The following is a 230,686-nucleotide window of genomic DNA, read 5'->3' on the forward strand; positions in this document are numbered from 1 at the left end:
TTCGAACCATCCGTACCACGCAGATTCGGCGTGTCAAACGATCCTGCCGCCGTCGTTATCGTCAGGATATAGGTAGTCGCGTTGTTTGTCTTAACCGCTACTGCAATGTCCTGCATGACAACCGGGAGTTCCACAAACGTATGCTCACCATCGGCCAGCTTCATATTGAACTTGCCGGATTCCAGGCGTTCGAACAACCAGACCGATGCCGGATATTTCGTCGTATTCGTAGCCCATTCAGCCGTTGTAAGCTCAATTTGCTGATAGATAAATGCTCCTTTATTACTCATTGTATATAGCCCTCCTTGATTATTATTACTGAATCATTATAATAGTTTGCCCCTTGCAGGTAAATATTGCCGGGAAGCGCAGTCCCGCTGCCGGCTTCCTGCCATGATGCAACACCGCCAGCAAGATCATAGAGCTTGTAAAAGACATACTCACCGTCTTCCAGTACGCGGACCTCGTCGCCTATCCGGAAATTAACCGTCGTACCGGCAGCATTGACATAAGACAGCGTGTCTGCGCCAGGAGCAGACGCCAGCGTCGGGATCTCCGGCTTGTTCTTTATATAATTCGGATCAGACGGATCGGCCACGTTCCAGTCAGACTGGAATCCCTTGACTATGTTTTCCGCGTTCTCTGCCGCTGTATTGGCGCGGTCAGTGGCGGTATTGGCTTTGCCGGTTGCTTCCTCTGCATTAAGTATCGCCTGTACAGTCCCCTGCTCTCGCTGCTCTTCTTGCGTTTGACGGGTAGTCTCGTTTTCTTGCCTGGCTACTTCTGCCGTCTTCCGGAGTTGTTCTTCAATAATCCGTTCACCTTCCTTCTTTTGTCGTTCCGCTTCGGCGGCAGCGCGGGCCTTTTCTGCGATGTCACGCTTACTCTCTTCTACAATACGTTCCTGCTCAGCGTTATCCCGGTCTACTTCTTCAGCAGCACGAAGAGTCTCTGCATCATCGCGTAACTTTTCAGCTTTATCACGATTTATTTCTGATTGATTACGCAAAGTCTCTGCGGCAACACGCTTTTTCTCTTCTTCGATACGTTTTCCTTCCTCGGTGGAACGCAATTGTTCTGTTTGATTTCGAATATCTTCTGCGGCAGCGCGCTTGGTCTCTTCTTCAACACGAGACTTTTCAGTATTCTGACGGATGACTTCAGCAGCTTGCCGATCTGTTTCCTTTGCATTACGAGTACTTTCAGCAGTGTCACGAAGCTCTTCGGCCGCTTCTCGAAGAGCTTCAGCCTCTTTGCGTTTCAGTTCATCGTTCTGACGGCCCTGTTCGGCAGCCTGCCACTGCGTGTAGCTGTTCCCACGCTTTTCTTCTTCCTCTTCTACGGTGGCTTCTAACTGGCGCATGTTGGTGATTTCGGTACTGGCTTGCTCTTTCAATTCATTAACCGAATTAGTAAGTGCAGTATTAACTTTCTCCGTATTCTCCAACAAACCCTTCATCAACAAATCTGCAGAAGTGGTCAATTGCGTATTAATATTTTCGGCATTTTCTGACAACTCTTCCTTAAGTACATTTACTGAATCGGTCAGGTCTTTATTGACTTTTTTTGCCTCCTTGATAATGGCATCCATTTTATCTCTCACATCCTTAGCGGCATCGGTAGCAGGCTTCATCAACTCCGCTTTATTCTCTTCCGTAAAATCAGAGAAGTGGAAACGCAGCAAATCTACTTCAGCCGGGGTCAAGTCTGAAAACTTCAGCTTCAGTTCCTCCCGGTCAAAGATGTTTACGAAAGCACTATCCGGCTCACCTTCATACTTCATCTGTAAAGTACCATCTACTTTCCGGAACTTCGGTTTCTCTCCTTTCGGTCCACGTATCTTTTCCAGAGCAAAAAGAGTCTGCCAGGCTCCTGATGCACCCTGTTTCCAGAGGACGTATGTGTCGTTCACGCCTAAGAATGCACTTAACCCAGGATCACCTTGTTTACCCATCATAGCAGAGGGCAAAGCGCGTTTCGGCTTACCTCCCTGCACAATCAGGATCATATCGTTATCGGTTATCGTTCCGGCTGCCGGAAGCAAATTAGCCCTTATTACTTCAAATTCTTCCATATCAATTGAAAACTATTATTCTACCTTGTTCATCTGCCAATAACCCCAAGTCAGGGTCTTTAAGTACCCTGTAACGGATATCGCCACCGGCATCTACCCAACTCACGACAGGAGCGACGACAGAGATTGTAAACCTTACTGCTATCTGGTCCTCTCGCCATATCTCCACCGAGAAAGAGGGACAATCCGAGTAGTAAATCTGTATGATACCGTCCAGTGATTTAATATATAATTCTTGATTCCCTGCCCCGGCAAGTTGGGTAAAGAACGCCCGGTAATTATTCAGGAACTCTTCCACACTGCCGGCCAGCATCCAGAGAGACAGTTTAATTTCTTTGTGCTGTGTCTTGATAGTCGAAAGATCGGTTGTCCGGCCATCGGTGAACGGCGTCTTGATTGCCGGATACTTTAAAATATCTTCCTGGTTGTCATCCGACCCGATTCCGAAGTCTGCAAAGTCTATCCCGTTTATAGAATAGTCTCCTCTAAGATTTATTCCCCCTGAAGGCGTCGCCGGGAAAATAGAGTGATTATCCTCTATAAAAGAGAGTTCAAAGGCAGACAGGTTTTCCCCAGCATTAAAGGGGACAAACTTGTCATAAGCGGTACCGGCATTAAAACGCAATCGGTTCGTCATGCCTGGGATAAGATCAAATTCCCGATATCCCGGAGCAGACAGATCAGTAATAAACTTCCGATACCGGGACCAGAACATATCAAGCGTATCGGCCTTCATGAGAAATTCCATCTTGACCGTCTTAGGCTCAAACTCTACGATAGACAAATCCGGATCGATGCCGTCGGCTTCTGCCCAATTATTATATTTAACTGCCTTTCGCTTCGGGTACTTCAGAAGAGTATCGAATGAACCCTCCAACAACGTACAGCCCCATTCGGTGTATATGTCCTTACTGTCTATTGTCATAATACCTTCGCTGTGTTATCTTTGATTACTTCTACCTCTCCACCGGCGTTCTTTACGAACACCACGGCGTAATTACTTGCATGGATCTCGGCCGTCGCCCCGTGCATCAGGATCACGTTGTACCGGGCGATGGTATCGAAATGGAGAACGGCCTTAGAGCCGGCCAGGAACACCTTCACCGGATTAGTTAGCTCTACATCCGTATCGATATAGATTCCCATGCTCTCAGCCTTCTCGCCTCGGAACTCCCGCAACTGTTCCATGGACGGGAAATTGTTCTTTGTGCAGAACTCTGTCCCCTGCGGTGTCAGAAGAAGGCGCATAAGCTCTTCTTTACTCTCTGTGCCATGTAAGAGGCGGCAGGCACCTAACCGGTTTGCTATTTCAAAAAATTCTTTGTCCATCACATTTTTACTTTTACGTTAATTGTTCCTTCCAGGGCTTCTACTGTTCCCTTAGTGTTCTCCGATATCTTTCCGGCTACATCCTTGATCTCTCTCGTGTTCTCGGCAATCTGCTCGGTGTTCTTCTCGACTTTGTCTGACAGGTCACGAATAGCATGAACGTCCTCCCAGCCTTTCGACTGCATATCGTATATGAGCTTCATTTGCTCACGGATAGGTTGCATACCTCCTCGAATGTCTTCAAGCAAAACGCGGACGGCACCAGTCTGTCCGGCCAACAGATCAATACTTTCCTGTGATGCCTTTGAGTAAGCTCCTTTCAAAGAATTATCGGACACCTCTTCTTCTGGTTGATCCTCTTTGAAGTATTTATCAGCCCAACCAAACTGCTTGTCCAACTTATCGACTAATTCCTGTGCCTTCTGATCGAGGTAGTCTTGTTCCCAATCACTGATATAATTATCAGACCAGAACTCAAGCAACTTCTCCCGGATCTCTTTCATGGGGTCAGAGGCGGCCGCCTTGATAGATTCCTGGATCATGTTCTTGATCATCTTCCGAACAAGGTCTTTTGCGGAATCTGCCTTATCTTCACCAGCGGACCATGCTTCAGCGTAAGCATTGGCGAAATCATCAATAGCCGACTTGATGTCACTACCGAAGATGGCATCTTTGCCGGCCTCCTTATTATCAGCAATAGCCTGGTTGATCTCATCGATCTGATCCTGCCAATCCTTAATCCTGTCCTTGTCCGTTTTCTTCTTGTCCTGCTCTTCACGGATTTGCTGCTGAATAAGGACTTTCTGTTGTTCCAGGAGTTTGTTTTGCTGGTCGATCAGTTTGGAAGCATCATTCGAATAAGCCTTCTGGATGGATTTATCCAACTTCTCATAGGATTTATCCAATGTATCAATCTGTTCCTGTAACCGCTCAATACGTTTCTCATTTTTCTTGTCGTGGATTTTTGCAATAGCAGACGCCAGAGAGGAAACCACGCCAATTGCTGCACCGGCAGCGGCTCCGATCTGACCGAACATGGCCCCGGCTTTAGCACCATTCATGGCAGAAGACATCGTGTCCATTACAACATTCAGTCCTTCAGCTATGCCACTAAATGCACCACCGAAAGCATCACCTAATTTGGAGAATGTATCAGAGAGAAACTGCCCGGCCTGCATAACGTCGTTCATGCCTTCCTCAATCTCGGCAAGACCTTCTTTTAGTTTTCTGATATCGTTACCGGCAGCAAAGACCTTTTTCAGCCCACCGGACATTTTGTTAAAGGCAGTCTCGCATTGGTCAGCCTCACGGTTCACGTTGGCGATTTCGTCTTTGATGGCCTGCAATTTCTCCGGGGACTTGGAGAGGATATCGAATTGCTCCTTAGTCAAACCGAATAATCCCTTACCGTCCGAGTCAGTCTTGAACTCGCCGCTATTGACATAATCAAGCATCTCCTGTGCTTCTTTGGCAATAGTACGGATATCGGCCACCGTCCGCTTACTCATGTCAGAGAATAGCGTCGTAATGATGGAGGTTTTCTTCTGGGCCTCGTCATCGACAGCGGCCAGCTCTTTCTTCATCTCTTCACCAAGAGAGAGTTTCTCTCCCGAAGTAAGAGCTTTTGAAATCTTCTCATTATAGAGTTCGGTTATCGCCTGTCGCTTCTCCATGTATGAACCGTACTCCTTCAGGTACTCGTTCATCATGCGCTTTTCCTCGGCCAGTTGTTCACTGCTAACCAAGCCGGTTGACTTCTCTTTCTTCACGTAGGAGTTGACCAAAGCCGTACGTATCTCAACCGTTTGCTCTTTAGTCAACTTACCATCTTGAGCGTCCTTCCACTCTTTCTCTTTAGCGAGAATGGCGGCTATCTCTTTGTCATAGTCCAGCTCTATTTGGGCGATCTTCTTTTCGGAACCATCCTTCATTAAGTTGATTTCATCCTGTTGGTTCTGAAAACGAAGGTCGAGTAATTCTTTATATATCGCTTTTTGCTTTTCAAGTTGTTTTTTACGTTCATCTTCAGCTTTATTATCCGAGGATTTGTCTCTTCCAGTCAGTGTAGATAAAGAATCCTCGGCAGCCCTTAATTCTTTAGTTTTTTCCTCAATGGCTGACTGAACAGTCTTTCCGGCTTCTACTGATATTTTACCAGAACGAAGATCAGAAATATCTTGTTTGAGTATTGCAATCTTTTTTGTGGTATTGGATATTTCATCAGATATAGAAGAAAAAATAGGAGTCTTTGATTTATTATCTTTTAGCGTAAATAAATCTTCAGCGTCCTTAAACACTTGTTTAATATCTTTTTCTGCATTCTTAAAATCAATTATCGCATTTGTAATAACCCTACCATACCCAAAAGCATCTTCCTTAATCCCTGCTTGTTTTAATTGTTTAACAATTTTCAAATAATCATCTGGGTTATTCTTTGATAAGGCTTCTTTTATACTTTCAAAAAGAACTTGTCCTGTTTCTTCACCAACGTCTTTATAAATCTTATCTCGAAGAACTTTTAATGCCTCGGCTTGTTTTGCACTTGAACCTTCGACTTCTTTATTAATGAATTTTTCTTTCATCTTCTCTGTAACATTACGCTTGATTGCTTCCGTTACAGCATTATAGGCCCCTTCCTGATCTTTCAATGTGGAAATTTCCGAATTTAACCCGGCAAGATAATGACCATAATTATCCAAAATCTTTTGCTTTGCATCACCGTATTCTTTTGTGCCCTTTTTTGCTCTCTTGAGATCACTAAAAAGCTTATCAATTATATGTATTTCTTTGGCGATTTCAGCATAAAGATCTTTGGAAGCTTCAGATAATCGTATCTGAGAATCACTGGCCTCTTCTGTCTTTTTTGTAAACATGTAAACAGCAGTACCAAGACCGATTAATAATGAAATTAATGAAGCATAAATATTGGCTTTTGAAGCTATATTAAAGGCCTGCTGTGCAGCAGTAGCCATCCCCATTTCTTTCCGATACATTGCCATTAATCGGATACTTTCATACAAAGCTCCTGCTTTATGAGCGGCATTTACAGCTAACACCGCAGCTTTGTAACTTCCGTAGGCAACGACAAGACCACCTATTACCGGAATAATACGGTTAAGATTGTCAACCAAATCTCCTGCCCAACCAATACCTGTCGATAATTCCGCATTAAATTTCTCACCAAAATCTTTAAATTGATTAGTTAATTCATCTTCTATATTAGATAATCTTCCAACAAATGTTGCGGATATTTTTTCGTTAGCCCCAATTACCCCTTCCAAATCACCTAAAGAAAGTATGTATTCACGTATAGCAGAAGCTGTATTTTTTACGACAGCTTCTTGTTCTCTAAATATATATGTTATTGTATCACCATTTTTAGAGGCTCGAATACCAAACTCTTTCAAACGCTCGTTTTCACCGACTTGTGCGTCAATAATTGCTTCAGTCAATTGATCAAATGATTTTCCAGTAGAACTTGCCAAATCTCCCAACTTGCGCATCTGTTCTGCTGTTGGTATAAATCCTTGATTAACTAATTTTACATATGCCGCAGTAAGTTCATCTACCTGAAATGGAGTTTTTGCCCCAAAATCAGATAACATATCCATAGCTTCTTTGACCTTAGAAGCACTACCAAGTGAATTTGTTAATACAGCTTCCATTTTCTGGAAATTGCCGGCAACATCTATAACATTTGAAACAAAACGCCTAATAGCATCAGTACCGGCAACCGTTAATATTATGTGTTTGAGTGAGCCTGCAATATCTTCATTCGCAGAAACAACCTTTGTAGAGTCGTTTTTGTAAAGGCTATACTCGTCTCTCAATTCTTTCACGGTTAGACGAGCTTTAGCTTGTTCTTGAGTTAGTTCAAACAAGGCTGCTCTTTCTCCATCTAACACACGTTTAGCCGCATTGTATTCAGATAGTTTTCCCGCTGCTGACATCGGTGTCTTTTTAGCGGCTATTCTATATGCTTCTCCCAATTTCCTTACATCAGCCTCAACATCCTTGACAACATTTTTTTGCTGAATGATATCCTCTGTAAACTTATTGACAGCTTGAGAGGCATTAAAAATCTTCTTTTTGAAATTTAAATCCAATTCAGCGCTACTCTTAGCTGTTGCCATTGCCAATCTATCAAACTCCTTGGTGCTTTTTGCTAAATCTTTCTCTAAAGAGCGTATCAATTCAGGAGAAGAGGTCGCATCTAATTTCTCGATCTCTTTCCTAACCCTTGCCATTTCTTCACGTGCACGAATCAAAGCATCATATTCAGCCTGTATGTGAAATACTAATCCTGCCATATATATTGTTTTGGATAAAAGTACATTAGACAAATGAAGCGAGAGAATTTTATACTAAAGGATATATGACAATTGAACTGTTGTCGTAAAATAAAAGAGGCGGATTAACTACCCGCCTCTTTTCTGTCTCATAAGATCCTTCCCCGACATTTTTATTACTTCTTTTTTCTCTGTTCCCTCATAGACAGCTCTCGGTTTATCTGCACTCATTAAAAGTAAAAGAAGATAAGGAAGTTCCTCATACACATCCCTATAGGAAAGATGTAAGTTTTCCATGAATGATGCGATACTTCCGGCGATGGTATTGCCTCCTACAATTTCTGTTTTACTGTCAGATTCGCCAGCTCCATCGCCAACTGGCAGACTACGAAAAAATCACGTCCGGTTATTAACTCAAAAGCAATAAAATACGCTTGCAATAATTCTTCTTTAGAACCTGAAAGCATCTGTCTTTCGAGACTTTCAGCTTTTTCTTGAAAGTCTGGGACATCACCAGCAACCAGGAAAGAAAGCCCCTTGATGATATTATCCAAATTTGCGGAAACTATCTTTATTAGCTCCTGCATAGTTCCATTCTCTGGAAAATCAACCTTACTCAAATGCCGGGTAGCTCTCATTATCACTTTGATAGCCGGGGCTTTGATTACATAGACCCTTCCTCCGACAATGATTGTCTTTCCGTAGGTTCCAGAAAGCAATTCTGATACATTTTTTGTAGCTTCATTCATGGCTTATAAAATTAGAGGGTGATTGCTCACCCTCGTTATTAACTTATCCCTGCGGAGTGGTATCTTCTCCGTCTTCCCAACGTTCGATAGGAACACCTGCTTTAGTAGGTTTCAACGCCGTAAAGACAAGAGCCAAACCAATTGCCTTTTCATTTGCCTTACCCGAAGCAGTAACACCTGCACGTGGAAAAATGATTCTCACACCGTCCTCCGTTGTGCCACGAGCGGTAAATTCTTTACTCTCTACATGGTCAGCACGTTCCCATGTACCCGGCTTACCACCCTCACCAGCTGTAAATTTACCTCCCTGGAACTTAGCCTTAGTTTCAAGATCATACATACCAATAGAGGCGTTGATCTTAACCGCACCCGGCTTCTTAGAAGAATAATAGGTATTTCCAGCTACATCTTTGTAATCCGTGACCGTAGGATCTTCATCCTCATAGGTAAAAGTGTCCTCGTGAACTACGGGTACTTCTTCAAATTCTGTACCTTCGGAACCATCAGCCCCGATTGGCGCAACCTCCAGCTTCTGAAGGTTAACAACAACGACTTTTTTATTCTCTGCCATAATTATCTCACATTTAAAACTTCAAACATTATTTTCACATTCACAAAATGACATTTTAACGGTGCATCTTTCTCTTGATGGGTAGAATAGACCTTGTAACGATAGGTAGAACCGTCAAAAGAGGAAACAGAACGTAAACCGGACGATTGCCGCTCTAATTCAGTCAGTCTCTTTTTGTCAGCCATTCCGTTAATATCAGGCACACAGAAATTAACTTCAACGAAACCTTTAATCCAGTAAGTTCCCGGTTTGGGTTCTTTCGGGATAACGGTTATCCTCTCTTCAATAACTTCCCCTTCCGGTATCGCATCCTTCTTGTAAGTAGGGATACAGAACGGCTTCAAGTCCCGAACCAGAATAGTTTCTATGTCACCTGTTACTATCATTTCAATACTTCGATACGTTGATTGAGTATATTCAGATACTCGCCCATGTGTTCACGCTGTTGCAGAAGTAAATCACGTTGATGTTCGTCTTTAACAACTTCTTCAAATTTGGGAGTATCAACAAAAGCACACAACTTACTTAACTTTTCAGCTAAGTCCTGCTGTTCATTAATCAGACGGTCTTTGAATGTTTGATTGATAGGGTGCTTGTCTTGTAAGGCATATCCAAGCAAGAACCAAACCTTATCCTCTATCTTTCGCAAACAAATCTCTTTCCCGATTTCCTCACTGTAATTAGCAGGGTCAACACAAGTTGTAGATTCCCGTAAAGTAAATCCATTCTTCATGCGAACTGTCACGTATGTACACGGCTTATCGAACTCCATTACAGTTCTTACAATCACATCTTGCATATTAGCAAGCACATCTTCTTTTGTTACTGTTATCATTTTTCAAATTTCTCTTTTAAAAGTCTCTCCGCTTCCAAAGCGGCACCACTCAATACTTCAAATCCTTTAGCTTCCACATAAGAGGCGTATTCCGTCTCATTCTTCAGCGTCAATCCCGTTTCATCTACTTCATACTCGTTAGACTTACGAAGAGTACCGGTGATATCCTGATAGTCTCCTTTATCCTTAGCATACTGAACGGCCTCCTCTCCTACTTCAATCATCGCTTCTTTGACCCCTTCATAGAACTCATCAAAGGCCGCATCAACATCTGAGAAGTCAAAATCTACAGCCATATTTCCGCATATTTGAAATAGTTAGACTTACCGGACTTGATAACCTTTCCTTCAGCTCTCACGCTTTCCCCGTCCAGGATTCTCACCTCGGTACCAGCGTTTAGCTTCTCACCCTCATAGACTACATGATAATTATAGTCGTACATTACCCCGTTTACGGAGATTTGCTTCATCACGCCATTATCATCACACCGGCATGGACCGAAGTCTTTCCAATCCTCTTTCGGGGGGATCGGGTTCATATCCTCGTCAAATGACGGACCGGACACGACCTTGACCATTAATCTATGTGGAGCGAATATCATAAGAACTTGACTTTGGGTTTATCGGTATTTAGTTCGTCTTTCAGCCCGTACTTCTTACACAAGAAAGAATAGTAGTCCTTAATCCCTTTAATGTCCCAAGACATTGAGAAACCACTTTCCCCAATAGATGTAGCCCGAAGTAAAAGAGAGGGGATGAACTTCGCCATCGCCACAGAGACACGGCCGTAGCAATCCTCATTCATCTCATCCTCTCCGCTTATCTTAGAGGTAAGACACATATCCAAAAGGTCAGCCTCCGACAAGTTAATGCCGAAGGTCTGGAACTTCTGCTGTATGTAGTCGTTTACCGTCATGCGCTCATCGTAGAAAGATCGAAGTTTACAATCTTGTTCGGAGTAGTAAACTCAGGAATCCATTCTGCGGTGTACTCCATGTATCTACCCTCTTCGTCACGATAATTACATACAGACATCTGACCTTCCGCTGTATTGTAAGAACGTCCCGGCACCGGGTCTGTCATTACATACGGCTTGTGGTGACGCATCTTCATCACTTTGTCAGACTGCAACAGGGTGATACGGTTATCAGCGTAAATCTTCACGTTCTCGCCAGCCTGATTCTCTACATAGTCCTCTTTGATTTCGATCGGAGGAAGACCGATACCTGTAAACACGCTGGATGCCATCTGTGAGGTAATCAAACCACCACTGACATAGAACTGATTGTTACCAAGAATCATCTTGAAAGTCTCGCCAAATTCAGCACAACCAACAATGTTCTTGTTGAATGTACCACGGGACATGATCATCTTAGAGAATACACCATACTTGGATTTCAGTTCTTCGAGCGTCTGCTGCATATAAGAGATAAATTTGCTCTTGACGGAAGCATCCGGAGTAATGAAATTGAATGGCAACTCAATATCGAGCAACTCAATATTTTCTTTGTTGTCAGCCAAGTGAACTTGAGCTTTACCAGTCATCAGCAATTCAGGAACAACGATATCCATCCGCTTATGCGGAGCAAGCAAAACCTGACGGTAATCATCAACGATGAAGTCGATGATCTCCTGCAAGATCGTACGCTGATCAGCAGTGTTAGCAGCATTAAACTTATCAATGATATCCTGCAACTGCGACAGACGTTCAATATCCATCTGATAGCGGTCGCCCAAGTAAGCAATCTCGGTGTAACCGCTTCCAAGGTTACGTCTTTCACGAATGGGCTTCTGGTCGTTCTTTCCAAGGATAGAACCGGCAACAACGCCTGTAACCGTACCCAAGTAAGTCTTGAAAACACGTTGCTTGGTTTCCAAGAAATCGCCGTACTGCTTCCAGTAGATTGTATCCAATCTCAGTTGAAGCACACGATCAATCACCGCCTTAACGATGTTGGGGTCTGTAAATAAAGTTTGTATGGTCAAATTCATATCTAAACTTTTTAGGATTAATAATCAAACTGGAAACGACAAGTCAATCCAACCTTATCCAGCTCATGGATCGGTAGAATCAACTTACTTTCCTTCACCTCATACGCCTGCATCAAAAGAGTGCAAAGAACAGCGCCATCGCTTTCAACTTTCTTCGCATCATAAAGAACGAAGTTCGCTGTATTCTTCTTTACTGTACCTCCCACTGCGGTTGCCTCAAACAGAATCGCATCTTTAGCGATATCCTCACCAAAAGCCGCTTTGATGGTCAAAACATCGTAATCTTTGTTTGACTTATCAATAGCCGTCACTTCCGCACCTTTCTTGCCGCTTCCAATAAACATGCCGGCATAAGCCAGCGATTTCTTCGCAATCTTGATGGATAGAGCATCAGCCCCGGTTGTATAAGCTTCTACAACTTTTACATTACGAACGGGAACCAGCGTATGCTTCACCAAATCGACTTGAACCGGAGTGAACACAGGTAAGAAAGAACCTACCACAAGGTTGGTAATATCCAACTTATACGGGCCGGACTTTCTCACGCCAGATTCGACACGGTAAAACTCCTGCGGTTCATACTGCGGAGTCAAGTCATAATGTGTACCTGCTGCCATTTAATTTACTTTTTAGATTCAACAATTTCTTTTGTGCCCTCTGAAATCATGCTGGCGATAGCTTCGGTTTCTGTCTTAGTATCACCGCCGGTTTCAGGAGTTTTCACGCCTGCAAATCCTGCGTCTACAAGTTCCTGTTTAGCATCCTTGAAATAAGCATCCAAGTCTGCATCTTCGGGAACAGCATAACGCTTTGCTTGTGATTCGGGAATACCGTACTCCTTTGCCTTAGCCAAAATCTGCTCCTGACGGGTAGCCTGCGCTTTCTCTGTCTCAAACTGGGTAAGTTTGTCGGAAAGAGGCTTGACGGCATTAGCCACCGCGTCAGCGATAATCTTTGCCATGTCTGGCTGCTGTTCCGTAGCAGTCTGCTGTTGCGTGGTAGTTGTAGTGGTAGTCTCGATTGGTTTACCGTCCTTCAAGCCATGTTTCTTCTCGTAGTTAGCTACTGCGGAAGCACCTGCACCATTAGCCCGGAAATCACCATAGGAATTTAACACGTCCTGGAAGCCTACTCCATCCGCGATTGTCTGTAATTGGCTTTCGTCCGTAACACCGGTCGCTTTCTTTTCAGCGATCCGGATTAAAGTAGCTTCATCAACCCCAGGGAATTTGGTTTTGAGTAATGCTAAAATCTTTTCTTTCATACCGTATGAATTTTCGTTTAAAATCTTTGGTATAAAAGTAGATAGGTAATATATGAGTGGAAAATTTTGGAAGGTGTGATACACGACAATATGATAATTGTCGTAAAAAGGGAAGTAAAAAGCATAAAAAAGACGTGAAGCCAATAGTTTTCATAAAAATAGCGGCTACCCCACCGGAGCAACCGCTATCCCGATCAGCAGCCTTTGCCGCCTTTCTTCTTAGGCTTCTTCTTTCCCATGACTAAAAAATGATTAAAGTGTTCTATTTTTAAACATCCAAATTTATAAACCTCGTAATTTTTCTAACTAAGCCACCTCTTTTTGTTCTGTTTTTTCGATTTTCATCTTTGCAGCTTGCTCTTCTTCAATCTCCTTCAGCTCTTCATCTATGCGATCCATGTTCCCGGCAAACAAGATACCTTCCCGGCGCGACCATATTCCACCATTTACAGCGGAAACAGCAGTAGATACTTTATCCGAGACATTATCAATCATATACGGAACAATTTCTACATCAACATCAATCGTTTCTGATGCTTTCTCAAAATTGGTATTGATAGAGCCTAATGCAGAGACAAGGAAGTTTACCCTTCGTTGCATGAAGCTACCAATTTCCTCGGAGTGATTTTCTACTGCCATATGTGCCCCCATAAAGACATACCGGAAGGCTTCACCGGACAAAGCATTGCCTGTCCCTTTTAGATTCTCAAAGGAGATACGCGGTGTATTAGTAAGCGCATAAGCCTTTTCTGTCAATCCTTCGGCCTCAAATTTAACCGTATCTGGTACCTGGTTCCATGTCAGATATGAAGCGTTTGCACCCTGCCCTGTAAGTTGAACTATCCTATTCCTCAATTCACCTGCAAATTTCTCGATCTCCCCAAAAAGCATTAGGATAGGGAAGAAATGATAGTCGATACAATCAGCATAGCTGGAAAGAAGTTTTTCCAAACGTACACGAATGGTACGAATCTTATTACAATATGCCTCTGAACGATAGCTGTATATTACAGGCAGTTTCTTAAAGCCATGCTTGAAAGCGGAAACCATCTCCCAACCGTTGTCTAACTCCCACTGATAAACTACATCTTTCGTCACAGTCATAAAGCAGGTGATTTCGTGGTCGTCCAGGTCTTTCTTCTTGTACTCACGCGAGAAAGCAACCATATAACCTGAATCATCAAAGAACGGATAAAGTTTATCACCCCGGAACGGAGACCAAAGAACACTACGAAGTTTGTATTGTGGCATGGACGTACCAAATAGATTAGCCACTTTCGCCTTTAGTTTAGCCCAAAAGCCATCATCTTTAGTGACATACCAGTATTCTGCAACTTCCTGTTCTGAAAGCCAAGAACGAACAATCTTCCGGTTCTGATACTTGATCTTATTCTTCTTCAAGACTTGTTTCAGGGCTTCAAAGATGCCTTCCTCCGATTCAGCCGGGGTACAGTCCATCTTTGGCTCGGTACCGACAGTGAAAGCCGTTTGTATATTTACGATATCCTGTTCCAAAGGCAGAGCGATCCGGTTAGGATCTACCTTCTTCGTTTTTTTCGGTATGACAGTAGTCTTGCCTGTTTTTTCGTCAAAGACCTCTTTCTCCTGTTCAATCGTTATTTCTATCTGTGGATATTTCTCTTTATCCACGATGATCTCATGTCCATTTGGGTCCCAATCAGCATAGAGCTTTTCCCGATCCGGAAGTTGAGTTTTCCGACCTTTCTTCAGATAGTAGATTTTACGGTCTATATCTTCGAGTGCTAAAATTTCGTCTATCGTTTTCATTTGATTATATTTTAATGTGCAAATACTCCTGAATTATCTTTCGGCTTCAAAATTCGTCCGAGGATGTGGCCCAAGATATAGTACCTGATTGGATCGATGCAATGATTCCAAGCGTCTACCGGTTCATTGATATAATGCCCGTCCTTGTCTTTATCCCAGACATATTTGCGAAGCTCTTCAATGATGTGATAAGAACGTTCTGTAACGAATAGTTCCATTTCATGTATCTTGTCAATGCCAGCCTTGATTGAACCAGGAAACTTATCTACTGGATAGATATTCACTCCCCTATTCTTGATTTCTTGTATCAAACGAGGGTCTGCACTATCACCATAAACTTTCAAGCCCCACGGTTTTAGTTTTTCAGCGATAGCGTTGGTTAACATTCCTGTTTCATAGAATAGCTCATCTACATACAATCGGTTATCAACAATACCGCACCGAATGCCAGTTGACGGGTCATTAGTATAGCCCCAGTCAGACGCAAGAGCAACTTTCTTACACCACTGCGGAAACTCTTTAACAATACCCCACTTCTTAAATACAGCACCTTCCGCAACATCGGCCCACCTACCGATAACGACATGAGCGTACTTTTCGGGATTGTTCTTTTTCATATCCTCGACCTCTTTCAAAAACTCAGGAGAAAGATTCTCCAAGTTATCAAAGTAGGTCGTATGAATATGAAGCACATTCGGATGAGTGGAGATTTGAACCTGTACGCCGTCAATCTCTACCAGCTTATGCGTTTTCTCGATGTACTTTTTATAGATGAAGTGGTTGGAATCAGTTGGATTCATTATGATCATAATCCGGTTCTGGATTCCTATCTGCCGAATGGAGAGCATAATCTTGTCAAAGCTATTCTCATCTGTCCATTCCTCGGCCTCGTCACAGACAAAAGTTGTCAAAGCATGGATAGACTTTAGTTTTGCTGTCTGATTACCGGAGGATGTTTTTATACCCCGAAACATAATACGACTTTTAGTCATTTTATTGACTATATCCGTCTTGGTCGTCTTGAAATACTTTGTTGTCCCATCTAATTCTATCTTTTCCATCATCTCTGGGATAATGGACATATTAGCGGAGACCATCGTATAACGGGTATAAAGGATCTGATGTACCATCTTTTCGGCTTCTGTCATTTCAAAGGTCAGTCGTTCAACGAAAGCTGATACATTGAACGACTTTCCGGAGCCACGCCCGCCAGTGATAAGGATAATGAACTTATCCGTATCAGTGTACAATGGGTGATATATCGCCTGGGGTACTATCATTTTAGCTTGTCTTTAATCCATGAATCAATACTAATGCCGTGGTTTATATCGGTGGGAATATCGGCATCTTCATCCTGCTTACGCTCAACCTTTCTCCAATCTTCATCGTAATGATAGAGCCATGTCATTTGAGCGCTCAAATTGGGAGCCAGTTCACCTTCTACAGTTTGAACCTCTTCTTCACCTGTCAGATTGCCGTCCTTATCCCGCAGCTTTCGAATAGTAGTATTCTTTGTTTTTACCCCACCCAAAGCCATAGCAAGAAACTTAGCCCGAACAAGAGAGTTTATCGCACAACGCGCGCGTGAAAGGACATCACTTAATTCACTGTATGCGCTCTTCTTCTCACTAAACTTTTGCGGTGACAATCCAATAGCATAAGCAATCTCCTTGTCAGTGAATCCCTTTTTGGCATACGACTCTACGAGAGAAAGAAAGTCCTCGCTTGTGTAATCAAACTTAGGCTTTCTTCCTGCACGGCTTTTTGTATTTTGAGATTCACTACCACTCATATTAATCTACTCTTTCTACTTGATCAGAGAACACCTCTCCTTTTATAAACTTCATATCCGGATCATACCCAAATCTTGCCATGAAAGCAGCTTTCGCTTCATAGGTATCAAAAGACAACATCACATAGGCATCCATATCCTCGGCTGTCTTCTGTGCGTTCTCCTTAACTTGTTGCTTGACTTCTTTCATGTGGGCAACCTTCTCTGCACGCTCTAATTGCTTGGCGACTTTCTCGGCTTCTTTCTGTTCGGTCACAGGTGACATCATATCGGACAGGGCATCTGCAATAGAGTTTTCCGCTTCGGTCTGCAATAGATAATCAACGCCAATCATGTTCAAGTCTGCATCGGTTAACCCGGCATCCTTCCAATCAATATCGGGAACAAGCTGTGCAAGGGCATCGAAATCCCATGTACCTTGCGCATTTGGATTGTTCATTAAAATATTTAGTTCCTTCTCCTGCTTTTCGTCCACATCTATGACATCAACACGAATGCGATAGTCATTATCCGGGTACTTCTGTAAATCATCCATGACGGATAAACGCTGATGCCCGCTGACAACGGTCAGTCCCGTACGCTTGTTCACGACAATTCCACCGACTAAACCAAACTTCTTAATACCACGCTTTAACGTCTTGCGTGATTCCTCGGACAGCTTTCTTGGATTATAATCGGCGAAGTGAATGGCAGAACGGTTAAGTTCTACCGATTCACTCTTTATGTATTTACTTAGTTCCATTATCGTATTCAAATAAAATTCTTTCACTCATTGGAAAAGCTTTGATAATCTTCCTCAAATCACTCGGATAATTCTTGCGAAGCCACAAGAAACAATAAAGATTGAACCCGATACCGCCAGATGCCTTATTTGAATACCGGACCGGCTCAGGAAGTACTTTCTGTCTCATGTAAGTAAGTACATCCCTTTGCGTCCAATCGGCCAAAGGATAAACCTTCCCTGCGTTCTCATAATCCGGATAGGTATTCAACATTAACCGGCGGTTCATACTATCAGCCTTCTTCATGCCAAAGAATACATAATCGATACCGAATTTTAACCGCATAGCTAAATCAACATCCGCCAGTTTTAAGAGTTTTATCTTCGGATTGGGTACGCAATACATACCGGATCGGAGAATATAAGTAAGATTCCAATGTGGCACCTGGATAAATTCAACTTTCGGGTATTTGGCTTTTACCCACTTGATATATCTTTCAATATGCTCTAATCCTTCAACAAAGTACATGAATACACATACAACTCGATCAAATTTAGGATAGATCAGATCCAGCAACACAAGGCTATCTTTACCCAGAGAACAAAAAACGATAGCCTCATTAGATTTTACTCTAACGAGGTCTATCGTCCTATATGTTCTCTCAAGCAAGGTCATCCCGAACTCATACCTAAGCCAGCACGCACATTTCTGTACTGCTGATTTCTGGTAATAAATCTACCACCCTGAGAAACTCTGTTTGTTCCTGGTACCGTCAAACCCCTACGGCCGCCTCTATAATTAGAGGTCGCAAAACCTGTTCTGTTAGTTCTTCTACCGACTCAGCAAAATTATTAATGGTTAAACATTGGACTTCTCTAATACTTTACCCAAGTCATAAACAACTTGGGCCAACACGTACTCAACACCATCGACTTCATAGGGGATTTCGTTGCCATCTTCGTCTGTGAGGATTTCGACGTTTGCGCCTTTCACCTCGACAATAGCAAACGGGCGTATGCCCTTATATTCGCCTGTAAGGAACTTGATCGCGTCGTATTCAACCGGTACAACTTCGGGTTCTTGATCTTCTGGCACTTCTTCAAAGTGCTTGTATTCTTTGTCGCCGACTTTATACCGGATATACTTTTGAGAAGTGTTAGGTCGGATCTCTCTGAACTCTTGTGTTTTCTTACCGGCTAAAATTTCATCGAAAAACTTCTGTTTAATCGAAAGTGTCAATACATTCATAATCGTGTCTATTTATTATTAAATAATCAGTTGCGGGACAGGGATTCGAACCCCGGACCTTCGCCAAGTCAAAGCGACAAGCTAACCACTGCTCTACCCCGCGATAGCACCACTAAGGTACTACCATAACCAAAGATACAGAAATATCTTCAATCGTTATTTATGACAATAGGGCTATTGTCGTAAACTAAGCCATTTATCCCGTTTTTCTCTGCACGCCTCTAAGGTAGGTGCACAACAAGCGAACAATTCGCCACTTTCAGTACGGTAGTCTGTTAACCTAAACAAAATATCGTTTACCTGCTTTAGCCATAATCATTCTTCTAAAAATTTATCACTAACAAACATTTCTTGCTGCTCTTTTGACAAAAGCTCAAACATCTCTTTCGCTAAATCTTTCCACTGTTGCCCCCATTGGCGTAAATTGTTGGTACGAGAGCGAAGTTCTTCTAAATAGTCTACCGATTCGTGCATACCATCAATGCCCCATTCGAGCGAACTTGCAAGTTCATTATCTTCTGCTTGCCTTAATTCTGCTTTAACATCTTTGTACGCAATAGATATATCGGATATACATTTGTCTATATACGGGCAATTCTCTTCGGGTTGTTGGTCTATACCGAACAATTCTTCAGAAGTTTTTGCGCCTTTGGCTTTATATTCAAGAATTACACTATTCATAATCAATCTTTAATTGCAATTTGAACATTATACCCAAAGTGTGCAGCGTACCGGCACAACCTATTCATAATAGTCAATAAGCGTTCTATTTTAGAAGCATCAAACTGAACTTGCACCATTTCTTCGCCATCTACGTAAAAAATCATTGTCTTCATGATTGTGTATATTGTGGTAGCCCGAAGGCTACCGGATTAATAATATAATTCAATTGGCTTTCGATCGTTCAAAGAAGAACCCTTCAACATACTATTCAAAGCATCACCTACCCTTGAATAGTAGCCGTACACCCTTTGAGGATCGCCGTTTTCAAAATTCTCATAAAGCATACAGGTATGATCCTTGTTTGCTTCAATCATTGAATAATCAAGCATTAACGTCCATTCGCCACGCTGATATACTTCAAAGTGAAAGCAGGTATCAGAAAACTCTGATATGTCATACATCTCATAACCTTGCGCAACTTTGTTAGCGTCATAAAATGCTTTGCATATATCTTTGAACTCTTTGAATGTCATATCTTTAAATGTTGTGCAGGGCTTTCGCCATGCTGGTTAAACTTATATATTCAAACAACAAACAGACATATCGCATTCTTCATCATATTCATAGCCAAACAACTTGCCATTAAAATATGTTTGTAAGCGCTTGAATGCGCTATCATCTTTGCTGTCCCATGCTATTGTTACCATGTTGATACGAGCGAATGTAATTTCAACACTAATGCCTGCTACCTTTGATAGATTTTCTTCAAGTACTTTCTTTGTTGCCATGATCGTATATCTTTCAATTGTTAGTACCTATTGCATTTCTAAAGAACTCACCAGCTTGTTCTACTGACATATTCAGATTCTTTTGAATCTTATTCATAACAGCATCAACATCGCTCTGTGTGTTAATCTCACCTTTGACGAACATTGTTAATATAGCGTCTGCAATTATTCTCTGTCTGATTGTCGCTGTTGTTGTCTTCATGATTGTATATGTTCTAATTGTTATTACTTTGTTTTCAAGCTATGCAAGTCCAATAGTCAACTATGTACTGGATAGCCTCGTCTTTGTAGTCTACATTGTAGAGCTTACAGGCTTCTGCCTCACTCATGACGGCTAACGCTGCCAGTTCGTTGTTCATGTTGTCGATGTTTGTCATAGCTGTATATACTTTATTATATTTTTTATACTGCAAATATATACTATAAGCATATATTATAGTATATGTTTAAGGTTAATAAAATATAATACAGTATATTTTTTCAAGTCTCATATATCCATACATTATATATATGGCTATTTTTGCATAAGAAACATCTAAATATTATAGTATATGGCTTTAAGGATAAAAGAGGTTTGCAAAGAGAAAGGTACTACTCTAACCGAACTTGCAGAGAAAATGGGGATTGCACAAGGCAACTTATCTAAAATGCTAAATGGAAATCCGACTCTTGAAACATTAGATAAAGTGGCTGAAGTTTTAGGAGTAAGCACAGGCGAACTTTTTGAGCACACCCTGGCCGATCCCAACACGATCACCTGCCCGAAGTGTGGAACGAGGTTTAAGATGGAGGAATAGAAGTATGAAAATATTATTCTCTATTTTGGAAAAATACTCACATGGTGAATTTGATTATAATAAGGGAGATAAGCTAAACGAGAAATCCAATAAAGTCCCTAATGAACATGGAGTGTATATCATTTTTAAAAACAAAACTACATTTGAAAATATTTTATATATTGGAGCTTCAGGTAAAATAAAGCAAAATGGCTCTTTTCCTAAGCAAGCATTAAGGGAAAGGATCAATAACAAACAAAATGGAAAAAAACGCCAACAATATTTTGAAGAAAGTATTGTTGGAGATATACATAAACTTGTAATTCAGTGGTTTCAAACAAAAGACACACAATTCATAGATCTGCCACTTTATGTTGAAGCCTGCTTAATCCAAGAATATTATCTAAAAAAAGGAAAACTTCCTCTTTGGAACAGGGAATTTTGAAGCCGGACTAACTCCAACTTCCTTCTATCTATATCAAACCTCATAAAAGATAAATAATAAATGAAAGATGAAGAATTAGATCAAATGTTAAATGAGTCAGATGAAATCATTCAACATATGAAACAACAAGAAGAGATCGGTTTACGTGATGTACTCAGGTATTTTGATCGAATCCACGATAAACTTTTCTCATTCAACAATATGCTAATAGCAGGATACTTTATCTTAATTGCCGCTCCGCAAACAAAAACAAGTCCATGGTGGATGCTTTTACCAATCTTCAATATGTTGATTTTAATCTATGTTGATTATGAAATGATGGAAAAAAGTAGATTTGAAAGTGCTATTATGAGTAAAACACCTGGAGAGATTGAAAAATACGGCAAAGAGATTAATAAAACAACTAATCGTTCGCTGTCAACAATCATATTTACTATCTTCGTGACTATAATTTTCATAATTCAATTACTGATATTCGTATAATTTAAAATCAGATACTATGGACACAACACTATTTCTATCAATCATAACAATAGCAGTTTCACTTACAAATTTCTTTTTCCTATTTTACATTGCTAAAAAGAAATCCTATGTTGAAGAAAAAGGAAAAAATCTTGCAACTAAAGAAGATATCGAAGATATTACTCAAAAAATAGAGTCCGTTAAGGAAAGCTATAATAAATCATTAGAAATTCATAAAATTGGACTTCAAATAGAATTTGAACAAGCCAGATATATGATAAGTCTATGTAATAAGATTGATGAACGATTAATTGAATTACTACTTATTTGTATCAAATCCATTGAACATGAAAATCTAAAAATAGATCCTTCTGATAAATTTTATATTAAAGGGGTAGCTGAATTAGGTGAATTTTTAAAATCTTATAGACACCGATATGGACATATTAAATATGCACAATTAATTATAGAACAATATGAAATTCTATTTGGACTATACCAATTAGAAAATGAAGGATCAATATATACAATTCAATATAAAAACGCTGTCATAGTATTAGAAGATAATATTAACAATTTTTTATCCTTATTTCTTCCTCGATTAGACATTGAAGATAAGCCGGCCTAATCCCCCGGCTTTACCCTTTTCATCATCTCCCCATATATCCAATCCACATCCTGACGGAAATACTTATACAACTGATAAGAGAATACCAGATTATTACGGTTATCTGATATGGCCGTCTGCGCGCTAACGCCTAAGACCTCCGCTAATTTATTCCGAAGGCCGTTCTTCATCTTCCCGCCGGCGAGAGTGCTTGGAGAGTACAAAAACAGGATGATAAAGATGAATTTCTTTCTTTGGGTAACATTCCCTACCCTAAACGTTTCCTTTTGAGATATGATCTCCTGGAACCACGTATATAACGTCCCTATCATATCAAGGTCGGTCAATGTAGGCTCTGTTAGTTCTTTCTCTCTTTCTGACAACTTGGATTTCTGTTCCCTGATAGATTTTATTTCTGCTATTTCTGAAAACATGGCACGATTATTTTAAAGTAAATAGTATATTTGCACTATTCAAAATCGTGTTAAGAGGTAACGTTACTGGTGGTTCGGGGCGTTGCCTCTCGTGTTTTAGAATGGTAGATCATCTTTTGGCGGCTCAGGTTGATAGGGTTCCGGCTGTGGACTGGCTTCTTGCTGGGCAGGTCTACTTCCTAATAGCTCCAGCTTATCAACAAATATTTCTGTCACATACCGCTTCGATCCTGTCTTATCCTCATACTGCCGGGTCTTGATCTTTCCCTCAATATAGATTTGAGATCCTTTCTTGACAAACTTCTCCACGACCTCGGCAAGTCCTTTCCAAAAGACAAGGCTATGCCATTCCGTGCGATCTGGAACCTGGGTGCCGTTTTGAAGGGTGTAACCTTTCTCTGTAGTGGCAAGTGAAATGTTAGCAACCTTTGTTCCGGCTACTTCTTTCACTTCAGGATCTTTGCCGGTATGACCGAGAAGGATTACTTTATTTACGCTCATGATTATGCTATTTGATTATATTTTTCTGCTATTTTCCCGAATCTTTCCGGATCGATCAACTTTGTAACGAATACATTGAAAGCCTCTGTTGCTCTTTGGGAGTTATCTGAAGTCTCACTTTTACCCGATATGGAAGCTGCCAGTTCTGCTGTGTATCTTTCTGTAACAGGTAATAGAAGATAGTCCATTTTATCCGAGTGTATTCCAAATATCTCATAAGCATCTTCCCGGTAGAACTTAACCAATACCCTGCTACTTTGGCAAAAGATATTGATTAGCATTGAAAGGCTGGCAATTCTGTTATCGACTCCAGAAATATTATGATCAAGCATGATCTGGCTGATTGAGTATTTTAGAATGTCTATGTCTTTCATGAAACAGTCTTCCATATCCTGCAAGACAGAAGCAAATATTTCAGGATAGACATTGACGTGTGAACGCATATCCAAGTTGTACTTTGCTATTTCATACTCCGCCTTTTGGAAATCCCGTTTAGCGGAGAATCTGAATAATCCTGCTGTTTTAAGTTCTTCTTTTAGCATCAGGATATGGTTATACACCTGGTCATTAATAAATAACCCGGAGTATTGTAAGGTATGTTCCTTTGTTACTCCGGGCAGAGGGTTGATATGTTCTTTTTTGTAGTCGGCTATCGCTTGAACGTAGCCGCAGTAATTAATGTTCATGATGGTTTTTTAGTTTTATGTTTTATAGTCTGAAAAGCAAAAGAGTTTACAAAGGCCGGGTAGTTGTAGCTGCTCGGCCTTGCCGTTCTATTTCGTGGGGTCACGAAAAAGGTTCATGTATTTCGTGAATTGAGCCTAATCGTCGTCAAAATCTTCACTATGCAAATTATATCCGGCTAATATGGCTTTCTTCAATTCTTCCCGCAGATCGCAGTCTCCGGATCCGGAAGAGATCATCCGATCGGCTATTTCATAGGCCCGTTCCTCCAGCGATTTTTCACCAACTTTCGAGTACTGAATAGCCATACGAGTATTGTATTGCTCACCTTTGTGATCAATGGTCTGGCTAATACTCATTTCACCGGCATTTATGTTTATGGCCTCTTGCGACCACCTTAGTATCATGAATTGAGTTAGTTTCAATAGATACTCCCCACCTTCGTTTACAATGTTCTCTAAGAATTTGCAAACTACTTGATTTTCTTCTTTTGTAAGTTTCATGATTTTTTAGATGTTAATTATTAAGCCGCCTGCATTTGCTCGCCTTATAAATGAGGTGAGCAAAACGTTCAGACCTTATTGTATGTTGAATACACCATCAATGTATTTATCTACGATACGATTGTTAGAAATATCGTATTTTTCACTCCAGTTAGACTTATTGTAATATTCTAATATTTCAGATGAAGTCCTCTTTATGCTCTTAATATGAGCGTATTCATTCAACTTATTTATGTACTTATCTGGAATTATTTGCAAACAATAGTGTTTGCCAGTATTATCAATAATAGGCTTATCATCCTGTATGATAAAGTAATAATCAATTCCATACCTTTCAAGCCAGTAAGCAATCCTGTAAGCAAGATAGCAACACCCACCGGAGTTAATTTCGTAACTCCGGTTGACCGGCAGCAAACCGACTGATATCTTCCAAGCATCTCGCTATTAATTCGAGTTGCCTTCTGTTTACTGTGATTTGATAAAGATTGTTCTGTTCCATTTTTTATTTTTGATTGATTTTTAGAATAGTAGTAGGCCTTATTTTATTTTTTCGCCCAATTTTAAAATAAAGACTTCGTGATTTGGTGCTCCCCAGGCGGGATTACCTTTGCCGATAGAGATGCTATTGAGTTTAAATAGCATGGTGCGCTTAGTGTAGCCGTAGCGGAAGCGGACGTGAGTATATTCCTCTTGATGGAATCCATCACCGCGAGTAACACACGAGATGCAGTTTGCTTTCTTGCACCAAAAGCCTGTTTTATCATGACTATTGTGGCCTTTACACTTCGCAAGTCGCTTAATCCAGTAATCTGTTATCTTCCGGTATTCTTCAGGCTTCTCGCCGCTCTCGATCATGAGATACCAAACAGCCTTTAGAGGTAAGTCAAGTATTCTCATAACCCAAGCTCTCCCTGTTTGTTCTTACCTAAGAGAACAGAGTTTACACGGCTGATCTCATCGTCTATTAACTTCTCCTGCCTCTTTGATGCCTGAAGCGTGATCGACGACCTGGTTCTGAAATACTCTTTTTGAAGCTGGCGCAATTTAACAACAGCTTCAAAGAATTGCTTAGGTTTCATTGCATTCTCCTTTCTTCACTAAAAACTCACACTTCTTTCCCGGCTTCTCGTCCGGTTCTGTCTTCTTGGATTCTGCCTCGGTCGTGTACAACTGGCAGTCGTGCCGATCCGGACAGGTGTTGCCATAGCATTTTATTTGATGTTTCATGATTTAATGGAATAATGTTTTTTCTATTTCGTAATTGTAAACCAATATCTCGGTTCGTTTCTCTACTCTCTGCCCACGACCAGGATGATTAACCTTGAGGTCTAACTCTACAGTTCGGAAATTCCAACCAAATTTCAAGATGAAGTAACGGAGTGTCTGACACCAGTAGTTTGATAAGATAAATTTTCCTTTGATAGTAGAAAGCTGCTGGAGGAGATTAAACAGGTCAGTATGAGTATATCCGGAATAATGTTGCTGTACGCATCCCGGATAGGGTGGATCAAGATAGAAAAAGGTGTTTTCTGAATCTCTTTCCTTGATTACACGCAAAGCGTCCCTGCAGGAAATCTGCACCTGGTCCAACCGATCACGTAACTGTTCTCCAAACTCAATCCGTTTGTTCTTTATAAATACTCCTGAATGCGATCCAGAAGTACCATTACACCATTTCCAACCACCGTGCATTGAACCGGCAAAGGATCCGTTCGTTATCATCCAGACCGCCCATGCTTTTTCTATGTTGGATGCTTCACACCGGCCGTTCCAAACATCCTTTGCGTAGTAGTACATCTTTTCGCAATGCAAAGTAGATTGTATCTTTTCTTGCAGTTCAGGAAAACTGTTTTGCGCTGCCAGGTAGAAATTTATCAACATATTGTTGTGATCGTTGATCACTTCTATTCCAGCTTTTGGTTTCCGGAAGAAAACAGCCCCGCCGCCGAAGAATGGCTCACAATACAACTTATGCGCTGGCATCATAGAAATAATGGTATCGGCCATTCGTTGCTTGCCACCGTAATATGTAATCGGAGTTCTCATACAAACAACCTTTTCTGCACTTCGCTTAATAACTTATTCGCATCAGCAAAGAAGTTTTTCTTTATCTCAAATCCATAAGTCCTACGGTCGCATTGATCGGAGGCAAGCAGGGTACTACCACTTCCAGCACACGGATCGATAACAACATCGCCTTTGTCCGTAAATATTTCTATCAATCTACGAAGAAGCGGTACAGGCTTTTGTGTGGGATGAATTTTCGGGGTTTCGTTATCTCTTACCCAGTCTATACAATTAAATATCATCCTTCCATCATTATTGAACTTGGGAAGCTTATTACGATATAGCAAAAGGCCATATTCGCAATTCATGACAACCTTCATGTTTGCTTTCAGTACTTGGGCTGAATAATCTTTACGAAATACAAGCGGGATATAATTGTTTAGCCCGTAACGCTTTCCAAGTTCAATATACCGGAACTGATCTTCAAACTCACAGAATAGTATCATACATGGGGCTTTGCCTTTTTCTTTTGGTTCCTTTATAAGCATCTGGGAACAGAAGTGCATAAATTCCGCAGGCCGAAAGTCCTTATCTGTATCAAAAAATTCTTTCCCAGCTTTATTGCTCTCGCCATTCTTATTATCGCCATCAACATACCAAGAAGGATTAGAGGCATATGCTTTATTTCCTAAATTGTATGGAACATCTGCAATAATTAGCTGGGCTTTAGGAATTCCATAAACTTTATAATTCTGGAAATGGTCGTTGAATAATTCTATATTTTTCATGCTGCAATTGATTTTAATTCAATTAATTTTCTCGCCAAAGCCTCACATAACGCTTTAGCCATACCTACCTCGACCGCGTTCCCGATATATTTCTTTTGCTCGGCTTGCGTGCCGATCAATCTGTAGTTCTCCGGGAATCCCATGATGCGTTTCAACTCTGGAATCTTCAACATCCTCATTAGGATATCCACTATCTGATACATGGCCATGAACTCCTTTATCTTTTTCACAATAGGGATATCATCCTCGTATATCTCGATAATGATATTGCCATCAGAGTCTATCTTGACAAATGGTGGCAAGTTTTCCGAAATACTGGATGCGTTCACCAAATAAGGAGGCATCTTATCCATTCGTGCTATCAGGGTGAAACAAGGCTTATCCACCGATCCACCAGCAGAGGCAAACTGTGGGTTCATCAGATAATGCCATTCTCGGTTAGCCGTTATTACCGGAGCCGGCTCATTGACTCCACTACCGACATTACTGAAATTGGTATTCATTACCCACGGACAACTTACCAAGTTATATTTAGGATTAGCCGTTATCGCTCCGAGAGGGCGATCCGTTCCGGCCGGCTTACTTTGTCCGAATTGCTGATCCATAAACTGGCATGAGATTAGCCGTTGTTTCGGGTTCGCTAATATGGCCGGAGCAGGATGATAGATATCCGAATGCTGGCCACCACCGGAATAATAGTTCATAATGAACGGGGTTACAAGCGATAACCGATCCTTCGTCAGTAATGTCGGGCACGGAGCCTGTATATCTTTGGCTGTATCATTAAAACTGTACGAACAAAGAAATTTAGGTGATACATAATTGAATCTGTCCTTTGTCGGCACTGTTGGACATGGGCTATCAACTTTACTCACATTATCACCGTTACCGTAGTAGGCAGTGAGGAACTTTGTACTTACCAGAGAGTGATTGTCCTTGCATTTGATTGTATGTGCCGGACCCGTGATTGGGATATTTTTACTATCCGGATGACCACTGAAGTACTTTGAGAGGAATTGCGTTTGAACAACACCTAACCTTCCCTGGCAGCTAACCACTGGACAAGGCTCATCCATGCTTGGTGGAATGTGTTTGCCTGTTTTCCCGTTAATAGAATTGTATTTTAGCATCCATTTATCCTTGCCTCCTGCTACGTGACGGATAAGACCGGCATAAACCCTCTCAAACGTCTTGGGTGAAAGAGGTTTCTTTCTCATGAAAATACTTGTGCCTTCGTCTTCCAGATCCAGAACATCCTTAACTGGCTTCCATTTCTGCAACTCGCCGAATAGGGTTGTAGCCCCTTCCTTGCAATGAGTCGGCTCCGGCCAGACGATCGGCATATTCTTTTTAGCGAACTGACCGAAGAACCTTTTCCTGGAAGTGTACGCCCCGAAGTCGGCAGCGTTCAATATCCGATGGTCAAACCGATATCCATACTTCTTGACCGCGTTCACCCAGCGGAGATATAAGCGCCCTCGATCTTTTGACACCGGTTTGCCATTTTCATCCAGATCGCCCCAGCACATGAACTCTTCGACGTTCTCTATTTGGATCAGATCAGGATTGATGGCGTCAATGTACCGGAAGAGATGTTCCGCCAGCGTTCTACTGTCGGCATCACGCGCTTGGCCACCTTTTGCCTTACTGAAATTGGTACATTCCAAACTGGCCCAAAGGACGATCTTTGCATTCGGGTTTCGGAACCGGATCTTTTTAACCAAGTTCACGATAGGAGACAAATCTAACGTTCGCATATCCTCTGTGAAATGTAGTGCGTACGGATGATTTGCCATGTGGCTGGCTATTGCGTTTTTGTCATGGTTTACGCAAGCGATCACTTTTGCAACCGAATGGTTATTGATCCTTGCAAGTTCTACACCGGTGGATGTTCCGCCTGCTCCACAAAACAGATCAACATAGTAAATATCTACATCATCAGATTTGCGCAATTCCGTTAAGTGCTGCAGGAGGACAATCGTTTTAAACAATGCTTCTGCGTGTGTCATTTCCCCTCCTTTCTGCAAGTACACCTCTTGCATCTTTGGTAAATACTTACCCGGTCTTTCTCAGATCGAAATAAAAAGGGACATCCGAATGACTTATCGAGTGCCCCGTAATAACCGCAATTGTCCGGTTTTCTGAATGTCTTTTGAAATATCAGGTTGGGAAGTTTTAGGGCTTCCTCGGCCTGGTCTTTGGATAGAAGATGATAAAACATATTATTTTGTTGTTTCTTTTCGTTTCTTGTACTCTAAAAATTCGGCATAAGTTATGCCAGTAGTATTCTTTGCTTCAACACTTGGCTTAAACGCATCAGCAGCTTTTATAGCTTCATTTTGTGCCTGCGTATCCCTGTGAATATCATATTTTGCCAGCCAATTCATAATAACCTCCCCATCTATACGACCAAAGACTTGTCCGAAATAACCTTTCTTGGCCATTTTGAAAAAGAGCTTGAAATCTTCTGGTTTATAATGTGGATATTCTTCACGAACAAGGTCTATAGTGTCTTTTATCTGAAAAGGGTCCATTGTCCCATTCGTTGAATAAAAGTTCACAAACTGCTCAAACCATGTGTACATCAAAGAATTTATAAAAATGTCGTCATAATTCTTCCACAGTTCGGATATTGAAGGAGAAACCGCATTGAATACGTCAATCGCCGTCTTTGGATTTATACTGTTCCAGTACGGCTCTGGCGAATTGGCCCACAGTTTCACGGCTTGCGGCTTTGTTTCCGGCAGACTTGGCAGAAGGTCCAAATCCGGCCTTTGGTATCGTACTACTTGATTTTCCATTGAATTTCTCATTATTAGCCCATGTTGCAAGTCTTTTGGCGACTTCCCATGTTTTATTCGTTTCAAATCTCATCTTAGTTTCTGACTTATTCAGTTCAGACCAGTAATCAAAGAAAGCTCGGATCATTTCCTTTCCGTATCGCTCCATATACGGGACAAGGGATTGCCCAAAATCATTTCTCCGTTTGAGCGTAGCGGCTTTAGCCGCGGCAAGTTTCTTAGCTTGCTCGGCTTTCTTTGCCTCTACGTTAGTAGAGGTTTCTTTAGATAAAGAGTTATTATATTCTTCTTCTTTCTTTAAGGTTGTGTCACCTGTGTGTCGAGGTTGTGTCGCTAACTGTGTCGTTAGCTGTGTCACTAATTCAGTTAACCTTTTGATTTCTTGATTTATACCTGTGTCATTTACTGTGTCATTTGCTGTGCCAGAACTGTTATATTCATTGTATTTACAAAGAGATATAACATTCATACCCTGACTATTGTCAGTAGTAATCATTTTTTCCTTTATCAATTTAGAAAGAAATGTTCTGACGGCTCTTTCACTCCACGACCATTTTTTTGAAAGGAAGCGTATAGATGCAGGATATTGACCTCTGCCGTATGTTATTTCCCTACCTCCGATACATTCAGTCGTGTCGGTTGCCTCAAATCGTGCCGATTGGATTAAATCAAGCCACGCTTCGCACTCCGAAAATGTCCGGGCTGCTTCCCAAATCTTATTAGAGAAAAACTTACGTGAGAGCATTATGAATCCTTTCTCCATATCACTCTTTTATATAAATCGCATTTGAATTGACTGTCTTAGTAACTCCTATCTTTCCGGAAGAAAAAAGCTCATTAAGTTCTTTTCTTGCCTCTGAATGGATCGCATTCATCAACTCCACCTCCGGCACATGATCCGGCGTTATCTTTTCTAACCGTCTCTTTTCTTGAAGACGATTGATTATACTTAGTATGTCCATATCAAAAATATACGTTAGTTAATTGTCTACCATTAGAAGTCACTTGCCACAGTCCCCGACCTGTTGGATCTACCAGCTTTAGGTCTTTCACTTCTCCAAATTGTTCGATATTACCACATAGGTCAACGATCCAACCCGATTCTTTAGATGGGTGCGGACGGATTGCCCGGCCGACTATCTGGTACCACATCGCCAATGACATCGTAGGACGTGCCATTACAATCGTATCAAGTTCTGGATAATCGAAACCGGTCGTGAGTACCCCAACATTAGCGACAACTGGTATCCGGCCAGACTTGAAAGCCTCAAGTATTTGTTCTCGTTCTTTCTTTGGAGTTTCGCCCGAAACGATAGCACAGCCAGGAATTGACCAAGTCAACTTCTCTGCCTCTTTCAAAAACCGAGTAAAAACAAGAATGCCTTTCCGCTTACCGCCTTGTTTAGGATTAAGTAGTCGTTGGACAATATGGACAACATAACTGTAGAAGTCTATTCGCTCATACTCTCTTTGTACTGATTTATCGGTATAGTCGGCACCGGTAGTATTTACTTTCAAATTAAGCTCGTTCCATCCTACCGGATTCATCGAATAGTAATTTAGCTTTGCCAGATATCCCATATCCAAAAGAGTAGAAACCTGTACATGATAGATTACCTCTTTGAATATAGCCGGTCGAGTGCGGGTTAAAAACTTCAACATAGAGCCAAACCTTTTTGAAGAACTTAACCGGTAAGGTGTTGCTGTCAAACCAAGAACCTTGCACTTCACATCATCAAAGAAATCCTTGTACATTCCTTCTTTAGGATTGACAAGGTGGCATTCGTCAACGATTATGTTCTTGAAGTGGGTAAACAGTTCCGGATGCCCCTTTACACTACCAATGGTAGCGAATGTTATCCGGTTTATCTCTTTTGAGTTGAAAGAGGCTGAATAGATACTACAATCCAGAATCCCATAAGAACACAACTTCTTGAAATTCTGCTCAAGTATCTCTTTGCTGGGTTGAAAAACCAATGTATGGCCGTCTAACCGACTTGCAATGTCAGCAATAACCAAAGACTTTCCGGAGCCAGTAGGTAACACCATGATAGCGTTCTTAACCGTTTTAGACTTGAAATAGGTAACGGCGGCATCAGAGGCTTTCTGTTGGTAATCACGAAGCGTAAAACTCATACACCTTTCTCCTTTCGTAATTTCTTATTAAGTACCTTGTAATACTTGATTAACTGCTCGTACTCGAAATCAGAAAACTTTCGACTGATACCCTGTTTCGCTTCAAGCAAGATTACTCTCTGTTCACCATACTTGGCAATCAAGCCTTTTCGATAGTTCTGAATGTTACCCTCCATGAAGCGGTTACAGTGCCGACATTGAGCGTTGCAGTTCATTTCATCGAAACGGGTACTCATGTGCTGTCGATTTATGTAATGCCCGTTATCTGCCTGCTCAAACGGTTTAAGCTGCCCACAGGAGATACATTTAAAATAACCGTTCGGCATACAATCACGAAGCCGGATGAACAAGGAAAACTCTTTATCAAGTTTCGCTTTCAAATCCGGCTTCTTCTTAACTGTCACCCCTGCTTTATCAAATAAGGGTAAAGGCTTGTCTTTCTTCTTAGCCTTTCGTTTTATGTAATACATAGTCAGTCATAATTATAGTTATCAAAATCATCCGACTCATAATCCGGCATATCATTACCAAAATCCATTATCATCCCCTCCTCTCTTTTGATTTATCAAGCATAGCCCAATCCACGTTAGAGCCATAATACCAAGAATGGCAGCGACTATTAATAAAGCCTCTGACCAACTATTTAAAGATTCTATATTCATGGTGATAAAATTTTGTTCAATAGGAAGCCCCGGAGCGGATTCCCCGGGGCACAAACATCATTGCCAACGTACCGATGGCTGCGTACCGATAAATTCGCTCTGCAGAGCTAAAGCCACTTTCGCATTACTTCGCTTGGGTTTGTGGACGGTGCCGGAGTCGAACCAGCCTCAATCATGTTAATTGGATGCACACCACTAAGCACTAACCGATATGCTAACCGCCCGTGTGCCGTCTTTCCGGCTGTCATCGGTGTTGCACCCGAACCACTCGTTCACCCATGAGCTTACGCTGGGGTATGCTTTTGCATACGTTTCTGTCTTTCCAGAATGCCAACATCATGAACCGCCATGTCGTCACCGTCACCTGCCGCATGATTTTGCGGATATCCACCTCGATAAATACTCTCTGGGACTCATTTCGGATTTACCCATACCCTTTTTATCTACTACTCTATCGGCTTTCCTATCTTCGGACAGACCCGACACCCATCTTCGATTCGGATAGAGTGGTGCGTTCATTGATACAAGACTGTGGATAGGCGGGGATTCCAACCCCAATGCGCCTATTTGCGCTGGCTCTATGTCTACCTATCCGTTTACCCGTCACATCTTCACAGACTGGACGAGTATTGAATAATTACAAACGTATTTTCCTATCAGTTCCTACCTGCGTACCACATCGGTGGCATACCCGCTTCGGCTTAATAGGAACGATTACAAAAACTACTCTACATGAAATGAGTGCCCGGATACCGAACCAACGGACACCGGGCTCAATTTAGTTTTTACCAGAATAAGCCATAGAAAATTCACGGGGAATAAACCGACCGATAGAAATTGGTTTAGCGACTTCAATCATCGTGTGAATTTCTTTCCTCTCGAAAGGATTACCCTTTTCTTTGGCTTCTTGCTCGTGTTCATCCTGCTTCTTTTTCAGATAAGAAGTTATCAACATCATTGCTCGGTCAACATTATAAGTGTGGACAACAAATGTCGCTGAACGTTCATCCTCGTCAAATAGAATTTTTGTTTCTATCTGGTAAAACTTCCGATCACTATTCTTTGGTTCTTCCTCTTCATCAACGTCCGGCTTGTCATCAGGATCATTATCGGGAAAATCCAAAGGCAAGGTATCGATCTTCTTTTCTTTTAATGTGTCAGTAAGGATTACACAGGAATCAAACTCTTTAACCATGTTAATAATGAAGCCTGCCGTAAAGTTCAGTTCAATATAATCCTTTAAGAGAAGAAGTGCAGAATCTACACTGGTTGCATAAAACAGGAATTTACACTTTTTGCTGTCAATAGTAGCCTGAGCAATATAAGGCTGTAAGTAGTCATTTACCAACTCAACAGCCAAACGTTTTTGATTACTTACCTCTATATCCTTTGTTATATCACCAGACTCATAACAGAATCGAATTTGAGCAAGAACATCTTGGTCTATCAATGTTCCTCTCTGGAATAGTAATTCATTACGTTCAATAGACACAACTTCACTTGTATCTTCATCAATAAAGTCCTCTGTCCATGTTTTTAGGACCCGTTGAGCAAGGTATTTATTGAGCATCTTTTTGGGATCAGATGTAAAATACCTTATTTCGTTATTCTTTGTCTCTATCATGCTATACCGGTTTAATAGATTCCTCACTATGAATAATCATTCCCTTCTTAGAGACTTCTCCCTTAGCGGTTATAGGGAACGTTTTCAAACATCCCCAATCAGCAGACATTTCTACGCCTACACACTCTTTGTCTTTAAAATAAAAATGCTGGCCTTCTTTGAGATTATGTGTCTCGTAAAAATCAGCGATCATTTCTTCTCCTACCTGCTGTCGCAGATCCCGAATCTCCTGTTGTTTTTGGGAGATCAGAGCTTTCATTTGTTCGATTTTCTCTTTTCGTGTCATATAAATTCTTGATTGCGTTGAATTTCTTGTTGTATATGGATTAAGAATTGATTCTCATTCGGCGCAGGTAAATAAATACCGGCTTGGGCTGATGAATAATTCCTAAACCTCTCTATCGCAGTTGTCATTTCGCCTGTAGTAAGATCGGAACTGCTTCTCATATAGGTGATCTCATACCCTTTTTTGTTTACTTTCTTTCGCTCGAACAGATCACGGTTACAAGTCTTTTTGAAGTAATCCAGTTTAACTTCTTCGAGGCTGTACCCTGTTTCACAGGCGAACCAACTAAGGATCAAATGCAAATATGCGTTTTGGCTTAAAGAGCGATTGGGAAGCCTTTTCTTGACCTCGACAACCGCTCTTTCTTTGAATAGCTTATTTACATACTCTTTATACTTGTCAACTTCGTAAGGATTATTCAAGTTGAAAATCATTCTAACCCAAAGATTTTAGTATCTGTTATAAGCTCTCTGTTTTCTTCTAAGAACCTGATAAAATCCTCACAATGATTAGTAAGAATAGGTATATCACGCTCTGGATTGAACACATAGGTTTCCGTATAGGTATCTACCACATAACCGCCTTTGTTGAACTCCACGATATTATACTCGAACGTCCGTACATCCGAACCGTTCTGCATAAGAGCGTATGGATAAACAAGATGCTGGTGGTGATCCTTAAACTTTCCAACCGTATAACTTCCGGTCGTTTTGATGTCGTGAACAGTGGTAGGCATCAGTTCATCAATCAGACCATAGACCAAAACATTACCGTATGCAGTTGGCAGGATTGCTTCTACTCTAATCTGCGTCAACGCACCTTTGAAATAATCTGCGAACTCGCAACAGAGAGAGACAGGAAAGGAGAAAGTACGATTGTTATAAATCGCTCGATACCAAACTGCATTTTTATCATCTGCCACACGTTCAACTTCTACATCCTTCGGCTTCCGATGTTCGATTAAAGCGTCTACAAGCTCATTGAAACAAGTGCCACGATCTGCTTTCTCGCTGTCGAAAGGTTTACGATTAATGCGGTCGATGAGTTCTTGAAACTGCAACTCGTGAAACTGTTCGGCTGTGTGGGGTGGGTTTTCAGACCACCCCCAGTATTTTTCCCAAACCACATCACTATTCAAATACCCCCAAAAGGAATCAAGAATAGTGGCGTAGAATTTATATTTAGGCTGCTGCATCACTGTACATTTTAGTATTCTTGTCAAAGACCAATCCAAGTTCTTTAGCCTTAGCCGCCAACATCATAGACGCTTTCATTTTTGAACTTCCAACATGGTTGAAATCGTCAATATGCGCAATGAAGTCATTCGCTGATGCTGCATCCCCAACCAATTCCAAACACCCTGTTATGTCTGATAAAACCTTGTTATATGCTTCTTGTTCTGCCTTTTTAGCTTGCAGCATACCAAGATAAGGGGCAATAATCCGAGTAGCGATAAAATCGTTCTTCGCTGTGGGTTTCCCTTGTGCATCTATAATAGTAGGAACCTCCATAACAGATGGCAAGTTACAGGTGTTCTTTCCGTCATTTCTATTTGTCGGATCGAATGTGATCGTTCTTTTTACCCGGCCATTCTCATTACGCATTTCCATATACCCTAACAAATCCAATTCCGTAACGATCGAATTGTAAGATTTTTCTCTTAATGCAGGAACAAAAACCGTATCATCCCCCTCTTTTCGTGTATCCCTGTGAGCGACAAAAATGACGTTTTTATTCAAATCCGACAGACAGCGAACGAACCATGAAAATTCTTGATTGATACCACCCCAATCCCTGATTTGAGGCTGTCGGGTTCCACATTTGTAAGAAATAATGAAATCCATCATCTTACCGATAGTATCTACCACAATAGATTGATAAGCCGATAAATTTTCTTTCATAAGTTCCTTCATGTCGTTCCACGAGGTTACTTGTACAATATCTACGCCTTGTAAATTTGAATCATTTACCCGCTTAACCCCATTATCGAAGTCAAGCAATAATGGCATTGGAGCACTCAAAGCAACTGTCGTTTTCCCAAAACCGGCCTGTCCATAAAGCATTATCTTTACGTTTGTCGGGATACTTAATTCTGTACTCTTCTTAATTAGTGACATAATCGTGTTATTTTAATGTTAATACTAAATATTGTCAGCCTCCGGGAGTCGAACCCGGCCCAGTCTCGCTTGACAAGGAGAAAACATTCAGGCTGCCCCGGTCAACCCGGTTAAGCAACTTATTAATAAACAGCCTTCACAGGTTAGTTAAATTCATTCTCTTTCAACCATGATTCAAAGTCATCACGATTGATAATTACGTTTCGTCCTTTCTTGACACAACGAAGAGAACCATCACGAAGCGCATTAGCAACTTTCCGGCGGGAACCGGCTTCACGTTCTGCCTCTGATCGGTTCATTGTAGGTTTAAGTACACCTATTGTTCTAAGAGTAGTTCGAACTGTTTCAGTGATAAGCCTTTTTGATTTACTCTCTGCGTATTGTTCTGCAATGTCCAATACCTCTAAAGGGGAGTACATTCTATTTTCAAGTGTCATACTGCTAATGGCATATTGCGCCCTCTCGCTCTTACACGGATACGGGCGATAAGTTCCACATTGGCGTTGGAACGGGTTCGGATTCTTTGCCGTCTCATGTCAAAATGACTATCTAAACAAAGGATTATCAAAAGAACACAAGCAACTGCTGATCTCATGGCTGGTGTAAAATCCAGTGTCAACCTGATGCCGGATAACCTTTCAGCCAATTTTAGTGCTAATTCCCTCCCATTCCGAACGCCCAAAATCAAAAATGCCGTCTGAAGCTGGTTATTTATCGTGCTTACTGCACGATGCTTCAATACGGCAATCTCCTTTTTCTCATACCCGGCAGCGTACATCTGTGCTGTGATGTCACATTCAGGTGTTAGTTCGGTGAAAACTTCCATAATCGTGTGTGTTGATTGGTTAAGTCTTCTCTATATTATTAATGATATAAAGAAACCCCACCCTGCTGTTTTTCGAAACAGAATACGGCGGTTTCCCTTCTTTGGTTTTCACCCCATCTTTACGAAGATCATTATTAATACGAAAAGCCTCAGAGCGAAAGCCCATCACATCCGACACTTCAGACAACGGGATCGCTTTAGGCTTACCCGGTTTTACTTTCAAAATTGTTTCTCTGATTGTTGCCATAAATTGTAATTTTAAATTGATTGTGGAGAAGCCCCGACTCGAACGGAGATTCACGTCTGAACTTATTTGCATTTTTGATTAGAAGGATTCGAACCTTCACCTTTTCGCGACTTTGTGCAACCATTACACCGTAACCATTTCTGCAAATAAAGCGTCTACCAATTCCGCCACTTCTCCATTTGCCGGGACTTTCACCCGGCTTATTTCACAACCTTACTGCTACCGGTTATATGATTCACTGCTGTACACACAGTGCATAGCCATTGATAGCGCCGAGGACTACCGCTTTAGTAAGGTCATAATATTTTACCACTTCTTTTCTTTATAGGTCACTATCGTAAAGATCACCGCCATCACACAATAAAATGCGTGAAACGGATTGAAGAACGTTCCTATAAAACATACCACGGCAAACAAAGCCGTTATAATACAGATTGCAGCCTGGATAGGTGAAACAAACTGTATAGAACCAATTTTCTTTTTCATAAGCGTTAGAATTAATTTGTGCCCGCCATACCTTCTACGGATTGTTTCCGGTATCGAGACCGGACGGGCTATTTTATAAAGCAGTATTCGATAGATCGTTTAACACCGATCCGGGACAAGTCTACCGGACATCACGAACACGACGTTATACCCAATACTGCCAACCTTATTACCTTCATTAATAAGTTAGTTTATTATCCTTTCGTTTCAACCCCATTTCTGCGGGTACTAAGGTGTAAGTACGAGAAAGAACTAACAGAAGTGACCGGGTGAGATATTCTCTACGCCCACCCGACCGGGCTTTAGTAAGCCGTTATAAAGTTTTCTACTTTGAATGATCTGAAACCGTTTGCATCGACATCGAAGTAGCGGATAGTTTTATAGTTTTCTGATCCAGTGCCTTTGATAAGGTTCTGGACGTCTTTAAGCGTGCCTTTTGCTTTGCGAAGTGAACCGTCTGCCTTTTCGTAAGCGAACGTTACAATACCTTTGTGCATTTGTCTTGTCAACCGGTATAAAGCCCAAGCGCGAGAAAGACATACTGCGAACGCTTTACCTGTTGCTGCCATTAGTTCGTAGGCCATGCAAAATACTTTGTGTCTGAAATTTGAAGTTTTCATAATCGTGTGTGTTTATGTGATAATTCTATGCTATATATTGCCAATATTCGATTATGTACTGTCTGGCTTCTTCTTTGAAGTCTACATTGTACTCTTTGCAAGCCTCTTCTTCTGTCATTGCATCAAAGCGGGCTAATTCTTCGTTCATGTAATCTTCGTTTGTCATAACCGTGAATTTTAATGTGTTTGTATTATTGTATCATCAATTGAGTTTGCTAACTTTGCCTGTGATAGCGTTATCAATTATTTGATGATGCAAATATACTATAGAATTATAAAGTATCAAACAATTTACTTTATTAATTTAAAGCATAAACATTATTTAACCTTAGCGCGATTTCGCGTACATTATATTGAGTTATGAAGAAAGAGAGTTGGGCGTTATTATTAAGTTCTGTAGCTGTACTTATTAGTTTAGTTGCAATATGTGTAGCTTGTCCGCATAAAGCAGAATTGGGATTTGATTACCAAGGAGTGATAGTAGGAATATTATCATTGTTAGTTACCGTATTAATAGGATGGCAAATATATAATGCACTGGAAATCAAAAAGGAAATCAAAAAGGAAATAGACAGTAGTCTGTCTCAATTTGAAAAGCGTTCACTTGGTGCAATTATAAACTCTCAATACACTTATATCCTTAGAGATGCTTATATAGCAAAAACAATAAATGATTACAACAGATACATCCTTGATTTGGCCAACGGACTGTATTTTGCATCACTTATAAGTGATATAGAAAAAACAGATTTTTGCATTAGCAATGCTATCAATGCCTTGAAGAACAAAGGAAGTAAAATTGAAGAATCTTCTATAAAACAATTAAAAGAATCTTTGTATCTATGTACAGGGTACAGTAAAAAATCAATAGAGCTCTTAGAAAGTATTGGACATTTTTAGCTTTTGTTCTGCATCTAATGCTGCATTTTCAAACACTTCGTCTGATATATATAAAGCTCTCTTAGAATATAATAAATTGATGTCTCTGCGAAGTTTCTGTAGCATTAAAAGAAGAACAAAGCAGAATAAAAATAAAACAAAGATCGATATTGTAAAAAATATAAGCATATTGATGTCAAATAAAGCGACAACCCCAAAGTTGCGGTTTGAGGAAGTCGCCTATATAATCCCTTGCGGGAACAGTTAAACAATTTAGTCGGTATCATCCGCAACTTGATACAGATACAAATATACTTTATATTTCTAAAGTATACAAATTTTGGAATATAAACATGGGAATCATTGAAAGATTTTTTGAAACTATTGAAATGGCGGGTATTACTCCTTATGAAATAGAAACGAAATTAAGAGTAAAATCGGCTCAGTCTAAAATATCTCAAATGAAAGAAGGTAAAACAAAAGGAGGTAAAGAAAAAACGTTGCCTTCAGATATACTATCCGCAGTGTGCATCTCAAGAGATGATGTTAATGCGGACTATATATTAACAGGAAGAGGCGAACCGCTCAAAACACCGACTGTTACTCGAATAAACCATCCTAAAGGTGTTGAAAAATTAATACCTAATCAGGATGTTTTGCTCTATGATATCAGTGCGGCCGCAAATCTTAGGACTTTGTTGGGAGATAAAACGCAAAATATTATTGGAAAAATCAGTCTTCCAAACATTCCGAAGTGCGATGGAGCCGTCTACGTCAAGGGAGATTCTATGTATCCTCTACTTAAAGCAGGAGACATAGTAGCTTACAAAGAAATACACAACTTTGAAAACGTAGTTAAAGGTGAAATGTATTTAGTATCCTTTGAAATGGAAGGGGATGAGTATTTAACTGTAAAATACGTGAATAAATCTGATAAGCCTGGTCATATAAAACTTGTCAGTTATAATCCACACCATGACCCAATGGATATTCCTGTAGTTAGTATCAATGCAATGGCTTTAATAAAAGTAAGTATTAGAATGAATACGATGAGCTAAGTAAATGACTCAAATATAGACACTATATTAATATAAACTTAAAACTATACAATTATGTCATTTTGGTGGGTTATTTTAATAATTATCATAATGTTGGTCTTTGTCTATATTGGATCAGCCAACAAAGCAAAAGAGAGGAGAGAGAAGCAAGATTCTTTTATTAAAGAGCAGGAGAACAATGGCGTTCATTTATCTAACAAGACAAATATTGAAAATGGGATTATCGCTATAGATAAAAATAGAGAGAAAATCGTATATATAGATGACAAAGGTGACACCTTGATTAATAAGGAGTTTTCTTTTTCTGATATAATATCCTGCGAACTAATAAAAGACGGTGAAACTGTTTACAAGAAATCAACTATTCGGACTGTTGGTGGAGCATTAGTTGGCACCGTATTGGCTGGAGGCACCGGAGCAATCATCGGAGGTCTATCGGGAGGAACCAAAGAAAAAGAAAAAATCAACTCTATTGATATTAAAATCATATTAAGAGACATAAATAATCCAAGTTTCAAGTTTAAGTTTTTTGAATACAAAGGGTCTCGTATGTTTATAGACTTGTCTATCAAATCTGCCGAAGAGTGGAAAGACAGAATTGCAGCTATAATCGAAATCGAAGATTCTAAAAAGTAGCTCATAAAATTCTATCAATACACATGGAATTTATATAAAAATGGGAATATTATGAATAATACATCAATCGGAATAAGAGTAAAGCCTGACTGCATTATTTACTCTATCATAAAAGAAGAAGGCGAGAATAGAGAAATTATTTTAATAGATAAAGTAAATGTACCTATCGCTCTTCAAGTGCCAGAACAGTTAAAATTCATTCGCAGTACATTTTTAGACATTATCTATGAGAACAATGTCAATCGAGCCTGTATTCGCACAACAGAATCTATGGCATTAAAACCATCTATTGAAAGAATAAACATAGAGGCAGTAATACAAGAGCTAATCGCAAGTTCTACCGTTGAGAAATACTTTGTGGGACAAATATCAAATATATCTGCAAGATTAGGTATGGCTAGAGAAAACTTCAAAAAAATCATAGATAGCAAAGAATGTGATTTCATTGAAGACTGGCATAGTTTCAATAAAGAAGAAAAAGAATCATTATTAGCCTCTTTTAGTGCACTAAATATTTAATACCATGAAGAACTGTAAAGTTAGATTAGACTTTGACGAAATAAAAGAAATCGGACAAGAAGGGCGTAACTCTAAAGTATTTCTTGCACACGATAATCAATTAGATGGAGAAATCGTAATTAAAGAAATAGCTAAACGACGAAACATTAGCTATGATGAATATTTCAAAGAAGCTCGTTTGTTATACGCCCACAATCACAACAACATAGTAAAGGTCAACTATGCTTGCGAAGATGACGATAACATTTATATAGCAATGCCATACTATAAAAATGGTTCTCTAAAAAAACAAATTTCGAAAGGAAAGTGCTTAACTATTAGAGAAACAATCAGATATTCAATACAATTTCTATCTGGACTTAATCATATTCACTCTAGAGGATTAATCCATTATGATATAAAACCGGATAACATCATGATTTCAAATTCAAATGAAGCTATGTTGGCTGATTTTGGCCTAGCTCTCTACACAAATCCTGATGGATTCGCCGATCAAAAATACTTTTACACACTTCATGCATCGCCAGAAATGTTACTTCCAAATGTAAAACAAACTATTCTTAGTGACATATATCAAGCAGGAATAACTATGTACAGAATGGTTAATGGAAATGACTTTTTCTATTCTCAATGTCCAGAATCTAAAGAACAATTTATCTCCCAGGTTTTAAAAGGAACATTCCCTAATAGAAAGACATATTTACCACATGTTCCTTCTAGGTTAAGAAAAATCATAAAAAAATGTATTGACCCTAATCCAGCAAAACGATACAACAATACATTGGAAATAATAAATGATCTTGCATCCATAGATGAAAATATGGACATAGAATACTCAAAGTTGCCAAATGCAGAAATATGGACAACTTTCAAAAATGATTGGGAATATCGAATCGTACTAAAAAACACTTTAGAGAAAAGTGATATTCATGTCTCTAAGACAAAAGAAGAAAAAACAACAAATTGTCCTAGACTATGTTATAAAAATATAGACAACACTGAAATAGAATCAAAATTAGAGGCTATCTTTGCATCATTATGAACAAGAAAGTAGTAAATAAAGCTACGACTCGTGAACAACGTCTTTACCAAAGAGACAAGGATCGAGTAGCTGAATATTATAGCAACATCTTCAAAGAAGATATGAAAGCCCCCGATATTCAGCTAAATCTTCATGGTTATACAAATCTCAAAAAGTAATACATAAGCCGGGGAGAGTAATCACTCCCCGACTTGTTCCTTCTAACACAAACAGAAGTCTAAATACTCCCTTTATACCGCTATCTTACTTTCGTTTTTCTCTTCCTTTTTATTTAACTCATCAATAAAAAGCCGGTTGGCAATATCTGCTTTCCGATAATCCTCATTAATATATATACCCGTGGTAATAAGATTGTGTTCCGGCTCCCGATGCCCTAAACAAATTGAAATGTCGTCTTTGCTTATACCTATCTCACGCATGAGAGTGGCGAACGAGTGCCGGCTGAAGTAGGTTGTAAGATTTCCGTCTGTTTCGATATCTAATAAGTCGGCTATCTTTCGAAGCTGTTGATTAAGCATCTTATTAAATGCTTCTGAATTGGCATACTGAAATTCTGATCTACGAGTATGTGGAGTATAATTCAGGTCTCTTTCATCAAGACAGTAATCCGCAAACCAAAGAAGATATTTCTGCCCTTCGTATTTGTCCAGAATAGCTTCGGCCTCCGGCTCTATTTTCATATTATAGAACCGGTCTGTTTTATGGCGGTTGAATTGTAACCGTCCATTCTTTATATTCTCTTTCTTCATATAGAATAAATCTTTCGTGTTTATACCCATAAGATACATTTGAAGCATAAATATATCCCTGGCTATTTCCATCTTTGACGTAGGAAGTTTAGCATCCCTGATCTTCCGGATTGTCTCGATTGATAAATTCCGGTTCTTTGTTGGCTCACTCTCTATCTTCAGCCGACGGAAAGGATAATTCGTTACTACCGGATCGGCAGGATTGGAATTATACTCATCGATAGCTGAATTAAACATAGACCGGATATATCGTAGGTAAAGAGCTATTGTGTTTTTCTTCTTTCCCTTCTTATGCTGATCAGCGATGAACTTCTCCAAAAAAGAAACCGTGATATCGGAAAAGTCCAAAGATTTAGGGTGATACTCCTGCAACCGATGCAGCGTATTAGTCAACGGGACAACAGTTCCAGTCTTTCCCATTTCTTCCAGGTCCTTGATCCTTCTCTTTGTATATTCAAAGAAATCGGTTACACAAAACACTTCACTTCGGGACAAAAGAAAGTTCTTTATGACCTTTGCATCTAAAGAGTTCGCTTTTTCTCCCAGATTGAGTAATTTTCTTTCATACTTGGTAACAATCTCGTTAAGTTGAATATTCTTCATACCAGCATTCGGATCGCCACCTTTACCACCATATACGCGGGTTGCTTTAAAGTTTTGAGGCAGGACATAGATACCGGTAGATATCCATTCCGCACTACCCCGATGAGTGATTTGAGCGTAAATAACGCATTCACCATTTTCTTTTGTTTGGCCTTTTCTGATGACCAGTTTTAAATTTGCCATGTTACCTCCATTTTCAAATTAGTTTCAAACGATTTTCAAATTAGCTTCAAATACGGTTTCAAATTATTTTCAAATCTTTTGTGTGAAGGCGTGCGTATAAACTTCGCACATTTGGCTGTTTTTGGTTAATTTACCCAATAAAAAGGGTCTATAAACAAAAACAGCACTTCACAGAATCAACTGTAAAATGCTGTTTATTAATTTGTTGCTTGTTTGTGACCTGGGAGGGGCTCGAACCCTCGACCCAATGATTAAGAGTCATTTGCTCTACCAACTGAGCTACCAAGTCGACGTTTTTTTGTTGGTTTTGTTTGAGTGAGTGACCTGGGAGGGGCTCGAACCCTCGACCCAATGATTAAGAGTCATTTGCTCTACCAACTGAGCTACCAAGTCATTCATGCTATCGTTGTTTCTCGATTGCGGGTGCAAAGATAGGAGTTTAATTTTTCTTTGCAAACTTTTCCTGCAGTTTTTATCGAAAAAATCTATTCAAACTCAAAAATGTCAGACGGTGTAGTCCGCTTCAATGCATGCAAAGAGACATCTTTGCCTACCCGCACGCCTTCCTGGAACAAGCGGATATCGACAGTCTTATAAGCAAGCTCGGGATGGTTATTATCACGGCTCAGGTGACACAACCAGATGTCTTTCAGCTTCGGATCATAATGAGTCGCCAGAAACTCGGCTGCTTCACGGTTGCTCAAATGTCCGGTCGGACTGGCCACACGCTCTTTCAAGAAAGCGGGATAAGTACCGAACTTCAACATTTCCTCATCATAATTAGCCTCTATGATCAGATGGTTCGCCATACTCATATATTTGCTTACCGTATCGGTAATATGGCCGACATCCGTCGCAAAAGTGAACTTATGGTCGCCACATTCGATGTAGTAGCCGACATTGTCGGTACTGTCATGCGGAACTTCAAAAGCTGTAATATGAAAATCACGGATCGTGAAAGGGATTTCCTTCTCGATTATTCTACGGGAATTGACCAGCGTCTCCTCCACATAGCGACTCTTCTCGATACCTCTATGGACAGCGGCAGTCGCGTAGACCGGCAAATTAAGCTTCTCTCCCAGGCAACCCACCGTCTTGATGTGATCAGCATGGTCGTGCGTGATCAGGACTGCAATAATTTTGGAGAAGTCGATCGCTCTATCTTTCAACACCTTCTTTATGGTACGAATACCGATACCTGCATCAATCAACACCCCGAACTCGGGTGTTCCCAGATAATAGCAGTTTCCACTGCTTCCACTTGCTAAACTTAAAAATGATAGTTTCATTTCAATATCCAATTCAGTCCTTAACAGGAATTACGGGCGAAACGTATCCGGGATTGTCACCTCCCCGATCAGCGAACAGTTCATATGGTCCTTCACCTCCTCCGGCGTCAAGCCGTGACCGAAAAGGAACATGAGCTTGGTCACAGCACTTTCCGTCGTGCTGTCGAATCCGCTTATCACCCCCGCTTCCAATAATTTATGCCCTGTCTCATACCGGTGCATTTCCACACTTCCGGCACTACACTGGGTTACATTCACAATCACAATTCCCCGGCTTACCGCATCTTTGAGCATCGCCAGGAACCAGTCGTAACACGGAGCGTTTCCGCTTCCGAACGTTTCCATGACCACTCCTTTCAAGTCCGGAATATTCAGAATACTTTCTACCACCTGCGGGGAAATACCCGGGAAAAGCTTCAGTATCGCAATATTCCTGTCCAGCAAGTAATGCGGCTTCAACGGTTTCCGCGACACAGGATGATAGACCTGCTGCGTGTCATACTTTATATAGATGCCGGCATGTGCCAGCGGAGGATAATTGTATGAACGGAACGCATTGAAGTTGTCCGCGTTGATCTTACTTGTACGGTTACCCCGCAACAGGTCGTTCTCGAAAAAGATGCAAACCTCCGGCACGATCGGAATGCCGTTGTCCTTGGCGGCGGCAATCTCGATAGCGGTAATCAGGTTCTCCTTTCCATCCGTCCGCAACATGCCGATCGGCAACTGCGAACCGGTAAAGATGACCGGTTTACTCAGATTCTCCAACATAAAACTCAAAGCTGATGCTGTGAACGACATCGTATCCGTACCATGAAGCACGACAAAACCGTCATACAACTGATAGTTGTCAGCAATGATCTTCACAATCTTCATCCACGATTCCGGCCCCATCTCCGACGAATCCATGGCCGGGTCGAACTGGATAGTCGAAACAGCATATCCCAGCTTCTTCAACTCCGGCATATTATCCTTCAAATGCTGGAAGTTGAACGATTCCAGCACGCCGGTCTCAGGGTTTTCGATCATACCGATTGTTCCACCTGTATAGATGAGCAGGATAGAGGCTTTCTCACTTTGAGTGTTCATGTTTGCTGTCATATAGAGCACAAAGTTAATAATTTTATTCTTCCCCTTTTAATACAGGAACGCTTATATGATATTTTACGGCCAGTATTCTTGCAACAAATATACCGGTCGCCGCAATGAGCTGTGTCAGCGACGGACCGATCCCCATTTGCAGGCAGGCAAAATAAATTACACCGCCCAGCACACAGGCCAGCGCATAGATATCTTTACGGAATATCAGCGGCACCTCGTTAATCAGGATGTCACGGATCATACCGCCGAAAGCTCCCGTGATCGTCCCCATCACGATAGCCACCCACATGGGAAAACCGAAGGCAAGCGCTTTCTCGATACCGACCACGCCAAACAAACCAAGCCCGATCGCGTCGAATATAAAAAAGGTATTGTTCAAACTAATTACATATTTCCGAAATATAATAACGAAGAGTAATGCCAGTGCCGAGATAATCAGGTAAGAGGCCTGTTCCATCCAGAAAGGAGTGGCATTGAGCAGGATATCGCGAATCGTACCGCCCCCTACTGCAGTAACTACACCAATCACATACGCACCGAACCAGTCAAATTGTTTAGCAGAAGCCAAGCGGATACCACTAATAGCAAAGGCAAATGTCCCGGTGTAGTCGCAAAACGTAATGAAGTCTATCATTTTGATTTTTTCTGCAAAAATAAGTATTTCCTTCCAATGTTGTTGTTTTCTATCAAGTCGACCTGATAATAATTTAAACCAAACGAATATCCGGCTGTTTATTATATATATGTTTGTACCTGATTATGTGCTGATGATTATCTAATTAAGAGAAAAATGAAGAAATTTATATTAGCCGGACTGATTTGTCTGCTTTCGTCCTCTTGGGCATGGGGACAAGATTATATCCCTCAAACTGTACACCGTTATTACGTCAGTGATACGACCTTGTTCCAACCCCGCCGCCCCTGGAAAGCGGCAGCCGAAACATTCGGGCTCAATATGCTTGTTTGGGGATTCGACCGTTTTATCATGAAGGAAGAGTGGTCCTATATCAACGGGCACACCATTAAAAGCAACTTCAAGAAAGGCCCGGTCTGGGACACCGACCAGTTCACCACAAACCTGTTCTCCCACCCCTATCACGGTTCGCTCTATTTCAATGCGGCCCGCAGTAACGGGATGAATTTTTGGCAGTCCGCCCCGTTTGCAGCCGGCGGTAGCTTGATGTGGGAATTTTTTATGGAGACCGAACCGCCTTCGATCAACGACATGCTGGCAACGACATTCGGCGGGATCGAGTTGGGTGAAATCACCTACCGCCTGTCCGATTTGTTTATCGACAACCGCTCGTCGGGAGCCGAACGTGTAGGGCGCGAAGTGCTGTCGGGCATCCTCTCCCCCGTCCGTGCATTCAACCGCATCATTTCGGGCGAAGCCTGGCGGCACAGTTCTTCCAAAGGACGTACTTACAGCTCCGTCCCTGTCAACTTCGTAGTGACGACAGGACCTCGTTTTTTAGCTGAACAGGAAGGATCGAAACGGGGAACAACCAGTTTAAATGTTAACTTCCGTATCGACTACGGGACACCGATTAATGATGATTTCTATTCGCCTTACGAATGGTTCCGCTTTAACTTCGGGCTCGACCTGTTATCCGCCCAACCAGTCGTCAGCCAAGTGAATGCCATCGGCGCCTTATGGGGAAAAACGGTTTGGACGAAAGGACCTCGTACCCTCTCCGCCGGGTTCTTCCAGCATTTCGACTTCTACAATTCCGAACTGCGCCACGGAAGCGACATGACCGTTCCGCCCTATCGCATCGCCGCACCGGCCTCGGCAGGAGGCGGTCTAATCTACTACAAGCAGGCGACACCGGGAGACAAAACTGATATATATTCCGAATTTTATCTCAACGGCGTTGCGCTGGGCGCCAGCCTGTCCGATTATATGCTGCTCGGCGAACGGGATTACAACTTAGGCAGCGGCTACAGCACAAAAGCCGGAGCCGGCATCATCTATGACAAACGGCTGGCTTTCCTGCTCAATTTGGAGAATTACCATATCTTCACATGGAAGGGCTACAATCCGGAAATGGACTGGTCTACAACAGACCCCAGTACCCTGAACATCCAGGGTGACAAGGGAAATGCACGTCTGACGATTTTCTCGATGAAATTAGCTTACATACTGAAAGACCGGTGGAACATCACGCTGACAAACCGCTATTTCTCGCGCCGGACAAACTACAAGTATTATCCGCGCGTAGATAGCTCCACTTACGACTTGATGTTGGGATTGGGCATACGGATTTAGTTCTTCCGTTCCAGCTCGTTCAGGTTCTCCATCTTCTTGCGTTGCAGGAATTCGTAGATTCCTTCCAGATGTTCGGTGACTTCCTTGTTGCCGAACTCATATACTTTGGTAACAAGCCCGTCAAGAAAATCGCGGTCGTGCGAAACGACAATCAACGTTCCGTCAAAGTCCAGCAGGGCCTGTTTCAGGATGTCTTTCGTTTTCATATCCAAGTGGTTCGTCGGCTCGTCGAGAATCAACAGGTTGACCGGTTCGAGCAACAACTTGATCATCGCCAGACGCGTCCGTTCGCCACCCGAAAGCACTTTCACTTTCTTCGCCGAGTTCTCGCCGCCAAACATAAAGGCTCCTAACAGGTCCTTGATTTTATTTCGGATATCGCCTTTAGCCACATCATCTATCGTCTGGAACACCGTCAGGTTTTCATCCAGCAAGGAAGCCTGGTTCTGGGCGAAATAACCGATCATCACATTATGGCCGATCGTCAGTGTGCCGTCGTGCTCGATTTCTTTCATGATACACTTCACTAACGTAGATTTACCCTCGCCGTTCTTTCCGACAAAAGCGATCTTGTCGCCGCGTTCGATCGTCAGATTGGCATTACGGAAGACGGTGTGCTCGCCATACGATTTCGCCACATTCTCGATGATCACCGGATAGGAGCCGGAACGGGGCGACGGCGGGAATTTCAGGCGCAGAGCGGAAGTATCTTCTTCGTCCACTTCCAGTATCTCCAGCTTTTCAAGCATCTTCACACGGCTCTGCACCTGCAAAGTCTTGGAATAGGTACCTTTGAACCGTTCGATAAACTCCTTCGTTTCAGCGATAAACTTCTGCTGCTCGTCGTAGGCTTTCTGCTGCTGTTCGCGGCGTTCCTTGCGCAATTGCAGGTATTGGCTGTAATTCACTTTATAGTCGTATATGCGGCCCATCGTCACTTCAATCGTACGGGTGGTGATATGGTCGACAAAGGCGCGGTCGTGGCTGATCACGACAACCGCCTGCCCGTTATCGATCAGGAAATCTTCCAGCCATTGGATAGACTCGATATCGAGGTGGTTCGTCGGCTCGTCAAGCAGCAACACATCCGGCTTCTTCAGCAACAGCTTGGCCAGCTCGATACGCATACGCCATCCACCGCTGAACTCGCTCGTCTGACGCGTAAAGTCTTCACGGGTAAAGCCCAGCCCCAACAGCGTTTTCTCTATGTCGGCATCATAATTGATTTCTTCAATGGAATAGAACTTCTCACTCAGGGTCGAAACACGTTCGATCAGTTCCATATAACTGTCCGATTCGTAGTCCGTACGCGTTTCCAACTCCTTGTTCAGTTCGGCAATCTCCGCCTCCATCCGGTGCAAATGGGCAAAGGCCTGCGCAGTCTCTTCAAACACCGTACGCCCGTCTTCCGTCATCAGATGCTGCGGCAGGTAAGCGATCACCGTATCTTTCGGGGCGGATACTTTTCCGCGAGTAGCCTCACGCACGCCTGCCAATATCTTCAACAAGGTGGATTTACCGGCCCCATTCTTACCCATCAGGGCAATCCGGTCTTTCTCGTTAATGACAAAAGAAACATCTGAAAATAGTGCACTACCGCCAAACTCTACTGTTAGTCCGTCTATTGAAATCATATATTATTAATGTATTACCTTATATAAAACGAGCGGCAAAGGTACGAAATAAATCGACATTCCTAACGAATGCCTTTTCGTGTCTTATCATATAAATGATGATTCTATTCCGGCAAGTTTTGAACCTTTTGCAAATAAAAAAATAGACAATAACCCCCATTTCGGCCGTTTTTCTATTTCGTCCGAAATCTTGATCGATTTTGGATTGACTCTTTTCATGGTTTTACCCCTCTACCTGACACCAGATGAAATGAGGTGCCGAGGTCACTCCGAAATACGTGCAATTTGATTATCAGAAGGCCAAAACAGCGGCAAAGTGATAAAGCTTAACTCCCGGAGAATCGAATATTTGAAAATAAAACGGACGACGTCCCAAATATCCCAAGGAAATTCAGGGGCTTTTTTGCCCTTACAACGGTCCTCTTTCCAATTACGACCGTTCTAATCTCCATTACGACCGTCCTAATCTTCGCGAGGTGCCGAGTGCACTACACATTAGAACGGTCGTAATGGCAAAGAGGACGGTCATAATTGCTGTAAACACTCAAAAAAGGCGAAAAAGTCCCTTTTTGAGGTCAAAAAAGTGGATTAACATTTATTTAATTTCAGATGTCTTTCGAGCCTGAAAAATGCGTTTTATACAATAAGGGGGTAGGAATAGCATTATTTAATACTCTTTCTCATTCGCCAGATTCCACATATTCAGGAAAGAGGCTTTGGTGATATCGACGATTTTGTTCCAATTGATTTTTTCCACATGGTCGCCCGGCATATGATAGTCGGGATGGCCATCCGTATGATACCAGATAACCGGAATACCCAACAAGGCAAACGAAGCATTATCACTCCCTCCTACCGGCTTGTCCCACGGACGATAATCCGGAGCCAGATTCAAACCGTATTTCTTGATATCGTTCTTCAGCCAGTCACCAAACGCAGGATGCGCCTCGGTATAGAAATAGACGACGTGCGTCGGTTTAGACTCGTCGTTATTGCGGCCTATCATATCGTAATTCAGATATCCTTTCACTTTATCCATATCGGGGAATGTCTGCACAAAATATTTGGAACCCAACAGGCCTTTTTCCTCACCGTCCCAGAAAGCAAAGATCACAGTCCGCTCCGGCTGCACGCCCGTTGCCAAAAACGCTTTTGCAACCTGTAAAACAGCCGAAACGCCGGATGCATTGTCGTCGGCGCCATTATAGATTTGGTCGCCATCCAGCATCGGATCGATCCCCAAATGATCGTAATGGGCGCCGATAATCACATATTCGTTCGGGTTCTTGCCTTCGATCTTTCCCAAGATATTATTCATCGACAACTTCTGGTGGACACCTTGCTTCAGCTTGGCGATCGAATCCGGATGAACCTGGAAACGCCCTCTCTTCTGGCGCTCTTTATTATAGGCATCGAAAGGCTGATAATAAGACTCGAACAAAGGCTCGATCCCCATCGTCTTCAGATTGGAAACAATATATTCGCCGGCAATACGCCCACCGCGGAAACCGGCCTCGCGCCCTTCGAGGGCATCGCTTGCCAAGAAACCGATATAGGCCTCCGCATTGGTCTTATTAATCACATCCAGCCCTTTCTTCTCGGGCGATTCGGCCCACAATGTAGCACTTAGCGCTATGGAGACTAAGAATAATCCCGCTTTTCTCATTTTGATACTGTGTTTTTACTGATTATAGTTTTACAACTACAAAGATAATAAGATTTCAACGAATAGCCGTTCCTCCGGGTGATTGATTATTATTATTCTATTTGCATAATACGACTTAAATAATTACATTTGCAAAAAGCAATCACAGATGAGAAAAGAGATTAATCCATTTATAGTAACCGGCAAAATCGAACAGGAATACTTTTGCGACCGTATCGAAGAATCCATGCGGCTGGTCAAATCCATAACAAACGGAAACAATATGGTCATCATATCGCCACGACGTATGGGCAAGACCGGCTTGATCCAGTTCTGCTACGAAAAACCGGAGATTAAAGACGAGTATTATTCTTTTTTCATCGATATTCTCCATACATCGAGCCTCAGGGAGTTTACTTACTTGCTGGGGCGCGAGATTTACGAAACATTGTTGCCTCGCAGCCGGAAAATGACTAATATGTTCATTCAGACCATTAAATCGATCAGTGGAAAATTCGGATTCGATCCGTTGACCAATCTGCCGACTTTCAATGTCGAATTGGGCGACATCGACCGGCCCGAATATACTTTGGATGAGATTTTCCGCTATCTGGCCTCTGCAGACAAACCTTGTATTGTGGCCATCGACGAATTTCAGCAGGTAGCCAAATACCCGGAAAAGAATATAGAGGCGTTGCTACGCACCCACATTCAGAAAATCCGCAACTGTAATTTCATTTTTGCGGGTAGCGAACGCCATATGATGCAGGAGATGTTTCTTTCAGCAGCCCGACCGTTCTACCACAGTGCGGATATGCTGGAACTAAAGGCAATCGTGCCGGATATATATATCCCATTCATTGTCGGGCATTTCAAGAACCGGAAACGCCATATTGAAGCTGCAAACGTGGAAAAGGCTTATCGTTTCTTTAAAGGGCACACCTACTATATTCAGAAAACCTTTAATGAAGCTTTTGCCGATACACCGGAAAGCGGAGAATGCACCCTCGAAACGATCCGAGCAGCCATTGACAACATGATCGCATCAAACGACACGATTTTCCGCGAGATACTGTCGAACATTCCCGAAAAACAGAAAGAGCTGCTTTACGCTATCGCCAAAGACGGAGAGGCAGAACGCATCACCTCAGCCCAATTTATAAAACAGCACAGTCTTGCCTCAGCCAGTTCGGTACAGTCCGCCACGAAGAAATTACTCGAAAAAGATATCATCACGGAGATCAACAAGGTGTTTTCTGTGACCGACAAACTCTTTGCGATGTGGATAAATAAATTATATGGAAAAAATTATACGATCGAATAAAGGATACATGAAAGGAAGAGGATATTAAATAGATAGAAATAAAAAAAAGGCCAAACTCCGCTATCTCTTAAGCGTCGAATGCCTCCTCTGCATCTATCTCTCACCTGTCTTTCTAAAGACAAGGGTGGAGAGACAACATCAATACAAATTATTTACTTGTTTAATACTCAATTTTTAGAGCTTTCGCTCATTTGGTTCATCAATCTGCGGATCTCAGCATTTACTCGCTGACACATTGAACCATTTCCAACGGACTGATAACGATCAGCCTGATAACGCAACATCGCTAAAGTACGCATACTTTTTTCATTTTCTCTCATCATCATAATTTTACTCATTTAAGTTCCCCACGCTTGGAGAACGATTAATAATAACTAAACCTAAACTTTCTCTTTCTTTTTGTTTACAGTGCAAAGATAAGCATTTTATTTAAAATAATGCTGTAAAACATAGTTTTTCTTGCACGTTTATACATTTTTAAGTTTTCACCCAAGTCTATCCAGTCCTGTTTCCCAATCAAACGACCGGAGTTAACTCGCCTGTTGTCGAGTCGATTACAAATCCGCTAACCGTTATATCCAATGGGATCAGCGGATGGTTTCGCACTTGCGACACAGTCTCGCGGACTGAACTTTCCGGTGTGTCGAACCCGCGCAACCAGGACTTGAAGTCAATGCCGCAATAGCGCATCATATCGATATGCTCCGAAGGGATTCCCCTTTTCTTCATCACCTCGATCATCTGTTCGCTGTCCATATGCTTGGCGCCGCAGTCAGTATGTCCGATAATCATCACTTCGTTCACACCCAATTCATAAATGGCGACCAACAGGCTCCGGATCACACTGCCGAAAGGATGGGATATGATAGCTCCCGCATTCTTGATAATCTTGACATCGCCGTTCTTTATGCCCAAAGCGGCGGGCAACAACTCCGTCAGGCGGGTATCCATACAGGACACGATCGCTATTTTCTTATCAGGATATTTGTTGGTGATAAACTTCTCATATCCTTTATTCTTTACAAATTCACGATTGAATCTTAATAGTTCGTCTATCATAATCTCCCCTATTTTTTTATATAACAGTTCAAAATCAAATTATGTTGAAATGTTTCAGTGCATTGTAGATACCGTTCTCATCGACGGAAGTCGTCACATAGGCGGCCGACTTCATTACCTCTTCTGACGCATTTCCCATTGCCACACCGATGCCGACATGGCTAAGCATCTGGATGTCATTGCCTCCGTCACCAAAAGCCATACATTCGTCCAAGCCGATATGGAAATGTTCCAGCATCTTGTCGATGCCGACACGCTTACTGCTTCCGTGCGGCACAACATCTGTAAACAACGGATTCCAGCGTGTAGACTCACAATGGGACAAGACTTTCATAATACGCTTTTCCTGTTCTGCCGTAAAGAAAGCGATCAACTGGTAAACCGTCTTTCCATAAATATCTTCTATCGGACGGATAGGAGGCGCAGGGAAATTCAGCAGATGAAACACGTCGTTCACCGCCTTATCCGTATAGTTCATGAAAATCTCATTTTCCTGCACAAAGGCGCATGGGAACTCGCCTTCCTGATTCTGATAGCGCACCAGCGCTTCAATATCCTTATCCGGAATGCTATGTTTATAGATCACATCGTCCTTTCCGGCAAACACATAACCGCCGTTCAGCGTCACATAACCGTCAAACTCGAGATCGCCTAAATTATTAATGGAGCTGCGATGACGGCCGGTAGCGATAAACACTTTAATTCCTTTTTTCTTCAATAATTCAAGCGCATGAAGAGTCGACTTGGGAACAACATGTGTCTTAAAACTGACTAACGTCCCGTCGATATCAAAAAAAACTGCCTTAATCATAACCTAAACTCTTTACCATATTAAAAACCTTAGGCAAAGGTAAGAATAAATACGGATTTCCAAAGGTTGTGGAAAATTACTATATTTGAACGCTAAAATATTTCAATTGCAAACATGAAAACACATCTTTACTTATTGACAATACTATTATTATCGGTCCAATCGGTTTTGGCACAAGAAGTTGAAAAGGAATCCACTCCGGGACAGGAACCGACGCTCGTTGAACGCCTCACGGGAGGAAAGAAGTTGATCGAAAGTGCGGAAATGAATTTCCAGCTGTTCACTTCGGCCAACGCCAACTTCACCGGATCCAACTTCGACGGCATGAATTTCAAGCTAAACCGTGTCCGGTTGGAAATAAAAGGAGATGTATGGAAAAACCTCTCCTATCATTATCGTCAGTCGTTCAACAAATATTCGGACCCTTATTCGTTAGACAATCTTTCGTCTTCGCTCGAATTAGCTTATGTCAACCTGAAAGTGCATGACAAATTTGGCTTTACGATAGGTAAACAGTTCGTGAACTTCGGAGGATATGAGTATTATGTCAATTCGATAAAAGTGCGCGAGTTCAGTGAGTTCAATAACCTGCTGACTTGTTACCAGGCAGGTATATCGGGCAACTGGCAAGTCAACACAAACCAGGAGATTTGCTTCCAGATCGTCAACAACCGGAGCGGCCAGGACGATGAGATCTATCCGACCGGACTGCCTGAGAACACACGGGAGGCGAAAGTGCCTTTCATGTACACGGTGAACTGGAACAGTTATTATTTCGACCGTGTCCTGCAACTCCGCTATGCAGCCGCGATGGGACAGCAGACGCAGAAGCGTTATTCTTACTACTTCACCTGCGGCAATACGGTCGAGAAAGGGCCGTTGCTCACTTACTTGGATATTATGTACACGCGGCAAGGACTGGACCAACATGGTGTCATCAGCCGCCTGCCTGCAATTGCACAGACAGCTTGCAACACCGAATACCTGTCTATCATCGCCGATGTCGATTACCGCATCCATCCGCGCTGGAACGTCTATGTGAAAGGCGCATACGAAACCGGACGCGTCTACAAGGCAAACGGCCCGTTCGCCAAAGGCATGTACCGCCGTTCCTGGAACGCACAAAGCAGCATCGAGTTTTTCCCGATCAAGCAAAGCGACCTCTTCATCTTCCTGCTCTACACGTACCGGGGCGTGAAACTCGAAAGGCCGGCCCTTGACATGGGAGCCATCGCCCCCGACACACATCGCATTTCGCTGGGACTGGTCTATTCAATCCCTGTATTTTAAACGGCTCCTTTGGTTACAAAAAGCGGAATCCTCTTTCGAAGATTCCGCCTCAATGAAGATTCCGCCTCAATTATGTTTCTTTAAATTCTATTCTTTCTCAGCAACCATTTTCCACACTCCGGCAGACAAAGCCGCACCGATTAACGGAGCTACGATAAACAGCCATAACTGCGACAAAGCCTCTCCACCGGCAAACAAAGCCGGACCGATACTACGGGCGGGGTTTACGGATGTACCCGTAAGAGGTATGCAAACAATGTGCACCAGGACAAGAGACAGACCGATAGCCAATCCGGCAAAATTGCCCGCCCCTTTCTTCGCATCAGTCGTACCCAATACGACCAGCACAAAAACAAATGTAAAGACGATTTCCGCAATCAGGCCGCCGGCAATCCCGACACCCGGAGCACACGAATTAGCTCCTGTCGTTGTCGCATATTCCATATCGATATTAGAGGTAAGTATCCACAGAATCGTGGAACCGATCAAGGCTCCGATCACCTGGAACAGCATATACATAAGGCCTTCCTTTGATTTCATCCGGCCTGACAACATACACCCCAACGTAATAGCCGGATTAATATGGCATCCTGAAGTCCCGCCAATTGTATAAGCCATCGCCACAACCGAAAGTCCGAACGCCATCGCAACCATTAATACCTGTGCGGGAGTTCCACATCCGCCATTAAAAATTGCGCTACCGCATCCCATCAGTACCAGAACCATCGTACCGATCATTTCTGCCAAATACTTTTTCATAATAAGAAAATTAATTATAGATTCAATATCGTAAAGATACTACTTATTTTAGATTTTCAATCCACTCTGTTCTGAGCATAGCGTATATTATATCATCGACCCATTCTCCGCGTAGATAATAGCTTTCTTTGAAATGAGCTTCTTTCCTGAATCCCAGCCGTTCAATTAGTCGGATAGAAGCTCTGTTTCTTGGGTCAATAGATGCTATAACACGATGTTTCTTTAATGTCACGAAAAAACAGTTTACCATTGCCGTCAATGCTTCGGTTGCATAACCTTTACCTTGAAATTTTTTATTCAACGTACAACCGATCTCTACCTGCATTCTTTCATGTCCTGTGAAAATTATTCCCATATCCCCGATCAGGCGATTTTCATTCTTAGCCAGAATGGCAAACTGGAAACAGGCATCTGCGATATCCATATTCACGGGCATATTGGCGATATAATTACGAACTTCCTCAACAGATTCGGGAAACCATCCCTGATATCGGTTTTCAATAGTATCAGAACGGTAAGAATATATTTCTTCTGCATCATCCGGCTTCGCTAACCGTATAATCAATCTATCGGTCAGAATATCGTCAATAGTAGTACCTGTTTTCATCTTTTATTTTTAGCTTGTTAAAATATATTGCTCCAAACAGTCTATCAAATCTATTGGTGATACACTATTCTTGTTTCATTCGTTTCACTCACAAAAATACTAATTATTTGGGATACAGGCATGAATAAATAATATAATACAAAGCAGAGTGTAACGAACGCTGTCCCAGCTAATCCGCTACACTCTGCTTATTTACTTTTCTATTCTATCAAGAGGGAATAAAAGCCCTCTTATCTACAAGAATCAATTACTCTTCCACGCTCCAGTTTTCAGCAGCCATACGTTTGTAGCTGCGCAGACGCCATTTTGCGTTTTCTTCGGCAGCGGCAAACAGTTCGGCAGCTTCTGCCGGATATTGTTTTGCTACAGAAGCGAAACGAACTTCACCTTTCAGGAAGTCCTGGAACTTGCTCCAATCCGGTTCTTTAGAATCCAAGGTGAACGGGTTCTTGCCTTCGGCTTCCAGAGTAGGATTGTAGCGCCACAAGTGCCAGTAGCCACATGCAACAGCTTCTTTCTCTTCAGCCTGCGATTTACCCATACCTTTCTTCAAACCGTGGTTGATACAAGGAGCATAAGCGATAATCAAAGAAGGACCGTCGTATGCTTCTGCTTCGCGGATCGCTTTCAATGTCTGAGCCTGGTCTGCCCCCATAGCGATCTGAGCAACATAAACGTAACCGTAAGTTGTTGCCATCAGACCCAGGTCTTTCTTGCGGACACGCTTACCGGAAGCGGCAAACTTGGCGATTGCACCAACCGGAGTAGCCTTAGAAGACTGACCGCCTGTGTTAGAATATACCTCTGTATCCAGAACCAGGATATTTACGTTCTTACCGGAAGCGATTACATGGTCAAGACCTCCGTAACCGATATCGTAAGAAGCACCGTCACCACCGATGATCCACTGTGAACGTTTTACCAGGAAGTGAGACAGTTCCTTGATCTGAGCACAAACCGGACAACCGGCCTTGATGCCTTCTTCCACGAAAGCCATCAACTGCGGAGCCAATTCTTTTGTCTTGTCAGCATCGTTCTGATTAGCGACCCATGCGGCAGCCAATTCTTTCATCTCAGCTGGTGAATGCTCGCCGGCACCGATCTTGTTCATCAGGTCTGTCAGGCGCAAACGCATCTTTTCATTAGCCAGTTCCATACCCAGACCGAATTCACAGAAGTCCTCGAACAGAGAGTTAGCCCATGCAGGACCTTCACCCTTTTCGTTTGTTGTGTACGGAGTAGAAGGAACAGAACCTGAATAGATAGAAGAACATCCTGTTGCGTTAGCAACCATTTCGCGGTCACCGAACAACTGGGAAATCAGTTTCACATACGGAGTTTCACCACAGCCGGAGCAAGCGCCGGAGAACTCGAACAACGGAGTTGCGAACTGTGAGTTCTTCACGTTAGACTTGATGTCTACCAAGCTCTGTTTAGAGCTTACGTTAGCCACACAGTATGCCCAGTTGTCAGCTTCAGCCAGCTGGCCTTCCAGCGGAGCCATAGCCAACGCCTTGTTACCCTTGAAGCCCGGACAGATATCGGCACAGTTACCGCAACCTAAACAGTCGAGAACGTCAACCTGCATACGGAACTTCATGCCCTTCATCGTAGCCGGAGCCTTTACATCCAGCATCGGGAAGTTAGCGCCCTTCTGTTCTTCGTCATTCAATACGAACGGACGGATAGAAGCGTGAGGACAAACGTAAGCACACTGGTTACACTGGATACAGTTTGCTTCATTCCAAACCGGAACGAATGCGGCAACACCGCGTTTTTCGTATTTGGAAGTGCCCTGATACCAAGTACCGTCTTCGATGCCTTTGAAAGCAGAAACCTTCAACAAGTCGCCATCCTGTGCATTGATAGGACGAACCACTTCGTTGATGAACGCCGGATCGTTGTTAACAACAGCGTCATCGTCCGGCAGGTTTGCCCATGCAGGATCAACAGTCAGCTGAGTGTATTCACCACCGCGGTCTACGGCAGCATAGTTCTTGTTTACAACGTCTTCACCCTTCTTACCGTAAGACTTCACGATGAATTTCTTCATCTGTTCGATAGCCAGATCGACAGGAATTACGCCTGTGATACGGAAGAATGCAGACTGGAGGATCGTATTGGTACGGTTGCCCAAACCGATTTCCAACGCAATCTGTGTAGCGTTGATATAGTAAACAGTAATATTTTTCTGAGCGAAATAGCGTTTTACCTTGTTCGGCAGGTGTTTTGCCAGTTCTTCGCCATTCCATACTGTGTTCAGCAAGAACGTACCATTCTCACGCAAACCGCGAGTCACATCGTACATACGCAGATAAGCCTGAACGTGGCAAGCAACGAAGTTCGGAGTGTTCACCAAATAGGTAGAACGGATCGGATGATCACCGAAACGCAGGTGAGAACAAGTGAAACCGCCTGATTTCTTAGAGTCGTAAGAGAAATAAGCCTGGCAATATTTATCTGTATTATCACCGATGATCTTAACCGAGTTTTTGTTAGCACCAACCGTACCGTCAGCACCCAAACCGTAGAACTTAGCTTCGAACATACCTTCGCCGCCCAAAGCGATTTCTTCTTTCTGAGGCAGAGAGGTAAATGTTACATCGTCTACGATACCCAGCGTGAACTGGTTCTTCGGCATCGGCAATGCCAGGTTTTCATATACGGAAAGAATCTGAGCCGGAGTCGTGTCCTTAGAACCCAGACCATAACGGCCGCCTACGATAACCGGAGCATTTTCCTGGCCATAGAAGCAGTCTTTTACATCCAGATACAGCGGTTCGCCCGTTGCACCCGGTTCTTTTGTACGATCCAGAACAGCAATACGCTTAGCAGTCTTAGGAACAGCTGCCAGGAAGTGTTTAGCCGAGAACGGACGATACAAGTGAACGGATACCAAACCAACTTTTTCACCCTTAGCTGTCAGATAGTCGATAGCTTCGCGTGCAGCTTCCGTAACAGAACCCATTGCGATAATTACGCGTTCTGCATCTTCAGCTCCGTAGTAATCGAACAAACCGTATTTGCGGCCTGTGATCTTGGAGAGTTCGTTCATATATTCTTCTACGATAGCAGGAACTGCTTCATAGTAAGAGTTGCTTGATTCTCTGTGTTGAAAGAAGTGGTCAGGATTTTCAGCCATACCACGGGCAACCGGAGTCTTCGGATTCAAGGCACGTGCACGGAACTCAGCCAGCGCTTTCTGGTCGATCAGCGGAGCCAGGTCTTCATTTTCCAATGCTTCGATCTTCTGGATTTCGTGTGATGTACGGAAACCGTCGAAGAAGTTCACGAAAGGAACACGGGATTTGATTGTAGAAAGGTGAGCCACACCAGCCAGGTCCATAACTTCCTGTACAGAACCTTCAGCCAACATAGCAAAACCTGTCTGACGGGCAGACATAACGTCCTGGTGGTCGCCAAAAATACACAGTGCGTGTGAAGCCAATGTACGGGCAGATACGTGGAATACGCAAGGCAGCAATTCGCCTGCGATCTTGTACATGTTCGGGATCATCAGCAACAGACCCTGAGAAGCTGTGTAAGTCGTAGTCAGCGCACCAGCCTGCAATGAACCGTGAACTGCACCGGCAGCACCGCCTTCAGATTGCATTTCCTGCACCATTACAGTTTCGCCGAAAATATTCTTACGTCCGGCAGCAGCCCATTCATCTACATATTCTGCCATTGTAGATGACGGAGTGATGGGGTAAATAGCCGCAACTTCACTGAACATATAGGAAATATGCGCAGCAGCCTGGTTACCATCACAGGTTAAAAATTTCTTCTGTTTTGTCATAGACTCTTACTATTAGTATTTAAAAATATTTCAATATAAAAAGCCGAAAAGCCAAAGCGGGATCATGTTGCCCTCTCCTACTTCAACCTTATCGATCGCATAATACAAATCAGGGTTGTTCTTCACTTTCATGTTTTCTTCAATCCTGAAATTATAAGTCCCGTTCACCAGGAAATGGGCATTCTTTCCGCCTTCATTCAGTTTGTTGTCTTTCAACAACTGGTTATAAAAGAATGATTCGCGCACAGACTGCATATTCACTTCCATCGGCCGGATGGGATACATCAGATTGGAGTTGTACATATATACCTTAGACGGCTTCTTGGGGAACGACTCTCCCACCGGATAAAGCATATTCATCAAACGGGCATCAGTCAGGTATTTGATATAGTTCATCACCGTAGCTCTTGACGTTTCTATATCCTTGCTCAACTGGCTTACATTGGGCGTACAAGGGGCACTTATCGCCAACAGGTAAAGCAGTTTCCGCAGTTTTGGCAGATAGCTTTGTTCGATTTGTTTTATGTATAACACGTCTACTTCCAGCATCATATTCATCGTTTTCAGCAGGTTCTCCGAGAAATTGCGTTTCTCTAAGAAGAACGGATAAAAACCATGATGCAGATAATCCTGAAAATATGCCATCGGTTTCCCCACCGAACAGATTCCTTTCGCAATCTCCTGGTGGCCCACCAATATTTCATCAAATGTGTATGCCGGAAAACTATTCCCGGACATCAGGTTAAAAAACTCACGGAATGAAAAACCTCTCAGGTTATAAGAAACCACCTTGCCCGACAGATCCGGATTTTCTTCTTTCAACCGCATCACGGACGAACCGGAAAATATGATCTTCAGATCTGTGAAGTTATCAAAGCAATACCGGAGTTCTTTGGACCATCCCGAATATTTGAATACCTGATCAATCAGCAGCACTTTTCCTCCCTTTGCCCTGAATTCAGAAGCAAAATCGACCAGCGTACGTTCCGTGAAATAAAAATGATTCAGATTGATGTAGAGACACTCCTTATTATCCGCACCAAAATGTTCACGGGCATAATCCAGCAGAAAAGTCGTCTTCCCTACTCCGCGGGAACCTTTTATGCCGATCAACCGGTCGTTCCAGTCGATCTCATCCATCAGTCCTCTGCGAACCGGCGAATACAAGTGCTCTACCAGGTATTTATGTGTTTTAAAGAATGATTCCACTTGGTAATTGAAAATTGAAAATTAAAAATTGAAAATTACCGGCACAAAGATAAGAATCTTTTCTTATTTGCAATGCCGAGATTGCAATTTTATTATAAAAAGATAAAGTTCAAACTAACAAACGGCATTCTCAATTTTCAATTTCCAATGTTCAAACTACTTATTCAATTACCGTGACCCAACCATACGTATCAGGCTCGTCACCATATTGAATAGCACGCAATTTATTGTATAGCTTTTCGCACACAGGACCCGGCTTGCCGTCTTTGGCGATAACATACGATTTATTAATATCCAGGTCGTCGATCTGCGAGATCGGAGCGATAACGGCAGCTGTTCCGCATTCGGCAGCTTCGTCGAATGTAGCGATTTCTTCTACCGGGATCGGACGGCGTTCCACTGTCAGGCCCATATCAGCAGCCAACTGTTGCAAACTCTTGTTCGTAATAGAAGGCAGGATCGAATGGGATTGCGGAGTGATATAGCTGTTGCCGCGAATACCGAAGAAGTTAGCCGGACCGCATTCGTCCAGATATTTCTTTTCTTTCGGGTCCAGATACAGAACAGCTGCATAACCCAGTTCGTGAGCTCTTTCACCGGCAACCAGGCTGGCTGCATAGTTACCGCCCACTTTGATTGTACCGGTTCCCTGTGGGGCAGCACGGTCGTATTCGCGCATGATACACACTTTGGAAGGTTTGAAACCGCCTTTGAAATACGGTCCTACCGGAGTAACAAATACCATGAACATATATTCGGGAGCCGGTTTCACGCCCACCTGCGCGCCCAAACCGATCATCAACGGACGGATATACAAGGCTGCGCCGCTTTCATAAGGCGGAACAAAACGTTCGTTCAGCTTCACCACCTTGCGGACCGCTTCCTCGAACATCTCGACGGGCAGTTCAGCCATCTTGATGCCACGGCTGGAAGACTGCATACGTTTACCGTTCTCGTCCATACGGAACACACGGATCTTGCCGTCTTTCCCTTTGAACGCTTTCAGCCCTTCAAACGACTCCTGTCCATAATGCAGACAAGTAGCCGCCATATGAATATTAATGATTTCGGAAGAACTCACTTCCAGCTCCCCCCATTTACCATCTCGATAGTAACACCTTACATTATAGTCTGTCTTCATATAACCGAATGCCAGATCAGACCAATTCATATTTTCCATATCTTATCGTAATTAGATTATTGAACGCAAAGATATTAATAAAACGACAGATCGAAACAAAAAAGCCGCTAAAAGAAAGTCTTCACCTAAACCTATTTGAAAATAGACCGGGATGTATCTGAAATTTCCCCGGCAACTAATCCGATGCCGATAACCGTCGATCATACGGCTTATAATTATCGGCCAACAAGACAATCGGCATTAACACACGAATAAAATCCTTTCATTATTCTGATTATTAGCAATTTATTTAAAGGCCACCGGGTATAGAAGATTTAGATATTAGGAGCGTATCCCTATATTTACTAATTTCGTCCTGTAATAAAAACAGGAAAAAGATAATATTAATCAATAAAACAGAACACAATGAAAGATGTAGAAAAAACAATTGGAGCCATAGCCGACAAACAGTCTATTTCTTTTATCGGCTCGATAGATGCGGAAGGATTCCCGAATATAAAAGCCATGTTACAGCCCCGGAAACGTGAAGGGATTCAAACATTCTATTTTACTACGAATACGTCATCCAGGTGCGTCGCCCAGTATCTGAAAGATAACCATGCCTGCATATACTTCTGCGACAGGCGTTTCTTCCGGGGCGTCATGCTGCGCGGCACAATGGAAGTCCTGACCGACAATGCCAGCAAAGAAATGATCTGGCAAGACGGCGACACAATGTATTATCCGGAGGGAGTAACAGACCCGGATTATTGTGTTTTGCGGTTCACGGCAATTTCCGGAAGGTATTACAGCAACTTTAAATCCGAGGATTTTATAATCTCAGATTGCAGGAACAGGTAGGATTTATTACTTTTGTGGCAAAATATAGCACAATATGAAAGTAATCGATCTGATCAATAATAGCAAGAGCACTGCTTTTTCATTTGAAATACTTCCTCCACTGAAAGGGAACAGCATACAGAAAGTCTATAATGTCATAGACAAACTGATAGAATTCGATCCTAAATACATTAATATAACGTCTCACCACAGCGAATATATTTATAAGACGTTGCCGGACGGCAGCATCCAGAAGGTGAATATCCGCAAACGCCCCGGTTCGGTTGCCATCGCTTCGGCTATCCAGAATAAATATAACATCACGGCTGTGCCTCATATTATATGTAAGGGATTCACGAAGGACGAGACGGAATATGCACTGATCGACCTGAACTTTTTAGGCGTGTACGACCTGTTGCTGCTTCGCGGAGATGTGAAAACAATCGAAGCCGGACAAAACACGGACCTGTATCACGAACATGCAACCGACCTTCAGGAACAAGTGAACAACTTCAATAAAGGTATTGCCCTGGACGGATCGAGATTTGAGGCGAACGAAACCCCGTACTCTTACGGAATGGCTTGCTATCCGGAAAAGCATGAAGAGGCGCCCAATATGGAATCGGATATTTTCTATCTGAAAGAGAAAGTAAAGAACGGGGCGGATTATCTGGTGACACAAATGTTTTTCGACAACGAGAAATATTACTCATTCGTTGACCGTTGCCGTGCGGAAGGCATTACAGTCCCCATTATTCCCGGAATCAAGCCGATCGTATTTAAGAACCAACTGACCGTCCTGCCTAAGATATTCCGTTCGGACATCCCCGAACCGTTCGCAACAGAGCTTCGCAAATGCAAGACTGACGAAGAGGCAAAGGCCGTCGGTGTCGAATGGTGCATCCAGCAATGCAAAGACCTGATTGCGCATGGCGTTCCGAGTCTGCATTTCTATACGATGATGGCTTCGGATAGCGTCTATAAGGTGGCAAAAGAGGTCTATTGAAATACGGAATTCTTTTCATGGGCATAAAACAATATTTCCATGCCCATGAAAATATGTTTCCATGCTCATGAAATATATTTTCAAACAATAGTAATCTCTCCGATCAGCGAGCAATTCAGATGTTCCTTTACTTCGTCCGGTGTCATGCCGTGACCGAACAGGAACATCAGTTTGGCAACCGCACATTCGGTCGTACTGTCGTAACCGCTCACGACACCGGCGTCCAGCAATCTTCGTCCGGTTTCATAGCGGTGCATTTCCACGCTCCCGGCCAGGCATTGTGTGACATTGACAATGACAATGCCCCGGTCGACCGCATCTTTCAGCATTTCCAATAGCCAGTCATATCCGGGAGCATTCCCGCTGCCGAACGTCTCCATCACGACACCTTTCAATCCGGGAATATTCAGGATGCTTTCCACCACCAGTGGAGAGATTCCGGGGAAAATCTTCAGAATAGCAATATTCCGGTCCAACAGATAATGAGGCTTCAACGGCTTTCTGGATACCGGATGATAAATCTGGGGAAAATCATATTTAATCGAAATGCCGGCATGCGCCAACGGCGGATAATTATAGGAACGGAAAGCATTGAAATTATCGGCATTCGTCTTGCTGGTCCGGTTTCCACGCAAAAGATCGTTCTCAAAGAAAATACAGACTTCGGGCACCAACGGCATATCGTTTTCCCGGGCAGCGGCAATCTCTATTGCTGTAATCAGATTTTCCTTTCCATCCGTACGAAGCATGCCGATCGGAAGCTGCGAGCCGGTCAGGATTACCGGTTTGCTCAGGTTCTCGAGCATAAAACTCAGGGCGGATGCGGTAAACGCCATCGTATCAGTCCCATGCAACACGACAAAACCATCATAGTCATGATAGTTTTCCGCGATGATCTGTACAATCTTCATCCATGAATCCGGTCCCATTTCCGAAGAATCCATCGGAGGATTAAACTGGATGGAAGAGACTTTATATCCAAGATTTTTCAGTTCAGGGACGTGTTCTTCCAAATGCTCAAAATTAAAGGCTTCCAAAGAGCCTGTTTCCGGGTTTTCTATCATTCCGATAGTACCGCCTGTATATATAATCAGAATAGAAGCGTCATTTTTGCATACATTCATAATACTGCCAGAGTTTATTTGTTATTCTTCACAACGCAAAGATAAGAACTATCATTTTGAAATCAAAGTGGCAAAACAAAATAATACAAAAGTATAAATCAGACCTACAAAACCAAATAAAGCCCAATAAAATATTACATTTTGTCACAAACCGGAATGATATAAAAAGAAGAGTCATCCAATTGGTAAAAACCTCACCCGGATAAAATCGACAAAATATCAGAAGTTATGCAACAAAATGAAAAAAAAGATTGTTATTGAATAGGGGTTTTTCGAGACATCACCGTCTTACTGGTAAAATTATAATTTTTACGAAGATGAAATACGTTCTGTTTATTGCAATGGATCTGGCTTTATATCCTTTTTTGCTCCTGCTTTTTATTGCGAAAGGCATCAAAGAAAAAATTATTCGTACCTTTGCTCTATCAACTCAATAAGGAGCATACATGTACTTCAAAGATATTATCGGTCAGGAAGATATAAAAAAACGACTTATACAATCGGCGCAAACAGGCGTCGTCCCGCATGCACAACTTTTCACGGAACAGGGCGGTGCAGGCGCTTTTCCTCTTGCATTGGCTTATGCACGTTACTTGAACTGCACGGACCGGACGGAAACGGATTCTTGCGGCTATTGCCCGTCATGTCTGAAGTACAACGAACTGGCACACCCGGACCTCCACTTCGTGTTTCCGATTATTTCCAAGAAAGAGAAGAAGAAGGAAGTCTGCGACGATTACCTCACCGAATGGCGGGGTTTCCTGAAAGACCGTCCTTATTTCGATATTGACAACTGGCTGGATTATATCGATGCAGGCAATTCGCAGGCATTGATCTATTCGAAGGAAAGCGATGAAATTATCCGCAAGCTAAGCCTCAAAATATATGAAGCGACCTACCGGATCTTGCTGGTCTGGCTGCCTGAAAAACTGCATCCGACCTGTGCCAACAAGCTTTTGAAAATCATTGAGGAACCGCCACAGAACACAGTTATCCTGATGGTATCGGAACTTCCCGACCTGGTTTTAGGAACGATTCTTTCGCGTGCACAGCGTATCAATGTGCGGGGCATTCAACCAGAAGATATCACAACCTCTATGATCTCCCGCTTCGGGTTGGCTCCCGAAGACGCCAAGCATGTCGCCCACCTGGCAAACGGCAGCTACCTGAAAGCAGTCGAAGCAATCAGCTTAGGGGAAGAGAACAAGTTCTATCTGGAACAATTCAAAGGCATGATGCGTAACTCCTGGGCGCGGAATGTCAGGGGCATGAAAGATATGGCGGACGTATTGGCAAGCATCGGCCGCGAACGGCAAAAAAACTTCCTGGCTTACTGCCAACATCTGATACGCGAGAATTTCATGTACCGTTTCCAATCGCCGGAACTTAATTATATGAATCTGGACGAAGCCGGTTTCGCCGTGAAGTTCGCTCCTTTTATCAATGAGCGGAATGTAATCGACATCATGGACGAATTGGCAAAGGCAGAACGCCATGTGACACAGAACGTAAATGCAAAAATGGTCTTCTTCGACCTCTCCCTGCGACTGACAGTGCTGATCAAACGGTAATCTTTTGTTTCACGACTGTGACATGAATAGCGGGTAGGTATCGAAGGAGCACACATCCCGCATCGTTCATTCTATCTGCCAGGTTATTCATTCCTTTACGGCACTATAAACCCATGAAGTACTGCAATACTATTCCGCAGGCGATCTTGACGAGTCAGGACCTTCACGCTTGTTTATTTTAAGAAAAACTGAACTATCTTTATGAGGCATCGCCTCATGCCGCAGGCTCTCTTTTGCCGTTGATTTCAATCAACGAGTTGATAAGTTTCCGGCTTTGCCGGATTCCTCTGTGGGTTTAAACCCCTTTCAAATATCTACAAGCAAGAGGATGTGTCAAAACAGCCTCCTGAAGTTCACAGAGGAAGAGGCTTTGCCTCTAAGCTCTAAAACCGTTCGTTGAAACGAAATGGTAAAAGGAAAGCCTGCGGCAGAAGGCTTATTGTAAAAAACGCATTTTTTGAGCTCGAAAGGTCCCCTAATTCAAACAAAGGTCAACCCACTTTTCAGTCGTCAAGAAGGAGCTTTTTCCTATGATCCGGCTCCTTATCGCCATGAAGAGGGACTTTATCGCTCTGATCCGGAACTTTGTTGCTCTAAAGTCGGACTTCATATAGTACGAAGTCAATCTTCAGAGCGATGAAGCGTTACTTCAAGGGAATTTTCTGCGCACCTCACGGCAACAAGCCTTCAAAATTTCCTTGGGATATTTGGAACGCTGTCCGTCTTCGTCCGCAAATATTCGATTCTCCGGGAGTTAAGGTTTATCACATTGTCGGCGTTTCTACCTTTCGGTAATCAAATTGCACGCTTTTCGAAACGGGCTGCGCACCTCATTTTTCCTATTGTCATTCGATCTGATTAAAACCATGAAAAGAGTCAATCCAAAATCGATCAAGATTTCGGACGAAATAGAAAAACAGTCGAAACTGGGGGTTATTGTACATTTACCAATATTAGTCGTGTGCAGCGGAAAGCGGCGGATATAAAACAGAAAGGGAAACCTCACGGCCTCCCTTCCCCATTCACTTTAACTAAAAAGCTTAATCTACGAAAAATCGAAGATTACTTAATATAAATGCGCGTCTTTATCGGACGTTTACTTTCTGTGTCAACACATGGCCGCCACTGTTTAGGCGAACGATGTATATTCCCTTCGGAACGGAGATCGTTTCTGCCTGGCTGATCGTGCGATGGGCAACGATTGTGCCTGCCATATTGACAATAATCATTTCTACCGGTGTAGCCGGCTGGATCTGGATGTCGCCTTCGCGACCGAAGATTGCCGATTCGGCAAGGGCTTCTTCAACACCTGTTGCGAAGTCTACCGTTACCTGGCAAAGAGCGGTCAGACCACCGTTGATAGCTGTGGCAATGATCGTTGCCTGGCCTACTTTGACAGCGGTTACTTTACCGTTGGCATCGACTGTGGCAACAGACGGGTCAGTGCTTGTCCACTTCACGCCGCCGGCAGCTGCCGGTTCAACAGTAGCAACCAATGTATAAGATTGCAGGCGTGCTAATGTCAAGGTTGTCTTATCCAGCTTGATACCGGTTGCATCCGGAGTCGTGTCACCAGTGCCTCCGCCTGTGCTTCCACCGCCTGTTGATGGAGTGTAAACGGATTCATAGGCGCCGAGATGAACGGTTTTGTTTGTTCTGTCATCGGTCAGACGAAGATTGCCCAGGATATCTTTTGCATCATCATCAATACCGGTGGCATCACCAGTTATTTGGGCTATCGGAGAATCTTTGTGCAATTGATATTTGTAGGTCGTGTTGTCGAACTTGATGTAAGCAAGGCTGGGAAGTGTCAAATTGTTATTCGTAACAGGACCGGCAGTCTTCAATGCATTATGCGAGATTTTATCACCGGTAGCAGTTCCCGTAATTGCTTCATCTGCATTTGTCCAGAGGATGTTGTTCTTGATAACGGCTGTAGATGAAGCATTGTTAATAATAGCTTCTGCCTCTTCATTATTATTGACACAAGTATTGTTTGCAATAACGGAAGTTCCTTCTGCTGCAATATCAATCATCACCATATCTTCATTATCATAGAACAGACAGCTCTTCACCGTCAGGTTCTTTCCGGAAAGCATTGGATTCTCGCCCTCGATTCCGGTGAAGATACAACATTCGATTGTTGCAGTAGCTTCGCCTGCATCGATAACTGTTGCATCACCGCCTGTTGATCTTGTCATCCGCACGGCTTTGGTGCCTTCGGGGGAAGAGAAGTTACATTTGGAGAGGTTGATGCTTCCAGCTTCTGCAGCAATTGCCTTACCTGTAAACTGTGCGTTGGTCACAGAAACCTGAGCTCCGCTCTTTAATTCCAGCGCCGGTTTGTCACCAGAAGTTTGTGCAAATGAGATTTTACCATTTTCTGCCGGTTCGATCGTCAACTTACCTGCTACTTCGATGGTTCCGTCTGCAATAGTGGCGTTGTCAATAGTGACATCTCCGTCTGTTTTAACTTTAATAACCGGAGCAGCTGTTCCGTCTTCAACAGAGTTAACAGTCAGTTCTACTCCTGAAATAGTCATCTTACCGCTTGCCTCGATTGCTGTCACTGTTTCCGGAACTGCTAAGGTTGAGTTCTGGAGGGTGGCTTCAGAGCCTTCTTCGATCTTGATAACAGGGACTGCTGTTCCTCCTGTTGTACTTGCTTCAGTTGTGGCAATCGTTACATTATCTAATGTAAGTTCACCGCCTGCTTTTGTTGTAAAGGCAGATTTTCCTTCTTCCACTTTAATTGTTACCGGCTTGTCATCAGATGATTTGATAGTAACGGGGTAATCGACTTCGATAGCATCCTCGATCGTCAGTTCAGCTTTACCATCTTCCGGTGCTTCGATTACGATTTCAGCCGGTTTGTTCTCTTCCAATTCCTCTTTTAAAGCATCACCGGTGCTTACAGGTTTATCTGCTACATAAGCCGATTCGTATGCGCCAAGGTCGATCGTTTTTTCCTGAATACGGGTGTTGCCGGCAAGGTCTGTCTTCGGATAAGTTTCAGCGTAAGCTTCATTCGAACCTTTATTCGCAAATTTAGAGCCTTCGGCCAGCGTATAATCGCCTGCACTTGCATTGGTGAACGGGTCGTCGTTCTCTATTTTGATATTGTGAGCTTCTGTTTCACTTGCATCCAGAGAAGCGCTTGCACTGTAAGTGATTGAAGCTTCCGGAGATGTCGTTACGGATTCCATGATACAGTTCTTAACAATACCTTTGCTGTTTTCAAATACAGATACGTTTGCTTCGGCTCCTTCTTTAGTTGCGTCATTATTCCAAACCGTACAGTTGATCATCTGTGCTCCGGCAACAGAGAATGTAACAGCACCTTGTACAGCATCGCTATTGCCTGCTGCATTAGGCATACCGGATGTCCCTGTTGCCTGGTTTCCATAAACTAACGTATTAACCATCGTTGCTTTACCATTCAGGGAAACGCCTGCTATATTATAAGCTGTATTTCCATAAACCTTACAGTTCAGGATTTGCATATCGCTTGCCGAGTTCTGAATATCATTTACATTCGTACGGGTATTAATACCGCCGGAATGTGCATCTTTCGTGTCGCCTTTAGATCGATTGCTGTAGACCTCACTGTTTTGGATTGTTCCGATATAGTCAAGGACAACACCAGCACCGCCGTCTCCTGCTTCGTTATTATGGATCAGGCAACCGTCGATCACACCACCCAGATAGCACATCACGCCACCGGCCTTACCTGTCGCTTCGTTTGCACTGATTTCGCAATTCTTCAATGTCACATTCTTAGTAATGATTGCACCGGCTGCGTTATCGGCTTTACCGTTTGTGATTTTCAAATTGCTCCAAGTGGTTGTAGTTGCAACTCCGTCACCATCTGTAAACGTAGAGCCGTTATAGGCAGCATCCGCCTTATAAGAAACCACGCGTCCTTTGGCATTGCCGTCCAGAATAGTAGTAGCCTTATCAGCGCCGGTCACATTAACGCCGTCCGCCATAACGAAGCAGCCCTGATATGTTCCGGCTCCTAAGATGATTTCCGGTTTTTCGCTCTGTGCTGCTGCATAATCAATGGCACGTTGCAGGACAACACCGTTGTATGCTACATCACTGCCTGCGGTAAGGTTGATTTTATTGTCTTTTACTGCGGGAACGCCGGATACGACATATGCAAACTTTGTCCAGGGAGATGTACTGGAATTTTCAAATGTAACATCATACTGCATGCCTGTAGCCGGCATCTTGATTGTGTTTTGTGCTGCCAGGTCTGCAACAGAAACTACAGCTGCTTTGGCATCCGTTCCACTAAATGTCGCACTAATCCCGACAAAGGAAACCGGTCCTTCATATGTATAGGAAATAGAATTGCCTTTCACTCCGGCTAATGAACCGTTACAGCCACCGACGTAAATACCGCCTACCAATGTAGCTCCGGTAACATTGATTGCACCGTTCGCCCCCTTAAAGCGGAGACAGCTTTCGCCTTGCTTTCCTACTTCTCCCCCTGCTAATGTAGAGCAAGAATAGGTCCCATTAGTAAGGACAAAACCTGTTTTATTCTCATTGATTGTAATAGTAGCTCCTTGAGAAGTCTCGATATTCAGATTATTCACAGCGACATTGTTGGCATCAACGACAATACCGGCTCCGACAAATTCAAGTTTAGCGCCGTCTGCCCCTTCCAGTCTTACACCTTCCTGCTGAATTGTCAAGCTTTCTGTAAAGCTATATTTTGTGTTAGCTTTCAGCTTGATCAGCACGTTTTCTTTTACGCCACTACCGACAAGTGCGGCCAGATTATCTTTGGTGTCTGCGTAAGCAAGACCGTCAAGTCCTTTCCATGCACTCGATTCATATAAAACCGGATATTGTGCACCATTGGCCGGCATCGTAATCTTGTTTTGTGCGGCAAGTTCCATCGGTGAAATCACACCAGCAGGGAGAGTTGATTCGAAAAGGGCACTGATCCCGACAACCGGTACACTTGACGTAGAGGTATATTTAATGGTGTTGCCAGTTATGCCATCCAGCTTACCTGTTACATTATACATACCTAATTTGCCGGTCAAAGTTGCACCGGAAACATAGATATCACCGTTCTGCCCCAAGAAATAAATCACCCCGGCACCTTCTGCATCCGGAGTACTGCAAATATAAGTTCCTCCGTTAATCCGGGTACCTGTTTTTTCTTCATTGATCTTCACTGCAATGCTGGTGGAAGTGACATTCAAGTTAGTAAGTACTACATCTTTTGCATTAACGACAATGCTCTTTGCGTCTGTAAAACCAAGTTTAGCCCCTTCTTCGCCTACCAGTTCCAACCCCTCTTTTGTTATTTCTAACTCTGTAGAAGAGGTGATTTCTCCTGTGATAACCACTTTTGTTACGCCCTCGACAGCTATAGCCGCCTTCAATTGGGCAAAAGTTGCATTTGCATTCAGGGTTGCTGTAGCTCCCCCGTCGGATAATGTATATCCATCGTTTGGTCCTTCCGGATTGGCAGCCCACCCCATGCAGGCTATAACCAAAACAGAGAACAGACATAATTGTATCTTTCTTTTCATATTTTGTTGATTTAAATAAAATGTATTGAATAAAATTCCCTATACTCGTTCAGGCAGGTAACTTGCAGTTACCTCTAAACGGGTTTCTTCATTTTTGGTTGTTTCTCATTAAGTCATAGGCTCTCTAAATTTGGATTCCATCAATTCCCGGAGTGGAAGGTTATACAAAATAAAAGAGGCGTAGGAACTGTTGATATATCTGTAAGTGAGGCCTTCGACTGCCCGTACAACCGATATAAACAACAGCCCACGCCCTTTTAGCTTGTATATGTGTACATGCTGGTGCATGTGTATATAACAAGGAAAGGAACGCGAGCGTTCTGTTGTCTATTATCCGATTGTACTGAAAGTGTCGAAGTTTCACCTACAGGATAATATCTTAAAAACGCTTCTCGTTTATCTACTAAGACGCATTGACCCGCAACGCTATGCAGGTATGCATGGGGCAAAAGTAGGCCTTAGTTTTCAATAAACAAAGAAAAAGGGAAAAATAATGTGCCTTGTTGACACGAAGGGCGGTTCGCGAACCGCCCCTACGAGGCCTGTTTGTTTTATTTTTGCAAATATGTGAATCATCGACATTCGTTCGAGTGAATACAAAGAAGGGATTGTACAATATAATGTAACTACATCCGTTATTATTGGTAACGTTGTCGATTCAAATGAAATTCTTATGAAATCAAAATTACTGCTGATACTTTCCCTGTCGTTCTACCTGTTTAGTTGTAACGGACAGAATACACATATTCCGGCTGCCGTCACGTCGGCTGCTCCGGTAAAAATCAACCGTTTCGACAAAGAGCTTTTTAAGCTGGTCGATACAGGCGACTCAGCCCGACAGGCAGAAATCACCGGCGAATATCCCCAGATGCTTGACGTCCTCGGGAAAGGCATCCTGAATATGAAATCGCCGGCAATGCCCGGATTCTTCGATAAGCTGACAAGCTACTATTCCGAACCGACGCTGAAAAGCCTGTATGCCGATGCCATCCGCCAATACGACGACGTATCACAGATCGAACAACAATTAGGCAACGGTTTCGCATGGCTGAAAGCATGTTTCCCATCCATGCAGATTCCGGCTATTTATATGCACGTTTCCGGTTTTAACCAGAATGTATTGGTCGGCGACAGCCTGCTATCTATCTCGATCGATAAATACTTAGGCGAAGAATACCCGCTCTATCAGGAGTTCTTCTATGATTTCCAACGCCGCCTCATGACGCCCGAACATATCGTTCCCGACTATCTGGCCGGTTGGTTGATGTCCGAATATCCGTTTGAAGGAAAAGAGAATGTGCTGCTGGACCGCATGATTTATGAAGGAAAAATAAAATACCTGATCCACCAGGCATTCCCCGAACTGACGCCCGAACAGCTAATGGGTTACACCGGGGCTTCCTATAACTGGTGCAAGGAAAACGAAGCCAACCTGTGGAAGGCAATCATAGAACGCAAACACCTCTACACTCCCGACCAGATGACTACCGCCAAATATTTCGAGAGTACGCCCTGCGTGTTCCTCTCCAGCGACGCTCCGGGAAACATCGGCAGTTGGATCGGTTGGCAGATTGTTGACAAATATATGAAGGAAACGGATGCTACGCCTGAAGCTCTGATGCAGAATAACGACAGCCAAGCTATTCTGACAGCTTCAAAATACAAACCCTGAAAGGAAACGGCAAATCAGATAAAAAAGAAAACCGCCCTATTCTCGCGAACGGGACGGATAACCTAATCTAACTTAATTCTAATACCATGAAAAACACTATGTCTTAATAACAGGTCCGGAATTAAAAAGTTTAATGGAGCGGTTTATTTGTATTTCTTTCACAAAATAAAGATCATGCGAGATCAACAGCACCGTTCCTCTATAACTCTTTATAGCCGCTGTTATTATCTCAACACTCCGAATATCCAGATTGTTCGTCGGTTCGTCTAAAATAAACAGATCCGGCGTATTATTGCCAATCATCAGGCAGCAGAACAGCAGGCGTATCTTCTCTCCCCCACTCAGACAGGCGCAAGGTTTATCCCACGTCCCGTAAGGAAACAGATAACGGTTCAGGATCGATTTCAGTTCATGCTCCGCCTTATGTCCGGTATTGAAGCGTTCCGTCTGTTCAAAGACAGTCAGGGCGGGATCGATTACGGAACATTCCTGGTCAATATAAAGATAACTGAAATCAGCCCGCGTGATTGCTCCGGACACCGGTTGCAATTCACCCAGTAAAAGTCTGACCAGAGTAGTTTTTCCGCTTCCGTTATTTCCGGTGATATGAACACGGTCTCCACTCCTGATCCGAAAATCCAGCGGCGATGGCCACAGGCAAGAGGAAGAATAACCGAAGTTGACCTGTTCGGCTGTTATCAGTATCTTACCGGTATGCAAGGCGGAGGAATTAAAGTTCGTCTGAAGCGCCCGCATATCAGGGATTGTGTTCTGGAGTTCCGCGACCGAACTTTGCAGGGAAACGATCTTCTCCTCGTGGACATCATTCAGCCGGACAGTACTCTTCTCTGCTTTATCTTTCAGCGTATTGACTGCCATCCGCGAAATGCCCTTTTTAAAACTCGTCTTATCGCTATGGGCATTCGCTTTATTCTTCCGTTCCAACGTTTCACGGGCCACTTTGCGAGCCAGGCGCAACTCTTTTTCCTTTTCATCCAACTGGTTCTGCAAGGCTGTCAAAGCCAGCTCCTTCTGCTCCCTGTAAAAATCATAATTGCCGCCGTAGAGAGTGACGCCGTTCCTTTCCAGTTCACAGATGCCTGGTAAAAGGTTCAGCAACGTCCGGTCATGGCTGACAATCAACAAGGTCGAACGCCCGGTCCGGACCATTTCATAGAGTTTGTCCCGACTGGATATATCCAGATGGTTCGTCGGTTCGTCCATCAGGATTATTTCCGGTGTATGAACCGAAATGCCGGAAAGGAACACCTTTGTCTTTTCCCCTCCGCTCAACGAATGCATCGGTTGGGATAATTGCAGATGTCCCAAATCCCAGAAAGCAAGAGCCGAGAGGCAACGTTCCTCCACACTCCAATCGTCATTCAGACGAGTAAAATTTTCCACCGAAGCATCGCCTGCAAGAATAGCATGGAGTGCCTTTATCGACCCGTCCACCCGTAGAGCCTCCGCCACCGTCAGGTGGTCGAACTGCCCGAAATGTTGCGGGACGTAATAAGGTCGGGAAGCGCAGACAACCTCTCCCGAAGAGGCTTTCAGGCTTCCTTCGAGAATACGCAGTAAGGTCGATTTACCGGAACCATTATTGCCGACCAGCGCCAAACGCTGTCCTTTATTAACTGTTAAATTGATGTTCTGAAAAAGTGGTTCTTTGTCGGCATGAACATAGCATAGCTGATGTACGGATATGCACATAGTTTTCTTTGGATTAAGAAATTAAAACTAAAAGGATAATTCACAAACGTGCCGGAGAGTGGCACTGGAGGAAAGGCCGGACTAAACAATTGACAATTGAAAATGGACAATTGACAATTACATCGATAAAGTGTTTATGTCGAAAACCGGCTTACTTGGATATTTTCATCGGAATGCTTATATGATTTACTGCTGCAAAGATATACGTTTTTCCGATATCACCAGTCGTTTTACGAAACAAATCCGCATCAACAGAAAATAGTCTTCAACGACAACTTTGTTCCGTTGTAAACAGTTATATATACGTATAATATAAAATTTAAAAGCTATGGGGTTCTTATGGTACATTCTTATAGGGATAGTTGCCGGTTTTCTTGCCGGTAAAATAATGCGGGGCGGTGGCTTCGGAGTGATAATCAATTTGATTTTAGGAATAATAGGCGGCGTTTTGGGCGGCTGGGTATTCGGTCTGTTCGGAATTGCGGCTTCCGGCATAATCGGCAGCCTGATTACGGCTACAGTCGGAGCGATTCTGGTATTATGGATTGCTTCTTTGTTCAACAAATCATAAAAACAATATCCGGATTTTACGGATTTCGCGGACTCGATCAATAAATGATCATGTTAATCCGTGAAATCCGTATTTTTATTTACTTCAATATCACTAATACTCCGACCGGTCCATGTGCACCAAACACAAGCGCCTGTTCGATATCGGCAGTCTTGGAAGGACCGGAGATGAAGGCTCCAAAATCATAGGTCATACCTTCCGTCCGTTTATAGGCTTCATGCATATTGTTCACGATCGCCTCTCTATCGATCAGCATAACCAGGCTGTTGGAAATGAAATACAGAGCCTTATGTTTCACCTGACGGGTGATCCAAACAGCCCCGTTTTCAGCTACACCGAAATGGCCTTCCACGATGGCAAGATCGGTGTTGTTCAACTCACGAGGGTCGACAAGGTCGTCGGGATTAAAGGTCGCACAGGTGATATCGGGCAGGTTAGACGCAATACGGACAGCATCCGGAAAATGCCGGCGGATGATGTCGTTGACGTCTTCACCGGGCTGCAAAAGAACGGCTTTTCCTCCGGCAGCTTGCAGGGCGTCGGCGAATTGGGCGATTTTATCTTCGTAAACGATCGCATCCAGTGTCAGGTCGGGCATGTCGTAGCGTTTGCCGGTGTGACTGCGGATTGCGGATAATATGTCGTTTTTACTACTCATTGTTGTCGTTATTTTATCTTGTTGTTTTTCCACATATCATTGAAAGACTGTTTGGCAAAGGTGGGTAGTTCGCGGCCTTTGCCCCACGCATTCAGACCATTGTAGATCATAAAACGAGGCATCTTGTTCACTAACGGGGCAAACCGCAAAGCGGTGTTGAACAGTTTCGGGCGTTCCATCAGGAACTTCATGCCGCTGGACATGATCTTCTTCTCCGTACTCGCCTTCCCTATCCTGTCCAGATCCTGACGCCAACGGTAGATCTGTTCGCCGAGGTCTATCTTGACCGGGCAGACATTGGAACAGGAGAGACAGAGCGAGCAGGCGGACACATTATCCGAATACTTCACCGGGTCTTTCAACATCCCCAGGTTGATACCGACCGGACCAGGTATAAAATAGGTATAGGAATAACCGCCCGTGCGGCGATAAACCGGACACGTATTCATACATTCCCCACACCGGATGCAGTTGAGCATACGGATATGGTCGGGGCGTGCCAGGATGTCGCTGCGGCCGTTATCGACTATGATAATATGAAATTCACCGCCCTCCTTCGGTTTGCAGTAATGGGAAGTATAGGATGTGACCGGCTGTCCCGTACCGGAACGTGCCAGCAAGCGGGTGAAGACGCCCAACGCCTCCCGGGAAGGGACAATCTTTTCCATTCCGAACGTTGCGATATGAACTTTCGGGAAGGATGTTCCCATATCGGCATTACCCTCGTTGGTACAAACCACGATCTCGCCGGTCGAAGCGACGGCAAAGTTAGCCCCCGTCATCGCAACATCGGCGGTCAGGAACTTTTCACGCATGTTCTTCCGCACGGCATGTGTCAGATAGGTCGGGTCGGAATTGCCTTTTTCCGTACCGAGTACGCGCTCCATCATCTCGCCGACTTCCTGCCGTTTGATATGAATGGCCGGCATCACGATATGGCTGGGATGGAGATGCATCCATTGCAGGATACGCTCGCCCAGGTCGCTTTCGATGATGTCATAGCCCTGCTCCTGCAGAAATTCGTTCATGCCGCACTCTTCCGTCAGCATGGATTTGCTCTTAATAAGCGTATGGGCATCGTGTTGGCGGAGGATTTCCTGCACGATGGCGTTATGTTCCGCCGCATTTTTCGCCCAATGGACAATGGCGCCGTTGGCAAGAGCGTTCTTTTCGAACTCCTCGAGCAGCGTGTCCAGGTGGCTGTTCGAATAGAGTTTGATGTCCGAGGCCAGTTCGCGCAAGCGTTCCCATTCGGGAATCGAATGGCTCATTTTATCCCGTTTGGCACGTACCATCCAGAGGGTTTCGTCGTGCCAGGCTTCCTGTTTGCGGTTCGCGATGAAGCGGGCAGCCGCTTTTGAATGTTTCGTGCTCATAATCCGGAGGCTAATATTTCAACAATATGAATCGTTTTGACAGGAAGATTGTCGCGCTTGATCACGCCTTCCATATGCATCAGGCAAGAGCTGTCGGCGCCGGTGATGTATTCGGCCCCCGTGCTCATGTGGTCTTTCACCTTGTCCTGTCCCATGCAGACGGATACTTCCGGTTCTTCGACAGCAAACATACCGCCGAAACCGCAACACTCGTCTATGCGTTTCGGCTCGAATATCTCGATGCCCCGCACCAGAGAAAGGAGGTCGCGCAACTTGGAGTAATACGGGATATTACGCTCGCTGGGAGAAGAGAGGTGCAACTCGCGCACACCGTGGCAGCTATTATGAATGCTCACCTTATGGGGAAACTCGGCTTTCAGTTCTTTCACTTTCACGACATCGTGCAGGAACTCGCAGATATCATATATCTTCTTGCTGTTCATACACACATGTCCGGCTTTCTCGAGGATGCCGGGATGGTTTTCCTTGACGAAAGCCACACAACTGGCGGAAGGGCCTACCACATAATCGTATTTGCTGAACAACTCCTCCATCCGGACAGCCAACCCCAACGATTCATGCTCGAAACCGGCATTCGCCATCGGCTGACCACAACAAGTCTGATCCAGCGGATAGTCCACATCCAAACCGAGGCTTTTCAGTAGTTTATAAGAAGCAACACCAACTTCCGGGTACACCGCATTGATATAACAGGGGATAAATAATCCTATCTTCATATTGGTTTATTTTATAATACTACAAAGATAACGATGTTACTTTTCTCTTGAAAGAAAAGTAACCAAAAGTTCAAGGCTTAACCGTCCGGGCTACTCCGGGCAAAGGCTACGCTGTCGCCTGCGAAACTCGCTTCGCTCAGACAGCGCAGGCTCCTGTCGCTCCGCCTTTACCCTCCGCTTGACGCCCGTCCGCTTAGGCCTTTCTTAGAAAGCTCCGCTTTCTCTTGGGATGGCCGACACCGCCTGCTCTTTTGCGACCCCGTGTCAAACTCGGGGACAAGGATGCTCCCCGTTCCCGCACTCGATGCGGGATCGCAAAAGAACAGGCGGTATCACAATCCTCAACAGAGCCGCCAGGCTCTACCTCCGGCCTAAGCTGGTGAGCGTTAAGCGCAGAGACCACAGTGAGCGCCCGGAGCGTCTGCTGTTTGAGCGAAGCGAGTTTCAGACGCGACAGCGAACGAAGGGAACGAAGTAGCGAAGCAGGTTCGGCCTTGATCTTTTGGTTACTTTTGGATCAAGCCAAAAGTAACGTTATTTATACTCTTGCCAACTCTTAATCTGAATATCATCCAGACTCAGCGTGCAGAACGCCTCGATAAAGGCGCTTGCCAGGCGGGCGTTCGTGATCAGCGGGATGTTCAGGTCGATGGCGGCACGGCGGATCTTGTAGCCGTTGTCCAGTTCACCGGCCGAGAGGTCACGCGGGATGTTGACGACCATGTCGATCTTCTTTTCGTGCAGCATGTCGAGTGCCTGCGGCTGTTTGTCCGCTTCGCTCGGCCAGTAGACCTGCGTGTTGGAGATGCCGTTTTCTTTGAGGAAGCGGTGCGTACCGCCTGTTGCGTAGAGGGTATAGCCTTTTTCGGCCAACATCCGGGCAGCGTCCAGCATGGCCACTTTCTGTTTCGGTGTTCCGGTAGAGAGCAGGATACTCTTCTCCGGAATGCGGAGACCGACGGAAAGCATACTCTTCAGGACCGCTTCGGAGAGGTCGTCGCCGATACAGCCCACTTCGCCCGTCGAAGCCATGTCGACACCCAGAACCGGGTCGGCCTTCTGCAAGCGATTGAAGGAGAACTGGGAGGCTTTGATGCCCACATAATCCAGGTCGAACTCATTCTTGCTCGGCTTTTCGACAGGCAGGCCTAACATGATGCGGGTAGCCAGTTCGATCAGGTTTATCTTCAACACCTTGCTCACAAACGGGAAGGAGCGACTCGCACGGAGGTTACACTCGATCACCTTTATTTCGTTACCTTTAGCCAGATACTGGATATTGAACGGACCGGAGATGTTCAACTCTTTCGCAATCTGACGGCTGATCCGTTTGATACGGCGCACGGTTTCGACATACAGCTTCTGCGACGGGAACTGGATAGTCGCATCACCCGAGTGCACCCCGGCAAACTCAATATGCTCGGAGATCGCATACATCACGATCTCGCCCTTATCGGCCACCGCATCCATTTCCACCTCTTTGGCATGTTCGATAAACTGGCTGACCACGACCGGATGTTTCTTCGACACGTTAGCCGCCAGTTGCAGGAAGCGTTCCAGCTCTTCCTGATTGGAGCAGACGTTCATCGCCGCACCGCTCAGCACGTAGCTCGGACGAACCAAAACCGGGAAGCCTACTTCGGCCACAAAGTCGTTGATGTCGTCCATCGAGGAAAGCTCTTTCCAGCGCGGCTGGTCCACACCGATGCGGTCCAGCATGGCGGAGAACTTCTCGCGGTCTTCGGCATTGTCGATGCTCTTGGCCGACGTCCCTAAGATGTTGACATGCTGCTCGTCGAGACGCATAGCCAGGTTATTCGGAATCTGCCCGCCCGTAGAGACGATCACGCCGTGCGGATTCTCCAGTTCAAGGATATCCATGACACGCTCGAAGGTCAGTTCGTCGAAGTAAAGGCGGTCGCACATATCGTAGTCGGTCGAAACCGTTTCAGGATTGTAGTTGATCATTACCGAACGCCAGCCCTCCTTGCGGATCGTGTTCAGCGCCTGCACGCCGCACCAGTCGAACTCTACCGAGCTACCGATACGGTAAGCACCCGAACCTAAGACGACAATGGAGCGGTGGTCGCCTACATACTGGACATCGTTTTCCGTCCCGCTATAGGTCAGATACAGATAGTTGGTCTGTGCCGGATATTCGGCTGCCAGCGTGTCGATCTGCTTCACCACCGGAACAATGCCATGCGCCTTACGAAACTGGCGAACCAGCATCATGCCCTTCTCGATATCTTCTTCGAGGCCGAAAGCGCGGGCAATCTGGAAGTCGGAGAAACCCTGGCGCTTCGCCATGCGAAGCAATTGACAATTGACAATGGACAATTGACAATTATCAGTAACTTCTTCTTTCTTAATTGTCAATTGTCCATTGTCAATTGTCAATTTGTGAAGCTCCTTGGAGGTCTGCATGATGCCATAAAGCTTCTGCAGGAACCAGCGGTCTATCTTGGTCAGTTCATGTATCTGGTCGACCGTATATCCGGCGCGGAATGCTTTGGAGATAGCGAAGATACGGCGGTCGGTCGGCTCGCGGAGCGCCTTGTCGATGTCTTCAATCACTAACTCTTTGTTTTCCACGAAACCGTGCATACCCTGCCCGATCATACGCAGGCCTTTCTGGATAGCCTCTTCGAACGTACGGCCGATAGCCATTACCTCGCCGACGGATTTCATGCTCGAGCCTAATTCGCGGGCTACGCCGTGGAACTTGCCCAAGTCCCAGCGCGGGATCTTGCAAACCACGTAGTCGAGAGCCGGTTCGAAGAATGCACTCGTCGTCTTCGTCACCGAGTTTTTCAGGTCGAACAGGCCGTAACCTAACCCTAACTTGGCAGCGACAAAGGCAAGCGGGTAGCCTGTCGCTTTCGATGCTAATGCGGAGGAACGGCTCAGGCGGGCGTTCACCTCGATCACACGATAGTCCTCGCTTTCGGGGTCGAAGGCGTACTGCACGTTACATTCGCCCACGATACCGATATGCCGGATGATGCGGATAGCTAACTCGCGCAGTTTATGATATTCGCTGTTAGTCAGCGTTTGCGACGGGGCGATGACGATACTTTCACCGGTATGGATACCTAACGGGTCGAAGTTCTCCATGTTACAAACCGTGATACAGTTGTCGAAACGGTCGCGCACCACTTCATACTCCACTTCCTTCCAGCCTTTCAGGCTCTTCTCGACCAACACCTGGGGCGAGAAAGAGAAGGCTTTTTCAACCAGCACATCCAGTTCCGCCTCGTTGTCGCAGAAGCCGGAACCCAGACCGCCCAGCGCGTATGCAGCGCGGACAATCACCGGATAGCCCAACTCGGCTGCTGCACGACGGGCATCCGCCGCATTCTCCACCGCCTCGCTCTTGATGGTCTTCACGCCGATCTCATCGAGCTTGTGGACAAACAACTCACGGTCTTCCGTATCCATAATGGCCTGTACCGGAGTACCGAGCACACGGACGTTATATTTTTCCAGCACGCCGCTCTGGTAGAGCGCAACGCCGCAGTTCAACGCCGTCTGTCCGCCGAACGCTAACAGGATGCCTTCGGGACGTTCCTTGGCAATCACCTTCTCGACGAAGAACGGGGTGACGGGCAGGAAATAGACCGTGTCTGCCACGCCTTCCGAGGTCTGCACCGTCGCGATGTTCGGGTTGATAAGCACTGTCTCGATGCCTTCTTCCTTAATGGCCTTCAACGCCTGGCTGCCTGAATAATCGAACTCGCCCGCTTCCCCTATCTTGAGGGCTCCGGAACCGAGTATCAGGACTTTCTTTATATCTTCTTTCATTGTTATTCGTATTAATCTTAAAAATCAGGTTAAAGCAACGCTACAAACTTATCGAAGATAAACTCCGTATCCGTCGGTCCGCTGCATGCTTCGGGGTGGAACTGGGAAGAGAAGAAAGGCTTCGTCTTATGCTTGATACCTTCGTTCGTCCCGTCGTTCATATTGATAAAGAGCGGCTCCCAGTCTGCGCCCAATGTATCGTTGTCTACAGCATAACCATGATTCTGGCTGGTGATGAAGCACCTCTCCGTCCCGACCATGCGCACCGGCTGGTTATGGCTGCGGTGGCCGTATTTCAGTTTATAGATAGAAGCGCCGCCTGCCTTGGCAAGCAACTGGTTTCCCATGCAGATGCCGCAGATCGGTTTGTCTCCGGCAAGCGCCTTGCGGATATGCTGGACAGCCACATCGCAGGTATCCGGGTCGCCGGGACCGTTCGAGATGAAAAGCCCGTCGTAGTCCAGCGTATTGAAGTCGTAGTCCCAGGGTACGCGGACAACAGTCACATTCCGTTTCAGCAGGCAGCGTATGATATTTGCTTTCACGCCACAGTCGAGAAGCACGACACGCTTTTTCAATTGACAATTGGCAATTGACAATTGACAATTATTGGCTTCTGATAAGGAATAGGTTTGGGAGGTACCGTCGGGCTGGTAGACTATGATATCTTTGCAAGAGACACGGTCGACGTAGTTGATGCTTCCGTAATCCGGCATTTCACTTTCATCTTTCACCTTTCCACTTTCCACTCCGTTTTTAGCGTCGCCGATAACGATGCGTCCCATCATCACCCCATGTTCACGTATCTTCTTTGTCAATGCACGGGTGTCTATGCCCGTAATTCCGGGAATCATTTCCCGTTTCAGCCAGTCGCTCAGGCTTTCCACGGCATTCCAATGACTATACTCTTCGCTATAATCGCTCACAATAATTGCCTCCGCATGGATTTTCTCACTCTCCATAAACGTAGGCAGATCGTTCTCTTCGATAGAGAAAGGAGGTACTCCGTAGTTTCCGACCAACGGATAGGTCAGCACCATCAACTGACCGGCGTACGAAGGATCGGTAAGGCTTTCCGGATAACCGGTCATGGCAGTATTGAACACCACTTCGCCGGCTACCGCCTTATCGTAACCAAAAGAGAAGCCGTGGAACTTGCTTCCGTCATCCAAAACCAATGTCGCTGTTTTTCTAACTTGCATATTTCTTTTAATTGTCAATTTTCAATTCTCAATTTTCAATTCCCCAAATGTTCTTCTTCCATATAATGAATAAACGCTTCGTTCACCATGCGCGTGCCGCCCGGTGTCGGATAATCTCCGGAGAAATACCAGTCTCCCGGATGATTCGGGCAAGATGCGTGCAGGCCTTCGAGCGTCTGGTAGACAATCTCCACCTTCGCCCGTGTACCGGCCGGAGTAAGCAGTTCCACCATCTTGGCGGAAATCTCTTCGTCGGTGAAAGGCGCATATATTTCCTTGACATAATTCACAATCGTTCCGTCCTGCCCGGCCTGTTGCTTCTTCGCCTTGCGGTAGGCATCCAGCAGAATGTTTTCCATACCCCGGTCTTTCAGCAGGGCAACGGCAGCCTTGAAAGCGATGAACTCGTTCATACGCGACATGTCGATACCGTAATAATCCGGATAACGTACCTGCGGCGAGGATGAGACAATCACGATTTTCTTCGGATGCAGACGGTCCAGGATGCCGATGATGCTTTGCCGGAGGGTCGTCCCGCGCACGATACTGTCGTCTATCACGACCAGGTTGTCCACATCGGGCACGATGCTGCCGTAAGTAATATCATACACATGGGTTGCCAAATCGTTGCGGCTGTTGCCTTCGGCGATAAAGGTACGCAATTTTATATCCTTAATCGCCACTTTCTCGCACCGGACGCGCATGGAGAGGATCTGTTCCAGCTCTTTTTCCAGCAACAGGTGGCTGCGGTCGGCGATCCATTCCTTCTTGACCTTGTTCAGGTATTCGTTCAATCCCTCCTGCATGCCGAAATAGGCCACCTCGGCCGTGTTGGGGATGAAAGAGAAGACAGTATGGTTCAGATCGTTATCCACCGATTTCAGAATGGCCGGGACCAGGTTTTCTCCCAAGCGTTTGCGCTCTTTGTAGATATCCACATCGCTACCCCGGGAAAAATAGATGCGCTCGAACGAGCAAGCTTTATTCTCTTTCGGCTCCACGATCTGCGACGTGCGCCATTCGCCTTTCTTGTTGATAAAGAGGGCTTCTCCCCTTTGCAGTTCGCGGATATCTTCCGCATGTACGTTCATGGCTGTCTGGATAACCGGACGCTCACTGGCCAGGATCACAATCTCGTCGTCGGCATAATAGAAAGCCGGACGGATGCCCCAGGGGTCGCGAACGCTGAAGGACTCCCCGCTTCCGGTCAGCCCGCAGATCACGTAACCGCCGTCCCACTGCGGGGCGCAACGTTTCAGGACATTCGCCAGATCCACATTCGCCTCGATTGCGTTTGTAATATCCATGCCCGTCAATCCCTCGGCCTCGTATTTCTGATACAGACGTTCTACCTCGCGATCCAGGCGGTGTCCCACCTGCTCGAGCATGATAAAGGTGTCGGCATAGGCGCGCGGGTGCTGACCAATAGCTGTTATCTCTTCGAAAATATGTTGAACGTTGGTAAGATTGAAATTACCGCAAAGAGCGAGGTTCTTGGCTCTCCAGTTGTTGCGGCGTAAAAAAGGATGGACGTAGGAAATACCGGATTTACCGGTTGTACTATAACGCAGGTGTCCCATATAAAGTTCTCCTGCAAAAGGAAGGTCTGTCTTAGCAAAAAACGGATCGTTCAGCTTACCGGGTGGTAAATCTTTGTAATGTTGATGAACGTCAGCGAATATTTCGGTAATAGCTCCGGTTCCTAATGCTCTTTCCCGAAACATATATTCTTCACCGGGGCTGGCTTCTAACTTAACGCAGGCTAAACCGGCTCCCTCCTGACCGCGGTTATGCTGCTTTTCCATCAACAAATAGAGCTTATTGAGCCCATACATCCAGGTACCATACTTCTGATGATAATATTCCAAAGGCTTTAGTAACCGGACCATGGCGACTCCACACTCGTGTTTAAGTACTTCCATTTGGTTCTAACTTGTTTTTTATTTTGCGTGCAAAGATACTTACATTATATTACATATTATTCATACAATCGCAATTTATTTGACACATTAATAGAAATAATCATTTTATCCGCCATTTAGTTAAATTATTATATAAAACGATGCCGTTTCGGCAAACCTTTCAAAAACAAAGGAAAAGCCCTTTTCGTCCTTACAATCCGTGCAAAAGAAAAGGGCTTTTATTATATAATCATAATCAGGACGAATTTGTTCAGACGTATCCGTCCGACCAGATGCAGATAGTTCACTTTTTCTTATAAACGAAATGCGGCATATCCACACCCCGATAGTGCTTGACGAAAGTTGCGACTTTCTCCATCCCGTTACGTTGTGCCACTTTTTGGGAAGCGATATTCGTATCCCGGATGATAGAATAAACTTCGTTGAAACCAAGCGCATGAAAGGCATATTCCCGGCAAGCGATAGCCGCTTCGGTGGCAAAGCCTTTATGCCAAAACTCTTTCCGGAACAGATAGCCGACTTCGGCAATTTGTTTTCCGTCAAATTCTTGATAAGTAATGCCGCATTGCCCGATCAATTCGTTACTGCTTTTCTCCACCACGCCCCATAAGCCGAAACCGTCATGCCGATAGCGCCTGAACTGTTTATCCAGCCACTCCTGTACTTCCTGATCGCTGAAGGGCCCTTCGTAAGCGTACATAACTTCACTATCCTGTAACAACTTGCATACCTCATCAAAATCGTCCTGTACCAGCGTTCTCAATATTAACCGCTCAGTTTCCAGTATCTTCATTTTACATTTACCTTAATGCCACTCCATCCTTGAATGCATTCCCTACTTTTTCACCGATTACAAGATAATCGTTATGTACCGGATCAAAAGTGATAGGACGTAGCTTGGCTGGATCAATCTTACCTTTTTCATCCAACACGGATTCATCTGCCGAGACATTGATGATGCGGCCCACAAGGTGGCAGGTTTCGGAATCATACGATATGAGTTCACACTCAATGGCCATCGGCAGTTCGTCAATGAGCGGAGCATTTACAAATTCGGACTTCGTAGCATGAAAACCGGCTTTGGCAAACTTATCCGGCTCTTTGTTTCCGGAAACAATACCTACATAATCACAGGCAACCAATTGTTCTACCGTACCCATACTCACAGTGAAAGCTTTTGTAGCAAGCAGATTTTTCACGGTCTTGTGACCGGCACTCAGGCACAGGTTTATCTGGTCATCCAAATCAATACCTCCCCATGCGGCATTCATGGCATCAGGCGTTCCTTCCTCATCATAAGTCGCAACGATAAACACGGGTTGAGGATAGCTCCACGGTTTTGCTCCAAAATTCTTTCTCATCTTGATTATTTTTTAATTCTATAAATATGATTAGTTACAAAAATAGCGATTCTAATCCATATATAAAACAGATAGGCATAGTCAGATTCAAAGTCCATTTCTAAATAATAATTGTTCAAGAGGGGGGCTTATTGTATAAAACGTATTTTTCCGGCTCAAAAGACATCCGAAACAAAACAAATGTTAATCCGCTTTTTCGGCGTCAAAAAGGGACTTTTTCCTCTTTTTTGAGTGTTTTCCGCCATTGCGACCGTCCTCTTTGCCACCGTGACCGTGCTAATGTGTAGTGCACTCGGCACCTCGCGAAGATTAGCACGGTCGTAATGGCGATTTGGACGGTCGTAATTGAAAAGAGGACCGTTGTAAGCGCAAAAAAGCACCTGAATTTCCTTGGGATATTTGGAACGCCGTCCGTTTTATTTTCAAATATTCGATTCTCCGGGAGTTAAGCTTTATCACTTTGTCGGTCTTTCCGGTTTCCGGTAATCAAATTGTACGCTTTTTGGAATGAGCTCGGCACCTCTTTTTATAGAGTGTCAACCGGAAGGGTTAAAACCGTGAAAAGAGTCAATCCAAAATCGATCAAGATTTCGGATGAAATAGAAAAACGGCCTCAAAAGGGGGTTATTGTATATCTTGACAATTTATCCATCGTATTATGAATACAAAATCGACACCGTCGTGCGTTGAAAATCTGTAAAATTGGTAGTTCAATCCGTAATTTGTCTAACGTCGGAACAGTTGAGCTGCACTACCTTTGTTCACATCATTAATTAAAGAATAAACGACATGAGGAAGATACAAACAATCGCTATTCTGATGTTCCTGACGTTTACGAATGTCATGGCGTCGGGAATAATTACGGTACATAACATAAAATCAACAGATATGGATACATTGGAATTAACGCAGGAATGGGACAAGACATTCCCGCAGAGTGACAAAGTGGAACATTCGAAAATTACGTTTCACAACCGCTACGGCATCACGCTTGCCGCAGACCTGTATAAACCGAAAAACAGACAAGGCCGTTTGGCTGCCATTGCGGTAAGCGGTCCTTACGGAGCAGTAAAAGAGCAGGTGTCGGGCCGCTACGCCCAAACCCTTGCCGAGCGTGGTTTTCTGACCCTTGCATTCGATCCTTCGTTCTATGGAGAGAGCGGCGGTACACCCCGCTACCTGACCTCGCCCGAAATCAGCACGGAAGATTTCAGTGCGGCAGTCGATTACCTGATTACCCGCAATGATGTAGATCCACAGCATATCGGCATCCTTGGTATCTGCGGATGGGGAGGATTCGCTCTCAATGCTGCGGCCAACGACCCGCGCATCAAGGCTACGGTAACATCCACCATGTACGACATGAGCCGCGTGAATGCCAACGGATATTTCGATGCCATGAGTACAGACGACCGATACAAGCTGCGCGAACAGCTCAATGCCCAGCGCACCGAAGATTATCGCAACGACAGTTACGATCTCAACGGCGGTGTGGTCGATCCTGTTCCCGAAGATGCCCCGCTCTTTGTCCGTCAATACCACGACTATTATAAAACTGCAAGAGGCTATCATCGTCGTTCGCCCAACTCCAACAAGGGAATCAGCAATATCAGTTCCTTAGCGTTCATCAATATGCCGCTCCTCTCCTATATCGGTGAAATACGCAGCGCTGTCCTGATGATACACGGAGCCGAAGCCCATTCTCGCTATTTCAGCGAAGATGCCTACAAACGGTTGACAAGCGACAATAAAGAGCTTCTGATTATCCCCGGAGCCAATCACGTCGATCTGTACGACAACCTCGACGTGATACCTTTCGACAAGATAGACGGGTTCTTCAAGAAAGCCCTGAAAGAAAAATAAATCCTGAACTTCTGAACAAAACATATCGAGCCCCGCAGTAAATACGCTGCGGGGCTTTGCTTTTATATTTCAAAAATCATTTGCTTTTCATACCTTTATAATCAAAGAATGTATATATTTGCCTAACGTTAAAATTTCACTTATGAGAATTTCATACATTATTATCACCCTCATGATCAGTTTTTGTGCTACCCCTCAGGCACAAAACAAAGCGGAAGAATGGATGCAACAAGCACAAAGTAGTCTGGAAAAGAAGGACTACACGAAAGCCCGCTACCTTTTTATCCAAGCCTATAAAGGGTTGGCAAATGAAGGCAAGTACACACAAGCAGTCGAATGCGGGACACAAGCCGCTTCCCTCTATTACAGGGAAAACTACTATCAGGAAGCATTCGATCTTTGCCGGCAGATGAGCCAGATAGTGGCAAACGAAGAGCAGGCCGGACAAAAAAAGCTCTATGACCTGCGCTTCCTGATCACAAAAGAACGCCTGCAAATGTATATCAAGCTGAGAAATGCGGCGCAAGCACAACTCCAGTTAAACACGTTGGACAACTTGACCAGTGAATCCGGCAGCCCCGGGCTGTCCGAAAACCTGTTGTACACAAAAGCGGACTATTATTATACCTTCGGGCAGAACGCCGAGGGGGACGCCGCATTCAATAAACTCATCAGCCAGTACCGGGAGAAGAAGGAATACGGAAAAGTCAGCGAATGCTATAAAAACCTGATCTCGATTGCACGCAAAAGCAACAACATCCCGCTGATGGAGCAGACATACGAAAAATATATGGTATGGACCGACTCGGTAAAAGCGCTTACTGCCGAAGACGAATTGGGCGCCCTGCAACAGAAATACGACGACAGCCTGCAAACCATACAGGAAAAAGACGGCAAGTTAGCCAGTAAACAATATATAATTGCCGGACTTTGTACACTCGCAGCCATTCTGATTGCGGCACTGGCATTCCTGGCATTCCTGGTTTTGCGTTTCGTCATCCTCAACAGGAAACTCAAAAAGATTATCCATACGATCACCGAGCACAGCGAACAGCAGACCGGATTTATCCAAAGCATCTCGGCCCAGATGGAACCGACGCTAAATAAAATGGACGAATCCGTAGCCGGATTACAACCTGCCGCCTCCGGACAGGCTAAAGCCATACAGACCCGTATCGACGCCCTGAAACAGTTCGGGGTCCATATACAGGAGCTTTCCGCCCTTGAAAACTCGATGCTGGAAACATACGAGGTACAATCTTTCAGCGTCAGCACTTTCTGCAAGAAGGTGATGGAAAAGGTAAAAGAAGATATACGCCCTGAAGTAGAAGTCGTAACGGATGTTCCTCAGATCGAAATAAAAACCAATGCCGAACAGTTGGAACGTATCCTGCTTCATCTCCTGAAAAACGCGGCGATCTACACGACATCCGGCAAAATCAAGCTCGAATTCAAGAAGAAAGGAGCACACATCTGCCAGTTCATCGTCACCGATAACGGCCCGGGCATCCCTGCCGAAAAACAGGAAAGCCTCTTCAAGCCTTTCTCTGAAATCAAAGACCTGGCTGACGGTGACGGATTAGGACTGCCACTCTGCTCCCTGATTGCCGGCAAGATGAACGGCACGCTTTCCATAGATGCCGAATATAAAAAAGGATGCCGTTTTATTCTGGTGTTACAGGTGTAGACTCCATTCTTTCTTTTATTTTTTTCCAGGCATGCGTATCGAACAGGCAACTGCTCCTCATCGTAGCGTACATTTCCCGGAACCGGGACATCGGTATCATAAAACTGAGAATATCCGGTTCAAAATAGGGACGTACGGAGGGATCGAAGAAGCCGATAAAGGTACGCCTGCCTCCTCTTGCATTTTCAATAACCGCTTGTGTGACAACGGCACAGCAACCGGAACCGAACAAGGAAGTATATCCATAATGCTGATAGATTGATTAGTTTCCCCAAATATACGAAAAACAGAATAAACAGCCTAACACATCTTTCACTTTTAAAGAAAATAGCAAGAATACTGTTACAATTTATCACCTAAACACAAAGTTTACTTTCAATCAGAAAGCAGACAGCTTTCCAATCCAAAAAGACTTTCTTAAAACTTACTTACGCGTATTACATTTTGAAACAAACACCTATCTTTGTCAAACATTTTGACAGACAAAACAAGTATTACACAAACATAAGGTCAACAAATGATGAAAGAAAGAAGCCATTTGAACAACAAGCAAGGATTATACGACCCTGCCAACGAACATGACGCTTGCGGCGTAGGGCTGGTCGTTAATATCCACGGTGGTAAATCGCATGACATTATCGAGTCTGCCCTTAAGGTATTAGAAAACATGCGGCACCGCGGTGCAGAGGGTGCAGATAACAAGACCGGTGACGGTGCAGGTATTCTGCTGCAAATTCCTCACGAATTTATCTTATTACAAGGTATTCCCGTACCCGAAAAGGGCAAGTACGGAACAGGACTGGTCTTCTTTCCGAAAGACGAAGCACAGCGGTCTTCGATCCTGAGTATCATGATCGAGGAGATCGAGAAGGAAGGACTTACCTTGATGCACCTCCGCAAAGTTCCCGTCAACACGGACATCCTGGGAAAAGATGCACAGGAGACGGAACCGGACATCAAACAGGTGTTCATCACCGGATGCGACGACCAGGAGGCATTGGAACTGAAACTCTACATCATCCGCAAACGGATCGAGAAACGGGTGGCGGATTCCGACATCCCCGGTAAGAGGGATTTCTATGTAGCATCACTCTCCACAAAAAGCATTATATATAAAGGAATGCTGGAGTCGATGCAACTGCGTCACTACTTCCCGGACCTGACCAATCATTACCTGACAAGCGGACTGGCACTGGTACACTCCCGCTTCAGCACGAATACATTTCCGACGTGGAGCCTCGCACAGCCGTTCCGGTTGTTGGCACACAATGGGGAGATCAACACGATACGCGGGAACAGAGGTTGGATGGAAGCGCGGGAAAGCGTTCTTTCTTCCCCCCGCATCCCGAATATCGACGAGATACGCCCGATCATCCAGCCGGGCATGAGCGACAGTGCCTCATTAGACAATGTGCTGGAATTTTTCGTGGCTTCCGGTATGAGCCTGCCGCATGCAATGGCGATGCTGGTTCCGGAGAGCTTCAACGAGAAGAACCCGATATCGGAAGACCTGAAAGCCTTCTACGAATACCATTCTATCCTGATGGAACCTTGGGACGGTCCTGCCGCGCTGCTTTTCAGTGACGGACGGTATGCCGGAGGAATGCTCGACCGTAACGGCCTGCGCCCCGCACGCTACCTGATTACCAAAAACGGCATGATGGTCGTGGCATCCGAAGTGGGTGTCATGGACTTCGAACCGGGAGAGATACAGGAGAAAGGACGCCTGCAACCGGGTAAGATCCTGCTGGTCGACACCGAAGAGGGCAAGATCTATTATGACGGCGAACTGAAAAAGCAACTCGCCGACGCACAGCCTTACCGCGTCTGGTTAGCAAACAACCGCGTGGAACTGGATGAACTGAAGTCCGGCCGCCGCGTGCCGCATACGGTTCCGGAATACGACAAGATGCTGCGCACCTTCGGCTACAGCCGCGAGGACATCGAGCGGATCATCACTCCGATGTGTACGGGCAGCGCCGAACCGGTCGGCTCGATGGGTAACGACACGCCGTTAGCTGTCCTCTCCGACCGTCCGCAGATCCTCTTCAACTACTTCCGCCAGCAGTTCGCACAGGTGACGAACCCGCCGATCGACCCGCTCCGCGAAGAGTTGGTGATGAGCCTGACGGAGTATATCGGCGCCGTAGGAAGCAATATCCTGACTCCGGACGAGGCCCATTGCAAAATGGTATGCCTCCCCCATCCGATACTGACAAACACACAACTGGATATTCTTTGCAATATCCGCTATAAAGGCTTCAAGTCCGTCAAGCTCCCGATGCTGTTCGAAACAGCACAGGGCAGTGAAGGGTTGAAAGCCGCCCTGGACCAACTCTGTAAACAGGCCGAACAGTCGGTCATTGACGGCGTAAACTACATCATCCTGAGCGACAAGAATGTGGATGCGACACATGCGCCCATTCCCTCGCTCCTGGCCGTCAGCGCCGTACACCACCACCTGATCTCCGTCCAGAAACGCGTCCAGACGGCTCTTGTCGTAGAGACCGGCGAGATGCGCGAGGTGATGCACGCCGCCTTGCTGTTGGGCTACGGGGCAAGTGCGATCAACCCCTATATGTCGTTCGCCATCCTGAAAGACATGGTCGACCGGCAGGAGATACAGCTCAACTATGAAATGGCCCGCAAGAACTATATCAAAGCGCTCTGCAAAGGCCTGTTCAAAGTGATCAGCAAAATGGGTATCAGCACGATCCGCAGCTATCGCGGAGCCAAACTGTTCGAAGCGATCGGCCTCTCTAACGAGTTAGTGAACACCTACTTCGGCGGGACGGCCAGCAGCGTAGGCGGTATCCGCCTGCAGGAAATCGCCGCCGACGCGATCGCCCTCCACCATCAGGCCTTCGGCGACACGGTGGACACGATACTCGAACACAAAGGCATCTACAGCTACCGCAAAGACGGCGAGAAGCACGCCTGGAACCCGGAAACGATCTCCGCCCTGCAACTCTCTACCCGCTTGGGCAGCTACAAGAAGTTTAAAGAATACACACACCTGATCGACGACAAGGAAGCCCCGATCTTCCTCCGCGACTTCCTGACTTTCCGCCGCGGCAAGTCCATCCCGCTCGACCAGGTGGAACCGGCCGGCGAAATCATGAAGCGTTTCGTCACAGGTGCCATGAGCTTCGGCTCTATCAGCAAAGAGGCGCACGAGACAATGGCAATGGCGATGAATAAGATACACGGCCGCAGCAACACCGGGGAAGGTGGTGAAGACGCCGCCCGCTTCGCCCCCCGCGAAGACGGCCTCTCGCTCCGCTCCGCCATCAAGCAGGTGGCTTCGGGACGTTTCGGCGTGACAGCCGAATACCTGGTGAATGCCGACGAAATACAGATCAAGGTCGCCCAGGGTGCCAAGCCGGGTGAAGGCGGACAGCTGCCGGGCTTCAAGGTGAACGACGTGATCGCAAAGACACGCCACTCCATTCCGGGCATCTCCCTGATCTCGCCTCCTCCCCATCACGATATCTACTCGATCGAGGACCTGGCACAACTCATCTTCGACCTGAAGAACGTCAACCCGCATGCCGAGATAAGCGTCAAGTTAGTATCCGAAAGTGGTGTCGGCACGATTGCCGCCGGTGTGGCGAAGGCAAAGGCAGACCGTATCATTATCTCCGGTGCGGAAGGCGGAACGGGGGCATCGCCCATGAGTTCGATCCGCTATGCCGGACTGCCGCCCGAACTGGGACTGAGCGAGACACAACAGACGCTTGTCATCAACAACCTTCGTGGACAAGTCCGCCTGCAAACCGACGGACAGTTGAAGACGGGCCGCGACATCGTCCTCATGGCCATGCTCGGAGCCGAAGAATACGGCTTCGCCACCTCCGCCCTGATCGTACTGGGTTGCGTCATGATGCGCAAATGCCACATGAATACCTGCCCGGTAGGCGTCGCCACGCAAAACGAGGAACTGCGCAAACGCTTCCACGGCCGCTATGAATACCTCGTGAACTTCTTCACCTTCCTCGCCGAAGAGGTCCGGGAATACCTGGCCGAAATGGGCTTCACGAAGCTCGACGACATCATTGGACGAACGGACTTGCTTGAGAGAAAAGGGACGCAGACTACGCAGAGCACGCAGACGAACGCAGACTTTTTGTCTTCAAATAATAATCTGCGTCCGTCTGCGTCATCTGTGTCATCTGCGTCCGGTAAATACGCACTGTTGGATTTCTCGAAACTGCTCTATATGCCGCAGCAGGCCGCCGCGAACGCGATCCGCCACACGACGGCGCAGGTACACCTGATCGACAACGTGAAGGACCGCGACATCATCCGGCACGCCATGCCTGCTATCGAGCATCAACACGAGATTTCCCTGGATTATGCCATAGCCAACACCGACCGCTCGGTAGGCGCCATGCTCTCCGGCGAAATAGCCAAACGCTATGGAAACGCCGGACTCCCGGAACATACGCTCAACATTAAGTTCAAAGGATCAGCCGGACAGAGCTTCGGCGCCTTCCTTGCGCACGGCGTCAACTTCCGCCTCGAAGGGGAAGCGAACGACTACTTAGGCAAAGGCTTGAGCGGGGGACGTATCAGTGTGATGCCTCCGGTCCGTTCGACTTTTATAGCCGAGAACAATACGATCGCCGGAAACACCGGGATGTACGGGGCTACGAGCGGCGAAGTCTATATCAACGGATGCGTGGGCGAACGCTTCTGCGTGCGTAACTCCGGCGCGATCGCTGTCGTCGAAGGAGTCGGCGACCACTGTTGCGAATATATGACGGGCGGCCGCGTGGTCGTCCTCGGCGAAACGGGACGTAACTTTGCCGCCGGTATGAGTGGCGGTGTGGCCTACGTCTGGAATCGTAAGGGCGACTTCGACTATTACTGTAACATGGAGATGGTCGAACTCTCGCTGATCGAAGACAGCACCACACGCAAGGAGCTGCACGAACTGATCCGCAAGCATTACCACTTCACAGGCAGCCACCTGGCAGGCAAGATGCTGGATAACTGGGAGAAATACGTCGATGAATTCATCCAGGTCGTCCCGATCGAATACAAGAAAGTACTGCAGGAGGAACAGATGAAGAAGTTGCAACAGAAAATCGAAGAGATGCAGCGTGATTATTGACATGCAATGAAGAGGGGGAGAATGTGTCAAAAGTCCCTTGTCCCCGCGCTTGACGCGGGGCCGCAGAAGAACAGGCCTCATCAAGCAGTTGTTTATACGGTCGGTTTTAATGCGATCCCGCGTCAAGCGCGGGAACAGGACAGTTTTGACACACCCCCCAGATAAATATAGATAAGATAATTCATTAAACAAAGACAACAACAATGGGAAATCCAAAAGCATTCCTCACCATACACCGGCAAGAAGCCGGCTATCGTCCCGTTCACGAACGCATCGACGATTATAGCGAAGTAGAACAAACGCTGAACAGCAGCGACCGCCGCACACAGGCTTCGCGCTGCATGGATTGCGGCGTACCTTTCTGCCACTGGGCCTGCCCGTTAGGCAACAAGCAGCCGGAATGGCAAGACCTGCTGTACCGAGGAAAATGGCGCGAAGCCTACCGCGTACTCGAACAGACGTGCGACTTCCCCGAGTTTACCGGACGTATCTGTCCCGCCCTTTGCGAGAAAAGCTGCGTGCTGAAACTCTCGTGCGACGAACCTGTCACGATCCGCGAGAACGAAGCCGCTATCGTGGAAGTCGCTTTCCGCGAAGGATTCATCCGCCCCGTACAGCCCGTCCGCAACGGCAAGCGGGTGGCGGTGATCGGCAGCGGCCCTGCCGGACTGGCGGCAGCTAACCAATTGAACCGACGCGGCTATGAAGTGACGGTCTTCGAGAAATACGAGTTACCGGGCGGCCTGCTCCGCTTCGGTATTCCGAACTTCAAGTTAGGAAAGAACATCATCGACCGCCGCATCCGCCTGATGGAGCAGGAAGGGGTCGTCTTCAAAGTCAATACGCTGGTCGGCAGTGAAGTGTCGGCCAAAGAGATAGCCTCGACGTTCGATGCCGTCTGCGTCGCCATCGGAGCCGAAGTGCCCCGCGACCTGCCGATCGAAGGGCGTAACCTGAAGGGCGTCCATTTCGCCCTCGAACTACTGGCGCAGCAGAACCGCCTGTTGGAAGGCATCGCGATCCCGCCGAAGAGCGTCATCAATTGCAAAGGCAAGAAAGTCCTTGTGATCGGTGGCGGCGACACGGGTAGCGACTGCGTCGGGACAGCCAACCGCCACGGTGCGGCCAGCGTGACGCAGATCGAGATCATGCCCCAACCGCCCGTCGGACACAATCCGGAGACGCCCTGGCCTATGTATCCGCAGGTGCTGAAGACGAGCAGCAGCCACGAAGAGGGTTGCACGCGCCGTTGGAACCTCGCCTCCGTCCGCTTCATCGGCGACAAGAACATCCTGAAAGGTGTGGAAGTCGAAGAAGTGGAATGGCTGCCAGCCAAGGACGGCGGTCGCCCGGAAATGCGCAAGACCGGCCGTACGGAGGTAATCGAAGCTGACCAGGTCTTCCTTGCCATGGGCTTCGTCCATCCCGAACAGGAAGGGCTCATAAAGGAACTTTCCCTCGCCGTCGATGGTCGCAAGAACATCGCAGTCGACCCTGCTACAAACCGCGTTGCCGGCACAAACATCTTCGCCTGTGGCGATGCCGTCAGCGGTGCCAGCCTCGTCGTCCGCGCCATGGCCTCCGGCCGTCAAGCAGCAAAAGCAATCGACACATATTTAAGAGACAAATAATTTTCAATTTTCAATTATCAATTTTCAATTACCATGTGTGGCATTACAGCAATCTTCAATATCCGCAGCGGCGCCGACCAGCTCCGCCAGCAAGCCCTGAAAATGAGTAAACGCATCCGTCATCGCGGTCCAGACTGGAGCGGTATCTATCAGGGCCGGACCGCAATCCTTGCCCACGAACGCCTGTCGATCGTCGATCCCGCATCCGGCGGACAGCCGCTGAAGAGCAAAGACGGCAAACTGATCCTGACCGTAAACGGAGAAATATACAATCATCGCGAACTCCGCGAACAACTGAAAGACGAATATGAATTCCAGACGGGAAGCGACTGTGAAGTGATCCTCGCCCTCTACCGCAAGTACGGTGTGAAGTGCGTGGAAATGCTGAGCGGCATCTTCGGCTTCGCCCTCTACGACGAAGAGAACGACTGCTACCTGATCGCACGCGACCCGATCGGCGTCATCCCCTTATATATCGGCCACGACGATGAAGGGCATCTGCTTGTCTCCTCCGAACTGAAAGGGCTCGAAGGGTTTGCCACGACATACGACCAGTTTCCTCCGGGACATTACTTCTACAGCCGTGACAAAGACTTCACCCGCTGGTATGTCCGCGACTGGTTAGAGTATGACAACGTCAAGGACAATCCCGCCAGCGTACAGGAGTTGCACGACGCCCTCGAAGCCGCCGTACAACGACAGCTGATGAGTGACGTCCCCTACGGTGTCCTCCTTTCCGGCGGGTTGGATTCGTCCATTACCTCAGCTATAGCAAAAAAATATGCAGCCAAGCGCATCGAGACCGGAGGGAAAGCAGATGCGTGGTGGCCTCAACTGCACTCCTTCGCTATCGGTCTCAAGGGAGCGCCTGATCTGGTGGCAGCCAAGAAAGTGGCTGATTATATCGGCACTGTCCATCACGAGATAAACTATACGATTGAGGAAGGCCTCGACGCTATCCGCGACGTGATCTACTATATCGAAACCTACGACGTGACAACCGTCCGCGCCTCTACGCCGATGTACCTGATATCGCGTGTCATCAAATCGATGGGTATCAAAATGGTGTTGAGCGGTGAAGGGGCCGACGAAGTATTCGGCGGTTACCTCTACTTCCACAAGGCCCCGGATGCCAAGACCTTCCACGAAGAAACCGTCCGCAAGCTAAGCAAACTCTATATGTATGATTGTCTACGGGCCAACAAGAGCTTGTGTGCATGGGGAGTGGAAGGCCGTGTTCCTTTCCTGGACAAAGAGTTCTTAGATGTCGCCATGCGCCTGAACCCCGATGCCAAGATGTGTCCGGGCAACGTAATCGAGAAGAAGATCCTCCGCGAAGCCTTCGCCGATATGCTTCCCCCGGAAATCGCCTGGCGGCAGAAGGAACAGTTCTCCGACGGTGTCGGCTACAACTGGATCGACACGCTGAAAAAGATCACCTCCGAAGCCGTCAGCGACGAAGAAATGGCAAACGCTGCTAAACGTTTCCCCATCAACCCGCCGCAGAACAAAGAGGAATACTACTACCGCACGATTTTCGAAGAGCATTTCCCCAGCGAAAGCGCCGCCCGCAGCGTGCCGAGCGTACCGAGCGTCGCCTGCTCCACCGCCGAAGCCCTCGCCTGGGACGCCGCCTTCCAAAACAAAAACGAACCCAGCGGCCGCGCAATAAAGGGGGTACACGAGGCGGCGTATTGATTGAAGCAGGCAACCATATAACACGTAGAAGGATACAAAAGCATTTCATTAAGTCCGTATTCTCCTACGTGTTTTATATCATTTATTTATCTATCTTTGTAACTGTAACCGCAAAATAGTAAATAAGATGAATACAAGTTACCCCATAACAGATAAAGTTGAATTCTTAATCGCTTGCGTATCTGAATTTGCAAAAGCCCATTCATTAAAAAAGAAACAGGCATTCAATTACATCGAAAGATACAAAGGACTGGAATTTATTACGAATCACTATGGAGTAGAACATACATTTTCTTTTAGAGATGTGGTAAAACATATTACAGACTTTTGTCACCGCCAGGGAGGGGCACTCGTTCTATGATACTTTATCACGGCACAAATAAACCTTTCGAGCAAATTGACCTGTCAAAGTCTAAACCTAACAAAGACTTTGGAAAAGGTTTCTACCTAACCTCTGATAAACAGCAAGCCATTGATATGGCTAAAGCGAAAATCGACCAACAAGGAGAAGGTGAAATTATCGTATATGCTTTCGAATTCGATACTTCGTTCTTATCATCCGGTGAATTGAAAGTAAAATCATTTGATGCTTATTCCGAAGAATGGGCTCTTTTTATATTGGCTAACAGGAATAATTTCACTTCAACTTCAATTCATGATTATGACATCGTGATAGGCCCTATTGCTAATGACCGTGTAGGTTTCCAATTGCGTCGATATATAGATGAAATTATAGATTTGGAAACCCTTGTCAAAAAGCTAACCTATATGAAAGGAATAACAATACAGTATTTCTTCGGAACCATAGCAGCAATTTCTAAACTTAAACGAGTATGAACGAGAAAGAAATAGAATATATGATTGAAGGTATAACGAAAGATCTTACCCTGCTGTTAATGGAACGGCATGGAATGGATGCTGACACAGCTTTACGTACTATATATAATTCCGACACTTATGCTAAACTGGAAGATGTAAACACACATCTATATTACCAAAGTTCACTATACATATATGACTTTTTAAAAAACGAGATACAGACAGGAAAGATGCAGTGAGATGGCGGGACAAGCAGCCCGCCAAGACACAGATGAAAAAAATCCTTTAAAGAAAATCTTCCCTCACCGGACTAAACGTATCGATCACCACGCCGGCTTCCAGGCATTTGCAGCCATGCAAGATGCCGGGCTTCATATATACACCGTCACCGGGACGGACGGTCTTTGTCTCGCCATCCGTTGTAAACTCAAAGACACCGCTCGCCACATAAGTGGCCTGTGAATGCGGATGTGTGTGCGGCGTGCCGACTGCTCCTGTTTCAAATTTCACTTTGACCATCATCAGATCGTCGTTATGCGCCATAATTTGCCGGGTGACGCCTTCGCCGGCCGGTTCCCAAGGCATCTCTGCCTCAAACTGAAAATTGTTGCTTTCGTATTTCATGATTTTGCAATTTATCTGAAGCAAAAATAACCGTTTTTTACTACATTTGATGCATTTCATGCACATGGAATAGAAATCGCATACTAATATATTTAGACCATACAAAAATGAAGAGATTTTTTTTAATCGCAGGGCTTGCCCTCCTCACGCTGGGATCGACCAGCCTGGCGCAAAGTGCGTACTTCAGCAACAGTAAAGAATGGCTCCGGAAAGCAGAAGCCTGCAAGCCGGAGTTGAGCTACCAAACGATCTCGCCCGTGAAAACCGTCCGTTCCGTGCAGGATGCAAAAGCCTTTCAGGGCTGGCGGATGGAAGATGCCGGAAGTACGGACATCCTGTTCAACGAACCCTTTAAGAAGCATCCGAGTATCACGTTGGACTTCGGGAACCATTACACCGGATTTCTGACCTTCTCCATCAAGCCTTTCGGATTGGTTGCCGCCGATGCCCCCGTCCGACTGAAATTCACGCTTGCCGAAGTACCGGGAGAATTGAATACCCCGCTCGAACCCTACAAAGGCGGACTGGCGCGCTCCTGGGTACAGGATGAAATCGTAACGATCACGAGTGTGCCTCACGAAATGACAATCCCACGCCGCCTGTCAGGCCGGTATCTGAAAATCGAACTGTTAGGCATATCCGGCAGCTTCGACTTCGTATTCGATAAGTTGACATTCAAAACACAAACGTCGGTCACCAACGAAGCGCCGGCTTTAGCCTCCACTACAGAACCGATCATACAGGATATTTATAAAGTAGGGTTGAATACCTTGAAAGAATGTATGCAGACCGTTTATGAGGACGGGCCGAAACGCGACCGCCGCCTCTGGATCGGCGACCTCTACCTGGAAGCGTTGGCTAATGCCTATACATTCAAGAACCACGAACTGACGAAGCATTGCCTGTATCTGCTTGCCGCCTTTGCCAACGACGAAGGTTTGCTGCACGCAACGCTGTTGGAGAAACCGCAGCCCCATCCGCAATACGGCACTCATACGCTGGATTATTGCCTTATATATAATGTAGCCCTTCTGGAATACCTGAAAGAGACGGGAGATACGGAAACGGCCGCAGACCTCTGGCCCGTCGCTGTCCGCCAGATCGAATTGGCGCTCCGCCAGTTTTCACCGGATTGGATTTATGACATGGACAAGAAGCCGCAGTACTGGCTGGTGTTCGACTGGAAAGACGGCTATGACCGCCAGGCGTCTATGCAAGGATTAACGATCTTTGCCCTGCAACATAGTTATGAGTTGGCAAAACGATTGGGAAAGGAGAAGGAAGCCGGCGAATGGTTGACAACAGCCGGCAAGATGCAAAAAGCTGCCCGCCGGCATTTCTACGACAAGAAGCTCGGCGTGATGGTCAGCGGTAAAGACCGGCAAGTGTCTTACCTGTCGCAAGTGTGGATGATCCTGTCGAACACCCTGAGCAAGAAAGAGGGAGCCAAGGCGATGGCAACCGTCATGTCGATGCCGGACGCCTGCTATCCCGGCTGCCCCTATGCCTATCATTATGTAATAGAAGCCCTCCTGCAATGCGGTATGCCGCAGGAGGCCCGCAACCTGATTACCGACTACTGGGGAAGCATGGTCAAACGCGGCGCCGATACTTTCTGGGAAGTATATGACCCGAACAACGACTACCTTTCGCCCTACGGCTTCTTTGTTATCAACAGCTATTGCCATGCATGGAGTTGTACGCCGGTCTACTTCATCAATAAATATCCGGAGATATTCCAGAAGTAAAAATGCCCGGCGCAAGCTGCGCCAACAACTTTACACCTCGAAAGTGACCGGCGCAAGCCGCGCCGACTACTTTACACCTTAAAAGCGACTGGCGCAAGCCGCGCCGACGACTTTACACCCTAAAAGCGACCGTCCCAAACCGGGACGGCAGCTTTACACCTTAAAAGCGACCGTCCCAAGCCGGGACGAGCACTTTACACCTTAAAAGCGACCTTCCCAAGTTGGGACGGCAACTTCAAACCTCAAAAGCGACTGTCCCAGGTTGGGACGACTACTTTACATCTTGAAAGCGGTCGTCCCGGCCTGGGACACCTTTTTAAGAAGGACAAACTTACAATTTCTAACACAAACCAGGTATTATCATTACGAATTATAACCAAAACATATCTATCAAAGATCAATCTGTCACCTGTAACATATTTTTTATACATCCGGACATACTTTATAGATATAATATATCAAAACGTCGTATATTTGCATAGTAACAAAACAAAAAGATACAATAAACAAAAGAAAAGCGGTAAAATGACAGAATTAATCAAGTTCACCAAGATGCACGGAGCCGGAAACGACTACATATACGTAAACTCAATGGATTTCCCGATTGAGAACCCGGAAGAACTCTCCATCAAATGGAGCGCTCCGCACACCGGGATCGGTTCGGACGGATTAGTTCTGATTGGAGCCTCGGAAATTGCCGATTTCAGCATGCGCATCTTTAATGCAGACGGCTCGGAAGCCCTGATGTGTGGAAATGCATCCCGATGTATCGGCAAATATGTCTATGAAAAGGGACTGACAGATAAGAAAACCGTCACCTTAGAGACATTATCCGGTATCAAGGAATTGCAGCTGACCACCCAAAAGACAGCAGACGGTTCACACGAAGAAGTCACCGAAGTCACCGTCGATATGGGCGCCCCCGCTATAGGGGAAACAGCTCTTGAAATAGAGGCCGGAGGTAAATTCTACACCGGAACGGTCGTTTCGATGGGCAACCCGCATCTTGTCATCTTTGTAGACGATATCACCCAGATAGATCTTCCGGCAGTCGGACCTCTGCTGGAGAATCATCCGTTATTCCCGAACCGTACCAACGTTGAGTTTGTTCAGATATTAAGTCCAGACGAAGTGAGGATGCGGGTATGGGAACGGGGTTCCGGAATCACCCAGGCTTGCGGGACCGGAGCATGTGCAACAGCCGTGGCCTGCATGGTGCACGGCAGGACCGAACGAACAACAAAAGTCGTCATGGATGGAGGCCCTCTTACCATCCGGTGGGACGAAGGCTCCGGCAAGGTCTACATGACCGGCGGAGCGGTAAAGGTCTTCGAGGGCGAATTGGAAATATAAACACAAAACAACAGATTGAAGTATGGCACTGATTAATGAACATTTCCTGAAACTGCAAAACAACTACCTGTTCTCTGACATTGCAAAGAAGGTAAACAGTTTCAAAGTGACACATCCGAAAGAAAAGATTATCCGCATGGGTATCGGCGATGTGACACAACCATTAGCCCCTGCCGTTATCGAAGCGATGCACAAGGCAGTCGAAGATATGGCGGGCAAGGATACATTTCACGGATACGGACCTGAGCAAGGCTATCCGTTTCTGATAGATGCCATCATCAAGAACGATTACGCCAGCCGCGGCGTCTTCCTCGAACCCAGCGAAGTGTTCGTCAGCGACGGCGCCAAAAGCGACTGCGGAAACATAGGCGATATGCTTCGCCACGATAACAGCATCGGAGTGACAGACCCGGTCTACCCGGTCTACATCGACTCGAACGTGATGAGCGGACGGACCGGCGTACTGGAAGACGGAAAATGGAGCGACGTGGTGTACATCCCCTGCACGGAGGCCAACAACTTCATCCCGGAACTGCCCAGCCGCCGCGTAGACATCATCTACCTCTGCTACCCGAACAATCCGACGGGAACGACGCTCTCGAAAGAGGAGTTGAAGAAATGGGTCAACTATGCACTTGCCAACGATTGCCTGATTATGTACGACTCGGCTTACGAAGCCTACATACAGGACCCTGATATCCCCCACTCGATCTACGAGATCAAAGGGGCCAAGAAGGTGGCGATCGAATTCCGCAGTTTCTCGAAGACGGCCGGCTTCACCGGTGTCCGTTGCGGTTACACGGTCGTACCGAAAGAGTTGAACGCCTTTACGCTGGCCGGCGAACGGGTTCCGTTAAACCGGATGTGGAACCGCCGCCAGTGCACGAAGTTCAACGGCACGAGCTACATCACCCAGCGCGGTGCGGAAGCCATCTACACCCCGGAAGGGAAAGAGCAGGTGAAGAAGACAATCGATTACTATATGACCAATGCCCGGATTATGAGAGAAAGCCTCCAGAGTTGCGGCCTCAGGGTGTACGGCGGCGAGAACGCCCCTTACATCTGGCTGAAGACACCAGCCGGCCTGACATCCTGGAAGTTCTTTGACAAGCTACTTTATGAAACGTATATAGTAGGGACCCCCGGTGTGGGGTTCGGGCCCAGTGGTGAGGGTTATCTCCGCCTCACCGCTTTCGGAGACAGAGACGACACGTTGGAGGCCATGGCCAGGCTGAAGAAGTGGTTGCTCTAAATTAACTGTCGATGCAAGAGGGGGAAACCGCGCAAACCTCCCCCTGATATATCCTGATAGCAAGGAAGCAGAGGCAAAGTGTTTAACGGTTATCACACAGGAAGAACATGATGAAAACAATTACTTTCAAGCGGACAGTTTTGTCCGCTACGGCTCTACTTATGTCTTTCTCAGTCTTTGCACAGGAAGAGAAGAAGTTTGAAATTGCGCCGGCTGCCGACCTCGTCAGCAGCTATGTATGGAGGGGAATGTATCAGACAGGACCCGCCATCCAGCCCAGCCTCAGCATGTCGTATGCGGGGTTATCTCTCACGGCGTGGGGCTCCACGGATTTCTCCTCATCTTCGGATGAGACGAAAGCAAAGGAATTCGACCTCACATTAGGATACGGAATCGGAGGATTCAGTATAGCAGTCACCGACTACTGGTGGTCAGGCGAAGGCGCCCGCTACGGACGTTACAGCACGGACCACTATTTTGAAGGGACAATCGGATACAACTTCGGCGAGAAATTCCCCTTGAGCCTGACCTGGAGCACGATGTTCGCAGGCGGCGACAAGAACCCCGAGGATGGCGACCGTTACTACTCTTCGTACTTCGAAGCAGCGTACGACGTCAATGTCTGGGGCATCAGTTTCCAACCCGCTGTCGGTATCTCGCCCTACAAAAGCCAGTACAGCGACGGTTTCGGTCTGAACAGCATCTCTCTTAAAGCAAGCAAAGAGATTAAGTTCTCAGACTCGTTCTCGCTACCGGTATTCACACAGGTGATTGCAGCCCCGGAACATGACAACGTATTCCTGGTATTCGGGATATCCCTGTAAGGAAACAAAAACAGACATATTGGTTATCACAAAAAGAAAAGGAGCTTATAGAAAGCCCCGCCTGTTTATTGATTTTATAGAATGTTATACCGCAACCATTCCTTGCTACAAAGGCAGGCTTTCTATACTCCTTTTCTCTAATAAAACATTAGGTTATGAAAAAGATTGAAGCAATAATTCGCAAGACCAAGTTTGAAGAAGTGAAAGAAGCGCTTCTCGAAGCAGATATAGAATGGTTCTCATACTACGACGTGAGAGGCGTCGGCAAAGCGCGCCAGGGGCGTATCTATCGTGGCGTCGTCTATGACACGAGCTACATCGAACGCATACTCATCTCGATCGTAGTGCGTGACAAGAATGTCGAGAAGACTGTCAAAGCCATTATCAAGGCGGCCCAGACGGGCGAGATCGGCGACGGGCGCATCTTCGTCATCCCGGTGGAAGATTCCATCCGCATCCGTACAGGCGAGCGGGGCGACATCGCGCTCTACAATGCCGAACAGGAGAAATAAATAATAATGTGCCAATAGACAATGTGGCGCTTCGCTAAATGTGCCAATTAACGGCAACAAACTCTATCTCCATTGGCACATTGGCATATTAATCAATTAAACTATTATTTACAATGGATACAACATATACGATTACAGACTTAGCCCTATCGCTCGATACCGTGTGGATGCTGCTTGCAGCCATGTTAGTGTTTTTCATGCAGCCGGGATTCGCCCTTGTGGAAGCCGGTTTCACCCGTACGAAGAATACGGCTAATATTATGATGAAGAACCTGCTCGACTTTATGATGGGTTCGTTGCTCTTCTGGGCCGTAGGTTTCGGCTTCATGTTCGGGACGGGAGGATTCATCGGGATGCCCCACCTGTTCAACTTCAGCTTCTATGATACGGAGCTTCCCGTCGCAGGGTTCCTGGTGTTCCAGACGGTGTTCTGCGCAACAGCTTCGACAATCGTTTCGGGCGCCATGGCCGAGCGGACGAAGTTCTCCATGTACCTGGCCTATACGATCCTGATCAGTGTGATCATTTACCCCGTCAGCGGGCATTGGACCTGGGGTGGCGGCTGGTTGATGAACGGAGATGAAGGCTCATTTATGATGAATACATTCGGCACGACGTTCCACGACTTTGCCGGATCGACCGTCGTACACTCCGTAGGCGGCTGGATCGCCCTGGTGGGTGCGGCCATCCTCGGCCCGCGTATCGGGAAATATGATAAAGACAAGAAATCGCGTGCCATACCGGGACATAACCTGGCGCTTGCCAGCCTGGGTGTCTTCATCCTCTGGTTCGGCTGGTTTGGTTTCAACCCCGGCTCACAGTTGGCAGCGTCGGGCGAAGGTAACCGTACGGCTATCTCCCACGTCTTCCTGACAACCAACCTGGCAGCTTGTGCGGGAGGTATATTCTCATTGCTGGTCGCCTGGTTCAAGTATAAGAAACCGTCCCTTTCACTGACGCTCAACGGCGTACTGGCTGGCCTAGTCGGCATCACTGCCGGTTGCGACCTGGTGTCACCGATGGGAGCTGCCATTATCGGAGCTATCTGCGGGACGGTGATGATATTCGCTGTCGATTTTATCGACCATGTGCTGAAGATCGACGACCCTGTCGGTGCCTCCTCCGTACACGGTGTCTGCGGATGCCTCGGAACCATACTGACCGGCTTTTTAGCTACCGAAGAAGGGCTTTTCTACAGTGGCAGTGCGAACTTCCTGGGGGCACAGCTGTTCGGTGCCGTCGTTGTAGGCTGCTGGGCTGCCGGAATGGGCTTTGTAGTGTTCAAAGGACTTGACATGGTTCACGGACTCCGCGTTCCGGCACGTGTAGAGGAAGAAGGTCTGGACATTTACGAACATGGTGAAACGGCTTACAATAGCTGATATGGAAGTGGGGAGGATGTGTCAAAACATCCTCTCTCTAAAACACAAAAGCAAAACGACATTTTATAATAAGATTACAATCAACATTTAAAACTATATAGATTATGTCACTTATCATTCCTAAAGATTACAAGCAAACGCTGACGCCTGAGACAACGGAACAGGCTATACGCATGTTGAAAACCACCTTCCAGGAGAAGCTGACGAAGGCGCTTAACCTGCGCCGCGTGACGGCTCCCCTGTTCGTCCTCTCGGGCACAGGTATCAATGATGACCTGAACGGTGTCGAACGCCCCGTCCGATTCCCGATCCATTGTATGGGCGACCGCATGGCCGAAGTGGTCCACTCGCTCGCCAAATGGAAACGGATGAAGCTCGCCTCCTACCGCATCCCGGCCGGCTACGGACTGTACACCGACATGAATGCCATCCGGGGCGACGAAGACCTGGACAACCTGCATTCCCTCTATGTAGACCAATGGGACTGGGAACGGACCATACGCCCGGCAGACCGCAATCTGGATTATCTGAAGAAGACGGTGCGCAGCATCTACTCCCTACTGAAAGAAATCGAGGTGATGGTCTATGACTATTATCCTCACATCACACCTACCCTCCCCGACGACATCACGTTCATCCACGCCGAGGAACTGCTCAGCATGTATCCCGGCATCAGCCCGCGTGAACGCGAGACGAAGGCGGCCGAAAAGTTCGGCGCGATCTTCATCATCGGTATCGGCGGCGAACTGGCCAATGGTGAGAAGCACGACGGACGCGCCCCGGACTATGACGACTGGAGCAGCGTAAACTCCGACGGCTTCAACGGCCTGAACGGGGATATCATCCTCTGGAACGACGTGCTGCAATGCGCCTTCGAGCTTTCGTCGATGGGAATCCGCGTAGACAAGGATGCGCTGGTACGCCAGCTCGACATCTGCGGTTGTCCCGAACGCAAGGAGCTGGAGTTCCACAAAGCGTTGCTCGAAGACCGCCTGCCGCTCTCCATCGGCGGAGGTATCGGACAAAGCCGCCTCTGCATGTTCTTCCTCCGCAAAGCCCATATCGGCGAAGTGCAGGCTTCCATCTGGCCGGAGGAACAGATTGAGGAATGCAAACAGAACAATATCATATTATTATAGCAGCAAGGTTACCACCGGATAAATAATGAATAAACAATTACTATAAAATCAAGTATTATGTCAAAGTTAAGATTCAGAGTTGTAGAGTCAGCCTTCAAGAAACGGGCTGCAGAAGTACCGGCGCCAGCCGAACGTCCGTCCGACTATTTCGGGCAGAACGTATTCAACCGTGCGAAGATGTTCAAATATCTTCCCGAGAAAGCATACGAACGGATCACGGACTGTATCGACAACGGTGCGCCGCTGGACCGCGAAACGGCCGATGCCGTAGCAGCCGGTATGAAGAAGTGGGCGATCGAAATGGGTGCTACCCACTATACCCACTGGTTCCACCCGCTGACCGAGGGCACAGCCGAAAAGCACGACGCCTTCGTTGAGCACGACGGCAAAGGCGGCATGGTCGAAGAGTTTTCCGGCAAGCTGTTAGTGCAGCAGGAACCGGATGCATCCAGTTTCCCGAACGGCGGTATCCGTAACACGTTCGAAGCACGCGGCTACTCGGCCTGGGACCCTTCTTCTCCTGCGTTCATCGTGGGTGACACGCTTTGTATTCCGACTATCTTTATCGCTTACACAGGTGAATCGCTGGACTATAAAGTGCCTTTGCTGAAATCACTCGAAGCGGTTAATAAGGCAGCCACGGAAGTCTGCCACTATTTCAATCCGGATGTAAAGAAGGTCTATTCCTACTTAGGTTGGGAACAGGAATACTTCCTCGTAGACGAAGGCCTCTACGCCGCCCGTCCCGACCTGTTGCTGACAGGACGTACGCTGATGGGACACGAGAGTTCGAAGAACCAGCAGTTGGAAGACCACTACTTCGGTGCGATCCCGACCCGCGTCATGGAGTTCATGAAGGACCTGGAAATAGAGGCGCTCAAGTTAGGTATTCCATTGAAGACACGCCACAATGAGGTGGCGCCGAACCAGTTCGAGTTGGCTCCTATCTATGAGGAATGTAACTTGGCGAACGACCATAACCTGCTGGTCATGGCTCTGATGCGCAAGATAAGCCGCAAACACGGTTTCCGTGTCCTGCTGCATGAAAAACCTTTCAAGGGTGTGAACGGTTCGGGTAAACACAACAACTGGTCGTTGGGTACCGACACCGGCATCCTGCTGATGGCACCGGGCAAGACGCCGGAAGACAACCTCCGTTTCATCACCTTTATCGTGAATGTCCTCATGGCTGTTTACCGCCACAACGGATTGCTGAAAGCCAGCATCTCGAGTGCGACCAACGCCCACCGTCTGGGAGCGAACGAAGCGCCTCCCGCAATTATCTCCAGCTTCCTCGGTGCACAGATATCCGAAGTGCTGGAACATCTCGAGAAGAGCGAACCGGAGAACCTGATGCTGGCAGGCAAACAAGGCCTGAAGCTGGATGTCGCCCGCATCCCCGAATTGTTCATCGACAATACGGACCGTAACCGTACTTCTCCCTTCGCCTTCACCGGAAACCGTTTCGAGTTCCGCGCCGTAGGTTCGGAAGCCAACTGTGCATCCGCTATGCTTGTCCTGAACGCTGCCGTAGCCGAACAGTTGAAACTCTTCAAGGCTGAAGTAGACGCTAAGATCGCCGACGGCAAGGAGACATTCGCCGCCATCCTCGAAGTGATCCGCAAGGATATCAAAGAATGTAAAGCCATCCATTTCGACGGCAACGGTTACAGCGACGAATGGAAAGCCGAAGCTGCCCGTCGCGGCCTGGATTGCGAGACAAGCGTGCCGGTTATCTTCGACAACTACCTGAAGGAAAGTAGCATCAAGATGTTCGAATCGACAGGCGTCATGACCCGCAAGGAGCTGGAAGCCCGCAACGAAGTGAAGTGGGAGACCTACACAAAGAAGATTCAGATCGAAGCGCGTGTCCTGGGCGACATCGCGATGAACCATATCATCCCGACCGCTACGACCTACCAGACTTCCCTGATCGACAACGTTTACAAGATGAAAGACCTCTTCCCTGCCGACAAGGCCGCCATTCTCTCTTCCCGTAACCTGGAGATCATCGAAGACATCGCCCACCGGACTAACTTCATCAAAGAGAAGGTAGACGAGATGATCGAAGCCCGCAAGGTTGCCAACAAGATCGAGAACGAACGCGAGAAGGCGATCGCCTACCACGACAATATCGTTCCGATGCTGGAAACGATCCGCTACCATATCGACAAGCTGGAACTGGTTGTAGACGATCAGATCTGGACATTGCCGAAATACAGAGAGCTATTATTTATCAGATAAGTCGATAAGGGGCGGTACCATATCTCCGCCCCTCTTTTTATTATTCAGACAGTAGTTTTTTGTTGATTGTTTTGTGTTTGCAAGGGGAGTATGCTGTGAAGTATCGCTCCTCTTCTTTTTTATACCAGTCAAAATGCATACCTTTGGAGCATCATATATAAGAAAGGAGTCCAACAATGACAGCAATGGAACTACAACAATGGAAACAGAACTTTATCCGCGATTATCTGGATGAAATCGAGGATATGGAAGTATTGGAAAAGATTAAGAAATATGTCAAGAAAGTGACGCCCAGGAAAGAGACCCCGCGCCCTTGTGTCATCCATTCTAAGGAAGAGATGATTGAGAAGGTCAGGGAAGCTACGGCTCAGGTTGAAAGAGGGGAATATATTACAGATGAAGAACTTTCTAAGGAAATAGAGACATGGTTTCGATGACGCGCCTAATCTGGTCTAAAATGGCCAAAGAAGAAATAAAAGCCATAATCCGATACTATAGAAAAGAGGCGTCTGCACAAATAGCAAGGAACATCGTGACCTCTATCCAGCGGGAAGCACAACGATTACTTCTCATGCCCCAAATCGGAACAGTCGAACCTTTGTTGGCGACAAAAAGCAAGGAATATCGTTATATAATCAGTTCTCACTATAAAATTATATACTACATACAGAACAAGACAGTTGTTGTCGCCTGTATCTTCGATTGCCGCCAGGACCCTGATAAACTCAAACACGCTATAAGATAAATAGAAACGAATATGAACTACGGATTTGTAAAAGTTGCCGCCGCTGTGCCACATGTACAGGTTGCGGATTGTTTTTATAATATAGAAAAGATAGAAGGCCTGATGCGTCAGGCATCGGAAAAAGGCGTACAGATAATGGCTTTCCCGGAGCTGGCCGTCACCGCTTATACCTGCCTCGACCTCTTTGCCCAGCAAACACTGCTGGACAATGCTGAAAAGGCTTTGCTCAAACTGGTCAACGATACGGCAGACCTGGACATCCTGACCTTCGTCGGTATTCCGCTCCGGACAGAAAACAGGCTTTTCAACACAGCCGTCGCTTTCCAAGGAGGCAGAATATTAGGCGTCGTTCCTAAAACGCATCTGTCCAACTACAAAGAGTTCCAGGAACAGCGTTGGTTCACTTCCGCCCTCGAACTGCAAAAGCCGACGATCAATATCTGCGGACAGGAATATCCGCTCGACAACTATCTGTTGTTCAATTCGGGGCACATATCAGTCGGCATCGAGATATGTGAAGACCTCTGGGTGCCCGTCCCCCCCAGCTCACTGCTGGCCATGAAAGGGGCCAATATCATCTTCAATATATCGGCAAGCAACGAGCTGATCGGCAAGCATAACTACCTCAGTTCGCTGATCTGCCAGCAATCCGCCCGGTGCATAGCCGGATATGTCTATGCCTCTTCCGGTTTCGGCGAATCGAGTACCGACCTGGTCTTTGCCGGAAACGGTATTATTGCGGAGAACGGCAACCTGCTTGCCAAATCGCCCCGCTTCACAATGGAGGAACAGCTTGTCGTCAGCGAGATCGACATCGAGACGTTGCAAAACGACCGGATGGTGAATAACAGCTTTATGCGTGGAGCCGCCGACCTGCTGAAGAAGGAGATACAGACCATTGATTTCGAGGTTCGGGTTCCGGACGGATTCTGCCTGACCCGCCCGGTCGATCCGCATCCGTTCACCCCTTCCGGTGATGCTCTGAAAGAACGTTGCGAAGAGATTTTCCAGATACAGGTAGCCGGACTGGCAAAGCGTATGCTTCATGCGCACGCACAAACAGCCGTCGTCGGCATCTCCGGCGGCCTGGACTCAACACTGGCACTGCTTGTCACCGTCATGACATTCGATGCGCTGAAAATGCCGCGCGAACAGATCATCGGTATCACCATGCCCGGCTTCGGCACAACCGGACGTACCTACAACAATGCCGTCAACCTGATCCGCTCCCTCGGTGTCACCTTGAAAGAGATCTCGATCAAGGAAGCCTGCCTGCAACATTTCAAGGATATCAATCACGATCCGTCTGTCCACGACGTGACATACGAAAACAGCCAGGCGCGCGAACGGACCCAAATCCTCATGGACGTTGCCAACCAGGAAAACGGCCTTGTCATCGGAACCGGCGACCTTTCCGAACTGGCACTCGGCTGGGCTACTTACAACGGTGACCACATGTCGATGTACGGCGTAAACGGCAGCATTCCCAAAACGCTGGTCAAATATCTGGTCGAATGGGTTGCCAACAACCGCGTGGACGAGGCTTCCCGCCTCACTCTGCTGGACATCGTCGATACACCTATCAGTCCCGAACTGATTCCGGCAGACGAAAACGGCAATATCAAACAAAAGACAGAAGACCTGGTCGGCCCGTACGAGCTGCACGACTTTTTCCTCTATCACTTTCTCCGCTTCGGCTCGCATCCGTCCAAGATTTATTTCCTGGCGCAGAAAGCCTTTGCCGGAGTGTATGACAATGCGACGATCAAGAAATGGCTGTACACCTTCTTCCGCCGCTTCTTCCAACAACAGTTCAAACGCAGCTGCCTGCCCGACGGCCCGAAAGTGGGTTCCGTCAGCCTGTCACCGCGTGGAGACTGGCGTATGCCGAGCGATGCGGTATCGAGGCTTTGGCTGGAGGAGATAGAAAGTCTTTCTTTATAAAACAGCAATTCTTATTTTTTCTCCCCGAACACGAAGGAAATGTTACAGGTCCCGTTTTTTTTCGGACGGGAGCGGTTTTTTTTCAGACGGGAATCAGAAACGGGTGCCAGATGGTGCCAGATAAAATGCATTTTCGTGAACTTTTAAATAAATACTACGTGACGTATGCTATAAAAGAGGCACACGTCGTAATTAAAAATATAAAAGTTACGGAAAACGCTTTTTATCTGGCACCATCTGGCACCCACAGGTTAAAAAGGAAGAGACGCCTTTTACTTAATCGGTTGCTTATTAACACCTTGCATATTTCTCTTATTTACCCGTCTTTCTTTCGTACTCCCCATTTATCCGTTTTACCAGTACAAAAAGTGAGCTCAACTGCCGAAAAAAGGCATTTTTATGGCGTTTAGCAAGGGGCAAAATCCCCTGTTTTCAGCCGCTTTTCGAGTTTTCAGCCGTTCATACTCGTAGTAGATAAGGGCTAAAATCGGTCAATTTTCGCTATTTAAGAAGAAAAATGGTGTGCAGGAAAGTTCGGTTATAAGAAAAAGTGAACCTGTAAATGCTGATTTATCGGTGCGTTTGCTCGTATTTACCGGACGCAGACGGGCGCAGATTACGCAGAGGAACGCAGACTTATTTTCTTTTAAAACAATTAATGATCTGCGTTCGCCTGCGTTGTCTGCGAAATCTGCGTCCGGTAATACAAACATAGCGACACCCCGATAAATCATTATTTATTGTTTCAAATATGGCCATATTTGAAACAACCAGCCAATACAAAAAAAGGCTACCGGAATCCCGATAGCCTTTTCGCATATATTTCTTCGATCTTTCTTATTCAGACAAAGCAAATGCCGGTTGACGGTGGATCCACTGTCCGCGAGTGAAATCAGGGAAGTCAACCAATGCACCGCCACGAGCGATAGACATTTCAGACAAACCGGAAATAGCACTCCATGCAGCAGCATCGTAGCAGTCCATAGGAGCCGGTTTCTTATTATGGATGGCGTTGATCAGGTCGAACATCATCACATAGTCCATACCGCCGTGTCCAGCCTGTGCAGCTTCGGCTTCATGTTTGGACCACAAAGTATGGTCGTATTTCTTGAACCATTCTTCCGAATCATCCCAACGGTGAGGTTTGGATTTACCCTGAACATATACATGGTCGCCATCGTTCATCCACAAACCTTCGGTACCCTGGATACGGAAGCCTAATGAATAAGGACGGGGAGAGTTTGTATCGTGAGTAACGATGATTGTCTGTCCGTTTGCACATTTGATCATAGAAGTTACGATATCACCCAAGTTGAAACGAACCTTTGCCAACGGATGATTTTCACCGCCATTGTCTACGATAAACTTATGCAGGCCGCGTGACTGAGTTGCCATAGCCGACAAAGACAGGAAACGGTTACCGCGGTTGATATCCAAACAGTTTGCAACCGGGCCGATACCGTGAGTCGGATAGATATCACCATTACGACGTACGGAATGGTTCGTACGCCACTGAGCTTCAGCAAAAGCTGTCGGCCCCATACGCAGGTCACCGCTTCCCGGTACATAGTTATAATGCTTTCCATCGTTGAACTTCACTTCGCGCAAGTCATGTTCGTAACCGCATTCTCCATGCAGGATTTCACCGAACAAGCCCTGACGGACCATATTCAGCGCAGCCATACAGTCGCGGCGGTAGCAAACATTTTCCATGATGTTCAGATGGCTTCCGGTAGCTTCCGAAACGTTTACCAAATCCCAACATTCTTCCAGCGTATTGGCAGCTGAAACTTCAACGCCAACATAAGGAACGCCTGCTTTCATGGCAGCAACCGACATCGGTACGTGCCATTCCCACGGGCTGGCGATGATAACGCAGTCGAATTCTTCGTTATTCAACATCTTTTCAAATTCACGTTCGCTACCGGTATATACTTTCGGAGCCGGAACATTGAATTTAGCGATATGATCCAATGTACGCTGGATAGGACCAGCCTGGATATCACAGATCGCTACGATCTTGTTACCGGGGATAGACAATACGTTGTTGATGTGTTCGTGGCAACGTGAACCCGTACCGATAAAGCCGAAACGCAGTTTGCCATCATCTTTGCCAACCGGTTTCTTCTTTTGAGCACTTGTTTCTGTTGCTACTGTAGTAGCGGCGGCGTTACCGCTCAAGGCAAGACCTGCTGTACCGATTCCGGCAGCGGTCATCTTTTTCAGGAATGAACGACGAGTGTTTTCCATTTTTCAATTTAGAATTTTATGTTAAGTGGGCAAATTTATAATATTCCGTGAATATTTCAAAGAAGATAGCCCTTTATTTTGCTGCCGCTCTTTTCTTATTTCTCCAGAAACTGCCGTCGCGTTTGCTGCCAAACATGTTCCGGCGTTTCGATTCTTCCTTCAGTGCCTGTTTCTTTTCGGCTACCGCCACCTTTACTTCGGCCGTCTCGAACTCGTGTCCTCCGGCAACCGGAACGGCTTTTCCGATCAGTTTTTGGATATCTTTCAGATACGGTACTTCCTCCGCATCACAGAAGGAGAAAGCAACTCCGCTGCGACCTGCACGGCCTGTACGACCGATACGGTGCACGTATGTTTCCGGAACGTTCGGCAGATCATAATTGACCACATGCGAAAGGTGATCCACATCGATACCGCGTGCGGCAATATCGGTAGCGATCAACACGCGTGTCGTATGATCTTTGAAGTTACTCAATGCCCGTTGACGGGCGTTCTGTCCCTTATTTCCATGAATGGCTTCCGCCCCTATTCCGGCCTTGTTCAAGACACGTGCCACTTTATCCGCCCCATGTTTCGTACGGGTGAAGACCAATACGGATTCCAGCGAGCGGTCGCCCAACAGATTCGTCAGCAAGTTTATCTTATCCGCTTTTTCCACAAAATAGACAGACTGGTCTATCGTATCGACTGTAGAAGAAGCAGGCGTCACCTCCACCTTTTCCGGTTCATGCAGGATCGTCCCGGCCAGGCGTTCGATCTCCGGCGGCATGGTTGCCGAGAAAAACAAAGACTGGCGCTTTTTAGGCAACAGCGGCAGGATACGTTTGATGTCATGGATAAAACCCATGTCGAGCATCCGGTCCGCCTCATCCAAAACGAAATACTCCAATGTATTCAGGCGGATAAAACCCTGGTTGATCAAGTCCAGCAAACGACCGGGCGTTGCAATCAAGACATCCACACCCCGCTCCAATGCATCGGTCTGAGGTTTCTGGCCTACGCCACCGAAGATAACCGTATGCCGCACGTGCGTATAACGTCCGTAAGCGGTAAAACTTTCGCCGATCTGGATTGCCAGTTCGCGCGTCGGGGTCAGGATCAGGGCTTTAATACCCGGTCTGCGGCCATTCTTGCCCTGTTCTTCTATCTTCTGGATAATGGGAATGGAGAAAGCGGCAGTTTTACCTGTTCCGGTTTGCGCGCAACCTAATAGATCTGATCCATCCAACACGACGGGAATGGCTTCGGCTTGTATAGGAGTGGGAGTTGTGTACTGTTCTTTTACGAGAGCCTTACGTATCGGCTCGATTAATTCTAATTGTTCAAATGTCATATAAAAGGATGAGCCGTCGCGGCTCGTTAAATAAATAATGAGGACAAAGATAAACAAAAATCCGGCATCTCGGCAATTATTTCCTATATTTGCGTGCTTTTATCAAACATTCAGTTCCTTTTTGCTTCTTATGAGAGAATTATTGTTACTACTCAAACGGTTTTTCGGATACACTTCTTTCCGTCCCTTACAGGCCGAAATCATACAGCGCATCTTGCAAAAAAAAGATTCGCTGGTCCTGATGCCTACAGGTGGCGGCAAGTCGATCTGCTTCCAACTGCCGGCCATCTATCTGCCGGGAACAGCCGTGGTAGTATCTCCTCTCATCGCTTTGATGAAAGACCAGGTGGAAGGGCTGATTGCAAACGGTATTCCGGCAGCAACGCTCAACAGCATGATGCCGGAGGAAGAACGCCACCGCGTACGGCAGCTATGCATACAGGGAAAAGTGAAACTGCTTTACATATCACCCGAAGGCATCATGAGCGAACTGCACTGGCTCCTGCCTCGCATCGACATATCGCTGATTGCCATCGACGAAGCCCACTGCATCTCGCATTGGGGACATGACTTCCGGCCGGAATATACCCAACTATCCGTATTAAAAGACAACTTTCCGAAAGTCCCGCTGGTCGCCCTGACTGCGACGGCAGACAAAATCACTCGAACAGATATCGTCAGCCAATTAAAGCTGCGTAATCCGCAAACATTTATTTCCTCGTTCGACCGCCCGAACCTCTCGCTGACCATCCGTCGCGGACTGAGCAAAAAAGAAAAGATTGCAGCTATCGTCCATTTCATAAACAAACACCACAGGCAGAGCGGTATCATTTACTGCATGAGCCGCAACGGGACGGAATCATTAGTGGAAGAACTGTCCGAATACAGCATCCAGGCGGTAGCCTACCACGCCGGGCTTAGTCCGATGCAGCGTGAAAAGGCGCAGGACGATTTTATCAACGACCGTGTCAACGTGGTCTGCGCAACAGTCGCCTTCGGTATGGGTATAGACAAAAGCAATGTCCGCTGGGTGATTCATTATAATATGCCGGGAAGTATCGAAAACTACTACCAGGAGATAGGCCGTGCCGGACGGGACGGAATGAAAAGCGACACGCTCCTCTTCTACTCCGTCTCAGACATCCTGCTCCTCCGCCGCTTTGCGGAAGAGAGCGGGCAGAAAGATGTCAGCCTGCAGAAACTGAACCGTATGCGCCGTTACTGCGAAGCGGATATTTGCCGCCGGCGTATCTTACTCAGCTATTTCGGAGAAGAGACGGACAAGGACTGCGGAAACTGCGACGTATGCAAGAACCCGCCCCAGCGCTTTGACGGAAGCGTCCTGGTCCAAAAAGCTTTGAGCGGGATTTTCCGCACCGGACAGACAGCCAACATGCACCTGCTGATCGATATATTACGCGGCGCAGAAAAAGAAGAACTGACAGAAAAAGGTTACGACAAACTAAAGACCTACGGCGTAGGCAAGGACCTTTCTTATAAAGAATGGAAAGAATATCTTTACCAGATGCTCCAGCTCGGCTATATCGAGATCGATTATATGTCTGCCGGGCATCTGAAAGTCACTCCCTTGGGGCGTAAGATACTTTTCGGAGAACAGCAAGCCTTACTGACCGTCTATCAGAAAACAAAAGACTTTGCCCTCCCCACCCGGAAAGGAGGCTACAAATACCGGCCGATCCGTCCGCTTCAGTCTGCATCCGTCGAAGACACGCTGCTCGACTCCTTGCAACAGCTCCGCAAACAGATTTCCGAACGCGAGCATATCCCTGCCCACCTCATCTTTTCGGATGACGCACTGGATGATATGGTTCAAAAGAGGCCGGTTACACTCGATGAGTTCAGCGAGATACGCGGTGTCGGAGAGCTGAAGTTAGACAAATACGGAAAGGTATTCGTCGCCTTGATCCGTTTTGTTCTGCGTCTGCCGAAGTAATGAATAAAAAAAGAAAAACAATCCCTCTATTCTTTTGTTTTTATTATATATTTACACGACAGATAAAATAAAGAATAGATACGATGAAGCCGGTACCCATACTTTTGATACTTTGCCTTTCCACACTCAGTTTTTGCACGACTAAATCAGGAGAGTCGCAAAACGCCGATTTCCAGAAACAAGATACACTGGTGACAGTTACCACCCCCGATAAAGACACGATTCCCGCTCCTATAGAGATTGTTATCGAAAAGGAATTGCTTTATGACCAGCATACATTAGCCGATACTTATCCCTACAAAGATACGACACGTGTATTCCAATGGGGTAAGATAAAGGAACGTCTGCGGTTGCTCGATTCAATCCAGCAGAAGCCTGCACGCTGGGCGATCCTTCAAAACTACAGGAACAAGAACGGGGAAGCCCCGTTAGTCCGGAAGTTTCACCGGGATGCTTATAAACGGGTTTCCGACACGTTGGGCATCGAGCGTTACCAGTCTGTTCCGCTCTACCTGCCGGAAGATACACTGACAGCAGAACGTTATGGCCGTGACGGCGATCTCGTCAAGCTATTGGAGGAAGGCGATCGCCTATCCCGTATCCAAACGATCTATACGGACGGGGAATGGCTGATTCCGAAAAAATACGTCAAGCCGATAGCCGATACGGTCACTTTCAATAAAGCCATATGCGTCGATGTGACCAACCAAAATATTGCAACTCTTGAACATATCGGTTCCAAATGGCTGGTCAGAAGCATGAATCCCGCCACAACCGGCCAGCACCGCCCTCCCTATGCGCAAGAGACGCCGTTAGGCATGTTTGTTGTCCAGGAAAAGAAAGCAAGGATGATTTACCTGGTTGACGGAAGCAAGGAAACAGGAGGATTCGCCCCATACGCCAGCCGTTTTACGAACGGAGGCTATATTCACGGAGTTCCGGTAAACGCGCCGCGAAAGTCGCTGATCGAATACAGTCCGACACTCGGAACGACTCCACGCTCCCATATGTGTGTCCGGAACGCGACCTCACATGCCAAGTTTGTTTATGATTGGGCGCCTGTAAATGAGACTATTGTTTTCGTTTTTGATTAAAAGTCTTATCTTTGTGCGACATTACTTAATCTTTGTGCGACATTACTTAATCTTTATGTTATCACGCATTTGTCTATATCTGATTTTTCTATTTCTTCCTGCCAACTATACGGCAACCAGAAGTACGTCTCCCTCTGTACCGGCAATACCATTATCGGATTGCCAACAGCTATACGCAGATATGCAACTCGAAAACGTGGTCAATTATAAGGCTTTCGAATATGCACTAACCGGGGCAAAAGCAATCGAGCGACGGAACAAAGATATCATTACCCTCATCGACTTCAGCAAGCCGTCGACAGAAGAACGGCTTTATGTATTAGATATCCGCCATAAAAAGCTACTGTTCTCATCCCTTGTCTCACACGGGAAAAACAGCGGCGGTAATTATGCCACTTCTTTTTCCAATGAAGTAGGTTCCTACAAAAGCTCGTTAGGTTTTTTCGTTACAGAAAACACTTATCAGGGTAAAAACGGATATTCCCTCATTCTGAACGGTTTGGAAAAAGGCTTCAATGACCGGGCAAAAGAGCGGGCGATCGTGGTGCACGGCGCCAGTTATTGCAATCCGTCTGTTGCAGTATCCGCCGGTCGCCTGGGAAGAAGTTTCGGCTGTCCCGCCCTGCCTCCGTCACTGACTAAACCGATCATCAATACCATTAAGAATGGGACTTTACTCTATATTTATGCCAACGATAAGTATTACCTGAGTCACAGCACAATCTTATCCACGGAAAAATCTATTTCTCCAAATTCAATCATTGCATTAAACAACCGGATACGGGAATAACGCGCCAAATCATCCGGACGGATATCTCCCCGGACAATCTCTCCCCTGTCCAACAAAGAAGCCCTTTTCGTTCCGGCCAACAACGGCATGGCGGGAGTAACCCACTGCGCGCCGTCCCAAAGCGCAATATTACAGATGGAAGTATCGGTCAACAGTCCTTTCCGCACAATCAGGACATCATCTTGCGTCTTACGAAGCGCAAACAAGCGATCCAATAGCTCCCGATCCGTACTTTTATAAGAATAGTCTGCATCATCGCAAACAACTAACCGCAAAGATGAAACAGGACGCAAGTGATAGGCCGCATACTCGACCTTCAGGATGTCATCTGCATACTCCACCCGGCATTTTGTCCGCTCCCGGAAAGTATCCGGCTGAATATAGTCCGCCAGATCGAGCAGCCCCGCTTGCTGCAACACTTCCCGACGCGTCTCATTCATACGCTTGTTATGATAGGACAAGTTGTGAATCCGCCTGTCCTCTATACGGATTGTTTCAATAAATGGGAACATATACTTTCTGTTTCATTTCATTATACTCGCTCGACAAATCACTCTTAGCAGTAATGCCGCCACCGCTCTTAAAGACCAGGCTACCATCCGCCAGCTGTTCCAAAAAGCGAATCATAACAGCGCTATTCAAGCTATTTCCATCAAAATAGCCCATCACGCCGGTATAGAAACCTCGTTCATAAGTCTCCGCCTCCTCAATAATTTCCATCGTCTTTTTCTTCGGAGCCCCGGTGATAGAACCTGCCGGAAGAAGGTGAAAAAGCAATTCCCCCACTCCCGCCTGCCAGTCTGTCGCAAGACGTCCGCGAATCTCGGAACTGACCTGCAACAAGACTCCTCGATGTGTCTGCAATTCGTCTATATAACGATAACGGATGACCTCCACCTCCGTAGCCACCCTGCTCAGGTCATTCCGGATCAGATCGACAATCGTAGCATGTTCGGCCGTTTCTTTCGGATCATCCAGTATCCGCCTGTGGGCATCCGGTAAGATAGCGTCAATGGTCCCTTTCATCGGATAAGAGTAGATAAACCCATCTTGTATCTTCACGAATATCTCGGGAGAGAAGACTACAAAACGATTTTTCATCCACAACTTATATCGTGCCTCCGAACGATAGAAAACCTCCAGCAGACTTAAATTACTCCGGACAGGCGTCAGACAGGTGAGGTTTGCCAGATAAGAGTTTCCAGCCCGAATATGGCTGATGACTTTCCGGAAAGAATCGGCATAAGCCTCCAGCGATATGGGGAATGTTTCCCATTGGACTACCGGACTGCCATTTCCCGTAAAGCCGGCGCACATCCCCTCTTCCACATTTGTCAAACCATCCAGATTATAGAGCAATTCAGCCGGATCGACCCGGTCTGTCTCCTCTACAAAAACACAATCCTGCTTATAATCGACCACAAACAGGAAAGGCCGCCTTTCCGCACCCAACAGGTTCATACGGCAGACGGCCTCTGTACGATTACAAAATTTCATATCAGAAAACGTTCGGTCAAGCCTCCAAAGGCATCGATACGACGATCACGGAAGAAAGGCCACCAACGACGCACATTCTCACTACGTGTTTTATCAATCTCGACAACCCGTATCTCTTCATTATCGTTGGATAATTCAGTTAGCAATTCGCCTTGCGGACCCGCTACGAAGCTATTCCCCCAGAACCGGATACCATTCGTCTGGCCGGAAGGGTCCGGCTCATGTCCGACACGATTCACCGTAATAACCGGAAGCCCGTTTGCCACGGCATGACCACGTTGCACGGTCACCCAAGCCCCTAACTGACGTTGCTTTTCTTCCTCCGTATCACTGCTCTCCCAACCGATAGCTGTCGGATAGATCAACATCTCCGCCCCTTTCATCGCCATCAGGCGGGCAGCCTCCGGATACCACTGATCCCAGCAGACCAATACTCCTAATTTACCTGCCGAAGTCTGGATCGGCTCGAAGCCCAGATCACCGGGAGTAAAATAGAACTTCTCATAATAAGCCGGATCATCCGGAATATGCATCTTACGGTATTTCCCGGCAATAGTGCCATCCTTCTCGATCACCACAGCCGTATTGTGATACAACCCGGGTGCCCGTTTCTCAAACAAAGAAAGTACCAGCACAATCCCTAATTCCTTCGCCAATGCCCCGAATATCTCGGTTGAAGGACCGGGTATCGGTTCCGCCTGATCGAATACCGCCGTATCTTCCGTCTGGCAAAAATAAAGCCCGTTATGCAACTCCTGCAAAACAACCAGCCCCGCCCCTTGCGAAGCACAAGCACGGATATTCCGTTTCAATTTCTCGATGTTAGCAATCCGGTCCCCCGTATTCGCCTGCTGCACCAATCCAACCTTTAACGTATCTCCCATCTTATCTTTTAACTCTTAATTCTTAATTTTCAACAGACAACCCTTTCCGGATACTGCATCGTCACACAATGCAAAGAACCGTGCTGCTTAATCAACGGCAAGCAATTGATCCCAATGATTTCACGATCCGGGAATGCTTGCTGCAAAGCAGCTTTTGCCAGTTCGTCTTTCGGCGAATCATAATAAGGCAGCAACACCGCCCCATTGATGATCAAAAAGTTTGCATAAGTAGCCGGAAGACGCTCTCCTTCCCATTCCACACAGTCCGCCATCGGTAGCGGGATCAGCCGGTAAGGTTTACCGTCCGCCTGCCGGAAAGCCTGCAACTCCTGTTCCATCGCCCGGAGTTCTTCAAAATGCTCATCCGACTCATCCGTACATTGCACATATGCAATCGTATCTTCACTACAGAACCGAGCCAATGTATCGACATGGCTGTCCGTATCGTCACCGGCCAGATAACCGTTTTGCAGCCATAAAATACGCTCAAACCCGAACACGTCCTTCAAATAGGCTATCAGTTCCTCCTTCTGCAAATACTCATTCCGGTTCACCGAAGAAAGACACTCCACGGTCGTCAGTAATGTACCCTTACCGTCCGACTCTATACTGCCCCCCTCTAACACAAACGGCTGCATATTGACAGACAAGACACCATCGGTAAAAGTTCCCTGCGCAAACAGGTTACGGGTTATCAGGTTATCCAGATTTGCCGCGAACTTCATTCCCCAACCGTTAAACACGAAATCGTACACAAGAGGTTCCCCCTGGTCGAATACGGAAATACCGCCATGATCACGCGCCCAGGTATCGTTTGTTTCCATCTCCCGGAAAATAATCCGGCTATAGTCCACATCGCCCAACTGTTCGCGTACCGCCTGTTCGTCCGGGCAGACAATCAGCAACTTCTCACGTTTGATCACCTCTTTGGCAATCGAGACGAAACAAGGAACCACCTCTTCCAATATCGGAGCCCAGTCCGTATCTTCGTGCGGCCATGTCAACTGTACGGCACTTTGCGGATACCACTCCGCCGGTAATACTATCTTATCTTCCATCTGTATTCTGTATAACTTTTCTTCTTTGTGCAAATGTAAGCATTTTAAGTCGTAAAAAAACAGGTCAGAATATTTGGAATATTAAGAAACCTATTTAACTTTGCAGCACAAAGTACTTTTCACAGCAGCGAATAGATATGAACAAACAATTAGAAGACATAAAAGCCATACGGGAAATGATGGAAAGATCCTCCAAGTTCCTATCATTAAGTGGATTATCAGGCATAACTGCCGGAGTTGCAGCTATTATCGGAGCCTTTGTAGCCGATTTTTATATCCTGACACCCGGCAATACCTTAGCAAGCACTAACGAAAACACAGTGCATACACTGCTCCTTTTACTGGCGGATGCCTGCATCGTCTTACTGATTTCGATAAGCGCAGGCATGTATTTCTCGTGGAAGAAAACACGAAAAAGCAACAGTAAGCCATCGGCTGCCCTGATCCGCAAAACACTCTATAATTTAGGAATCCCACTTGTCACCGGCGGAATTTTCTCCCTTGTCTTCCTGCTGCAAAACGATATTACGATGGCATTGGCCATGACACTTGTTTTCTATGGACTGGCTTTGTTCTGTGTATCAAAATATACATACGACGAAATTCATTACCTGAGCTTGGGAGAGATCATTTTGGGAATCGCAGCGGTTATCTGGCCAACACATGCTTTCTGGTTCTGGATCTTCGGGTTCGGTTTTTTCCATATAGCCTACGGTTCACTCATGTATATCAAATATGATTTGAATAAAGGATGAAAAACATAATATCCAAATTAAATAAAGCTTTTGAAAGCCGCATCAGGTTAGGCATTATGTCTATCCTCTCAGTCAATGATTCAGCTGACTTCAACACGATGAAGCAGTTGATGGACCTGACTGACGGCAACCTGGCAAGCCACCTGAAAGCGCTGGAAGGATTAGGGTATATCCAATCTACCAAACAATTCATAGGCCGCAAGCCCAACACGACCTATACCATTACGGAAGAAGGACAAAAAGCTTTCAAAGAGCATTTGAATGCACTGGAGGAGTTGATCCGATAATTTTTTTTGCCCATCCACTTTGAGATACAAAGTACTTTCATACACATAAACAGATAATCTTATGACAACAACACCGAAAAGAACAGAAAAAACGAGCCAGACTATCACCTTTAAGGCTCTGATTATTGCCGTACTAACAATCCTCTTGCTAATTCCGGGATTGATGATCCAGGATTTGATCCAGGAACGGAAAAACAGAAGCGTAGAAACAATAGAGAAAATAAACGCAAAGTGGAGCAATGCGCAAACGGTTTGCGGCCCTATCCTCTGTGTCCCCTATACAACCACGTACACGGATTCTGATAACAAAATCACCAAACGCCTGCATACGCTGAGTATCACACCGGAAGAACTGAACATCAATACCCACCTGTTCCCGGAAGAGAGACATTACGGAATCTATAAAACAATTTTGTACAAAAGTGAGATAAACGTAGAAGGACGCTTTGACAAAGTCACCTCCTTACAGATTGAAAACAGCGTTATCCACTGGAACAACGCGTATGTCACGATCGGCTTGTCAGACCTGAGGGGTATAACCGATAATATAGAATTCAACCTGAACGGCCATTCATACACAGCAGAAGCGACAGGCAACAGCGATGAACTGTCAGGCAAGATTCTGACTGTCGGCATAGGCAACTCTCTGGCACCGGAAACAGGTCAGCCCTTAAACTTCAACTACAAGCTGAAACTAAACGGAAGCAGTAACATCAACTTTATCCCAATCGGCAAAACCAGCAAGGTACAGGTCGCCGGCGCATGGAGTTCACCGGGTTTCATCGGGAACTTCAGTCCGGAACATACGATTACGGAAAAGGGATTCGAAGCCTCATGGAGCATACTCCGCTTCAATCGTAATATCCCGGATATGTGGTCCGATAATCAAGTCGAGTCCTTCTATGACTCCACATTCGGTGTAAGCCTGGTCGACCCGGTCGATCATTACCAGCAGAACATGCGTTCAGCCAAATATGCCCTCATGTTCATTGCTCTCACTTTCGTTGTCTTTTTCTTTGTAGAGATACTTACCCGGACACGCATCCATCCGATCCAGTATCTATTAGTCGGCATCGCTCTAATCCTGTTCTACAGTTTGTTATTGTCTATTTCAGAACAGATAAATTTTGCAGTTGCCTATCTGATTGCCAGTGTTGCCACAATCGGATTGATAACCGCTTATACACACAGTATCTTTAAAAACAAGACGCAAACCGGCGCACTTGCCTTATTCCTTTGTATTCTGTACTTATTCCTGTTTGTAATCCTGCAACTGGAGGATGTCGCTTTGCTGATCGGAAGTATCGGGCTATTCATCATTTTAGGAATCATCATGTACTTCTCCCGCAAAATAAATTGGTACAAACAAGAAGATACAGAGGAAGAGCACGGCACAAAACCGGAAACAGCCAGTCAGCCAACCGAGTAATGAGAAATACGCCTTTACAGTATTTTCTCTATAATTTCCTGCAACTTGCTGTTTTCTCCCCATTTCCGAAGTAAGGAGAGCAAAGAGGCATCCATCACTTTTGACTGGTTGACAGCAAGAACTTCGGTGAAAGCTTCCAACAATCGTTTCAAGTCTTTCACCGGAGTTTCAGGCAAACCGGACAGAAAAGAGACCAACAGCAATTCCAATTCGTGGTTATGCCGGGGCGAGATATTCATCATGTCTTCAGTCACCAAGCCTGCAAACCGTTGTATAGGCGACCATTCATGCGATTGGATCTCACCCAGGATCTGTCCGACGGCAAAACTGTCCATCTTCCCTTTCTTCACAAATTCCGCCCATAGCTCGGCCGCATTCGTACGGACCGTCTTATTGACACTCAACAGGCAGATCGCCAGGTAAGTCTTCGCCATCTTCCCCCACCGGAAATCCAACTCACGCAACGTATCGAGCGTCACCAAGTTAAGCTGGCTCAGTTCCGTGTCATTCCAGTAAGCATCCCGCACACGGTCACGCACTAACAGGGCCAGCAAGACCTGCGGAGCATTCGGGGATAGCAACAATATCCGCTTCCAGTCCTTTTCGCGCAAAGACATTTTCCAAAACGTTTCGACCAATAGCGGGATACGCGAGCAAGGACGATACGTCACATACAGCGCATAACCGCCAAAACGTCTTTGTATCTGGACATTCTTGTCCGGCGGAGGAAGCAATTGAAGGATACGGTCCACCTTCCCGAAAGGCTTCTCAAAGACAAACACATCACAGGGAATATCGCCTGTTAGATAAGCGCGATTGACGGCGGAATAAGGGAAACCGGCAAATTCTTCATAAACGGTTTCCGGGCTTTTCACCAAACCCGCAGTCATCCACAAAGCCTGTTGTGTAAAGCGTCCCTTCGGGCGGGCTTTCGGATCGAACAGGAAAAGAAGCAATTCGCGATATTCGCCTGTCAACTCTTTATCCGCCAGCCGGAGCGCATCTTTCGTCCGGTCCAGTGCCACACGGGACAAGGCGATCTGAAAATCCAGATTATCCGGTTTGGCTTTCGCATTCTGATACTCCAGCAGGCGGGATACGAGGACTACCGGATCAATCCATGCCGGTCGGTGCGTAGGCGTGGACAACAGCGGTAAAGTATTCTTTTCCCTGATTTGTTTTGTGATACGCTTGGCAAGTTCCCAATAGGGTTTATAATCCCGGTAGGACTGCTGTGCTTTTTTACTTTTTATGCCACTGTCCACCTGCAGATTATTCACATAGAACTCATAAAACTCCGGCGTGCAGCCTTCATATTCCTGGAATAGCACTCCGGCATAATCGATTAGAAAAGAAGCAAGAAGAACATCCAGGTCTCCCACTCCTTCCACCTGATCTTTCATAATCAGCCGGGCCTGCTCGAAAGCAGGTATCATACGGGTGGCATCCTTCGGTTTCACAGACGGATGTATCCGGACCAAAGAGGCTATCACCAAATCGAGATGAAAACTCTCGTTCTCCTCTATCGGTTGGCTTATCAAAGAAATCAAGCCCTTCAGATTGGCTACCTCCGGTATCCGCATCTCTTCACGTATAAGAGGCATCGTAGAGTTTAATTGTTTTTTCTGTATACCCATAGAACAATATGTTTATCTGTGTACAAATATATAACAGTCAATATTATATCAAATATAAACATAAAAAACGAACTATTGTTCTACAGACCGTATTTATCGCAAAAAAGGCGCCTCTCACGAGGTGCCTTTTCCAAACGCAACGAATAATTTATTAACTACTTACACACTTATGATTTCTTGCAATCGCAAGAAGAATATGCTACCAACATCCAGACCAGCTTTTCCTGTTCTTTCAGGTAATCGCTCATCAGCGCTACTGTTGCCTCGTCGCCCGATTCGGATGCCAAGGAGAGCAACTTGCGTTCTTCGGCGATGAACTGGCCGTAGGTGTTCAGGATATTTTCCAGTGCTTCGTCGGCACAGGATACGCCTGATACTTCCTTCACTTTGGCGACTTTCAGGTATTCGCTGAACTTGTTGACAGGCACGCCGCCCAACATCAGGATGCGTTCTGCCAGTTCGTCGACCTTTTCGGCAGCATCGTTATACATATCTTCGAATTTACTGTGGAGAACAAAGAAACCGTGTCCCTTGATGTTCCAGTGGAAACCGCGAAGGTTTGTATAGAATACCTGATAATCGGCTAATAACTGTTGTAATGCTTCCACTACTTTACCTGCTGCAACTGCGTCCAAATGGATATAATCTAATGTCTTCATAATGCTTTACTTTTTAATTGTTATACTTTTTGTTTTTCTTGTACTGCAAAGATACATCAGATATAAGTTGCTGTCAAACAGATAATTTCTATACCATATAGATAAAATCTATACAAACCATCTCAACTTACTCTCCCGGTACGGAAGTACGGACGGCGTTCACTTCTTGGGGCAACCAGACCGCCATCTCGCCTTTCCCGCGATGCGCCCAGGCATAATACGGGATCAAAGTCAGCGTCACGTCTTTAACAGTCAGGCGGCCACTTGCATCATAGTTCAGCGCCTGTGCTGAAGTCTTGATCTCATTAATTCCATGCAGCAGATCCGGCTTGCGTTCAAACGTAAACTCGGGCTTACGGTTCACCAATACGCCCAGGACGCTGAAATCATTGTCCGGCCATTCGGCACAGTAGACGACCGGCCCACGCTCTACGGCTACACGCCCCCGGTCGGCTTCCACTTTCGCGTTAGCCTTGACCGTACGCGGTTCCATATCGAAATGCACCTCTACCACATCCCCCTTTTTCCACTGGCGTGAAACAGAGAAATATCCCTTTTCCAATCCGCTCTCTACCGCTTCGCCATTTACTTTAATGGAATAGCCCAACTGCTTACCGTCGGAGAACGTATACAGGTCACTCGGCACCACTTCGCCTCTCACCCAACCCGGGATGCGGATTTTCAACGTAAAGTCTTGCTTCCCTTTAGGGGTTACATTCAGGCGGATATCGCCGTTCCAGGGGTATTCGGTGCTCTGAGCCAATTGCAGGCTCTTTCCGTTCACCTTCAGGTCGGACGTGTTGCTCATAAAAAGATTGACATAGACATCCTTGTCATGCACCGCATAGACATATCCCGGCAAAGAGGGAATAAAACGGCAGATATTAGACGGGCAGCAGGCACAGCCGAACCAGGGCTGGCGCTGATGCTGGCCGGTCGACTCCAACGGATTCGGATAGAAGAAACCACCACCATCTAAGGAGACACCCGAAATCAAACCATTATATAAGGTACGCTCGAGAACATCATAATATTTGGATTCTCCGTGAAGCAGGAACAGGCGGTAGTTCCAATATACATTCCCTATTGCGGCACAAGTCTCGCAATAGGCGGTCAGGTTCGGCAATTCGTAGTTTTTCCCGAAAGCCTCCCCTTCATTGGTTGCCCCGATACCGCCTGTGAGATAAAGTTTCTTCGCCGCTACATTTTCCCAGATGCGGTCGATAGCATGGACATATCCCGTATCGCCTGTCAGGGCAGCCACATCTGCCATACCGGAATACATATAGGCTGCACGCACGGCATGACCGACGGCTTCATCCTGTTCCAACACCGGCTTATGCGCCTGGCTGTAAGCATCTTTACGGGCCGTATGGCCACGCTTGTCAAGAAAGAATTTGGCAAGGTCGAGGTATTTCTGCTGTCCTGTTGCTAAATAAAGTTTACAAAGTGCCATCTCGGCAATCTGATGACCGGGCACCAAAACGAGCTGTCCGGGTTTGTCGCCTATCGCCTTCTCCACACAATCGGCATATTTAATCGCTATATCCAGAAAATTCCTTTTTCCGGTTGCCTGGTAATGTGCTACAGCCCCTTCCACCATATGTCCAAGATTGTAAAACTCATGGCTCAGTTCTTCCACTTTTTCCCATCGCCGGCTACCCGCCCATTCATGCGGATGCTGCGGGTTCATGGTGCGGGCCGTATATAAATAGCCGTCCGGTTCCTGCGCGGCAGCCACAATGGTCAGTACGCTGTCGATATATTTATCCAGTTTCTTATCCGGATAGGTCTGCATGGAATAGCTCGCCCCTTCGATCGTCTTATAGACATCCGTATCATCGAACGAGAACCCTTCAACCTTATAATCGCTGTTAGGATGGGCCGCTTTCACGAAGTTTTCATAACGCCCCGTTTCTTCGCATTTACTGAATGCAAGCGGGATAGTCACCTCACGGCTGGCCTTCAGTCTTTGTCCCCAGAAACTATCGGTCACTTTTACGGATGTGAAAGGAACAGGCGTTATCGGGTAGCCGCCGTCATGCGTTTGTGCACTGCCTGCCAAACTTATGCCGGCAAGTGCAACTAATAAGATTTGCTTCATTATATATAAGAATTAAGTTACGCGATCTTTAAAGTGTAAAATTACACACTTAATCAAAAAAAGCAATTCAACACCTGTATGTTATTGAACAGCATTGTTTCAAAATTGGTAAGTTTTGAATCTCCTGCAAACCTAATGAATTACAATAACCCCCTTTTTTACCGTTTTTCTATTTCGTCCGAAATTCTGATCGATTTTGGATTGACTCTTTTCACGGTTTAAACTCCCCTTCCTGACAATAGGAAAAACGAGGTGCGCAGTCCGTTCCGAAAAACGTGCAATTTGATTGCCGAAAGACGGAAACGCCGACAATGTGATAAAGCTTAACTCCCGGAGAATCGATTATTTGAAAATAAAACGGACGGCGTCCCAAATATCGCAAGGAAATTCAGGGGCTTTTTTGCCATGAAAACGGTCCTCTTTTCAATTAGGACGGTCATAATCGCCATTACGACCGTCCTAATCTTCGCGAGCTGCCGAGTGCACTACACATTAGCACGGTCGTAATGGCAAAGAGGACGGTCGTAATTGTTGAAAACGCTCAAAAAATCGGAAAAAGCCCCTTTTTGAGGTCAAAAAAGTGGATTAACATTTGTTTTATTTTGAATGTCTTTTGGAACTGAAAAATGCGTTTTATACAATAAGCCCCTCCGGATAGTTGAAAGTTAAGAGTTGAAAATTGAAAGTTTGGAGGGATCGCATTTCTTAATTTACTTTCCATTCAATCACTCCACCCGACTCGCCTTTCTGAAGTTGGATAACCAGTTTCAGACCGGTAGTCTCAACCGGGGTAAAGTCTACGGAATTATAGCAATCCTTTTTACAGCCGTATTCTCCCCGGGCTTCTACATCTTTCCAGGTATTTCCCTTCCGATACTGCACTTTCCAGCTTGCCGGGACACGGAAGTTGCCGTCATAATGGTCGAAGTCAAGCCAGTAGACCTGCACATTCCGCACAGTCTCCGGTTTATCGAATACATATTCGATCGATTCTTCCGTACCTTCTTTCAACCAGAAATACCAGTAAGACTTCGACATATCGTCCGAACTTTTCGGATCCCACTGGTCATTGACGCCGTAACACCATTCACGGCGTTCATGGGCTATACCGTCTTTCTGAATCGGGGCACTGACAACGGTATATGATTTCGCACGTGAAGCGATGTTAGGTTCCGGTGTCGGTCTGGCATATCCGGCCGAAGCTGGAATCCAGACAGCCATTTCAGCATTCCCACGATTATTCCAGGTTGAATAAGGAATCATTTTTATAGGAACATCCTTTTCCGAAACAGTGCCGTTCGCTTCGTCACGCTCCATTTCCTTAGCGGTTGTGCTCAATTCCACTATGCCGTTCAATTTGTCTTTCTCATATTGGAATGTGAAAGCGGCATTTTCAGGAAGATACTTATTGAACACATGGTGGTCGGGCATATCGACCCCTTCCAGGCAATACACCACCGGTCCGCGTTCTACGGACAGCAGGCCTTCGTCGGCACGGACCTTTTCATGCGCCTTTACCCGGCGGACCTCCATCGGCATACGAAGTTCGACGACATCACCCGGCTTCCACTGTCGCTCGATCACCACATATCCATGATGAGCTTTCTCTTTCAGCGGCTTTCCATTTACGAAGACGGCACAAGGTTTTCTATCTCTTTTTACAAACGTATAGAGGTCACTGCCGGGAACCGGTTCATCGCCAGTCCAGGCCGGAATGCGGAGTTTCAGGTTAAAAGAGAGAGGCTTTTGTAGCGAGACGGTCAGCTTGACTGTACCGTCCCAGGGATATTCCGTATCCTGGACCAGGGCTACCGTATCACCTGCCAAAGCTATCCGGCTCCGGTTACCCGCATACAAATTCACATAGAGGTTGTTGCCCTGAGTGGCATACATATATTTGGGAATAGAAGCCATAAAGCGGGTGACATTACCCGGACAGCAGGCACACCCGAACCAGGGCGCCCGTTCGTGCTGCCCCATCGATTCGAGCGGATTGTCATAGAAAAACTTGTCGCCGCTCAAGGAAACGCCCGATATCACACCGTTATACAAGGCGCGTTCCAATACATCTATATACTTGGCATCCCCTGTTGCCAGGAACATGCGCTGGTTCCAATATACATTCGCAATGGAGGCACACGTCTCGCAATAGGCGCTATGGTTATGCAGTTCATATTCAGGTCCGAACCCTTCCCCTTGTGCACGCGAGCCAATTCCTCCCGTTATGTAGAGTTTTTTAGTAGCCATATTATCCCATATCCGGCAAATAGCATTGAAATAGGCCGTATCTTTTGTGAGGGCCGCCACATCCGCCACTCCAGAATACAGGTAGCCGGCACGGACGGCATGCCCGACAATCTCCTCCTGTTGCAGGATCGGTTTATGGTCCTGGCTGTAAGCATTCAACCGGTGTCCGTCTGTACCGCGCCCGGTTTCCTCCACGAAATATTTAGCCATATCCAGATATTTCTGCTCATCGGTCACCTTATACAATTTGGCAAGCCCCATCTCTATAATCGGATGGCCGGAAGGCACATGTTTCTGCCCCTCGCCCGGACCAAAATCCTTGCAAACCAAATCGGCATTCTTCAAGGCGATATCGAGCAGACTGCGCTTACCGGTAGCCTGGTAATGTGCGACGGCCGCCTCATACAGGTGACCGCTGTTATAGAGTTCGTGACTGTTCAGCTTTTCCCAGCGCTTCGATCCCCACCAGCGGTTCAGTCGCTCGCATTTGTTCGTCACACACGTAGTCAGGTAGCCGTCCGGCTCCTGGGCTGCCCCGATCAGCGTAATAACACTGTCCAGATAAGCATCTAATTTCGGGTCATATTTAACGGCAAGCGAATAGGAAGCTCCTTCTATAATCTTATAAGGATCGGTATCGTCGAACGGGAAATCGCCTTTATGCTCCCCTTTGATCAGACCGCCCGCTAACGCGAAGTTATCGAAACGTCCGTTTATTTCACATTGCCTGAAAGCGGAGGGGATGGAAACAGTCCGGTTCACTTCGATGCGGGGCGCCCAAAAATGGTCCGTCACGTGTACTTCGGTAAAAGGGACTTCGACGATAGCCTCGTCCGAATGATATGAAGTGGAATGGCAAGCGCCCAAAGCAACTGCGACACCGATGGCTAACACAAACTTTTTCTGCATATATATTATTATTAAGGTGTATATATTAGTTGACATACAAAGAAAGTACATTTTCAACATTTATAAAAACATCACATTCCATTATTTTTTTCTACCTTCGTAGAAATTATATCGACAAAAACAATAACAACAAATAAAGCGTATGAATATACAACAACTCGAATACATTCTGGCCGTAGATACTTACCGTCATTTTGCCAAGGCAGCAGAGCACTGCCGCGTAACCCAACCGACATTAAGCATGATGATACAGAAACTGGAAGACGAGCTGGGAGTCAAGCTGTTCGACCGCAACATCCAGCCGGTCTGTCCTACCCCAGCCGGCCGCAAAGTAATCGACCAGGCACGTGTCGTCCTTTATCAGACATCATTGATCAAAGATATTGTAAACGAAGAAGAGCAGTCCCTGAAAGGCACATTCCGCCTTGCCGTGCTGCCGACCATCGCCCCCTACCTGCTTCCCCGTTTCTTCCAGCAGATATCGGAGAAGCATCCCGACCTGGATATCCGTATTCTGGAGATGCAGACTGCTCCGACCATGAGGGCTTTGCTCAACGGGGAGATAGATGCGGCTATTATTGCCAATACGCCGACAGAGATGCAACTTCAGGGAGATATTTTATACTATGAGCAATTCTATGCTTATGTCGCCCGCAATGAAAGCGTCTTTAAGAAAGACATGGTCCGCTCCGCCGACATCAGCGACGAACGCCTCTGGCTGCTGGATGAAGGGCATTGTTTCCGCGACCAGCTGATGCGCTTCTGCCAGATGGAAAAGGTGAAACTCCGCCAGGCAGCTTACCGCCTGGGAAGCCTGGAAACCTTTATGCGCATGGTGGAAAGCGGCAACGGCATTACATTCATCCCGGAATTAGCGACCTATCAGTTAAGCGACCAGCAAAAGGAACTGCTGCGCCCGTTCGCAATCCCCCGTCCGGCCCGCGAAATCGTCTGGGTAACCCGCAAAGACTTTATCCGTCACACAATTGCCGGCATCCTGATCGAAAGCATCAAGAAATGCATTCCGAAAGAGATGCGTACCCTGCAAGCAGGGCTAAGAGTTGTTTGACACTCATTACGTTATTTGCGTAACGTTAATTACGCAATAAGTGTCTATCTGGCTAAGAAGGCAGCCCTGACGGAATAAATATTTCGGATGCAGCGAAAAAAAATATCACTTTTCGCTTGTAGTTTCCAAAAAAGCGTTACTTTTGCTGCGTATTTAAAAACAAAGAGACAAAATGAATCGATTTAGCTTTACATATTACTTTTATTACTTTTACTTTAGCAGAGTGAAGGCAGGAGTTTGTATGTAGAGCGTTGATGAAAGAATATATGTATCAATGGAACAATATAAAGTCCTGCCGGTTTCGGTGGGACTTTTTTTTTGGTCCATACAACAGCAAAGATTCAACAGATGAAATTATAAAACAGAAAGAAGATGAAAAAGAAAGTAGCAATCCAGGGAATAGCCGGTTCGTATCACGATATAGCCGCCCGTAATTACTTTGAAGGTGAAGAAATAGACATTATCGGTTGTAATACATTCAGAGAAGTTATTTCAACCATTAAGAAAGACCCTTCCGTTCTGGGAATGATGGCGATCGAAAATACGATTGCAGGTAGCCTGCTGCAGAACCATGAACTGATTCGCGAAAGCGGCTTGCAGATTATCGGCGAATACAAACTGCGTATCTCCCATTCACTGGTTGCACTTCCGGGAACCAACATCCACGACATCAAAGAGGTCAACTCGCACCCGATCGCCCTGATGCAATGTACCGACTTCCTCGACACGCTGCCCAATGCGAAAGTGGTCGAGAAGGAAGACACCGCCATGAGCGCCCGGTGGATTTCGGAAAACCAACTGAAAGGGCACGCCGCCATCTGCGGGAAACTGGCCGCCCAGATCTACAACATGGAAGTCCTTGCCGAAGGGATCGAGACAAACAAGCGAAACTTCACCCGCTTCCTGGCAATAGCCGACCGATGGACGGCAGACGAGATGCTTAAAGGTGAAGACAGAAACAAAGCATCCGTCGTTTTCGCCCTCCCCCACACTGCCGGCAGCCTCTCCAAAGTTCTTTCCGTCCTCTCTTTCTACGACATGAATCTCTCTAAAATACAATCCTTGCCGATCATTGGCCGCGAATGGGAATATCTGTTTTATATCAATCTGACCTTTACGGATTACCTGCGTTACAAACAGGCATTGGATGCTATCAGACCGTTGACAAAAGACTTAAAAATATTAGGCGAATATGCAGAAGGAAAACAAAGTGTGTAAAACCGTTACACCCGCTAACCGTGTAGGTAGCGTACAAGAATACTACTTTTCCAGGAAACTGAAAGAAGTAGCCGAAATGAATGCCGCAGGCAAGAACGTCATCAACCTCGGTGTAGGCAGTCCCGACCTCCCTCCTTCGGAACGGGCAATCGAGACTTTGTGTGAACATGCCCATCAGCCGAACGAACACGGCTACCAGCCGTATGTCGGCATTCCGGAACTGCGCAAAGCGTTCGCCGACTGGTATCAGAAATGGTACAACGTCAGCCTCGACGCGAAGACAGAAATACAGCCGCTGATCGGCTCCAAAGAAGGAATCCTGCACATCTCGCTGGCCTTCCTGAACCCCGGCGACGGCGTGCTGGTCCCCAATCCGGGCTATCCGACCTACAGTTCGGTTAGCAAGTTAGTGGAAGCAAATCTCATCCCCTACGAGCTGAAAGAAGAGTTAGGCTGGCAGCCTGACTTTGAGGAATTAGAGAAGCTGGACCTGTCGAACGTCAAGCTGATGTGGACCAACTACCCGAACATGCCGACAGGCGCCAACGCCAGCATGGAACTGTATGAAAAGCTGGTCGCCTTCGGAAAGAAGCACTGCATCATCATCTGCAACGACAACCCGTACAGCTTCATCCTGAACGAGCATCCGTTGAGCATCCTCGCCGTCCCGGGAGCCAAAGACATCTGTATCGAGATGAACTCCATGAGCAAGGCGCACAACATGCCGGGCTGGCGTATGGCGATGCTCGCCTCCAACGCCCAGTTCGTGCAGTGGATACTGAAGGTGAAGAGCAACATCGACTCCGGACAGTTCAAGCCCATGCAGCACGCAGCCGTCGAAGCCCTCGCCGCCCCGAAAGAATGGTACGACAACATGAACAAGGTCTACCGCAGCCGCCGCGACCTCGCCGGACAGATCATGCACACATTAGGATGTGAATACGACGAGAAGCAAGTCGGCATGTTCCTCTGGGGTAAAATACCCGCCGATGCAAAGGGCAGCGAAGCGATAGCCGACAAGGTGCTCTACGAGGCGAATGTATTCCTCACCCCGGGATTCATCTTCGGCAGCCAGGGCGAACGCTACATCCGCATCTCGCTCTGCTGCAAAAACGAGACGCTGAAAGAGGCGCTCGAGAGAATAAAGAACTTATAAGTATTGGCACATTGGCATATTGACAAATTAAATCATTATTCATATGGAAATGCAATTAGAATCGATCATGTTACCCGGTATAGACCCGCAACGTCCTGTCGTAATAGCCGGTCCGTGTAGTGCGGAAACAGAAGAACAAGTAATGGAAACCGCCAAAGGCATTGCCGACAAAGGCATCAAGCTGTTCCGCGCAGGCATCTGGAAACCCCGTACCAAACCGGGTGGATTCGAAGGAATCGGTGCAGAAGGCCTGCAATGGCTGAAACGCGTAAAGAAGGAAACCGGCATGTACGTCTCGACCGAAGTGGCCACGAAAGACCACGTCTTCGAAGCCCTGAAAGCCGGCATCGACGTCCTGTGGATCGGCGCCCGTACAACTGTCAACCCGTTCGCCGTACAGGAAATTGCCGACGCCCTGAAAGGCGTGGATGTCCCTGTCCTGATCAAGAACCCGGTCAACCCCGACCTCGAACTGTGGATCGGCGCTTTCCAACGCCTCTACGGAGCAGGCATCCGTCGCTTAGGTGCCATCCACCGCGGTTTCAGCTCATACGATAAGAAGATGTACCGCAACCTGCCGCTCTGGCATATCCCTATCGAGCTGCGCCGCCGCATGCCGGAACTGCCGATCTTCTGCGACCCGAGCCATATCGGCGGGAAGCGCGAACTGGTCGCCCCGCTCTGCCAGCAGGCGATGGACCTGAGCTTCGACGGCCTCATCATCGAATCGCACTGCAACCCGGACTGTGCATGGAGCGACGCTTCGCAGCAGATCACACCGGACGTGCTGGATTACGTGCTGAACCTCCTCGTCATCCGCGACTCCAACCAGACAACCGAGAACCTCGCCGAACTGCGCCGCCAGATCGACGGCATCGACGAACAGCTGCTCGAACTGCTTGCCAAACGTATGCGCATCTCCCGTGAAATCGGGGTGTATAAGAAGGAGCACAACATGCCCATCCTGCAATCTCCCCGCTACAGCGAAATCCTCGAAAAGCGCTCCAACATGGGCGAACAGATGGACCTGAACCCGGACTTTGTCAAGGAGATGCTGAAAGAGATACACGAAGAGTCTGTCCGCCAGCAGATGATTATAATGAATGAATGAATAATAATGTGCCAATTTGCCAATATGCCAATGTGGCGCGTTGCTAAATGTAGCGATTCTTATATTTCCATTGGCACATTGGCATATTAGCACATTAAATAATTATTAATAATGAAGATACTGATATTAGGTGCCGGAAAGATGGGTTCTTTCTTCACCGACTTGCTGAGCTTTGAACATGAGGTGGCTGTATTGGAGAGCGATCCGAAGCGGATGCGTTTCATCTATAACGCCCTGCGCCTCCAGAAACCGGAGGAAGTGGCCGATTTCAACCCCGAACTGGTGATTAACTGCGTCACGTTGAGCTATACGATCGAGGCGTTCAAGAGCATCATGCCCTACCTCCAACCCTATTGTATCATCTCGGACATCGCATCCGTCAAGACCTACCTGAAAGAGTTCTACGAGACCTGCGGCTTCCCGTACGTCTCCACCCACCCGATGTTCGGCCCGACGTTTGCCAACCTCGGACAGCTGGAGAAGGAGAACACGATCATCATCTCCGAAGGCGACCACTTGGGAAAAATCTTCTTCAAAGATGTTTACGCCAGCCTCCGCCTGCACATCTGCGAATACACGTTCGAGGAGCACGACAAGGTCGTCGCCTACTCGCTCGGCATCCCGTTCGCCTCTACGATGGTCTTTGCCGCCACGATGAAGCACCAGGACGCCCCGGGTACGACCTTCAAGCGACACATGAAGATCGCGCGCGGCCTGCTCTCGGAAGACGATTACCTCTTGACGGAAATCCTCTTCAACCCCCGCACGCCGAAACAGATCGCCCGCATCCAGGAGGAACTGAACATCCTGCAAGATATCATCAAAGACAAAGATTCGGCCGGGATGAAGGAATATTTGACGAAAATCCGGCAGAATATAGAGTAAATACCCCTTTTTCCTGCATTTGTCCCACGAATTGTCCCACGGGTTTTTATGGCAGTTCGGGTAGTTAGTGATACTTTTGCCCCCGTCGGGTGAAACAAATACCTGCCCGATTGTTGGTAAACCTGAGACCTTTCGTTATCTTTGCCCCGCGAGCACAGCGGAAGACTTGCAAGCCCGGAGAGCCGGTGCTTCTTCCGCAACCCTCGGTACATATTGATTTCGGAAAGCGTTTTAAGATATCATCTCTTACCAATCGAACTTCGCACATTTGATTCTTACTGGAGAGATGGTAGCAACAAACGCTCACGTGCATTGTTTATATTGGCGGCCGTCTGCCCATGGCCGTACGTATAGGATAATGGCGTGAGTGCTGTTGCTTATCTTCAGTAAAGGTAATGCGAAGACCTGATTGGTAAGATAAGCGTAAACGGCATCTCACGCTTTTTTTGTGTCTGTACGTACGGTCCCGGAGTTTCTAATATTAACGATAAATCAAAAAGTATCATGAGCACAATCAATGCAATCGCTCATCTGAATGAGCTGACAAAAGAAATCGAGAACGACTATTATCTCACCGCGCAAGTCACGGCAACCCTCGGCGTGGACGACATCGTCACCCGCATAGCCGCCCGCGAGATCGCGACGAAGAATGTCGACGGCGCCGCGTTCATCAAGACCTTCCTCGACGAATGCGCCCGGGCAGCCGCCGAAGGCAACAACATCGTGACCCCCTTCTTCCGCAGCTCCATCGGCATCCAGGGCAGCGTCCTGGCCAACGACCTGGGGCATAACATCCCCGCCGACCGTCTCAAAGTGTCCGTCAACCTCACCCAGGGCGACGGTGCGCGCCGCGCCATCGAGAGCTGCGTCATCCACGCCTTCGAACAGTCGGGCGCCACAGGCCCCGTCATCCAGTCGGTCACAGACCCGACGGAGAACAAGCCCAACCACCTCAACCCCGGCGGCATGGCCCTTATCAGCGGTATGCGCCTTGCCGTGAAGGGGGACGATGCGAGTGTCGGCATTCTCTTTACGAGCGAAAAAGAACCTGCCACAACTGTCTTTGTAGCCCCCAAGAGCTTGTCGCCCAACTCGCCGACTAAGCTACAGTTTGTTCTTCCGGCGGCGGTGACGGAGGGGAAGTGGTATGTTAGGGTGACGACACAGAGTAGCAGCAATACCACTCAAATATTAAAGACTCCCCGCTCGTACGACTATCCTGAAATCATTAAGGTAGGCGACGTCCCCGGCTACGAACGCCCCGGCGAACTCTGATATTACCACATCGCAGACCCCGATGTTATAACATCGTAGAGCCAGATGTGGTAACATAGTAGACCCAGATGTGGTAACATCGCAGCCTACGATATGGTAAAGTCAGGGTTGGTGAAGCGGTAAGGTTAGATACTGTGAACATGTAGTGTAAGAACTCCCTCCCCCGCTATCGCGGGTACTCCCTCTATAAACAGAGGGAGAGCTTGAGAATGTTAAACACGCTATTCTTGCATATACATATTAATAGTAACTAATTATTAACTGTTACATTCCTAAACTCTCCCCCTGTTTATAGAGGGAGTACCCGCCGCAGGCGGGGGAGGGAGTGTAAACACAAATCTATAAACTTTTAATTATTAACTGTCACATTCCCAAGCTCTCCCTCTATTCATAGAGGGAGTACCCGCCCCTGGCGGGGGAGGGAGTGTAAACACAAATCAATAAAACAACATCATGAAAACAACCCCTCTCCCCCTCATCCTCCTCCTCTCCCTCCTCCTCCTTGCCCCAACCGCCAAGGCGGAAGGCGAGGTTAATAACACCAATTGGCAAGACGAAAACGTTCTTGCCAATGTCTCCGTCGGTACCGACGGGACGTCCACAGACGTCCAGGTAACCCTCCCCAACACCAATGACGCCACCCGCACCGACACCCTCTACACCGTCAAGACCGCCCTCGGCCTCGCCTGGATCGCAAACATCACGAACAACAAAGACTCCGTCTACCAGGCAAACGACCCAGGCTACAAGAAACTCTACCCCCACCAGAAAGGCTTTAAGAACTGCACCGTCAAGCTGGGCAATAATGACATTGACCTCACCGATCATTACTGGACGCCGATAGGAAATGATATATACCCTTTCTACGGAACCTTCGACGGCAACTACAAGGTGGTAAAGAAGCTGAAGATAGAGATAAAGATAGAGAATGAGACACTCTATAATATGTCTATATATGCCGGCCTGTTCGGTTACCTGCAGGGCGACGTCCACGACTTGGGAATCCAAGTCGCTGAGGCAGGGATAAAGGTAAAAGATCAGTATGTTTATGCCGGCGCCTTAGCCGGTCATAATGAAGGCGCCATACAGAATTGCTTTGCCATAGGAAATAATAGCGCCACCATAGATGCGAAGGCAGACCCTGGATATCTCGGCGGCCTTATAGGCAGGAACAATGGAAGCATCACGAACTGCTATGCGACCCTCAACGTAAAAGGAACTGTTGCCAACAGCTACACCCTTGCTTATGCCGGTGGCCTTGTCGGGCACAATCAAGGTAACATCAGCCATGTATATGCAACAGGAAAGATAGACGCAACCGGACAAGGTTATCCCTATATGGGCGGTGTGGTTGGTACAACCACCGGAGGTACCCTCTCCCACGCCCTCGCCGTAAACAAGGATAACATAACCTCTGCAAACGGAGGTTCCTTAGGCCGTGTTTGCGGAAATGTATATATTTCTGATGCCCTTTGCGACACCACCACCTGCTACGCCTCCACCAAAATACGGATGAACGGCAAGGTGACAGGCGTCGGTGGTAGCTCAATCGGCAAGTACTTCGACGGCATCAACGCCGATACCGACACCGACCTCGACGAACTCTTCCCGACAGAAGGCGCCGACGCAGTTTGGGAATACCCCACCAGCAACGGCACCCCCGACAACCTCCCCATCCTCAAAGGCTTCACCAGCGACTTGCAAGGCACGACCGCAAAGACCGACGTCTTCGACAGCCCATTGGACCTTTCGACCCTCACGGCCAACAGCGGCACAAGCCCAACCCCTACAAACGAAACCCAGACCTACACCGCCGACTCCCTCATCTTCTCCAACACCGAAGGGTGGATACACAAGCATGGGACAGATGATACAAATAAAGCCGCCTTTAGCGGCCGCGTAAAAGGCAAGGGCACGAACGTAGAGCTTGCCATTAAGACAGACACGGCGGCGGTGCTTAGCTTTCTCGACAAGACGGAGTTGACTGGACCTTCTGTTTCCAGCGCATCTGCTATCAAGATTTGTGAAAGCCAGACCGAAGGGAAGGCGACCTACGTCACCTTGCGCTCCGAAGGGGTGGTGACGGTGAAGGCCGGTGGTAGCAGTAAACCATATGCGTATAGCCAGGAATCCGGCGAATGCCACGTCGACCCGAAGAACCGCTTCCTATTCTATGGAGTCATCAATAAGAGTAACGGTTACTTGTATAGCTTGATATATTGGGTGTGGGGCTCTGCCCCAACCGCCGACATCACCGTCAATTGGGACGGAGGAGGCGTCACAATACCGTACGACAACAGCAAATCGTATAAGACGTTCTTCACCAACCCCGGCGGCAACAACATAACCGTAAGGGTCGGCAAGGACTTTCAGAAAGGAGAGCCGGCTTCAAGCACAGACCCTGTCAGCACCTTCAACTTCTCGGAAACGAGAGTAATCACCACATATTACAATATGCAAAGCGCCGGCGCCAAAGGCACAGCCGACAACCCCTATGTCATCGACCTCGCCACCCTGTCCACCTCCGCAACTGCCGATGGCTATACCTACACCGACGCCGACAACCGGAAGATCGTCACGCTCAATTACACAGGCAGTAATGACAGTGTTTATTACAGCATAGAGAATAAGGCCGCCAACGACGCCCACATCCTCCTGACCTCTGCCGACGGCCTCACGAAGGCCCTCTGCCTGAAAGCCCGCTCCGGCAGCTTCGTCGACAGCCTGCAAGTCCCCGCCTCCGCAGACTGGACGCTGAAGGGCGACACCCTCAAAGCCTCCTACGTCGAAGTCAGCGGTGGGCTAAAGCTGGACGGGCCGGTGACGGTGGAGAATACGGTAATGACCGGAAACAATAATTACGTACTGAAAGTCTTAGCGGGCGGTTCGGTCACGGTTAACGACGTACTGAAAGCGTATGGGGCAGGAACAAGTTCTATCGCTATCGACATTGAGAACGAAGGCATCTTAACGATTGGCGGGGAAGGTAAGGTTTATACATACAGATGGATTTATGCAGACAACAGTAATAAACTTTCGATTAACAAAGGCGGCATACTGCGGTGTGCAGGACATATTACCGGAAATGAGTTTAGTTTTCCCGTTATTCAATGGGACTTTACCAACAAACCTAAAACGGAACTGGTAGCCGAACATGGAAACGAAGAAATCCGGTTTACCCGTGAGATGTTCGGCCAGTATCTCGACGAGACCAGCTCTTTTACCGCCAACGTAACGGCGGATGCCAAATATACGCTTTACCAAGTAACAGAGGGCGAAAATGTTAAACTGATAGGAGCTACTGATAAAAAAAGTGATATAACTGATGAAGGAGGTGAAATAGTAGATGCCTTCTCAACTACTGCCGGTCCAAAGACTTCCTATCTGATGGTAGGAAAGCCGATACCACAGATAGTAGACGAGAAGAGCATTACCTTTACAACATCCGGGGAATATACGGATAGCAATGGAACTACTCATGAGTTTAACGGTATCCTGGAAAAGACCACAGTGCCGTTGCTTAAGATAGAAACAACGGTTTTCGAAATGGCAATAAAGAACGTCAATGTGGATAGCCTGGTGATAAAGAAAGGTGCTACTTTGTATTTGAACGGGGAGAATAAGCTCGACTCCATTGCTGTTGCTGAAAATGGATCATTGATACTCTACGGAACAAGCAGCACAGAAGGACTTACCTGCTCGAAGGGAGTCGTAAATAGAGGAATGTTCCAAGATTTATCCGGCCTGATTCGTTCCGTCACGATACCATTAGCCAATGATAAGGTCGTCGACTTTAGCCTGGACACACCCTCCGATGTGGAAGTAGCGCGGGGAGGTCAGACGGAACTGAAGCCGTCGGGTAAAATTCCGGACGAGGCCACTTATGCCTGGTCTGAATGGAAGGATAATAATTGGGTTGAGCTGAACGGCGGCCAAGACTACCAAAAGTCAAGCTATACCCTTGGTGCCGGCAAATACCGGTGTTATGTAAAGGTGACACTAAGCAACGCCTCGCTTAAAGCCACGGCCCCCACTGTCACAACCCTATTAACCAGCTTCTTCACCGTCACCGAGAAGTCCACGCCTCCGACCCCTCCCGTGGTCATCCCGACCTACTACACCGTCACCCTGCCCGCCGTGGAAGGCGCGACCTTTAGCCGTGCAACCGGCGAGACGATAGTGGAAGAGGGCACGAACTTCGCGTTCTCGATCGCCCTCGATGCCGACTACGACCAGTCCGTTCCGGTCGTCACCACCAGCCGGGGCGAGACGATAGAGCCGCGTGCCGGCGACGGCCGATATGTGGTGCGCGACATCCAGGAAGATGTCGTCATCACCGTCACCGGCATCCGCCGCAACGACGATCCGACCGCCAATGCCGCCGTCACGCCCGACGCCGTCCGCCTGTGGACCGCCTCCGGACAGCTGCACATCAGCACGCCCGTAGCCGCCGACCTGCGCATCTACGCCTTCGACGGCAGCCTCCTCCGCTCCCTCCGCCTCTCTGCTGGCGAGACGACGATGGAGGCACCCGCCGGGCCTTGCATTGTGGTTGTTGGCGACCGCCGGTTTAAGGTGGCGAGGTGAATGAGGGCTTGCCTCGCCCTTTGCCGCAGGCTCTCTTTTGCCGTTCGTTTCAACGAACGGATTGATAAACACCCGGCTTTGCCGGATTCCTCTGCGGGTTTGAACCCCTTTAATAAGGAACCGTCTCTATTTTAAGGGGGTTCAAACCCACAGCGGAAGAGGCTCTGCCTCCAATCTTTTAAACCGTCCGTTGAAACGGACGCAAAAGAGAACCTGCGGGGCAGGGATATGAAAAGCCCTGTAATAGTGACACTAAGAGTGTCGCCATTACAGGGCTTTACTTATGGGAGGAGAAGTTACTTGCTGAAACGTTCTTTCAGTTTAGCTAACATATCCTTCGTCATGGAGTCGAGGTCGTATTCCGGCTTCCAGCCCCATTCCTGGCGGGCACAAGTGTCGTCCAGGGAGTTCGGCCATGATTCGGCGATAGCCTGGCGCAACGGGTCTACGTCGTATTCCATCTGGAACTCCGGCATATACTTCTTGATGTTGTTGAAGATGATTTCCGGGTCGAAGCTCATGGAGGCGATGTTGAAGGAGTTGCGGTGAACGAAGTTCGTAGAGTCGGCTTCCATAATCTCGATAGCGGCGCGCAGGCCGTCCGGCATGTACATCATATCCATAAATGTACCCTGCTTGATCGGGCATACGAACTTTTCGCCTTTAGCGGCCGAGTAGTAGATATCGACTGCATAGTCTGTCGTACCGCCGCCCGGAGGTGTCACGTATGAAATCAGGCCGGGGAAGCGTACGGAACGCGTGTCGACACCGAAACGGATATTGTAGTAGTCGCTCAACAGCTCGCCGGAGACTTTCGTCACGCCGTACATGGTACGTGGGTTGCGGATCGTGTCCTGCGGAGTTTTGTCCTTCGGCGTGTTATTGCCGAATACACCGATCGAACTCGGGGTAAACACTGCACAATGCATTTCGCGGGCTACTTCCAATACATTAAACAAACCGCCCATACCGATCTTCCAGGCAAGCTGCGGTTTCGCTTCTGCTACGGCAGACAGGAGGGCTGCCAGGTTATAAATCGTATCTACCTTGTATTTGGACACTGTCTCGGCAATCTGCTGCTCGTTCGTAATGTCCACGATTGCAGAAGGCCCTGATTCCAGCAATTCGCCTTTCGGTTCCTGTCCGGGGATATAACCTGCTACAATGTTACCACCGTAGATACTTCTCAACTTCATGGTCAGTTCCGATCCGATCTGGCCGGTAGAACCAATAACTAATACATTCTTCATTGCGTTTGATGTTCTTTTAAGTTTTTTTCCGAGGCAAAGGTATAGAGAATAAATGCATTCCTACACGAATTTCTTATGTTTTTTTAGTCTATATATTCAAAAAAAGTGTGACCTTTGCCTCTGCCTAATTGAATATCGACAATTGTCAATTAAAATAATACTAACAAAAAACAAACGTTATGTACGGTAAACTGAAAGATTTCCTGACACAGGAGCTGGCAAACATCAAAGCTGCCGGATTGTATAAGAACGAGCGTATCATCACTACTCCCCAACGGGCTGACATCAAGGTAAACGCAGGAAGCGACGTGTTGAACTTCTGCGCAAACAACTATTTAGGCCTGTCGGACAACCAACGTCTGATCAAAGCGGCTAAAGAGGCTATGGACACACACGGATACGGCATGTCGTCCGTCCGTTTCATCTGCGGTACACAGGATTTGCACAAACAGTTGGAGGCTGCTATCTCCGATTACTTCAAGACAGAAGATACGATTTTGTATGCTGCCTGCTTCGACGCTAACGGCGGGTTGTTCGAACCGTTGTTCACGGAAGAGGATGCCATCATCTCCGATGCATTGAACCATGCTTCCATTATCGACGGCGTACGTCTGTGCAAGGCTAAACGCTATCGCTATGCGAATGCCGACATGGCAGACCTGGAACGTTGCCTGCAGGAAGCCCAGGCACAGCGTCACCGCATCATCGCGACGGACGGTGTGTTCTCGATGGACGGTAATGTCGCTCCGATGGACAAAATTTGCGAACTGGCCGAGAAGTACGACGCATTAGTGATGGTCGACGAATCTCACTCTGCCGGTGTTGTCGGCCCGACGGGACACGGCGTTGCCGAACAGTTCAACTGCTACGGAAAGGTGGATATCTTCACCGGCACATTAGGTAAGGCATTCGGTGGCGCTATGGGCGGATTCACGACCGGAAAGAAAGAAATCATCGATATGTTGCGCCAGCGCTCACGTCCTTATCTGTTCTCCAACTCGGTTGCTCCGGCTATCGTCGGCGCCAGCCTGGAAATGTTCAAGATGTTGAAGGAGAGCGATGCTTTGCATACGAAACTGATGGGTAACGTCAGCTATTTCCGCGACAAGATGATGGCTGCCGGTTTCGACATCAAACCGACTCAATCGGCTATCTGCGCCGTTATGCTGTATGATGCCAAGCTGTCTCAGGACTTCGCTGCCCGTATGCAGGAAGAGGGTATCTATGTAACCGGCTTCTACTATCCGGTAGTACCGAAAGACCAGGCCCGTATCCGCGTACAGTTGTCCGCCGGCCACGAAAAAGAACATCTGGACAAGGCGATTGCCGCATTCATCAAAGTAGGAAAAGAACTGAAGGTTATCAAGTAAGTTTTCCCCTCTCAAAAGACAAAGGGCGAAGTCAGGAAACTGTCTTCGCCTTTTTCATTTAAAACGACTGCTCTTCTGAAGAAAAGAGCTATCTTTGCCCTATCACAAATAAACCTTCAACCTCCTATATAAAAACAGATAAATAAGATTATGCAACTCAGTAACTATCATAGTCATTGTACTTTTTGTGACGGGCGGAGCACGCCGGAGGACTTCGTTAAGTTTGCCGTTTCGCATGGATTCCGGGCCTACGGCTTTTCTTCCCATTCGCCGCTGCCGTTCGAGACGTTCTGGAATATGTCGAAGGACGATATGCCTGAATACCTGATGGAGATCGAACGGCTGAAAAAGAAGTATGGCGACCAACTGGAAATATATGTCGGGCTGGAAATCGACTTCTTAGATGAGACCTATAATGCCTCTATCCCCTATTTCCGGAACCTGCCGCTCGACTATCGCATCGGTTCCATTCATTTCCTGCCGGTAGCCCTTCCGCTCACGGAAGAGAATATGGTTTGCATAGACGGTTCTTTCAGGGATTACCGGAACTCGGTCGATACCTATTATGAAGGGGATATCCGCAAACTGGTCGCCCGCTATTTCGACTCCACGCTGAAGATGATCGAGGCCGGCGGGATCGACATTGTCGGACACATGGATAAAATCTATATGAACGGACAGAAATATGAAGCCTTCGACCTGGAGGCCGACTGGTACCAAAAGCCTTTGGATGACTGCCTACACCTGATTGCCGAGAAAGGGCTGATGGTCGAAGTCAACACCAAAAACCTGCAAAAGAAACAAGAGCTTTACCCGCATCACGATTACCTGCACCGCCTGTGCGAACTGGGTATCCCGGTGATGGTCAACTCCGACTGCCATTATCCGGATTTGGTGAACGACGGACGCGCCGAGGCATTCGAACTGCTGAAAAAGGCGGGATTCAAATCTACCCGTGAGCTTATCGCCGGGAAATGGGAGGATGTGGCAATTTGAGGCATTTGTAATAAGATTGTAACATGTATTTCATTCCTTCGAAATACCGAACTGCGTCCTTTGCAGAAATAAATTATATTTGTAATAAATAAGACACATCGGTTATGGATATGCAAAAGATTCTTGTGGTGGACGATGAAGAGGATTTGTGTGAGATCCTTAAGTTCAATCTCGAAATAGAAGGATATGAAGTAGACACCGCTTTCAGTGCCGAAGAAGCCCTGAAGATGGATATCCCTTCTTACCAATTGCTGCTGCTGGACGTCATGATGGGTGAAATATCCGGTTTCAAGATGGCCAGTATCCTGCAGAAAAACGAGAAGACGGCCGGCATCCCTATCATCTTCCTGACTGCCAAAGATACGGAAAACGATATGCTGACAGGCTTCAACTTAGGGGCAGACGACTACATCTCCAAGCCCTTCTCGATCCGCCAGGTCGTAGCCCGTGTGAAAGCAGTCCTGCGCCGCACGACCGATAAAGAGAAACCGCAGGAAAACGAGCGTCTCGAATACGAAACACTTTCGCTCGACATAAAGCGCATCAAGGCGACTGTCGACGGGCAGGAGGTGTCCCTCACCAAGAAGGAATTCGAAATACTAAGACTACTGTTGGAGAACAAAGGAAATGTATTCTCGCGCGAGGAAATCCTTTCCCGGATATGGAAAGACGAAGTTTACGTGCTCGACCGCACCATAGATGTAAACATCACCCGGTTGCGGAAGAAGATCGGGCCGTACGGAAAGAACATCGTCACCCGCCTCGGTTTCGGTTATTGTTTTGAAGGCTAATCAAAGAGTACGAAGATGGTTAAAATAGAATCGGGGACAAAGAACAGAATACCTTTCAGCCAACGGCTCTTCTGGTCGATATTCGCCATGTTCCTGGGATTTACGGCTTGTTTCCTGTTGTTCCAGTATCAACGGGAGCGGGAGTTTGCACAGGAGAAGTTGAATAATGTACTGGGGAATTATAACTACCAACTGTTTCGCCGCACGCAGCAGGCCGAAGACATTAATAAGGTAGTCCACCTGTTTATCAGCGAGATCCCGCAAAAAGACCTGCGCGTCACGATTATCAACCCCGACGGGAAAGTCCTGTTCGACAACAGCGGGGCAGAAGAGTTCAACAACCATAACGACCGCAGCGAAGTGCGCAAGGCACGCCTTTACAACGAAGGGTTTGCCATCCGCTCGTCCAACTCGACGGGAAAGCGCTATTTCTACACAGCCACGAATATAGGCGGATACATCTACCGCTCCGCCCTGCCCTGGGACCCGTACACACAACGCGTCCTGACGATCGACACGGATTTCATCTACTTCATGGCCCTGATGACGCTGATATTCTTTTTCGTCCTCTCCCGCTTCACGTTCAGTATCGGGCGGACGATCTCGAAGCTGCGTGATTTCGCCTTGAACGTGGAGAAAGACCGGATACCGGAAAACGAATATACATTCCCGAACGATGAGTTAGGGGATATTTCCAAGAATATCGTCAGCCTCTATCACCGCCAGCAGAAAGCCAAAAACGAGCTTTCAATGGAACGCGAGAAGCTGATCAAGCACTTCCAGTATGCCAAAGAAGGGTTTGCCATGTTCACGGCTGAAGGCAGGGAGATATTGTCCAACATCCTCTACGTGCAGTTCGCCAACGTGATCTCCGACATCCAGATACGGCAGTCGGAAGATGCGATCGACATACCGGAACTCGAACCGATCCACCTTTTCCTGAGCAAGAATATCCCCAATACGAACCGCAAGCGGAAAGTCTTGCGCGAATCGGTCACGATAGACAAGAACGGGAAGATTTTTCTGATCGAATGTATCCTGTTCCTCGACAACAGCTACGAGATATCCATCAACGACATCTCGCGCCAGGAGGAAGAGAGCCGGATGAAACGCCAGTTGACGCAGAACGTCGCGCACGAGCTGAAGACCCCCGTCAGCAGCATCCAGGGATATTTAGAAACCATCATCAACAACCCGACACTGCCGGACGAGAAGCGCCAGTTCTTCCTCGAACGCTGCTACTCGCAGAGCACGCGCCTGACGGGTCTGCTGCGTGACATATCCGTGCTGAACCGCCTGGACGAGGCCTCCGAAATGTTCGAGTTGTCGGATGTGAACATCCCGAAACTGATCGGCGAGATCGAGAAGGAATGCTCAAAAGAGATCGAGGAAAAGAAGATCACGACGGAAGCGATCCTGCCGGGCAACCCGACGATATACGGCAACTACTCGCTGCTCTATTCCATCTTCCGCAACCTCTACGACAACGCGATCGCATACGCCGGCGACGGCATCCACATCACGGTGAATTGTTACAAGGAAGATCCGAAGTTCTATTACTTCAGCTTCTCGGATAACGGCGTCGGCATCTCCGAAGAACATATCAACCGTATCTTCGAACGCTTCTACCGTGTCGACAAAGGCCGCAGCCGCAAGGTCGGCGGGACGGGATTGGGCCTCTCCATTGTCAAGAATGGCGTGAACTTCCACAAGGGACAAATCTCCGCTAAGAGCGGCCTGGGCAAAGGGATGACCTTCTTCTTCACCTTAAAGAAAAAGATCTGACCTCCCAATTCATAATCCTACTCCACATGTATGCTCTCCACCGGATTCTCCCGGGCTGTACGCCAGTTCTGGAAGGAAACGGTGAGGAGAGTGACAAGTAGGATGATGCCGAAGGCCAGGACAAATACCCACCAGTAGACAGGCGTCCGGTAAACAAACGTCTTCAACCAACCGGAAGCTAACATATAGGCGACAGGCGTAGCTAAAATAAAGCAGACGACCACGATATAGAAATATTTGCGGTTAAACATCAACAGTATATCCGCCACCGTCGCCCCGTGCACCTTACGGATACCGATCTCCTTCCGGCGATACTGCGTCTCGAAGATCACCAGCCCGAAAACACCTACTATCGAGATCAGGATCGCCAACACGCTGGACCACGTCACCATCTGCTTCACAAACTCCTCGCGATGATAGAGCTGGTTGTACAGGGAGTCGTAGAACTCGATCTCCAACGGATAGGATGCATCTATATTGGCCGCAGCTTCGCGGATATAGCCGACGACTTTCTCGGCATCGGCACCTGCACGCAACCGGATGTATGAGAAATTGAGCGGCTGCATCACCTTCGGCGTCGAGACTAAGAAGGCCATATTGGTTTTCTCCTCGCGCATCGAGGTCAGCAGCACGTCGTCGGTAAAGCCCACGATGCGGCCCGGCCCCCAGCCCATATCGACCAGGTCGCCGAGATGGAGGTCGTTCGCCCGGCGTGCCGTCTCGTTGAAGACGAAATGGTTCAGGCTGTCCCGCTCGTCCGTACGGCTGAAATTATCCCCTTCCGTCAAGCGGATGCCCATGACATCGAGGAAGGATGGCGATACATTGAGCAGAAAGCCATTAAACGTTTCTTCCTTACAGGAGAATTCATATGTGGAATAGGAATCCTCGCCACCGAACTTCTGGAAAGCGAAGGCAACGTCCTCGATCTCCGGATATTTCATCAACTGGTCGACATACGCATCGCGATGCTTGCCCGACATCTCGCCACTCAACTCCGCTATCACAATCCGGTCGCGGTCGAAACCTAAGTTATAATGCCGCATGAAGTAGTTCTGCAACTGGATGATGCAAGCTCCGACAATCAGGGCGATAGAAACGACATACTGCAACCCGATCAATGCCGTACGCAGCCGCTTCCCGGCAGGCGACAGCCCGAAACTCCCCTTCAACACCAACGCCGGAGGGAAAGACGTAATGTAATAAGCCGGATAGACACCCGCCAGCACGCCTACCAGCAAAGCAATCGCCCCCGTCGCAGTCACGACGGAAAGATTGGATAGTAAACTGATATCCGCCTCGACAAACGAGAGGAACTGCCCCCTATTGAGCAGGTAAATCCAGACAAGCGCCAGGACATAGGCCACAAGGCAAATCCCCGCCGCCTCCACTAACAGTGAAATGCGGAGCGCCCCGGCAGGACTCCCCAACACTTTCTGCGTATTGATACTCCGGATGCGCATCGGCGTCAACGCCGTACTGAAATTCATATAGTTGACCGCCGCAATCAGCAGGATCAGCCAGCCGATAAAGAAAAGCAGGCGCACCGTATCCGGGTTCTGCGTCTTCAGCGGGCTTGCGCCCCACACATCCTGCATATTCATATAATGTATATCGCCGAGCGGGATCAGATGCAGGTGCAGATGATCCGCCCCCCAGATCTGCGAGTAATCGAACGTACGGTTAAAGTTGTCCTCCACGGCGGCGGCAGACTCCGGGCTGTCGAGCAGCAGGTAGCACAGCCAGTTCGACCCGCCCCACTCCGTCGGTTTGCGGAAAGAGGCGTCGATCGCCATGTAGATATTGTTGCTTAGTTGCGTATTCTCAGGGAAATCGCGATAGACGGCCCCTACCGTCATGTTTTTTACCGTCTTGGTCCAGACCCAGTCGTGCGAATGGATCTGTCGGCCGACAGCCGGTTCGCCGGCGAACATCCGCCGTGCCAGGCTCTCCGGGATGATCGCCTTCTCCGGGTCTTGGAGGCAACTTCCGTCGCCCTCGACAAAGGTGAATCCGAAGATATTCACAATATCGGGATGACAAGTCGTGACCCGTTCACGGAATCCCTTCTGGTCGCCCCCCTCACCGATCGTAAGGTAGTAGCGCTTATCGTAAGGCGTAATCAGCGTCCCTGCCTCGATATGCGGAGACGAGGCGATCAGCACGTCGGGGAACGCCCCCGGATAGATCACGCGCCCGTCGGCCATGACACTGTCACAAAGTTCAGCCAGAAAAATCCTTTCCGCCTTCGGATGACAACGGTCGAAGCCGTAATCATACCGTACCTGCATCATCAGGATCAGAAACGCGGCAAAAGCAACCGAAAGCCCGGCTACATTCAGGAACATCGCCATCTGAAAACGCCGGAACATGCCGAGAAAATTACGTACAAGTGTCTTCATAATCTATTATTCATATATCCATAATTCAAAATTCCTAATCCTACTCTATATGTATGCTCTCCACCGGATTCTCCGTCGCAGCCTGCCAGTTCTGGAATGTTACAGTCGCTGCCGTAACCAGAGCGATCATCAGAAAAGCCAATGGGAATGTCCACCAATAGACAGGTGTACGTGAAGAGAAGTTCTCCAACCACTTATTTACTCCGTACCAAGCAACCGGTGCAGCAATCACGAAGCATATCAAGACAATACGCAGGTAAATCAGGTTGAACATCACCAGGATCTCCCCGATCGACGCACCATACACCTTACGAATGCCTATCTCCTTGCGCCGGTACTGCGTTTCGAAGAAAACCAGCCCGAACACGCCAACGATGGAAAGAATAATTGCCAGAAGCCCGAACAAGGAAATGATGTTCTTTAGATATTGCTCCTTATGATAAAGCTGATCGAACACAGAATCGTAAAAGCGGATATCGGCCGGATAAGCCGGGTCGATCGATGCCAGCGCCTCATGGATATGATTGACTGCCTCTTCAGCGTTTGCCCCTGCCCGCAGGCGGATATAAGACACCGGCTTCGGATCATGGTTGACAATGAAGGCGACATCTGCTTCCTCTCCCCCGAGCCGGAAAGAAACCACCCGTACATCGCCGGTAAATCCGGCAATATATCCCTTCATGCTGCCAGAAATCTCATGCCCCGCCTCCATCTGAATGCGTTCGCGGGCGGAGCGGTTATAGATGAATGTCGTTACCGTGTCACGCTTGGCATCCGCCTCCGTAAAGCCCCGTCCTTCCGTCACCTCTATCCCCATCACGCGCAGGAAGTTCCACGAAACAGAGAGCATATAGGTATAATACTCTTTATCTCCATATTTCATTGACTGCATCATGTATGAATCCTTCCCTCCGACCAAGAGTGACGAGAAAGCGACATCCTCGATCTCTGGATATTCCTTTAATTTGGCCGAATAGGCATCTTTGTGCAACATGGCCATCTCCGGATTCAGCTCGACAATGGCGATCTGGTCCTTGTCGAACCCTAAGTTGAACTCGCGCATATGCCGATTCTGTAACTGTATGAACATCGCACCGATGATCAGCCCGATCGAGATGATATATTGGAAGCCGATCAACACCGTGCGCATCCTGCGTCCGCTTTTCGAAAGCCCGAAATTGCCTTTTAACACCAGCGCCGGCGAGAAAGAGGTCATATACCATGCCGGATAAAGCCCGGCAACCAAACCGATCCCGGCCGAGACAACCAGCAGGATACCCATCAACCCTATATGGTTTCGCAATAATGTATCTGCCTCAACAAACGACAACCATTGCAACTCATTCAATACATAAACCAGTAGAAAAGCTAATAAACAAGCCAATATACTGATACATACCGCCTCACTCACCAAAGCCAACCGAAGTTCGCTGACAGAACTGCCAAGCACCTTTTGCGTATTGATACTTCTCATCCGTATCGGAGCCAGCGAAGTACTGAAATTGGTAAAATTAATACCTGCAACCAGGATAACCAACAAGGCGATCAGGAATAACAGATGAACGGTCGACGGATCGCCGGATTTAATATAGTCGCTCAGTGATGTCGGCCGATAATAAATATCGGTCAATGGCACGAGACTGATATGCATATCCTCATTGTTATAATGTTCCTTAAAGTTGAATATACGATTGAAGTTTTCCTCTACAGCTTGGCGCGATTCCGGTTTATCGAGCAACATATAACCGATAAAACATTGCGTATGCCAATCTTCTTTTCCGAAATCATCAAGCGGCAAGTAGATATAATTTTCCAACTGGGTGTTCTTGGGAAAGTCTTTATAGACGGCTCCCACCGTCATACTGGTCGATTCCCCGAGATTATGGGTAGTGATGATATGCTGTCCGATAGCAGAGGCATCATCAAACATGCGCTTGGCCAAGCTCTCGGGTATCATAGCCATATCCGGATTCCGCAAACAATATTTATCACCTTCAAGAATAGTAAAGTCGAATACATCGACAATCTCCGGATAACAAAGTCCGAATGTTTCCTGAAATCCACGCCGTTTTTCCCCTTCGCCAACCTTAAGGTAAAAAGGATACCAGGTAGTCAGAATCAAAGTTGACTTTTCGATATGCGGAGATGACTGAAAGACAGCATCAGCAAAAGCCCTTGACAGAATAGGAGCGAATTTATCATCCGCACCCCTGACGCGATCCAGGCGTACAACCCGGTCGGCCGTCGGATGACAGCGATCAAAATTGCGCTCATATTCAATCTGCATCATAATGATCAGAAAAGCGGCGAAAGCAACTGTAAGCCCTGCAACATTCAGCAATGTTGCCATCTGGAAGCGTCGGAATACGCTCAAGAAATTGCGCAGAAGTGTTTTCATAATGAATTGCATTTATCTATTCGCTCAATATAAAGCAAAAACCATGCCACCAGATTTAAAACACTAAAATACAAGCATATATAGAACTTCCATTTCACCTTATCTGTCAAAAATTTAGACAGAGGTGTCCAAGTTTTTTACAGTCAATCCCTTCCTCCCCCTAATGCCTGATATAAACTGATCATTCCTTGTATCTCTGCAAAACGGTTGGCTACTTGTGTCAATCGGGCGGACAGCAGGCTTTGCCGGGCGGTCAAGACTTCCAGATAGGTCGTGTTTCCATACGTCATCAACAAAGAGGTGCTTTCAGAAGCTTTTTCCAATGCTGTAAGCTGCTTTTCATACAGATCGGACTTTTCTTTTGCTGTTTGATATTTCATCAAAGCATCGTTTACTTCCGACCCAGCATTCAACAGGGATTGCTGGAAAGCAAGCCGTGCCTCTTCCTGCTGTGCCTTGGCTATTTTTAGTTGGGCGATATTTGCACCCCGGTTGAACAGGGGTTGCGTGAGCGAACCGATGGCCGACGCCAGGAATTTGCCCGGGTTTACAATCATGCTACCGGCTGAATTGGTCCACCCTGCACTGCCGCTTAGCATAATTGAGGGATAAAAGGCCGATCGCGCCTGGTTTGTCACATAAAAAGCACTTTCGAGCGCATGTTCCGCACTGCGTACATCCGGACGACCGGCAAGCATCTGGACGGGAATGCCGACAGCAAGATGTTTCGGCAACGATTGTCCGGACAGCTTGCCACGCTCGATGTTGTGGGGTGTCTCGGCAAGCAACAGCGACAGGCTGTTCTCGACCTGGTTAATCTGTTCCCTTAAATCGAGAATCGAAGTAGAGATACTGTAGTAAGTGGCCTCCATTTGTGAAACGGCTGCATCATTAGCCAGGCTGGCATCCATCAGGGCACGGGTCGATTCGACTGTTTCCTTCCATGATTTCTCCGTTTGGATAGAGATAGCCAACTGTTCGTCCAGCATCAGCAGGGTATAATAGGTGTTTGCGATGCCTGATATCAATTGTGTCTGGACAGCTTGCCGGTAATCGTGGCTTTGTTCGAGCAACGTCTTAGCTTGACGCTTGGCGTTACGAATACGGCCGAAGATATCCAGTTCCCAACTGGCGGTGACGGGGATGGAATAGGTTTGCGTAGCCTTCCCTCCGTCGAAACTGCTTACCGTTCCCTGAGGTGCAAGTGCAAATGAGGGCAGATAGGCCAGACGGGCGGACATCAATGTGGCCTCTGCCTCCTCCACGCGCAGGCGGGCGGATTGAAGGTCGGTGTTGCTCTGCAATCCCTGTTCGATAAGGGCCTGGAGTTGCGGATCGATAAAGAGTTCCCGCCAGTTGAGATTACTGAAATTGCCGGATGTATCGGCAGCTGCAATCTCTCTCCCATATAAATCATCCGGGACTTCGGTAGCCGGCTTATAGGTTGTATAGATGCCGCAGCTACTCAGTGCGAGTGCTGCGACAGTTGATATGGTTATCTTGATTTTCATTTCTTCTCTGTTTTTTTACTTTCAATATGACGTTCTCTTTCCTCCTTTGCTTCTACATATTCTTCCTGTATCTGCCAATCGGAGGCCGGCTGAAACTGAATAGGACGTACCTTTTCCTGTAAGTATTGGAAGACGATGAACAAGGAAGGTACGATAAACAGTAGTGCCAACGTTCCGATCAGCATACCTCCTACAGTACCCGCTCCGAGTGAGCTGTTTCCGTTTGCACCGACTCCTGTCGCCATCATCAGAGGCAGCAATCCGAACACCATTGTGCCGGCTGTCATCAGGATCGGACGTAAACGGGCTTTAGCGGCCGAGAGGGCTGCCGATGTCAGGCTCATGCCTGCCTTGCGACGCTCGGCGGCATACTCGGTCAGCAAGATCGCAGTCTTGGACAGCAAACCGATCAGCATGATCAGGCCTGTCTGCAAGTATATATTATTCTCCAACCCCATCATCTTGGCAAAAAGGAAAGAACCGGTCAAGCCAAATGGAACGGATAGCAAGACGGCAAACGGGATCAGGAAACTTTCGTACAGCGCGCTAAGTATCAGATAAATCATCAGGAAGCAGATGCCGAAGATGACCACCGTCGTATTGCTCTGGCTGTTCTCTTCACGGGTGATACCGCCGAAATCGTAGCTATAACCTTTCGGAAGAGCCTCGGAAGCCGTTTCCTGTACGGCGCGGATAGCGTCGCCTGTGCTGTAGCCGTCCGCCGGCATGGCATTCACGGCGATGGAGTTATACATATTGAAGCGGCTCAAGGATTCCGCCCCGTAACTGCGTGTCAACCTTACGAACTGGCCGAGAGGTGCCATCTCGCCATTGGACATGCGGACAAAAATATTGTTGAGTGAAGACTCGTCGACGCGGTACTTCGGGTCTGCCTGTATCATCACCTTGTAGACTTTGGAGAAGCGGTTGAAGTTGGAGACATATTGCCCGCCGTAATAACCCGACAGTGTTCCCAATACGGCATCAGATGTAATGCCGGCACGTTTACATTTCGCAGCATCCACTTCGACGGTCCATTGCGGATAGCGGATATCAAAGGTGGAATAGGCCATCGATATTTCCGGACGCTGGTTCAGGGCGCCGAGATATTGTTGCGTCGTTGTAAAGAATGTGCCTATATCGCCTCCCATGCGGTCCTGCATATGCAGTTCCAAGGCATTTCCCATACCGTAACCCGGAATCATTCCCGGCGAGATGGCAAAAATGCTGGCATCCTTTATGTCTGCCGTACGCCCATAGATCTGTCCGATCACGGCCTGCACGTCTTCATCCTTTCCGGGGCGTTCATCCCAGGGTTTCAGCTTCAGGACGAGCATACCGAACGAGTTTCCCTGACCGGCCAGTAAACCATAGCCGGCAACACGCTGGACGTGGAGCACCTGCGGGATGTTTTCCACGCGTTTCTCGATCCGCGCCATCACATCATTGGTTGTTTTCAATGAACTGCCGGCTGCCGTACTGACATTTACAAAGACAACGCCCTGGTCTTCGTCCGGCACGAGACTGGTCTTGGTCGTGTTCATCAGGAACATCAGCAAAACGACCGAGCAGGCCATCAATGTCCAGACCATCCACTTGCGCTTGATAAAGAACAGGACGCCTTTCTTGTATTTCTCCACCATCCGGTCGAAAGCGGCGTTGAACGCCTTACGGAAGCGGGCGGCGAAGTTATTGTTCTGCGTCCCATCTTCATTGATATACGGTTTCAGGAAAAGCGCACAAAGCGCCGGGCTCAATGTCAAGGCATTGACCGCCGAGATACCGACAGCCACCGCCATCGTCAGACCGAACTGCGTATAGAACGTCCCGGACGTCCCGCTCATAAACGAAACCGGAATAAAAACGGCCATAAAGACGAGCGAAGAGGTAATGACTGCATTACTGATTCCCTTCATCGCGTCGATACTTGCCATATAGGAAGAACGGTAACCCACGTCGAAGCGTGCCTGCACGGCCTCGACGACGACTATGGCATCGTCCACCACCGTACCGATCACCAATACGAGAGCAAACAGCGTGATCAGGTTGATACTGAACCCGGCAATGGACATAAAAGCGAACGTACCGATCAGCGACACCACGATTCCCACCAACGGGATGACCGTAGAGCGGATATCCTGCAAGAAGACATATACCACCAGGATAACCAACAGAATCGCTTCGAGCAATGTCTTGACGACCTCATGGATAGAGGCGAAAAGGAAGTCGTTGGAACTCATTACCTGGGTCAGTTCGATCCCTTTCGGCAAGTCTTTACGCGCTTCTTCCAGGAAAGCATCGATATTCTTGTTGACTTCGGTCGCGTTTGAGCCTGCCGTCTGGAAGATCATGCAGGAAATACCGGGATGGCTGTCCATATTACCATGATAGGCGTAACTTTCCTCTCCCATCTCGATATCAGCTATTTCTTTCAGCTTCAGAACTTCGCCATCGTCGGTCGAGCGGATAACGATTTCGCCGAATTCTTCCGGGGTGATCAGACGGCCGGTGTACTTCATCGTGTACTGGTAAGTCTCGTCGGAGTTCTCACCGAAAGAACCGGTTGCCGATTCGATGTTTTGTTCTGCCAGCACCTGGCTTACATCTGTCGGGATCAATTTGTACTGTGCCATCACATCCGGTTTCATCCAAATACGCATACTGTAATCTCCCCCCATGATCATCATGTCTCCCACGCCCTGGATTCGGAGTATCGAGGGTTTAAGATTGATACTGATGTAGTTGGAAAGGAACTTCTCGTCGTAAGTGTCGTCGGGACTGTGAAGCGAAAACATCTGCAAGATACTGGTTTGACGCTTGGAGGTGGTGACACCTACCTGCGTTACTTCGGCCGGCAGCTGCCCGGTTGCTTTCGAGACACGGTTCTGCACGTTGACGGCTGCCATATCGGGGTTTGTGCCCTGTTTGAAGTAGACGGTGATACTGACCGTTCCTGCATTGGAGGCGGTCGAAGTCATATACGTCATGTCTTCCACGCCGTTGATGGCCTCTTCCAACGGGGCGACAACGCTTTTCAACAGAGTCTCCGCACTCGCACCGAAATAGGTCGTGCTGACCTGTATGGTTGGCGGAGCGATATCCGGATATTGTTCGACGGGCAGTGTAAACAGCCCGATGATGCCCACAACTACGATCGAAATAGAGATAACGGCCGACAGAATGGGGCGTTCTATAAAGGTTCTTAAATTCATCTTCTTGTCTTAGTTTTGTTTTACTTTAATGGGAGTACCTTCGCGCAAGAGGCCTACGCCTTCCGCAACGATGATGTCTCCTTCGCTTAATCCTTCATCAACGATGTATTCCTGTCCGCCGTTCACACGAGTGACGCTGACCGGAGCCGAGGTGGCTTTTCCGTCCACGACCTTATACACGTAAACTTTATCCTGTATCTCGAAGGTTGTAACCTGCGGAATAACCAAGCTTCCCGTTTTGGCAACCGGAAGGATGACGTTGCCGGATGTCCCGCTATACAGCAAACCGCTCCCGTTCGGAAAAACGGCGCGGAGGCTGGCAGTTCCGGTGCTGCGGTCGACGACGCCACTGATCGTTTCGATCTTTCCTCTTTCGCTATAAACAGATTTGTCGTTGAGTTGCAATTCTACTGCCGGCATATCTTTCAGAGCTGCTGATTTAGAGCCGTATTGACGTGTCAGCGCCAGCAATTGGTTCTCTGTCATCGAGAAATATACATACATATCCGAGTTGTCGGAAACGGTTGTCAGCGGTTGCGGCAGGTTGGCACTGACCAATGCACCGACACGGTAAGGCAGCGTTCCGACTACACCGTCACACGGGCTTTTTACTTCCGTATAAGAAAGATTATTGCGGGCGCTCAGCTCCTGCGCCTTCATCTGGGCCAACTGGGCCTTTGCGCTCAGCCAGGCGTTCTCGGCTGTTTTCAAGTCGAAGTCGGAAACGACGTTCCGGGCCCGTAGTTCTTTTTTACTGTCGTAGGTCAGTTTCGCTGTTGCCAGGGAAGCGGTTGCGGCCTCGACGTTTGCTTCCGCTGTCTGTAAAGCTGCCTGGTAGGGCACCTGGTCGATCACGAAAAGGACCTGTCCGCGACGGACGGTCTGCCCTTCTTCTACGCATAACTTAGTGATAAAACCGGATACCTGAGGATAGATATCGATGTCTTGACGTCCGCGAATCGTCGCTGAATAAGAAGTGGAGATCACCTTGTCCGAAGACTGTACCTTCAGGACTGCATATTCTGCTTCTGTTTGTACTGCGGGTGCCTGCTTGCACGACACCGCTAATGTTGCACAACTGATAATCAGGATCAGTCGCATACTTGTTTTGTTCATCATTGTCATTGTCCAATCTTTAATTCGGCAGCAAAGGTAGACCGGAATCGCGCGACAAATCAGTTCATTTATTAGCCTCGATTGTTCAAAATCGGAACATTAGACACAAAAAGTCAGATACTATCCGTACTTTTACGTCAAAATAGGAACAAGTATGCGTATATTTAGAACAACGGAAAGTGAACCGTTCGTTGCCAGGACTGGTCGGATGGAGGAATTTCATAATCGCCTGATAAAATTAAGTGATCCCGGCATATTCTTTTGCCGGAAAGGACATGCACACTTGAATATTGACCTGAAAGAATACGATATAGTCAAAAATACGCAGGTCATCATTCAGCCGGGCACTATTCTGCGACTGACAGAATCGAGTGACGACTTCGAAGTTTCTTATTGTTACTTCTCGGAACAGTTATTGCGAGAGATTACCATCCATCTGGAACCTTCTTTCTTCCATTTCCTGAAAGAAAATCCCTCTTTTACGTTTCCGGATGACTGCATCGAGGCCATTAACGGCCTGATGATTGCCACCGAGGCGATCTATCTGGACCGCGAACACCGCTTCCGCGATATCATTATCCGGAATCATCTCCAATGTTTTCTTCTGAGTGTATATGAAAAGACGCACCGGTGGTTCACCCGAAAACAGATTGAAGGTACCGACCGCAAAGACCAGCTTTTCAAACGTTTCATCGCATTGGTCCACAAACATTGCACCACCCAGCGCGAGGTTGGCTTTTATGCAAACGAACTGTTTATCACGTCCCGCTACCTTTCCGCTATCGTACAGGAGGTGACAGGCAAAAACGCCAAACACATCATCGACATGCACGTCATTCTGGAGATAAAAGTAATGCTGGAATCCACCGATCTGAGTATCCAGGAAATAGCAAACCGCCTGCAGTTTCCGGATCAGTCGTTCTTCGGGCGTTATTTCAAGAAACACACCGGGACGTCTCCGTTAAACTACAGGCGGGCTTTGGGATAGGTTGAGTTCTGAGGATTACTTCTTGCTATCCAGCGTAAACCGCAGTGTTCCGGCATTCACCAACTCCTGTTGTGAGATGGTATAGCCTTTCAGCTTCTTTCCGCCGGCAGTCACTTCCTTTATATAGATATCATCCGGAGTCTGATGGGCTGATTCGATCACTAACTCTCCTTTCGGATAGAATTTCTTGTCTAAACGGATCGTCACCTTATTGAAAGTCGGCGAAGTCAACACGTAATCCAGATCGCCGGGACAGGCCGGATAGAAGCCCATCATCGAAAAGATAGCCCAGGTCGACATCGTGCCGGTATCGTCGTTACCGGGAAGGCCGTTCGGTGCGTTGTGATAATACTTACCCAACAGTTCGCGGACGAGCTTCTGCGTGCGCCAGGCTTCTCCCTTGAAATAGCTGAACAGGTACGGATAGGCAATATCCGGTTCGTTCGCCATATCGTAATAGCCTTTGTCGAAGACCATCTGCAAGCGGTCCACAAACTTCTTCGGGCCGCCCATCAATTTAGCTAATCCCATGATATCATGAGGCACATAGAACGTATAGTTCCAGGCGTTCCCTTCATGAAAACCGGGGCTCGGCTCAAAATTTTCTCCCTGTTTCGGATCAAAAGGAGAATAGAACGTACCGTCGGGAAGGATCGGACGGAGCGTGCCGTATTCCTTGCTGTAATAATGTTTATACCCCATCGCACGTTCGCGGAACAACTTGGCGTCTTCTTTCTTACCTAATGCATTCGCTAACAAGGAGAGGTTCCAATCGGCAATATAATATTCCAGAGCGTGGGAAACGGAATTGTCATACTGCTCGCGCAACGGGACATATCCCTTGCTCATATAGTCATTGTTGTCCGGGCGAAGCAGGTTGAATTCACCTGGTGTGGTAGCGCCTTTGCGCATACCTTCGTAAGCCGTCTCGATATCATAATCGCGCAAGCCGCGCATATAGGCATCCACAATATAAGGGATGGACGGGTCGCCTTCCATTGTCAGCGTCTCGCGTCCGTAGAGTTCCCATTTTGGAAGCCAACCGCTTTCCTTATACATATCGATCATCGTACGGATAATATCGAGCTGCTTTTCCGGATAGAGCAAGGTCATCAGGGTACTGACATTCCGGTACGTATCCCATAGAGAGAAGACCGTATAACGGTTTCCGGTCGTATGACCCACCTTCAGGCTTTCCATCATCGGATATTCGCCGTTCACATCTTGGATGATATTCGGATGGATCAGCAAGTGGTACATCGCGGTATAGAAGATAGTCTTGTCATCCTGTGTCCCGCCCTCAACCTGCACGCGTGACAAATCGTCGTTCCACATCTGACCGGCTGCCGCACGCACCTTGTCGAAGTTGAAATCCGGCTGTTCGGTATTCATGTTCAGGCGTGCATTCTCGATGCTGACAAAGGAAACACCCATCTTCACTTCGATCACCTCGTTTTCATCTGTGTCGTATGTGAACCAGACACCGATATCGTCACCGCTCATCTCGCGGTTATATTTGGTGTATAGTTTGTATTTGCCGGAATAGATATCCCACTGGGCTTCCACTCCCTTCATCTCACGCTGTTTCTTCCAATAGCCGACTTGCTTAGGAGCTTTGCTAACCTTCATCACGAAATAGATCGGAAAAACGGCTTGCGGATTATAACAGAAAGTACCGAGCAGTTTGCTGCCTTCTATCTCCGTATCGCTGACCATGCGGACAGTCGCTCCGGTTTCATTCGTCAGCCCTTCACCCAGGTTCAACAGGATGTTCCCCTGTCCTTTCGGGAAAGTGAAACGGGTTAGTCCGGTACGCATAGAAGCGGTTGCTTCCGTCTTGATATTATATTTAGTCAGGAGGTTACTATAGTAGCCGGGATGAGCCACTTCATCCTTATATCCGCTTCCATACTCATGGTAATCCACTTTCAACTCGCCCGCTGTCGGCATCAGCAAAAGGCTTCCCAGTTCGGGACAGCCTACTCCGCTCAGGTTGACATGCGCGTAACCGGTAAAGAAATTATTGTCGGCCGAATAAGGGGTAGACCACCACTGGCTGTCCTTATCGAATTTATTACTTTTCGAGCCCATCACATTGAATGGGGTGACACTCATCATCCCCTGCGGACAGATGGCACCGGGATTAGTCGTGCCATAGTTACTCGTTCCGATAAACGGGTTCACATAATCTGCCGGTTGCTGTGCGGATACAATCAGTGCACCACAGCATAACAGGAAGGTCATCAACTGTTTTCTCATTTGTCTATCTCTTTTTAATTATTACCAAACTACAATCTCATCCGTAAAAATAAATCCTTTGTTCACCTCCGTTGCCTTCAAGCGGATATAGCGGGCTTTCCAGTTTCCATTAAATGTATATTCCTGGAACAGCAGGTTCGGATCGTCCGCCGGGATTGTTGTTGGAACAATTCCCTGAGAGGTAAAGTTTTCGCCATCTTCCGATGTTAACAACTCCACCTGCCCCGGCTGGAAGACGCCCGGACCGGTCAACTGCATGAATCGGGTAGACACTTTATGGATATCCGTCACCTTTTCCATATCGATCACACAATCCAGATCATTCAGATACCCCTGCCAACGTCCGTCCAGGTAGGTCAATCCGCCACGATAGCCATCCAACAAGGCATTCATACCTCCAGCCATATAGCCTTTGTACAACTTACTATTATAATGTATCGGTTTATTGATCCCACGGTGGTAATCGACCTTCTTTTCGGTCGGCGTTCCCTGTAGGATGCCATCCCGGAAAATAGCAGCTTTGATATAAGCCGAATCGGTCACAACAATCGAACCAGTATATAAAGCCGACGAGGCAGTCGGAACAGAGCCGTCAGTTGTATAACGTACTTCAGCCGGATATTTCTCGGCATCCAATATGACTTCGATCCGCTTGCCGACCGTGTCGACGCGCATTGTCACTTCCAGTTCGTCCGAAAGTGTAAACGTATTGATACCCATTGCCTGCAATTTCGGGATATGCGCATTCATCCGAGGTTTGAAATCATCCCATGTCCGTAGATTCTGTGGCGTCCAGCCCATTTCCGCCACGGCGAGGGCACGCGGAAACATCATGTATTCCAAATGTTCCGGTGTCTGGATATATTCCGTCCAGGTATTGGCCTGTACTCCGAGAATATGCTTGCTTTCCTCTGCAGTCAGCGAATCGACCGGGACAGGATTATAACTATACACTTTCTTAACCGGCGTATAACCGCCAATCGCATACGGCTGTGTCTTCGGATCGGCCTGGTAAAAATCAAAATACATATAATTACCGGGCGTCATCACGACATCATGCCCCATCCGGACCGATTTGATGCCTCCATCCTCCCCTCGCCAGGACATGACAGTCGCATCGGGAGCCAAACCGCCTTCCAGAATTTCATCCCAGCCGATCAGCTTACGGCCTTTCGAGTTCAGAAACTCTTCCGCCCGGTGAATCATATAACTTTGGAGTTCATCAACGCTCTCCATCCCGTTTTTCTTCATCAACGCCTGGCACTTCGGACAGGTTTTCCAAGCTGATTTACCGGCTTCATCCCCTCCGATATGAATATACTCGGAAGGGAAAAGTTCCATCACTTCTGTCAGTACGTCTTCCATAAAAGTGAACGACTTGTCGTTACCGATACAAAAATCACCGTTCTGGTATGGTTTACCGGAACAACTCAATTCAGGATAGGCCATCAACACCTCTTCCGAATGCCCGGGAAATTCTATTTCCGGGATTATATTAATATGTTTGGATGCTGCATGCTCCACAATCTCCCGGATATCCTCTTTCGTATAATAACCGCCATATGCACCGGGAGTTCCTTCCGGCAGGTACTTACGGTCATGTCCATCCCACCACTTCCGCCAATCCGACTCGGTACGAAAAGCCGTTTCGGTAGTCAGTTTCGGATATTTGTCCATTTGTATACGCCATCCTCCGGCATCCGTCAGGTGCATATGCAGTGTATTCAACTTATAGGAAGACATGACATCCAGCAACTTCATCACCTCCTCTTTCGGAAAGAAATGCCGGGAGACATCCAGATGTAACCCTCTATATTTAAAACGGGGATTGTCGATGATCGAAACACAAGGAATATATCCATTTACATATAATTGACGCAATGTTTGCAAACCATAGAACAAACCATTCTCAGAACCGGCCCGCAGATCGATCCCTTTTGCCGTGACATCCAACTGGTATCCCTCCGGACTACCCGACCAGGCATTATCGATTACGATATTTACTCCTTGAGAAGATTGCTCGCCGAACAAAGCGACACTATCGATTTGAAAAGCACCTCCGGTCATCAACATCTGTGCCGGTTTGGGAATAAGATTCACCTGCTGAGCCTCCTTTGGAGCGCAGGAAATTAATAGTAACGAACAGGCAATAGCCAGCCCGGTTACACATTTGCGAGACTGTTTTGGCAGTAACATAAAAACTTAGTTTAGTGTGTTTAATTCTTGGTGTGTAAATATACAAAGAAAAAACGGATAACAGCATAATCCGGTAAAATAAGAAGAGGCTTTCCCCGAAGGAAAAGCCTCTCTTTATGAGAAGATAGCCGCACCGTAGATATGAACAAACTCCGTATGACAGGATTTGAGTGCTTTGCCATCTTTGTAATCCGCCGTGCTAAGCATGCCCCGAAGGGTGCGGCCCGCCATCAACGACAAGAGCTGTGTCTCGGAATTAAAATAAACTGATGAGTTTCCCAATCGAACATGTGCGGCTAACTCATTTTTCTTATTACAAAGATATGTAATCAAAATGAGACTGCCAAACTTTTTAACACAAAAAAAGAGCCCCGAACGGAGCTCTTTTCCTATTGCTGTATAGTATCAATTACTTAACTTTAGCAACGATTGCTTTGAAAGCTTCCGGGTGGTTCATTGCCAGGTCGGCAAGCACCTTACGGTTGATTTCGATTCCTGCTGCGTGCAAAGCTCCCATCAGACGAGAGTAAGACATACCTTCCAAACGGGCAGCAGCGTTGATACGCTGAATCCACAATGCGCGGAAGTTACGTTTTTTGTTACGACGATCACGGAATGCATACGTCAAACCTTTTTCCCAAGTGTTCTTAGCTACGGTCCACACGTTCTTACGTGCACCATAATAACCACGGGTAAGTTTTAAAATCCGTTTTCTTTTTGCTCTTGAAGCAACATGATTTACTGATCTAGGCATAATACTAATCTGTTTTGAATGTTAGCGTCATCACTTTCGGATGATCTTGTTTGCTAAATACATTCGGTTAATAAAAATCTTGTAAAACTCGCTTAATTAATAAAGATTACTTCAAACCAAGCAACTGCTTAACGTTGCTTACGTCTACACGGTCTACTAAACCTGTGTGAGTAAGATTTCTCTTCTGCTTTGTAGTCTTCTTTGTCAGAATGTGACTTTTAAAAGCGTGTTTTCTTTTGATTTTACCTGTTCCGGTAAGAGCGAATCTTTTTTTGGCACCGGAATTAGTCTTCATCTTAGGCATTTTCCAATATGTTTTAATTATTAAACTTTACACCCTCTATCGGGTGGTTTCTTTCTTTATTCTTCAGACTCTTCAGTCTTTGGCTTGGGAGTTACAATCACCTTCTTTATAACCGGCTTCGATATAGCGGATTTAGGTGCGGCTGGCGCAGCTCCGGCAGCCGCTTTCTTAGGTGTCAGCATGATAATCATACGTTTACCTTCCAATACCGGCAACTGTTCTACCTTACCGTATTCTTCCAAGTCGTTGGCAAAACGAAGCAACAAAACTTCTCCTTGCTCTTTGAAAAGAATGGAACGTCCTTTAAAGAACACATAAGCTTTCACTTTTGATCCTTCTTCAAGGAACCCCTTCGCATGTTTCAACTTAAAGTTGTAATCGTGATCATCTGTCTGAGGTCCGAAACGAATTTCCTTCACGACCACTTTAACAGATTTAGCCTTCTGTTCCTTTTGTCTTTTCTTCTGTTGATAGAGGAATTTTTGATAATCAATCACTCTACAAACGGGGGGCGCAGCATTCGGTGAAATTTCAACCAGATCGAGCCCTTGATCTTCGGCAATTTTTAATGCCTGAGAAGTAGGATAAACTCCCTGTTCTACGTTATCACCTACTAAACGAACTTCACGAACACGAATACGTTCGTTAATTCTATACTGTTCTTTCAGACTGTCATTCTTCATTCAAAAAGATTTATTCTCCTCGTTATTAGTTATTTTAATCGTTATCTTTCTTCCAGTGATTCATTTGTTCCTCTATTTCACTTTTCAAAAGCGCTGCAAAGGTAGCAATTTTCATCGAACCTTTATCACCTTCGCCCTGTTTTCTTACAGAAACTTCATTATTTTCTGCTTCTTTCTCTCCAACAATGAGCATGTAAGGGATACGTTTCAACTCTGTATCGCGGATTTTACGTCCGATCTTTTCATTACGGTCGTCTACCAGCACACTCAGTTCTTCTGCTTCGAGCTGACGTTTTACTTCGTAGGCATAGTCGTTGAACTTTTCACTGATCGGCAGGATAGACACCTGGTCCGGAGTCAGCCACAACGGGAACTTACCGCCTGTATGCTCGATCAATACGGCAACGAAACGCTCCATAGAACCGAACGGTGCACGGTGGATCATAACAGGACGGTGTTTTTTATTGTCTTCACCCGTATATTCCAGTTCGAAACGTTCCGGCAGGTTATAGTCCACCTGGATCGTACCCAACTGCCAACGGCGGCCGATGGCATCTTTCACCATAAAGTCCAGCTTAGGACCATAGAAAGCAGCTTCGCCATATTCGATCTTAGCTTTCAGGCCTTTTTCCTGGCAAGCCTCGATAATAGCGCTTTCAGCCTTCTCCCAGTTTTCTTCCGAACCGATATATTTATCCCGGTTCACCTTGTCGCGCAAGGAAATCTGTGCTTCAAAGTTTTCAAAATCCAACGCCTTGAAGATGATAAAGATAATATCCATTACCTTCAGGAATTCATCTTTCAACTGGTCGGGACGGCAGAACAGGTGCGCATCATCCTGCGTAAAGCCACGTACCCTTGTCAGACCGTGCAACTCACCGCTTTGTTCATAACGATATACGGTACCGAACTCGGCAAAACGTAAAGGCAGATCCTTATACGAACGCGGGAATGCCTTGAATATCTCACAATGGTGAGGGCAGTTCATCGGTTTCAGCAAGAACTCTTCACCTTCCTGCGGAGTGTGGATCGGCTGGAATGAGTCTTTTCCGTATTTGGCATAGTGACCGGAAGTCACATACAGTTGTTTGCCTCCGATATGCGGAGTCATTACCTGCTGGTAACCATATTTCTTTTGGATACGTTTCAGGAAATCTTCCAGCTTCAAACGCAACTGCGTACCGCGTGGCAACCACAACGGAAGACCTGCTCCCACTGCTGTCGAGAATGTAAACAATTCCAGCTCCTTACCGATCTTACGATGGTCGCGTTTCTTGGCTTCTTCCATCAATACCAGGTATTCGTCCAGCATCTTCTTCTTCGGGAAGGTGATACCGTAAAGACGAACCAACTGTTTGCGTTTTTCGTCGCCACGCCAGTATGCACCGGCTACGCTCATTATCTTAACGGCTTTCAAGTAAGAGGTATTCGGCAAGTGCGGACCGCGGCAGAGGTCTGTAAACGAACCCTGCGTATAGGTCGTAATCTTACCGTCTTCCAACTCACTGATAAGCTCGGTTTTATATTCTTCACCTCTGTCACCAAACATTTTCAGCGCGTCAGCTTTAGATATATCCTGACGTTTGATCTCCTCTTTCTTAGCCACCAATTCCAACATTTTAGCTTCGATAGCAGGAAAATCGCCTTCTTTGATAACAGCGTCACCCGGATCCACGTCATAGTAGAATCCATTCTCGATAGCCGGTCCGATACCGAACTTGATGCCGGGATACAATTCCTGCAAAGCTTCAGCCATCAGGTGGGCACTCGAGTGCCAGAATGCATGCTTACCTTCTTCGTCTTCCCACTTGAAAAGCTTGATAGCCGCATCTTGGTTGATCGGACGGCTCAGGTCCCAAATCTCACCATTCACGCTTGCTGCCAGAACTTCCTGTGCCAGACGGGAACTGATGCTTTCCGCAATCTGCATAGCAGTCGTTCCTTCGGCGTATTCTTTTACGGAATTATCCGGAAATGTAATCTTTATCATAATCTGTTCACTATAAATTCCTAAAAATTAATCAGGATGCAAATTTAGTATTCTTTTTTTGTTAAACAGAACTTTTAGGAAAAAAGTTTCTGCTCCGCAACCTTTTATAAAGAAAGACGCCCAGGACAAACAACAGAATCCCTCCACATACAAAGTAACCGGGCGGACGGATCGTCCGGCGGGATTCCGCCCGGACAGCGGTCATCCCAACCTGCCGACCCATATAATCATGCAGCTTTCGTACCACCACTTTGCCGGTATCGATAAGCTGTCGCCGGTGGTCCACCTGCAAGGTAGTGACTGACTGCGGGTACTGCTTGCCGGCACTGTCCGGCGCGGTGTAGACAACCTGACGTATATTCCAGACTGCCGTATCGACCAAATGGATATCCCGTTGACACACCTCGGTCCCACGCGATGAAAACCGGACAGAATCGATACGGATGGTATTCTCCCGGCGCAGACTTTTCCGGCTTCCTCCACAGCCCGACAATAAAAACATCAACACCAAAAGCCGCAAAATCACCTGCATCCGGTTTGCCCCGGACCGCTTCAGCGACAAATGCAGGAAATTCCGTTTCCGGTAATGAATCGCCTGGTCAAACTCCAAACCCGACCGCCGCAGAAGAGCTAAAAGTTTCGCCACATCCGGCACATAACAATCCGCCGCCTCCCCTTTCGTATGCTGGCTGTCCGGCACTCCTCCGACCAACCGGTTCACCTCTTTACAACGATAACCGCTTGTCACCACGATCGGCCCGCCATACAATCGGCGAAGCGGTTCCAGCAAAGCAGTAGCCAAATACTTCAACGCCTCGCAAACCTCCTCCGCCGGCCTGTTGTCAATCCCATTCTCCACCGCAACCCGGCTATAACTCATCTCCTCCAACGTAAAATGCTCCCCCAATCTATCTCCTGTTTCCATATTTTTATCTCATATTATTAACTCTCAACTCTTAACTTTCAACTTATAAGAGTAGTCCACCCCAAACAGCGCCCCCGCAAACGTGCAGATCTCCCCGAAAGCCACCAACACGCTGCTATCGACCATCCCCCGCGGATCAATCCAAAACCCGCAAAAGAGCAAAACAATCCCGCTCATAGTGAGCAGGATTGCCATTGTCAACTGAACCGTCAACCTCTTCATGAATTATGAATTTTGAATTATGAATCTTCAAACTTTCAACTTTCACCTCTAAAGAATTCCCGGTCTGTCCTCCGGCTTGTTCACCGTACCGGAATCATCTGTTTCCGGCGTAATCCGTTCGAAACTCGTAAGGCTTTTCATGGTGCGCAAAGCCCTTCCGGGAAGGAAACGAACACGAGGTTCGCGGATCAGTCCCGTACTGAAATCACCGGCACCCACAACTCCCGTTGATCCGAAATTCAAACGGAAAGTACCCAATTCACCCACACTCACACGACGCCCGTTACGCAAATGACGGGCCAGAACCACATTTACACGATCCAGTACAGCTTTCACACCGGCACTACCGGCAACCGTACTGTCCCCGACCTCATCGATAAAGTCTTCAAACGTAACCAGGTCCCCACTGATCATTTGCGCATACAACTTTTCAGGAATATCTTCCTGATCAACACCTAAATTTCTTCTCTGAACCAATTTGTACTTAAGAGCCATAATCTTTAAATTTTAAATGATTAATAATTTGTTTTTGATCACAATGCAAAGATAAAGCCCTCCAAAATCCAGCTTTCCCCGTAATAGCAACACACACCTACCCGAGTCAGCACAGAGTACCAACCATTTAAGCCCCCCTGTAAGCGATCTACAGGAGAAGTCTCATTCTATTATAGTAAAAGGATTTGCCGCTTATTTAACTTTATACAACGTGTGCGGCCGCAAGGAAGTCCGTTCAGCCTTGACTTTTTGAAAATAATATCTATTTAATGCCTTGATAAAATGGAAAAGACAAGAAGTTATCGCTTCTTTATGAGGAAAGAAACTACTTAATAAGTTGTATAAGGTCAAAATACATAGGGAAAGTATCTTCACAAGATTCATTCACAAGAGGTCGGAAACCATTTTTCTCATAAAAAGATACAGCCGAATGATAAGCATCCACTGTTAGAAAACGGGTTGCTGATACAGACTGATGGTTGATGAGCATTTGCTTGACAGCTGAAACAATGTCAGTACCAATACCTTCACCACGATGGGAAGCCGCTACGCCTAATCTACCAATTTTAACAGCAGGATAACTTCCCAAATGCTTTTGGTGCGGAAATGCTCTACGAAGTTTTCTCCAAAGATTCTTATCCATAGTTGTCTGGGATATTTTATCATTAAGCAAACTGAAGAAAGCGATCGTTTCCTCATCGTCTTCCCATATAAAAGTGTTGGCTATCAACTGCTCTTGATAAAAACGGGCATCTTCCAACAAAAAACCATTCAAATCATCGTCTCCGCAATTGAATGGTTTTATAATCTCTGTGTCTTCAATCTTAATCAGTCTCATCAAGGAAGTCACATCATAAACGTTGCTATTTTCTTCAATTTCTCATAAGCAGCCTTAATTCGCTGCTTTTCCTGTTGGGAAGCAGGCTTAACGTCCTGCATGGATTCCAGAAACCGCTTAGCATCTTCACCAAACAGTATCGGGGTTTCTTTAATCGGTCTTGCCATATTGCTTTCTCCTTTCTATTTAATACTGTTCGCAAAGGTAAGCTATTTATCTTTTATCTCCAACACAATCACTTCAAAGTCGTTCAATCTCCACCTTTAAATCATCATTTTATAATTCATAGATTCAGACATCCCGGCTCATTATCCAAACGAACCAGGTCCATCAAGTCGCAGAGGTCGTCGGTTGTGGCGGAGTCTTTGCGCAGTTTGTCGCTCAGGTAATCTACTGTTTCGGGGAAGTCGAAAGCGAGGAGCAGGCAGAAAGACAGATGCCTGTACGACGGGACGCCGCCGTTGCCTTTCCCTTCCGATAGCGAGAGCAGTCGCCGAAGTAAGACGGGTTCGCGGAGGATGTAGACCAGCGAGCCGAACACCGTGTGCCGGCGCAGGTAGTCGGCTGTACGTTGCTTGTCGTGCAACAACAGGTTTGTGAGAAATGTACGGTAACTTTTTGCAAGCGTGTCCCACTCCGTAAAAGCGGCGTCGTAGGCCGCCTTGTAATAGAAGGGCTGCTTTTCGGCGGGTAATGTACTCAATTTAAGGTTAAACTTCTTGACCGAAGGGATTTCCTTTCCAAATAAATCTTTTAAGTCTTGATACATAGAACGGGAGCAGAAGATTCTGATTTTCCCTCTGCGCCCGAAAAGCCACCGGACAGATCGGTTATAGCTTTCGCAGTGGTTGAAAGAAACGCTCCGTCAAACGCAGTTCTTCTATTACGATTCCGGCCGCAGCTTTCATTTCCTGAACGGCAGGAAGACAGATTCCGTAGCTGGTGGCCAGTGCGCCGGGGAAGACAATTTCCACCATATAATGGTCTTCCGGCAAAACCATCGAAACCGACAAGATGTGTTTTTCTCCGTATCTATCCATGCGATTTAGTGCAGATTATTTTGATATTGTTTTGAAATGATAAATGATGATTTATCGGTGTGTCGCTATGTTTGTATTACCGGACGCAGATTTCGCAGACGACGCAGACGAACGCAGATCATTAATTGTTTTAAAAGAAAATAAGTCTGCGTTCCTCTGCGTTATCTGCGCCCGTCTGCGTCCGGTAAATACGAGCAAACGCACCGATAAATCAGCATTTGCTCCTTCGTCTTGTTAGCGCTAACTATTCAAGGATTTAGAATTTTCATCAACCCCTTGCCCGGCTTGAACTTGACGATGGTACGGGACGGTATATGGGCTGGGACGCCTGTGCGCGGGTTACGACCGGGGCGGCCGGGCTGTTGCCGGCAACTAAACAGGCCGAAGTTTTGCAGGCAAATGGAATTGCCTTTCTGAAATTCTTCGCTTAATACCTCGCACAGGGTGTCGAGGTATTGTTGCGATTCTTTACAAGTAATTCCCAACCGGTGGGAAAGGGTTTGTGACAGTTCTTTCTTATTCATTATTGTTTGTTAATTCGTTGTTTTTATTTTTACGCAACGACCAAGTAAGCCATCATTAGGTCCACGATAGTTTTGTTTACCTTGGCTACTGTCATTATATTGATTCTGGTATCCCCCGTAAACATAAACATTGGTTTTTTCAGTATTCTGAAAATTCGAACACCAGTAAATTCCCAAATGACCGCAAGCGTATCCTGCTCCTGATGATACATGCCGGTATCCCACGTAAGGCCAGAATAAGTTTGTCAAATTGTTGGCAAATGCCGCGTTCTTATCCAACTGACCATTATTGGTCTTGTATGTTACACTTGTTTTCGTAGTAAAATTCGCCACTGCACCACTCGGAGGAATACACCAACCCGCCGGACATGGATCAAATACGGTTTTATTAGGATAATTCCATAATTCTTTTTTATCTACACTCCAATTCTTTAAAAAGAAAATAGGGTTACTTATCGCATTTTCAATACCATTACCCGAAATTCCCGATGCATAAATACGGTTTCCGTTGGCATCATAAGTTGGCGTAATCGTATTTATAAGGAGAGCAGTGCTCGCTATCTGATCACCCGGAAGAAACGGGTCTTTTCGTCCCCACTGATAAATCATGCCGAACGAATCGAAACCCGGTTCATTCGACAACGCTCCGATCCCCCGGTCCATCCAGACATACTTTTCCCACATAAAAACTCTGCTTTTACCGTCGTTGGTCAAGCTAATTTCCTGATTAGTATTTTCTGAAATATTTTTAATCTTCTCGTCTACATCATCCAATGTATAATCCGTTACCCAGATATGCCAGCTCCATAATATCTTATTCTCTTCGTCATAAGCGGCAATCAAGGCGTTCCCTGTCATATTGGCTGTCTGTATCCGGTATTCCCCACTGGCGCTCAAATGATAGATTGCCCGGATTAGTCCCGGTTTGGTTTGCCAGACGATCTCGGCACGGGCGATGTTGCACTTATCCTTAGAACCTACCCGGTCGAGATAGACGATTGTTCCCGACACGTCTGCACCCGGCGGATTATGCGGGTTAAAGGTCAGGAAGGAGTTGGGTTTGACCATATAACAGTTGGCGCCCGGCAGAGAGGCCGGGATATCTTTGACTTCGAGGCGCGAATCGTTCTTCCCATCCACACCGGTTATTTTCAAGTTGACGGTGTACGATTTATTTCCTTCTATATCAAAGTTATCAGTGTTGTTATTCCCCGGATATAAAGTATAGTACACTCTTTTTGCGTCAGTGTTGTTATCTGCATTCGGATAGTAATTGGCTTCAAGGTAGACGCAAGTACAATAATCATCCGGTTTATTGTTGTTTTTATCTTTTGCACCGTTTACAGTGGCAGTGCTTTTCCCCCGCCTGTTTTCCGGAATATACCAGGTGTAACCTTTATCTATATTGCTGACAACCGGTTCCAAGTCGCTATATAGTTCGCTGCTTTGAGCCGGATGAGTCCCGCTTACCGGAGCTTCCAGACAAGCATCGGTCGGGACTGATCGCAATTGCAGCCAGAGCGGTTCAAACCGGGCACCAGACGGCAGGCTGGTCAAGTCTATTTTGAAAGCAATCTTAGCCAGCCGGCTGGTCAGGGTAGCAGCAACGGAGGTTTCTTTTTTAATTACGGTCAGGCAGCTTCCAGTCATCAGGATGTTTCCACCCATCTCAGAAGAAGGAATTACTGTTGCTTTGAATGTTTTCAATGTGCCGTTGAAGTTACTGAACGTCTTACCGGCATTGGCTATAAAATAGAGGGTTTGCTGCTTTTCCGCATTCTGTGGCTGCATCAGTCCGACCTTTAAACCTTCCAGTGAAGATGGATTTTGGAACGTGCGGACAATCATGGTTGGAGCGTCATCCCCCTCCCCATCAAACTGGATCACCGTCAGGTCCTGGATTGTCGATTCCTCGGCAGTAAGGTCGGTTCCCCGTGTCGATCTTTCGCCTCCAATACGGGCGACTTGCAGGCTGCAGGTGACCTCAACTGATACGCCCTTCACGCTCTGCAACTCGTCTTTCTCCGCGCAGGCGGTGATCAGGGTTGTCCAAATAGCTAAAAGCCAGAATATATTCTTTGTTTTCATCCTGTTATTTCATTTTATCGGTTATTTCACTTTTACACAACGTACGGAACCGCCTAAAGAACCGACAATAGTGTTGGCAACGCTTCCGCTCGAACTGGTGATTTTATAAGTATAGGGTGTTGTACTTGCCCATTCGGTCGACCACATATATGCATTGCCTGTATCAAAAGCGATACTGTTATTTAGAGCTCCCCTTGGGAACCAGGAATAGACACCCGGACCGACGGTCCATACAGTTCCGTAGGGATTGGCTGTGTCCCAAGCCATATTACCTCCACTCCCCCATTTATAAGCCTCCCAGGCAACCTTTGCCGGTACCCGCCATCCGGCAGGACAGGGATCGAATACGGTTTTCGTATTAGGATCCCAGAGGTTGGTGATAGCAGCTGATCCGCCGTGCCAAGTGCCTGATTTACCACTTTGTTGTTGGAAAAAGACTGTCGGATTCTTGACAGACACGTCGAAGTTCAAAGCGTTTCCTTTATCAGCAGCCGTAATCACGCTACTAATAGCCGAGTTCTGCGTCTTGTCATAAAACGGGTCTTTCCGCCCCCACTGGTAGTAGAGGTTACGGTTCTTGTCCTCACGGTAGGTGTTCAGGGCACCCAGGTTACGGTCCATCCACTCATACGTATTATGATTGTTATCTGTCTGGGTGTGTATATATCCGTTTGTTCCCGTTCCGTCCAGTACCTTGGCGTAGGGCGTCACCCAGATATGCCAGCTCCAGAGGATCGTCGTCCCGTCGGCTGCGTATGCAGCGATCAGCGCGTTGCCGTCTACGCCTTTGGCATTAGGCACGACGCGCACTAACCCGTCGGCAAATATGACATCGATCAGGTTCTCCGCCGTCTGCCAGACCGGCCTGACATCCGCGATCCGGCTGTACTGGTTTTCGATCACCTGGTCGGCATAGACTATTTCAGTCCCGGCAACATCCGTACCCGGCGAATCGTGCGGATCGAACGTCACTTCGCTGCCCGCTTCCGGCGCAACGACAAAACAGTTGGCCGACGGGCTGACCGTCAGGTTGCGCGTCGACACATTCGCATCGAAGCTGTTGACGCCACCCACAACGGGCAGCATCTCGTAGCTGTAATTACGGCTTACATTATAATGATCATCCTTTCCGGGATAGAACTTATAGGTAACCAACTGGTCCTGCATATTGGGGGCTTCGTAGATGCCGGAAAGCTCCACATAAGTACGGAAGTCGTCACTGTAAGAGCCATCAGCCGCCGCCGTCCGCACGTTTTGCGGGATATACCAGGTGAAGCCCTCCTCGATTTTGTCGATGATGGAGGTATAGTCGGTGAAATTTTCGGACGTTTTTTCCGGATAGTCGGTCGCCTCCGTGATCCCGTCGGCATATTTCAGCACTTTCGGCACGTTCCGTAAGCGGAGGCTGATAGGGGTAAAACGGGCCTCGGTCACCTCTAACTTCTTCGTATAGTTAAAATGAATCTGTGCAACCAGCCGTTTCAGTATGACCGGATGAGTCTGCTCGTCATCCACACCTTTCACCGGCACATACCCGGCGCCGAGCATCAGCTGGTTTTCGCCGTTGTTCGTCTTCTGGTCGAAAGGGATGGTTAGAGCCTTGAAATCGCCCAATGTCCCTTTATAGTCCTGGAACATGGAACCGGCATTGGCGATAAAGACCAGATATTGGGTGTCTTTAGTCGATGCCTTCAACCCGATCAGGTAATAACCTTTAGCGCCTCCATCTACGTCCGTCTCCGGTTCGGGGTTACGCAGGTAACGGGCGGTGACGCATAAGGCATTATTTTGTTCTGTTACATCCGTTACGTTCTTATCGAGGTCGAATTGCAGGACCGTCAGATTCTGCAATGTGTTTTCGTCCGCCCCCTGATCGGAAGCGGCCTCTACCCCAAAACGGATATAGGTAAGGCCATCCGGCAAGACTTCGTCCCTTTTTTCCGGGATTCCGTCCGCCGAACAGCCGACCAACATCCCGATCTCCATCAGGAATGCTATCAGTATATATAAATTCGTCTTCATCTTATTATATCGTCATGTCTAAATCAATATCGTCATCCCACTGGTTGATCTTTATCGTATGGCTTACCGTTTGTTCGCCACTGCCCGTTGTACTGTTGTCCGTGACAGTTGTCCAGGGAGCAACGGTGATGTCGAAACGGACGTAATCCCATCCGTAGTTGACCTCAAAGTTGTAACGTTTGCCGGGGTCGAAAGCCAAACGGTTGATCTTGGCGTTCAATGTTATCGTCTCTTCCTCTCCGTCCGCAATTGTCCCGTCTTCTTGCTTTACCTTTTTTTTGACCGCTACCGTGATTACCGCTTTGAATGTACTCTCGGCCTTCGGAAAAACCACCAAAGGCGTTTTCTGCGTATTGATATAACCCGGGCCCTTGTCTACTTGCGACCCAATGGTAAAAGCATCGGTTCCGCCGATCGTCAATGTTCCGAATTTATCCGCTGCATCGGCAGCAGGTATCACGAGCTTATTGTCCGGCAGCAGGTAGTTTTCCTCCCCTTCCGCAACCTGTACCATTCTGTCGATCTCGATGCTCTGGACGGCAAACGAGGCGACCGAGTCGACCTTTTGCGGAACCACCTGCACGGTAAAACTGATCTGCGAGGCGAGATGGTCAAGGTTCGCCAGCTGGATTGCAGTAGTCGCAGCAGCCTCTACCTGCGCCCGGGTGACAGACCCCAAGGCGTCCACCCCCTGCTGTATATGCCCATGTTTGCCGTCTTTTCCAGTACCCGTCAACACCTGCCGCGGCGTCATGGCGCAAAAGTCGTAGGTGCCGACAGAGAGGTACATCGCCTCGCTATCGGTTTCATCAAGCGTCAGACTGCCGCTCGTCACCTTATAGTTCCTTGCCGCAACCAGGTTATGGCTGTTCGGATCATAGGCCGCAATTGTCAGTTCCGTCCCGTCCGCCACACCTGTCGCCCCATCCGCCCGCGTCGGCGTAACCCCTGCCAGCATAAAGCTGACCGGCCATGCCTCCCCGTCATTTTCCCCGCGTCCGGCATCCACTTTATCGCATCCCGCAAGCAGCAACAACAACGCCAACAATCCTATATAAAATTCTCCTTTCATATCCAATATTTATAACTTTCAACTTTCCCCTTTCAACTCTCCCCTCACTTCGGGTCCACCTCAATCACCTCATCCACCCCGATTCCTTCGCCCGATGTCCAGGGATTTTGAAGAAGTGAGGTGTTGAAGGTGACGGCTTTACGTGAGATTTGGGCTGCAAATTTGTATTCCGACCCGCCCTTCAACCCGCCATCCGGAGCGGTCAGCACGGCCGTGTACCGTTTATTGGCATGCGTACCGCTTGCCGTGAACTGTATGCCCGTAAAATCGAATTGCAAGGGAATCTGTGCTTTCCCGACAACCGGAAGCAGGATAAAGGAGACGGTAAATTCCGTATCGCTACCTTGCGTTTTGGAGGCCGCCTTCACCTGTCCGTTAGCCTTGTCGAGGGGCGTACCGCCTGTAACGTCTGCCTCAGCCCCCCAGTAGATCATGTCGTTATGAGTACCGGCATCCCATGTCTTCGACAAGTCGATATAACTTCCCGTGCTGTCGATCGGAGCGATGGAGGCCGTCAGGCCGGTAGCGGAGACGTAGCCGTCTGTGCCGGCCGGTTTCACCGTCAGCACGACACGGGTGGCGATATGGCGAAAGGTCAAAGGGATAGGACTGCCCGCAGAGCCTTCCACTTTATGCGAATCGCTTACTGCCATCAGGTAATCCACCCCGTTTTGCAGGGTGACAGTCCGGTTACCGGTTTCCATGGCAGGCGCCAGGAGACTGGCGTCGTTGCTCGACAGGGCGTAAAAATTATACCCTTCCCCAACCGGCAGTTTCATTTCACCGCTAAGCGGGACGAGGTTGCACGTATTGTTTTCCAGATGGAACGTGTACGAGTTCGAATAGGCATATTTTTCCGCCTCCGTAGGGGTCTTTCCCTGCCAGGCATATACGGCGACATGTCCGTTTGCGGTTAAGCCGTCCGTACCGGAGTCCGCCTTGGTCTGCCCGTCAACCGCTTGCGAGGCGGTGAAACGGACGGCGGCGTACCCCTCTTCTACGACAGGCAATCTGTCATCCGACCCGCTACAAGCTGTCAGCAGGCTGGCGAGGCACAGGATATTCAATATGCTGTTTTTCATATTCATTGAAATAACTTTAAGGGGTTGTTGAATCACCCGTTGGAGTCGTATCGGTTATATTTCCCACTTCACCACCGGTTCCGGTGTTCCACGGGACTACCGTCACGGTCGAGAACTTGATTTCCGTCCCGGAAAGAGTCAGCGTGTACTGGTTGCTCGTCCCCGCCAGCCAACCGGCGGAGGCATCGAGTTCACCGGTATAGGTATGGGTAAGAGGTTGGGCTTCGGAGCCACCGACAACCAAATTACCGATCTCTATTTTAATTCCCATTTTTTGGTTTGTCGCTTTGGCAAGCGGCAACAGATGGCAGGTGGCAACCTGGTTGGCAGGGGTCGTACTGCCGTTCGCAACTGTGCCGGAGGTGACAACCGACATCTGTTTAAAATCGGCCGTGTCGGCACTCCCCGGAGAACCTGACAAATAGTTTCCAAAACGTATTTCTCCGTTGAATAAGTGCATCTTGGCATTCTCTTCTGTGGTTGGCCGGATGGTTACCCTCGCAAGGTTAAAATTTTGGGCGGCATCATTACTTCCGGCATGGGCGCCATCTCCGAAGATGATCGTCAGTTGCACCTGCGTACCTGCGTGTCTGAACGTCAGGGGAATTTCCGCTTTTTCCGTACCGAACGCGATCTTTTGCTCCGGCACGGCAGCGTACAGGTAATCGATTCCGTTTTTAGCGTCAATTGTCGTATCGTCATCAGTCGGAACTCCATCCGAGGCCTTGTCCGTAGGAAAATCCGGGACAGCAGTTCCCGCACTATTGGTCGACACGGCATAGAAGTTGAAGGTTCCCGAGGGAAGGATCATTTCGGAACCAGTACCTGATACCGGTGCGGTTGGGGACAAACTCTGGGTGCCGCCGTCAGCGGCTGTGGCTACCGTATAGTCGTTTGTCGCGGTGGCCTTGGTCTCCCCCGCCTTTTTCCGGTAGGCATAGATACGCACCTTGGCATCAGCGGTGAGCTTATCCGTACCGACAACCACCCCTTCCGTACGGGTGGGGATGGCGGAACTGAAGAAATGGACTTCGACCGGACCTTCCGGTACCGGCTCGTCCAGCAGCTTCTCCCCCGTGCATCCGCAGCTCAGGCCGATGACGGCTATTAATATCTGTATGATTCCTGTCTGATGTTTCATCTTGTTCCCTCTTATAGTCTATTTCATTTTCCTAATAATCTTCTTCTATGCTACTATCCGGCAATTCCCCCGGTTTTATATCCCAGGAGGTGACGCCCAACCGTATAAACCCGATCTCGTTTCCGGTGATGTTGACCGTGTAGTTATACTGCTTCCCGGAGACGAATCCGCCCTCCGGAGTGATGATATCTGCCGTGTAGAGCTTATCGGTTTGCGGAGCCAGCCCGTTGAAGGTGATCGACGGGAAGACGATGCGGACCGGCAGTTTCTGACCCGCTGTCATCGGCAGCAGGATGCAACCGGAGGTAAAGCCGTTTGTTATGTCGCCTGCGCTTTTTAGAGTAGTGTCGGCTGTTGCAACCGCATATTGTCCGATAACAGGTGTAGCCCCCAATATGATCTTCGAGCCTGCCGGGTTGGTCAGCCGCAGGGTAACGGCTGGCGCTTCAGCGGCAGTGATCTTATCGTCGCCGCCTGTGCCCGTCACCGTGATCTGTATGCGGCTGGCAAGACGGGTAAATGTCAGGGGTACGTTTTGTTTCTCTTCCGGCTTTGACTCTATTTTTTGCGTCACGGCACAATAGAGATAGTCGGTGTTGTTTTTAAGTTCATTTGTTTCCGCAGATGTCTCACTTGTCAGTGCAGGCGGAACCGTGTCCCCGGCGGCATTGACCGAAAGGGCATAGAACGTGTAGGTTCCGGCTGCCAAGAGCATCTCTTCTCCACCCCCTTTTACCGTCAGGCTCCCGTCCCCTCCTGCGAGATAATCCCGGCAGTCCTGCGGCGTGGCACCGACACTACCGGCTTCCGCCTGTTTATAGGCCCGGATCGTGACGTTTACATTCTTCCGGAGTGTCTGTGTCGTGGCCGTTTCCCCCGGTGTTTCCGGTGTACCTTCATCCCCTGCCTTTGTCTCGACTAAGTCGATCCTGCCGCTAAACGACACGGCGATCTTTTCCTCCGGCAGAACAGGAGGAATCTCTTCTTTCAGAATCTCCTCCCCGGGGGAACAGGAGAACAAAAGAAGAAGGGCCAATAGCGGGCCGGCGATTATGGATGGATGTTGTTGCACGGTTTTAATTGTTATCCGGTTCTATCGGGGTTAAATTTCCATCCTCGAGTGTACCGGTTCCCCATGCCGCTACCGTTGCACCCGTAAAGGTGATACCGTTGGCTTTCAGGGTGGCCGTGTAGGTATATTGATTACCTCCGACAAAACCACCCGTCGGATATTTCAGATTTGTCTCATAGGTTCGTTCTATGGCCGTGGATTCTCCTGTGTTCTTTACCTTTATTTTCAAGGTTACTTTGGGAACAGGGCTACCATTATCAACTAATGGAAGCATGATACAAGAAACAGAGGCTTTTACTCCACTTGTCTTGTCTATTGCAGTTGTCATATCGGCAATTAAAGAAGTAGAAAGACTCGTTGCAGACGTTATTGTTCCATCCGATAGCGCCATCTTACATGTAGAACCCGGATCCGGAAGCGTCATTTTTGCGGGAGCGTCTGTCGCCCAACTATCTATCTCAATCCCATCTCCCCCGACTATATTAATAATAATACTTACGGCCTTTCTTACAAATTCCAACTCGACGTTTTGTGCTTCAGCTGTACCTTTTATTGTCTGCTGCTTTTTCACATGAAGATAATTAACTCCGTTACTCAAGACATTGGAGGTAACACCTGCTGAAAAACCTGAAAAGGAATTGGATTTATCTTCAGAAACAGCATAAAAGTCATAGTCGCCTTTTGCCAGATAGATAGTATTTTCACCAAGAGTCAGAGTACCATCATCTCCTACTGTATATTCTTGACTTTTGAGAGTTGTCGCACTTGTGACATCATCATTTTTTTTATAAACATAGACTGTTACCTTTGCATCTTTAGTCAAATAGGTGGAGGTAGCCTTCGTTTGTGTTAAGTCAATCCCGCAACTAAATGTGACAGGATATAAAGTATTATCGTCGCTTGTGCCCGGTATCTCGGTCGCTTCCTTGGTGCAGCTTGCGGCGCTAAGGAGAAGAGCCGCAGTTAGTAAAATGTGATTTGTTTTCATGTTCGTTGTTGTTTTATTGATTGCTGTTAATAATTTATTTATTTGAGGGTATAAAATCCAAGTCGCCGCCGGAGACGTCCGTCCAGCCGGTAACGGTCGCTGTGATCGTGATCGACGGCTTTTCGCCCGATGGATCGTCAGGATCAACAGGGTCGTCCGGGACAACAGGGGGCTTGACCGGGGGAACCGGGATATCCGGATAGTCCGGGTCGTCAGGATCATCTGGAACTGGCGGGTCCGGGTCGTCCGGATTATCCGGATTGATCGGAAGGTCGGGCGAGCCGACGATAATGTCGATATTATAGGCGACATTCCCTTCCGAGCCGTCTCCGCTAAAATGAACGGCAAGGCCGGTGTACACCAAATCATGCTCCGGGTTACCGTCTTTCGACAGGATGAGGTCTACCGTCAGCTCCGTACGGGGCTGCACCAACAGGTTGCCATTAAATGCACTGGACGCAGAAATCTCCATACCGCCTTCCGCTCCGGCTTCATAGAGCACCAGTTTCGGAGCATCCGCGCCGAACAGCAACTCACCGCTCGCCAGGTCGAGACGCGCCGCTTCCGAAGAGCCGTTAAGGCCGAGGGATTTCAGGTAGTAAGTCTCCGGGCGGTCTTCCGACAGATAGACCTTTATTTTTAGTAATGCCAATTGATGGCGGAACAAGAACGGCTCTGCTTGCTCCTCGAAAGGTTCTACAAGCGAACCGGACTGCGCTTTCGCCGTTATGACATCGGTCTGCCCATCCAGATAAAAGTCCACAAAACCGTCCGTCGCGGGAGCTTGCGGATAGTAACCGGTCAGATGTAACGCCGAACTGTCTGCCGGATAATAACGTTCCGGCACAAAACGGATTTCATGCCCGGTAGCGACAGCCTCCCATATCTCATCGTATTGCGCCGGACTATTCCCTTTGGCAATATAGAGGGCGGTACTGTCGAAACTTTCTATTATCGAACGGCTCATAAGTTGGGTATGCAGGCGGATAGGGACTGCGGCCACCGGTGGATCGGGATCAGGGCCAGGCGGCGTGGGAAGACCCGGCGGTACAGGGTCGTCCGATTTGCAGCAGCTTAAAACAGAAAAGCTACCGATCGCCATTACATATAATAATATATCCCTAATTTTCGTCATATTCGTTTTTCTACTTTACCCCTTTGATTTTCATGTTTCATGCACCTTATTTATGAAATAAGGATATGGCTTTGTTCTTATTTATGAAATAAGAGAAAAAGAGAGAACTAAGAGGTTTTCTTGCCTATAGCTAACAGCCTCCAATTGTCAGAATAGCTCATTTAAGAGTAGAAAAAGAGAAGACTCAAGATAGAAAGATTGAGTTGATTTTGTTAAAACTCATTAAGGACATGGCTATTCTAAGCCTCCCATGTACCTATACCTCGGTTTTCGGAAAAAGAAAGCCACAAATTCGACTTTTTTAGTATTATTCCAATCGAATAGTATGTTTTTTCATCAAATTACACGAATCTATTTGGTTTTCATTGTTTTTATTGTAATCTTTGCAGAAGATTTATTCTAAAAACGAAAATAAACAGACATAAAACGCTGTAATATAGCACAAAACGACTTGATTTACCTTATTTCATAAATAAGGTTTCCTCCATTTTCCTACCAGTTTTTCGACCCTGTGTGATACTTTTTCATTCGCTTTAATGATCTCTTCCGGGGCAAGACGCGCCAGGTAATTACGGGTCATTTTCTCCGTCGTATGTCCCAATGCCTGACTGATCACACTGATCTCGACGTGGCATCTATAGGCTTCCGAGGCCCAGGTATGCCGGAACACGTAGCTGGTTAGCGGCACGGCAAGTCCCAACAGGCGGCCGATCTCTTTCAGATGCCGGTTATGAAGGGCCAAAGCGGCTTTGTAGGTCTCATGGCGGGCATCCGCAGGCAAGACCGGGAAAAGATACACCGAATCCGGACGGGCATACCGTTCGATCAGTTGACGCATCCCCGTATTGATACCGATCTGGATCAGCACCCCCGTTTTCCGCCGCCGGTAAACGAGCAGCCGCCCTCCATCCTGGATATTCTCGCGTGTGAGGTGCACTAAGTCCGTAAACGGCATCCCGCAGGCCATAAAGCTGAACAGCGCCAGATCAACCGCCCCGGCCAGCTCCGGCTTTCCCCGCAGGTTCAGCCCGGCAATCCTCTCGACCACCTCGACCGGCACAGCCCGTTTTTTCGTCTCCTCCCGTTTCAGCCGCAACCCCGCAAAAGGATTCTCCTTCCAGCGGCCCCCCGCCTCCCGGCAGGCAGCGTTATACATCGCCCTGAGGCTACTCATATAACTGTTCACCGTATTCACCCGCAGCCCTTCCTTCCGAAGCGCCGCCCTGAACCCCGCAACCCTTGCCGCCGTCACCTCCTGCAACAGCAGCCTCTCCTTCATACAATACCGTCCAAACCGGTTCCGCACCGCCCTGTACAAGTCCGCCGTACTCTCAGCACCCGCCTCCCGCTTGCGCCTTTCCAGCAATCGCATACTTTCACTAAAATCACTTTTTCGCATAATCCTTTATCTATCTGATTAAAAATGATAAAGGTACAACAGATAAGAGAGGGAAAATTAGTTAAAAAATCGTGATTGATTGAGGATTTGCAGTTGTTGTTATTGTTGTTGTTTGTTTGTTAACTTTGCACTATTATATCGTTATGATAACTCAGAAGATGAAAATGATGTTATCTTGTATTCTTTTCTGATGAGTGTTTTCTCAATTCAAATTCAAGCAATTTGATGCGCTCTTGCAGTTGTTCCACTGTAGGCAATTGCTTTTTCATTTCTTCTATCTGGACATCCGAATAAGTAGATACCCCTATGGGGGTGTTTACACCGCGAAAAGCATACTGTACTTCTGTGGTATTCATATCACTACAAATAAGAAGGCCAATGGTAGGATTGTCGCTGTCATTTTTCAGTAGGTCATCCACAGCACTGACGTAGAAATTTATCTTACCTGCAAATTCAGGTTGGAAAGCAACGGTTTTCAACTCAATAACTACATAACAATGCAGGTGAATGTGGTAGAACAACAAATCTATACGACGCGAGTGCCCGGCAATGACCAATTCTTTTTGTCTGCCGACAAAGGCAAAGCCTGTACCTAATTCTAAGAGGAAACGTGTCATCTGTTCACAAAGTGCGTCTTCCAACTGCTCCTCCTTATATCCTTCTGGCAAAGAAATAAATCCAAAGTCGTAATTTTCCTTTGTCATTTCCTGTGCAAGACCGGCCTGCAGAATCGGTAAGAACTCTGAAAAATTGGTCATTGATCCTCCCTGCTTATGATATAGGTGGCTTTCATATAGCGTTGTAACACGGTACGGCTCCAACCTTGGTCTATTGTCCGACACAAGTAAAATGCAGCCTCTTCTATGGATTTACATCTCTTTATGATTTCCACATGATGTCCCCAAGGTACATAGGCAAACAATTCGGGAAACGGAACACCCTCTACCACATTTGCTTCATGAATGACATTACCCAATTGGTTAAGCCTTTCATTTGACTGATTGTCAATATTTAGCAATTCTTGAACGGGCTGTTCAAGTTTCTCGGCGTAGAAGAGATACCAACGCTTCATAGCCCATAGATTATCCGCCCCAAACCCTTTCTCGCCAGGGTATCTGCTTTGCAAGTCAAGGCTCAGTTGCTCCACTACACCCGCTCCCCATTTTTCCTCAGCCTTACGCATCACGAGATCACGACCGGTCTGCCAATTCCATAACAGTTTTTCCCCGTTAACCTTTACCACAGCCCGGGTCCGTGCCCTTTCGTAACGACTTCCCAATTCATCAACCCAATGTATATATTCCTTATCCAAAATCACATCGTGACTTTGGGTAATATATGTCTGTTCTTGATTGGATTTATTCTTATTCATCATCAAAACCTCCTGCAAATTATCGTGTTAGAATCTCGTTCAACAATCCGTCCGTATCTTGCTCAATACTTCGGATATCAACTTCTATGTCTTTATGTAAAATTACAAAGATATGTATTGCCTTCAACAATCCGAAATTTTTTACGGCAATTGCTTAATCAAAAGTCTGATCATTCAAAATACATCTAAATTAAGATGCGCCATTGTCGAAATTACGTTTTTTTACAATAACCCCCATTTTTCTATTTCACCACAAAAAAGGCACTGTTCCAGTTTGACATTTAGCTGCCGGAACAACGCTTTTTATGACATACGGGCAAACGGGTTGCGCAGCTCGTTTTAATAGCAGGACAATTGTCAAGCCATAATATATTCCTGCTGACATTCCGATAAAGCTTAACTCTCGGAGAGTCGAATATTTGAAACAACAAAGGGGAGGATATGGAAATATGGGAAGGAGCAGAAGATGATTTCGGAAGGAGCCGGCACCTCATTTCCATGAAGCCGGACTTCATCGCGCTGACCCGGAACTTCGTTGCTCTGAAGTCTGACTTCATGGGTGACGAAGGTAAACTTCAGAGCGATGAACCGATACTTTAGGGGAATTTTCTGCGCACCTCGCGGCAATAGACTGGAAACTGACCTGTTTTTCACATCGGGCGCAAGCTTCGGTAAGGAACTTCACGGATGCCCCGCGAAGGGATTTCAAGACGTTTTTTACAATAAGCCCCCATTATTTTAATTACTTGTCATGCGCTTGATAATGCTGTATGCATTGATGATCCCCAGCTCGCCGGCTTTACTCAGGTCGGCGATACCGCGATTGGCATCTCCCTGTGACAAACGTGCCAGGCCACGGTTGAAATAGGCTTCTGCAAATTCCGGATCACGTTGGATTGCCTCGCTGTAATCCTGGATGGCAGCCCGGAAGTCACGCTGTGCGCAACGCAGGTTTCCACGGTTGAAATAGGCATACACGAAACCGGGATTCAGTTTGATTACCATATCGTAATCCCTGGTAATCATTTCGTGTTCATAGGCGCGTTTATTATCTTTCAGCGAGATTGAAGACGGGTCGTTCGTAGACGGGGTACGGGTTGTCGTCGAGCTCTTACCCATATTCAGATTCATGCTCATGGTCGAAAAATCATCCTGTGAACTTGCAGCCTGGGACAGGTTGTAATCGAGCTGCTTATAACGGACAACCGCCCGGTTGAAATAAGCCATGGCAAAGTCCGGATCCTGTTCGATCACCTTTGTATAGTCTTTCAGCGCTTCGGAAAAGTCCTGTACAAGCGTAAAGTCTAATGCACGGCCGAAATAGGCATCCACATCGTTCGGATTCTTGGCAATCTTGGCCGAGAAATTATCGATAGAAGCAAAATGCACGGCTATCTGATCTTCCGTCAAGGCTGCCTCTTCATTCGTGATACGCAGTTTACGATCCAAAACCATACGGGCATTGTAAGCCTCTATCATCTTATCATAGTAAACCAGATTCTTTACCTGGTCTATCTTTTCGTAATAGGTCAGGACAAACATCGGTTCCAGGTCTACCCGTACGTTGCGGTCTTGTACGCGTCCGCGAATTTCGCTATGATATTTCGTTTTGCGTTCCTCCTCCTTATCATAAACGACGAGACGGTTAAACTTGTCGATATTCTTATCCGATTGTTCGCGCGTATTCTCATCTTTACTGTCAGGCGCCGGATCAGCCGTTTTATTACCGGTATTTTTATTGCCGTTGGAAGCAACTGCATTTCCTCCTGCATTATTTTCATTTTTCTTCTGCTGCTCCAGGTTGTAGGCAGTCCAATAATCGCGATCGGCGCCGGCCTCGTCATGCATTTTCCGTTTCACTTCCGAACGGCTCATATAGCCGGCTATGAAGTTCGGGTATTGTTGCAAAACGACATCGAAATCCTTCACGGAGCCAGAATAGTCGCCCGTTTCATAACGGAGCAATGCCCGGTTATAATAAGCCATATAGTTATCCGGTTCCATCTGGATCACCACGTCGAAATCCTCGATAGCCCGGTTATTGTCTCCGATCTGGGCACGAAGCAATCCACGGTTGAACCGTGCAATCAGGTTATGGCTGTCGATGCTGACCACCTGGTCATAATCAGCCATTGCGCCACGCAGGTCTTTCAGTTGGTAACGGACCAGACCTCTGTTAATATAGTAACCGCTCTCACGGGTATTCAGGCGGATTGCCTCATTCAGGTCGGCAAGCGCGTCTTTCAGGTTATTCATCTGATAGAGCAGGATGGCACGATTGCCATAGGCGGGAGCATAGTAAGGGTCCATCTGGATCGCCTTGTCATAGTCGGCAAGCGCCTTTGCCGTATCGCCTTCCTCGGTGTACATGGCTCCGCGCGTCAGGTAGTTCATTGAATATTTAGGATGGGCAGCCATCAGCTCTTCAAAGGTTTTCTCAGCCGCCTTATAATCCTTCTTCTGGATATTGGCTACAGCCATATTGACCAGCATCTGGCGGTCTTCCGCCTTAAATTCCAGCCCTTTCTTGTAATCTTCTATCGCTTCGTCAAACTTCTCCTGGCTCTGGCGGGCAATGCCACGCGCATAATAGGCTTGTACCAGGAAGGGGTTTCGCTCGAGGCAAAGCGTACAGTCTTCCTCGGCTCCTTTGTAGTCGTCCAGGTTGATTTTCGCCACGGCGCGATAGAAATAGGGTTCTGCCAACCAGGGTTTCGACTTGATTACCTGATTGAAATATTGTATGGAAAGAACGTAGTCTTCAAAATACAACGCATTACGTCCGACAGTCAGCACACGATCTGTATTGATTTGTGCAAACATGACTAATGAACATAACTGAAATATAAGTAAGAGAATTGCTTTCTTCATCTATATTAATATTCAACATTGATCGCAGGCAAAAGTAAGTAAATAATCTTAGCCTTTAAAACCTATACATAAAAAAAGCTTTCACAGACTGCAAAACAGTGTGAAAGCTTTCTATTATTTATAAAGCAATTTAATTACTTCGGCTCGATCTTCACCATCAAATGGTCTTTTGGGATCTTATCACCTTCCTGTACACCCAATTCAATAATCGTACCGGATATCGGAGCGACTACGCGGTTGTACATCTTCATCGCCTGGTGGATCAAAAGCAACTGGCCGGCTTCGACCTCCTGCCCTTGCTGAACTTCCAGTTTGACGATCGTCCCGGGAAGATGAGAAATCACATCACCGATAAAGGGCTTGTGCCACATTTTACGGTTTTTATATTTTGTAGTCAGCGTCGTCTTATACTTACGGGCCGTTACTACAAAATCTACATATTCGTTATCTTTCTCTTTCTTTTCCATATTCAAAAGTTTTAACAGAGTCAATTAGAACGGAGGCAATCCGTGCTTCTTAGCCGGTCTGTATTCCTCTTTTAATATAGAAAGTTTAAGTGCATGGAGCAACAGCGAGCGTGTTTCTTTCGGCTCGATAACCGAATCGACAAAGCCTTTGGATGCTGCCACATACGGATTAGCGAACTTCTCGATATATTCTTTTACCTTTTCCTGGCGCATTGCGTTCTGGTCTTCTGCTTCCATGATCTCCTTACGGAAGATAATGTTGGCAGCACCTTCCGGTCCCATAACAGCGATTTCGGCACTCGGCCATGCGAACATGAAGTCTGCACCCAGATGGCGGGAGTTCATAGCGATGTAACCGCCACCGTAAGCCTTACGCAGGATAACCGTGATCTTGGGAACAGTCGCTTCGGAATAAGCATACAACACCTTCGCACCGTGACGGATCACGCCGGCATGCTCCTGGTCTACGCCCGGCAGGTAACCCGGCATATCTTCCAGCGTAATAATAGGAATATTGAAAGAGTCGCAGAAGCGGATAAAACGTGCAGCCTTATCAGCGCTGTCACAATCCAACACACCGGCCAAAACCATCGGCTGGTTGGCTACGAAACCGACTGTCTCGCCTGCCATACGACCGAAACCGATCACAATGTTGGCAGCCCACAGCTCCTGAACTTCCAGGAAGTCGGAATCATCCACGATACATTTAATTACGTCGCGTACGTCATACGGCTGTTTCGGATCTGCCGGAACCACCTCTTCGATGTTCAACATCGCTGTCGGTTCTTTCGGCTCGATCGCCTTAGCCTGCTGTTGGTTATTCCAAGGGATGAAGCTGACCAGACGTTTAACCTGTTCAAAACATTCCTGCTCGCTCTGTGCATAGAAATGAGCGTTACCGGTTGTTTCGGCATGTACACGCGCACCGCCCAGGTCTTCCATTGAGATGTCTTCGCCCAACACGGTCTTGATTACATTCGGACCGGTGATGAACATTTTGGAGATATTTTCAACTACAAACACGAAGTCTGTCAATGCAGGCGAGTAAACAGCACCACCGGCACACGGTCCGAGAATCAGAGAAATCTGCGGAATCACACCGGAAGCAATTGTATTGCGATAGAAGATTTCACCATAACCGGCCAATGCACCGACACCTTCCTGGATACGTGCACCCCCCGAGTCGTTAATACCAATAATCGGACATTTCATCTTCAGGGCATGATCCATAATCTTTGTAATCTTACGGGCATGCTGCAAACCCAGCGAACCACCGGCAACCGTAAAGTCCTGTGCATAGATACAAACCGGAGCACCGAAAATCGTACCTGTACCTGTAACAACACCATCACCTGGTAAATCCTTCTTTTCCATACCGAAATCACGGCCATCGTGTTTCACGAAAAGGTCATATTCGTGGAAAGAATTTTTGTCCAACAAGGATAGGATACGATCACGGGCAGTCAATTTGCCCATTGCAATCTGCTTTTCGATAGCAGCCTCGCCTCCACCCATCTCAACGACGGCTTTCTTCTCCCTGAGGGCCTGAATGTTTTTACTTAAATCTGTCATAACTTATTAGTTAATAGAATTCTTATTATTTGCCAACCGCCTTTGCTTTATAAGAGCAACGGGCTGTTCCTTTAATAATACTGTTTAATTTGCTTTTATTCAATTGCCGGCGGATTCCGGAAATATTGTCGATGAAGACATGGCCTTCCAGGTGCTCACATTCATGCTGCACCACACGGGCGGCAAAGCCTTCCACTACTTCATCGTGTTCTTTTAGGTCTTCGTCCAGATATTTCACACGCACTTTTGCCGAACGGGAGACTTTCTCGTGTACACCCGGCAAACTCAGACAGCCTTCTTCCAGTGAGATTTCCTCTTCACTGCGCTCTATAAAAACGGGATTAATCATGGCGCGCTTGAAACCTTTGCATTCCGGACAATCATCCCCCATCACATCGGCGTCGATCACCAAAAGACGCAATGACAAGCCTACCTGGGGAGCAGCCAGGCCCACACCGTCGGCGTTGTACATGGTTTCAAACATATTGGCTACCAATTGTTTCAGATCCGGATAGTCCATCGGAACATCTTCAGCCTCTTTTCTCAACACAGGCTGTCCATATAAATATACTGGTAAAATCATAAACTATAACTGATATTTTTTATTTTCCAAATATGACTGCAGGATGATAACAGCACTGATTTCGTCCACCAATCCCTTATCCTGCCTTTTCTTTTTCTTTAATCCGCCGTCTAACATTGCCTTATGTGCTAAAACGGATGTAAACCGTTCATCGTAATATTCTACCGGAATATCGGGGATTACTCGTTTCAGATGTGTAACAAACGCCTCCACATATTTCATATTCTCGGATGGTTCGTTATTCATCTGTTTCGGAAGCCCGACAACAAACCGTTCCACTTGTTCATGCGAAACATAATCGGTAAGAAACTTTGCAAGTTCACCGCTTGGTACGGTTGTCAGTCCGTTTGCAATCATCTGCAACGTATCTGTAACTGCCAGTCCGGTACGCTTCCGGCCATAATCTATTGCTACAATCCTTCCCATCGGGCACAAAGATAGCATAAATTCGGCTTTTTATTACACATATATGTAAAAAGTGTGCAATTTAATACTTAGTAGGCATTCTTTTCGCCCTTGAACATATTGAGGACTGTCACCACTATAATCTTAAGATCCAGGAAGAAAGACCAGTTTTCAATATACCAGACATCACGCTTGACGCGGCCTTCCATTTGTTCTAAATTTTTCGTTTCACCTCTGTAGCCGGTCACCTGCGCCCAACCGGTCACGCCCGGCTTTACCAGATGGCGCACCATGTATTTATCGATCAGTGCCGAATATTGCTCGGTATGTTTCAGCATATGGGGACGTGGGCCTACAACCGACATTTCCCCCCGCAATACATTGATAAACTGGGGAAATTCATCCAGATTCGTCCGGCGAAGAAAATCGCCCACCCGTGTTTTGCGCGGATCATCTTTTACCGCCTGGAGAGAGTCGGCCTGGGGATTTACCCTCATGGTACGGAATTTATAGCATTTGAAATCCTGCCCGTACAAGCCTGTTCTCTTCTGCTTGAACAAAACCGGACCCGGAGAACTCATCTTAATCAAAATACCGATCACGATATACAAGATCGGATAAATCGTAATTAAGACAAGCAACGAGAATACAATATCGAATGTCCGTTTCAATGCCCGGTTATAGGCTGCCTGCAAAGGCTCGCGGCGAACCGTCAGCAAAGGAATCGATTCCAGCACCTCCATCACCAGACTCTTTTTCAGGTTTCGATAGAATTCCGGCACTATATAGAAACGGATCATATGTTTCTCCGCAAAGTTCAGCAAGCGTACGATCTTGGCATCATTCGTGCCCGGCAAAGTACAATAGATTTCATCCACTTCATTTTCCAGGACAAAGCTTTCCACTTCGTTCGTCATTCCCAGATAATTAGGCAACACTGATTTCAAAGACAAATTATCATCAAAGAAACCCAGGATATTGAAGCCATATGACAGGTCGTCCTTCATGACCCTATAAAGTTCCATACCGTTCTTTCCGGCTCCGACAATGACAATTTTCTTAAAATTGTATCCTTTACGGCGATACATCTTCAAGGTTACGCGTACAATTACGCGCCACAAAGAAAATATAACGACGGTGACCGCATAATAAACCAACAGAAAAGTAGCCAGTACATCGCCGATATTCAGAAAAATCAGGCAAGTAGCAAACAGGAATATCAGGATTGTAACCAACAGGAATGCCCTTTGCACAATTTTGTCGATGAAAACGACAGCCATATGTAACTGCAAAGGGACAAAATAAAGGGAAAAGAAGTAACAGAAATTCAACAAGAGCACCACCTCGCGCAAGCTTCCGGTGATAACAGATGTATATAAATTACCCAATCCATAGTAGACAATAAAGAAAAGAACATTCAGAACGATTAAATCCCCAACGCCTATCAACCATTGAATAAGGTAACCATGTTTTTTATTTAACTCCATAACAACGCTCTAAAATCATGCAAAAATAAGCATTATTTCCGAGCAAAAAAAAGGCCGCACACGATAATGTGCAGCCTTTTCGGATATAATTCAAAATTAATTAATCATTTGCAGACATAATAACCACACGGTTCCAGTTGTTTTCGCTGTACGGCTGAACATCAGAACCCTTCCATTCGATTGTAATCTGGTTAGAAGAGATACCGTATTTTTCGATCAGCTCTTTCGCAACGGCTCTTGCACGTTTTTCAGAAAGCTGCAAGTTATAAGAACCAGTACCTGTTTTCTTATCAGCATAACCGATAACCTTGATAGGCACATTGTTGTCTTTCATAAACTGTGCAGTATTGAAGATGCTAACCTGCTGGTTCTTGTCGATCTTAGCGCTATTCAGGCGGAAGTACACTACATTGTCTACATAGTTGTTAACAACGTTAGTTACAACTTCTTCACATTCAGGACAAGAAACCGGACGTTTGCTCAACTCGTCGTTTTCAGCACGCAATTTGTTGATCTGGCCGTTCAGGTCGTTCAACAGAGCGTAATCCATCGGTTCCATTACTTCGAAATCAGTTTTACCCAGTTTGAAAGTCAAACCTGCACTCAACTGTCCGATACCGTCAGTCAGGTGATACATGGAAACACGGTTGAATTCTTCGTTCAGCAAAGAACCCTGAACTTCAACATTCAAATCAACACGTTTGCTCAAACGGAATGCAGTCAGGATACCGAAGTTAACCGTCGGAGATTCAGTTCTGGAAATGCCTCTGTTATCATCAGAGTTTTTGAAACGCTGTGCATAACCAAGACCGACCCAAGGAATCAAACGGAATACTTTCTTTTCGTTATAAGGAGCCCAGAAATTTGTTACATCCCACAACAAATCAGCATGAGCAGCTGCATATTTATTGTGCTGCATAAATGTAGCACCTGTATTTTCAAAACCGTGCAATACACCACCATTCAATTGGAGACGCAATGCCAAATACGGATTGAACCATTTACCAACAGAGAACTGAGGTGCAAAATTCAAACGATTCTTGAAATCGGCTTCATTATTCTGGTCACCAAATAACACGCTTGCACCGCCTGCAATAGAAATAAACCAGTTGTCGCCGGCTTTGTTCTTCTTGAAGTTCGTTTTATAGCCTGCTTCATTACTAAATCCAACCTGCGGTTTGAATTCCTGTGCAGAAACAGAAAATACAAAACCACACAACAACGCCAATAGTAATACTTTCGTTTTCATATTTATCAACATTTTAATTAAACAATCAATTACCTATAAATCTTGCTCAAATATAGTGCAAAACTAATTCTTTTTCTTAAATATAACAAATAAAACATATAAAAGTTCCATCCTACTCGAAATAATTCAAGATTTTATAACCACCTTCTTTCAGATAAGATTCTTTCTTCATTAATTTAATATCGCTCTGCATCATATCTTTAACTAAAGCAGACAAATCATACTTCGGCTCCCATCCCAAACGTGTTCGTGCCTTAGTTGCATCTCCGATCAACAAGTCAACCTCTGTCGGACGAAAATATTGGGGGTCTACACCTACAACTTCGGCTCCAATCCGTTTCCTGAAATTATCAAGATAAGATTCACCTACTTTCTCAATAAACACTTTTTCGTCAATATAGTTTAATAAAGCGACCTCATTAACATCATTTCCTTTGAAAATTATGTCGACACCGATTTCAGCGAAGGCCATTTTCAGAAAATCGCGGATAGTAGTCGTTATACCCGTTGCTATTACATAGTCCGAAGGCTCGTCCTGTTGCAGGATGGCATGCATGGCACGGACATAGTCTTTCGCGTGTCCCCAGTCACGCTTGGACGAGAGATTTCCCATATAAACTTTCTGCTGCATTCCCAAAGCAATGCGGGAAACAGCCCGGGTTACCTTACGGGTCACAAACGTTTCGCCTCTCAAAGGTGATTCATGGTTGAACAGGATTCCGTTTGACGCATGCATCTTGTAAGCCTCACGATAGTTCACCGTTATCCAGTAACCGTATAATTTAGCAACGGCATACGGGCTCCTCGGATAAAAAGGAGTCGTTTCTTTCTGCGGAACTTCCTGTACCAGGCCATAAAGTTCGGAAGTTGAAGCCTGATAAATGCGCGTCTTAGGAATCAAATTCAGCAGACGCACAGCTTCAAGAATGCGCAAAACACCCAGGCCGTCGGCATTAGCCGTATATTCGGGAGTATCGAAACTCACTTTCACATGACTCATTGCTGCCAGATTATAAATTTCATCCGGTTGCGTCTCTCCGATGATACGGGTCAGGTTCAAACTGTCGGTCAGGTCACCATAATGTAAAATCAGATTACGGTTCTCCACATGCGGATCCTGATAAAGATGATCGATACGATCCGTATTAAACATGGATGAACGGCGCTTGATACCATGTACCGTATAGCCTTTCTTTACCAAATACTCAGCTAAATAGGCACCATCCTGCCCTGTTATTCCCGTTATTAAAGCAACTTTGCCCATCTTATCTTTATTTTCAATTTTTAATTCTCAATTTTCAACGTACCAATTATAAAGACGTTCGACGCCTTCATCGATCTCTATCGTATGATGCCAACCCAAAGCATGCAGCTTCGTGACATCCGTCAGTTTGCGCATCGTCCCGTCCGGTTTGGCCGCATTAAACACGATATCACCGGAGAAACCGACCTTTTCACGAATCAGGAAAGCGACTTCACGAATAGACAGTTCCTTTCCCGTACCTATATTAATATGCGTATTCCGGATATCTCCGGAAACAGGACGGACATCGGCAAAGTCGACTTTCTCCATCACATAGACGGAAGCATCCGCCATTTCTTCGCTCCAAAGAAATTCACGGAGCGGCTTACCCGTCCCCCACAGTTCCACCTTTCCGGGATAAATACCGTATTTGGCAAGAACGTCCAGCATCTCCTGTTCAGTCGCACATCCCGATACATTTTCCACCGGACGCGCATCCAAATCCTTTCGGATGACAGTCCAATTATTTTCGGACAGGCATTTCCCCAGATGTATTTTACGGATCATGGCAGGAAGCACATGCGAAGTTTCCAGATTGAAATTATCATTCGGACCATACAGGTTCGTGGGCATCACCGCAATATAGTTTGTCCCGTATTGCAGGTTATAGCTTTCACACATCTTGATTCCGGCAATCTTGGCAATCGCATACGGCTCATTCGTATATTCGAGCGGCGAAGTCAGCAAACAATCTTCCGGCATAGGCTGTGGGGCATTTCCCGGATAAATACAAGTGCTGCCTAAAAAGAGCAATTTCTTTACATCATTAATATAGGAAGCATGAATCACATTATTCTGAATCATCAGGTTCTGGTAAATAAAATCCGCACGGTAGCGGCTGTTTGCCATGATCCCTCCTACATGGGCCGCCGAAAGGAATACATATTCCGGCTTTTCGACTGCGAAGAAATCAGTCGCCGCCTGCTGATCCGTCAAATCCAGTTCCGCATGCGTACGAAGGACAAAGTTCGTATAGCCTTTTGCCTTCAGATTCTTCAAAATGGCAGAGCCGACCAATCCCCGATGGCCTGCCACAAAGATTTTGCTATCTTTATTCATTGTTCCCTTTTATCAAGTTCAACAGATATTGCCCATACTGATTCTTCAGCATCGGAGCGGCAACCCGCTTCAACCGTTCAGCATCGATCCAGCCATTCCGGAATGCAACTTCTTCCAGGCAAGCGACTTTCAAACCTTGCCGCTTTTCGATCACTTCCACAAACGTAGAGGCCTCGGAAAGAGAATCATGTGTACCGGTATCGAGCCAAGCAAATCCCCGTCCCAACAATTGAACTTTCAATTCTCCGTCTTTCAGGAATTCCTGGTTGACTGTCGTGATCTCCAGTTCCCCGCGGGCAGAAGGCTTTATTTGCTTAGCGACCTCCACAACCTTGTTCGGGTAAAAATAGAGTCCGACCACCGCATAATTCGATTTCGGGCAAGCCGGTTTTTCTTCAATACTCAACACGTTGCCCGCCTCGTCGAATTCGGCCACGCCATAGCGTTCCGGATCGTTGACGTAGTAACCGAAGACTGTTGCTTTTTGTTCGCCTTCCGCATTGCGGACGGCCTCTTTTAACATAGCCGTAAAGCTCTGTCCATAAAAGATATTGTCGCCCAAGACCAGGCAAACGGAGTCATTTCCAATAAACTCCTCTCCGATCAAAAAAGCTTGTGCCAATCCGTCCGGTGAAGGTTGTTCGGCATACTCAAAACGAACGCCGAAATCGGAACCGTCTCCTAATAAACGACGGAAACCGGGAAGATCCTGCGGAGTGGAAATCACCAATATCTCACGTATGCCGGCCAGCATCAACACGGATACCGGATAATAAATCATCGGCTTATCGTAAATAGGCAACAACTGTTTCGAGACTCCTTTGGTGATCGGATAAAGACGTGTACCAGATCCTCCGGCTAAAACAATACCTTTCATATCAATATCTTAATTATATAGATGTACAAATTATATAACGGAGGGCAAATGTATTAAAAATAATTCACTTTACGGGCCCGGCGGAACTTTTCTTTCCAAAGGCTTGTTACAAATGTACATTTCAAAATAATATAAAACGAATTTGTTATGAAGACATTTATTGACACAATTAATTTCGGAGTAAAAAACTGGTGGGTCTCACTATTATTGGGCCTGCTCTATATCCTGATCGCAATCTGCCTGATGTTCACGCCACTGGCCAGTTATATTGCATTGAGTGTCCTGTTTAGCGTTTCCATGTTCGTCAGCGGCACACTGGAAATACTCTTTGCCATCACCAATAAGAAAAATATATCCAGCTGGGGATGGTATCTGGCAAGCGGTATTATCGACTTGATCTTAGGTATTTACCTGATGGCAAACGTCGGTCTGAGTATGGCCGTGCTTCCTTTCATCATTGCTTTCTGGCTGATGTTCCGGGGATTCGCTTCGACCGGTTACGCAATGGACCTGAAGCGTTACGGCACACGTAACTGGGGCTGGTATATGGCCTTTGGCGTCCTGGCAATCCTGTGCAGCATCGGCATCATCTGGCAACCAGGATTGGGCGCCCTATCACTCGTTTACATGATCGCTTATACGTTGCTGATCATCGGTATTTTCCGCGTCATGCTCTCCTTCGAACTAAAGAGCCTGCACAAACGCAAAAAAGAATATTTAGAAGCACAAGATGCCGAAGAATAGTTTATCGGCCAGATTTCACGGTCACTAAGAAAATCACCGGATTGCTATCTTCCGTAAGGTTATCGAGAACTTTGTCCCATTCAGCCTTACGGGACGGCAAACGGGGATTGTCAATTTCAAAATCCTTCCGGTGCTCCACCAAATAACCGGCATTCAAAGCATTCACAATCGTTCCTTCCGGACTGACCTGGAACGGGAAGATAATCAGGGACGGCCCTCCTGTCAGGTCATTTGTAAAACCGGCTTTTCCGTTTTTATCCACTGCATTCACAAATGAATGTTCCCCTTTGTCAAACACTCCCTGATAACTATTCTTTTCGTTTGTATAAGAGACCAATAAATAGTTATCCGTCTCAAAGACATTTTGAATCTGGATTCCTTTCATCCGGTTCCGCGGATCGATCTCCGCATTCTTTTTTCCATAATCGGCTTTCAGAAAACCACGGTCGAGAACATAAACAGGCACTTTCTTTTTAGGAGACTGAATCTGGTATATTTCATCCTGGAAAGAGCCTTTAAAGCAGACTTGCCCATTATACCTGTAAAAGAAATCGAACGACGACAAGTTAAGCGCCCCCCGTAACTTTTTATCTACCGGAGAAGCGATTTTCCCGATTATCTTTCCTTTCTGCAAATCGACTGTATAAAGCTGGTCTGCCTGATTCTCAGTCGTATAATTATAAGAATCGTTCGCATAAACCAACTGGGTATCGTTCAACAGGCAACAAGCCCCCACATTGTGGTTGTCCGCGGGCAACGTACGGAGGAAATTCCCTTCATAGTCATATTCGAGCATCGTTTTAAACTGCAACACATAAACCCGTTTCGTTGCCGGATTGACTGTGTACCGAAGTGAATTTGTATATTCTCCCGGCCCCTGTCCCTTACTTCCGATCTTATTCAGAAATTTGCCGGTCTTTCCATCAAAACGATACAACAGGTCCGACGATACAAAAATCTGGCCATCCGCATACTGGATATAGCAGTCGCCTCCCAACAGGCAATCGTCTGTTGTTTCCAACGGAACAAAACGGATATCGGAAGCTATCTCACTTAAGTTGATTGTTTTCTCATTTTGAAGATTCTCTTTTACCGGAATAACGGTTTGACCATCCACTTCCGACGCGAGAAACAAAACCATAAAGAAAAGGAAGACTGACTTTTTCATGATACTATAGATTTAGTTAACTGCAAATATATAGATATTTAATCTATCTCAATCTAATAACAAACTAAATTCTTATTTTTGTGTGAATTTCAACTTTTAAATCCATTTGTCATGAAGATCCTCTGGATGCTATTCATCTGTTTGCTTCCACTTAAAGGAATCGCGGAAAGCAGTATGCGTATATATGACCTGCAATGCGAATACCAATCCGACCCGTTAGGCATCGACACGGAAACTCCGCGTTTCAGCTGGAAGCTGTCTGATGCAGCACAAACCAAGGGGCAAAGACAAACAGCTTATCAACTTCTGGTATCCGGCAGTCCTTCCCTGCTCGAACAAAACCAGGGGGACATTTGGGATAGCGGACCCGTTACTTCCGACCAGTCCGTTCTTATCGCTTATAAAGGGAAAAAGCTTATCTCCAACCAGGTTTATTATTGGAAAGTCCGGGTATTCGACAAAGACAACAAAGCGACAGCCTGGAGTCCGGCAGCCCGTTTCTCGATGGGCTTGCTCTCCCCTTCCGACTGGAAAGGCTGCTGGATAAAACATCCGGATGCTTCCCCGGAACAGCACATCTGGTTCCGCAAAAGTTTCTCTTTGGAACAGTCGGCGGAGAATGCCTTCCTGCATATTGCCTCAATGGGCTACCACGAGCTCTATGTCAACGGCCGGAAAGTCGATGACCGCGTTCTGGCACCGGCCCTCTCCCGGTTGGACAAACGGGTATTATATGTCACTTACGACATCGCCAAACTACTAAAAGCCGGCAAAAACACAATCGCCATTTGGCAGGGACCTGGCTGGGCGCGTTACAACTATTTCGCAAACAACATACATCCGGCCCTGCGGGCACAAACGGATATCCGGACAAAAGCCGGAAACAGCCTTTCCATCCAAACGGATAACAGTTGGAAATGCGCTGTCAGTTCAAGCAGCAACACCGGCAAATACCAGTATTTCGACATGGGCGGCGAATGTGTGGACGCACGAAAACATCAGGCAGACTGGAATATACCCTCTTTCGACGACAACCGGTGGCAGGCGGCGCAGGAAACATCCCTGAATGTCACCTTATCTTCCCAGATGATGGAACCGAGCCGTATCATCGAAACACTGCCCGCCCGGAAAATAACCGATACGGTCCCCGGCATCTACAAGATCGATATGGGAAAAAACTTCACGGGATGGCTGGATATCAAGATGAACGGGATGTCAGCCGGAGATACAGTTGTAATTACAGTTGCCGACGATCCGGAAACCATACAGGATTTCGGTCAACGCAATCTCTATATCTGCAAAGGAGAGCCGGACGAATCCTTCCGCAACCGCTTTAACTTCATCGCCGGACGTTACATCAACATACAGGGCATGAAACAGCAGCCCAAGCTGTCGGACATCAAAGGATACGTCATTGCGACCGATCTGCAACGGAGCGGATATTTCACCTGTTCCGACGACCTGTTCAACCGGATTTACGAAACAGACCTGTGGACCTACCGCATGTGCACGACCGAAGGGTACACCTCGGACTGTCCGCACCGCGAAAGGCTGGGATATGGCGAAGTCGCCTTTGCCACAGCCTGGGGGATCGGGTTGCCCAACTACCGCTCCGCCGCCTATTTGGCCAAACATGTGCGCGACTGGACGGATGTACAGGAATGGACCGGCTGGATACATCATACCGTCCCGCAGATAAACGAGCATTACGGCGGTCCGATGTGGAGCAGTGCGGGATTGAACATCAGCTGGGAATATTATTTGACTTACGGAGACAAACGCATCTTGGAATCCATATACGGTCCGGCCAAACAATGGCTCGAATATCTGTACCAAAACAGTGCGTGGGGCCTGCTCGAAGCGTATGCCGGAGGAGGCAAATTCTTAGGCGACTGGGCCGCGCCGAAGCAAAGGAAAGAATTCGGGGGCACACCTGAATCATTCTTTTTCAACAACTGTGTCTACGCCATGAACCTGGAAACCGTTGCACAGATAGCCGATTTACTGGAGAAACCGGACGACGCAGCTCTCTACCGGAAAAGGCTGAATGCGCTCAGGAAAAAGATACAAAAACAATTCTACGACACGGAAACAGGTCTGTACATGGAAGGCAACCAGGTCCAGACCGCTTTCCCGTTATGGAGAAAGATCACGCCGGACAGCCTGTCTGCATCCGTACTCGCCCATTTCGAAGAAGAATTCACCCATAACCATCCCTACCTGAATATGGGCAGTTCCGGACTTCCCGTCCTGCTGAAGTTCCTGACCGAAGAACAGGATTTTAACGAAGCCATGGCCGGACATCTCTCCAGCACAGACGAGCCCAGCTACGGTTACTTCCTGAAACGCGGTGAAACAACCTGGCCGGAATACTGGAATGTCGATGTGCCGAGCCGCATACATACCTGCTATACGGGTATCGCCTCCTGGTTTATCAAAAGCGTAGGCGGCATCCGTCCCGATCCCTCCCATCCGGGATACCAACAGTTTATCATCAAGCCTTCACCCATCCGGCAACTGACATTCGCACGGACAGAGACAGAGTCCCTCTACGGCACGATCAAAAGTGACTGGAAAAAGAAAGACCATTTACTGGAACTTGCCATATCGATCCCCGTCAACACGAAAGCGACAGTCTACCTGCCCGCTACCTCCGCTGATAAGGTCCGGGAGAACGGTAAACCGCTTTCCGAAGCGGAAGGCATCAAGACATTAGGTGAGGCAGGAAAAAAACTGTTGATAGAGGTCGAATCCGGTAACTATACGTTCACTATGCCTTATTAAAATAAATCCAAACATATTCAAGCATATGCATATCATCTTATCTCCGGCTAAAACAATGACCGGAACATCCAAAATAAAAGCGCCGGCCGGCACAATGCCCCGGTTCAATCAAGAAGCAATCGAGATCGCACTCCACATGGCGCAATATCCTGCCGATGAATTAGGGAAACTACTGAAGCTCAGTCCCAAGCTGATGCTGGAAAGCTACAACCGTTTTCAAAACTTCCATTCCGCAGAAGAAAAGCCTTTACAGGCGATATTGGCTTATACGGGAGTTGTCTTCAAGCATATCAACCCCAAAGATTTCTCCGAGGCGGACTTCCTCTTTGCCCAGGATCACCTGCGGTTCGTTTCCATCTGCTACGGATTGCTCCGCCCGTTGGATCTGATTAAACCGTACCGGATGGAATATGATGTAAAACTGCCGGAATTGGGAGAAGGAAATATGTATGCCTACTGGCGTAACCGCCAGACTGAACCGCTGATAGAAGAAATCAAAGCCGATGACAACCTGCTGGTCAACCTCGCCAGCATGGATATCCAGCCAGCCTTCGACTGGAAAAAGATGGAACAATCCGTCCGCATCGTCACGCCGGATTTCAAAGTCTGGAAAAACGGTAAAGCCGAAACAATCGTAATTTACGCCAAGATGGCACGGGGACAGATGACACGCCATATCATCAAAAACAGGATCACAAATCCTGAAGAGTTGAAAACATTCACCTGGGAAGGTTTCCATTTCCGAGAAGAACTCTCGGAAATGGATAGATGGGTCTTTTTACAAGATTAAAACTTACATTTTGCCTCGCAACGGAACACTGATTCCCATATAGAGATTCGTTGCATTGCCGCTTACCGGAAGGAACTGGGGAGTTACTTTGGTAAACATATAGTCGGAACCGATGAAGAAGTTGATCCATGACGGAGTAAAGTTCAACGCCAGACCGTATGTCTTGAATTTACTGTGGATAAAAGAGTAACTCAATGTTGCTTCAAACCATCTGATCGGACGGTAATTGGCCGAAACAGTCAACTCCGTATAAGCTTTCGGAGAATACAAACGCGTAGAAGAAAGCAAGCCGAAGCCCAACTTATTTTCCAACATACGGTATTCACCCCCGATATTGATCGTAGAACGCAAGCGGGTGGTACGTCCTTCCGATGCTTTCTGCGTAAAATGGAACAGGTTCTCGAAATCGTCTTTCATCGAATTAAACTGATCGCTCATGCTCTGGGAACCTTCGGCAACATGATCGCCAATCGCCAGGTCGAAACCGTCGAAGTCGAAAGTCCCGTTCACCTCGCCGAAAGTATTGCCGCTCTTATTCCAACTTACAAAACCTAAATCCAGGACCGCAGCCGACAAAGTGATATTTTCCGTCAACTGATAAGTGGCACCCAGGTCGACCCCCATACCGAAGCCGCTCACCCCCGGACTGTCAAAGTCGAAGTTGCTGATATATTCACGTCCTTGTTCGTCCACTCCCATTTCCGGCACAAGTCCTTTCATGGAAGCACTCATTGTTCCGGTAGACGTTACCGACCACTTCGTATCGTTCATGACGGCACGCATATGTGTGATGTTCGCATCCATCGAGCCGACACCCAACAGCACTTTCACTTTCCCGCCGACCGTCAGTTTCTCCGTGATCGGACGTGAATAGCCGACACCCGTTTCCAGATAAGACTCGGCATAAGCAGAGATATCATTTATATCGTAGGTTGTCCCTTCCGCACTGTTACCACGCTTCATAAACTCGAACATGGTCTTCGGCACACGCACATTTGCCAGGCCTTTCAAAGAGACGTCGACCGTCCAGAATCCTTTTCCGGCATACCATCCACCGGAAAGAATCTGCGTTCCGAAGTCTGCGTTTATCTGGTTATTATCATTCAGGTTATTCAAAAAAGACTCGGTATTGACGGAGTTATCCATAAACGTAACCGTCTTCCCGTCTTTCGGGAATAAGATATTATCGACAGCAATGCCATTCGTTGTATAAGATGCATTGACAGCCCCCAGCACAGGGATCGACACATATCCCCTTTCCGGACGAAAAGCCGGGTTCAGCGCCGTACGCGCCGGAGAGTTCTGCATGAAATAAGCCGTTCTCAATTGCTGGGCCGAGGCAGACGCCCCGATAAAAGTCAATAAAGCCAAAGCCAACAAGCTCTTGGCCGATTTAATATATGTAGTATTCATTATATTGATGCAAATAGATTAGTAAATCAATCAAATAGAAATCCCTCCCGTTTTCTTCAGCTTCAACTTCATCGAGATCGTCTCGCCATCTTTCAACGTTTCAGCTGTTTCACGACCTTTCAGGTGTAATTTGAAATCGATATTACGGGCATTCATCATCTTAGGCATATCTGCGGCAGTAATCTCAAAAGAGATATCCCCGCTCGCTCCCTTCACATCCTGCAAAGGGAAAGAGATATTCAATTGTTCACCAAATTCATCCAGAATCAGCATTTCGATTGTCAGGTCAAAAGGCATTTCATTTGTAACCGTTCCGTAAATGGTTGCCGTTCCTCCGGAAAAAAGATAATCGACAAATGAATCGTCGAAAGCCTCCTTGACATGTTCTACTGTCACCGCTTCAAAATCGGCAGCCGGCGTCAGAGGAGCCTCAAACGTATAACGGATATCGGACAAAGCACCGGCGGGAAGCTGGGCTACTTGTGAACGGTTACCCCATAAATCGAGCACAAGGTTTTCGGGTACATCTTTTATCGCATCCGGCAACTCTTTGTTCCGGCAAAATGTAAAACCGGTTATTACGGAAGAAGCATCCGGACCAATCCAGATATCCGGAGTGGACGGCGAAAAAGTAAAGAAGGAAACCGGCGAAGCAGGCTGTCCGGTAATATCCAGGCGACAATCCAATGTTCCGCTGTTCAAGCCGCTTTCCAACATCAAATGCGGGTCAACGAGGCTCAATTTAAAGTCTTCGTCAAATAAGCCTTGCAGATCTTTCAACGAAATCGTACTGGAAGCCACAACTTCATAATCGTTATCCGCCCGGAAACCATTCTTCCGTACCTGCAACGTTCCTTGATAACGCGCTACATAGTATCCGTTTGCATCGATCTGTACAGAAGGCACTTTATATACCTTTATTACATCATCGACCGCAATCGTACCCGTGCCCAACGGGGCAACCCATTCATCTCCCACTACCAGATCGTCCGTATCGACATCCGATAAATCGTACTTGCTATCCACACATGAAGTAGCGGCACAACACAAGCACAGCACTAAAGACTGAAATAAAATTTTACCTTTCATTCTAAATATTCTAAAGTATTTGTCTTTCGAAATAAAGTCTAATCGGCTGCAAAAGTATGTAAAAGCATTCACCCGACCATACTTTTTCGCCTTGAAATTCAGCAACTCGCACGAATTGTGTTATTTCTTACGATAAAATAAGAATCCGCAAATCCAATAAATTACAAGTATAAACGTTATTAACTAAAATACTTTAAACAAGATTATATGAAACGGACCTTCAGCATATTACTCTTTCTTTTGTTGGTCATTTACGCAAAAGAAGGCTACAAACTGGCCACACAGGTTAATCCGGTGCAAAGTTTCAACACAGGTTCCCTCTCTGACGTAGCAGAAGAAGTGATTGCCATTCCGCTCGAAACAAATGCGCACTGCATACTAAGCCATGCCAGACTGGTCAAACGGGACGGAGACAACCTGTTCCTGCTCTGCCGGCAGCAACTTTACCATTTCAGTTGTTCGGGCAAGTTTATCAATCAGATAACCTATTGCAATTCTCTCTACAAAAACAATATTCTGGCATCCGACTATGTAATAGACCCGGTACACAAGCAGTTGATCGTTACAGACGGACAACAACACGTACAATATTATAATTATGATGGTGATTTCTTAGGCAAAATCGACCTGCCCGCCGATTATGCCGGACAATCGTTAGGAAAGCTGGCCTACTACGACGGGCACATCTGGACGACAGTCAACAGAGCCGTCCTAAGAAAAGAATATAACAACCAATTGTGTATGGAGCAATGGTTATATAAATTCGACACGGCTTTCCACAAGGTGGAGACCCGCAAGCTGACCGTTGCCGAACTGGGACGCCTCACGATCGACCACGCCCTGGAACCGGAAGTTGCCGTTGCCAACCGGCAGGTATATGTGCAGGCGCCTTCCCTTCAGCCGGACGAACTATTGCAAGACACGCTCTACCTGATCAGCCGGAACAAACTGGATATTACGGACGGTTATTCATCCATCCTCCCGATACGCATAAGCAGCCGTTTCCTGGTTTCCACCCACTACAACCCGAACGACGAGGATAAGTGTTATACATTCTGTTACGACCAACAGAAAAGCCGCGCTTACAATGTGCAGGGAGGATTGGTAGACAACTTCTACGGAACCGGCAAAGTACGGGAACTACAGGCCATGGACGTCTATAGCAATTCTTATTGTTTCTACAAAAGCAGTGAGGAGGTAAAAAAGGCATTTCCGGATCGCAAGACCGGCGATAACCCGGTGGTTTTCATCGTTAAATTGAAAGCATAAAAAAGGGAGGCTTTTGCCTCCCCCTGTATATTACTCTTCGTCTTCGCTCGCGTCTTCCTTCATATTGTGGAACACGTTCTGGACGTCGTCATCTTCTTCCAGCTTTTCGATCAATTTCTCGATTCCTTCGCGCTGTTCGGCTGTGACTTCTTTCAGATCGTTCGGGATGCGGACAAATTCGCTGCTGGTGATTTCAAAACCGTTTTCTTCCAGATATTTCTGAATAGCGGAGTTCTGGGCAAATTCACCGTAGATGATTACTTCGCCTTCGTCTTCGTCCAGCTCATCCACGCCGTAGTCGATCAGTTCCAGCTCCAGGTCTTCAAGCGACATATCTTCTTTCTTAACGATATGGAACACGCACTTGTGGTCGAACAGAAATTCAAGGCTACCGCTCGTACCTAACGAACCGCCGTGTTTGTTGAAATAGCTACGGACATTGGCAACCGTACGGGTCGTATTGTCTGTTGCCGTTTCCACAAAGATAGCGATACCGTGAGGACCGTATCCTTCGTAGTTCATTTCCTTATAACCGGAGAAATCCTTTTCTACAGCACGCTTGATGGCACGTTCCACATTTTCCTTCGGCATGTTCTCCTTCTTTGCGTTCTGCATCAATGCACGCAAATGAGGGTTGTTCTCAGGATCCGGACCGCCTGCTTTAGCTGCTATCGTGATTTCTTTACCCAACTTGGTAAATACACGGGCCATATTGCCCCAACGCTTAAACTTTCTTGCTTTACGGAACTCAAACGCTCTTCCCATATTTTATTGAATTATAAATTTTGATTTATGAATTATTATCTCAATTGTGCTCCTAACTTCTGTTCCAGGTTTGTCTGGATCTTTTTCATGATCGCATCAATCTGTTTATCATTCAAAGTCTTTCCTTCATCTTGCAGATAGAAGCTGACAGCATAGGATTTCTTGCCTGCCGGGAGGTTCTTGCCTTCGTAAACATCGAACAGCTCGACACCTTTCAGCAGTTTACGGTCACTGTCGGTTGCGATCTTCTCGACTTCTGCAAACTGGACTTTCTTATCCAGCAACAGGGCGAGGTCACGTTTTACGGCCGGGAACTTGGAGATTTCCGAGAAAGTGACTTTGCTCTTCTTCGTCTCCTTCATCAGCAGTGTCCACGACAGTTCGGCATAATAGACTTCCGTGTCGATATCCAGTTCCTTGCAGATCTTCGGACTCACGATACCCATTGTACCCAACTGGCGGCCGGAAGCAGTCGTGATGCTCAGACCGGCTGCATATATGTCGTTAGACAGATTTCCGAAGATAACCTTCTGCAGGTTGACACCCAGGCGAACCAGGATATTTTCCACATAGGCTTTCAGTTCGTACACGGACGATTTTTCGTTCGGATGCGCCCAGCTGTTATCTACGCGGCTACCGCTCACCCACAGGCCCAGACGGTAATCTTCCGTAAATTCGGCCAGCGTTTCGCCTTCCTTCTTATTGTCAATATTGTAATCGTAGCAATTACCGAATTCAAAGAAGCGGATATTGCCGTTTTTGCGTTTCGCATTGTGCTCGATACTTTCCAAGCCGCCGAACAGCAACGTCTGGCGCATACCGTTCAGGTCAGCACTCAACGGGTTCATCAGCATCACGCAATGAGACACCGGATAAGTAGACAAGTTATCATAGTAAGCAGAACGAGTCAGCGAGTTATTCAGGATCTCATTGAACCCGCAGCCGCAAAGCTGTTCGGAGATCAGATTCTGCAATTTGTAACTACGGTCGGTCGGAGTCTGATAGCTCAGGTTAGACTTTACGTTTTCGCTGAATTCCACATTATTATATCCGTAGATACGGAGGATATCTTCGATCACATCCACATCGCGCTGTACGTCGATACGGTAAACCGGGACATCGATCACCAATCCTTCCGCTGTTTCGGAAACAATCTCCATTTCCAGGCTTGCCAGAATGCTCTTAACCGTCTCTGCAGGAATAACCTTGCCGATCAGCGTGTTCACCTTGTCATAAGACAGTTCCACACGATACGGGGCTACCGGAGCCGGATAGATATCCTGGATCGGACCCGTGATCGTTCCGCCGGCCACTTCCTGAATCAACAGGGCGGCGCGTTTCATAATGTCGACAGTCTGGTTAGCGTCCAAACCGCGTTCATAGCGGAAAGAGGCATCCGTATTCAAGCCGAAACGACGGGCTGTCTTACGAATCCAAGTCGGATGGAAAGTTGCAGATTCCAGGAATACATTCTTTGTCTGTTCCGTCACACCGGAATCGAGTCCGCCGAATACACCGGCGATACACATCGGTTCCTCGGCGTTGCAGATCATCAGGTCGCGGTCGGTCAGCGTACGTTCTACGCCGTCGAGTGTCACGAATTTGGAACCTTCCGTTGCCGATCTTACCACAACTTTGTTTCCCTTGACCTTATCTGCGTCGAAAGAGTGCAGCGGTTGTCCTACGCCATGCAGGATATAGTTTGTAACATCTACTACATTATTAATAGGACGCAGGCCGATTACCTTCAAACGATTCTGCAACCATTCGGGGCTTTCCTTCACGGTCACACCCTTAATCGTTATGCCCGAATAGCGCAGGCAGGCTTCCGTATTCTCGACAACGACTTCGATAGCCGGAGTCGGATCATCGATCTTGAAAGCATCCACATCCGGACGTTTCAGGGAGGCCGGCTTGCCGTTCTGCTTCAGATAGGCAGCCAAGTCGCGGGCAACACCGAAATGAGAAGTGGCATCCACACGGTTCGGTGTGATATCTACTTCCAGCACATAGTCGCTCTTTACATTATAATATTCCTTAGCCGGAGTTCCTACTACCGCATCGGCCGGCAACACGATGATACCGGCGTGATCCGTTCCGATACCGATTTCATCCTCGGCACAGATCATCCCGTTCGATTCGACACCGCGAATCTTGGAACGCTTTATCGTAAAACACTCGTCGCCATCATACAATTTAGTACCGTTCACAGCCACAACCACTTTCTGTCCGGCTGCCACATTCGGAGCGCCGCAAACAATCTGCAGGGGTTCTGCGCCGCCTACATTCACGGTCGTGATGTGCAGGTGGTCGGAATTAGGGTGTTCTTCACAGGTAAGAACTTCACCGATCACAAGTCCTTCCAGTCCGCCTTTAATGGTTTGAACTTCTTCTACTCCACCGGTTTCCAGACCGATCGAGGTAAGTGCTGCTGCTACTTCATCAGGCTGTAAATCAAAATCAAGATAATCTTTCAGCCAGTTGTAAGATATATTCATCGCTTTAAAATTTATTCAGTAAAGAGACGGCCCGCATAGTGCCGCCAAATTGACGGGCAAAAATACAAATAATTATTTAAAAGTCCCATCCTCAAACTCTATTAATTCGATCGGGGCTCTATTATGTTCCACTGTCCGATTCAATTCAGCCGGATTGTTGTGCGGGATCGCAAAGAAACATGTTTTATCCTAAACTGGTAAATCATCATTTATAGCTCATATTTGGTAAATAGTGAATCAATAACGGATAAACACCGATCCTCTATTGCATGTTACGGTTGTATTCTTTTCATGTCACAACTGTCTTCCTTCTATGTTACAGTTGGATTTCTTTTGTTTCACGGCTGTAACATGAATAGCGGGTAGGTACGGAAGAGGCACACATCCCGCATCGTTCATTCTATCTGCCGGGTTATTCATTCCTTTACGGCACTATAAACCCATGAAGTACTGCATTTGTTGACACGGAGGGCGGTTCGCGAACCGCCCCTACATAGTTTCCATGCCCATCCATCCAAAATTCCATGCCCATGCAATCAGATTCCCATGGGTATCTGATCCACCGAATGAAACTGCATAACCTGTAAGACAGGATTCGCATCGTCATCAAGTGTTTCGATCAGTTTCTTCAGTTCCGCGTCGCCATGTTTGCCTTCGGCTTCCTGCAACGCGTAGACCTGACGGGTACGCACGGCAACATTACTGTTTTGTGTCGTTACCCAGTTGTTTATGTGCGGATAATCATCCATCAGCCTCCAGTATGAATTGCCCGGATAGTCGGTCATTTTATATATCTGGTTCTCTTTCTTGTCGTAGATGTAGAAATGTTCGTCTACATATGGCTTATACGAATGGCAACGCAGAATATAGAACATCAAGTAACGCTCGGTTTCAATCGTCGGATGCACCTGGGCGAAAGTGGTGGGGTATTTACTTTGATCAATGATACGCGGGATAACTTGCAAATCTTTCCGGATCTCAAAAACCGTATCATTACCCAAATTAGCCATAAAGACACCTTTTGGACTCTTTACCAGACTTCCGTAGGCCAAGCGCCCATAACTATCTTGAGGCAGCGAGGTAGGGAAACGGATCGGTAATTTCTTTACCGTACTTCCATCTTCTTTGCGAATAACCGAGTAGCGCGGGCCTCCCGGATTATATCTGAAATAATTGAGCAAGAGCGAATCGTTGAGGATCGCGATCTCTTTCGCTTTGTTGAGGAAGGTTCGTTTGAAATTTCCTTCCAGATCGTAGACATATGTACACCCTTTCTTTAAGTTGGCATCCTGAACAAATATTTCTTTCCGGAGAGTGTCGACAGCATAACTGCTTATATAACTGTATTCACCCGGTCCTCCGCCTCTGTGGTCGATTTTCCGAACCAGGCTGCCGTTTCTCTTGAATACATAAATGGCTGTTTGCGCTTCTTCTACATAGATGAGGTCATCTGTCAGCAAATACTCGTTACCCTCACAGGTTCCAAGTTGTTTCAGAAGTGTAGTATCGTTGGTTTCCAAGGGAATATACAATGCATCCGAGAGATCGCTCAGGCGGATATTGGTTTCCGGATAATCCTCTTCCACATTAAAGATGATAGGCTTTTCTCCTTCATACCAAACGGGAACAGCCGGCAGAGTAACCGTTTCTGATATCTCTTTCCCGGCATCCAGCTGTGCAGAAGAATCTTTTTTAGCACCCGAACAACTGGTTAGGGTAAAAATAAGAATTGCAAGAGGGAATGTTCTCATAGTATAAATATATGTTTTTAAATGGTAGGCAATATAGGTATAAAATAGGGTATAGCCAAGTGTGAGTCTGTTTTTATAAAGAACGGACAATTGACAATTGACAATTAAACCCTACCTTTGTACGAAAAATCAGAAATATAGTTTTATGCGTATAGACATACTGACCGTACTTCCAGAGATGATCGAGGGCATGGTGAATTGCTCCATTGTCAAACGGGCACAAGATAAGGGCCTGGCAGAAATACATTTACATAACCTCCGGGACTATACCACCGACAAATGGCGGCGTGTGGACGATTACCCTTTCGGCGGCGAAGCCGGCATGGTGATGCAGATCGAACCGATCGACCGGGCAATCTCGGCCTTGAAAAGCGAACGTGAATATGACGAAGTGATTTATACCTCGCCGGACGGGGAAACATTCAACCAGCCGATGGCCAACGGCATGTCGCTATTGAACAACCTGATTATCCTGTGCGGGCATTATAAAGGAATCGACTACCGCATCCGTGAACATCTGATCACTAAGGAAATATCAGTCGGCGATTATGTCCTGACCGGAGGCGAACTGGCTGCCGCCATTATTACGGATGCGGTCGTACGCCTCATTCCCGGAGTGATCGGCGACGAACAGAGCGCCCTCTCCGACTCTTTCCAAGACAATTTGCTGGCGCCGCCGGTCTACACCCGGCCGGCCGATTACAACGGATGGAAAGTGCCGGAAGTGCTTCTTTCCGGCCATCAGCGCAAGATTGAGGAATGGCGCCTCCAGCAAGCCCAGGAACGGACTGCCCGGCTGCGCCCGGACTTATTGAAATAAACACGCTTTTATTTCTGTTCCGCTACAAAATTATAGGTGAACGTGTATTCGTATGTATTGCTCTCGGCTTCAACCCCGTTTACAGGGTTGATCTTTTCTTCGATTGTCATACCTGTGATATAATCACTGGACATTGTGTAGCGGAACGTATATTCGGCACAAACATCCGCCGCTTCGGACACATTATACCAATATGCACGGGCAGGCAAATTCTGATTCATCAGCCCGTACATCAGGTTGACAGGAGAAACGACATCGAAGCCGACCGGCTGGAAGGTATTGATCACCCGGAACGGGAAATTGGCCGGACGCATCTGGGAACCATATTCATAGGTAATCTCTTGCTGTGGCAGATAAGCATAATGAACAGCATTGCCGCCCTCCCACGTATAACGATCGACCTCGCCCAAATCCCTTGTCTGGTATCCCGAACCATTCTCATTCGGCCACTGGATAACCTGCGAAACCGATTTCAGCCAATTCCGTTCATAGACATAACTATTATCGATTGCCGTATATGCCGTATTACTCATATATTTATTCTCAGCCATTTCTTCCTTTCGGGCAATCACATTTCCTTTCAACGTATAAACCGTATGGACAAACGGATTCGTCAAGGAACCGTTCTCCATCTTTACACCGTTAACGGAAATCGTTTTGTCCACAATAATATAATTATCAGTAAACTGGTGTCCTTCCTGATTCAATATAATACGGCTGATTTGCTGGTCCTGTTTGTATGTAATTTCCGCCGTGAAAAAAGTTGTGCCATTCTTCGTACAAGACACATTTGTCAGCTTGTTTAATTCCGGAATATACGGTTTGTCATCATCCCCACAGGACATAAGCCCGACAGCTACTAAAAGCATACATAATAACTTCTTCATCTCTCTTTCTTTTTATTATTCAACGTTACAAAAATAGGACATTTGCAAAAATAACGGACGAAGTAACCTATTTTAAGTAATTCTTCTTGAAGAAATACAAGCAAACCATTAGCTTTGTGGTGATATTTTGTCGCAATAAACATCTAATAACAAACATCTTACAATAAGATATAACGTAAATCATACAATATCTAAAATTTAATAACATGAGAATGAAACATCTGGCGGCGGCAGCACTGACAATATTGCTGTCTGTTTCTTGTAGCGAAAGACAACAAGATTACCCGTTCCGTAACCCCGACCTCCCTGTCGACGAGCGTATAGACGACCTCTTAAAACGTCTGACTGCCGAAGAGAAGGTCGGACAAATGATGAACTCCACACCGGCTATCGAACGTCTCGGCATCCCGAAATACGATTGGTGGAATGAAGCCTTGCATGGCGTTGCACGCGCCGGACGGGCTACTGTTTTCCCGCAGGCCATCGCGATGGCGGCCACTTTCGATGACGAAGCCTTGCATGAAACGTTCACGATGGTGAGCGACGAAGCTCGTGCCAAATATCACCAATACCAGAAAGACAAAGAGTATGACCGCTATAAAGGTTTGACTTTCTGGACACCGAATATCAATATCTTCCGCGATCCCCGCTGGGGCCGGGGCATGGAGACATACGGAGAGGACCCGTACCTGACTGAACGTATGGGCGTTGCCGTTGTCAAAGGCTTGCAGGGCGACGATCCGAAATATTTCAAGACACACGCCTGTGCCAAACATTATGCCGTCCACAGCGGACCGGAATGGAACCGCCACGAATTTGACGTGACAGTTACTCCGCGCGACCTGTGGCAAACCTATCTGCCGGCATTCGAAGCATTGGTCAAAGAGGGAAACGTACAGGAAGTCATGTGTGCCTACAACCGCTATGCCGGCAAACCTTGCTGCAGCAGCGATAAACTGCTGATCGACATCCTGCGCAACAGTTGGGGATATGAACACATCATCCTCTCCGACTGCGGCGCCATCAACGATTTCTGGCAACGGGACAAAAACACACCTCGCCACGAGACACATCCGGATGCCGAAAGTGCTTCGACCGACGCCGTATTGAGCGGGACAGACCTGGAATGCGGAAACAGCTACCGGGCACTGATCAAAGCGTTGAAAGACGGCAAAATCACGGAAAAGGACCTGGATGTTTCACTCCGCCGCCTGCTGAAAGGCCGTTTCGAACTGGGTATGTTCGACCCGGACGAACGGGTTCCATACGCCCAAATCCCGTACAGCGTGGTGGAAAGTCCCGAACACGTGGCACAAGCGCTCGAAATGGCGCACAAAAGTATGGTGCTGCTAAAAAACAAGAACAACACGCTACCGCTCAGCAAAGCGATCAAAAAGATTGCAGTCGTAGGTCCGAATGCGGCCGACTCGACGATGCTTTGGGCTAACTACAACGGTTTCCCAAGCCATACCGTGACCATACTGGAAGGCATCCGCCGGAAAGTACCCGGTGCAGAAGTGATCTACGAATTGGGCTGTAACCATGCTGCCGATTTCGTTATGAAAAATCTGGAAAGCAACATTACCTCTCCTGCCGGACAGGGTTTTGCCGCCGAATTCTTTAACAACACGGATTTTGAAGGCGAACCGGTTTATAAAGGAACGGCAAGCCGGCTGCATTACACCACCGGAGGCAACACGCAGTTTGCCCCGAATGTCAACCTGACAAATTTCACCGCCCGTTTCACCGGCGAATTTGAGGCTCCGGAAACCGAAGCGGTCGAAATCAAAATCTCCGGTAACGACGCTTTCCGCCTCTTCATCGGAGAAGAGAAGGTCGCTGAAATGTGGGAAAACGAATACGGAGGCGAAAAGACTTACATACTGAATGCCGAAAAGGGCAAGAAATATCCTGTCAAAATCGAATACATGCAGCGTATAGGCAGCGCAGACCTCAACTTCGAGATCGGAACGCGCCAGGCGGTCAACTACGCTGCTACAGCTGCCAAAGTGAAAGATGCCGATGTGATCGTCTTTGCCGGCGGTATCTCTCCGCGCCTGGAAGGTGAAGAAATGCCGGTCAACGTAGAAGGATTCAAGAAAGGCGACCGTACCAATATTGAAATCCCGAAAGTACAGCAGGAAATGGTAAAAGCCCTGAAAGCGACAGGCAAGCCGGTTGTCTATGTGCTTTGTACCGGTAGCGCACTGGCCTTGAACTGGGAAGATGCCAATATCGACGCAATCCTGAATGCCTGGTACGGCGGACAGGAAGCAGGGACAGCCGTAGCCGACATTCTGTTTGGCGACTACAATCCGTCAGGCCGTCTGCCAATCACGTTCTATAAATCGATTGACCAGTTGCCGGACTTCCAGGATTACAGCATGAAAGGACGTACGTATCGTTACATGACGCAAACGCCGCTTTATCCGTTCGGATACGGTTTGAGCTACACCAATTTTGCCTATCGGAATGCAAAGCTCTCCTCCGGCAAGATCACGAAAGACCAGTCTGTGACGCTTACATTCGACATTGCCAACACCGGTAAAATGGATGGCGACGAAGTGGCACAGATTTACATCAAGAACCCGAACGATCCGGAAGGACCGATCAAGGCGCTGAAAGCATTCGCCCGCGTCAACGTAAAAGCCGGAAACACGCAGGAAGTCAACATCGATTTGTCTCCGAAAGCCTTCTATTCTTTTAATGACAATACGCAAACAATGGAAGTCCGCCCGGGAAAATACCAAATCCTGTACGGCGGTTCATCAGATGACAAGGCTTTGCAAAAGATAGAGTTGGAGATTGAATGATTTCCGGTAATGGAAGTCCAGTAAAAACGACAGTTCTCACGGATGTGTCAAAAGTATGTTTTAACGTTTTAGCGTGTCATTGCGGGCTTGACCCGCAACCTCATACTAAACTGATTTACAGCGATTAGGATGAGATGGCGGGTCAAGCCCGCCAGGACACAGGCGCTATAAATAGGACTTTTGACACATCCCCATATTTCATTTGTTTATTATTTACTTGTGCATTTTCTTAAATATCTGTAGCATCGTTGCAGGAGCGAGCGCATCCATATCTACTAAATCAAGTGATTTGACCATGTGTAACGTTTCGGTCTTGTATTTCTGAAAATGGGCGGTCTTAATGTGATGTTTGTACGCTTCGTCCGAGGCATAAATTTCAAGTATGCGTATCTGGCAAGAATCCCGTTTTAACTGCATCGGGTAAATACAAATTACCCCCGGTTCCTCACAAACGGATGTTACACCTACCGTACGAGCATATTGCAGGTATTCATCGAGATATTGTGAATAGACCTCAATTTCGGAAATACGCACAAGCATCTTGTCGGTATTTACTACCTGCGCCGATAAATGGAATGATGCTACCATAAGCGATAAGATGATCAGAATGTTCTTTTTCATTTTCTATCTAATTTTCGGACATTTTTTGAGAATATCATTTCGACAGACGAAAGATAGTTCTCCGTCAGTCTCCAGATAATGCAAAATTAGATACTTTCAAGTTGATAGCCGCTATACAGATTACTGATTCTTCGACCATTTTTACGGATTCCACACTTGATGTATCGGATAATTCAAAACACAAAAAGCCCTGTAAAGACGACACCGTAATTCTGTTGAAAAACAAGGTATCGTGCTTACAGGGCTTTATTCTTTTTCGATACAATCCTGTTCCCGAGGCTCACGCCCTGGGCTGGGAACTGTCGTCCTTACAGGACTCTATCCGATATATGTTTCCATAAACTTGGCACCCGGGACCGGTGAGATCGTTACCACATCGGTATCGGCCGGTATCAGCACCGTCTGTCCCTGATGGATATAGATTTCATTTCCCTTATTGTCACGGATGGAAGCTTTGCCTTCCATGCAAATATAGACAACAAAAGAGTCCAGTTCGGAGAAATTGCGAACCATGATCGTGTCGATATCCAACAGGTTCGTCGTGAAATATTTGCAGCTTGCCAATTCTACGGTTGCATTCGTATGTGCCTTGTAGTGGGTGCGGTAATCCGGATACAGCGTATAGTCGATCGCATCCTTTGCCAACTCGGTATGCAGTTCACGTCCTTTTCCGTCCGGGCCTTTGCGGTCGTAGTCGTAAATACGGTAGGTGATGTTGCTTGTCTGCTGTATCTCGGCGATGAAGCAACCGGAACCGATCGCATGTACACGGCCGGCAGGCAGGAAGAACACATCGCCCGGAGAGACTTCATAACGCTGCAAGACATCCATAATCGTATTGTCTTGTACGCGTTTCACATACTCGTCGGCATCGATCTGTTTGGAGAAACCGGAATATAAGCCAGCGCCCTTGGCAGCCTTTATCACATACCACATCTCCGTCTTACCGAAAGAGTTATGACGTTTTTTAGCCAGTTCATCGTCCGGATGCACCTGGATAGACAAATCGTCGCGTGCATCGATAAACTTAATCAACAGAGGGAAAGTTGAACCGAACTGTTCCACCACCTTTTCGCCCAACAGCTGCGGGCCATACGTACGGATCAGTTCGTCCAGCGTCTTGCCTTCCAACGCGCCATTATCAACGACGGAATAATTACCCTCCACGTGTGAAAGTTCCCAACTTTCGCCAATGCCGTCCTGCACCGGAGTGATGCCCTTAAACGGGCAGATATCGGAGCCTCCCCAGATTATGTTCTTGAGGATAGGCTTAAATGTCATAGGATATAACATACTTACGTTTCTGTTTTTATAGCCTTATTTATTTTGTTACTTTTACCTTTCTCAATACAACAGCGCTACGGGCCGGAATGTATAATTTGAGCCATTCTTTTTTCTCTTTTTTATACAATGGGTCGAGTTGTGTGAAATGACGGATAGAATCGTCCGAAAGTCCGAAACCGCCAAAACGGGTCGCGTCAGTATTCAAAAGCACTTCATATTCGCCTTTGGGAACCAGGAACCCATAGTCGGTAAATGACTTTGTCGGATTGAAATTGAAGACGAAAACCAAATCTTTGCGCATATAGGCCAGAATCTGATCGCCATCGTTATCCCATACTTTCTGTATCGGAGTGGATTGGAAATTCTTCACACTGCGGATTATCTCCAGCATCTCACGGTCGAAATCGCCCAGATAATGGTACTTCAAATCCATATTATCCACCAGCTCCCATTGGCGACGGGCATATTTATAAGACCAGCCGTTTCCTTCACGCGGGAAATCGATCCATTCGGGATGCCCGAACTCATTTCCCATAAAGTTCAGATAACCACCGTTAATGGTAGATGCCGTAACCAAACGGATCATTTTATGCAAAGCGATACCACGTTCGACTGTCAGGCTATGATCGTCTTTCTGCATATGCCAATACATATCTGCGTCGATCAGGCGGAAGATGATCGTCTTATCGCCAACCAACGCCTGGTCATGGCTTTCTGCATAACTGATCGTCTTCTCGTCCGCACGGCGGTTAGTCGTTTCCCACCAGATGGAAGAGGGATGCCAGTCTTCGTCTTTCTTTTCCTTGATTGTCTTGATCCAGTAATCCGGGATATTCATCGCCATACGGTAATCGAAGCCGTAGCCTCCATCTTCATATTTAGCAGCTAACCCCGGCATTCCGCTCACCTCTTCGGCAATCGTAATGGCATTCTTATTGACTTCGTGGATCAGCTTATTGGCCAATGTCAGATAGGCGATAGCGTCTCCATCCTGATGCCCGTTGAAATAGTCACCGTAATTACAGAATGCTTCACCCAGCCCATGGCTGTAATAAAGCATGGAAGTCACCCCGTCAAAACGGAAGCCGTCGAATTTATACTCGTCCAACCAGAACTTGCAGTTCGACAACAGGAAGTGAAGCACTTCGTTCTTGCCATAATCGAAACAGAGGGAATCCCACGCCGGATGCTCACGACGGGAACCGCCCAGGAAATATTGAGTATAGGAACCGTCAAAGCGTCCCAAGCCTTCCACTTCGTTCTTTACGGCATGGCTATGGACAATATCCATAATCACTGCGATCCCCATGCCATGGGCGTCATCGATCAGGTGTTTCAGCTCTTCCGGCGTCCCGAAACGGGAAGATGCGGCAAAGAAGCTGCTGACATGATAACCGAACGACCCGTAATAGGGATGTTCCTGAATGGCCATGATCTGAATGGCGTTATACCCTTCTTTTGCAACGCGGGGCAACACATTCCGGCGGAACTCGTCATACGTGCCGACCTTTTCTTCGTTGGAAGACATACCGATATGGCATTCGTAGATCAACAGCGGGGAGACATCCGGTTTGAACCGTTTGTTCCTAAATACATACGACTCTTCCGGATTCCATACCTGTGCACTGAATATTTTGGTATTCTCATCCTGAACGACGCGCCGTATCCATGCCGGGATACGTTCTCCGCTGCCACCTTCCCACTCTACCAAGAGCTTGAACAGGTCTTCATGATGCAATAAATCTTCCGCAAGCGTGATCTCCCAAACGCCATTGCCCAACCGTTTCAGTTTATACTGATCTTCTTTCTTCCAGTCATTGAAAGTACCGATCAGATAGATAGCAGTGGCATTGGGCGCCCATTCGCGGAACACCCATCCAGTCTTTGTTTTATGCAACCCGAAGTAAAGATACCCGGAAGCCATTTCCGACAACGTCTGTCTGCCGTTACCCGTCAGGCTCTTCTCTTTGTTTACCACATATTGGTACCGTCCTTCTATTGCCTCCTTGTAGGGGGCCAGCCAAGGGTCATTCTTTATTAGATTTAGCGACTCCATGATTTTTTGAGATTGGTTTCGCACAAAGATAGAAGAAAAAACTAACAATGCCGCAAAAACAAGGCCATTAATAAAGTTTCACCAGCGAAATACTAAATATTTAATTCCTTTTGTTATTTTTGCATGAAACCGTTTATTGTTGGCAGATGAGTAAAGGAACAAAGAGTATAGCCTTTTATTTGATGATGATCCTGGTCTTTGGCTCGCTTATGTATTTTATAGTCAAAGAAGGAGAAGGCCGGCAGGTCGAAACAGCGATCCAGTCGATGCAGAATCCCCCTAAAAACATGGGGGAAGGCTTCTTTGTGTTTTTGGATTCCGTCACCCATCACATCCAGTCATCCATTGGAATACTTCTTTTACAGATCATTACGATATTGATTGTCTGCCGCCTGTTCGGCTGGCTGTTTCAAAAGATCGGGCAACCGACCGTTATCGGCGAGATCGTGGCAGGTATCGTACTCGGCCCGTCGGTTCTCGGACATCTCCTGCCGGGAGTATCCGCATTTCTTTTTCCTCCTGAGTCCTTAGGCAATATCACTATATTGAGCCAATTCGGCCTGATTCTTTTTATGTTTGCCATCGGGATGGAGTTAGATATCGGCGAAGTCCGGAAGAAGCTGAAAGAAACGATACTGATCAGCCATACGAGCACGATCGTTCCGTTCTTTTTCGGTATGCTTACCGCCTATTATGTCTATGAATCCTACGCACACAAAGGGACGCCTTTCCTCTCATTCGCCTTATTCATAGGGATTGCCATGAGTATCACGGCTTTCCCCGTGTTAGCGCGTATCATCCAGGAAAAGGGGCTGACAAAAACACATTTAGGGACAATCTCATTAGCAAGCGCCGCCAATGGAGATATCACGGCCTGGTGCCTGCTGGCTGTCGTAATTGCCATTGCTCAGGCCGGCAGTATGCTGAGCGCCGTCTACAATATATTGTTCTCCATCCTCTATATCCTGTTCATGTTCTTCGCCGTACGTCCTTTTTTACGGATGATCGGGCATATCTACCATAATAAAGAGGTAATAGACAAAGCACTGGTGGCATTGATGTTCTTGTTGCTGATTGTTTCCTCCTATTTTACCGAGATATTAGGGTTGCACGCCCTTTTCGGCGCTTTTATTGCCGGTGTGGTCATGCCGGGAAACATCAAGTTCCGCAAGATCATGACAGAGAAGGTCGAAGATGTGTCGTTAGCGCTCTTCCTGCCGCTCTTCTTCGTTTCGACCGGGTTGCGTACGGAGATCGGGCTGTTGAACACTCCGGAGCTTTGGGCGATGTGCGGCATCTTCATCGTTGTCGCCATCATCGGGAAATTCGGGGGCGCCATGTTCTCGGCGCGTTTCGTGGGAGAAAGCTGGAAAGACAGCCTCTATATCGGGGCGTTGATGAACACGCGCGGTCTGATGGAACTGGTCGTTCTGACGATCGGTTATGAAATGAAGATATTGCCGCCTTCCATATTCGTCATGCTGGTGTTGATGACATTGGTCACGACATTTATGACCACTCCGCTGGTCTCCTTTATCCGGTTCTGTTTCAAGACCCGGGAGAAGCTCAAGGGACATCAGCAATATGCAGAGCCTACCGGTGGCGCGTTTAAAGTCCTGCTTTCGTTCGGACGTGCCGGAAACGGACAGATCATGCTCGATGTCGCCCACCAGATGTTTGCCCGGGGAAAGAAGAAACTCGATTTGACAGCCTTGCACCTGACCGTGGGTTCCGATGTCAACCCGTTACACACGGACAACTTCGAGGAGGTCAGCTTCGGTCCTATCCTGTATGGCGCCAAGAAGTTAGGTATGCAGATACACACCCGCTACGAGGTGTCTAACAATGCCGGCCAGGACATCTGCGACATTGTGAACAACGAAGGATTCGACTTTTTGCTGGTTGGTTCCGGCATCTCTATGAGCGATTCTCCCGACGATATTGCGGCAACCCGTTATCGCGCTTCTTTCTACAACCGTTACTTCAAACGGCTTAAAGCGCCCGAATCCTGGTTTTATCCCGGTGCTCTGCTGAAAGACAAAACCAAAATGTTCATTGCACGGAGTAACTGCGATGTCGGTGTATTCATCAACCGTAATTTCGTTAAAGCGACCCATGTGTTAGTGATCATCAGCACGGAAGAAGACCTCTTCTTGCTGGATTACACAAGCACGCTGCTGAAAACGACTCATAGTTCCGTCGGCATTGTGAACAAGGCAAGCACGACAACACCGGGTTATGACAAAATCGTTAAGACAATCGAAGATTTCACGGCATCGACTCCTCAAACAAGCCTATTGCCGGACAAGGACCTGACACCCGGTTTATTCAGCGGTTACAACTTTATGCTGATCGGTTACAATACCTGGAACGACGTATCGGAACACCGCAAAGAGGCACTTCAGAAAATGCCGTCGACATTGATTTTGAGCAAAAATCAGTACGAACAGAAGTAAAAGATTAGATACACTTCCTCTCCTTGTTTTCCATGAAAAAACTTTGCATATTGTGAAGTTTATAGTATTTTTGCCTAAAAGAAAGAATGAAATGAGAATACAGCGTAGGAAAGTGATTGATGATTTTTCGAGTAAGCATGCAGACGCTTCGCGTCCCTTACAACGCTGGCTGGATATCGCTGAAAATAACATTTGGAGTAATCATGCAGAATTGAAGCAAGATTTTCCTTCGGCTGATTATATTGGAGAAGGCAGATATGTGTTTAATATAAAAGGAAATAGTTACAGAATGGTAGTCATCGCTCTTTTTATCGATGATATTTTGACAATCCGTTTTGTAGGAACACACGCCGAATATGATAAAATAGACTGTTTAACAATTTAACAGCAAATGAAATGGAAAAGAAATTTGAAAACATCGTGCGTATAGATACACCTGAATTGTTTGAAAAGGTGTCGGATTATGTAGAAGAACTTATTAATGAAGCCACAAAAAAAGGGGCTCTTTCGGTACAAGGTGAAAGGAATGAATATACACTTGAAATCAGTCGCGCGGCCGGTATGTGTGCTGATTATGAGGCTTTATATTATAAACCTAAAAGTTTGAGGTTCAAATCACCTCTTATAACATCAATAGAAGAAGAATTGGAAAAACGTTCGTTGAAACAACGCCAGGCAGCTGAGTTTCTGGAAGTAAAGGAGTCTACATTCAGCCAGATCATGACAGGAAAGCGGCCTGTATCGATGCGGATGGCGAAACGACTGTATGAGAAGCTGAATATTGATCCAGCATTGATACTGAAGTTTGCATAGGCTTATAATATCAGCCCTTACCACAATATGGTAGGTTTTTTTTCTGCAAAATTACAATAACCCCCATTTCGGACGTTTTTCTATTTCATCCGAAATTTTGATCGATTTTTGTTTGACTCTTTTCACGGTTTTAACCTCTCCGGCTGACACCAGATGAAATGAGGTGCGCAGTCCGTTTCGAAAAGCGTGCAATTTGATTACCGAAAACCGGAAACGCCGGCAAAGTGATAAACCTTAACTCCCGGAGAATCGAATATTTGAAAACAAAACGGACGGCGTCCCAAATATCCCAAGGAAATTCAGAGGCTTTTTTGCCCTGAAAACGGTCCTCTTTTCAATTATGACCGTCCTAATCGCCATTACGACCGTCCTAATCTTCGCGAGGTGCCGAGTGCACTACACATTAGCACGGTCGTAATGGCAAAGAGGACGGTCGTAAATGTTGGAAACGCTCTAAAAAGGTGGAAAAGTACCTTTTTGAGGTCAAAAAAGTGGATTAACATTTGTTTTGTTTCGGATGTCTTTTGATGCTGAAAAATGCGTTTTTTACAATAAGCCCCCCTAAGTAGTTGAAAGTTGAATGTTAAGAGTTGAAAGTTAGAAGAGATCGTAAACGATCCTGTTCCCGCGCTTGACGCGGGATCGCATTAAAACCGACCGTATAAACAACTGATTGATAAGGACCGTTTTATTGCGGCCCCGCGTCAAGCGCAGGGACAGGGCAGTTTTGACACATCCCTAAGCTCTAAAACCGTTCGTTGAAACGAAACGGCAAAAGAGAGCCTGCGGCA

At 46.7% G+C, this 230,686-nt stretch carries 204 protein-coding genes, 4 tRNA genes and 3 pseudogenes; 65 read left to right on the forward strand and 146 right to left on the reverse strand.

Translation table 11 applies throughout. From position 1 onward, the window contains the following. From DWW90_RS00005 to DWW90_RS20575, 28 genes and pseudogenes are all read right to left on the reverse strand, one after another. Positions 1-290: pseudogene (locus tag DWW90_RS00005) on the reverse strand (hypothetical protein); the annotation flags it as partial. Further along, entirely contained in the window at positions 287-2,074 is a 1,788-nt protein-coding gene (locus tag DWW90_RS00010) for a hypothetical protein (RefSeq protein ID WP_122343515.1), read from the reverse strand. The gene DWW90_RS00010 and the pseudogene DWW90_RS00005, both read right to left, overlap by 4 nt. A 1-nt stretch (position 2,075) precedes the next feature. Further along, complete coding sequence (locus DWW90_RS00015; RefSeq protein ID WP_122343516.1) at positions 2,076-2,999, reverse strand: hypothetical protein; 924 nt, start codon at positions 2,997-2,999, stop codon at positions 2,076-2,078. Continuing rightward, a complete protein-coding gene (locus tag DWW90_RS00020; protein ID WP_122343517.1) occupies positions 2,996-3,403 on the reverse strand; it encodes a hypothetical protein in 408 nt (135 codons plus the stop codon). The genes DWW90_RS00015 and DWW90_RS00020 overlap by 4 nt, the downstream gene beginning before the upstream one ends. Next, positions 3,403-7,713: a phage tail tape measure protein gene (locus tag DWW90_RS00025; protein WP_122343518.1), complete on the reverse strand. Its 4,311-nt coding sequence runs from the start codon at positions 7,711-7,713 to the stop codon at positions 3,403-3,405. The genes DWW90_RS00020 and DWW90_RS00025 overlap by 1 nt, the downstream gene beginning before the upstream one ends. 311 nt (positions 7,714-8,024) lie before the next feature. After that, entirely contained in the window at positions 8,025-8,441 is a 417-nt protein-coding gene (locus DWW90_RS00030; protein WP_122343519.1) for a hypothetical protein, read from the reverse strand. Between the two features lie 43 nt (positions 8,442-8,484). Continuing rightward, entirely contained in the window at positions 8,485-9,012 is a 528-nt protein-coding gene (locus tag DWW90_RS00035) for a hypothetical protein (RefSeq protein WP_122343520.1), read from the reverse strand. Positions 9,013-9,014: 2 nt separating this feature from the next. Next, positions 9,015-9,398, reverse strand: coding sequence for a hypothetical protein (locus DWW90_RS00040; protein WP_122343521.1), 384 nt, complete (start codon positions 9,396-9,398; stop codon positions 9,015-9,017). Beyond that, positions 9,395-9,847 (reverse strand): Gp49 family protein, encoded by a 453-nt coding sequence (locus tag DWW90_RS20570; RefSeq protein WP_199662149.1) that lies wholly within the window; start codon positions 9,845-9,847, stop codon positions 9,395-9,397. The genes DWW90_RS00040 and DWW90_RS20570 overlap by 4 nt, the downstream gene beginning before the upstream one ends. Beyond that, positions 9,844-10,143 carry a hypothetical protein gene (locus DWW90_RS00055; RefSeq protein ID WP_122343522.1) on the reverse strand — a complete coding sequence of 100 codons (300 nt, stop codon included), beginning with the start codon at positions 10,141-10,143 and terminating at the stop codon, positions 9,844-9,846. The genes DWW90_RS20570 and DWW90_RS00055 overlap by 4 nt, the downstream gene beginning before the upstream one ends. After that, entirely contained in the window at positions 10,134-10,448 is a 315-nt protein-coding gene (locus tag DWW90_RS00060) for a hypothetical protein (RefSeq protein ID WP_122343523.1), read from the reverse strand. The genes DWW90_RS00055 and DWW90_RS00060 overlap by 10 nt, the downstream gene beginning before the upstream one ends. Further along, entirely contained in the window at positions 10,445-10,762 is a 318-nt protein-coding gene (locus DWW90_RS00065) for a DUF6706 family protein (RefSeq protein WP_122343524.1), read from the reverse strand. Before DWW90_RS00065 ends, DWW90_RS00060 begins: the two co-directional genes overlap by 4 nt. Beyond that, a complete protein-coding gene (locus DWW90_RS00070; protein WP_122343525.1) occupies positions 10,759-11,838 on the reverse strand; it encodes a hypothetical protein in 1,080 nt (359 codons plus the stop codon). Before DWW90_RS00070 ends, DWW90_RS00065 begins: the two co-directional genes overlap by 4 nt. 17 nt (positions 11,839-11,855) lie before the next feature. Then, complete coding sequence (locus DWW90_RS00075; protein ID WP_122343526.1) at positions 11,856-12,455, reverse strand: head fiber protein; 600 nt, start codon at positions 12,453-12,455, stop codon at positions 11,856-11,858. A gap of 5 nt (positions 12,456-12,460) precedes the next feature. Continuing rightward, complete coding sequence (locus DWW90_RS00080; protein WP_122343527.1) at positions 12,461-13,102, reverse strand: hypothetical protein; 642 nt, start codon at positions 13,100-13,102, stop codon at positions 12,461-12,463. 306 nt (positions 13,103-13,408) lie between these two features. Further along, positions 13,409-14,890, reverse strand: a complete 1,482-nt coding sequence (locus DWW90_RS00085; protein ID WP_122343528.1) for a phage portal protein — start codon at positions 14,888-14,890, stop codon at positions 13,409-13,411. Between the two features lie 11 nt (positions 14,891-14,901). Then, positions 14,902-16,170: a PBSX family phage terminase large subunit gene (locus tag DWW90_RS00090; RefSeq protein ID WP_122343529.1), complete on the reverse strand. Its 1,269-nt coding sequence runs from the start codon at positions 16,168-16,170 to the stop codon at positions 14,902-14,904. Next, positions 16,167-16,682, reverse strand: coding sequence for a hypothetical protein (locus DWW90_RS00095; RefSeq protein WP_122343530.1), 516 nt, complete (start codon positions 16,680-16,682; stop codon positions 16,167-16,169). The genes DWW90_RS00090 and DWW90_RS00095 overlap by 4 nt, the downstream gene beginning before the upstream one ends. A 1-nt stretch (position 16,683) precedes the next feature. Then, positions 16,684-17,424, reverse strand: coding sequence for a ParB/RepB/Spo0J family partition protein (locus tag DWW90_RS00100; protein ID WP_122343531.1), 741 nt, complete (start codon positions 17,422-17,424; stop codon positions 16,684-16,686). Continuing rightward, complete coding sequence (locus DWW90_RS00105) at positions 17,411-18,079, reverse strand: phosphoadenosine phosphosulfate reductase family protein (RefSeq protein WP_122343532.1); 669 nt, start codon at positions 18,077-18,079, stop codon at positions 17,411-17,413. Before DWW90_RS00105 ends, DWW90_RS00100 begins: the two co-directional genes overlap by 14 nt. Before the next feature lie 183 nt (positions 18,080-18,262). Further along, the gene (locus DWW90_RS00110; protein ID WP_122343533.1) at positions 18,263-18,652 is read right to left on the reverse strand and encodes an ASCH domain-containing protein; all 390 of its coding nucleotides are present in this window, start codon (positions 18,650-18,652) and stop codon (positions 18,263-18,265) included. 30 nt (positions 18,653-18,682) lie between these two features. Continuing rightward, a tRNA-Val gene (locus DWW90_RS00115) sits at positions 18,683-18,755 on the reverse strand. A gap of 71 nt (positions 18,756-18,826) precedes the next feature. Then, positions 18,827-18,925: pseudogene (locus DWW90_RS00120) on the reverse strand (DUF3873 family protein); the annotation flags it as partial. A 42-nt stretch (positions 18,926-18,967) separates the two neighbouring features. Continuing rightward, entirely contained in the window at positions 18,968-19,333 is a 366-nt protein-coding gene (locus DWW90_RS00125) for a hypothetical protein (RefSeq protein ID WP_122343534.1), read from the reverse strand. A 191-nt stretch (positions 19,334-19,524) separates the two neighbouring features. Continuing rightward, entirely contained in the window at positions 19,525-19,848 is a 324-nt protein-coding gene (locus DWW90_RS00130; protein WP_122343535.1) for a hypothetical protein, read from the reverse strand. A gap of 42 nt (positions 19,849-19,890) precedes the next feature. Further along, entirely contained in the window at positions 19,891-20,103 is a 213-nt protein-coding gene (locus tag DWW90_RS00135; RefSeq protein ID WP_122343536.1) for a hypothetical protein, read from the reverse strand. Positions 20,104-20,116: 13 nt separating this feature from the next. Then, positions 20,117-20,305 (reverse strand): hypothetical protein, encoded by a 189-nt coding sequence (locus tag DWW90_RS00140; RefSeq protein ID WP_122343537.1) that lies wholly within the window; start codon positions 20,303-20,305, stop codon positions 20,117-20,119. A gap of 34 nt (positions 20,306-20,339) precedes the next feature. Continuing rightward, positions 20,340-20,480, reverse strand: coding sequence for a hypothetical protein (locus DWW90_RS20575; protein WP_199662150.1), 141 nt, complete (start codon positions 20,478-20,480; stop codon positions 20,340-20,342). Positions 20,481-20,654: 174 nt separating this feature from the next. Between DWW90_RS20575 and DWW90_RS00145 the strand changes: the two genes are divergently transcribed. Genes DWW90_RS00145 through DWW90_RS00160 form a run of 4 tightly spaced genes read left to right on the forward strand, consistent with a single transcriptional unit; the run spans position 20,655 to position 22,414 of the window. Next, complete coding sequence (locus DWW90_RS00145) at positions 20,655-20,900, forward strand: helix-turn-helix domain-containing protein (protein ID WP_122343538.1); 246 nt, start codon at positions 20,655-20,657, stop codon at positions 20,898-20,900. Between the two features lie 4 nt (positions 20,901-20,904). Then, positions 20,905-21,324 carry a hypothetical protein gene (locus DWW90_RS00150; protein ID WP_122343539.1) on the forward strand — a complete coding sequence of 140 codons (420 nt, stop codon included), beginning with the start codon at positions 20,905-20,907 and terminating at the stop codon, positions 21,322-21,324. 60 nt (positions 21,325-21,384) lie between these two features. Continuing rightward, a complete protein-coding gene (locus DWW90_RS00155) occupies positions 21,385-21,807 on the forward strand; it encodes a hypothetical protein (protein ID WP_122343540.1) in 423 nt (140 codons plus the stop codon). Positions 21,808-21,823: 16 nt separating this feature from the next. Beyond that, positions 21,824-22,414 carry a hypothetical protein gene (locus DWW90_RS00160; RefSeq protein WP_122343541.1) on the forward strand — a complete coding sequence of 197 codons (591 nt, stop codon included), beginning with the start codon at positions 21,824-21,826 and terminating at the stop codon, positions 22,412-22,414. Here the strand turns inward: DWW90_RS00160 and DWW90_RS00165 are convergent. The 28 genes from DWW90_RS00165 to DWW90_RS20580 all read right to left on the reverse strand — a co-directional run bounded on the left by DWW90_RS00165 (position 22,411) and on the right by DWW90_RS20580 (position 39,281). Beyond that, the gene (locus tag DWW90_RS00165) at positions 22,411-22,827 is read right to left on the reverse strand and encodes a hypothetical protein (RefSeq protein ID WP_122343542.1); all 417 of its coding nucleotides are present in this window, start codon (positions 22,825-22,827) and stop codon (positions 22,411-22,413) included. The genes DWW90_RS00160 and DWW90_RS00165 overlap by 4 nt on opposite strands. Before the next feature lie 96 nt (positions 22,828-22,923). Beyond that, positions 22,924-23,328, reverse strand: coding sequence for a single-stranded DNA-binding protein (locus DWW90_RS00170; RefSeq protein WP_122343543.1), 405 nt, complete (start codon positions 23,326-23,328; stop codon positions 22,924-22,926). A 2-nt stretch (positions 23,329-23,330) separates the two neighbouring features. After that, positions 23,331-24,014 (reverse strand): hypothetical protein, encoded by a 684-nt coding sequence (locus DWW90_RS00175; protein WP_122343544.1) that lies wholly within the window; start codon positions 24,012-24,014, stop codon positions 23,331-23,333. A 135-nt stretch (positions 24,015-24,149) separates the two neighbouring features. Then, positions 24,150-24,515 (reverse strand): hypothetical protein, encoded by a 366-nt coding sequence (locus DWW90_RS00180; protein WP_122343545.1) that lies wholly within the window; start codon positions 24,513-24,515, stop codon positions 24,150-24,152. Positions 24,516-25,052: 537 nt separating this feature from the next. Continuing rightward, on the reverse strand, positions 25,053-25,412 hold the full coding sequence (locus DWW90_RS00190; protein ID WP_233547610.1) for a hypothetical protein: 360 nt from the start codon (positions 25,410-25,412) through the stop codon (positions 25,053-25,055). Then, positions 25,409-25,594 (reverse strand): hypothetical protein, encoded by a 186-nt coding sequence (locus DWW90_RS00195; RefSeq protein ID WP_122343547.1) that lies wholly within the window; start codon positions 25,592-25,594, stop codon positions 25,409-25,411. Before DWW90_RS00195 ends, DWW90_RS00190 begins: the two co-directional genes overlap by 4 nt. Continuing rightward, positions 25,584-25,742, reverse strand: a complete 159-nt coding sequence (locus DWW90_RS20440) for a hypothetical protein (protein WP_158582774.1) — start codon at positions 25,740-25,742, stop codon at positions 25,584-25,586. Before DWW90_RS20440 ends, DWW90_RS00195 begins: the two co-directional genes overlap by 11 nt. Positions 25,743-25,745: 3 nt before the next feature. After that, complete coding sequence (locus tag DWW90_RS00200; protein ID WP_122343548.1) at positions 25,746-26,561, reverse strand: DNA adenine methylase; 816 nt, start codon at positions 26,559-26,561, stop codon at positions 25,746-25,748. Continuing rightward, complete coding sequence (locus tag DWW90_RS00205; RefSeq protein ID WP_122343549.1) at positions 26,558-27,310, reverse strand: site-specific DNA-methyltransferase; 753 nt, start codon at positions 27,308-27,310, stop codon at positions 26,558-26,560. The genes DWW90_RS00200 and DWW90_RS00205 overlap by 4 nt, the downstream gene beginning before the upstream one ends. After that, positions 27,307-29,319: a DNA cytosine methyltransferase gene (locus DWW90_RS00210; protein ID WP_122343722.1), complete on the reverse strand. Its 2,013-nt coding sequence runs from the start codon at positions 29,317-29,319 to the stop codon at positions 27,307-27,309. Before DWW90_RS00210 ends, DWW90_RS00205 begins: the two co-directional genes overlap by 4 nt. Positions 29,320-29,532: 213 nt before the next feature. Further along, complete coding sequence (locus DWW90_RS00215; protein ID WP_122343550.1) at positions 29,533-29,895, reverse strand: DUF6633 family protein; 363 nt, start codon at positions 29,893-29,895, stop codon at positions 29,533-29,535. 73 nt (positions 29,896-29,968) lie between these two features. Then, entirely contained in the window at positions 29,969-30,874 is a 906-nt protein-coding gene (locus tag DWW90_RS00220; RefSeq protein ID WP_122343551.1) for a hypothetical protein, read from the reverse strand. Position 30,875: 1 nt separating this feature from the next. Continuing rightward, complete coding sequence (locus tag DWW90_RS00225) at positions 30,876-31,073, reverse strand: hypothetical protein (RefSeq protein WP_122343552.1); 198 nt, start codon at positions 31,071-31,073, stop codon at positions 30,876-30,878. A 1-nt stretch (position 31,074) separates the two neighbouring features. Continuing rightward, complete coding sequence (locus DWW90_RS00230) at positions 31,075-32,247, reverse strand: DEAD/DEAH box helicase (protein WP_122343553.1); 1,173 nt, start codon at positions 32,245-32,247, stop codon at positions 31,075-31,077. Continuing rightward, positions 32,244-32,717: a recombination protein NinG gene (locus DWW90_RS00235; RefSeq protein ID WP_122343554.1), complete on the reverse strand. Its 474-nt coding sequence runs from the start codon at positions 32,715-32,717 to the stop codon at positions 32,244-32,246. Before DWW90_RS00235 ends, DWW90_RS00230 begins: the two co-directional genes overlap by 4 nt. Positions 32,718-32,771: 54 nt before the next feature. Continuing rightward, entirely contained in the window at positions 32,772-32,909 is a 138-nt protein-coding gene (locus DWW90_RS20445; protein ID WP_158576676.1) for a hypothetical protein, read from the reverse strand. Positions 32,910-33,051: 142 nt separating this feature from the next. Further along, positions 33,052-33,133: transfer RNA gene (locus tag DWW90_RS20450), tRNA-Leu, on the reverse strand. 554 nt (positions 33,134-33,687) lie between these two features. Continuing rightward, entirely contained in the window at positions 33,688-34,533 is an 846-nt protein-coding gene (locus DWW90_RS00245) for an RNA polymerase subunit sigma (protein ID WP_122274984.1), read from the reverse strand. 1 nt (position 34,534) lies between these two features. Continuing rightward, positions 34,535-34,819 (reverse strand): hypothetical protein, encoded by a 285-nt coding sequence (locus DWW90_RS00250; RefSeq protein ID WP_122343556.1) that lies wholly within the window; start codon positions 34,817-34,819, stop codon positions 34,535-34,537. Further along, the gene (locus tag DWW90_RS00255; RefSeq protein WP_122274982.1) at positions 34,816-35,253 is read right to left on the reverse strand and encodes a hypothetical protein; all 438 of its coding nucleotides are present in this window, start codon (positions 35,251-35,253) and stop codon (positions 34,816-34,818) included. Before DWW90_RS00255 ends, DWW90_RS00250 begins: the two co-directional genes overlap by 4 nt. Then, entirely contained in the window at positions 35,250-36,014 is a 765-nt protein-coding gene (locus tag DWW90_RS00260) for an HNH endonuclease (protein ID WP_122343557.1), read from the reverse strand. The genes DWW90_RS00255 and DWW90_RS00260 overlap by 4 nt, the downstream gene beginning before the upstream one ends. Continuing rightward, the gene (locus DWW90_RS00265) at positions 36,001-36,936 is read right to left on the reverse strand and encodes an ATP-binding protein (protein ID WP_122343558.1); all 936 of its coding nucleotides are present in this window, start codon (positions 36,934-36,936) and stop codon (positions 36,001-36,003) included. Before DWW90_RS00265 ends, DWW90_RS00260 begins: the two co-directional genes overlap by 14 nt. Before the next feature lie 143 nt (positions 36,937-37,079). Next, positions 37,080-37,235: a helix-turn-helix domain-containing protein gene (locus DWW90_RS20345; protein WP_147382383.1), complete on the reverse strand. Its 156-nt coding sequence runs from the start codon at positions 37,233-37,235 to the stop codon at positions 37,080-37,082. Positions 37,236-37,369: 134 nt separating this feature from the next. Further along, positions 37,370-37,762 carry a DNA-binding response regulator gene (locus DWW90_RS00275; protein ID WP_122343560.1) on the reverse strand — a complete coding sequence of 131 codons (393 nt, stop codon included), beginning with the start codon at positions 37,760-37,762 and terminating at the stop codon, positions 37,370-37,372. Positions 37,763-37,781: 19 nt separating this feature from the next. After that, positions 37,782-38,009 carry a hypothetical protein gene (locus tag DWW90_RS00280; RefSeq protein ID WP_122343561.1) on the reverse strand — a complete coding sequence of 76 codons (228 nt, stop codon included), beginning with the start codon at positions 38,007-38,009 and terminating at the stop codon, positions 37,782-37,784. 306 nt (positions 38,010-38,315) lie between these two features. Further along, complete coding sequence (locus DWW90_RS00285; RefSeq protein WP_122343562.1) at positions 38,316-38,495, reverse strand: hypothetical protein; 180 nt, start codon at positions 38,493-38,495, stop codon at positions 38,316-38,318. Between the two features lie 302 nt (positions 38,496-38,797). Continuing rightward, positions 38,798-39,115, reverse strand: a complete 318-nt coding sequence (locus tag DWW90_RS00290) for an SH3 beta-barrel fold-containing protein (RefSeq protein WP_122343563.1) — start codon at positions 39,113-39,115, stop codon at positions 38,798-38,800. A gap of 25 nt (positions 39,116-39,140) precedes the next feature. Beyond that, a complete protein-coding gene (locus DWW90_RS20580; protein ID WP_199662151.1) occupies positions 39,141-39,281 on the reverse strand; it encodes a hypothetical protein in 141 nt (46 codons plus the stop codon). Between the two features lie 194 nt (positions 39,282-39,475). Between DWW90_RS20580 and DWW90_RS00295 the strand changes: the two genes are divergently transcribed. The 6 genes from DWW90_RS00295 (at position 39,476) to DWW90_RS20455 (ending at position 43,407) form a co-directional block, all read left to right on the forward strand. Continuing rightward, positions 39,476-40,015, forward strand: coding sequence for a hypothetical protein (locus DWW90_RS00295; RefSeq protein WP_122343564.1), 540 nt, complete (start codon positions 39,476-39,478; stop codon positions 40,013-40,015). A gap of 332 nt (positions 40,016-40,347) precedes the next feature. Then, a complete protein-coding gene (locus DWW90_RS00300) occupies positions 40,348-41,052 on the forward strand; it encodes a S24 family peptidase (protein ID WP_233547611.1) in 705 nt (234 codons plus the stop codon). 54 nt (positions 41,053-41,106) lie between these two features. Beyond that, positions 41,107-41,688: a hypothetical protein gene (locus DWW90_RS00305; RefSeq protein ID WP_147382384.1), complete on the forward strand. Its 582-nt coding sequence runs from the start codon at positions 41,107-41,109 to the stop codon at positions 41,686-41,688. A gap of 51 nt (positions 41,689-41,739) precedes the next feature. Further along, positions 41,740-42,207, forward strand: coding sequence for a hypothetical protein (locus DWW90_RS00310; RefSeq protein ID WP_122343566.1), 468 nt, complete (start codon positions 41,740-41,742; stop codon positions 42,205-42,207). Positions 42,208-42,211: 4 nt separating this feature from the next. Beyond that, positions 42,212-43,249 carry a serine/threonine-protein kinase gene (locus tag DWW90_RS00315; protein WP_122343567.1) on the forward strand — a complete coding sequence of 346 codons (1,038 nt, stop codon included), beginning with the start codon at positions 42,212-42,214 and terminating at the stop codon, positions 43,247-43,249. Further along, positions 43,246-43,407: a hypothetical protein gene (locus tag DWW90_RS20455; RefSeq protein WP_158582776.1), complete on the forward strand. Its 162-nt coding sequence runs from the start codon at positions 43,246-43,248 to the stop codon at positions 43,405-43,407. The genes DWW90_RS00315 and DWW90_RS20455 overlap by 4 nt, the downstream gene beginning before the upstream one ends. 72 nt (positions 43,408-43,479) lie before the next feature. On the opposite strand, the gene DWW90_RS00320 is transcribed toward DWW90_RS20455, so the two are convergent. From DWW90_RS00320 to DWW90_RS00345, 6 genes are all read right to left on the reverse strand, one after another. Then, positions 43,480-44,784: a site-specific integrase gene (locus DWW90_RS00320; protein WP_122343568.1), complete on the reverse strand. Its 1,305-nt coding sequence runs from the start codon at positions 44,782-44,784 to the stop codon at positions 43,480-43,482. Positions 44,785-45,000: 216 nt separating this feature from the next. Beyond that, a tRNA-Lys gene (locus tag DWW90_RS00325) sits at positions 45,001-45,073 on the reverse strand. Between the two features lie 31 nt (positions 45,074-45,104). After that, positions 45,105-45,177: transfer RNA gene (locus tag DWW90_RS00330), tRNA-Lys, on the reverse strand. A gap of 92 nt (positions 45,178-45,269) precedes the next feature. Further along, positions 45,270-46,073: an MBL fold metallo-hydrolase gene (locus DWW90_RS00335; protein WP_122343724.1), complete on the reverse strand. Its 804-nt coding sequence runs from the start codon at positions 46,071-46,073 to the stop codon at positions 45,270-45,272. 30 nt (positions 46,074-46,103) lie between these two features. After that, a complete protein-coding gene (locus tag DWW90_RS00340; RefSeq protein ID WP_115499768.1) occupies positions 46,104-47,174 on the reverse strand; it encodes an asparaginase in 1,071 nt (356 codons plus the stop codon). A gap of 22 nt (positions 47,175-47,196) precedes the next feature. Then, a complete protein-coding gene (locus DWW90_RS00345) occupies positions 47,197-47,808 on the reverse strand; it encodes a trimeric intracellular cation channel family protein (RefSeq protein WP_115499769.1) in 612 nt (203 codons plus the stop codon). A 156-nt stretch (positions 47,809-47,964) separates the two neighbouring features. Between DWW90_RS00345 and DWW90_RS00350 the strand changes: the two genes are divergently transcribed. Next, positions 47,965-49,443, forward strand: a complete 1,479-nt coding sequence (locus DWW90_RS00350; protein ID WP_122343569.1) for a DUF3943 domain-containing protein — start codon at positions 47,965-47,967, stop codon at positions 49,441-49,443. Here the strand turns inward: DWW90_RS00350 and DWW90_RS00355 are convergent. Then, positions 49,440-51,077 (reverse strand): ABC-F family ATP-binding cassette domain-containing protein, encoded by a 1,638-nt coding sequence (locus DWW90_RS00355; RefSeq protein WP_122343570.1) that lies wholly within the window; start codon positions 51,075-51,077, stop codon positions 49,440-49,442. The two genes, DWW90_RS00350 and DWW90_RS00355, sit on opposite strands and share 4 nt — an antisense overlap. A gap of 667 nt (positions 51,078-51,744) precedes the next feature. Further along, entirely contained in the window at positions 51,745-52,743 is a 999-nt protein-coding gene (locus DWW90_RS00360) for a M20/M25/M40 family metallo-hydrolase (RefSeq protein WP_122343571.1), read from the reverse strand. A 148-nt stretch (positions 52,744-52,891) separates the two neighbouring features. On the opposite strand from DWW90_RS00360, the gene DWW90_RS00365 reads away from it, so the two are divergent. Next, positions 52,892-54,046: an ATP-binding protein gene (locus tag DWW90_RS00365; protein ID WP_122343572.1), complete on the forward strand. Its 1,155-nt coding sequence runs from the start codon at positions 52,892-52,894 to the stop codon at positions 54,044-54,046. A gap of 167 nt (positions 54,047-54,213) precedes the next feature. On the opposite strand, the gene DWW90_RS20585 is transcribed toward DWW90_RS00365, so the two are convergent. From DWW90_RS20585 to DWW90_RS00375, 3 genes are all read right to left on the reverse strand, one after another. Beyond that, positions 54,214-54,372: a hypothetical protein gene (locus DWW90_RS20585; protein ID WP_167451669.1), complete on the reverse strand. Its 159-nt coding sequence runs from the start codon at positions 54,370-54,372 to the stop codon at positions 54,214-54,216. A gap of 190 nt (positions 54,373-54,562) precedes the next feature. Beyond that, positions 54,563-55,105: a carbonic anhydrase gene (locus tag DWW90_RS00370; RefSeq protein WP_122343573.1), complete on the reverse strand. Its 543-nt coding sequence runs from the start codon at positions 55,103-55,105 to the stop codon at positions 54,563-54,565. A gap of 34 nt (positions 55,106-55,139) precedes the next feature. Then, positions 55,140-55,916, reverse strand: coding sequence for a Cof-type HAD-IIB family hydrolase (locus tag DWW90_RS00375; RefSeq protein WP_122343574.1), 777 nt, complete (start codon positions 55,914-55,916; stop codon positions 55,140-55,142). 114 nt (positions 55,917-56,030) lie between these two features. Between DWW90_RS00375 and DWW90_RS00380 the strand changes: the two genes are divergently transcribed. Further along, positions 56,031-57,206, forward strand: a complete 1,176-nt coding sequence (locus DWW90_RS00380; RefSeq protein WP_122343575.1) for a porin — start codon at positions 56,031-56,033, stop codon at positions 57,204-57,206. An 87-nt stretch (positions 57,207-57,293) separates the two neighbouring features. On the opposite strand, the gene DWW90_RS00385 is transcribed toward DWW90_RS00380, so the two are convergent. From DWW90_RS00385 to DWW90_RS00405, 5 genes are all read right to left on the reverse strand, one after another. After that, entirely contained in the window at positions 57,294-57,965 is a 672-nt protein-coding gene (locus DWW90_RS00385) for an MIP/aquaporin family protein (protein WP_115499776.1), read from the reverse strand. Between the two features lie 43 nt (positions 57,966-58,008). Further along, complete coding sequence (locus DWW90_RS00390; RefSeq protein WP_122343576.1) at positions 58,009-58,572, reverse strand: GNAT family N-acetyltransferase; 564 nt, start codon at positions 58,570-58,572, stop codon at positions 58,009-58,011. 247 nt (positions 58,573-58,819) lie between these two features. Then, on the reverse strand, positions 58,820-62,371 hold the full coding sequence (gene nifJ, locus DWW90_RS00395) for a pyruvate:ferredoxin (flavodoxin) oxidoreductase (protein ID WP_122343577.1): 3,552 nt from the start codon (positions 62,369-62,371) through the stop codon (positions 58,820-58,822). A gap of 30 nt (positions 62,372-62,401) precedes the next feature. Next, positions 62,402-63,580 carry an ATP-binding protein gene (locus DWW90_RS00400; protein ID WP_122331986.1) on the reverse strand — a complete coding sequence of 393 codons (1,179 nt, stop codon included), beginning with the start codon at positions 63,578-63,580 and terminating at the stop codon, positions 62,402-62,404. Positions 63,581-63,740: 160 nt separating this feature from the next. Next, entirely contained in the window at positions 63,741-64,760 is a 1,020-nt protein-coding gene (locus DWW90_RS00405; protein ID WP_122331985.1) for a branched-chain amino acid aminotransferase, read from the reverse strand. 366 nt (positions 64,761-65,126) lie between these two features. Between DWW90_RS00405 and DWW90_RS00410 the strand changes: the two genes are divergently transcribed. Then, entirely contained in the window at positions 65,127-65,561 is a 435-nt protein-coding gene (locus DWW90_RS00410; protein ID WP_122343578.1) for a pyridoxamine 5'-phosphate oxidase family protein, read from the forward strand. Between the two features lie 34 nt (positions 65,562-65,595). After that, on the forward strand, positions 65,596-66,546 hold the full coding sequence (gene metF, locus DWW90_RS00415) for a methylenetetrahydrofolate reductase [NAD(P)H] (protein WP_115499782.1): 951 nt from the start codon (positions 65,596-65,598) through the stop codon (positions 66,544-66,546). An 80-nt stretch (positions 66,547-66,626) separates the two neighbouring features. Here the strand turns inward: metF and DWW90_RS00420 are convergent, their stop codons facing one another. Then, on the reverse strand, positions 66,627-67,670 hold the full coding sequence (locus DWW90_RS00420; protein ID WP_122331983.1) for an asparaginase: 1,044 nt from the start codon (positions 67,668-67,670) through the stop codon (positions 66,627-66,629). A gap of 446 nt (positions 67,671-68,116) precedes the next feature. Between DWW90_RS00420 and DWW90_RS00430 the strand changes: the two genes are divergently transcribed. Beyond that, a complete protein-coding gene (locus DWW90_RS00430) occupies positions 68,117-69,241 on the forward strand; it encodes a DNA polymerase III subunit delta (RefSeq protein ID WP_122343580.1) in 1,125 nt (374 codons plus the stop codon). Between the two features lie 1,085 nt (positions 69,242-70,326). Here the strand turns inward: DWW90_RS00430 and DWW90_RS00435 are convergent. Next, positions 70,327-74,796 (reverse strand): T9SS type A sorting domain-containing protein, encoded by a 4,470-nt coding sequence (locus tag DWW90_RS00435; protein WP_122343581.1) that lies wholly within the window; start codon positions 74,794-74,796, stop codon positions 70,327-70,329. A 673-nt stretch (positions 74,797-75,469) separates the two neighbouring features. Between DWW90_RS00435 and DWW90_RS00440 the strand changes: the two genes are divergently transcribed. Next, positions 75,470-76,468 carry a gliding motility protein GldB gene (locus DWW90_RS00440; protein ID WP_122343582.1) on the forward strand — a complete coding sequence of 333 codons (999 nt, stop codon included), beginning with the start codon at positions 75,470-75,472 and terminating at the stop codon, positions 76,466-76,468. A gap of 96 nt (positions 76,469-76,564) precedes the next feature. Here the strand turns inward: DWW90_RS00440 and DWW90_RS00445 are convergent, their stop codons facing one another. Next, complete coding sequence (locus tag DWW90_RS00445) at positions 76,565-78,181, reverse strand: ABC-F family ATP-binding cassette domain-containing protein (RefSeq protein ID WP_122343583.1); 1,617 nt, start codon at positions 78,179-78,181, stop codon at positions 76,565-76,567. A gap of 328 nt (positions 78,182-78,509) precedes the next feature. Here DWW90_RS00445 and DWW90_RS00450 point away from each other — a divergent pair, with 328 nt between their 5' ends. Next, complete coding sequence (locus DWW90_RS00450; protein ID WP_115499788.1) at positions 78,510-78,752, forward strand: GlsB/YeaQ/YmgE family stress response membrane protein; 243 nt, start codon at positions 78,510-78,512, stop codon at positions 78,750-78,752. A gap of 79 nt (positions 78,753-78,831) precedes the next feature. Here the strand turns inward: DWW90_RS00450 and DWW90_RS00455 are convergent, their stop codons facing one another. From DWW90_RS00455 to DWW90_RS00495, 8 genes are all read right to left on the reverse strand, one after another. Further along, positions 78,832-79,410: an LUD domain-containing protein gene (locus tag DWW90_RS00455; RefSeq protein ID WP_122343725.1), complete on the reverse strand. Its 579-nt coding sequence runs from the start codon at positions 79,408-79,410 to the stop codon at positions 78,832-78,834. 8 nt (positions 79,411-79,418) lie between these two features. After that, entirely contained in the window at positions 79,419-80,786 is a 1,368-nt protein-coding gene (locus tag DWW90_RS00460) for a lactate utilization protein B (protein ID WP_122343584.1), read from the reverse strand. After that, positions 80,783-81,523, reverse strand: a complete 741-nt coding sequence (locus DWW90_RS00465) for a (Fe-S)-binding protein (RefSeq protein ID WP_115499791.1) — start codon at positions 81,521-81,523, stop codon at positions 80,783-80,785. Before DWW90_RS00465 ends, DWW90_RS00460 begins: the two co-directional genes overlap by 4 nt. Before the next feature lie 534 nt (positions 81,524-82,057). After that, a complete protein-coding gene (gene carB, locus DWW90_RS00475; protein ID WP_122343586.1) occupies positions 82,058-85,327 on the reverse strand; it encodes a carbamoyl-phosphate synthase (glutamine-hydrolyzing) large subunit in 3,270 nt (1,089 codons plus the stop codon). Positions 85,328-85,356: 29 nt separating this feature from the next. Beyond that, the gene (gene carA / locus DWW90_RS00480) at positions 85,357-86,529 is read right to left on the reverse strand and encodes a glutamine-hydrolyzing carbamoyl-phosphate synthase small subunit (protein ID WP_122343587.1); all 1,173 of its coding nucleotides are present in this window, start codon (positions 86,527-86,529) and stop codon (positions 85,357-85,359) included. Between the two features lie 35 nt (positions 86,530-86,564). Beyond that, on the reverse strand, positions 86,565-88,451 hold the full coding sequence (locus DWW90_RS00485; protein WP_122343588.1) for an amidophosphoribosyltransferase: 1,887 nt from the start codon (positions 88,449-88,451) through the stop codon (positions 86,565-86,567). A 283-nt stretch (positions 88,452-88,734) separates the two neighbouring features. Then, positions 88,735-89,244, reverse strand: a complete 510-nt coding sequence (locus DWW90_RS00490; protein WP_115499795.1) for a GNAT family N-acetyltransferase — start codon at positions 89,242-89,244, stop codon at positions 88,735-88,737. 7 nt (positions 89,245-89,251) lie between these two features. Beyond that, on the reverse strand, positions 89,252-89,812 hold the full coding sequence (locus DWW90_RS00495; RefSeq protein ID WP_122343589.1) for a flavin reductase family protein: 561 nt from the start codon (positions 89,810-89,812) through the stop codon (positions 89,252-89,254). A gap of 843 nt (positions 89,813-90,655) precedes the next feature. Between DWW90_RS00495 and DWW90_RS00500 the strand changes: the two genes are divergently transcribed. Both DWW90_RS00500 and DWW90_RS00505 read left to right on the forward strand, forming a co-directional pair. Continuing rightward, a complete protein-coding gene (locus tag DWW90_RS00500; protein ID WP_233547623.1) occupies positions 90,656-91,675 on the forward strand; it encodes an alpha/beta hydrolase in 1,020 nt (339 codons plus the stop codon). Between the two features lie 142 nt (positions 91,676-91,817). Continuing rightward, on the forward strand, positions 91,818-93,362 hold the full coding sequence (locus DWW90_RS00505; protein WP_122343591.1) for a HAMP domain-containing sensor histidine kinase: 1,545 nt from the start codon (positions 91,818-91,820) through the stop codon (positions 93,360-93,362). Here DWW90_RS00505 and DWW90_RS00510 read toward each other — a convergent pair. Next, positions 93,340-93,597 (reverse strand): annotated as a pseudogene (locus DWW90_RS00510) (hypothetical protein); the annotation flags it as partial. The gene DWW90_RS00505 and the pseudogene DWW90_RS00510 sit on opposite strands and share 23 nt — an antisense overlap. A gap of 282 nt (positions 93,598-93,879) precedes the next feature. Here DWW90_RS00510 and gltB point away from each other — a divergent pair. The 6 genes from gltB to DWW90_RS00540 all read left to right on the forward strand — a co-directional run bounded on the left by gltB (position 93,880) and on the right by DWW90_RS00540 (position 102,865). After that, positions 93,880-98,478 (forward strand): glutamate synthase large subunit, encoded by a 4,599-nt coding sequence (gene gltB / locus DWW90_RS00515; protein WP_199662152.1) that lies wholly within the window; start codon positions 93,880-93,882, stop codon positions 98,476-98,478. A gap of 203 nt (positions 98,479-98,681) precedes the next feature. Continuing rightward, positions 98,682-100,109 (forward strand): glutamate synthase subunit beta, encoded by a 1,428-nt coding sequence (locus DWW90_RS00520; protein ID WP_122343592.1) that lies wholly within the window; start codon positions 98,682-98,684, stop codon positions 100,107-100,109. A 33-nt stretch (positions 100,110-100,142) separates the two neighbouring features. Next, the gene (asnB, locus tag DWW90_RS00525) at positions 100,143-101,807 is read left to right on the forward strand and encodes an asparagine synthase B (protein ID WP_122343593.1); all 1,665 of its coding nucleotides are present in this window, start codon (positions 100,143-100,145) and stop codon (positions 101,805-101,807) included. Between the two features lie 127 nt (positions 101,808-101,934). Then, positions 101,935-102,168: a DUF3791 domain-containing protein gene (locus DWW90_RS00530; RefSeq protein WP_122343594.1), complete on the forward strand. Its 234-nt coding sequence runs from the start codon at positions 101,935-101,937 to the stop codon at positions 102,166-102,168. After that, a complete protein-coding gene (locus DWW90_RS00535; RefSeq protein ID WP_122343595.1) occupies positions 102,165-102,644 on the forward strand; it encodes a DUF3990 domain-containing protein in 480 nt (159 codons plus the stop codon). The genes DWW90_RS00530 and DWW90_RS00535 overlap by 4 nt, the downstream gene beginning before the upstream one ends. Continuing rightward, positions 102,641-102,865, forward strand: coding sequence for a hypothetical protein (locus DWW90_RS00540; RefSeq protein WP_122343596.1), 225 nt, complete (start codon positions 102,641-102,643; stop codon positions 102,863-102,865). Before DWW90_RS00535 ends, DWW90_RS00540 begins: the two co-directional genes overlap by 4 nt. Before the next feature lie 46 nt (positions 102,866-102,911). On the opposite strand, the gene DWW90_RS00545 is transcribed toward DWW90_RS00540, so the two are convergent. Continuing rightward, positions 102,912-103,250, reverse strand: coding sequence for a cupin domain-containing protein (locus DWW90_RS00545; protein WP_115499801.1), 339 nt, complete (start codon positions 103,248-103,250; stop codon positions 102,912-102,914). A 107-nt stretch (positions 103,251-103,357) separates the two neighbouring features. Between DWW90_RS00545 and DWW90_RS00550 the strand changes: the two genes are divergently transcribed. The 11 genes from DWW90_RS00550 to DWW90_RS00600 all read left to right on the forward strand — a co-directional run bounded on the left by DWW90_RS00550 (position 103,358) and on the right by DWW90_RS00600 (position 116,393). Then, positions 103,358-104,998 (forward strand): family 78 glycoside hydrolase catalytic domain, encoded by a 1,641-nt coding sequence (locus tag DWW90_RS00550; RefSeq protein WP_122343597.1) that lies wholly within the window; start codon positions 103,358-103,360, stop codon positions 104,996-104,998. A gap of 525 nt (positions 104,999-105,523) precedes the next feature. Next, on the forward strand, positions 105,524-106,351 hold the full coding sequence (gene dapF, locus DWW90_RS00555; protein WP_122343727.1) for a diaminopimelate epimerase: 828 nt from the start codon (positions 105,524-105,526) through the stop codon (positions 106,349-106,351). Between the two features lie 22 nt (positions 106,352-106,373). Continuing rightward, entirely contained in the window at positions 106,374-107,603 is a 1,230-nt protein-coding gene (locus DWW90_RS00560; RefSeq protein ID WP_122343598.1) for an LL-diaminopimelate aminotransferase, read from the forward strand. 107 nt (positions 107,604-107,710) lie between these two features. Continuing rightward, positions 107,711-108,427, forward strand: coding sequence for a hypothetical protein (locus DWW90_RS00565; RefSeq protein WP_233547613.1), 717 nt, complete (start codon positions 107,711-107,713; stop codon positions 108,425-108,427). 155 nt (positions 108,428-108,582) lie between these two features. Then, positions 108,583-108,939, forward strand: a complete 357-nt coding sequence (locus tag DWW90_RS00570) for a P-II family nitrogen regulator (protein ID WP_122331964.1) — start codon at positions 108,583-108,585, stop codon at positions 108,937-108,939. A gap of 113 nt (positions 108,940-109,052) precedes the next feature. Continuing rightward, positions 109,053-110,321, forward strand: a complete 1,269-nt coding sequence (locus DWW90_RS00575) for an ammonium transporter (RefSeq protein WP_122343599.1) — start codon at positions 109,053-109,055, stop codon at positions 110,319-110,321. 104 nt (positions 110,322-110,425) lie between these two features. Continuing rightward, positions 110,426-111,460, forward strand: coding sequence for an aspartate--ammonia ligase (asnA, locus tag DWW90_RS00580; protein WP_122343600.1), 1,035 nt, complete (start codon positions 110,426-110,428; stop codon positions 111,458-111,460). A gap of 57 nt (positions 111,461-111,517) precedes the next feature. Then, positions 111,518-113,704, forward strand: coding sequence for a glutamine synthetase III (locus DWW90_RS00585; RefSeq protein WP_122343601.1), 2,187 nt, complete (start codon positions 111,518-111,520; stop codon positions 113,702-113,704). A gap of 185 nt (positions 113,705-113,889) precedes the next feature. Beyond that, a complete protein-coding gene (locus DWW90_RS00590; RefSeq protein ID WP_233547614.1) occupies positions 113,890-114,141 on the forward strand; it encodes a hypothetical protein in 252 nt (83 codons plus the stop codon). A gap of 20 nt (positions 114,142-114,161) precedes the next feature. Continuing rightward, positions 114,162-114,449 (forward strand): type II toxin-antitoxin system RelE/ParE family toxin, encoded by a 288-nt coding sequence (locus DWW90_RS00595; RefSeq protein WP_233547615.1) that lies wholly within the window; start codon positions 114,162-114,164, stop codon positions 114,447-114,449. A gap of 12 nt (positions 114,450-114,461) precedes the next feature. Continuing rightward, positions 114,462-116,393: an NAD(+) synthase gene (locus DWW90_RS00600; protein ID WP_122343603.1), complete on the forward strand. Its 1,932-nt coding sequence runs from the start codon at positions 114,462-114,464 to the stop codon at positions 116,391-116,393. 837 nt (positions 116,394-117,230) lie between these two features. On the opposite strand, the gene DWW90_RS00605 is transcribed toward DWW90_RS00600, so the two are convergent. Together DWW90_RS00605 and DWW90_RS00610 are read right to left on the reverse strand one after the other, a co-directional pair. Continuing rightward, positions 117,231-118,643 (reverse strand): Gfo/Idh/MocA family protein, encoded by a 1,413-nt coding sequence (locus tag DWW90_RS00605; protein ID WP_115501241.1) that lies wholly within the window; start codon positions 118,641-118,643, stop codon positions 117,231-117,233. A 73-nt stretch (positions 118,644-118,716) separates the two neighbouring features. After that, on the reverse strand, positions 118,717-119,976 hold the full coding sequence (locus DWW90_RS00610) for a DEAD/DEAH box helicase (protein WP_122343604.1): 1,260 nt from the start codon (positions 119,974-119,976) through the stop codon (positions 118,717-118,719). A gap of 130 nt (positions 119,977-120,106) precedes the next feature. Between DWW90_RS00610 and recQ the strand changes: the two genes are divergently transcribed. From recQ to DWW90_RS00625, 3 genes are all read left to right on the forward strand, one after another. Continuing rightward, positions 120,107-121,930, forward strand: coding sequence for a DNA helicase RecQ (recQ, locus tag DWW90_RS00615; protein ID WP_122343605.1), 1,824 nt, complete (start codon positions 120,107-120,109; stop codon positions 121,928-121,930). 83 nt (positions 121,931-122,013) lie between these two features. Continuing rightward, positions 122,014-123,024, forward strand: coding sequence for a L,D-transpeptidase (locus DWW90_RS00620; RefSeq protein WP_122343606.1), 1,011 nt, complete (start codon positions 122,014-122,016; stop codon positions 123,022-123,024). A gap of 55 nt (positions 123,025-123,079) precedes the next feature. After that, positions 123,080-123,814: a murein L,D-transpeptidase catalytic domain family protein gene (locus DWW90_RS00625; protein ID WP_122343607.1), complete on the forward strand. Its 735-nt coding sequence runs from the start codon at positions 123,080-123,082 to the stop codon at positions 123,812-123,814. On the opposite strand, the gene DWW90_RS00630 is transcribed toward DWW90_RS00625, so the two are convergent. Genes DWW90_RS00630 through DWW90_RS00645 form a run of 4 tightly spaced genes read right to left on the reverse strand, consistent with a single transcriptional unit; the run spans position 123,736 to position 127,253 of the window. Next, a complete protein-coding gene (locus DWW90_RS00630) occupies positions 123,736-124,326 on the reverse strand; it encodes an aminotransferase class IV family protein (protein ID WP_122343608.1) in 591 nt (196 codons plus the stop codon). The genes DWW90_RS00625 and DWW90_RS00630 overlap by 79 nt on opposite strands. Then, positions 124,310-125,311: an aminodeoxychorismate synthase component I gene (locus DWW90_RS00635; protein WP_122343609.1), complete on the reverse strand. Its 1,002-nt coding sequence runs from the start codon at positions 125,309-125,311 to the stop codon at positions 124,310-124,312. The genes DWW90_RS00630 and DWW90_RS00635 overlap by 17 nt, the downstream gene beginning before the upstream one ends. Then, positions 125,308-126,195: a carbon-nitrogen hydrolase gene (locus tag DWW90_RS00640; RefSeq protein WP_122343610.1), complete on the reverse strand. Its 888-nt coding sequence runs from the start codon at positions 126,193-126,195 to the stop codon at positions 125,308-125,310. Before DWW90_RS00640 ends, DWW90_RS00635 begins: the two co-directional genes overlap by 4 nt. 29 nt (positions 126,196-126,224) lie before the next feature. Beyond that, complete coding sequence (locus DWW90_RS00645) at positions 126,225-127,253, reverse strand: agmatine deiminase family protein (RefSeq protein ID WP_122343611.1); 1,029 nt, start codon at positions 127,251-127,253, stop codon at positions 126,225-126,227. A 137-nt stretch (positions 127,254-127,390) separates the two neighbouring features. Here DWW90_RS00645 and DWW90_RS00650 point away from each other — a divergent pair, with 137 nt between their 5' ends. The 3 genes from DWW90_RS00650 (at position 127,391) to creD (ending at position 129,724) form a co-directional block, all read left to right on the forward strand. Beyond that, positions 127,391-128,008 carry a hypothetical protein gene (locus DWW90_RS00650; RefSeq protein WP_233547616.1) on the forward strand — a complete coding sequence of 206 codons (618 nt, stop codon included), beginning with the start codon at positions 127,391-127,393 and terminating at the stop codon, positions 128,006-128,008. Next, entirely contained in the window at positions 128,005-128,295 is a 291-nt protein-coding gene (locus DWW90_RS00655) for a transcriptional regulator (protein WP_115501248.1), read from the forward strand. Before DWW90_RS00650 ends, DWW90_RS00655 begins: the two co-directional genes overlap by 4 nt. A gap of 61 nt (positions 128,296-128,356) precedes the next feature. Continuing rightward, positions 128,357-129,724 carry a cell envelope integrity protein CreD gene (gene creD / locus DWW90_RS00660; protein ID WP_122343612.1) on the forward strand — a complete coding sequence of 456 codons (1,368 nt, stop codon included), beginning with the start codon at positions 128,357-128,359 and terminating at the stop codon, positions 129,722-129,724. Between the two features lie 14 nt (positions 129,725-129,738). Here creD and DWW90_RS00665 read toward each other — a convergent pair whose 3' ends face one another. The 4 genes from DWW90_RS00665 to DWW90_RS00680 form a co-directional block, all read right to left on the reverse strand. Then, entirely contained in the window at positions 129,739-131,361 is a 1,623-nt protein-coding gene (locus DWW90_RS00665) for a DUF6493 family protein (protein WP_233547617.1), read from the reverse strand. A gap of 167 nt (positions 131,362-131,528) precedes the next feature. Continuing rightward, positions 131,529-132,020, reverse strand: coding sequence for a Dps family protein (locus DWW90_RS00670; protein WP_122343613.1), 492 nt, complete (start codon positions 132,018-132,020; stop codon positions 131,529-131,531). Between the two features lie 127 nt (positions 132,021-132,147). After that, on the reverse strand, positions 132,148-134,124 hold the full coding sequence (locus DWW90_RS00675; protein WP_122343614.1) for a glycoside hydrolase family 127 protein: 1,977 nt from the start codon (positions 134,122-134,124) through the stop codon (positions 132,148-132,150). A gap of 705 nt (positions 134,125-134,829) precedes the next feature. Further along, complete coding sequence (locus tag DWW90_RS00680) at positions 134,830-137,280, reverse strand: glycoside hydrolase family 127 protein (RefSeq protein ID WP_122343615.1); 2,451 nt, start codon at positions 137,278-137,280, stop codon at positions 134,830-134,832. A gap of 142 nt (positions 137,281-137,422) precedes the next feature. Between DWW90_RS00680 and DWW90_RS00685 the strand changes: the two genes are divergently transcribed. The 7 genes from DWW90_RS00685 to DWW90_RS00720 all read left to right on the forward strand — a co-directional run bounded on the left by DWW90_RS00685 (position 137,423) and on the right by DWW90_RS00720 (position 148,581). Then, the gene (locus DWW90_RS00685) at positions 137,423-138,349 is read left to right on the forward strand and encodes a hydrogen peroxide-inducible genes activator (protein WP_122343616.1); all 927 of its coding nucleotides are present in this window, start codon (positions 137,423-137,425) and stop codon (positions 138,347-138,349) included. Between the two features lie 372 nt (positions 138,350-138,721). Next, positions 138,722-139,567 (forward strand): prephenate dehydratase, encoded by an 846-nt coding sequence (locus tag DWW90_RS00690; RefSeq protein WP_122331948.1) that lies wholly within the window; start codon positions 138,722-138,724, stop codon positions 139,565-139,567. Beyond that, a complete protein-coding gene (locus tag DWW90_RS00695) occupies positions 139,542-140,723 on the forward strand; it encodes a pyridoxal phosphate-dependent aminotransferase (RefSeq protein WP_122343617.1) in 1,182 nt (393 codons plus the stop codon). Before DWW90_RS00690 ends, DWW90_RS00695 begins: the two co-directional genes overlap by 26 nt. Before the next feature lie 43 nt (positions 140,724-140,766). Further along, positions 140,767-141,834 carry a bifunctional 3-deoxy-7-phosphoheptulonate synthase/chorismate mutase type II gene (locus tag DWW90_RS00700; protein WP_199659153.1) on the forward strand — a complete coding sequence of 356 codons (1,068 nt, stop codon included), beginning with the start codon at positions 140,767-140,769 and terminating at the stop codon, positions 141,832-141,834. A 111-nt stretch (positions 141,835-141,945) separates the two neighbouring features. Further along, complete coding sequence (locus DWW90_RS00705) at positions 141,946-142,719, forward strand: prephenate dehydrogenase/arogenate dehydrogenase family protein (protein WP_115501395.1); 774 nt, start codon at positions 141,946-141,948, stop codon at positions 142,717-142,719. Between the two features lie 504 nt (positions 142,720-143,223). After that, the gene (locus tag DWW90_RS00710) at positions 143,224-143,994 is read left to right on the forward strand and encodes a DUF4469 domain-containing protein (protein ID WP_122343618.1); all 771 of its coding nucleotides are present in this window, start codon (positions 143,224-143,226) and stop codon (positions 143,992-143,994) included. A gap of 453 nt (positions 143,995-144,447) precedes the next feature. Further along, the gene (locus DWW90_RS00720) at positions 144,448-148,581 is read left to right on the forward strand and encodes a GLUG motif-containing protein (protein WP_147382385.1); all 4,134 of its coding nucleotides are present in this window, start codon (positions 144,448-144,450) and stop codon (positions 148,579-148,581) included. Between the two features lie 296 nt (positions 148,582-148,877). On the opposite strand, the gene DWW90_RS00725 is transcribed toward DWW90_RS00720, so the two are convergent. Then, entirely contained in the window at positions 148,878-149,831 is a 954-nt protein-coding gene (locus DWW90_RS00725; RefSeq protein ID WP_122343621.1) for an NAD-dependent epimerase/dehydratase family protein, read from the reverse strand. Between the two features lie 179 nt (positions 149,832-150,010). Between DWW90_RS00725 and kbl the strand changes: the two genes are divergently transcribed. The 4 genes from kbl to DWW90_RS00745 all read left to right on the forward strand — a co-directional run bounded on the left by kbl (position 150,011) and on the right by DWW90_RS00745 (position 154,773). Further along, positions 150,011-151,201 carry a glycine C-acetyltransferase gene (gene kbl / locus DWW90_RS00730; protein ID WP_122333555.1) on the forward strand — a complete coding sequence of 397 codons (1,191 nt, stop codon included), beginning with the start codon at positions 150,011-150,013 and terminating at the stop codon, positions 151,199-151,201. Positions 151,202-151,351: 150 nt separating this feature from the next. Next, positions 151,352-152,197: a histidinol-phosphatase gene (locus DWW90_RS00735; protein WP_122343622.1), complete on the forward strand. Its 846-nt coding sequence runs from the start codon at positions 151,352-151,354 to the stop codon at positions 152,195-152,197. 104 nt (positions 152,198-152,301) lie between these two features. Further along, a complete protein-coding gene (locus DWW90_RS00740) occupies positions 152,302-152,988 on the forward strand; it encodes a response regulator transcription factor (RefSeq protein WP_115500794.1) in 687 nt (228 codons plus the stop codon). Between the two features lie 15 nt (positions 152,989-153,003). Next, positions 153,004-154,773 carry an ATP-binding protein gene (locus DWW90_RS00745; protein ID WP_122343623.1) on the forward strand — a complete coding sequence of 590 codons (1,770 nt, stop codon included), beginning with the start codon at positions 153,004-153,006 and terminating at the stop codon, positions 154,771-154,773. A 17-nt stretch (positions 154,774-154,790) separates the two neighbouring features. Here the strand turns inward: DWW90_RS00745 and DWW90_RS00750 are convergent, their stop codons facing one another. From DWW90_RS00750 to DWW90_RS00770, 5 genes are all read right to left on the reverse strand, one after another. Beyond that, positions 154,791-157,175 carry an ABC transporter permease gene (locus DWW90_RS00750; RefSeq protein ID WP_122343624.1) on the reverse strand — a complete coding sequence of 795 codons (2,385 nt, stop codon included), beginning with the start codon at positions 157,173-157,175 and terminating at the stop codon, positions 154,791-154,793. A 40-nt stretch (positions 157,176-157,215) separates the two neighbouring features. Further along, entirely contained in the window at positions 157,216-159,573 is a 2,358-nt protein-coding gene (locus DWW90_RS00755; protein WP_122343730.1) for an ABC transporter permease, read from the reverse strand. A gap of 143 nt (positions 159,574-159,716) precedes the next feature. Continuing rightward, a complete protein-coding gene (locus DWW90_RS00760) occupies positions 159,717-161,084 on the reverse strand; it encodes a TolC family protein (RefSeq protein ID WP_122343625.1) in 1,368 nt (455 codons plus the stop codon). Continuing rightward, a complete protein-coding gene (locus tag DWW90_RS00765; protein WP_122343626.1) occupies positions 161,081-164,296 on the reverse strand; it encodes an efflux RND transporter permease subunit in 3,216 nt (1,071 codons plus the stop codon). Before DWW90_RS00765 ends, DWW90_RS00760 begins: the two co-directional genes overlap by 4 nt. 9 nt (positions 164,297-164,305) lie before the next feature. Next, complete coding sequence (locus tag DWW90_RS00770) at positions 164,306-165,421, reverse strand: efflux RND transporter periplasmic adaptor subunit (RefSeq protein ID WP_122343627.1); 1,116 nt, start codon at positions 165,419-165,421, stop codon at positions 164,306-164,308. Positions 165,422-165,566: 145 nt separating this feature from the next. On the opposite strand from DWW90_RS00770, the gene DWW90_RS00775 reads away from it, so the two are divergent. Further along, a complete protein-coding gene (locus DWW90_RS00775) occupies positions 165,567-166,400 on the forward strand; it encodes a helix-turn-helix domain-containing protein (RefSeq protein ID WP_115500800.1) in 834 nt (277 codons plus the stop codon). Positions 166,401-166,415: 15 nt separating this feature from the next. On the opposite strand, the gene DWW90_RS00780 is transcribed toward DWW90_RS00775, so the two are convergent. The 25 genes from DWW90_RS00780 to DWW90_RS20470 form a co-directional block, all read right to left on the reverse strand. Continuing rightward, positions 166,416-168,659: a GH92 family glycosyl hydrolase gene (locus tag DWW90_RS00780; RefSeq protein WP_122343628.1), complete on the reverse strand. Its 2,244-nt coding sequence runs from the start codon at positions 168,657-168,659 to the stop codon at positions 166,416-166,418. A 21-nt stretch (positions 168,660-168,680) separates the two neighbouring features. Beyond that, the gene (locus DWW90_RS00785) at positions 168,681-170,855 is read right to left on the reverse strand and encodes a family 20 glycosylhydrolase (protein ID WP_122343629.1); all 2,175 of its coding nucleotides are present in this window, start codon (positions 170,853-170,855) and stop codon (positions 168,681-168,683) included. 409 nt (positions 170,856-171,264) lie between these two features. After that, entirely contained in the window at positions 171,265-171,609 is a 345-nt protein-coding gene (gene rplT, locus DWW90_RS00795) for a 50S ribosomal protein L20 (RefSeq protein ID WP_005635321.1), read from the reverse strand. 106 nt (positions 171,610-171,715) lie between these two features. Next, on the reverse strand, positions 171,716-171,913 hold the full coding sequence (rpmI, locus tag DWW90_RS00800) for a 50S ribosomal protein L35 (protein ID WP_115500806.1): 198 nt from the start codon (positions 171,911-171,913) through the stop codon (positions 171,716-171,718). A 56-nt stretch (positions 171,914-171,969) separates the two neighbouring features. Continuing rightward, a complete protein-coding gene (gene infC, locus DWW90_RS00805; protein ID WP_122343631.1) occupies positions 171,970-172,596 on the reverse strand; it encodes a translation initiation factor IF-3 in 627 nt (208 codons plus the stop codon). 34 nt (positions 172,597-172,630) lie between these two features. Next, on the reverse strand, positions 172,631-174,586 hold the full coding sequence (gene thrS, locus DWW90_RS00810) for a threonine--tRNA ligase (protein WP_115500808.1): 1,956 nt from the start codon (positions 174,584-174,586) through the stop codon (positions 172,631-172,633). Positions 174,587-174,647: 61 nt separating this feature from the next. Beyond that, the gene (locus DWW90_RS00815; protein ID WP_122343632.1) at positions 174,648-175,511 is read right to left on the reverse strand and encodes a D-Ala-D-Ala carboxypeptidase family metallohydrolase; all 864 of its coding nucleotides are present in this window, start codon (positions 175,509-175,511) and stop codon (positions 174,648-174,650) included. 24 nt (positions 175,512-175,535) lie between these two features. After that, positions 175,536-175,733 carry a hypothetical protein gene (locus DWW90_RS00820; RefSeq protein WP_122343633.1) on the reverse strand — a complete coding sequence of 66 codons (198 nt, stop codon included), beginning with the start codon at positions 175,731-175,733 and terminating at the stop codon, positions 175,536-175,538. Between the two features lie 48 nt (positions 175,734-175,781). Further along, positions 175,782-176,228, reverse strand: coding sequence for an HU family DNA-binding protein (locus DWW90_RS00825; RefSeq protein WP_115500811.1), 447 nt, complete (start codon positions 176,226-176,228; stop codon positions 175,782-175,784). Between the two features lie 325 nt (positions 176,229-176,553). After that, a complete protein-coding gene (locus DWW90_RS00830) occupies positions 176,554-177,066 on the reverse strand; it encodes a GNAT family N-acetyltransferase (RefSeq protein ID WP_122343634.1) in 513 nt (170 codons plus the stop codon). An 8-nt stretch (positions 177,067-177,074) separates the two neighbouring features. Next, on the reverse strand, positions 177,075-177,233 hold the full coding sequence (locus DWW90_RS20590; protein WP_167451715.1) for a hypothetical protein: 159 nt from the start codon (positions 177,231-177,233) through the stop codon (positions 177,075-177,077). Positions 177,234-177,349: 116 nt separating this feature from the next. After that, on the reverse strand, positions 177,350-177,835 hold the full coding sequence (locus tag DWW90_RS00835) for a hypothetical protein (protein WP_122343635.1): 486 nt from the start codon (positions 177,833-177,835) through the stop codon (positions 177,350-177,352). 61 nt (positions 177,836-177,896) lie between these two features. Beyond that, complete coding sequence (locus tag DWW90_RS00840; RefSeq protein WP_199659199.1) at positions 177,897-178,106, reverse strand: hypothetical protein; 210 nt, start codon at positions 178,104-178,106, stop codon at positions 177,897-177,899. A 248-nt stretch (positions 178,107-178,354) separates the two neighbouring features. After that, on the reverse strand, positions 178,355-178,630 hold the full coding sequence (locus DWW90_RS00845; protein ID WP_122343636.1) for an HU family DNA-binding protein: 276 nt from the start codon (positions 178,628-178,630) through the stop codon (positions 178,355-178,357). 9 nt (positions 178,631-178,639) lie between these two features. Beyond that, entirely contained in the window at positions 178,640-180,718 is a 2,079-nt protein-coding gene (locus DWW90_RS00850; RefSeq protein ID WP_122343637.1) for a DUF4906 domain-containing protein, read from the reverse strand. A gap of 21 nt (positions 180,719-180,739) precedes the next feature. Then, positions 180,740-182,740 carry a DUF4906 domain-containing protein gene (locus DWW90_RS00855; RefSeq protein ID WP_122343638.1) on the reverse strand — a complete coding sequence of 667 codons (2,001 nt, stop codon included), beginning with the start codon at positions 182,738-182,740 and terminating at the stop codon, positions 180,740-180,742. A gap of 4 nt (positions 182,741-182,744) precedes the next feature. Then, complete coding sequence (locus tag DWW90_RS00860) at positions 182,745-183,812, reverse strand: hypothetical protein (RefSeq protein ID WP_122343639.1); 1,068 nt, start codon at positions 183,810-183,812, stop codon at positions 182,745-182,747. Positions 183,813-183,856: 44 nt separating this feature from the next. Beyond that, positions 183,857-184,894, reverse strand: a complete 1,038-nt coding sequence (locus DWW90_RS00865) for a fimbrillin family protein (protein WP_158582778.1) — start codon at positions 184,892-184,894, stop codon at positions 183,857-183,859. 16 nt (positions 184,895-184,910) lie between these two features. After that, positions 184,911-186,035 carry a fimbrillin family protein gene (locus DWW90_RS00870; RefSeq protein WP_122343641.1) on the reverse strand — a complete coding sequence of 375 codons (1,125 nt, stop codon included), beginning with the start codon at positions 186,033-186,035 and terminating at the stop codon, positions 184,911-184,913. 31 nt (positions 186,036-186,066) lie between these two features. After that, positions 186,067-187,107 carry a fimbrillin family protein gene (locus DWW90_RS00875; protein ID WP_158582780.1) on the reverse strand — a complete coding sequence of 347 codons (1,041 nt, stop codon included), beginning with the start codon at positions 187,105-187,107 and terminating at the stop codon, positions 186,067-186,069. A gap of 4 nt (positions 187,108-187,111) precedes the next feature. Next, on the reverse strand, positions 187,112-188,095 hold the full coding sequence (locus DWW90_RS00880; RefSeq protein WP_158582782.1) for a fimbrillin family protein: 984 nt from the start codon (positions 188,093-188,095) through the stop codon (positions 187,112-187,114). Between the two features lie 34 nt (positions 188,096-188,129). Further along, entirely contained in the window at positions 188,130-189,230 is a 1,101-nt protein-coding gene (locus tag DWW90_RS20460; protein ID WP_158582784.1) for a fimbrillin family protein, read from the reverse strand. 466 nt (positions 189,231-189,696) lie between these two features. After that, the gene (locus DWW90_RS00885) at positions 189,697-190,629 is read right to left on the reverse strand and encodes a site-specific integrase (protein WP_199662153.1); all 933 of its coding nucleotides are present in this window, start codon (positions 190,627-190,629) and stop codon (positions 189,697-189,699) included. Between the two features lie 170 nt (positions 190,630-190,799). Further along, positions 190,800-191,387, reverse strand: a complete 588-nt coding sequence (locus DWW90_RS20465) for a PDDEXK nuclease domain-containing protein (protein WP_158582786.1) — start codon at positions 191,385-191,387, stop codon at positions 190,800-190,802. After that, entirely contained in the window at positions 191,384-192,004 is a 621-nt protein-coding gene (locus tag DWW90_RS20470) for a DUF1016 N-terminal domain-containing protein (RefSeq protein ID WP_158582788.1), read from the reverse strand. The genes DWW90_RS20465 and DWW90_RS20470 overlap by 4 nt, the downstream gene beginning before the upstream one ends. A 438-nt stretch (positions 192,005-192,442) precedes the next feature. Here DWW90_RS20470 and DWW90_RS20475 point away from each other — a divergent pair, with 438 nt between their 5' ends. Next, entirely contained in the window at positions 192,443-192,601 is a 159-nt protein-coding gene (locus DWW90_RS20475; RefSeq protein ID WP_158582790.1) for a hypothetical protein, read from the forward strand. Between the two features lie 138 nt (positions 192,602-192,739). On the opposite strand, the gene DWW90_RS00895 is transcribed toward DWW90_RS20475, so the two are convergent. From DWW90_RS00895 to rfbA, 10 genes are all read right to left on the reverse strand, one after another. After that, a complete protein-coding gene (locus tag DWW90_RS00895; RefSeq protein WP_122343645.1) occupies positions 192,740-194,872 on the reverse strand; it encodes a tetratricopeptide repeat protein in 2,133 nt (710 codons plus the stop codon). 134 nt (positions 194,873-195,006) lie between these two features. Beyond that, positions 195,007-195,339: an acetyl-CoA carboxylase biotin carboxyl carrier protein subunit gene (locus tag DWW90_RS00900; protein ID WP_115500551.1), complete on the reverse strand. Its 333-nt coding sequence runs from the start codon at positions 195,337-195,339 to the stop codon at positions 195,007-195,009. Between the two features lie 24 nt (positions 195,340-195,363). Next, positions 195,364-196,911 carry an acyl-CoA carboxylase subunit beta gene (locus tag DWW90_RS00905; RefSeq protein WP_115500527.1) on the reverse strand — a complete coding sequence of 516 codons (1,548 nt, stop codon included), beginning with the start codon at positions 196,909-196,911 and terminating at the stop codon, positions 195,364-195,366. Positions 196,912-196,936: 25 nt separating this feature from the next. Next, on the reverse strand, positions 196,937-197,494 hold the full coding sequence (def, locus tag DWW90_RS00910) for a peptide deformylase (protein WP_115500528.1): 558 nt from the start codon (positions 197,492-197,494) through the stop codon (positions 196,937-196,939). A gap of 3 nt (positions 197,495-197,497) precedes the next feature. Next, positions 197,498-197,920: a Holliday junction resolvase RuvX gene (ruvX, locus tag DWW90_RS00915; protein WP_167451702.1), complete on the reverse strand. Its 423-nt coding sequence runs from the start codon at positions 197,918-197,920 to the stop codon at positions 197,498-197,500. Between the two features lie 68 nt (positions 197,921-197,988). After that, the gene (locus tag DWW90_RS00920) at positions 197,989-199,386 is read right to left on the reverse strand and encodes an undecaprenyl-phosphate glucose phosphotransferase (RefSeq protein ID WP_115500530.1); all 1,398 of its coding nucleotides are present in this window, start codon (positions 199,384-199,386) and stop codon (positions 197,989-197,991) included. Positions 199,387-199,486: 100 nt separating this feature from the next. Beyond that, positions 199,487-200,635, reverse strand: coding sequence for an OmpA family protein (locus tag DWW90_RS00925; RefSeq protein ID WP_115500552.1), 1,149 nt, complete (start codon positions 200,633-200,635; stop codon positions 199,487-199,489). Between the two features lie 112 nt (positions 200,636-200,747). Next, entirely contained in the window at positions 200,748-201,899 is a 1,152-nt protein-coding gene (gene gmd / locus DWW90_RS00930) for a GDP-mannose 4,6-dehydratase (protein ID WP_122331925.1), read from the reverse strand. Between the two features lie 27 nt (positions 201,900-201,926). Next, positions 201,927-202,997, reverse strand: a complete 1,071-nt coding sequence (locus tag DWW90_RS00935; RefSeq protein ID WP_122343646.1) for a GDP-L-fucose synthase — start codon at positions 202,995-202,997, stop codon at positions 201,927-201,929. After that, positions 202,990-203,874: a glucose-1-phosphate thymidylyltransferase RfbA gene (gene rfbA / locus DWW90_RS00940; RefSeq protein ID WP_122343647.1), complete on the reverse strand. Its 885-nt coding sequence runs from the start codon at positions 203,872-203,874 to the stop codon at positions 202,990-202,992. The genes DWW90_RS00935 and rfbA overlap by 8 nt, the downstream gene beginning before the upstream one ends. Positions 203,875-204,021: 147 nt before the next feature. On the opposite strand from rfbA, the gene DWW90_RS00945 reads away from it, so the two are divergent. Beyond that, positions 204,022-204,618: an HdeD family acid-resistance protein gene (locus DWW90_RS00945; RefSeq protein ID WP_115500534.1), complete on the forward strand. Its 597-nt coding sequence runs from the start codon at positions 204,022-204,024 to the stop codon at positions 204,616-204,618. Position 204,619: 1 nt separating this feature from the next. Here DWW90_RS00945 and DWW90_RS00950 read toward each other — a convergent pair whose 3' ends face one another. Continuing rightward, entirely contained in the window at positions 204,620-205,786 is a 1,167-nt protein-coding gene (locus tag DWW90_RS00950) for a 6-bladed beta-propeller (RefSeq protein WP_122343648.1), read from the reverse strand. A gap of 111 nt (positions 205,787-205,897) precedes the next feature. Between DWW90_RS00950 and DWW90_RS00955 the strand changes: the two genes are divergently transcribed. Both DWW90_RS00955 and yaaA read left to right on the forward strand, forming a co-directional pair. After that, complete coding sequence (locus tag DWW90_RS00955) at positions 205,898-208,570, forward strand: family 78 glycoside hydrolase catalytic domain (RefSeq protein WP_122343649.1); 2,673 nt, start codon at positions 205,898-205,900, stop codon at positions 208,568-208,570. Positions 208,571-208,595: 25 nt separating this feature from the next. After that, positions 208,596-209,360, forward strand: coding sequence for a peroxide stress protein YaaA (yaaA, locus tag DWW90_RS00960; RefSeq protein ID WP_122343650.1), 765 nt, complete (start codon positions 208,596-208,598; stop codon positions 209,358-209,360). Between the two features lie 3 nt (positions 209,361-209,363). On the opposite strand, the gene DWW90_RS00965 is transcribed toward yaaA, so the two are convergent. Both DWW90_RS00965 and DWW90_RS00970 read right to left on the reverse strand, forming a co-directional pair. Then, on the reverse strand, positions 209,364-210,773 hold the full coding sequence (locus DWW90_RS00965; RefSeq protein WP_122331920.1) for a DUF5723 family protein: 1,410 nt from the start codon (positions 210,771-210,773) through the stop codon (positions 209,364-209,366). 30 nt (positions 210,774-210,803) lie between these two features. After that, positions 210,804-211,862, reverse strand: coding sequence for a DUF4621 domain-containing protein (locus DWW90_RS00970; RefSeq protein ID WP_122343651.1), 1,059 nt, complete (start codon positions 211,860-211,862; stop codon positions 210,804-210,806). Positions 211,863-212,069: 207 nt separating this feature from the next. Here DWW90_RS00970 and DWW90_RS00975 point away from each other — a divergent pair, with 207 nt between their 5' ends. Beyond that, entirely contained in the window at positions 212,070-213,131 is a 1,062-nt protein-coding gene (locus DWW90_RS00975; RefSeq protein ID WP_122343652.1) for a 6-bladed beta-propeller, read from the forward strand. 30 nt (positions 213,132-213,161) lie between these two features. Here DWW90_RS00975 and DWW90_RS00980 read toward each other — a convergent pair whose 3' ends face one another. The 3 genes from DWW90_RS00980 to DWW90_RS00990 all read right to left on the reverse strand — a co-directional run bounded on the left by DWW90_RS00980 (position 213,162) and on the right by DWW90_RS00990 (position 218,145). Then, complete coding sequence (locus DWW90_RS00980) at positions 213,162-213,896, reverse strand: YebC/PmpR family DNA-binding transcriptional regulator (protein ID WP_122343653.1); 735 nt, start codon at positions 213,894-213,896, stop codon at positions 213,162-213,164. A gap of 35 nt (positions 213,897-213,931) precedes the next feature. Then, positions 213,932-216,394 carry a phenylalanine--tRNA ligase subunit beta gene (gene pheT / locus DWW90_RS00985; RefSeq protein ID WP_122343654.1) on the reverse strand — a complete coding sequence of 821 codons (2,463 nt, stop codon included), beginning with the start codon at positions 216,392-216,394 and terminating at the stop codon, positions 213,932-213,934. A gap of 536 nt (positions 216,395-216,930) precedes the next feature. Beyond that, complete coding sequence (locus tag DWW90_RS00990; protein WP_122343655.1) at positions 216,931-218,145, reverse strand: 6-bladed beta-propeller; 1,215 nt, start codon at positions 218,143-218,145, stop codon at positions 216,931-216,933. A gap of 145 nt (positions 218,146-218,290) precedes the next feature. Between DWW90_RS00990 and trmD the strand changes: the two genes are divergently transcribed. After that, complete coding sequence (gene trmD, locus DWW90_RS00995) at positions 218,291-218,965, forward strand: tRNA (guanosine(37)-N1)-methyltransferase TrmD (RefSeq protein WP_115500543.1); 675 nt, start codon at positions 218,291-218,293, stop codon at positions 218,963-218,965. A gap of 8 nt (positions 218,966-218,973) precedes the next feature. On the opposite strand, the gene DWW90_RS01000 is transcribed toward trmD, so the two are convergent. After that, positions 218,974-219,852, reverse strand: coding sequence for a DUF5032 domain-containing protein (locus DWW90_RS01000; protein WP_122343656.1), 879 nt, complete (start codon positions 219,850-219,852; stop codon positions 218,974-218,976). Between the two features lie 206 nt (positions 219,853-220,058). Here DWW90_RS01000 and xyl3A point away from each other — a divergent pair, with 206 nt between their 5' ends. Beyond that, on the forward strand, positions 220,059-222,665 hold the full coding sequence (gene xyl3A, locus DWW90_RS01005) for a xylan 1,4-beta-xylosidase (protein WP_122343657.1): 2,607 nt from the start codon (positions 220,059-220,061) through the stop codon (positions 222,663-222,665). 213 nt (positions 222,666-222,878) lie between these two features. On the opposite strand, the gene DWW90_RS01010 is transcribed toward xyl3A, so the two are convergent. From DWW90_RS01010 to DWW90_RS01020, 3 genes are all read right to left on the reverse strand, one after another. Beyond that, positions 222,879-223,286, reverse strand: coding sequence for a putative quinol monooxygenase (locus DWW90_RS01010; RefSeq protein ID WP_122343658.1), 408 nt, complete (start codon positions 223,284-223,286; stop codon positions 222,879-222,881). A 318-nt stretch (positions 223,287-223,604) separates the two neighbouring features. Beyond that, a complete protein-coding gene (locus DWW90_RS01015; protein ID WP_122343659.1) occupies positions 223,605-224,579 on the reverse strand; it encodes a type I phosphomannose isomerase catalytic subunit in 975 nt (324 codons plus the stop codon). Positions 224,580-224,607: 28 nt separating this feature from the next. Continuing rightward, positions 224,608-226,626: an alpha amylase C-terminal domain-containing protein gene (locus tag DWW90_RS01020; RefSeq protein ID WP_115500548.1), complete on the reverse strand. Its 2,019-nt coding sequence runs from the start codon at positions 226,624-226,626 to the stop codon at positions 224,608-224,610. A gap of 146 nt (positions 226,627-226,772) precedes the next feature. Here DWW90_RS01020 and DWW90_RS01025 point away from each other — a divergent pair, with 146 nt between their 5' ends. From DWW90_RS01025 to DWW90_RS01035, 3 genes are read left to right on the forward strand one after another with little or no spacing between them, the layout of a single operon-like run. Further along, positions 226,773-229,082, forward strand: coding sequence for a cation:proton antiporter (locus DWW90_RS01025; protein ID WP_122331915.1), 2,310 nt, complete (start codon positions 226,773-226,775; stop codon positions 229,080-229,082). Between the two features lie 52 nt (positions 229,083-229,134). Continuing rightward, positions 229,135-229,467 (forward strand): type II toxin-antitoxin system HigB family toxin, encoded by a 333-nt coding sequence (locus DWW90_RS01030; RefSeq protein ID WP_233547618.1) that lies wholly within the window; start codon positions 229,135-229,137, stop codon positions 229,465-229,467. 11 nt (positions 229,468-229,478) lie between these two features. Then, positions 229,479-229,895, forward strand: coding sequence for a helix-turn-helix transcriptional regulator (locus tag DWW90_RS01035; protein ID WP_122343660.1), 417 nt, complete (start codon positions 229,479-229,481; stop codon positions 229,893-229,895). Positions 229,896-230,686: the final 791 nt, after the last annotated feature.

This window comes from Parabacteroides sp. AF17-28, assembly GCF_003479205.1.
In the GTDB taxonomy this organism is placed as follows: Bacteria; Bacteroidota; Bacteroidia; order Bacteroidales; family Tannerellaceae; genus Parabacteroides; species Parabacteroides acidifaciens.

Excerpts from the sequence above, each read along its gene's own strand:
- DWW90_RS00010 (WP_122343515.1), bottom strand. The coding sequence starts at position 2,074 with ATGGAAGAATTTGAAGTAATAAGGGCTAATTTGCTTCCGGCAGCCGGA.
- DWW90_RS00015 (WP_122343516.1), bottom strand. The coding sequence starts at position 2,999 with ATGACAATAGACAGTAAGGACATATACACCGAATGGGGCTGTACGTTG.
- DWW90_RS00020 (WP_122343517.1), bottom strand. The coding sequence starts at position 3,403 with ATGGACAAAGAATTTTTTGAAATAGCAAACCGGTTAGGTGCCTGCCGC.
- DWW90_RS00025 (WP_122343518.1), bottom strand. The coding sequence starts at position 7,713 with ATGGCAGGATTAGTATTTCACATACAGGCTGAATATGATGCTTTGATT.
- DWW90_RS00030 (WP_122343519.1), bottom strand. The coding sequence starts at position 8,441 with ATGAATGAAGCTACAAAAAATGTATCAGAATTGCTTTCTGGAACCTAC.
- DWW90_RS00035 (WP_122343520.1), bottom strand. The coding sequence starts at position 9,012 with ATGGCAGAGAATAAAAAAGTCGTTGTTGTTAACCTTCAGAAGCTGGAG.
- DWW90_RS00040 (WP_122343521.1), bottom strand. The coding sequence starts at position 9,398 with ATGATAGTAACAGGTGACATAGAAACTATTCTGGTTCGGGACTTGAAG.
- DWW90_RS20570 (WP_199662149.1), bottom strand. The coding sequence starts at position 9,847 with ATGATAACAGTAACAAAAGAAGATGTGCTTGCTAATATGCAAGATGTG.
- DWW90_RS00055 (WP_122343522.1), bottom strand. The coding sequence starts at position 10,143 with ATGGCTGTAGATTTTGACTTCTCAGATGTTGATGCGGCCTTTGATGAG.
- DWW90_RS00060 (WP_122343523.1), bottom strand. The coding sequence starts at position 10,448 with ATGATATTCGCTCCACATAGATTAATGGTCAAGGTCGTGTCCGGTCCG.
- DWW90_RS00065 (WP_122343524.1), bottom strand. The coding sequence starts at position 10,762 with ATGACGGTAAACGACTACATACAGCAGAAGTTCCAGACCTTCGGCATT.
- DWW90_RS00070 (WP_122343525.1), bottom strand. The coding sequence starts at position 11,838 with ATGAATTTGACCATACAAACTTTATTTACAGACCCCAACATCGTTAAG.
- DWW90_RS00075 (WP_122343526.1), bottom strand. The coding sequence starts at position 12,455 with ATGGCAGCAGGTACACATTATGACTTGACTCCGCAGTATGAACCGCAG.
- DWW90_RS00080 (WP_122343527.1), bottom strand. The coding sequence starts at position 13,102 with ATGAAAGAAAAGATTTTAGCATTACTCAAAACCAAATTCCCTGGGGTT.
- DWW90_RS00085 (WP_122343528.1), bottom strand. The coding sequence starts at position 14,890 with ATGAAAACGATAGACGAAATTTTAGCACTCGAAGATATAGACCGTAAA.
- DWW90_RS00090 (WP_122343529.1), bottom strand. The coding sequence starts at position 16,170 with ATGATAGTACCCCAGGCGATATATCACCCATTGTACACTGATACGGAT.
- DWW90_RS00095 (WP_122343530.1), bottom strand. The coding sequence starts at position 16,682 with ATGAGTGGTAGTGAATCTCAAAATACAAAAAGCCGTGCAGGAAGAAAG.
- DWW90_RS00100 (WP_122343531.1), bottom strand. The coding sequence starts at position 17,424 with ATGGAACTAAGTAAATACATAAAGAGTGAATCGGTAGAACTTAACCGT.
- DWW90_RS00105 (WP_122343532.1), bottom strand. The coding sequence starts at position 18,079 with ATGACCTTGCTTGAGAGAACATATAGGACGATAGACCTCGTTAGAGTA.
- DWW90_RS00110 (WP_122343533.1), bottom strand. The coding sequence starts at position 18,652 with ATGAATGTATTGACACTTTCGATTAAACAGAAGTTTTTCGATGAAATT.
- DWW90_RS00125 (WP_122343534.1), bottom strand. The coding sequence starts at position 19,333 with ATGAATAGTGTAATTCTTGAATATAAAGCCAAAGGCGCAAAAACTTCT.
- DWW90_RS00130 (WP_122343535.1), bottom strand. The coding sequence starts at position 19,848 with ATGACATTCAAAGAGTTCAAAGATATATGCAAAGCATTTTATGACGCT.
- DWW90_RS00135 (WP_122343536.1), bottom strand. The coding sequence starts at position 20,103 with ATGGCAACAAAGAAAGTACTTGAAGAAAATCTATCAAAGGTAGCAGGC.
- DWW90_RS00140 (WP_122343537.1), bottom strand. The coding sequence starts at position 20,305 with ATGAAGACAACAACAGCGACAATCAGACAGAGAATAATTGCAGACGCT.
- DWW90_RS20575 (WP_199662150.1), bottom strand. The coding sequence starts at position 20,480 with ATGACAAACATCGACAACATGAACAACGAACTGGCAGCGTTAGCCGTC.
- DWW90_RS00145 (WP_122343538.1), top strand. The coding sequence starts at position 20,655 with ATGGCTTTAAGGATAAAAGAGGTTTGCAAAGAGAAAGGTACTACTCTA.
- DWW90_RS00150 (WP_122343539.1), top strand. The coding sequence starts at position 20,905 with ATGAAAATATTATTCTCTATTTTGGAAAAATACTCACATGGTGAATTT.
- DWW90_RS00155 (WP_122343540.1), top strand. The coding sequence starts at position 21,385 with ATGAAAGATGAAGAATTAGATCAAATGTTAAATGAGTCAGATGAAATC.
- DWW90_RS00160 (WP_122343541.1), top strand. The coding sequence starts at position 21,824 with ATGGACACAACACTATTTCTATCAATCATAACAATAGCAGTTTCACTT.
- DWW90_RS00165 (WP_122343542.1), bottom strand. The coding sequence starts at position 22,827 with ATGTTTTCAGAAATAGCAGAAATAAAATCTATCAGGGAACAGAAATCC.
- DWW90_RS00170 (WP_122343543.1), bottom strand. The coding sequence starts at position 23,328 with ATGAGCGTAAATAAAGTAATCCTTCTCGGTCATACCGGCAAAGATCCT.
- DWW90_RS00175 (WP_122343544.1), bottom strand. The coding sequence starts at position 24,014 with ATGAACATTAATTACTGCGGCTACGTTCAAGCGATAGCCGACTACAAA.
- DWW90_RS00180 (WP_122343545.1), bottom strand. The coding sequence starts at position 24,515 with ATGAAACTTACAAAAGAAGAAAATCAAGTAGTTTGCAAATTCTTAGAG.
- DWW90_RS00190 (WP_233547610.1), bottom strand. The coding sequence starts at position 25,412 with ATGAGAATACTTGACTTACCTCTAAAGGCTGTTTGGTATCTCATGATC.
- DWW90_RS00195 (WP_122343547.1), bottom strand. The coding sequence starts at position 25,594 with ATGAAACCTAAGCAATTCTTTGAAGCTGTTGTTAAATTGCGCCAGCTT.
- DWW90_RS20440 (WP_158582774.1), bottom strand. The coding sequence starts at position 25,742 with ATGAAACATCAAATAAAATGCTATGGCAACACCTGTCCGGATCGGCAC.
- DWW90_RS00200 (WP_122343548.1), bottom strand. The coding sequence starts at position 26,561 with ATGAGAACTCCGATTACATATTACGGTGGCAAGCAACGAATGGCCGAT.
- DWW90_RS00205 (WP_122343549.1), bottom strand. The coding sequence starts at position 27,310 with ATGAAAAATATAGAATTATTCAACGACCATTTCCAGAATTATAAAGTT.
- DWW90_RS00210 (WP_122343722.1), bottom strand. The coding sequence starts at position 29,319 with ATGACACACGCAGAAGCATTGTTTAAAACGATTGTCCTCCTGCAGCAC.
- DWW90_RS00215 (WP_122343550.1), bottom strand. The coding sequence starts at position 29,895 with ATGTACACATGGTTTGAGCAGTTTGTGAACTTTTATTCAACGAATGGG.
- DWW90_RS00220 (WP_122343551.1), bottom strand. The coding sequence starts at position 30,874 with ATGGAGAAAGGATTCATAATGCTCTCACGTAAGTTTTTCTCTAATAAG.
- DWW90_RS00225 (WP_122343552.1), bottom strand. The coding sequence starts at position 31,073 with ATGGACATACTAAGTATAATCAATCGTCTTCAAGAAAAGAGACGGTTA.
- DWW90_RS00230 (WP_122343553.1), bottom strand. The coding sequence starts at position 32,247 with ATGAGTTTTACGCTTCGTGATTACCAACAGAAAGCCTCTGATGCCGCC.
- DWW90_RS00235 (WP_122343554.1), bottom strand. The coding sequence starts at position 32,717 with ATGTATTACATAAAACGAAAGGCTAAGAAGAAAGACAAGCCTTTACCC.
- DWW90_RS20445 (WP_158576676.1), bottom strand. The coding sequence starts at position 32,909 with ATGAATATAGAATCTTTAAATAGTTGGTCAGAGGCTTTATTAATAGTC.
- DWW90_RS00245 (WP_122274984.1), bottom strand. The coding sequence starts at position 34,533 with ATGATAGAGACAAAGAATAACGAAATAAGGTATTTTACATCTGATCCC.
- DWW90_RS00250 (WP_122343556.1), bottom strand. The coding sequence starts at position 34,819 with ATGACACGAAAAGAGAAAATCGAACAAATGAAAGCTCTGATCTCCCAA.
- DWW90_RS00255 (WP_122274982.1), bottom strand. The coding sequence starts at position 35,253 with ATGATTTTCAACTTGAATAATCCTTACGAAGTTGACAAGTATAAAGAG.
- DWW90_RS00260 (WP_122343557.1), bottom strand. The coding sequence starts at position 36,014 with ATGCAGCAGCCTAAATATAAATTCTACGCCACTATTCTTGATTCCTTT.
- DWW90_RS00265 (WP_122343558.1), bottom strand. The coding sequence starts at position 36,936 with ATGTCACTAATTAAGAAGAGTACAGAATTAAGTATCCCGACAAACGTA.
- DWW90_RS20345 (WP_147382383.1), bottom strand. The coding sequence starts at position 37,235 with ATGAACCGATCAGAGGCAGAACGTGAAGCCGGTTCCCGCCGGAAAGTT.
- DWW90_RS00275 (WP_122343560.1), bottom strand. The coding sequence starts at position 37,762 with ATGGAAGTTTTCACCGAACTAACACCTGAATGTGACATCACAGCACAG.
- DWW90_RS00280 (WP_122343561.1), bottom strand. The coding sequence starts at position 38,009 with ATGGCAACAATCAGAGAAACAATTTTGAAAGTAAAACCGGGTAAGCCT.
- DWW90_RS00285 (WP_122343562.1), bottom strand. The coding sequence starts at position 38,495 with ATGAAAAAGAAAATTGGTTCTATACAGTTTGTTTCACCTATCCAGGCT.
- DWW90_RS00290 (WP_122343563.1), bottom strand. The coding sequence starts at position 39,115 with ATGAAAACTTCAAATTTCAGACACAAAGTATTTTGCATGGCCTACGAA.
- DWW90_RS20580 (WP_199662151.1), bottom strand. The coding sequence starts at position 39,281 with ATGACAAACGAAGATTACATGAACGAAGAATTAGCCCGCTTTGATGCA.
- DWW90_RS00295 (WP_122343564.1), top strand. The coding sequence starts at position 39,476 with ATGAAGAAAGAGAGTTGGGCGTTATTATTAAGTTCTGTAGCTGTACTT.
- DWW90_RS00300 (WP_233547611.1), top strand. The coding sequence starts at position 40,348 with ATGGGAATCATTGAAAGATTTTTTGAAACTATTGAAATGGCGGGTATT.
- DWW90_RS00305 (WP_147382384.1), top strand. The coding sequence starts at position 41,107 with ATGTCATTTTGGTGGGTTATTTTAATAATTATCATAATGTTGGTCTTT.
- DWW90_RS00310 (WP_122343566.1), top strand. The coding sequence starts at position 41,740 with ATGAATAATACATCAATCGGAATAAGAGTAAAGCCTGACTGCATTATT.
- DWW90_RS00315 (WP_122343567.1), top strand. The coding sequence starts at position 42,212 with ATGAAGAACTGTAAAGTTAGATTAGACTTTGACGAAATAAAAGAAATC.
- DWW90_RS20455 (WP_158582776.1), top strand. The coding sequence starts at position 43,246 with ATGAACAAGAAAGTAGTAAATAAAGCTACGACTCGTGAACAACGTCTT.
- DWW90_RS00320 (WP_122343568.1), bottom strand. The coding sequence starts at position 44,784 with ATGGCAAATTTAAAACTGGTCATCAGAAAAGGCCAAACAAAAGAAAAT.
- DWW90_RS00335 (WP_122343724.1), bottom strand. The coding sequence starts at position 46,073 with ATGAAACTATCATTTTTAAGTTTAGCAAGTGGAAGCAGTGGAAACTGC.
- DWW90_RS00340 (WP_115499768.1), bottom strand. The coding sequence starts at position 47,174 with ATGACAGCAAACATGAACACTCAAAGTGAGAAAGCCTCTATCCTGCTC.
- DWW90_RS00345 (WP_115499769.1), bottom strand. The coding sequence starts at position 47,808 with ATGATAGACTTCATTACGTTTTGCGACTACACCGGGACATTTGCCTTT.
- DWW90_RS00350 (WP_122343569.1), top strand. The coding sequence starts at position 47,965 with ATGAAGAAATTTATATTAGCCGGACTGATTTGTCTGCTTTCGTCCTCT.
- DWW90_RS00355 (WP_122343570.1), bottom strand. The coding sequence starts at position 51,077 with ATGATTTCAATAGACGGACTAACAGTAGAGTTTGGCGGTAGTGCACTA.
- DWW90_RS00360 (WP_122343571.1), bottom strand. The coding sequence starts at position 52,743 with ATGAGAAAAGCGGGATTATTCTTAGTCTCCATAGCGCTAAGTGCTACA.
- DWW90_RS00365 (WP_122343572.1), top strand. The coding sequence starts at position 52,892 with ATGAGAAAAGAGATTAATCCATTTATAGTAACCGGCAAAATCGAACAG.
- DWW90_RS20585 (WP_167451669.1), bottom strand. The coding sequence starts at position 54,372 with ATGATGATGAGAGAAAATGAAAAAAGTATGCGTACTTTAGCGATGTTG.
- DWW90_RS00370 (WP_122343573.1), bottom strand. The coding sequence starts at position 55,105 with ATGATAGACGAACTATTAAGATTCAATCGTGAATTTGTAAAGAATAAA.
- DWW90_RS00375 (WP_122343574.1), bottom strand. The coding sequence starts at position 55,916 with ATGATTAAGGCAGTTTTTTTTGATATCGACGGGACGTTAGTCAGTTTT.
- DWW90_RS00380 (WP_122343575.1), top strand. The coding sequence starts at position 56,031 with ATGAAAACACATCTTTACTTATTGACAATACTATTATTATCGGTCCAA.
- DWW90_RS00385 (WP_115499776.1), bottom strand. The coding sequence starts at position 57,965 with ATGAAAAAGTATTTGGCAGAAATGATCGGTACGATGGTTCTGGTACTG.
- DWW90_RS00390 (WP_122343576.1), bottom strand. The coding sequence starts at position 58,572 with ATGAAAACAGGTACTACTATTGACGATATTCTGACCGATAGATTGATT.
- nifJ (WP_122343577.1), bottom strand. The coding sequence starts at position 62,371 with ATGACAAAACAGAAGAAATTTTTAACCTGTGATGGTAACCAGGCTGCT.
- DWW90_RS00405 (WP_122331985.1), bottom strand. The coding sequence starts at position 64,760 with ATGGAAAATATGAATTGGTCTGATCTGGCATTCGGTTATATGAAGACA.
- DWW90_RS00410 (WP_122343578.1), top strand. The coding sequence starts at position 65,127 with ATGAAAGATGTAGAAAAAACAATTGGAGCCATAGCCGACAAACAGTCT.
- metF (WP_115499782.1), top strand. The coding sequence starts at position 65,596 with ATGAAAGTAATCGATCTGATCAATAATAGCAAGAGCACTGCTTTTTCA.
- DWW90_RS00420 (WP_122331983.1), bottom strand. The coding sequence starts at position 67,670 with ATGAATGTATGCAAAAATGACGCTTCTATTCTGATTATATATACAGGC.
- DWW90_RS00430 (WP_122343580.1), top strand. The coding sequence starts at position 68,117 with ATGTACTTCAAAGATATTATCGGTCAGGAAGATATAAAAAAACGACTT.
- DWW90_RS00435 (WP_122343581.1), bottom strand. The coding sequence starts at position 74,796 with ATGAAAAGAAAGATACAATTATGTCTGTTCTCTGTTTTGGTTATAGCC.
- DWW90_RS00440 (WP_122343582.1), top strand. The coding sequence starts at position 75,470 with ATGAAATCAAAATTACTGCTGATACTTTCCCTGTCGTTCTACCTGTTT.
- DWW90_RS00445 (WP_122343583.1), bottom strand. The coding sequence starts at position 78,181 with ATGTGCATATCCGTACATCAGCTATGCTATGTTCATGCCGACAAAGAA.
- DWW90_RS00450 (WP_115499788.1), top strand. The coding sequence starts at position 78,510 with ATGGGGTTCTTATGGTACATTCTTATAGGGATAGTTGCCGGTTTTCTT.
- DWW90_RS00455 (WP_122343725.1), bottom strand. The coding sequence starts at position 79,410 with ATGAGTAGTAAAAACGACATATTATCCGCAATCCGCAGTCACACCGGC.
- DWW90_RS00460 (WP_122343584.1), bottom strand. The coding sequence starts at position 80,786 with ATGAGCACGAAACATTCAAAAGCGGCTGCCCGCTTCATCGCGAACCGC.
- DWW90_RS00465 (WP_115499791.1), bottom strand. The coding sequence starts at position 81,523 with ATGAAGATAGGATTATTTATCCCCTGTTATATCAATGCGGTGTACCCG.
- carB (WP_122343586.1), bottom strand. The coding sequence starts at position 85,327 with ATGAAAGAAGATATAAAGAAAGTCCTGATACTCGGTTCCGGAGCCCTC.
- carA (WP_122343587.1), bottom strand. The coding sequence starts at position 86,529 with ATGCAAGTTAGAAAAACAGCGACATTGGTTTTGGATGACGGAAGCAAG.
- DWW90_RS00485 (WP_122343588.1), bottom strand. The coding sequence starts at position 88,451 with ATGGAAGTACTTAAACACGAGTGTGGAGTCGCCATGGTCCGGTTACTA.
- DWW90_RS00490 (WP_115499795.1), bottom strand. The coding sequence starts at position 89,244 with ATGAAGATACTGGAAACTGAGCGGTTAATATTGAGAACGCTGGTACAG.
- DWW90_RS00495 (WP_122343589.1), bottom strand. The coding sequence starts at position 89,812 with ATGAGAAAGAATTTTGGAGCAAAACCGTGGAGCTATCCTCAACCCGTG.
- DWW90_RS00500 (WP_233547623.1), top strand. The coding sequence starts at position 90,656 with ATGGCGTCGGGAATAATTACGGTACATAACATAAAATCAACAGATATG.
- DWW90_RS00505 (WP_122343591.1), top strand. The coding sequence starts at position 91,818 with ATGAGAATTTCATACATTATTATCACCCTCATGATCAGTTTTTGTGCT.
- gltB (WP_199662152.1), top strand. The coding sequence starts at position 93,880 with ATGATGAAAGAAAGAAGCCATTTGAACAACAAGCAAGGATTATACGAC.
- DWW90_RS00520 (WP_122343592.1), top strand. The coding sequence starts at position 98,682 with ATGGGAAATCCAAAAGCATTCCTCACCATACACCGGCAAGAAGCCGGC.
- asnB (WP_122343593.1), top strand. The coding sequence starts at position 100,143 with ATGTGTGGCATTACAGCAATCTTCAATATCCGCAGCGGCGCCGACCAG.
- DWW90_RS00530 (WP_122343594.1), top strand. The coding sequence starts at position 101,935 with ATGAATACAAGTTACCCCATAACAGATAAAGTTGAATTCTTAATCGCT.
- DWW90_RS00535 (WP_122343595.1), top strand. The coding sequence starts at position 102,165 with ATGATACTTTATCACGGCACAAATAAACCTTTCGAGCAAATTGACCTG.
- DWW90_RS00540 (WP_122343596.1), top strand. The coding sequence starts at position 102,641 with ATGAACGAGAAAGAAATAGAATATATGATTGAAGGTATAACGAAAGAT.
- DWW90_RS00545 (WP_115499801.1), bottom strand. The coding sequence starts at position 103,250 with ATGAAATACGAAAGCAACAATTTTCAGTTTGAGGCAGAGATGCCTTGG.
- DWW90_RS00550 (WP_122343597.1), top strand. The coding sequence starts at position 103,358 with ATGAAGAGATTTTTTTTAATCGCAGGGCTTGCCCTCCTCACGCTGGGA.
- dapF (WP_122343727.1), top strand. The coding sequence starts at position 105,524 with ATGACAGAATTAATCAAGTTCACCAAGATGCACGGAGCCGGAAACGAC.
- DWW90_RS00560 (WP_122343598.1), top strand. The coding sequence starts at position 106,374 with ATGGCACTGATTAATGAACATTTCCTGAAACTGCAAAACAACTACCTG.
- DWW90_RS00565 (WP_233547613.1), top strand. The coding sequence starts at position 107,711 with ATGATGAAAACAATTACTTTCAAGCGGACAGTTTTGTCCGCTACGGCT.
- DWW90_RS00570 (WP_122331964.1), top strand. The coding sequence starts at position 108,583 with ATGAAAAAGATTGAAGCAATAATTCGCAAGACCAAGTTTGAAGAAGTG.
- DWW90_RS00575 (WP_122343599.1), top strand. The coding sequence starts at position 109,053 with ATGGATACAACATATACGATTACAGACTTAGCCCTATCGCTCGATACC.
- asnA (WP_122343600.1), top strand. The coding sequence starts at position 110,426 with ATGTCACTTATCATTCCTAAAGATTACAAGCAAACGCTGACGCCTGAG.
- DWW90_RS00585 (WP_122343601.1), top strand. The coding sequence starts at position 111,518 with ATGTCAAAGTTAAGATTCAGAGTTGTAGAGTCAGCCTTCAAGAAACGG.
- DWW90_RS00590 (WP_233547614.1), top strand. The coding sequence starts at position 113,890 with ATGGAACTACAACAATGGAAACAGAACTTTATCCGCGATTATCTGGAT.
- DWW90_RS00595 (WP_233547615.1), top strand. The coding sequence starts at position 114,162 with ATGGCCAAAGAAGAAATAAAAGCCATAATCCGATACTATAGAAAAGAG.
- DWW90_RS00600 (WP_122343603.1), top strand. The coding sequence starts at position 114,462 with ATGAACTACGGATTTGTAAAAGTTGCCGCCGCTGTGCCACATGTACAG.
- DWW90_RS00605 (WP_115501241.1), bottom strand. The coding sequence starts at position 118,643 with ATGGAAAACACTCGTCGTTCATTCCTGAAAAAGATGACCGCTGCCGGA.
- DWW90_RS00610 (WP_122343604.1), bottom strand. The coding sequence starts at position 119,976 with ATGACATTTGAACAATTAGAATTAATCGAGCCGATACGTAAGGCTCTC.
- recQ (WP_122343605.1), top strand. The coding sequence starts at position 120,107 with ATGAGAGAATTATTGTTACTACTCAAACGGTTTTTCGGATACACTTCT.
- DWW90_RS00620 (WP_122343606.1), top strand. The coding sequence starts at position 122,014 with ATGAAGCCGGTACCCATACTTTTGATACTTTGCCTTTCCACACTCAGT.
- DWW90_RS00625 (WP_122343607.1), top strand. The coding sequence starts at position 123,080 with ATGTTATCACGCATTTGTCTATATCTGATTTTTCTATTTCTTCCTGCC.
- DWW90_RS00630 (WP_122343608.1), bottom strand. The coding sequence starts at position 124,326 with ATGTTCCCATTTATTGAAACAATCCGTATAGAGGACAGGCGGATTCAC.
- DWW90_RS00635 (WP_122343609.1), bottom strand. The coding sequence starts at position 125,311 with ATGAAATTTTGTAATCGTACAGAGGCCGTCTGCCGTATGAACCTGTTG.
- DWW90_RS00640 (WP_122343610.1), bottom strand. The coding sequence starts at position 126,195 with ATGGGAGATACGTTAAAGGTTGGATTGGTGCAGCAGGCGAATACGGGG.
- DWW90_RS00645 (WP_122343611.1), bottom strand. The coding sequence starts at position 127,253 with ATGGAAGATAAGATAGTATTACCGGCGGAGTGGTATCCGCAAAGTGCC.
- DWW90_RS00650 (WP_233547616.1), top strand. The coding sequence starts at position 127,391 with ATGAACAAACAATTAGAAGACATAAAAGCCATACGGGAAATGATGGAA.
- DWW90_RS00655 (WP_115501248.1), top strand. The coding sequence starts at position 128,005 with ATGAAAAACATAATATCCAAATTAAATAAAGCTTTTGAAAGCCGCATC.
- creD (WP_122343612.1), top strand. The coding sequence starts at position 128,357 with ATGACAACAACACCGAAAAGAACAGAAAAAACGAGCCAGACTATCACC.
- DWW90_RS00665 (WP_233547617.1), bottom strand. The coding sequence starts at position 131,361 with ATGGGTATACAGAAAAAACAATTAAACTCTACGATGCCTCTTATACGT.
- DWW90_RS00670 (WP_122343613.1), bottom strand. The coding sequence starts at position 132,020 with ATGAAGACATTAGATTATATCCATTTGGACGCAGTTGCAGCAGGTAAA.
- DWW90_RS00675 (WP_122343614.1), bottom strand. The coding sequence starts at position 134,124 with ATGAAGCAAATCTTATTAGTTGCACTTGCCGGCATAAGTTTGGCAGGC.
- DWW90_RS00680 (WP_122343615.1), bottom strand. The coding sequence starts at position 137,280 with ATGCAGAAAAAGTTTGTGTTAGCCATCGGTGTCGCAGTTGCTTTGGGC.
- DWW90_RS00685 (WP_122343616.1), top strand. The coding sequence starts at position 137,423 with ATGAATATACAACAACTCGAATACATTCTGGCCGTAGATACTTACCGT.
- DWW90_RS00690 (WP_122331948.1), top strand. The coding sequence starts at position 138,722 with ATGAAAAAGAAAGTAGCAATCCAGGGAATAGCCGGTTCGTATCACGAT.
- DWW90_RS00695 (WP_122343617.1), top strand. The coding sequence starts at position 139,542 with ATGCAGAAGGAAAACAAAGTGTGTAAAACCGTTACACCCGCTAACCGT.
- DWW90_RS00700 (WP_199659153.1), top strand. The coding sequence starts at position 140,767 with ATGGAAATGCAATTAGAATCGATCATGTTACCCGGTATAGACCCGCAA.
- DWW90_RS00705 (WP_115501395.1), top strand. The coding sequence starts at position 141,946 with ATGAAGATACTGATATTAGGTGCCGGAAAGATGGGTTCTTTCTTCACC.
- DWW90_RS00710 (WP_122343618.1), top strand. The coding sequence starts at position 143,224 with ATGAGCACAATCAATGCAATCGCTCATCTGAATGAGCTGACAAAAGAA.
- DWW90_RS00720 (WP_147382385.1), top strand. The coding sequence starts at position 144,448 with ATGAAAACAACCCCTCTCCCCCTCATCCTCCTCCTCTCCCTCCTCCTC.
- DWW90_RS00725 (WP_122343621.1), bottom strand. The coding sequence starts at position 149,831 with ATGAAGAATGTATTAGTTATTGGTTCTACCGGCCAGATCGGATCGGAA.
- kbl (WP_122333555.1), top strand. The coding sequence starts at position 150,011 with ATGTACGGTAAACTGAAAGATTTCCTGACACAGGAGCTGGCAAACATC.
- DWW90_RS00735 (WP_122343622.1), top strand. The coding sequence starts at position 151,352 with ATGCAACTCAGTAACTATCATAGTCATTGTACTTTTTGTGACGGGCGG.
- DWW90_RS00740 (WP_115500794.1), top strand. The coding sequence starts at position 152,302 with ATGGATATGCAAAAGATTCTTGTGGTGGACGATGAAGAGGATTTGTGT.
- DWW90_RS00745 (WP_122343623.1), top strand. The coding sequence starts at position 153,004 with ATGGTTAAAATAGAATCGGGGACAAAGAACAGAATACCTTTCAGCCAA.
- DWW90_RS00750 (WP_122343624.1), bottom strand. The coding sequence starts at position 157,175 with ATGAAGACACTTGTACGTAATTTTCTCGGCATGTTCCGGCGTTTTCAG.
- DWW90_RS00755 (WP_122343730.1), bottom strand. The coding sequence starts at position 159,573 with ATGAAAACACTTCTGCGCAATTTCTTGAGCGTATTCCGACGCTTCCAG.
- DWW90_RS00760 (WP_122343625.1), bottom strand. The coding sequence starts at position 161,084 with ATGAAAATCAAGATAACCATATCAACTGTCGCAGCACTCGCACTGAGT.
- DWW90_RS00765 (WP_122343626.1), bottom strand. The coding sequence starts at position 164,296 with ATGAATTTAAGAACCTTTATAGAACGCCCCATTCTGTCGGCCGTTATC.
- DWW90_RS00770 (WP_122343627.1), bottom strand. The coding sequence starts at position 165,421 with ATGACAATGATGAACAAAACAAGTATGCGACTGATCCTGATTATCAGT.
- DWW90_RS00775 (WP_115500800.1), top strand. The coding sequence starts at position 165,567 with ATGCGTATATTTAGAACAACGGAAAGTGAACCGTTCGTTGCCAGGACT.
- DWW90_RS00780 (WP_122343628.1), bottom strand. The coding sequence starts at position 168,659 with ATGAGAAAACAGTTGATGACCTTCCTGTTATGCTGTGGTGCACTGATT.
- DWW90_RS00785 (WP_122343629.1), bottom strand. The coding sequence starts at position 170,855 with ATGTTACTGCCAAAACAGTCTCGCAAATGTGTAACCGGGCTGGCTATT.
- rplT (WP_005635321.1), bottom strand. The coding sequence starts at position 171,609 with ATGCCTAGATCAGTAAATCATGTTGCTTCAAGAGCAAAAAGAAAACGG.
- rpmI (WP_115500806.1), bottom strand. The coding sequence starts at position 171,913 with ATGCCTAAGATGAAGACTAATTCCGGTGCCAAAAAAAGATTCGCTCTT.
- infC (WP_122343631.1), bottom strand. The coding sequence starts at position 172,596 with ATGAAGAATGACAGTCTGAAAGAACAGTATAGAATTAACGAACGTATT.
- thrS (WP_115500808.1), bottom strand. The coding sequence starts at position 174,586 with ATGATAAAGATTACATTTCCGGATAATTCCGTAAAAGAATACGCCGAA.
- DWW90_RS00815 (WP_122343632.1), bottom strand. The coding sequence starts at position 175,511 with ATGGAAACAGGAGATAGATTGGGGGAGCATTTTACGTTGGAGGAGATG.
- DWW90_RS00820 (WP_122343633.1), bottom strand. The coding sequence starts at position 175,733 with ATGAAGAGGTTGACGGTTCAGTTGACAATGGCAATCCTGCTCACTATG.
- DWW90_RS00825 (WP_115500811.1), bottom strand. The coding sequence starts at position 176,228 with ATGGCTCTTAAGTACAAATTGGTTCAGAGAAGAAATTTAGGTGTTGAT.
- DWW90_RS00830 (WP_122343634.1), bottom strand. The coding sequence starts at position 177,066 with ATGAGACTGATTAAGATTGAAGACACAGAGATTATAAAACCATTCAAT.
- DWW90_RS20590 (WP_167451715.1), bottom strand. The coding sequence starts at position 177,233 with ATGGCAAGACCGATTAAAGAAACCCCGATACTGTTTGGTGAAGATGCT.
- DWW90_RS00835 (WP_122343635.1), bottom strand. The coding sequence starts at position 177,835 with ATGTATCAAGACTTAAAAGATTTATTTGGAAAGGAAATCCCTTCGGTC.
- DWW90_RS00840 (WP_199659199.1), bottom strand. The coding sequence starts at position 178,106 with ATGGATAGATACGGAGAAAAACACATCTTGTCGGTTTCGATGGTTTTG.
- DWW90_RS00845 (WP_122343636.1), bottom strand. The coding sequence starts at position 178,630 with ATGAATAAGAAAGAACTGTCACAAACCCTTTCCCACCGGTTGGGAATT.
- DWW90_RS00850 (WP_122343637.1), bottom strand. The coding sequence starts at position 180,718 with ATGAAAACAAAGAATATATTCTGGCTTTTAGCTATTTGGACAACCCTG.
- DWW90_RS00855 (WP_122343638.1), bottom strand. The coding sequence starts at position 182,740 with ATGAAGACGAATTTATATATACTGATAGCATTCCTGATGGAGATCGGG.
- DWW90_RS00860 (WP_122343639.1), bottom strand. The coding sequence starts at position 183,812 with ATGAAAGGAGAATTTTATATAGGATTGTTGGCGTTGTTGTTGCTGCTT.
- DWW90_RS00865 (WP_158582778.1), bottom strand. The coding sequence starts at position 184,894 with ATGAAAAACAGCATATTGAATATCCTGTGCCTCGCCAGCCTGCTGACA.
- DWW90_RS00870 (WP_122343641.1), bottom strand. The coding sequence starts at position 186,035 with ATGAAACATCAGACAGGAATCATACAGATATTAATAGCCGTCATCGGC.
- DWW90_RS00880 (WP_158582782.1), bottom strand. The coding sequence starts at position 188,095 with ATGAAAACAAATCACATTTTACTAACTGCGGCTCTTCTCCTTAGCGCC.
- DWW90_RS20460 (WP_158582784.1), bottom strand. The coding sequence starts at position 189,230 with ATGACGAAAATTAGGGATATATTATTATATGTAATGGCGATCGGTAGC.
- DWW90_RS00885 (WP_199662153.1), bottom strand. The coding sequence starts at position 190,629 with ATGCGAAAAAGTGATTTTAGTGAAAGTATGCGATTGCTGGAAAGGCGC.
- DWW90_RS20465 (WP_158582786.1), bottom strand. The coding sequence starts at position 191,387 with ATGACCAATTTTTCAGAGTTCTTACCGATTCTGCAGGCCGGTCTTGCA.
- DWW90_RS20470 (WP_158582788.1), bottom strand. The coding sequence starts at position 192,004 with ATGATGAATAAGAATAAATCCAATCAAGAACAGACATATATTACCCAA.
- DWW90_RS20475 (WP_158582790.1), top strand. The coding sequence starts at position 192,443 with ATGGAAATATGGGAAGGAGCAGAAGATGATTTCGGAAGGAGCCGGCAC.
- DWW90_RS00895 (WP_122343645.1), bottom strand. The coding sequence starts at position 194,872 with ATGAAGAAAGCAATTCTCTTACTTATATTTCAGTTATGTTCATTAGTC.
- DWW90_RS00900 (WP_115500551.1), bottom strand. The coding sequence starts at position 195,339 with ATGGAAAAGAAAGAGAAAGATAACGAATATGTAGATTTTGTAGTAACG.
- DWW90_RS00905 (WP_115500527.1), bottom strand. The coding sequence starts at position 196,911 with ATGACAGATTTAAGTAAAAACATTCAGGCCCTCAGGGAGAAGAAAGCC.
- def (WP_115500528.1), bottom strand. The coding sequence starts at position 197,494 with ATGATTTTACCAGTATATTTATATGGACAGCCTGTGTTGAGAAAAGAG.
- ruvX (WP_167451702.1), bottom strand. The coding sequence starts at position 197,920 with ATGGGAAGGATTGTAGCAATAGATTATGGCCGGAAGCGTACCGGACTG.
- DWW90_RS00920 (WP_115500530.1), bottom strand. The coding sequence starts at position 199,386 with ATGGAGTTAAATAAAAAACATGGTTACCTTATTCAATGGTTGATAGGC.
- DWW90_RS00925 (WP_115500552.1), bottom strand. The coding sequence starts at position 200,635 with ATGAAAACGAAAGTATTACTATTGGCGTTGTTGTGTGGTTTTGTATTT.
- gmd (WP_122331925.1), bottom strand. The coding sequence starts at position 201,899 with ATGGGCAAAGTTGCTTTAATAACGGGAATAACAGGGCAGGATGGTGCC.
- DWW90_RS00935 (WP_122343646.1), bottom strand. The coding sequence starts at position 202,997 with ATGAATAAAGATAGCAAAATCTTTGTGGCAGGCCATCGGGGATTGGTC.
- rfbA (WP_122343647.1), bottom strand. The coding sequence starts at position 203,874 with ATGAAAGGTATTGTTTTAGCCGGAGGATCTGGTACACGTCTTTATCCG.
- DWW90_RS00945 (WP_115500534.1), top strand. The coding sequence starts at position 204,022 with ATGAAGACATTTATTGACACAATTAATTTCGGAGTAAAAAACTGGTGG.
- DWW90_RS00950 (WP_122343648.1), bottom strand. The coding sequence starts at position 205,786 with ATGAAAAAGTCAGTCTTCCTTTTCTTTATGGTTTTGTTTCTCGCGTCG.
- DWW90_RS00955 (WP_122343649.1), top strand. The coding sequence starts at position 205,898 with ATGAAGATCCTCTGGATGCTATTCATCTGTTTGCTTCCACTTAAAGGA.
- yaaA (WP_122343650.1), top strand. The coding sequence starts at position 208,596 with ATGCATATCATCTTATCTCCGGCTAAAACAATGACCGGAACATCCAAA.
- DWW90_RS00965 (WP_122331920.1), bottom strand. The coding sequence starts at position 210,773 with ATGAATACTACATATATTAAATCGGCCAAGAGCTTGTTGGCTTTGGCT.
- DWW90_RS00970 (WP_122343651.1), bottom strand. The coding sequence starts at position 211,862 with ATGAAAGGTAAAATTTTATTTCAGTCTTTAGTGCTGTGCTTGTGTTGT.
- DWW90_RS00975 (WP_122343652.1), top strand. The coding sequence starts at position 212,070 with ATGAAACGGACCTTCAGCATATTACTCTTTCTTTTGTTGGTCATTTAC.
- DWW90_RS00980 (WP_122343653.1), bottom strand. The coding sequence starts at position 213,896 with ATGGGAAGAGCGTTTGAGTTCCGTAAAGCAAGAAAGTTTAAGCGTTGG.
- pheT (WP_122343654.1), bottom strand. The coding sequence starts at position 216,394 with ATGAATATATCTTACAACTGGCTGAAAGATTATCTTGATTTTGATTTA.
- DWW90_RS00990 (WP_122343655.1), bottom strand. The coding sequence starts at position 218,145 with ATGAGAACATTCCCTCTTGCAATTCTTATTTTTACCCTAACCAGTTGT.
- trmD (WP_115500543.1), top strand. The coding sequence starts at position 218,291 with ATGCGTATAGACATACTGACCGTACTTCCAGAGATGATCGAGGGCATG.
- DWW90_RS01000 (WP_122343656.1), bottom strand. The coding sequence starts at position 219,852 with ATGAAGAAGTTATTATGTATGCTTTTAGTAGCTGTCGGGCTTATGTCC.
- xyl3A (WP_122343657.1), top strand. The coding sequence starts at position 220,059 with ATGAGAATGAAACATCTGGCGGCGGCAGCACTGACAATATTGCTGTCT.
- DWW90_RS01010 (WP_122343658.1), bottom strand. The coding sequence starts at position 223,286 with ATGAAAAAGAACATTCTGATCATCTTATCGCTTATGGTAGCATCATTC.
- DWW90_RS01015 (WP_122343659.1), bottom strand. The coding sequence starts at position 224,579 with ATGTTATATCCTATGACATTTAAGCCTATCCTCAAGAACATAATCTGG.
- DWW90_RS01020 (WP_115500548.1), bottom strand. The coding sequence starts at position 226,626 with ATGGAGTCGCTAAATCTAATAAAGAATGACCCTTGGCTGGCCCCCTAC.
- DWW90_RS01025 (WP_122331915.1), top strand. The coding sequence starts at position 226,773 with ATGAGTAAAGGAACAAAGAGTATAGCCTTTTATTTGATGATGATCCTG.
- DWW90_RS01035 (WP_122343660.1), top strand. The coding sequence starts at position 229,479 with ATGGAAAAGAAATTTGAAAACATCGTGCGTATAGATACACCTGAATTG.